Annotated in this window: 205 protein-coding genes, 3 tRNA genes, 4 pseudogenes and 1 riboswitch (2 of these 213 only partly in view); of the genes and pseudogenes, 84 read left to right on the forward strand and 128 right to left on the reverse strand. The window is 70.9% G+C overall.

Features of this window, described 5'->3' with window-relative positions; all coding sequences use genetic code 11:
• The 4 genes from ACFYSH_RS06100 to ACFYSH_RS06115 all read right to left on the reverse strand — a co-directional run.
• Positions 1-2,054 carry the 5' portion of an ATP-binding protein gene (locus ACFYSH_RS06100; RefSeq protein WP_359476816.1) on the reverse strand. The gene continues 412 nt to the left of window position 1, outside the view, so the window shows 2,054 of its 2,466 coding nt (coding positions 1-2,054); it begins with the start codon at positions 2,052-2,054; its stop codon lies off the left edge, out of view.
• 212 nt (positions 2,055-2,266) lie between these two features.
• Positions 2,267-2,590: an STAS domain-containing protein gene (locus ACFYSH_RS06105; protein WP_014154038.1), complete on the reverse strand. Its 324-nt coding sequence runs from the start codon at positions 2,588-2,590 to the stop codon at positions 2,267-2,269.
• Positions 2,591-2,836: 246 nt separating this feature from the next.
• Positions 2,837-3,685 carry a 3-hydroxyacyl-CoA dehydrogenase family protein gene (locus ACFYSH_RS06110; RefSeq protein ID WP_359476820.1) on the reverse strand — a complete coding sequence of 283 codons (849 nt, stop codon included), beginning with the start codon at positions 3,683-3,685 and terminating at the stop codon, positions 2,837-2,839.
• Between the two features lie 127 nt (positions 3,686-3,812).
• Entirely contained in the window at positions 3,813-4,454 is a 642-nt protein-coding gene (locus ACFYSH_RS06115; protein WP_359476823.1) for a helix-turn-helix domain-containing protein, read from the reverse strand.
• A gap of 99 nt (positions 4,455-4,553) precedes the next feature.
• Here ACFYSH_RS06115 and ACFYSH_RS06120 point away from each other — a divergent pair, with 99 nt between their 5' ends.
• Both ACFYSH_RS06120 and ACFYSH_RS06125 read left to right on the forward strand, forming a co-directional pair.
• Positions 4,554-5,333, forward strand: coding sequence for an ATP-binding cassette domain-containing protein (locus ACFYSH_RS06120; RefSeq protein ID WP_359476826.1), 780 nt, complete (start codon positions 4,554-4,556; stop codon positions 5,331-5,333).
• A gap of 7 nt (positions 5,334-5,340) precedes the next feature.
• Positions 5,341-6,090 (forward strand): ABC transporter permease, encoded by a 750-nt coding sequence (locus ACFYSH_RS06125; RefSeq protein ID WP_359476829.1) that lies wholly within the window; start codon positions 5,341-5,343, stop codon positions 6,088-6,090.
• A 210-nt stretch (positions 6,091-6,300) separates the two neighbouring features.
• Here the strand turns inward: ACFYSH_RS06125 and ACFYSH_RS06130 are convergent, their stop codons facing one another.
• Positions 6,301-6,894: a TetR/AcrR family transcriptional regulator gene (locus ACFYSH_RS06130; protein ID WP_388751099.1), complete on the reverse strand. Its 594-nt coding sequence runs from the start codon at positions 6,892-6,894 to the stop codon at positions 6,301-6,303.
• 79 nt (positions 6,895-6,973) lie between these two features.
• Between ACFYSH_RS06130 and ACFYSH_RS06135 the strand changes: the two genes are divergently transcribed.
• Positions 6,974-7,222: a hypothetical protein gene (locus tag ACFYSH_RS06135; RefSeq protein WP_388751101.1), complete on the forward strand. Its 249-nt coding sequence runs from the start codon at positions 6,974-6,976 to the stop codon at positions 7,220-7,222.
• A 34-nt stretch (positions 7,223-7,256) separates the two neighbouring features.
• Here the strand turns inward: ACFYSH_RS06135 and ACFYSH_RS06140 are convergent.
• Positions 7,257-8,137, reverse strand: a protein-coding gene (locus ACFYSH_RS06140) for an IS5 family transposase (protein ID WP_388751269.1) whose coding sequence is annotated in 2 segments (ribosomal slippage) — positions 7,257-7,774 and positions 7,774-8,137 — 882 coding nt in all. Because the reading frame shifts where the segments join, the coding sequence is not laid out codon by codon here.
• A gap of 66 nt (positions 8,138-8,203) precedes the next feature.
• Here ACFYSH_RS06140 and ACFYSH_RS06145 point away from each other — a divergent pair.
• Positions 8,204-8,776, forward strand: a complete 573-nt coding sequence (locus tag ACFYSH_RS06145; protein WP_359472790.1) for a cob(I)yrinic acid a,c-diamide adenosyltransferase — start codon at positions 8,204-8,206, stop codon at positions 8,774-8,776.
• On the opposite strand, the gene ACFYSH_RS06150 is transcribed toward ACFYSH_RS06145, so the two are convergent.
• A complete protein-coding gene (locus ACFYSH_RS06150) occupies positions 8,777-9,334 on the reverse strand; it encodes a hypothetical protein (RefSeq protein ID WP_359472788.1) in 558 nt (185 codons plus the stop codon).
• 151 nt (positions 9,335-9,485) lie between these two features.
• Here ACFYSH_RS06150 and ACFYSH_RS06155 point away from each other — a divergent pair, with 151 nt between their 5' ends.
• The 4 genes from ACFYSH_RS06155 (at position 9,486) to ACFYSH_RS06170 (ending at position 14,298) form a co-directional block, all read left to right on the forward strand.
• Complete coding sequence (locus ACFYSH_RS06155; RefSeq protein ID WP_359472786.1) at positions 9,486-10,682, forward strand: histidine kinase; 1,197 nt, start codon at positions 9,486-9,488, stop codon at positions 10,680-10,682.
• Positions 10,679-11,329: a response regulator transcription factor gene (locus ACFYSH_RS06160; protein ID WP_359472784.1), complete on the forward strand. Its 651-nt coding sequence runs from the start codon at positions 10,679-10,681 to the stop codon at positions 11,327-11,329. Before ACFYSH_RS06155 ends, ACFYSH_RS06160 begins: the two co-directional genes overlap by 4 nt.
• A gap of 168 nt (positions 11,330-11,497) precedes the next feature.
• Positions 11,498-13,381 (forward strand): glycoside hydrolase family 18 chitinase, encoded by a 1,884-nt coding sequence (locus tag ACFYSH_RS06165; protein ID WP_359472782.1) that lies wholly within the window; start codon positions 11,498-11,500, stop codon positions 13,379-13,381.
• 338 nt (positions 13,382-13,719) lie between these two features.
• Entirely contained in the window at positions 13,720-14,298 is a 579-nt protein-coding gene (locus ACFYSH_RS06170; protein ID WP_359472780.1) for a 1,4-alpha-glucan branching protein, read from the forward strand.
• A gap of 69 nt (positions 14,299-14,367) precedes the next feature.
• Here ACFYSH_RS06170 and ACFYSH_RS06175 read toward each other — a convergent pair whose 3' ends face one another.
• From ACFYSH_RS06175 to ACFYSH_RS06295, 25 genes are all read right to left on the reverse strand, one after another.
• On the reverse strand, positions 14,368-14,814 hold the full coding sequence (locus tag ACFYSH_RS06175) for a DUF2550 domain-containing protein (RefSeq protein WP_359472778.1): 447 nt from the start codon (positions 14,812-14,814) through the stop codon (positions 14,368-14,370).
• A gap of 142 nt (positions 14,815-14,956) precedes the next feature.
• Positions 14,957-15,331, reverse strand: coding sequence for a F0F1 ATP synthase subunit epsilon (locus ACFYSH_RS06180; protein ID WP_359472776.1), 375 nt, complete (start codon positions 15,329-15,331; stop codon positions 14,957-14,959).
• 109 nt (positions 15,332-15,440) lie between these two features.
• Positions 15,441-16,883, reverse strand: a complete 1,443-nt coding sequence (atpD, locus tag ACFYSH_RS06185) for a F0F1 ATP synthase subunit beta (RefSeq protein WP_203182484.1) — start codon at positions 16,881-16,883, stop codon at positions 15,441-15,443.
• A complete protein-coding gene (locus ACFYSH_RS06190; RefSeq protein ID WP_359472773.1) occupies positions 16,883-17,800 on the reverse strand; it encodes a F0F1 ATP synthase subunit gamma in 918 nt (305 codons plus the stop codon). The genes atpD and ACFYSH_RS06190 overlap by 1 nt, the downstream gene beginning before the upstream one ends.
• A gap of 3 nt (positions 17,801-17,803) precedes the next feature.
• A complete protein-coding gene (atpA, locus tag ACFYSH_RS06195) occupies positions 17,804-19,375 on the reverse strand; it encodes a F0F1 ATP synthase subunit alpha (protein ID WP_359472771.1) in 1,572 nt (523 codons plus the stop codon).
• Positions 19,376-19,521: 146 nt separating this feature from the next.
• Positions 19,522-20,337, reverse strand: coding sequence for a F0F1 ATP synthase subunit delta (locus tag ACFYSH_RS06200; RefSeq protein ID WP_359472769.1), 816 nt, complete (start codon positions 20,335-20,337; stop codon positions 19,522-19,524).
• A complete protein-coding gene (locus tag ACFYSH_RS06205) occupies positions 20,334-20,879 on the reverse strand; it encodes a F0F1 ATP synthase subunit B (protein ID WP_359472766.1) in 546 nt (181 codons plus the stop codon). The genes ACFYSH_RS06200 and ACFYSH_RS06205 overlap by 4 nt, the downstream gene beginning before the upstream one ends.
• 42 nt (positions 20,880-20,921) lie before the next feature.
• The gene (atpE, locus tag ACFYSH_RS06210) at positions 20,922-21,167 is read right to left on the reverse strand and encodes an ATP synthase F0 subunit C (RefSeq protein ID WP_014048348.1); all 246 of its coding nucleotides are present in this window, start codon (positions 21,165-21,167) and stop codon (positions 20,922-20,924) included.
• Positions 21,168-21,241: 74 nt separating this feature from the next.
• Positions 21,242-22,057 (reverse strand): F0F1 ATP synthase subunit A, encoded by an 816-nt coding sequence (gene atpB / locus ACFYSH_RS06215; RefSeq protein WP_359472764.1) that lies wholly within the window; start codon positions 22,055-22,057, stop codon positions 21,242-21,244.
• A 222-nt stretch (positions 22,058-22,279) separates the two neighbouring features.
• Positions 22,280-22,717 carry a hypothetical protein gene (locus ACFYSH_RS06220; RefSeq protein WP_359472800.1) on the reverse strand — a complete coding sequence of 146 codons (438 nt, stop codon included), beginning with the start codon at positions 22,715-22,717 and terminating at the stop codon, positions 22,280-22,282.
• Positions 22,718-22,980: 263 nt separating this feature from the next.
• Positions 22,981-24,351, reverse strand: a complete 1,371-nt coding sequence (locus ACFYSH_RS06225) for an MraY family glycosyltransferase (protein WP_359472762.1) — start codon at positions 24,349-24,351, stop codon at positions 22,981-22,983.
• Positions 24,352-24,444: 93 nt separating this feature from the next.
• Positions 24,445-25,734 carry a serine hydroxymethyltransferase gene (gene glyA, locus ACFYSH_RS06230; RefSeq protein ID WP_388751108.1) on the reverse strand — a complete coding sequence of 430 codons (1,290 nt, stop codon included), beginning with the start codon at positions 25,732-25,734 and terminating at the stop codon, positions 24,445-24,447.
• 137 nt (positions 25,735-25,871) lie between these two features.
• The gene (locus tag ACFYSH_RS06235) at positions 25,872-26,513 is read right to left on the reverse strand and encodes a protein-tyrosine-phosphatase (protein ID WP_359472758.1); all 642 of its coding nucleotides are present in this window, start codon (positions 26,511-26,513) and stop codon (positions 25,872-25,874) included.
• On the reverse strand, positions 26,510-27,157 hold the full coding sequence (locus ACFYSH_RS06240; RefSeq protein WP_359472756.1) for an L-threonylcarbamoyladenylate synthase: 648 nt from the start codon (positions 27,155-27,157) through the stop codon (positions 26,510-26,512). Before ACFYSH_RS06240 ends, ACFYSH_RS06235 begins: the two co-directional genes overlap by 4 nt.
• Before the next feature lie 67 nt (positions 27,158-27,224).
• The gene (gene prmC / locus ACFYSH_RS06245) at positions 27,225-28,070 is read right to left on the reverse strand and encodes a peptide chain release factor N(5)-glutamine methyltransferase (protein ID WP_056794331.1); all 846 of its coding nucleotides are present in this window, start codon (positions 28,068-28,070) and stop codon (positions 27,225-27,227) included.
• 60 nt (positions 28,071-28,130) lie between these two features.
• Entirely contained in the window at positions 28,131-29,207 is a 1,077-nt protein-coding gene (gene prfA, locus ACFYSH_RS06250; RefSeq protein WP_014154059.1) for a peptide chain release factor 1, read from the reverse strand.
• Between the two features lie 153 nt (positions 29,208-29,360).
• Complete coding sequence (gene rpmE, locus ACFYSH_RS06255) at positions 29,361-29,585, reverse strand: 50S ribosomal protein L31 (RefSeq protein WP_073745232.1); 225 nt, start codon at positions 29,583-29,585, stop codon at positions 29,361-29,363.
• A 188-nt stretch (positions 29,586-29,773) separates the two neighbouring features.
• A complete protein-coding gene (locus ACFYSH_RS06260) occupies positions 29,774-30,877 on the reverse strand; it encodes an LCP family protein (protein ID WP_359472752.1) in 1,104 nt (367 codons plus the stop codon).
• A 413-nt stretch (positions 30,878-31,290) separates the two neighbouring features.
• Entirely contained in the window at positions 31,291-33,363 is a 2,073-nt protein-coding gene (rho, locus tag ACFYSH_RS06265) for a transcription termination factor Rho (protein ID WP_359472750.1), read from the reverse strand.
• A gap of 388 nt (positions 33,364-33,751) precedes the next feature.
• A complete protein-coding gene (gene thrB / locus ACFYSH_RS06270; RefSeq protein ID WP_359472748.1) occupies positions 33,752-34,669 on the reverse strand; it encodes a homoserine kinase in 918 nt (305 codons plus the stop codon).
• A gap of 258 nt (positions 34,670-34,927) precedes the next feature.
• The gene (thrC, locus tag ACFYSH_RS06275; protein ID WP_388751113.1) at positions 34,928-35,998 is read right to left on the reverse strand and encodes a threonine synthase; all 1,071 of its coding nucleotides are present in this window, start codon (positions 35,996-35,998) and stop codon (positions 34,928-34,930) included.
• A 6-nt stretch (positions 35,999-36,004) separates the two neighbouring features.
• Entirely contained in the window at positions 36,005-37,360 is a 1,356-nt protein-coding gene (locus ACFYSH_RS06280) for a homoserine dehydrogenase (RefSeq protein WP_388751115.1), read from the reverse strand.
• Positions 37,361-37,455: 95 nt separating this feature from the next.
• The gene (gene lysA / locus ACFYSH_RS06285) at positions 37,456-38,847 is read right to left on the reverse strand and encodes a diaminopimelate decarboxylase (RefSeq protein WP_359472742.1); all 1,392 of its coding nucleotides are present in this window, start codon (positions 38,845-38,847) and stop codon (positions 37,456-37,458) included.
• Between the two features lie 27 nt (positions 38,848-38,874).
• The gene (gene nrtL / locus ACFYSH_RS06290) at positions 38,875-39,936 is read right to left on the reverse strand and encodes an ArgS-related anticodon-binding protein NrtL (RefSeq protein ID WP_359472740.1); all 1,062 of its coding nucleotides are present in this window, start codon (positions 39,934-39,936) and stop codon (positions 38,875-38,877) included.
• A gap of 67 nt (positions 39,937-40,003) precedes the next feature.
• Positions 40,004-40,486: a response regulator gene (locus ACFYSH_RS06295; protein ID WP_359472738.1), complete on the reverse strand. Its 483-nt coding sequence runs from the start codon at positions 40,484-40,486 to the stop codon at positions 40,004-40,006.
• 125 nt (positions 40,487-40,611) lie between these two features.
• Between ACFYSH_RS06295 and ACFYSH_RS06300 the strand changes: the two genes are divergently transcribed.
• Positions 40,612-40,683 (forward strand) — tRNA-Arg (locus ACFYSH_RS06300).
• Positions 40,684-40,931: 248 nt separating this feature from the next.
• Here the strand turns inward: ACFYSH_RS06300 and ACFYSH_RS06305 are convergent.
• From ACFYSH_RS06305 to ACFYSH_RS06325, 5 genes and pseudogenes are all read right to left on the reverse strand, one after another.
• Positions 40,932-41,906 carry a TauD/TfdA dioxygenase family protein gene (locus tag ACFYSH_RS06305; protein WP_388751118.1) on the reverse strand — a complete coding sequence of 325 codons (975 nt, stop codon included), beginning with the start codon at positions 41,904-41,906 and terminating at the stop codon, positions 40,932-40,934.
• A gap of 237 nt (positions 41,907-42,143) precedes the next feature.
• Entirely contained in the window at positions 42,144-42,284 is a 141-nt protein-coding gene (locus tag ACFYSH_RS06310) for a hypothetical protein (protein ID WP_359472735.1), read from the reverse strand.
• Between the two features lie 443 nt (positions 42,285-42,727).
• Positions 42,728-42,901, reverse strand: a pseudogene (locus ACFYSH_RS06315) (RHS repeat domain-containing protein); the annotation flags it as partial.
• Positions 42,902-42,920: 19 nt separating this feature from the next.
• Complete coding sequence (locus tag ACFYSH_RS06320) at positions 42,921-43,961, reverse strand: MarR family transcriptional regulator (RefSeq protein ID WP_388751120.1); 1,041 nt, start codon at positions 43,959-43,961, stop codon at positions 42,921-42,923.
• A gap of 691 nt (positions 43,962-44,652) precedes the next feature.
• Positions 44,653-45,201, reverse strand: a complete 549-nt coding sequence (locus ACFYSH_RS06325; RefSeq protein ID WP_388751122.1) for an ATP-binding protein — start codon at positions 45,199-45,201, stop codon at positions 44,653-44,655.
• Between the two features lie 198 nt (positions 45,202-45,399).
• On the opposite strand from ACFYSH_RS06325, the gene ACFYSH_RS06330 reads away from it, so the two are divergent.
• The 3 genes and pseudogenes from ACFYSH_RS06330 to ACFYSH_RS06340 all read left to right on the forward strand — a co-directional run bounded on the left by ACFYSH_RS06330 (position 45,400) and on the right by ACFYSH_RS06340 (position 47,751).
• Complete coding sequence (locus tag ACFYSH_RS06330; protein ID WP_388751124.1) at positions 45,400-46,836, forward strand: ATP-binding protein; 1,437 nt, start codon at positions 45,400-45,402, stop codon at positions 46,834-46,836.
• 280 nt (positions 46,837-47,116) lie between these two features.
• A pseudogene (locus tag ACFYSH_RS06335) lies at positions 47,117-47,557 on the forward strand (Scr1 family TA system antitoxin-like transcriptional regulator); the annotation flags it as partial.
• The gene (locus ACFYSH_RS06340; RefSeq protein ID WP_359472705.1) at positions 47,554-47,751 is read left to right on the forward strand and encodes a DUF397 domain-containing protein; all 198 of its coding nucleotides are present in this window, start codon (positions 47,554-47,556) and stop codon (positions 47,749-47,751) included. The pseudogene ACFYSH_RS06335 and the gene ACFYSH_RS06340, both read left to right, overlap by 4 nt.
• A 657-nt stretch (positions 47,752-48,408) precedes the next feature.
• Here ACFYSH_RS06340 and ACFYSH_RS06345 read toward each other — a convergent pair.
• The 8 genes from ACFYSH_RS06345 to ACFYSH_RS06380 form a co-directional block, all read right to left on the reverse strand.
• Complete coding sequence (locus ACFYSH_RS06345; protein ID WP_359472703.1) at positions 48,409-49,140, reverse strand: hypothetical protein; 732 nt, start codon at positions 49,138-49,140, stop codon at positions 48,409-48,411.
• Between the two features lie 104 nt (positions 49,141-49,244).
• Positions 49,245-49,472 (reverse strand): DUF6059 family protein, encoded by a 228-nt coding sequence (locus ACFYSH_RS06350; RefSeq protein WP_359472701.1) that lies wholly within the window; start codon positions 49,470-49,472, stop codon positions 49,245-49,247.
• Positions 49,469-51,250, reverse strand: a complete 1,782-nt coding sequence (locus tag ACFYSH_RS06355; RefSeq protein WP_388751126.1) for an acyltransferase domain-containing protein — start codon at positions 51,248-51,250, stop codon at positions 49,469-49,471. The genes ACFYSH_RS06350 and ACFYSH_RS06355 overlap by 4 nt, the downstream gene beginning before the upstream one ends.
• A 150-nt stretch (positions 51,251-51,400) precedes the next feature.
• Complete coding sequence (locus ACFYSH_RS06360) at positions 51,401-51,670, reverse strand: acyl carrier protein (RefSeq protein WP_388751128.1); 270 nt, start codon at positions 51,668-51,670, stop codon at positions 51,401-51,403.
• A gap of 86 nt (positions 51,671-51,756) precedes the next feature.
• Positions 51,757-52,971, reverse strand: a complete 1,215-nt coding sequence (locus ACFYSH_RS06365) for a ketosynthase chain-length factor (protein ID WP_388751130.1) — start codon at positions 52,969-52,971, stop codon at positions 51,757-51,759.
• Positions 52,968-54,233 carry a beta-ketoacyl-[acyl-carrier-protein] synthase family protein gene (locus ACFYSH_RS06370; RefSeq protein WP_359472693.1) on the reverse strand — a complete coding sequence of 422 codons (1,266 nt, stop codon included), beginning with the start codon at positions 54,231-54,233 and terminating at the stop codon, positions 52,968-52,970. Before ACFYSH_RS06370 ends, ACFYSH_RS06365 begins: the two co-directional genes overlap by 4 nt.
• A gap of 265 nt (positions 54,234-54,498) precedes the next feature.
• Positions 54,499-56,088, reverse strand: a complete 1,590-nt coding sequence (locus ACFYSH_RS06375; protein ID WP_388751132.1) for an acyl-CoA carboxylase subunit beta — start codon at positions 56,086-56,088, stop codon at positions 54,499-54,501.
• Between the two features lie 78 nt (positions 56,089-56,166).
• Positions 56,167-56,961, reverse strand: coding sequence for a BTAD domain-containing putative transcriptional regulator (locus ACFYSH_RS06380; RefSeq protein WP_388751271.1), 795 nt, complete (start codon positions 56,959-56,961; stop codon positions 56,167-56,169).
• A 267-nt stretch (positions 56,962-57,228) separates the two neighbouring features.
• On the opposite strand from ACFYSH_RS06380, the gene ACFYSH_RS06385 reads away from it, so the two are divergent.
• The 4 genes from ACFYSH_RS06385 (at position 57,229) to ACFYSH_RS06400 (ending at position 61,784) form a co-directional block, all read left to right on the forward strand.
• Positions 57,229-57,570, forward strand: coding sequence for a hypothetical protein (locus ACFYSH_RS06385; protein WP_359472689.1), 342 nt, complete (start codon positions 57,229-57,231; stop codon positions 57,568-57,570).
• A complete protein-coding gene (locus ACFYSH_RS06390) occupies positions 57,567-59,840 on the forward strand; it encodes a TOMM precursor leader peptide-binding protein (RefSeq protein ID WP_388751135.1) in 2,274 nt (757 codons plus the stop codon). The genes ACFYSH_RS06385 and ACFYSH_RS06390 overlap by 4 nt, the downstream gene beginning before the upstream one ends.
• An 89-nt stretch (positions 59,841-59,929) precedes the next feature.
• The gene (locus ACFYSH_RS06395) at positions 59,930-61,141 is read left to right on the forward strand and encodes a histidine kinase (RefSeq protein WP_359472684.1); all 1,212 of its coding nucleotides are present in this window, start codon (positions 59,930-59,932) and stop codon (positions 61,139-61,141) included.
• 28 nt (positions 61,142-61,169) lie between these two features.
• Positions 61,170-61,784, forward strand: coding sequence for a response regulator transcription factor (locus tag ACFYSH_RS06400; RefSeq protein WP_359472792.1), 615 nt, complete (start codon positions 61,170-61,172; stop codon positions 61,782-61,784).
• A gap of 135 nt (positions 61,785-61,919) precedes the next feature.
• Here the strand turns inward: ACFYSH_RS06400 and ACFYSH_RS06405 are convergent.
• The 10 genes and pseudogenes from ACFYSH_RS06405 to ACFYSH_RS06450 form a co-directional block, all read right to left on the reverse strand.
• Positions 61,920-62,513 (reverse strand): annotated as a pseudogene (locus tag ACFYSH_RS06405) (4'-phosphopantetheinyl transferase family protein); the annotation flags it as partial.
• A 109-nt stretch (positions 62,514-62,622) separates the two neighbouring features.
• Positions 62,623-63,873: an acyltransferase domain-containing protein gene (locus ACFYSH_RS06410; protein ID WP_359472682.1), complete on the reverse strand. Its 1,251-nt coding sequence runs from the start codon at positions 63,871-63,873 to the stop codon at positions 62,623-62,625.
• A 45-nt stretch (positions 63,874-63,918) separates the two neighbouring features.
• Entirely contained in the window at positions 63,919-65,649 is a 1,731-nt protein-coding gene (locus tag ACFYSH_RS06415; RefSeq protein WP_388751138.1) for an acyl-CoA dehydrogenase, read from the reverse strand.
• Positions 65,646-67,391: a fatty acyl-AMP ligase gene (locus tag ACFYSH_RS06420; protein ID WP_359472677.1), complete on the reverse strand. Its 1,746-nt coding sequence runs from the start codon at positions 67,389-67,391 to the stop codon at positions 65,646-65,648. The genes ACFYSH_RS06415 and ACFYSH_RS06420 overlap by 4 nt, the downstream gene beginning before the upstream one ends.
• A 124-nt stretch (positions 67,392-67,515) precedes the next feature.
• Positions 67,516-67,707, reverse strand: a complete 192-nt coding sequence (locus ACFYSH_RS06425) for an acyl-CoA carboxylase subunit epsilon (protein ID WP_388751140.1) — start codon at positions 67,705-67,707, stop codon at positions 67,516-67,518.
• A 150-nt stretch (positions 67,708-67,857) separates the two neighbouring features.
• Entirely contained in the window at positions 67,858-68,490 is a 633-nt protein-coding gene (locus ACFYSH_RS06430; RefSeq protein WP_359472673.1) for a hypothetical protein, read from the reverse strand.
• On the reverse strand, positions 68,474-69,463 hold the full coding sequence (locus ACFYSH_RS06435; RefSeq protein ID WP_388751142.1) for an aromatase/cyclase: 990 nt from the start codon (positions 69,461-69,463) through the stop codon (positions 68,474-68,476). The genes ACFYSH_RS06430 and ACFYSH_RS06435 overlap by 17 nt, the downstream gene beginning before the upstream one ends.
• A gap of 91 nt (positions 69,464-69,554) precedes the next feature.
• A complete protein-coding gene (locus tag ACFYSH_RS06440; protein WP_359472669.1) occupies positions 69,555-70,589 on the reverse strand; it encodes a ketoacyl-ACP synthase III family protein in 1,035 nt (344 codons plus the stop codon).
• Between the two features lie 24 nt (positions 70,590-70,613).
• Positions 70,614-72,233, reverse strand: coding sequence for a citramalate synthase (cimA, locus tag ACFYSH_RS06445; protein WP_388751144.1), 1,620 nt, complete (start codon positions 72,231-72,233; stop codon positions 70,614-70,616).
• Between the two features lie 238 nt (positions 72,234-72,471).
• Positions 72,472-73,515: a CaiB/BaiF CoA transferase family protein gene (locus ACFYSH_RS06450; RefSeq protein ID WP_388751146.1), complete on the reverse strand. Its 1,044-nt coding sequence runs from the start codon at positions 73,513-73,515 to the stop codon at positions 72,472-72,474.
• A gap of 186 nt (positions 73,516-73,701) precedes the next feature.
• On the opposite strand from ACFYSH_RS06450, the gene ACFYSH_RS06455 reads away from it, so the two are divergent.
• The 6 genes from ACFYSH_RS06455 to ACFYSH_RS06480 all read left to right on the forward strand — a co-directional run bounded on the left by ACFYSH_RS06455 (position 73,702) and on the right by ACFYSH_RS06480 (position 80,601).
• The gene (locus ACFYSH_RS06455) at positions 73,702-74,823 is read left to right on the forward strand and encodes an epoxide hydrolase family protein (RefSeq protein WP_359472663.1); all 1,122 of its coding nucleotides are present in this window, start codon (positions 73,702-73,704) and stop codon (positions 74,821-74,823) included.
• Positions 74,824-74,847: 24 nt separating this feature from the next.
• Positions 74,848-76,092, forward strand: a complete 1,245-nt coding sequence (locus ACFYSH_RS06460; protein ID WP_388751149.1) for a cytochrome P450 — start codon at positions 74,848-74,850, stop codon at positions 76,090-76,092.
• Positions 76,089-77,111: a zinc-binding dehydrogenase gene (locus ACFYSH_RS06465; protein WP_388751151.1), complete on the forward strand. Its 1,023-nt coding sequence runs from the start codon at positions 76,089-76,091 to the stop codon at positions 77,109-77,111. Before ACFYSH_RS06460 ends, ACFYSH_RS06465 begins: the two co-directional genes overlap by 4 nt.
• Positions 77,112-77,272: 161 nt before the next feature.
• Positions 77,273-78,388: a winged helix DNA-binding domain-containing protein gene (locus ACFYSH_RS06470; protein ID WP_359472655.1), complete on the forward strand. Its 1,116-nt coding sequence runs from the start codon at positions 77,273-77,275 to the stop codon at positions 78,386-78,388.
• 115 nt (positions 78,389-78,503) lie between these two features.
• Complete coding sequence (locus tag ACFYSH_RS06475; RefSeq protein ID WP_388751153.1) at positions 78,504-79,268, forward strand: SDR family NAD(P)-dependent oxidoreductase; 765 nt, start codon at positions 78,504-78,506, stop codon at positions 79,266-79,268.
• A gap of 103 nt (positions 79,269-79,371) precedes the next feature.
• Entirely contained in the window at positions 79,372-80,601 is a 1,230-nt protein-coding gene (locus ACFYSH_RS06480) for a cytochrome P450 (RefSeq protein WP_359472651.1), read from the forward strand.
• A gap of 174 nt (positions 80,602-80,775) precedes the next feature.
• On the opposite strand, the gene ACFYSH_RS06485 is transcribed toward ACFYSH_RS06480, so the two are convergent.
• Positions 80,776-82,200, reverse strand: a complete 1,425-nt coding sequence (locus ACFYSH_RS06485) for an alpha/beta fold hydrolase (RefSeq protein ID WP_388751155.1) — start codon at positions 82,198-82,200, stop codon at positions 80,776-80,778.
• Between the two features lie 21 nt (positions 82,201-82,221).
• Positions 82,222-83,712 carry an MFS transporter gene (locus ACFYSH_RS06490; protein ID WP_388751157.1) on the reverse strand — a complete coding sequence of 497 codons (1,491 nt, stop codon included), beginning with the start codon at positions 83,710-83,712 and terminating at the stop codon, positions 82,222-82,224.
• Positions 83,713-83,880: 168 nt separating this feature from the next.
• Here ACFYSH_RS06490 and ACFYSH_RS06495 point away from each other — a divergent pair, with 168 nt between their 5' ends.
• A complete protein-coding gene (locus ACFYSH_RS06495) occupies positions 83,881-84,204 on the forward strand; it encodes a 2Fe-2S iron-sulfur cluster-binding protein (protein WP_359472645.1) in 324 nt (107 codons plus the stop codon).
• Positions 84,204-85,490, forward strand: a complete 1,287-nt coding sequence (locus ACFYSH_RS06500) for an NAD(P)/FAD-dependent oxidoreductase (RefSeq protein WP_388751160.1) — start codon at positions 84,204-84,206, stop codon at positions 85,488-85,490. Before ACFYSH_RS06495 ends, ACFYSH_RS06500 begins: the two co-directional genes overlap by 1 nt.
• 473 nt (positions 85,491-85,963) lie before the next feature.
• On the opposite strand, the gene ACFYSH_RS06505 is transcribed toward ACFYSH_RS06500, so the two are convergent.
• Positions 85,964-87,100 carry a hydrolase gene (locus ACFYSH_RS06505; RefSeq protein ID WP_359472641.1) on the reverse strand — a complete coding sequence of 379 codons (1,137 nt, stop codon included), beginning with the start codon at positions 87,098-87,100 and terminating at the stop codon, positions 85,964-85,966.
• Positions 87,097-87,588, reverse strand: a complete 492-nt coding sequence (locus ACFYSH_RS06510; RefSeq protein WP_388751162.1) for an SRPBCC domain-containing protein — start codon at positions 87,586-87,588, stop codon at positions 87,097-87,099. The genes ACFYSH_RS06505 and ACFYSH_RS06510 overlap by 4 nt, the downstream gene beginning before the upstream one ends.
• Before the next feature lie 206 nt (positions 87,589-87,794).
• Between ACFYSH_RS06510 and ACFYSH_RS06515 the strand changes: the two genes are divergently transcribed.
• Genes ACFYSH_RS06515 through ACFYSH_RS06530 form a run of 4 tightly spaced genes read left to right on the forward strand, consistent with a single transcriptional unit; the run spans position 87,795 to position 90,276 of the window.
• Entirely contained in the window at positions 87,795-88,580 is a 786-nt protein-coding gene (locus tag ACFYSH_RS06515) for an SDR family NAD(P)-dependent oxidoreductase (protein WP_359472637.1), read from the forward strand.
• A 43-nt stretch (positions 88,581-88,623) separates the two neighbouring features.
• Positions 88,624-89,154 carry a flavin reductase family protein gene (locus ACFYSH_RS06520; protein WP_359472635.1) on the forward strand — a complete coding sequence of 177 codons (531 nt, stop codon included), beginning with the start codon at positions 88,624-88,626 and terminating at the stop codon, positions 89,152-89,154.
• Entirely contained in the window at positions 89,151-90,080 is a 930-nt protein-coding gene (locus tag ACFYSH_RS06525; protein WP_388751165.1) for an MBL fold metallo-hydrolase, read from the forward strand. The genes ACFYSH_RS06520 and ACFYSH_RS06525 overlap by 4 nt, the downstream gene beginning before the upstream one ends.
• Before the next feature lie 37 nt (positions 90,081-90,117).
• Positions 90,118-90,276 carry a hypothetical protein gene (locus tag ACFYSH_RS06530; protein ID WP_359472631.1) on the forward strand — a complete coding sequence of 53 codons (159 nt, stop codon included), beginning with the start codon at positions 90,118-90,120 and terminating at the stop codon, positions 90,274-90,276.
• A 97-nt stretch (positions 90,277-90,373) separates the two neighbouring features.
• Here the strand turns inward: ACFYSH_RS06530 and ACFYSH_RS06535 are convergent, their stop codons facing one another.
• The 4 genes from ACFYSH_RS06535 to ACFYSH_RS06550 all read right to left on the reverse strand — a co-directional run bounded on the left by ACFYSH_RS06535 (position 90,374) and on the right by ACFYSH_RS06550 (position 94,435).
• Positions 90,374-90,832: a nuclear transport factor 2 family protein gene (locus tag ACFYSH_RS06535; protein ID WP_359472629.1), complete on the reverse strand. Its 459-nt coding sequence runs from the start codon at positions 90,830-90,832 to the stop codon at positions 90,374-90,376.
• Between the two features lie 100 nt (positions 90,833-90,932).
• A complete protein-coding gene (locus ACFYSH_RS06540) occupies positions 90,933-91,892 on the reverse strand; it encodes a D-2-hydroxyacid dehydrogenase family protein (RefSeq protein ID WP_359472626.1) in 960 nt (319 codons plus the stop codon).
• A gap of 52 nt (positions 91,893-91,944) precedes the next feature.
• Positions 91,945-93,042: a nuclease-related domain-containing protein gene (locus ACFYSH_RS06545; RefSeq protein ID WP_359472624.1), complete on the reverse strand. Its 1,098-nt coding sequence runs from the start codon at positions 93,040-93,042 to the stop codon at positions 91,945-91,947.
• Positions 93,043-93,382: 340 nt separating this feature from the next.
• Positions 93,383-94,435 carry a Ku protein gene (locus ACFYSH_RS06550; RefSeq protein WP_388751168.1) on the reverse strand — a complete coding sequence of 351 codons (1,053 nt, stop codon included), beginning with the start codon at positions 94,433-94,435 and terminating at the stop codon, positions 93,383-93,385.
• 59 nt (positions 94,436-94,494) lie between these two features.
• On the opposite strand from ACFYSH_RS06550, the gene ligD reads away from it, so the two are divergent.
• The 6 genes from ligD (at position 94,495) to ACFYSH_RS06580 (ending at position 102,001) form a co-directional block, all read left to right on the forward strand.
• Entirely contained in the window at positions 94,495-95,388 is an 894-nt protein-coding gene (ligD, locus tag ACFYSH_RS06555) for a non-homologous end-joining DNA ligase (RefSeq protein WP_359472620.1), read from the forward strand.
• Positions 95,389-95,569: 181 nt separating this feature from the next.
• Positions 95,570-97,708: a PBS lyase gene (locus ACFYSH_RS06560; protein WP_388751170.1), complete on the forward strand. Its 2,139-nt coding sequence runs from the start codon at positions 95,570-95,572 to the stop codon at positions 97,706-97,708.
• On the forward strand, positions 97,705-98,025 hold the full coding sequence (locus tag ACFYSH_RS06565) for a zinc-ribbon domain-containing protein (RefSeq protein WP_359472616.1): 321 nt from the start codon (positions 97,705-97,707) through the stop codon (positions 98,023-98,025). The genes ACFYSH_RS06560 and ACFYSH_RS06565 overlap by 4 nt, the downstream gene beginning before the upstream one ends.
• Before the next feature lie 79 nt (positions 98,026-98,104).
• Complete coding sequence (locus tag ACFYSH_RS06570) at positions 98,105-99,469, forward strand: FtsW/RodA/SpoVE family cell cycle protein (RefSeq protein WP_388751172.1); 1,365 nt, start codon at positions 98,105-98,107, stop codon at positions 99,467-99,469.
• Positions 99,466-100,929, forward strand: coding sequence for a peptidoglycan D,D-transpeptidase FtsI family protein (locus ACFYSH_RS06575; protein WP_388751174.1), 1,464 nt, complete (start codon positions 99,466-99,468; stop codon positions 100,927-100,929). The genes ACFYSH_RS06570 and ACFYSH_RS06575 overlap by 4 nt, the downstream gene beginning before the upstream one ends.
• Before the next feature lie 4 nt (positions 100,930-100,933).
• Positions 100,934-102,001: an amidase gene (locus ACFYSH_RS06580; RefSeq protein ID WP_388751176.1), complete on the forward strand. Its 1,068-nt coding sequence runs from the start codon at positions 100,934-100,936 to the stop codon at positions 101,999-102,001.
• Here the strand turns inward: ACFYSH_RS06580 and ACFYSH_RS06585 are convergent.
• Both ACFYSH_RS06585 and ACFYSH_RS06590 read right to left on the reverse strand, forming a co-directional pair.
• Positions 101,986-102,813, reverse strand: coding sequence for a hypothetical protein (locus ACFYSH_RS06585; RefSeq protein ID WP_388751178.1), 828 nt, complete (start codon positions 102,811-102,813; stop codon positions 101,986-101,988). The two genes, ACFYSH_RS06580 and ACFYSH_RS06585, sit on opposite strands and share 16 nt — an antisense overlap.
• A gap of 76 nt (positions 102,814-102,889) precedes the next feature.
• On the reverse strand, positions 102,890-103,780 hold the full coding sequence (locus ACFYSH_RS06590; protein ID WP_388751180.1) for an ADP-ribosylglycohydrolase family protein: 891 nt from the start codon (positions 103,778-103,780) through the stop codon (positions 102,890-102,892).
• Positions 103,781-103,903: 123 nt separating this feature from the next.
• On the opposite strand from ACFYSH_RS06590, the gene ACFYSH_RS06595 reads away from it, so the two are divergent.
• A complete protein-coding gene (locus tag ACFYSH_RS06595; protein WP_388751182.1) occupies positions 103,904-104,212 on the forward strand; it encodes an SCO0607 family lipoprotein in 309 nt (102 codons plus the stop codon).
• A gap of 38 nt (positions 104,213-104,250) precedes the next feature.
• Here ACFYSH_RS06595 and ACFYSH_RS06600 read toward each other — a convergent pair whose 3' ends face one another.
• The gene (locus tag ACFYSH_RS06600) at positions 104,251-105,354 is read right to left on the reverse strand and encodes a ferritin-like domain-containing protein (protein WP_388751184.1); all 1,104 of its coding nucleotides are present in this window, start codon (positions 105,352-105,354) and stop codon (positions 104,251-104,253) included.
• A gap of 189 nt (positions 105,355-105,543) precedes the next feature.
• Here ACFYSH_RS06600 and ACFYSH_RS06605 point away from each other — a divergent pair, with 189 nt between their 5' ends.
• The 5 genes from ACFYSH_RS06605 to ACFYSH_RS06625 all read left to right on the forward strand — a co-directional run bounded on the left by ACFYSH_RS06605 (position 105,544) and on the right by ACFYSH_RS06625 (position 109,803).
• A complete protein-coding gene (locus tag ACFYSH_RS06605; RefSeq protein WP_388751186.1) occupies positions 105,544-106,479 on the forward strand; it encodes a diiron oxygenase in 936 nt (311 codons plus the stop codon).
• A gap of 38 nt (positions 106,480-106,517) precedes the next feature.
• Positions 106,518-107,312 (forward strand): TetR/AcrR family transcriptional regulator, encoded by a 795-nt coding sequence (locus tag ACFYSH_RS06610; protein WP_359472424.1) that lies wholly within the window; start codon positions 106,518-106,520, stop codon positions 107,310-107,312.
• Positions 107,313-107,559: 247 nt separating this feature from the next.
• A complete protein-coding gene (locus ACFYSH_RS06615) occupies positions 107,560-107,835 on the forward strand; it encodes a hypothetical protein (RefSeq protein ID WP_359472422.1) in 276 nt (91 codons plus the stop codon).
• A 492-nt stretch (positions 107,836-108,327) separates the two neighbouring features.
• Positions 108,328-108,495: a hypothetical protein gene (locus tag ACFYSH_RS06620; RefSeq protein WP_388751189.1), complete on the forward strand. Its 168-nt coding sequence runs from the start codon at positions 108,328-108,330 to the stop codon at positions 108,493-108,495.
• Between the two features lie 153 nt (positions 108,496-108,648).
• Positions 108,649-109,803: an NlpC/P60 family protein gene (locus ACFYSH_RS06625; protein WP_388751191.1), complete on the forward strand. Its 1,155-nt coding sequence runs from the start codon at positions 108,649-108,651 to the stop codon at positions 109,801-109,803.
• A gap of 69 nt (positions 109,804-109,872) precedes the next feature.
• Here ACFYSH_RS06625 and ACFYSH_RS06630 read toward each other — a convergent pair whose 3' ends face one another.
• From ACFYSH_RS06630 to ACFYSH_RS06650, 5 genes are all read right to left on the reverse strand, one after another.
• Entirely contained in the window at positions 109,873-111,114 is a 1,242-nt protein-coding gene (locus tag ACFYSH_RS06630; RefSeq protein WP_359472416.1) for a styrene monooxygenase/indole monooxygenase family protein, read from the reverse strand.
• A gap of 114 nt (positions 111,115-111,228) precedes the next feature.
• Positions 111,229-111,879 carry an ATP/GTP-binding protein gene (locus tag ACFYSH_RS06635; protein ID WP_359472414.1) on the reverse strand — a complete coding sequence of 217 codons (651 nt, stop codon included), beginning with the start codon at positions 111,877-111,879 and terminating at the stop codon, positions 111,229-111,231.
• Complete coding sequence (locus ACFYSH_RS06640; protein WP_359472412.1) at positions 111,860-112,273, reverse strand: DUF742 domain-containing protein; 414 nt, start codon at positions 112,271-112,273, stop codon at positions 111,860-111,862. Before ACFYSH_RS06640 ends, ACFYSH_RS06635 begins: the two co-directional genes overlap by 20 nt.
• On the reverse strand, positions 112,270-112,749 hold the full coding sequence (locus ACFYSH_RS06645) for a roadblock/LC7 domain-containing protein (RefSeq protein ID WP_388751194.1): 480 nt from the start codon (positions 112,747-112,749) through the stop codon (positions 112,270-112,272). Before ACFYSH_RS06645 ends, ACFYSH_RS06640 begins: the two co-directional genes overlap by 4 nt.
• Complete coding sequence (locus ACFYSH_RS06650) at positions 112,746-115,658, reverse strand: nitrate- and nitrite sensing domain-containing protein (protein ID WP_388751196.1); 2,913 nt, start codon at positions 115,656-115,658, stop codon at positions 112,746-112,748. The genes ACFYSH_RS06645 and ACFYSH_RS06650 overlap by 4 nt, the downstream gene beginning before the upstream one ends.
• A gap of 370 nt (positions 115,659-116,028) precedes the next feature.
• Between ACFYSH_RS06650 and ACFYSH_RS06655 the strand changes: the two genes are divergently transcribed.
• On the forward strand, positions 116,029-116,814 hold the full coding sequence (locus ACFYSH_RS06655) for a protein phosphatase 2C domain-containing protein (protein WP_359472406.1): 786 nt from the start codon (positions 116,029-116,031) through the stop codon (positions 116,812-116,814).
• Between the two features lie 41 nt (positions 116,815-116,855).
• On the opposite strand, the gene ACFYSH_RS06660 is transcribed toward ACFYSH_RS06655, so the two are convergent.
• Entirely contained in the window at positions 116,856-117,338 is a 483-nt protein-coding gene (locus ACFYSH_RS06660) for a MarR family transcriptional regulator (RefSeq protein ID WP_359472404.1), read from the reverse strand.
• 84 nt (positions 117,339-117,422) lie between these two features.
• Between ACFYSH_RS06660 and ACFYSH_RS06665 the strand changes: the two are divergent.
• Positions 117,423-117,626 (forward strand): annotated as a pseudogene (locus ACFYSH_RS06665) (polysaccharide deacetylase family protein); the annotation flags it as partial.
• 99 nt (positions 117,627-117,725) lie between these two features.
• On the opposite strand, the gene lon reads toward ACFYSH_RS06665, so the two are convergent.
• Complete coding sequence (gene lon, locus ACFYSH_RS06670; protein WP_388751199.1) at positions 117,726-120,161, reverse strand: endopeptidase La; 2,436 nt, start codon at positions 120,159-120,161, stop codon at positions 117,726-117,728.
• A gap of 281 nt (positions 120,162-120,442) precedes the next feature.
• Between lon and ACFYSH_RS06675 the strand changes: the two genes are divergently transcribed.
• The 5 genes from ACFYSH_RS06675 (at position 120,443) to ACFYSH_RS06695 (ending at position 127,497) form a co-directional block, all read left to right on the forward strand.
• Entirely contained in the window at positions 120,443-121,126 is a 684-nt protein-coding gene (locus tag ACFYSH_RS06675) for a spermidine synthase (protein ID WP_359472400.1), read from the forward strand.
• A 232-nt stretch (positions 121,127-121,358) separates the two neighbouring features.
• Entirely contained in the window at positions 121,359-122,096 is a 738-nt protein-coding gene (locus tag ACFYSH_RS06680) for a response regulator transcription factor (protein WP_056794186.1), read from the forward strand.
• Complete coding sequence (locus ACFYSH_RS06685) at positions 122,093-123,169, forward strand: ATP-binding protein (RefSeq protein ID WP_388751201.1); 1,077 nt, start codon at positions 122,093-122,095, stop codon at positions 123,167-123,169. Before ACFYSH_RS06680 ends, ACFYSH_RS06685 begins: the two co-directional genes overlap by 4 nt.
• Before the next feature lie 260 nt (positions 123,170-123,429).
• Positions 123,430-127,227: a multifunctional oxoglutarate decarboxylase/oxoglutarate dehydrogenase thiamine pyrophosphate-binding subunit/dihydrolipoyllysine-residue succinyltransferase subunit gene (locus ACFYSH_RS06690; RefSeq protein WP_359472395.1), complete on the forward strand. Its 3,798-nt coding sequence runs from the start codon at positions 123,430-123,432 to the stop codon at positions 127,225-127,227.
• Between the two features lie 90 nt (positions 127,228-127,317).
• Positions 127,318-127,497: a DUF6104 family protein gene (locus ACFYSH_RS06695; protein WP_014048295.1), complete on the forward strand. Its 180-nt coding sequence runs from the start codon at positions 127,318-127,320 to the stop codon at positions 127,495-127,497.
• On the opposite strand, the gene ACFYSH_RS06700 is transcribed toward ACFYSH_RS06695, so the two are convergent.
• On the reverse strand, positions 127,498-128,379 hold the full coding sequence (locus ACFYSH_RS06700) for a hypothetical protein (protein WP_359472392.1): 882 nt from the start codon (positions 128,377-128,379) through the stop codon (positions 127,498-127,500).
• Between the two features lie 178 nt (positions 128,380-128,557).
• Here ACFYSH_RS06700 and ACFYSH_RS06705 point away from each other — a divergent pair, with 178 nt between their 5' ends.
• Together ACFYSH_RS06705 and ACFYSH_RS06710 are read left to right on the forward strand one after the other, a co-directional pair.
• On the forward strand, positions 128,558-129,415 hold the full coding sequence (locus ACFYSH_RS06705; protein ID WP_359472390.1) for a DUF4097 family beta strand repeat-containing protein: 858 nt from the start codon (positions 128,558-128,560) through the stop codon (positions 129,413-129,415).
• 1 nt (position 129,416) lies between these two features.
• Positions 129,417-130,397 carry a helix-turn-helix transcriptional regulator gene (locus tag ACFYSH_RS06710; protein WP_388751204.1) on the forward strand — a complete coding sequence of 327 codons (981 nt, stop codon included), beginning with the start codon at positions 129,417-129,419 and terminating at the stop codon, positions 130,395-130,397.
• Positions 130,398-130,480: 83 nt separating this feature from the next.
• Here ACFYSH_RS06710 and ACFYSH_RS06715 read toward each other — a convergent pair whose 3' ends face one another.
• The 4 genes from ACFYSH_RS06715 to ACFYSH_RS06730 form a co-directional block, all read right to left on the reverse strand.
• Entirely contained in the window at positions 130,481-131,053 is a 573-nt protein-coding gene (locus ACFYSH_RS06715; protein WP_359472386.1) for a Clp protease N-terminal domain-containing protein, read from the reverse strand.
• Positions 131,053-131,262: a sigma factor-like helix-turn-helix DNA-binding protein gene (locus tag ACFYSH_RS06720; RefSeq protein ID WP_033298277.1), complete on the reverse strand. Its 210-nt coding sequence runs from the start codon at positions 131,260-131,262 to the stop codon at positions 131,053-131,055. The genes ACFYSH_RS06715 and ACFYSH_RS06720 overlap by 1 nt, the downstream gene beginning before the upstream one ends.
• Before the next feature lie 242 nt (positions 131,263-131,504).
• The gene (locus ACFYSH_RS06725; RefSeq protein WP_388751207.1) at positions 131,505-132,470 is read right to left on the reverse strand and encodes a zinc-binding dehydrogenase; all 966 of its coding nucleotides are present in this window, start codon (positions 132,468-132,470) and stop codon (positions 131,505-131,507) included.
• A 173-nt stretch (positions 132,471-132,643) separates the two neighbouring features.
• Positions 132,644-133,879, reverse strand: coding sequence for an NADP-dependent malic enzyme (locus ACFYSH_RS06730; RefSeq protein ID WP_359472382.1), 1,236 nt, complete (start codon positions 133,877-133,879; stop codon positions 132,644-132,646).
• Between the two features lie 522 nt (positions 133,880-134,401).
• Here ACFYSH_RS06730 and ACFYSH_RS06735 point away from each other — a divergent pair.
• Genes ACFYSH_RS06735 through ACFYSH_RS06745 form a run of 3 tightly spaced genes read left to right on the forward strand, consistent with a single transcriptional unit; the run spans position 134,402 to position 137,115 of the window.
• On the forward strand, positions 134,402-135,361 hold the full coding sequence (locus tag ACFYSH_RS06735; RefSeq protein WP_359472379.1) for an ABC transporter substrate-binding protein: 960 nt from the start codon (positions 134,402-134,404) through the stop codon (positions 135,359-135,361).
• A gap of 27 nt (positions 135,362-135,388) precedes the next feature.
• Complete coding sequence (locus ACFYSH_RS06740; RefSeq protein ID WP_359472377.1) at positions 135,389-136,357, forward strand: amino acid ABC transporter permease; 969 nt, start codon at positions 135,389-135,391, stop codon at positions 136,355-136,357.
• On the forward strand, positions 136,354-137,115 hold the full coding sequence (locus tag ACFYSH_RS06745) for an amino acid ABC transporter ATP-binding protein (RefSeq protein WP_351281801.1): 762 nt from the start codon (positions 136,354-136,356) through the stop codon (positions 137,113-137,115). Before ACFYSH_RS06740 ends, ACFYSH_RS06745 begins: the two co-directional genes overlap by 4 nt.
• A gap of 65 nt (positions 137,116-137,180) precedes the next feature.
• Here the strand turns inward: ACFYSH_RS06745 and ACFYSH_RS06750 are convergent, their stop codons facing one another.
• Positions 137,181-137,954, reverse strand: coding sequence for a hypothetical protein (locus ACFYSH_RS06750; RefSeq protein WP_359472374.1), 774 nt, complete (start codon positions 137,952-137,954; stop codon positions 137,181-137,183).
• Positions 137,951-138,454 (reverse strand): SigE family RNA polymerase sigma factor, encoded by a 504-nt coding sequence (locus ACFYSH_RS06755; RefSeq protein WP_359472373.1) that lies wholly within the window; start codon positions 138,452-138,454, stop codon positions 137,951-137,953. The genes ACFYSH_RS06750 and ACFYSH_RS06755 overlap by 4 nt, the downstream gene beginning before the upstream one ends.
• Before the next feature lie 181 nt (positions 138,455-138,635).
• Here ACFYSH_RS06755 and ACFYSH_RS06760 point away from each other — a divergent pair, with 181 nt between their 5' ends.
• Positions 138,636-139,265, forward strand: coding sequence for a CGNR zinc finger domain-containing protein (locus tag ACFYSH_RS06760; RefSeq protein ID WP_359472371.1), 630 nt, complete (start codon positions 138,636-138,638; stop codon positions 139,263-139,265).
• On the opposite strand, the gene sodX is transcribed toward ACFYSH_RS06760, so the two are convergent.
• Positions 139,169-139,606, reverse strand: coding sequence for a nickel-type superoxide dismutase maturation protease (gene sodX / locus ACFYSH_RS06765; RefSeq protein ID WP_359472369.1), 438 nt, complete (start codon positions 139,604-139,606; stop codon positions 139,169-139,171). The two genes, ACFYSH_RS06760 and sodX, sit on opposite strands and share 97 nt — an antisense overlap.
• A gap of 179 nt (positions 139,607-139,785) precedes the next feature.
• Between sodX and sodN the strand changes: the two genes are divergently transcribed.
• Positions 139,786-140,181 carry a superoxide dismutase, Ni gene (sodN, locus tag ACFYSH_RS06770; protein ID WP_033298259.1) on the forward strand — a complete coding sequence of 132 codons (396 nt, stop codon included), beginning with the start codon at positions 139,786-139,788 and terminating at the stop codon, positions 140,179-140,181.
• Positions 140,182-140,395: 214 nt separating this feature from the next.
• Here sodN and ACFYSH_RS06775 read toward each other — a convergent pair whose 3' ends face one another.
• From ACFYSH_RS06775 to ACFYSH_RS06805, 7 genes are all read right to left on the reverse strand, one after another.
• Positions 140,396-141,277, reverse strand: coding sequence for an SDR family oxidoreductase (locus tag ACFYSH_RS06775; protein WP_388751273.1), 882 nt, complete (start codon positions 141,275-141,277; stop codon positions 140,396-140,398).
• Positions 141,277-141,627 (reverse strand): DUF952 domain-containing protein, encoded by a 351-nt coding sequence (locus ACFYSH_RS06780; RefSeq protein WP_388751212.1) that lies wholly within the window; start codon positions 141,625-141,627, stop codon positions 141,277-141,279. The genes ACFYSH_RS06775 and ACFYSH_RS06780 overlap by 1 nt, the downstream gene beginning before the upstream one ends.
• A 9-nt stretch (positions 141,628-141,636) precedes the next feature.
• The gene (locus ACFYSH_RS06785) at positions 141,637-142,641 is read right to left on the reverse strand and encodes an NAD-dependent epimerase/dehydratase family protein (RefSeq protein WP_388751214.1); all 1,005 of its coding nucleotides are present in this window, start codon (positions 142,639-142,641) and stop codon (positions 141,637-141,639) included.
• A 124-nt stretch (positions 142,642-142,765) separates the two neighbouring features.
• Positions 142,766-143,434: a DUF6304 family protein gene (locus tag ACFYSH_RS06790; RefSeq protein WP_359472362.1), complete on the reverse strand. Its 669-nt coding sequence runs from the start codon at positions 143,432-143,434 to the stop codon at positions 142,766-142,768.
• Positions 143,435-143,513: 79 nt separating this feature from the next.
• Positions 143,514-144,110: a GNAT family N-acetyltransferase gene (locus ACFYSH_RS06795; RefSeq protein WP_388751216.1), complete on the reverse strand. Its 597-nt coding sequence runs from the start codon at positions 144,108-144,110 to the stop codon at positions 143,514-143,516.
• A 91-nt stretch (positions 144,111-144,201) separates the two neighbouring features.
• Positions 144,202-145,245, reverse strand: coding sequence for a family 2 encapsulin nanocompartment cargo protein polyprenyl transferase (locus ACFYSH_RS06800; protein WP_359472358.1), 1,044 nt, complete (start codon positions 145,243-145,245; stop codon positions 144,202-144,204).
• Between the two features lie 94 nt (positions 145,246-145,339).
• Positions 145,340-146,743, reverse strand: coding sequence for a family 2B encapsulin nanocompartment shell protein (locus tag ACFYSH_RS06805; RefSeq protein ID WP_359472356.1), 1,404 nt, complete (start codon positions 146,741-146,743; stop codon positions 145,340-145,342).
• Positions 146,744-147,021: 278 nt separating this feature from the next.
• Here ACFYSH_RS06805 and ACFYSH_RS06810 point away from each other — a divergent pair, with 278 nt between their 5' ends.
• Positions 147,022-148,032, forward strand: coding sequence for a questin oxidase family protein (locus ACFYSH_RS06810; protein WP_359472354.1), 1,011 nt, complete (start codon positions 147,022-147,024; stop codon positions 148,030-148,032).
• An 18-nt stretch (positions 148,033-148,050) separates the two neighbouring features.
• Here the strand turns inward: ACFYSH_RS06810 and ACFYSH_RS06815 are convergent, their stop codons facing one another.
• A complete protein-coding gene (locus ACFYSH_RS06815) occupies positions 148,051-149,439 on the reverse strand; it encodes an FAD-linked oxidase C-terminal domain-containing protein (RefSeq protein WP_359472352.1) in 1,389 nt (462 codons plus the stop codon).
• Positions 149,440-149,584: 145 nt separating this feature from the next.
• On the opposite strand from ACFYSH_RS06815, the gene ACFYSH_RS06820 reads away from it, so the two are divergent.
• The 3 genes from ACFYSH_RS06820 to ACFYSH_RS06830 all read left to right on the forward strand — a co-directional run bounded on the left by ACFYSH_RS06820 (position 149,585) and on the right by ACFYSH_RS06830 (position 152,332).
• Positions 149,585-150,037, forward strand: coding sequence for an Rrf2 family transcriptional regulator (locus tag ACFYSH_RS06820; RefSeq protein ID WP_359472350.1), 453 nt, complete (start codon positions 149,585-149,587; stop codon positions 150,035-150,037).
• Between the two features lie 130 nt (positions 150,038-150,167).
• Positions 150,168-151,367 (forward strand): globin domain-containing protein, encoded by a 1,200-nt coding sequence (locus ACFYSH_RS06825; protein ID WP_359472347.1) that lies wholly within the window; start codon positions 150,168-150,170, stop codon positions 151,365-151,367.
• A 71-nt stretch (positions 151,368-151,438) separates the two neighbouring features.
• Positions 151,439-152,332 (forward strand): pyridoxal-phosphate dependent enzyme, encoded by an 894-nt coding sequence (locus tag ACFYSH_RS06830; protein WP_359472345.1) that lies wholly within the window; start codon positions 151,439-151,441, stop codon positions 152,330-152,332.
• 33 nt (positions 152,333-152,365) lie between these two features.
• Here the strand turns inward: ACFYSH_RS06830 and ACFYSH_RS06835 are convergent, their stop codons facing one another.
• Positions 152,366-153,967 (reverse strand): Na+/H+ antiporter, encoded by a 1,602-nt coding sequence (locus ACFYSH_RS06835; protein ID WP_359472343.1) that lies wholly within the window; start codon positions 153,965-153,967, stop codon positions 152,366-152,368.
• A gap of 35 nt (positions 153,968-154,002) precedes the next feature.
• Here ACFYSH_RS06835 and ACFYSH_RS06840 point away from each other — a divergent pair, with 35 nt between their 5' ends.
• The 3 genes from ACFYSH_RS06840 to ACFYSH_RS06850 all read left to right on the forward strand — a co-directional run bounded on the left by ACFYSH_RS06840 (position 154,003) and on the right by ACFYSH_RS06850 (position 155,857).
• Entirely contained in the window at positions 154,003-154,263 is a 261-nt protein-coding gene (locus tag ACFYSH_RS06840; protein WP_359472341.1) for a UBP-type zinc finger domain-containing protein, read from the forward strand.
• 230 nt (positions 154,264-154,493) lie between these two features.
• The gene (locus ACFYSH_RS06845) at positions 154,494-154,907 is read left to right on the forward strand and encodes an anti-sigma regulatory factor (protein ID WP_003966375.1); all 414 of its coding nucleotides are present in this window, start codon (positions 154,494-154,496) and stop codon (positions 154,905-154,907) included.
• Complete coding sequence (locus ACFYSH_RS06850) at positions 154,904-155,857, forward strand: RNA polymerase sigma factor SigF (protein ID WP_359472339.1); 954 nt, start codon at positions 154,904-154,906, stop codon at positions 155,855-155,857. The genes ACFYSH_RS06845 and ACFYSH_RS06850 overlap by 4 nt, the downstream gene beginning before the upstream one ends.
• 24 nt (positions 155,858-155,881) lie before the next feature.
• Here the strand turns inward: ACFYSH_RS06850 and ACFYSH_RS06855 are convergent, their stop codons facing one another.
• Entirely contained in the window at positions 155,882-156,331 is a 450-nt protein-coding gene (locus tag ACFYSH_RS06855; protein ID WP_359472337.1) for a hypothetical protein, read from the reverse strand.
• 147 nt (positions 156,332-156,478) lie between these two features.
• On the opposite strand from ACFYSH_RS06855, the gene ACFYSH_RS06860 reads away from it, so the two are divergent.
• Both ACFYSH_RS06860 and ACFYSH_RS06865 read left to right on the forward strand, forming a co-directional pair.
• A complete protein-coding gene (locus ACFYSH_RS06860) occupies positions 156,479-157,447 on the forward strand; it encodes a diacylglycerol kinase family protein (RefSeq protein WP_359472335.1) in 969 nt (322 codons plus the stop codon).
• A 320-nt stretch (positions 157,448-157,767) separates the two neighbouring features.
• Positions 157,768-158,025, forward strand: coding sequence for a WhiB family transcriptional regulator (locus ACFYSH_RS06865; RefSeq protein ID WP_003953983.1), 258 nt, complete (start codon positions 157,768-157,770; stop codon positions 158,023-158,025).
• A 162-nt stretch (positions 158,026-158,187) separates the two neighbouring features.
• On the opposite strand, the gene ACFYSH_RS06870 is transcribed toward ACFYSH_RS06865, so the two are convergent.
• Complete coding sequence (locus ACFYSH_RS06870) at positions 158,188-159,654, reverse strand: sensor histidine kinase (protein WP_388751275.1); 1,467 nt, start codon at positions 159,652-159,654, stop codon at positions 158,188-158,190.
• 538 nt (positions 159,655-160,192) lie between these two features.
• On the opposite strand from ACFYSH_RS06870, the gene nagB reads away from it, so the two are divergent.
• On the forward strand, positions 160,193-160,978 hold the full coding sequence (gene nagB, locus ACFYSH_RS06875) for a glucosamine-6-phosphate deaminase (protein ID WP_359472333.1): 786 nt from the start codon (positions 160,193-160,195) through the stop codon (positions 160,976-160,978).
• A gap of 70 nt (positions 160,979-161,048) precedes the next feature.
• On the opposite strand, the gene ACFYSH_RS06880 is transcribed toward nagB, so the two are convergent.
• The 4 genes from ACFYSH_RS06880 to ACFYSH_RS06895 form a co-directional block, all read right to left on the reverse strand.
• The gene (locus tag ACFYSH_RS06880; RefSeq protein WP_388751223.1) at positions 161,049-162,572 is read right to left on the reverse strand and encodes a glycoside hydrolase family 3 protein; all 1,524 of its coding nucleotides are present in this window, start codon (positions 162,570-162,572) and stop codon (positions 161,049-161,051) included.
• Between the two features lie 10 nt (positions 162,573-162,582).
• On the reverse strand, positions 162,583-163,455 hold the full coding sequence (locus ACFYSH_RS06885) for a carbohydrate ABC transporter permease (RefSeq protein WP_359472329.1): 873 nt from the start codon (positions 163,453-163,455) through the stop codon (positions 162,583-162,585).
• Positions 163,452-164,468 carry a sugar ABC transporter permease gene (locus ACFYSH_RS06890; RefSeq protein ID WP_359472327.1) on the reverse strand — a complete coding sequence of 339 codons (1,017 nt, stop codon included), beginning with the start codon at positions 164,466-164,468 and terminating at the stop codon, positions 163,452-163,454. The genes ACFYSH_RS06885 and ACFYSH_RS06890 overlap by 4 nt, the downstream gene beginning before the upstream one ends.
• Positions 164,469-164,593: 125 nt before the next feature.
• A complete protein-coding gene (locus ACFYSH_RS06895; protein ID WP_359472325.1) occupies positions 164,594-165,892 on the reverse strand; it encodes a sugar ABC transporter substrate-binding protein in 1,299 nt (432 codons plus the stop codon).
• 286 nt (positions 165,893-166,178) lie between these two features.
• Here ACFYSH_RS06895 and ACFYSH_RS06900 point away from each other — a divergent pair, with 286 nt between their 5' ends.
• The 5 genes from ACFYSH_RS06900 (at position 166,179) to ACFYSH_RS06920 (ending at position 172,905) form a co-directional block, all read left to right on the forward strand.
• The gene (locus tag ACFYSH_RS06900) at positions 166,179-166,943 is read left to right on the forward strand and encodes a GntR family transcriptional regulator (protein ID WP_359472432.1); all 765 of its coding nucleotides are present in this window, start codon (positions 166,179-166,181) and stop codon (positions 166,941-166,943) included.
• A gap of 179 nt (positions 166,944-167,122) precedes the next feature.
• The gene (locus ACFYSH_RS06905; protein ID WP_388751226.1) at positions 167,123-167,386 is read left to right on the forward strand and encodes a DUF3311 domain-containing protein; all 264 of its coding nucleotides are present in this window, start codon (positions 167,123-167,125) and stop codon (positions 167,384-167,386) included.
• The gene (gene mctP, locus ACFYSH_RS06910; protein ID WP_359472321.1) at positions 167,383-169,017 is read left to right on the forward strand and encodes a monocarboxylate uptake permease MctP; all 1,635 of its coding nucleotides are present in this window, start codon (positions 167,383-167,385) and stop codon (positions 169,015-169,017) included. The genes ACFYSH_RS06905 and mctP overlap by 4 nt, the downstream gene beginning before the upstream one ends.
• Before the next feature lie 209 nt (positions 169,018-169,226).
• Positions 169,227-169,361: riboswitch (cobalamin riboswitch) on the forward strand.
• A gap of 137 nt (positions 169,362-169,498) precedes the next feature.
• On the forward strand, positions 169,499-171,889 hold the full coding sequence (locus ACFYSH_RS06915) for a ribonucleoside-diphosphate reductase subunit alpha (protein WP_388751228.1): 2,391 nt from the start codon (positions 169,499-169,501) through the stop codon (positions 171,887-171,889).
• On the forward strand, positions 171,889-172,905 hold the full coding sequence (locus tag ACFYSH_RS06920; RefSeq protein ID WP_359472317.1) for a ribonucleotide-diphosphate reductase subunit beta: 1,017 nt from the start codon (positions 171,889-171,891) through the stop codon (positions 172,903-172,905). The genes ACFYSH_RS06915 and ACFYSH_RS06920 overlap by 1 nt, the downstream gene beginning before the upstream one ends.
• Here ACFYSH_RS06920 and ACFYSH_RS06925 read toward each other — a convergent pair.
• Positions 172,902-173,114 carry a hypothetical protein gene (locus tag ACFYSH_RS06925; protein WP_388751231.1) on the reverse strand — a complete coding sequence of 71 codons (213 nt, stop codon included), beginning with the start codon at positions 173,112-173,114 and terminating at the stop codon, positions 172,902-172,904. The genes ACFYSH_RS06920 and ACFYSH_RS06925 overlap by 4 nt on opposite strands.
• 81 nt (positions 173,115-173,195) lie before the next feature.
• Here ACFYSH_RS06925 and ACFYSH_RS06930 point away from each other — a divergent pair, with 81 nt between their 5' ends.
• Positions 173,196-174,170, forward strand: a complete 975-nt coding sequence (locus tag ACFYSH_RS06930; protein WP_359472313.1) for a helix-turn-helix domain-containing protein — start codon at positions 173,196-173,198, stop codon at positions 174,168-174,170.
• A 65-nt stretch (positions 174,171-174,235) separates the two neighbouring features.
• Here ACFYSH_RS06930 and ACFYSH_RS06935 read toward each other — a convergent pair whose 3' ends face one another.
• From ACFYSH_RS06935 to ACFYSH_RS06975, 9 genes are all read right to left on the reverse strand, one after another.
• Positions 174,236-174,973, reverse strand: coding sequence for a D-Ala-D-Ala carboxypeptidase family metallohydrolase (locus ACFYSH_RS06935; RefSeq protein WP_359472311.1), 738 nt, complete (start codon positions 174,971-174,973; stop codon positions 174,236-174,238).
• Positions 174,974-175,141: 168 nt separating this feature from the next.
• On the reverse strand, positions 175,142-175,780 hold the full coding sequence (gene def / locus ACFYSH_RS06940) for a peptide deformylase (RefSeq protein WP_359472309.1): 639 nt from the start codon (positions 175,778-175,780) through the stop codon (positions 175,142-175,144).
• A 91-nt stretch (positions 175,781-175,871) separates the two neighbouring features.
• Positions 175,872-176,864: a hypothetical protein gene (locus ACFYSH_RS06945; RefSeq protein WP_359472307.1), complete on the reverse strand. Its 993-nt coding sequence runs from the start codon at positions 176,862-176,864 to the stop codon at positions 175,872-175,874.
• 90 nt (positions 176,865-176,954) lie between these two features.
• Positions 176,955-178,202 carry an HD domain-containing protein gene (locus ACFYSH_RS06950; RefSeq protein ID WP_359472305.1) on the reverse strand — a complete coding sequence of 416 codons (1,248 nt, stop codon included), beginning with the start codon at positions 178,200-178,202 and terminating at the stop codon, positions 176,955-176,957.
• Positions 178,199-179,587, reverse strand: coding sequence for an HD-GYP domain-containing protein (locus ACFYSH_RS06955; protein WP_359472303.1), 1,389 nt, complete (start codon positions 179,585-179,587; stop codon positions 178,199-178,201). The genes ACFYSH_RS06950 and ACFYSH_RS06955 overlap by 4 nt, the downstream gene beginning before the upstream one ends.
• A 138-nt stretch (positions 179,588-179,725) precedes the next feature.
• Complete coding sequence (gene rsrA, locus ACFYSH_RS06960; protein ID WP_359472301.1) at positions 179,726-180,043, reverse strand: mycothiol system anti-sigma-R factor; 318 nt, start codon at positions 180,041-180,043, stop codon at positions 179,726-179,728.
• Positions 180,040-180,696 (reverse strand): sigma-70 family RNA polymerase sigma factor, encoded by a 657-nt coding sequence (locus tag ACFYSH_RS06965; RefSeq protein WP_033298180.1) that lies wholly within the window; start codon positions 180,694-180,696, stop codon positions 180,040-180,042. The genes rsrA and ACFYSH_RS06965 overlap by 4 nt, the downstream gene beginning before the upstream one ends.
• Before the next feature lie 312 nt (positions 180,697-181,008).
• On the reverse strand, positions 181,009-181,671 hold the full coding sequence (locus ACFYSH_RS06970) for an alpha/beta family hydrolase (protein WP_388751235.1): 663 nt from the start codon (positions 181,669-181,671) through the stop codon (positions 181,009-181,011).
• Between the two features lie 16 nt (positions 181,672-181,687).
• Positions 181,688-182,503: an SOS response-associated peptidase gene (locus ACFYSH_RS06975; RefSeq protein ID WP_388751237.1), complete on the reverse strand. Its 816-nt coding sequence runs from the start codon at positions 182,501-182,503 to the stop codon at positions 181,688-181,690.
• A 73-nt stretch (positions 182,504-182,576) separates the two neighbouring features.
• Here ACFYSH_RS06975 and ACFYSH_RS06980 point away from each other — a divergent pair, with 73 nt between their 5' ends.
• From ACFYSH_RS06980 to ACFYSH_RS07005, 6 genes are all read left to right on the forward strand, one after another.
• Positions 182,577-183,290 (forward strand): M50 family metallopeptidase, encoded by a 714-nt coding sequence (locus tag ACFYSH_RS06980; protein WP_359472294.1) that lies wholly within the window; start codon positions 182,577-182,579, stop codon positions 183,288-183,290.
• 90 nt (positions 183,291-183,380) lie between these two features.
• The gene (aroA, locus tag ACFYSH_RS06985; RefSeq protein WP_359472292.1) at positions 183,381-184,760 is read left to right on the forward strand and encodes a 3-phosphoshikimate 1-carboxyvinyltransferase; all 1,380 of its coding nucleotides are present in this window, start codon (positions 183,381-183,383) and stop codon (positions 184,758-184,760) included.
• 4 nt (positions 184,761-184,764) lie between these two features.
• Positions 184,765-185,781: a ribosome small subunit-dependent GTPase A gene (rsgA, locus tag ACFYSH_RS06990; RefSeq protein ID WP_359472290.1), complete on the forward strand. Its 1,017-nt coding sequence runs from the start codon at positions 184,765-184,767 to the stop codon at positions 185,779-185,781.
• Between the two features lie 107 nt (positions 185,782-185,888).
• The gene (locus ACFYSH_RS06995) at positions 185,889-186,212 is read left to right on the forward strand and encodes a multidrug efflux SMR transporter (RefSeq protein WP_359472288.1); all 324 of its coding nucleotides are present in this window, start codon (positions 185,889-185,891) and stop codon (positions 186,210-186,212) included.
• Between the two features lie 118 nt (positions 186,213-186,330).
• Entirely contained in the window at positions 186,331-187,131 is an 801-nt protein-coding gene (gene hisN / locus ACFYSH_RS07000; RefSeq protein ID WP_329232664.1) for a histidinol-phosphatase, read from the forward strand.
• Positions 187,132-187,322: 191 nt separating this feature from the next.
• Positions 187,323-187,724 carry a CBS domain-containing protein gene (locus ACFYSH_RS07005; protein ID WP_359472285.1) on the forward strand — a complete coding sequence of 134 codons (402 nt, stop codon included), beginning with the start codon at positions 187,323-187,325 and terminating at the stop codon, positions 187,722-187,724.
• A gap of 88 nt (positions 187,725-187,812) precedes the next feature.
• Here ACFYSH_RS07005 and ACFYSH_RS07010 read toward each other — a convergent pair whose 3' ends face one another.
• Positions 187,813-189,267, reverse strand: coding sequence for a catalase (locus tag ACFYSH_RS07010; protein WP_359472282.1), 1,455 nt, complete (start codon positions 189,265-189,267; stop codon positions 187,813-187,815).
• A 176-nt stretch (positions 189,268-189,443) separates the two neighbouring features.
• Here ACFYSH_RS07010 and ACFYSH_RS07015 point away from each other — a divergent pair, with 176 nt between their 5' ends.
• Positions 189,444-189,863, forward strand: a complete 420-nt coding sequence (locus ACFYSH_RS07015) for a Fur family transcriptional regulator (protein ID WP_359472280.1) — start codon at positions 189,444-189,446, stop codon at positions 189,861-189,863.
• A 123-nt stretch (positions 189,864-189,986) separates the two neighbouring features.
• On the opposite strand, the gene ACFYSH_RS07020 is transcribed toward ACFYSH_RS07015, so the two are convergent.
• From ACFYSH_RS07020 to ACFYSH_RS07035, 4 genes are all read right to left on the reverse strand, one after another.
• Positions 189,987-190,060 (reverse strand) — tRNA-Met (locus ACFYSH_RS07020).
• Between the two features lie 92 nt (positions 190,061-190,152).
• Positions 190,153-192,210, reverse strand: coding sequence for a sel1 repeat family protein (locus ACFYSH_RS07025; RefSeq protein ID WP_359472278.1), 2,058 nt, complete (start codon positions 192,208-192,210; stop codon positions 190,153-190,155).
• 212 nt (positions 192,211-192,422) lie between these two features.
• Positions 192,423-192,496, reverse strand: a tRNA-Met gene (locus ACFYSH_RS07030).
• 42 nt (positions 192,497-192,538) lie between these two features.
• The gene (locus tag ACFYSH_RS07035) at positions 192,539-195,469 is read right to left on the reverse strand and encodes a UPF0182 family protein (protein ID WP_359472430.1); all 2,931 of its coding nucleotides are present in this window, start codon (positions 195,467-195,469) and stop codon (positions 192,539-192,541) included.
• Positions 195,470-195,605: 136 nt separating this feature from the next.
• On the opposite strand from ACFYSH_RS07035, the gene ACFYSH_RS07040 reads away from it, so the two are divergent.
• Positions 195,606-196,166 carry a PPA1309 family protein gene (locus tag ACFYSH_RS07040; protein ID WP_359472276.1) on the forward strand — a complete coding sequence of 187 codons (561 nt, stop codon included), beginning with the start codon at positions 195,606-195,608 and terminating at the stop codon, positions 196,164-196,166.
• A gap of 21 nt (positions 196,167-196,187) precedes the next feature.
• On the opposite strand, the gene ACFYSH_RS07045 is transcribed toward ACFYSH_RS07040, so the two are convergent.
• From ACFYSH_RS07045 to ACFYSH_RS07060, 4 genes are all read right to left on the reverse strand, one after another.
• Positions 196,188-197,294: a PDZ domain-containing protein gene (locus ACFYSH_RS07045; RefSeq protein ID WP_359472274.1), complete on the reverse strand. Its 1,107-nt coding sequence runs from the start codon at positions 197,292-197,294 to the stop codon at positions 196,188-196,190.
• A gap of 108 nt (positions 197,295-197,402) precedes the next feature.
• Positions 197,403-197,573 carry a hypothetical protein gene (locus ACFYSH_RS07050; RefSeq protein WP_359472272.1) on the reverse strand — a complete coding sequence of 57 codons (171 nt, stop codon included), beginning with the start codon at positions 197,571-197,573 and terminating at the stop codon, positions 197,403-197,405.
• A 127-nt stretch (positions 197,574-197,700) separates the two neighbouring features.
• Complete coding sequence (locus ACFYSH_RS07055) at positions 197,701-198,162, reverse strand: molybdenum cofactor biosynthesis protein MoaE (protein WP_388751243.1); 462 nt, start codon at positions 198,160-198,162, stop codon at positions 197,701-197,703.
• A 110-nt stretch (positions 198,163-198,272) separates the two neighbouring features.
• Complete coding sequence (locus ACFYSH_RS07060) at positions 198,273-199,415, reverse strand: SDR family oxidoreductase (protein ID WP_359472268.1); 1,143 nt, start codon at positions 199,413-199,415, stop codon at positions 198,273-198,275.
• A 191-nt stretch (positions 199,416-199,606) separates the two neighbouring features.
• Here ACFYSH_RS07060 and ACFYSH_RS07065 point away from each other — a divergent pair, with 191 nt between their 5' ends.
• Both ACFYSH_RS07065 and ACFYSH_RS07070 read left to right on the forward strand, forming a co-directional pair.
• Complete coding sequence (locus tag ACFYSH_RS07065) at positions 199,607-201,064, forward strand: zinc-dependent metalloprotease (RefSeq protein WP_359472265.1); 1,458 nt, start codon at positions 199,607-199,609, stop codon at positions 201,062-201,064.
• A complete protein-coding gene (locus ACFYSH_RS07070) occupies positions 201,061-201,606 on the forward strand; it encodes an NUDIX hydrolase (protein WP_359472263.1) in 546 nt (181 codons plus the stop codon). Before ACFYSH_RS07065 ends, ACFYSH_RS07070 begins: the two co-directional genes overlap by 4 nt.
• Before the next feature lie 54 nt (positions 201,607-201,660).
• Here ACFYSH_RS07070 and ACFYSH_RS07075 read toward each other — a convergent pair whose 3' ends face one another.
• The 4 genes from ACFYSH_RS07075 to ACFYSH_RS07090 form a co-directional block, all read right to left on the reverse strand.
• Positions 201,661-202,416, reverse strand: a complete 756-nt coding sequence (locus ACFYSH_RS07075; protein ID WP_359472261.1) for an AIM24 family protein — start codon at positions 202,414-202,416, stop codon at positions 201,661-201,663.
• Between the two features lie 19 nt (positions 202,417-202,435).
• Positions 202,436-203,116 carry an AIM24 family protein gene (locus ACFYSH_RS07080; RefSeq protein WP_359472259.1) on the reverse strand — a complete coding sequence of 227 codons (681 nt, stop codon included), beginning with the start codon at positions 203,114-203,116 and terminating at the stop codon, positions 202,436-202,438.
• A gap of 11 nt (positions 203,117-203,127) precedes the next feature.
• Positions 203,128-204,741, reverse strand: coding sequence for a TerD family protein (locus ACFYSH_RS07085; RefSeq protein ID WP_359472257.1), 1,614 nt, complete (start codon positions 204,739-204,741; stop codon positions 203,128-203,130).
• A gap of 106 nt (positions 204,742-204,847) precedes the next feature.
• On the reverse strand, positions 204,848-205,474 hold the full coding sequence (locus ACFYSH_RS07090) for a M48 family metallopeptidase (protein WP_359472255.1): 627 nt from the start codon (positions 205,472-205,474) through the stop codon (positions 204,848-204,850).
• A gap of 180 nt (positions 205,475-205,654) precedes the next feature.
• Between ACFYSH_RS07090 and ACFYSH_RS07095 the strand changes: the two genes are divergently transcribed.
• Both ACFYSH_RS07095 and ACFYSH_RS07100 read left to right on the forward strand, forming a co-directional pair.
• Positions 205,655-206,800, forward strand: a complete 1,146-nt coding sequence (locus ACFYSH_RS07095) for a TOMM precursor leader peptide-binding protein (protein ID WP_359472253.1) — start codon at positions 205,655-205,657, stop codon at positions 206,798-206,800.
• A gap of 64 nt (positions 206,801-206,864) precedes the next feature.
• Entirely contained in the window at positions 206,865-208,301 is a 1,437-nt protein-coding gene (locus ACFYSH_RS07100) for an AarF/ABC1/UbiB kinase family protein (RefSeq protein ID WP_359472251.1), read from the forward strand.
• A gap of 190 nt (positions 208,302-208,491) precedes the next feature.
• Here the strand turns inward: ACFYSH_RS07100 and ACFYSH_RS07105 are convergent, their stop codons facing one another.
• The 4 genes from ACFYSH_RS07105 to ACFYSH_RS07120 all read right to left on the reverse strand — a co-directional run bounded on the left by ACFYSH_RS07105 (position 208,492) and on the right by ACFYSH_RS07120 (position 212,106).
• The gene (locus ACFYSH_RS07105; RefSeq protein ID WP_359472249.1) at positions 208,492-208,851 is read right to left on the reverse strand and encodes a hypothetical protein; all 360 of its coding nucleotides are present in this window, start codon (positions 208,849-208,851) and stop codon (positions 208,492-208,494) included.
• Positions 208,848-209,216, reverse strand: a complete 369-nt coding sequence (locus tag ACFYSH_RS07110; RefSeq protein WP_325744921.1) for a WhiB family transcriptional regulator — start codon at positions 209,214-209,216, stop codon at positions 208,848-208,850. Before ACFYSH_RS07110 ends, ACFYSH_RS07105 begins: the two co-directional genes overlap by 4 nt.
• Before the next feature lie 170 nt (positions 209,217-209,386).
• Positions 209,387-209,716: a hypothetical protein gene (locus ACFYSH_RS07115; protein WP_359472246.1), complete on the reverse strand. Its 330-nt coding sequence runs from the start codon at positions 209,714-209,716 to the stop codon at positions 209,387-209,389.
• A gap of 167 nt (positions 209,717-209,883) precedes the next feature.
• A complete protein-coding gene (locus ACFYSH_RS07120) occupies positions 209,884-212,106 on the reverse strand; it encodes an ATP-dependent DNA helicase UvrD2 (protein ID WP_359472244.1) in 2,223 nt (740 codons plus the stop codon).
• Between the two features lie 187 nt (positions 212,107-212,293).
• Here ACFYSH_RS07120 and ACFYSH_RS07125 point away from each other — a divergent pair, with 187 nt between their 5' ends.
• Positions 212,294-212,536 carry a mycoredoxin gene (locus ACFYSH_RS07125; RefSeq protein ID WP_359472242.1) on the forward strand — a complete coding sequence of 81 codons (243 nt, stop codon included), beginning with the start codon at positions 212,294-212,296 and terminating at the stop codon, positions 212,534-212,536.
• Positions 212,537-212,772: 236 nt separating this feature from the next.
• Here the strand turns inward: ACFYSH_RS07125 and nudC are convergent, their stop codons facing one another.
• From nudC to ACFYSH_RS07150, 5 genes are all read right to left on the reverse strand, one after another.
• A complete protein-coding gene (gene nudC, locus ACFYSH_RS07130) occupies positions 212,773-213,720 on the reverse strand; it encodes an NAD(+) diphosphatase (RefSeq protein ID WP_359479191.1) in 948 nt (315 codons plus the stop codon).
• Between the two features lie 44 nt (positions 213,721-213,764).
• Positions 213,765-215,159 (reverse strand): dipeptidase, encoded by a 1,395-nt coding sequence (locus ACFYSH_RS07135; protein WP_359479194.1) that lies wholly within the window; start codon positions 215,157-215,159, stop codon positions 213,765-213,767.
• 10 nt (positions 215,160-215,169) lie between these two features.
• Positions 215,170-218,685, reverse strand: coding sequence for a UvrD-helicase domain-containing protein (locus ACFYSH_RS07140; RefSeq protein WP_388751249.1), 3,516 nt, complete (start codon positions 218,683-218,685; stop codon positions 215,170-215,172).
• 60 nt (positions 218,686-218,745) lie between these two features.
• The gene (locus ACFYSH_RS07145; RefSeq protein WP_359479200.1) at positions 218,746-222,111 is read right to left on the reverse strand and encodes an ATP-dependent DNA helicase; all 3,366 of its coding nucleotides are present in this window, start codon (positions 222,109-222,111) and stop codon (positions 218,746-218,748) included.
• Between the two features lie 295 nt (positions 222,112-222,406).
• Complete coding sequence (locus tag ACFYSH_RS07150; protein WP_359479203.1) at positions 222,407-222,817, reverse strand: MGMT family protein; 411 nt, start codon at positions 222,815-222,817, stop codon at positions 222,407-222,409.
• Between the two features lie 215 nt (positions 222,818-223,032).
• Here ACFYSH_RS07150 and ACFYSH_RS07155 point away from each other — a divergent pair, with 215 nt between their 5' ends.
• On the forward strand, positions 223,033-225,098 hold the 5' portion of the coding sequence (locus tag ACFYSH_RS07155; protein ID WP_359479206.1) for a lysylphosphatidylglycerol synthase domain-containing protein. The gene runs 664 nt beyond the window's last position; only the first 2,066 of its 2,730 coding nucleotides appear in the window; the start codon lies at positions 223,033-223,035; the stop codon falls past the right edge of the window.

Raw genomic sequence — 225,098 nt, forward strand, 5'->3', positions numbered from 1 at the left:
GGGAGGCCGTTCTCGCTGTCGTCCTCGTTCGCCGACTGTTCGGTCGTGACGGTCTGCCCCTCCGGGTCCTCGCCCCCGGAGGTGGCGCCCAAGGTCACCACCGTGCCGAGCACGGCGGCGAGCAGCGCGCCCGCGCCCACCGCGACGAGGTTGCGCCGGGCGCCCCGGAGCACCCCCATGGGACCGCCGAGGGGCAGCGGGCTCTGACGGGGGGTGAGCAGGGTCGCGGACGTCTCGGCCGGCTGCCGGGGGAAGAGGGGCGTGGCCGCGGGGGTGCCGCCGGGGGGTGAGGCCGACTCGTCGTGGCGCGGGGCCGGCACCTCCTCGCCCGCCGGGGTGCTGAGCACCGGTTCGCCGGAGCGGTCCGCGACGAGGGCGAGCGCCCGGCGGCCGGCGACCGCGCCGGGCTTGTCGGCGAGCGCCCCGCGCATACCGATGGACGCCTCGAGTTCGGCCCTGGCCCGGTCCAGGTGCCCGGTGCAGAGCGCGAGGACGCCCAACTCATGGTGGAAGTACGCCTCTTCCGCCACTTCGCCGGCGATCCGAGCGGCCTCCTGGCCGGCCCTCAGGGCCTTCTCCCAGGCCCCCCACTGCATCCCCGCCGCGAAGGCGGGGGCGGCGCTGCGGGCCAGCAGGACGGCCACGCTGGCCTGCCCCGGGGCCTCGGCGGGGACGAGGCGGGTCATCGAGGCCAGGAGTGCGTCCGCCTCGGCCACCGCGCGTTCCGGGGTGACGGAGGGGTGCCCTGCCCACCAGGCGTAGTGCTGGGCGGCGCTGCGGGCGTAGGTGTCCGCGCTCTCGGCGTATCCGCTCGCCTCCAGCTGGTTCAGGACTCCGGCGGCCAGGCGGTAGCGGGGGCCGGCCGGGGAGAGCATGCCGGTGAGAGCCAGCTCGCCCAGTGCCGCGTCGGCGTGGGTGTCTCCCACGAGGGCGGGCAGATGCGCCTGGTGCGGCACCTCCCCGCCGAGCGCGACCGCGAAGCGGAGGGTCTCGCGGGCCGCCTCGGTCAGCCGGGACGCGAGCAGGGCGGCGGGTGCCGCGCCCTCGCCGAGGCTGGGCAGCGGGAGACCGGCCGGCTCGGTCCGGCCGAAGGGCGGCGCGTCGGCCGGATCGTCGTCACCGTCGAAGACGTCCTCGGGGGCGCGCAGGTCGTCGCGCTGGCGCAGCAGGGCGCCGGCCTGGACGAAGCGCAGCGGAAGCCCTTCGGACTCGAACCAGAGGTCTCCCGCCCAGTTCGCCTCCTCGTCGGTGAGCGCGCGTTCCACGACGTGTTCCATGAGCTCGATCGAGGCACTGCGGCCGAGACCGGTGAGCACGACCTCTTCGAGGTTCGCCTCGGCCGCCGGCGCGGACACCTCGGGGGTCGCGGCGAAGAGGAACGCGCACTCCGGGGTGGCGTCCAGCAACTCCTGGAGCGCGGCGCCGCCCAGTTCCAGGTCGTCCACGACGACGACGGCGCCGATGCCGTGGACGAGCGGCAGGAGCCTTTCGCGGTCGGGGCGGTGGAGCGGAGCACTGTAGACGGCCTCGAACAGCCCGTACAGCAGTTCGCCGGCGGTCCGCTTGTACCCGGAGAGCCGTACGACGCCGTCGGGCGCCAGGTCCGCGCAGTCGCCCGCGACGGCGTTCAGGAGGGCCGTGCGGCCGGCCCCGGCCGCTCCGGTGAGGCGCACCGAGCGCCCACGGGCGAGCAGGCGCACCAGTCGCTCACGCTCCTCCTGACGTTCCAGGAGGGGCATCTGCGGTGCGGGCGGCCCCGGAGGCACGGGCGGCGCGGCGGCACGCTCGCGCTCCACCCGCTGGGCGGCGGTGTGGCGTACGGGTGCGTCAGGCCGCTCCCCAGGCCTGCAGGGTTCGATCTCGCTGCCGTCGACCGGATTGATGGTGAGCAGAAGGCCACCCGTCACCAGCTGCACCATGCGGGCCTGCTGGGGTGTCTGGTGCCCGAAGTCGGGCGTCAGCGGGTCGCGGGACTGTCGTCGCCGCCCGCCGTCGTCACCGGGACGGTCGTGGCCGTGGCCGTACTCTTCCGGTCCCCGAGTGGTCGGGTCCATCGTCAAAGTCCCCCAGACGCGCAGCGCGCGATTGCCCCCTCCGGCCTCGCACGCCCGCAGTCGCTCCGGTCCGGTGTCCGCCAGTGGGTCCTCGTCGATCGGCAGACGGCCGAACCCTAAACCTTCGCACAGTATCCACGAACCGGCGGGGGGGCCGCGCCGCCGCGACATCACATTCTCGTGAGGATTGTGCGTGTATATCTCGGACGGCCTCAGACGCGTGGCAGGGAGTCCGCGGCGAGCCCGCCCTCGATGGCGAGGATCCTGTGCAGTCTCGTCGCCACCAGCAGGCGCTGCATCTGCGGCGGCACGCCGCGCAGCACCAGGCGCCGCCCCGCTCGGCCGGCCCGGCGGTGCGCGCCCATGATGACGCCGAGTCCGGTGGCGTCCCACGAGTCCAGCTCGGTCAGGTTCAGCACGAGATCGCCGGCCCCGTCGTCGACGGCCGAGTGCAGGACCGTGCGGGCGTCCGCCGCGCTTCGGACGTCGAGGCGGCCCCCGACGACCAGCTCGGCGTGGTCGCCCCTGATGTGCATATACGCTCCCCGGAAATGCTCCGCAGCTAGGTCGGTCTGTCTGGTTTTTCTCTTTCTTCCTCTGCCACAACTGACTGCCGCGGCGACAGGGAAGTTGCCGTCTGTAAGCGAACCGATACCGAATTCACCCCGAAGAGTGAAGCGAGTACGGCGGTATCCACTGGATCCATGCACCGGCGGGTGCCGGATCCCGGGCTTCCAGGTCTGACTGACGGCGCATCGGGCAGCCCGGGAGCCCGGCGGTGATCAGTAGGTGTAGAAGCCCTTCCCACTCTTGCGGCCGATGTCACCTGCGTCGACCATCCGGCGCATCAGCTCCGGAGCGGCGAACTTCTCGTCCTGGGACTCGGTGTAGATGTTGCCCGTGGCGTGCAGGAGGATGTCGACGCCGGTCATGTCGGCCGTGGCGAGCGGGCCCATGGCGTGGCCGAAGCCCAGCTTGCAGGCGGTGTCGATGTCCTCGGCCGAGGCGACGCCCGACTCGTACAGCTTGGCGGCCTCGACGACGAGCGCCGAGATCAGGCGGGTGGTGACGAAGCCCGCGACGTCACGGTTGACGACGATGCAGGTCTTGCCCACGGACTCGGCGAACTCCCGTGCGGTGGCGAGCGTTTCGTCGCTGGTCTTGTAGCCGCGCACCAGCTCGCAGAGCTGCATCATCGGGACCGGCGAGAAGAAGTGCACACCGACGACCCGCTCCGGGCGCTCCGTCACGGCCGCGATCTTGGTGATCGGGATGGCGGAGGTGTTGGAGGCGAGGACGGCGTCCTCCCGTACGACCTTGTCGAGCGTGCGGAAGATCTCGTGCTTGACCTCGAGCTTCTCGAAGACGGCTTCGACGACGACGTCCGCGTCGGCCACGGCGTCGAGGTCGGTGGTCGTGGTGATCCTGGCGAGCGCGGCCTCGGCGTCGGCGGACTCCAGCCTGCCCTTGGCGACGAACTTGCCGTAACTGGCCTCGATGCCGCCGCGCCCACGGGCCAGGGCCTCGTCGGTGACATCACGCAGCACGACGTCCCAGCCCGCCTGGGCGGAGACCTGCGCGATACCGGACCCCATGAGTCCGGCGCCGATGACGGCGAGCTTCCTGGCCACGTTTCGCACCCCAATGCTTCTCGGTCGTTCACATGCTCTCCGGCGGAGATTAGTACCCGTGAGGGGCCGTGAGGCCGTGAAGAGATGCGCGTCACGTCTCACATGACGGACATCACACCCGTCGGCCTCATGCGGCGGCGCGTCGTGCGTAGTTGAGGACCTTCGCGCCGAGGAGGTCCTCCATCTCGTCGAGCAGGACGAGCGCGTCCCGCGAGACCTCGTCCGGCGCGCGGCCCGCGACCATCTCGCCACCGATGTACGCCATGAGGGTGCTGTGCACCCAGGAGAGCTGACCGGCCACCAGGTCCGGAGCCGGGTCGCCGGCATCCGCACCGGACTCCTCCCGCATGGTCACCTCCAGGTGGAGCTGGGCCTCCTGCCCGATGTGCCAGAGGCGGGCCTTGAGGCTGTCGGCACCGTCGATGACCCGCATGAAGCTCGCGTACCCGTCCATGAGGCCGACCGTGGGCGAGACGCCCTCCACCTGGATCCGCAGTTCACGCAGGACGGCGTCGGCGGCGGACTCCCCCGCGTCCCGGCCGCGGACGTAACGGGAGAGCCGGTCGACGACGCCCCGGCTGCGGTCCAGGAAGAGGTCCTCCTTGGCCGGGAAGTAGTTGTACACGGTGTTGACCGACACCTCGGCGGCCTCGGCGATCTCGGCGATCGTGACCGCGTCGAAGCCCCGCTCCACGAAGAGCCCGGTGGCCACGTCCGAGAGGTGCTGCCTCGTCCGACGCTTCTTCCGTTCCCTCAGTCCCTCAGCCATGGACCCATCCTACGGATCCACTGGTGACCGTGGAATTTTGGCGTGGCTGCATTTTTCAAGTCATTGCATTTTTCGAGTGACTCTGCTTTTGTGGCCACCATGCCCATCATCAGCACGTCCGGACTCGCCCGGACCTTCACGACCAAGTCGGGACCGGTCCACGCCGTCCGCTCGGTCGATCTGACCGTGATGCCCGGCGAGATCGTCGGCCTGCTCGGGCCCAACGGCGCCGGCAAGACCACCACGCTGCGGATGCTCACCACCCTGCTCGCCCCCACCGGCGGCGCGGCCACCGTCGCGGGCTGCGACCTGACCGCGGACCCGGCTAGGGTCCGCGAGAAGTGCGGTTACGTCGCCCAGTCCGGCGGGGTGGACCCGCACATCACCGTGCGGGAGGAGCTGGTCACCCAGGGGCGGCTGTACCGGCTGAGCAAGGCCGACGCGATCGCGCGCACGGCGGAACTGGCCGCGCGCCTCGGCCTCGGCGACCTGCTCGAGCGCAGGACGGCGGCACTCTCCGGTGGTCAGCGCAGGCGCCTCGACATCGCGATGGGCCTCACCCACCGCCCCGCCGTGCTCTTCCTCGACGAGCCGACCACCGGCCTCGACCCCGGCAGCCGGGAGGACCTGTGGGACCTGGTCCGAGGTCTGCGGGACGAATTCGGCACGACGGTCGTACTCACCACCCACTACCTCGACGAGGCCGACGCCCTCGCGGACCGGCTGGTCGTCATCGACGGCGGCCTGGTCGTCGCCGAGGGCGCGCCGGCCGCACTCAAGACCGAGCACGCCGGCTCTCCCGACGCCTCGCTCCACGACACCTTCCTCGCGATCACCGGGCGCACCCCGGCCGCCGAGGCCGCCCCCGTCGCCGTATAGGACCCCGATGCTCCTCCATGACACCTCGCTGATCTTCAGCCGGTACGTCCGGCAGACCCTGCGCTCCCGGTTCCAGATCTTCTTCGGAATCCTGATGCCGCTGCTCTACCTGTTCTTCTTCGGCCCGCTCCTCACGGAGCTCCCGCTCGGCTCCACGGGTGACTCCTGGCAGGTCCTGGTGCCCGGACTGCTTCTGCAACTTGCGCTCTTCGGGGCCTCGTTCACCGGCTTCGCGATCATCATCGAGCAGTCGACGGGGGTGGTCGAGCGCATGCGCGTGACCCCTGTCAGCCGCCTGGCCCTGCTACTGGGACGGGTCCTGCGGGACGCCCTGCTGTTCATGTTCCAAGCGGTGCTGCTGGTGCTCGCCGCGCTGGCCATGGGACTGCGCGCACCGCTGCCCGGAGTGCTCATCGGCTTCGCCTTCGTGGGCCTGCTGACGGTCTCGCTGGCCTCGCTGTCGTACGCCCTGGCCATGAAGGTGCGTACGCCGCAGGAGTTCGGGCCGGTGATCAACGCGCTCACCATGCCGGCCATGCTGCTCTCCGGCCTGATGCTGCCGATGACGCTCGGCCCCGCGTGGCTGGACGTCCTGTCGCACGTCACACCGTTCCGCTACCTGGTGGACGCCGTGCGGGACGCCTACGTCGGCTCGTACGCCACGGCGCACATGCTGTACGGCGTCCTGGTGGCGCTCGCGTTCGCCCTTCTGGCTGTGACGGCCGGCACGCGCGTCTTCCGCAGGGCCGGAGCGTAACTAGGGTCTGTCCGGCGGATCATGTCGGTGGGCACGGGGCGGTGCCAACAGCACGGGGGTGCGGGGGACCCGGCAAGGTCCGCTACACAGGCCCTAGAAGTCCACTGAGAATCTTGAATACACTCCAGGTTTGCGCCAGTTTGCCCCGATCGACAATTGCGGGTGAACTCGGTCGATCGGGACGGCCGAAGCAAGATCTTCATCGGACTTCTAGCGAAGGACCTGCTCGATGTGGTGGTCGAGGAGATGTTCGGCGACTTCTGGGGTGCGGTAGCCGAGAGCGATGTCCACGCCGAGGCTGGTGGCGAGGGACCAGCAGATATCGGCGTCGGTACGTTCCTCACAGCGCGGCTTGCTGCCCCGCTCCTCCCTGGCTGCCGTGATGAGGCCGGCGGTGAAGGTGAGCAGCTCGTTGTCGCCCGGCGCCAGGACCTTGGCCATCGTCGGATCGGAGACTGCCCGGCCTGCGGCCGCCAGCGCGAAGCGCATCAGCCGGGTACTCTCCTCGGCCGGGCTGATCAGGGCGTACAGGCAGGCACGGAGGACGGCCTCTGGGCTGGTCGTGTCGGCGGCGGTGACCGCGTTCTCGATGGTGGCGTTCACGGCCCGTACGGCCCGGTCGAGGGCGTCGCGGATCAGGGCCTGCATCGAGGAGTAGTAGTGCTGGATCTGGCCCATGGAGACGCCCGCTTCCTCGGCCACCTTGCGTAGCGACACCTGCTCGATGCCGCCGCGCACGGCCAGTGCCCAGACGGCCTCGACGAGGCGCGTCCTGCGCGCTTCGGGATCCACGATCTTCGGCACGGTACCGCCGCCTTCCTCGCCACCTTCACCATGCGATCGCATTGTAAAACCGAGCACCGTCGGTTTACAGTGCAATCGCATGGTAAACCGCAATCGGACCGAGGGGGACCCCGTGAAATACGGCCTCTACCAGGCGCTCGGCATGGCACTGCTCGTCATCGGAGCCCAGGGCGCAATCCGCCAGCTCGTCGACCACGACAACGCCGGCCTGCTGGGCTGGCTACCTGGAGGCTTCGCCGCGAGCGTCACCGTGTACGTACTGGCCGTCGTGATCGGCGCGGTCATCGCAGGGCGGTCTCACGATGCTCGTAAGGCGACTGGCAACTGACTCGGTGCGAGTGGATGAGGGTCTGTTCGGCGGATCATGGGCGGAGCCATAAGCGGATTGCTGCTGCGGTGACGGTGCCGTGGAAGACGTAGGCCCTCTTGTCGTACCGGGTTGCGACAGCGCGGAAGTTCTTGAGTCGGTTGATGGTCCGCTCCACTTCGTTCCTTCGCTCGTAGATCGTCTTGTCGAAGCCGGCGGGTCGGCCGCCCTTGCTGCCCCTTCGTTGACGGTTGGCCCGCTGGTTCCTCGGTTCGGGGATGGTGTGCTTGATCTGGCGTCGTCGAAGGTAGCGGCGGTTGCGGCGAGAGGAATACGCCTTGTCGCCGCCGAGATGGTCGGGCCGCGTGCGCGGGTGTCCGCCACCGAGGCGGCCAACACGGATGCGTTCCATGACCGGAATGAGCTGCGGAGCGTCGCCCCACTGGCCCGGCGTGATCAGCAGGGCCAGCGGGCGGCGCCCGCCCTCACCAGCAAGGTGGATCTTGCAGGTGAGGCCGCCCCGGGAGCGTCCGAGTCCCTCGTCGGGGCGGTGCTGCCGGGGCGTTGTTCTTTTCCCGGTACCCGCGGGCGTCTCTTGCGGGCTCCGGCGGCGTGCTGGTGGGCTCGACAGGAGGTGGAGTCCACGCTCACCATCGACCAGTCGATGCGGCCCTCGGCGTCGGCGTCGGCCAGGACGGCCGCGAAGAGGCTGTCCCAGGTGCCGTCTGCCGACCAGCGTCGGTGCCGCTCATACACGGTCTTCCATTTGCCGAAACGTGCAGGCAGATCCCGCCAGGGCACTCCCGTACGGTTCCGGTACAAGATCCCGTTGATGATCCTGCGATGACTGACCCAACGGCCGCCCCGTGTACCGGACTTCGGCAGATGCGGCTTCAGCCGGGCCCATTCCTCGTTCGTGAGATCTCCCCGCCCCATGGACATGCCAACGAGCAGAACCCGCAACAGTCACATGATCCGCCGGACAGGCCCTAGGCTGACCTCATGGTCAATCTGACGCGCATCTACACCCGTACCGGCGACAAGGGCACCACCGCCCTCGGAGACATGAGCCGGACCGCCAAGACCGATCTGCGGATCTCGGCCTACGCCGACGCCAATGAGGCCAATGCCGTCATCGGCACGGCCGTCGCGCTCGGAAACCTCTCCGAGGATGTCGTGAAGGTCCTCGTCCGGGTGCAGAACGACCTGTTCGACGTGGGCGCGGATCTGTCCACCCCGGTGGCGGAGAACCCCGAGTACCCGCCGCTGCGGGTGGAGCAGTCGTACGTCGACAAGCTGGAGGCCGACTGCGACACGTTCCTGGAGGAGCTGGAGAAGCTCCGCAGCTTCATCCTTCCGGGCGGAACCCCCGGGGCGGCACTGCTGCACCAGGCCTGCACGGTCGTCCGGCGGGCGGAGCGGTCCACCTGGGCGGCGCTGGAGGTGCACGGCGAGGTCATGAACGCACTGACCGCGACGTACCTGAACCGCCTCTCCGACCTCCTGTTCATCCTCGCCAGGACGGCGAACAAGGAGGTCGGCGACGTGCTGTGGGTGCCGGGCGGCGACCGCTGATCAGCGGCCCGCCCCGACCCGGTCCTTGGGCTCCTGCTTGGGGAACACCGTGTAGCCCCCGGCGATGATCAGGTTGATCCCGATCACCCAGAGCATCTTCTGCTGCCACATCTGCAGCGAGCCGGTGTCGCCGTCCCCGCCGACGTACCAGACCGCCGCCTGCAGCAGGGCCATGGCGGTCAGCGCGGCCACGATCCAGCGGGCGGCGGTGCGCCACTCGTGGGCGGCCCGCGCCATCCCGTACTTCGGGGGCTTCACCGGGGGCGGGCCGCCCGCGAAGCGGTGGGCGACCCGAGCGTCGACCCACTTGACGGTCGAGTGGCCGAGTCCCACCGTGAAGCCGATGTAGACGGCTGCCAGGCCGTGCTTCAGGCCCGGCTCGGCCCCGTTCTTCAGATCGATGGCGGTCACCACCAGCAGGACGACCTCCAGCAGGGGCTCGCACAGCAGCACCGCCGCACCCAGCCGGGCCTTCTTCGCCACGTACCGGAGTGCGAGTCCGGCGGCCAGCAGGACCCAGAAGCCGACCTCGCAGAGCACGATCAGTGTGACGATCACGGTTCTTCTCCTTCCGGTCCCCTCCAGAGTCCCCTCCGTACGGCGCCGGATCGTCGTCTGCGGTGACGAATCACGACTGCATCCTTCGATGTAGCCGCGCCTCCCCCCGCGTACGGACGAGGTGCGGCACACCACCGTGTTGGATGGGAGGGTGTTCTCCCTTGCGCGCCCGCATCGCGACGACGTCCTGCTCGCGGTCACCGGGCTGTCCGGTGGTGTGATCCTGTGGCTGATCGGCATTCACATCCAGAACGGCCGGCTCTTCGACGCCCCCTGGGTGTCCCTGCTGCCGCTCGTGGTGACGGCGGCCCTCGAACTGCTGCGGCGCAGCGCCCCGCTGACCGCACTGGCGGTCGGCACGCCGGCGCTGGTGGCCGATCAGTTCACCGTGGGCAGCCTCGCGACCCTGCTGATGTACACGGACCTGGTGTACGCCGCGGTGCTGTACAGCGCGCCCGCCGTCTCGCGCCGCATTCCGGTGATCACGCTGCTCGTCACGGTCGCCACGACGGTCGGCTTCGTCGCCTGGGCCCCGTCGGCGGACGCCGTACTCATCGGGATCGTCGTCGGCATGGTCCTCTTCGGCCCCGCCCTGACCGGGGCCGCTGTCCGCAACCACCGCGACGCCGCCGACGCGGCCCGGCTGCGCGCCGACCAGACAGCGCTGCTGGCCGAGATGGACCGGGTCCAGGCGGTGACCGCCGAACGGTCACGGATGGCACGCGAGCTGCACGACATGGTCGCCAACCACCTCTCCGCGATCGCCATCCACTCCACCGCCGCGCTCTCCATCGACGAACCGGGCACCTCCCGCGACGCCCTCGGGGTCATCCGGCAGAACAGTGTCGACGGCCTGGCCGAGATGCGCCGCCTGATCGGGCTGCTGCGGGAGAACGGCGCGGCCGGGCCGCCGAGCGCCGCACCGACCCTCGCCTCCCTGGACGCCCTCGTGGAGCAGGCCGGCGCGAACTCCGCGTCCAGCGGGCTCACCGTCACCCTGGACGACGGCCGGGAGCCGTCCGGGCCGCTGCCGGCACCGGTGGAGCTCGCGGCGTACCGCATCGTCCAGGAGTCGCTGACGAACGCGCTGAAGCACGCGGCGCCGGGCCCGGTGACGGTCCGGCTGCGCGGGTCGCGCAGGCTGCTGACGGTGGAGGTCGGCAGCGTATTCGGCGACCGGCCCGGGCCGCGCGCGCCCGGATCGGGGGCCGGTCTGGTGGGGATGCGGGAGCGGGTCGCACTGCTGGGCGGGACCATCGAGGCGGGCCCGGGACGCCGGGGCGACGGCGTGAAGATCTGGTTGGTGCGGGCCGAACTGCCCGTCGGGGAGAGGACGCAGAAGTCATGACGATCCGGGTGCTGGTCGCGGAGGACCAGTCGGCGGTGCGCGCGGGACTGGTGCTGATCCTGGGCAGCGCACCGGACATCGAGGTCGTGGGCGAGGCGGCCGACGGCGAGGCCGCCGTGCGTCTGGCCCGAGAACTGCGCCCGGACCTGGTGCTGATGGATGTGCAGATGCCCAGGCTCGACGGGGTGTCCGCGACGCGGCAGGTGGTGGCGGAGCGGCTGGCGGACGTGCTGGTGCTGACCACCTTCGACCTGGACGAGTACGTCTTCGGCGCGCTGCGCGCGGGTGCGTCGGGTTTCCTGCTGAAGAACACCGACGCCAAGGACCTGCTCGACGCCGTACGCACGGTGGCGCGCGGCGAAGGCATGATCGCCCCGGCCGTGACGCGGCGGCTGATCGAGGAGTTCGCCGGTGCCTCTTCCGCGCGCAGGGCGCCCGGCCCCGCCCCTGAGGGCTTCGACACGCTCACGCGCCGGGAGCGGGAGGTGCTGGGCTGTCTCGGGGAGGGCTTGTCGAACGCGGAGATCGCGGGGCGGCTCTCGATGGCGGAGGCGACGGTGAAGACGCACGTCAGCAGGCTGCTCGGAAAGCTGGAGCTGCGCAGCCGGGTGCAAGCGGCCGTCCTCGCCCAGGAGTTGGGGCTCTGAGGTCCGGACCGGATCTTTGGTCTGGACCTCTTGACGATTGGTCCAGACCTTCCTAATCTCACCGAACACACTGCGGTGAGTACGCCATGACAAAGCGGGCTCAGGGCGACGCAGGGTCTGCAGGTTACGGATCATCCCCCATTGCCGGACCTCACCCGAGGAGCACCGTTGAGCACTGACAACCCCGTACGCCTCTCCCGGCCCGGATGGAGACGCGGAGCGCGTACAGCCACCAGATCCAGGACGGTCGCGGGTCTCACCGCGCTGCTGCTGCCCCTCGCCGCGATGGTCGGCCTGGCCTCCCCCGCCGAGGCCGCCACCTCCGCGACCGCCACCTACGTCAAGAAGTCCGACTGGGGCAGCGGCTTCGAGGGCCAGTGGACGGTCAGGAACACCGGGACGACCGCCCTCTCGTCCTGGACCATCGAGTGGGACTTCCCCTCCGGCACCGCGGTCGGCTCCGCCTGGGACGCCTCCGTCACGAGCTCCGGAACCCACTGGACCGCCAAGAACCTCGGCTGGAACGGTACGGTCGCCCCGGGCGCCAGCATCAGCTTCGGCTTCAACGGCACCGGCACCGGCTCCCCCAGCGGCTGCAAGCTGAACGGCGCCTCCTGTGACGGCGGCAGCGTCCCCGGCGACAACGCCCCGTCCAAGCCCGGCACCCCCACCGCCAGCGGCATCACCGACACCTCGGCGAAGCTCACCTGGGGCGCGGCCACCGACGACAAGGGCATCAAGAACTACGACGTCCTGCGCGACGGCGCCAAGGTCGCCACGGTCACCACGACGACGTACACCGACACCGGCCTCACCAAGGGCACCGACTACTCGTACACGGTGCAGGCCCGTGACACCGCCGACCAGACCGGCCCGGTCAGCGCCTCGGTCGCCGTCCGCACCACCGGCACCACCGACCCGGGCAATCCCGGCACCGGGGACAAGATCAACCTCGGCTACTTCACCGAGTGGGGCGTCTACGGGCGCAACTACCACGTCAAGAACCTCGTGACCTCCGGCTCGGCCGAGAAGATCACCCACATCAACTACGCGTTCGGCAACGTCCAGGGCGGCAAGTGCACCATCGGTGACGCCTACGCCGACTACGACAAGGCCTACACCGCCGACCAGGCGGTCGACGGCGTGGCCGACACCTGGGACCAGCCGCTGCGCGGCAACTTCAACCAGCTGCGCAAGCTCAAGGCCCAGTACCCCCACATCAAGATCCTCTGGTCGTTCGGCGGCTGGACCTGGTCCGGCGGCTTCCCCCAGGCCGCCCAGAACCCGGCCGCCTTCGCCCAGTCCTGCTACGACCTGGTCGAGGACCCCCGCTGGGCCGATGTCTTCGACGGCATCGACATCGACTGGGAGTACCCCAACGCCTGCGGTCTCACCTGCGACACCAGCGGCCCGGCGGCACTGAAGAACGTCGCCTCCGCCCTGCGGACGAAGTTCGGCACCAACAACCTGGTCACCGCCGCGATCACCGCGGACGGCTCGGCCGGCGGCAAGATCGACGCGGCCGACTACGCCGGCGCCGCACAGTCCTTCGACTGGTACAACGTGATGACGTACGACTTCTTCGGCGCCTGGGAGGCCAAGGGCCCGACGGCCCCGCACTCCCCGCTGACCTCGTACAGCGGTGTCCCGCAGGAGGGCTTCAACAGCGCCGCCGCCATCGCCAAGCTGAAGGCCAAGGGCGTCCCCGCCTCGAAGCTGCTGCTCGGCATCGGCTTCTACGGCCGCGGCTGGACCGGCGTCACCCAGGCGGCACCCGGCGGCACGGCGACGGGGGCGGCTCCGGGCACGTACGAAGCCGGTATCGAGGACTACAAGGTCCTGAAGAACAGCTGCCCGGCGACCGGCACGATCGCCGGCACCGCGTACGCCCACTGCGGCACCAACTGGTGGAGCTACGACACCCCGGCGACGATCACGTCCAAGATGGCCTGGGCGAACAACCAGGGCCTGCGCGGGGCGTTCTTCTGGGAGTTCAGCGGTGACACCGCGAACGGTGAGCTCGTGAGCGCGATGGACAGCGGCCTCAACTAGTGCCGTGGCAGTCAGGGTTTGCCCGTCAAGGAGCGGCGTCAGGTGCGTGCTATCGGTGTGCCGGCCGGAAGCCCTTGTACTGGATGTACTCGGGCTTTCGGCCGGTGCGGCGAGAGTGCGTGCCGGGCGTCGCGACGGGGCGAACCTTGGCTGACGCGGCACTAGAGGTCCTGGCCCCCCACGAGGTAGCAGCACCACCCCGGAAAAGCGCCGGGGAGACAGGTCCGCCCCCTGTCTCCCCGGTTTTCGCGTTCCGGCCCCCTGAAGACGTGGTGGGTTCCTATAGGTTCGGTCACGTCCTGCCGAAGGGCGGACCCGGACCCGTCGAAGGAGCACACGTGGCATCCGTCCACCGCACGACCATGGCGCCCACCAAGCTGGAACTGCTCGCCGGATGGCTCCCGGAGCAGAGCTGGTACGTGGGTGACGCGAGGGCACCGGAGCTCGCCGTGGCCGGCGGCTTCCGTCTGGACGATCCGGAGGGGGAGGTCGGGGTCGAGATCATGATCGTGGTGGACACCTCCGCGCAACGACCGGTGGCGTACCTGGTGCCCATGAGCTACCGGGGCGCGGAGGCGCAGACCGTCCCCGGCACGGCCCTGATCGGCACCTCCGAGCACGGTGTGCTCGGGACCCGGTGGATCTACGACGGCGTGCGGGACCCTGTGGCCGTGGAACAGCTGCGAGCGCTCCTGCGCGGCGAGGCGACTCCGCAGCACCGGAGCGAGAGCGACACCGCCGATCCGTCCGTCGCCGTGCACCAGGCCGGGCCCCAGGACGGGGCGGACGTACGGGTCAACCGGATCCTGCGGCCCGCCGAGACCGCGGAGGGCTCGTCCGCGTACGTCGTCGCGGGGTGGACCTGGCCCGACGGAACGTCCGCCCGGGGCGTAGTCGCTACCTCCGCGTCGCGGTAGGCAGCCGCGCGGACGGCAGAGGCCCCCGGACGGAGTCCGGGGGGACCCCCGACCAGCGAGAGCCTCTACCTAAGCCACGTTGACCCGCTGGCCCGGCGGCGCCGCCTCGAGCCAGGCGAGGAAGCCGGTCAGGGCGTCCTCGCTCATCGCCAGCTCCAGGCGTGTCCCCCGGTGGAGGCAGCCGAGCACGACGGAGTCGGACAGGAGCGCCAGCTCCTCCTCACCCTCGGGCAGCCGGCGCGCGACCACCTCGATGGCGGAGCGCTCCAGACCGCGGCGCGGGCGGGGGGAGTAGGAGAAGACCCGGAACCAGTCGACACGGTCACCGCTGTACCGGGCGACCCCGTACACCCAGCCCTTGCCGGACGGGTCCGGATCCTCGGACACGTCCCAGCGCAGGCTGCAGTCGAAGGTTCCGCCGGAGCGCTGGATCAGCCGCCTGCGGAGACCGAAGACGAACAGCCCCACCGCGACCAGTACGACGACCAGACCGCCCACCCACAACGCGAGGACCATCTCCACCGACCTCCTCGCATCGTCGAGTAACGGATACCGCACCGAGCCGAACCGGACTGCACCTGCATCGCCTCAGCCGCGACACGGTCTGGATCTCTCCAGCTCGGGCCGCGGCTGAGTCAAAAACTCTTCGTGGGGGCGCTCAGTGCGCCGCCACCGCACGCAGTCGCACGTCCGCGCGGCGCTCGGCGCCGGCGTCCGTGTCGGACTTCGCGCGCTCCAGCGCACGCTCGGCGCGCTGGACGTCGATCTCGTCGGCAAGCTCAGCGATCTCCGCCAGCAGCGAGAGCTTGTTGTCCGCGAACGAGATGAAACCGCCGTGCACAGCGGCGACCACAGTCGCGCCGTCACTCGTACGGATCGTCACGGGGCCCGATTCCAGCACACCCAGGAGCGGCTGGTGACCGGGCATGACGCCGATGTCGCCGGACGTGGTACGTGCGACAACGAGGGTGGCCTCGCCGGACCAGACACTGCGGTCCGCGGCGACCAGCTCGACATGCAGCTCAGCAGCCAAGGGTGGCTCCTCGGGTCACCACCCGGCGGTCGTGCCGGGTGTCGGTTCGATTCTACGGGGCGTGGTGAGGGGGGCGGGACACACCCACCCCCCTCGGTGAGCCGGAGGCTCAGGAGACGCCGAGCTCCTTGGCGTTCGCCTTGAGGTCCTCGATGCCACCGCACATGAAGAACGCCTGCTCGGGGAAGTGGTCGTACTCCCCGTCACAGATCGCGTTGAACGCGGCGATCGACTCGTCGAGCGGAACGTCCGAACCGTCCAGGCCGGTGAACTGCTTGGCGGCGTGGGTGTTCTGCGACAGGAAGCGCTCGACGCGACGGGCACGGTGGACGACGAGCTTGTCCTCCTCGCCCAGCTCGTCGATACCGAGGATCGCGATGATGTCCTGGAGGTCCTTGTACTTCTGCAGGATCCCCTTGACACGGCTGGCCGTGTCGTAGTGGTCCTGCGCGATGTAACGCGGGTCCAGGATGCGGGACGTGGAGTCCAGCGGGTCCACGGCCGGGTAGATGCCCTTCTCGGAGATCGGACGGGAGAGAACCGTCGTCGCGTCGAGGTGGGCGAACGTGGTGGCCGGGGCCGGGTCGGTCAGGTCGTCCGCGGGGACGTAGATCGCCTGCATCGAGGTGATCGAGTGACCACGCGTCGAGGTGATGCGCTCCTGGAGCACACCCATCTCGTCGGCCAGGGTCGGCTGGTAACCCACTGCGGACGGCATGCGCCCGAGCAGCGTGGAGACCTCGGAACCGGCCTGCGTGAAGCGGAAGATGTTGTCGATGAAGAGCAGCACGTCCTGCTTCTGCACATCGCGGAAGTACTCCGCCATGGTCAGGGCGGACAGCGCGACCCGCAGACGGGTGCCCGGCGGCTCGTCCATCTGGCCGAAGACCAGCGCGGTCTTCTCCAGGACGCCCGAGTCGGTCATCTCGTCGATGAGGTCGTTGCCCTCACGGGTGCGCTCGCCGACACCGGCGAACACCGACACACCGTCGTGCAGCTTCGCCACACGCATGATCATTTCCTGGATGAGGACCGTCTTGCCGACGCCCGCACCACCGAACAGACCGATCTTGCCGCCCTTGACGTACGGGGTCAGCAGGTCGACGACCTTCAGGCCGGTCTCGAACATCTCGGTCTTCGACTCGAGCTGGTCGAAGGCCGGGGCCTTGCGGTGGATCGGCCAGCGCTCGGTGATCTGCGCCTCGGCCTCCGGCTCGTTCAGGATCTGACCGAGGGTGTTGAACACCTTGCCCTTGGTGATGTCACCGACGGGGACGGTGATGCCCGTACCCGTGTCGGTCACCGGGGCCTGGCGGACCACGCCGTCGGTGGGCTGCATCGAGATCGCGCGGACCATGCCGTCGCCCAGGTGCTGGGCGACCTCGAGGGTCAGCGTCTTACGAGCGCCGGCCTCGGCCGGGTCGTCGACCTCGATGTGCAGGGCGTTGTAGATCTCCGGCATCGCGTCGACGGGGAACTCCACGTCGACGACCGGGCCGATGACCCGGGCGACGCGGCCCGTGGCAGCGGCCGTCTCAACTGTCGTCGTCATTACTTGTCACTCCCCGCGGACGCGTCGGCCAGCGCACCTGCACCGCCGACGATCTCGCTGATTTCCTGGGTGATTTCGGCCTGGCGGGCCGCGTTGGCAAGCCGGGAGAGGCTCTTGATCAGATCCCCGGCGTTGTCGGTCGCCGACTTCATCGCACGACGACGGGCGGCGTGCTCGGAAGCGGCGGCCTGCAGCAGTGCGTTGTAGATACGGCTCTCGACGTAGCGCGGCAGAAGGGCGTCGAGGACGTCCTCCGCCGACGGCTCGAAGTCGAACAGCGGAAGGATCTCGCCCTTCTCGGTGCTCTCCTCCTCCGCCTTGTCGAGCGACAGCGGCAGCATCCGGCCGTCGACCGCGTTCTGCGTCATCATCGACACGAACTCCGTGAAGACGATGTGCAGCTCGTCGACGCCGCCCTCGGCCGTGTCCTTCTGGATGGACTCGATGAGGGGCTCGGCGATCTTCTTGGCGTCCGAGTACTCGGGGCTGTCGGTGAAGCCGGTCCACGACTCCGAGACCTTGCGCTCACGGAAGCCGTAGTACGCGACACCCTTGCGGCCGACGATGTACGTGTCGACCTCCTTGCCCTCGGCCGCCAGCCGCTCCCTCAGCTTCTCCGCCGCCTTGATGGCGTTGGAGGAGTAGCCGCCGGCCAGACCGCGGTCGCTCGTGAGGAGCAGGACCGCGGCCCGGGCCGGAGCCGCGACCTCGGTGGTGAGCGGGTGGTTGGTGTTCGAGCCGGTCGCCACCGCGGTCACCGCACGGGTGAGCTCGGTCGCGTACGGCATCGACGCCGCCACCTTGCGCTGCGCCTTGACGATGCGCGAGGCGGCGATCATCTCCATCGCCTTGGTGATCTTCTTGGTCGCGGTGACGGCTTGGATGCGGCGCTTGTAAACGCGAAGCTGAGCGCCCATCGATCAGCCCTCGCCCAGGAGCTTGCCGTCCGAGGTCTCGAACTGCTGCTTGAAGGAGGCGATCGCGTCGGCGATCGACTGCAGCGTGTCGTCGGACATCTTGCCGCCCTCGGCGATGCTGGTCAGGAGGTCCTTGCGCTCACGGCGCAGGAACTCGAGCAGCTCGCTCTCGAAGCGGCGGATGTCCTCGACCGGGACGTCGTCCATCTTGCCCGTGGTGCCGGCCCAGACGGAGACGACCTGCTCCTCCATCGGGAACGGGGCGTACTGCGGCTGCTTCAGCAGCTCGACCATGCGCTTACCGCGCTCCAGCGACGCCTTGGAGGCCGCGTCCAGGTCGGAACCGAAGGCGGCGAACGCCTCCAGCTCACGGAACTGGGCGAGGTCCACACGCAGTCGGCCGGAGACCTGCTTCATGGCCTTGTGCTGGGCGGAGCCACCGACTCGGGAGACCGAGATACCGACGTTGAGCGCCGGACGCTGACCCGCGTTGAACAGGTCGGACTCCAGGAAGCACTGGCCGTCGGTGATGGAGATGACGTTGGTCGGGATGAACGCCGACACGTCGTTCGCCTTGGTCTCGACGATCGGGAGGCCCGTCATCGAACCGGCGCCCATGTCGTCGGAGAGCTTGGCGCAGCGCTCCAGCAGACGCGAGTGCAGGTAGAAGACGTCGCCCGGGTAGGCCTCGCGGCCCGGCGGACGGCGCAGCAGAAGCGACACGGCGCGGTAGGCGTCGGCCTGCTTCGAGAGGTCGTCGAAGATGATGAGGACGTGCTTGCCGTCGTACATCCAGTGCTGGCCGATGGCCGAACCGGTGTACGGCGCCAGGTACTTGAAGCCGGCCGGGTCGGACGCCGGGGCGGCGACGATGGTCGTGTACTCGAGCGCGCCGGCCTCTTCGAGGGCACCGCGCACGGAGGCGATGGTGGAGCCCTTCTGACCGATGGCGACGTAGATGCAGCGCACCTGCTTGTTCACGTCGCCCGAGCGCCAGTTGTCGCGCTGGTTGATGATCGTGTCGACGGCCAGAGCGGTCTTACCCGTCTGACGGTCGCCGATGATCAGCTGACGCTGGCCGCGGCCGATCGGCACCATGGCGTCGACGGCCTTGTAGCCGGTCTGCATCGGCTCGTGCACCGACTTGCGGACCATGACGCCAGGGGCCTGCAGCTCGAGGGCGCGACGGCCTTCGGTCGCGATCTCGCCGAGACCGTCGATCGGGTTGCCGAGCGGGTCGACGACACGGCCGAGGTAGCCCTCGCCGACGCCGACGGAGAGCACCTCACCGGTGCGCTGCACCGGCTGGCCCTCCTCGATTCCGCTGAACTCGCCGAGGACGATCGCACCGATCTCGCGCTCCTCGAGGTTGAGGGCGAGACCGAGGGTGCCGTCCTCGAACTTCAGCAGCTCGTTCGCCATGGCGGAGGGCAGGCCCTCCACCTTCGCGATGCCGTCGCCGGCAACGCTGACCGTCCCGACCTCCTCGCGCGAGGCCGCGTCCGGCTGGTACGACTGGACAAAGTTATCCAGTGCGTCCCGGATCTCCTCCGGCCGGATCGTAAGCTCCGCCATCTGGGGTTCCCTGCTCTCCTTGTTGGGCCCGAAGTTTCTCAGTGGGGTCTGGGGGCGACCCCCAGGAATCTTCTGCAATTTCTGCACGGCCCAACCGGGCCGCTGTTCTTGCTCGTTCAGTTGGTGCGGTGTGGCGCTGCGCGCTGTCAGCCGGCCATCCTGCGGGTGACCTCTTCGAGGCGCTCCGCGATCGTGCCGTTGATGACCTCGTCACCGACGCGCACCGAGATCCCGCCGAGGACCTCGGGGTCCACGTCCAGGTTCAGGTGCATCTGCCGGCCGTAGATCTTCGCCAGGGCGGCGCCGAGGCGCTGCTTCTGGCGATCGGACAGCGGCACCGCCGAGGTGACGACGGCGACCATGCGGTCCCGGCGCTCCGCGGCGAGCCTGGACAGGGAGTCGAGTCCCGCTTCCAGGCTACGTCCCCGGGGCTGCGTCACGAGACGCGTGATCACACGCTCCGTGACGTGCTGGACCTTCCCGCCGAGCAGGCTGCGGAGCAGCTCGCCCTTGGCGGAGGCCGAAGCCGACTTGTCGGTCAGCGCGGAGCGCAGCGCGACGTCGGAGGCGACGATCCGGCCGAACCGGAACAGCTCGTCCTCGACGTCGTCGAGCGCACCGGCGCGCTGGGCCGCGGTGAGATCCGCGGTGTTCGCCAGTTCCTCGACCGAGTCCACCAGGTCACGCGACTGCGACCAGCGGGAGCGGACCATACCGGAGACCAGGTCCACGGCTTCGCCGCCCACCTGACCGCGCAGCAGTCGTCCGGCCAGCTCGGCCTTGGCCTCGCCGCCCTGCGACGGGTCGGTGAGGACCCGGCGCAGCGATACCTCGCGGTGGAGCAGCGCGGTGACGGCTGCCAGCTCCTCGGCGAGCTTCGCCGCGTCGACCGACGTGGAGTCGGTCAGTGCGTCGAGGCGCTCGCGTGCGGAGGCCAGCGCCTCGCGGCTCGCTCCGTTCATCGGACGGCCTCGGCCTTCGCCTCGAGCTCGTCGAGGAAACGGTCGACGGTGCCGCTCTGCCGGGCGTGGTCCTCGAGGGACTCGCCGACGAGCTTGCCGGCCAGGGCGGTGGCGAGGGTGCCCACGTCCTGACGCAGCGCGGACGCCGCGGCCTTGCGGTCGGCCTCGATCTGGGCGTGGCCCGCGGCGATGATCTCCTCGCGCTGCCGCTGACCTTCCGCCCTCATCTCCTGGATGATGACGGCACCCTGCTCCTGCGCCTCCTGGCGCAGGCGTGCGGCCTCGTGCCGGGCCTCGGCGAGCTGAGCCTTGTACTGCTCAAGAACGCTCTGGGCCTCGGTCTGAGCCGCGTCGGCCTTCTCGATTCCGCCTTCGATGGCCTCGCGGCGCTCTTCCAGAACCTTCTCGATGTTCGGGAGGAGCTTCTTGGCGAGGAAGCCGAAGACGATGGCGAAGGCGATCAGGCCGATGACGATCTCGGGGATCGCCGGAAGCAGCGGGTTCTGGATCTCTTCCTCGGCCGCCAGCTGTAGGGCGTTCACATCAATGCCTTTCGTCGCATCGGGCAGTCGGAATGCCGCGACTTAGTCGACCGGGTAGACGAAGGGCATGACGAGACCGATCAGGGCGAGCGCCTCACAGAGGACGAAGCCGAGGATCTGGTTCGAGCGGATCAGGCCGGCAGCTTCGGGCTGACGGGCCAGCGCCTGGGTGCCGTTACCGAAGATGATGCCGACGCCGACGCCGGGGCCGATCGCGGCGAGGCCGTAACCGATGGAACCGAGGTTGCCCGTGATGTTGACGGCGGCGAGGGTCTCAAGAGCGGACATGCCGTTTCTTCCTTCTCTTTCAGAACCGGTGGGGGTTGGCCACCGGACGACTATCGGGGGTGGAGCTGGACTGCTCAGTGCTCCTTGGCGAGAGCACCCTGAAGGTAGTTGCAGGCCAGAAGGACGAACACGTAGGCCTGCAGCGCCTGGATGAACAGCTCGAAAGCGGTCATCAGGATGGTCATCACGAACGAGATACCGGCGTAAGCGATGCCGATCCCGTTCAGCAGGTACCAGCTGGCGATGGTGAAGATCAGCAGCAGCACGTGGCCGGCGAACATGTTGGCGAACAGTCGCACGGCGTGCGTGAACGGCCGGATCAGCAGGTTCGACATGATCTCGATGAGCATGACGAAGGGAAGAGCCGGGCCGATCGACGGGTCGTAGCCGGAGATGTTCTTCCAGCCGCCGACGAAGCCGTGCCGCTTGAAGGTCACGCTGACCCACAGGACGTACACGATCGCGGCCAGCGCCACCGGGAATCCGATGACCGAGACCACCGGGAACTGGGCGAGCGGAATGATCGCCCAGAGGTTCATGATCCAGATGAAGAAGAACAGCGAGACCATGAGGGGCACGTACTTCTTGCCCTCGCGCTTGCCGAGCGTCTCGTACACCACACCGGTGCGGATGAAGTCGTAACCCGCCTCGGCGACCATCTGGAGCTTTCCGGGCACCAGCTTCGGCTTACCGAAGGCGGCCCAGAAGAAGCCGACGACGACAACGGTGCTCAGGACCGCCAGCAGCATCGGCTTGTTGATCTCGATGCCGCCGACGGTGAACATCGGCTCGAAAACAAATGAGTGCAGGCCGGGAGCCGGGAAGCCGCATCCGTCAAAGATGTGGCAGTCGGTCTCGAAGGCGAGCACCGTCGTCGGGTCAGCACTCACCGCGGGCTCCTTCAGCGTGGCGCATAGGTACGGCAACCTCGTTGTGTCGGCGCGGCAAGCAGCCGCTGGTCGGCACTGGACTGGTGTTACGGATGGGGGGCGGCTCAGGCATTACGCCTCGCGATGGAGCAGGCGCCGATTTTGATGCCCGCGCCCGCAGTGCCGCAGTTGGCACCGGACGATAGCAGGGTCTCGAACGCTCGCTTATCCCGGCCCTACCCCTCACGTCGAAGACCCCATGTTCTCGGGCGTCTTACCCGCGGACGAGTCCGGCTCGACGTAAAGAATCTTGGTCTTCATGTGCACGCGGATCTGCGCCGCGACCCAGGCGAGGGTGGCGACCATCACCGCGGCCGCGAAGGCCCGGGGATTGAACAGCGTCGTGTCCTTGAAGGCGGCGACGAAAACGAAGAGCAGCAGCAGTTCGGTCGTGTACAGCACGAGCCCCATGGACTGGAACAGGTGCGGCAGGGACCTGGCCGTGCGCTGCAGGACGCCGAGTCCGATCCCCATGAAGAGGATCACCACCAGCGTCCCGGCCGCTGCACCGATCGCCCCCTTGCCGCCGGCGAGCGCAGCGCTGACGGCAACGGTGACGACACCGGCGGCAGCAGTGGGCACGGCGGTGTGGAGGAGAGTCCGGGCGTCGTTGGACGGCATGGCGGTTACTCCGCGTTGCAGGGGGTGGTCAGTGGTCGTCATGGACGAGCGTAGGCCCGGCCGGAGTCGATGCTTCGGGCCGAAGGGCCGTGCTACTCAGGTCCTTCGGCTTCCTCACCGGGCTTCGTGAACGCTATCACAAACTATTTGATGAGGTCTTTACTCAGAAAGTGTGCCAGCTGTCACACATGAGGGTTAGCCCGCGCGTGTGTGCAGAACAACACGGCACTATGTCTGGTATAGGGACTTCTGCGTCGGCGCTGCTAACGCGACGAGTCGGCCCGGTCCCGATCTGTGAAGCGCGAACGGGGGCCGATCGCTGTCGCTCCGTTGACGCCGGAGACACCCACGGACACCGGGGCCCGTTCCGGCTCCGGGGTGGCCATCTGCGTGCCCTGAGACCCGTGTTGGCCGTCCGGGGCGCCGTCGGTCTGTTCCTCGTGGCCTTCCGGCCGGCGGCGGCGATACCGCGGAGGCACGAAGGCCTCGGCCCAGCGCGGGGCCCGCGGGGTGAAGCGCGGCATGAGCAGCAGGACCAGGCCCACCGCGCTGAGCCCCACGATCACCAGCACGATCCACAGCGACGCGGAGTGCACCGAGTAGCCGACCGCGCCGAACGCGATCAGCGCGGACCAGAAGTACATGATCAGCACGGACCTGCTGTGCGAGTGCCCGATCTCCAGCAGCCGGTGGTGCAGGTGACCGCGGTCGGCCGCGAACGGCGACTGACCGTTCCAGGTACGGCGCACGATGGCGAGGATGAGGTCGGCGGCCGGGATCGCGATGATCGTCAGGGGCAGCAGCAGCGGGATGAAGACCGGCAGCATCGCGTGGGTCGCCTGCCGCTCACTGCCCTCGAAGAGCTTCATCGCGTCCGGGTCGACCTGCCCGGTGACCGAGATCGCGCCGGCCGCCAGCACCAGCCCGATCAGCATCGATCCGGAGTCACCCATGAAGATCCGGGCGGGGTGCATGTTGTGCGGCAGGAAGCCGAGGCACATGCCCATCAGGATCGCGGCGAAGAGCGTCGCGGGGGCCGCCGCCTCGATCCCGTACCCGTACCACAGGCGGTAGGTGTACAGGAAGAACGCCGCGGCCGCGATGCAGACCATGCCGGCCGCGAGGCCGTCCAGGCCGTCGACGAAGTTGACCGCGTTGATGGTGATGACCACCAGCGCGACGGTGAGGAGCGTGCCCTGCCACTGGGTGAGCGCGACGGTCCCCAGGCCGGGGATGGGCAGCCACAGGATCGTCAGGCCCTGGATGACCATCACCGCGGCGGCGATCATCTGACCGCCGAGCTTGATCAGCGCGTCGATCTCGAACTTGTCGTCCAGGACGCCGATCAGCCAGATCAGGGCGGCGCCGGACAGCAGTGCCCTGGGTTCGTTGGAGAGCTCGAAGACGCCGTTCAGGTTGAACATGTGGTCCGAGACGATCAGCCCCGCGCACAGTCCGCCGAACATGGCGATGCCGCCGAGCCGAGGTGTCGGTTCTCGGTGCACGTCACGCGCACGGATCGCGGGCATCGCCCCGACCGCGATGGCGAACTTCCGCACCGGTCCGGTCAGCAGATAGGTAACTGCGGCCGTGACACAGAGCGTCAGCAGGTAATCACGCACGGGCTGCCCCACAGAATTCGCCGGCCATCTCAGCCCCACACCCTAGTCTCAAGAACAAGGACACCGAGCCACGGGTGTTGGTTGCACCTGCGTCGTCCCCACCGCCTACCCCGGATACGGGGGATTCCGCTCGACGAGTCCCCGCACCTCGGCCCGCAGCGGACCCGGCTCGCGTTCCTCGCGCACGGCCGCGCCGAACAGGGCCGCGATCCGCGTCATGTCGTCCTCGTCCATGCCCTGGGTGGTCACGGCCGCCGTGCCGAGCCGGATACCACGCGCGTCCCCGTACGGCAGGGCGCAGGTGTCCAGGACCATGCCCGCGGCCATCAGCCGCTCGCGGGCGGTGCGGCCGTCGACGCCGAGCGGGGCGGGGTCCGCGACCACGAGGTGGGTGTCCGTACCGCCCGTGGTGATCTCGAAGCCCTCTGCTTCGAGAGCGGCCGCCAGGACGCGGGCGTGTGCGACGACCCGGTGGGCGTAGACCGCGTACGCCGGGGTCGCGGCCTCGCCGAACGCGACGGCCTTCGCCGCGACCGTGTGCATCTGGGCGCCGCCCTGGGTGAACGGGAACACCGCGCGGTCGATCCGCTCCGACAGCTCGACGCCGCACAGGATCATCCCGCCGCGCGGTCCGCGCAGCACCTTGTGGGTGGTGGCGCACACGACGTCCGCGTACGGCACCGGGCTGGGGGCCGCTCCCCCGGCGATGAGCCCCATCGGGTGCGCGGCGTCAGCGATCAGGTACGCGCCCACCTCGTCGGCGATGTCCCGGAACCGCTCGTAGTCCGGGTGCCGGGGGTACGAGATCGAGCCGCAGACGATCGCCTTGGGGCGCCGGGCACGGGCCAGGGCGCGTACCTGTGCGTAGTCGATGAGCCCGCTGTCGGGGTCGACGCCGTAGCCGGCGAACTCGAACCACCGTCCGGAGAAGTTGCCCGGCGCTCCATGGGTGAGGTGCCCGCCGTACGGGAGTCCCATGGCCAGCACCGTGTCGCCGGGACGCAGCAGCGCGGCGTAGGCGGCGAGGACGGCCGAGGAGCCCGAGTGCGGCTGGACGTTGGCGTGTTCCGCGCCGAACAGCGACATGGCGCGCCGGACCGCGGCCCGCTCCGCGGCGTCGGCCTGCTCGCAGCCGCCGTGATGGCGGGCTCCGGGGTAGCCCTCGGCGTACTTGTTGGCGAGCGGGGAGCCGAGGGCGGCGAGGACCGCGGGCGAGGTGAAGTTCTCGGCGGCGACGAGCTGGAGGGTGCGGGCCTGCCGGCCCGCCTCGGCCAGCAGGATGCCGCCGATCTCCGGATCCTGCCGCAGCAGGGCGCCGAAGTCCTGCGGCACGGCGGCGGCGGACGGGGAGGGTGCTGGTGCGGCCGCGCGTGCGGCGGGAGTGGTGACCGGCATCTGACGGCTCCGGGCCTGGAGGGGGGTGCGTGGCGTCAGATCCAATGTAGGCCCGCCCCCGGCCGCCTGCCCGCTGCCGGGCGCACCTCTACGCCGGTCGGCGCACCCCCGGTGACGGGCCCTCCCCCACGAGGCCCTCAGTGCGGGGCGTTCACTCCGGTCAGTGCGGTCATGACGGGATCGAGTGCCTGGCTGATCTCGTCGCCGATGGAGCGGAAGAAGGTGATCGGGGCGCCGTACGGGTCGTAGACCTCGTCCGCGTCGGCGGTCGGGGCCAGCAGCCAGCCGCGCAGGGCGGCCGCCGCCCGGACCAGCGCGCGGGCACGCTCGACGACGCCCTCCTCGCGGGCGTCGGGCAGCGTGGCGGGGTCTATGGCCCGCACCAGCCGGGTGAACTCCTTGAGCGTGAAGGTCCGCAGGCCCGCCGAGTGGCCCATGGAGATCACCTGGGCGCGGTGGTCCCGGGTCGCGGTGAGCACCAGGTCGGCGCGGATGACGTGCTCGTCCAGGAGCTCACGGCCGACGAAGCCGGTGGCGTCTGCGCCGAAGTCGGCGAGGACGACCTCCGCGTTGGCCTCCATGGGGGCACCCTCGTGTCCCCAGGTGCCCGCGCTCTCCACGATGAGGCCGCCGCTGAGCGGGTCTCCGAGCCGGTCCACGAGGGCATGACGGGTCAGCCGCTCGGTGATGGGCGAGCGGCAGACGTTGCCGGTGCTGACGTGGAGGATGCGGAAGGTGTCGTACCGACCCGCTATGCCACGCCCCTCAGGGGCGGTCAATTGGCCACCTCGAGGTCGGGTACCACCTTGCGGAGTTCCTCGACCGAGAGGGCGCCCGCTCGCAGCAGGACCGGGACCTTGCCGGTGACGTCGACGATGGACGACGGGACGATGCCGGGGGTGGGACCGCCGTCGAGGTAGACGGAGACGCTGTCGCCGAGCATTTCCTGGGCGGCGTCGCAGTCCTCGGGTGAGGGGTGTCCGGTGAGGTTGGCACTGGAGACGGCCATCGGGCCGACCTCCGTGAGGAGCTCGATGGCGACCGGGTGCAGGGGCATCCGGACGGCGACGGTGCCACGGGTGTCGCCGAGGTCCCACTGCAGCGACGGCTGGTGCCTGGCGACGAGCGTGAGGGCGCCGGGCCAGAACGCGTCGACGAGCTCCCATGCCTGCTCGGAGAAGTCGGTGACCAGGCCGTGCAGGGTGTTCGGGGAGCCGATCAGCACCGGGGTCGGCATGTTACGGCCGCGGCCCTTCGCGTCGAGCAGGTCGGCGACACCCTCCGAGCTGAAGGCGTCCGCACCGATCCCGTACACGGTGTCGGTGGGCAGCACGACCAGTTCGCCGCGGCGGACGGCGGACGCGGCTTCACGCAGGCCGGTCGTACGGTCGGTCGCGTCGTTGCAGTCGTATCGCCGTGCCATCAGCCGGCCTCCTCGGACATGTACGGGTCTGTCGGGTGGGGATCGTGCGGTGCCGGGGTCCCGGTGGTCACGGCATGGCCTTGCGGGCCGTCGCGAACCGGGGCCGGTTGTTCAGGTCGGGGTGGTCGGCCGCGTCGGCCCAGCCCCGCTCCTCGGTGAAGATCCACGGCACCTGGCCGCCCTGCGTGTCCGCGTGCTCGATGACGACGAGCCCGCCGGGCCGGAGCAGACGGTGCGCGGTGCGCTCGATGCCGCGGATGGTGTCGAGGCCGTCCTCGCCGGAGAAGAGCGCCATCTGCGGGTCGTGGTCGCGGGCCTCCGGCGCCACGTACTCCCATTCGGTGAGCGGGATGTAGGGCGGGTTGGAGATGACCAGGTCGACCTGGCCGTCGAGCTCCGGAAGGGCGCTCAGGGCGTCGCCGCGGTGGACGGTGACCCTGGACCCCTCGGCGTTCTTCCGCGTCCACCGGAGGGCGTCCTCGGACAGCTCCACGCCGTGCACACGCGAGCGCGGCACCTCCTGCGCCATGGCGAGCGCGATCGCGCCCGATCCGGTGCAGAGGTCGACGATCAGCGGTTCGACGACGTCCATCGCGCGGACCGCGTCTATCGCCCAGCCGACGACCGACTCGGTCTCCGGGCGCGGTACGAAGACACCGGGGCCGACCTGGAGTTCCAGGTAGCGGAAGAAGGCGCGGCCGGTGATGTGCTGGAGCGGCTCACGGGCCTCGCGGCGGGCGATCGTCTCCCAGTAGCGGGCGTCGAAGTCGGCGTCCGGCACATGGTGCAGCTCGCCCCGCTTGACGCCGTGCACGAACGCGGCGAGTTCCTCGGCGTCGAAGCGCGGCGAGGGGACACCGGCGTCGGCCAGCCGCTGGGTGGCCTGGGCCACCTCGGCGAGCAGCAGGTTCATCGCGGTTCTCCGTACGGGTTCACGAGCGGGGCGGGGCGGGTGTCACGCGCCGTGCGCGGCTTATGCGGCAGCGAGCTTGGCGGCCGAGTCGGCGTCGACGCAGGCCTGGATGACGGCGTCGAGGTCACCGTCGAGGACCTGGTCCAAGTTGTACGCCTTGAAGCCGACGCGGTGGTCGGAGATCCGGTTCTCCGGGAAGTTGTACGTCCGGATCTTCTCGGAACGGTCCACGGTGCGCACCTGGCTGCGGCGTACGTCGGAGGCTTCCTGCTCGGCGGCTTCCTGGGCGGCGGCCAGCAGCCGGGACCGCAGGATGCGCATGGCCTGCTCCTTGTTCTGGAGCTGGCTCTTCTCGTTCTGGCAGGAGGCGACGACACCGGTCGGCAGGTGGGTGATGCGCACGGCGGAGTCCGTGGTGTTGACGGACTGACCGCCGGGGCCCGAGGAGCGGTACACGTCGATGCGCAGGTCGTTGGCGTGGATCTCCACGTCGACCTCCTCCGCCTCCGGCGTGACGAGCACTCCGGCGGCCGAGGTGTGGATGCGGCCCTGTGACTCGGTGGAGGGCACGCGCTGCACACGGTGCACACCGCCCTCGTACTTCATCCGCGCCCAGACTCCCTGGCCGGGCTCGGTGGCGCCGTTGCCGCCCTTGGTCTTCACGGCGACCTGGACGTCCTTGTAGCCGCCCAGTTCGGACTCGGTGGAGTCGATGATCTCGGTCTTCCAGCCGACGCGCTCGGCGTAGCGCAGATACATGCGCAGGAGGTCGCCGGCGAACAGGGCGGACTCGTCGCCGCCCGCGCCCGCCTTGATCTCCAGGAGCACGTCCTTGTCGTCGCTGGGGTCACGCGGGACCAGGAGGAGGCGGAGCTTCTCGGTGATCTCCTCGCGCTGCTTCTCCAGCACCTTGACCTCGGCGGCGAAGTCCGGGTCGTCGGCCGCGAATTCACGGGCGGTCCCGATGTCGTCGCCGGTCTGCTTCCAGGACCGGTAGGTGGAGACGATCGGGGTCAGCTCCGCGTAGCGCTTGTTGAGCTTGCGCGCGTTGGCCTGGTCGGCGTGGACCGACGGGTCGGCGAGCTTCTTCTCGAGATCGGCGTGCTCGCCGATCAGTTCCTCGACCGCCTCGAACATCTTCGGGCTCCTGGTTTCTGCGTCATACGTCTGCGGGCCTGCTGGACGGTGTGGCGCCGGTTCCGCACCGCGGAGGCGCGTCCGGCCGCACAGCCGGAAAAAGCGCCGGTCCCGGCACCCGCTGAGGGCGTCGGGAACCGGCGCAAGGGCTCGCTACTTGCTGGCGGAGCCGGCGGCCTTGCCGAAGCGGGCCTCGAAGCGGGCCACGCGGCCGCCGGTGTCGAGGATCTTCTGCTTGCCCGTGTAGAACGGGTGGCACTCGGAGCAGACGTCGGCGCGGATGGCGCCGCCCTCGAGGGTGCTCCGGGTGGTGAACGACGCACCGCAGGTGCAGCTGACCTGCGTCTCGACGTACTGGGGGTGAATGTCGCGCTTCAAGGTGTCTCCTAGGTTCGGGAGGGCTCCGGGTCGTTCGCGCGGATTGCGCGTCCGTGAACCGGGACCGACGTACCAGTCTGCCAGGACCGGCCGTATCTCCCAAAACGAGGACCCGGCCGGGTGTATTCCCGTGCGGGCGGGGTACGTTCCGCGACCGCGCGGTGACGGAAGGTCCACCGCCGGGGGTCTTATCCGACGACCTTCCCCGCCCCGCCCTTGTCGCCGGCCGACTGCGCCGTGGCGGACGCCGGGATCGGCTCGTCCCGCTTGAGCGCGGCCCAGACCTGCCGGCCGGCCTTCTCCTGGGGCAGTACGCGGTTCGGGTCGTCCTGGTCGTACTCGACGGGCAGGGTGACCATGTCGACGTTCTTCGAGCCGAGGCCCTTGAGCCCGTCGGCGAAGCCCGTGAGCTTCTTGACGGAGGCCAGCGCGGAGTCGGTGGTGACGGCCTTGGTCGCGGCGTCCGCGAGGCCGAACAGCTTCTGCGGGTCCGAGAACACCCCGACGCTCTTCGCCTGGTCCATCAGCGCCTTCACGAACGCCTGCTGGAGCTGGATCCGGCCCAGGTCGCTGCCGTCGCCGACGCTCTCCCGCGTACGGACGAGGCCGAGCGACTGTTCCCCGCTCAGGGTGTGGGTGCCCGCCGTCAGCGAGAGATGGCTGTCGGGGTCGTCGATCGCCTGCGAGGTGGTGATCTCCACGCCGCCCAGCTCGTCGATCAGCTTCTTGAACCCGGTGAAGTCGACCTCGACGTAATGGTCCATGCGGATACCGGACATGGCCTCGACGGTCTTCACCGCGCAGGCCGGCCCGCCGACCGCGTACGCCGTGTTGAACATCGCCTCGTGCTCGGCGCCGACCTGTTCGCCGGTCGTGTCACTCGTGCAGGCGGGCCGGTCGACGAGGGTGTCCCGTGGGACGGAGACCACACTCGCGGAGGTGTGGCCCTCGTCGACGTGGACGACCATCGCGGTGTCCGCCCGGGCGGAGCCCTCGTCGGCGCCGTACTCGGCGTTGGCGCCGGAGCGGGAGTCCGAGCCCAGCACCAGGATGTCCTGCGAGCCGTTGTCGACGTCGTCGGGGCGCTCGGCTCCCAGGGCCGCGTCGATGTCGACGCCCTTCAGGTTCCCGTTGAGCGTGGAGTAGGCGTAACCGAGCCCGGACCCCCCGACGACCACCAGGGCGGCGGCGCCCCACAGGGCGATCCTCTTGGCCCGGCGCCCCCGGGACGGCTTCCTCCGGCGGCTGCCGGTGCCGCGTATGCGGCCGGCGCTCCTGCTCTGCTCGCTCATGCGTTCCCTCTTCCGCTTCTCGCTGTGACCCCCTGCCGTGGTGCACGGGCGCGGTCCGGCGTCACTCGGTGGGACGCCGGAGCACCCAGCAGCCTCGCACAACGACCTGAGGCCCCCGTCCGGTGACGGGGGCCTCGGGGGAAGCGGGCGAGCGGTCCCCCGCCCCGGTGCTCACCTGGTGTTTCAGCCGAACGGGCCGTGGTCGCTCCGGTCGGCGCCGAGCGCGACGCGTGTGGCAAAGATCGCACCCGAGGACGTGAGGTCGCCCAGGGGGCGGCCGGCGCCTTCCGACGGCACCCCGGAGGCCCCCGGCCACCTGGCCGGAAGGCGCAACTCATCCGCACCGGAGGACACCTGATGCCCCGCCACACTTTCGTGACGGGGCATCAGTTTCAAGCCGTGAGCCGAAGACGTCAGTCGTTGCCGTTGCCCGGCGTCGTCTTCTGGATCTGGAGCAGGAACTCCGCGTTGGACTGCGTCTTCTTCATGCGGTCCAGCAGCAGCTCGATCGCCTGCTGCTGGTCGAGGGCGTGAAGCACCCGGCGCAGCTTCCAGACCACGGCCAGCTCGTCCGTGCCGAGCAGGATCTCTTCCTTACGGGTGCTGGACGCGTCGACGTCCACCGCCGGGAAGATGCGCTTGTCCGAGAGCTTCCGGTCGAGCTTGAGCTCCATGTTGCCGGTGCCCTTGAACTCCTCGAAGATCACCTCGTCCATGCGCGAGCCGGTCTCGACGAGCGCGGTGGCCAGGATGGTCAGCGAGCCGCCGTCCTCGATGTTGCGCGCGGCACCGAAGAAGCGCTTCGGCGGGTACAGCGCGGTCGAGTCGACACCACCGGACAGGATGCGGCCGGAGGCCGGCGCCGCCAGGTTGTAGGCGCGGCCCAGACGGGTGATCGAGTCCAGCAGGACGACCACGTCGTGGCCCAGCTCCACGAGGCGCTTCGCGCGCTCGATGGCGAGCTCGGCGACCGTGGTGTGGTCCTCCGCGGGGCGGTCGAAGGTCGAGGAGATGACCTCGCCCTTCACCGACCGCTGCATGTCGGTGACCTCTTCCGGACGCTCGTCGACCAGGACGACCATCAGGTGGCACTCGGGGCTGTTGACCGTGATCGCGTTGGCGATGGCCTGCAGGATCATGGTCTTACCGGTCTTCGGCGGGGCCACGATCAGGCCTCGCTGGCCCTTGCCGATCGGGGCGACCAGGTCGATGATCCGGGTGGTCAGGACGTTGGAGTCGGTCTCCAGACGGAGCCTGTCCTGCGGGTACAGCGGGGTCAGCTTCTGGAACTCGGGACGGCCGCGGCCGCTCTCCGGCGCCATGCCGTTGACGGAGTCGAGACGGACCAGCGCGTTGAACTTCTCGCGGCGCTCCCCGTCCTTGGGCTGACGCACCGCACCGGTGACGTGGTCACCCTTGCGCAGGCCGTTCTTACGGACCTGGGCGAGCGAGACGTACACGTCGTTCGGGCCCGGCAGGTAGCCGGAGGTCCGGATGAACGCGTAGTTGTCGAGGATGTCGAGGATGCCCGCGACGGGGATCAGGACGTCGTCGTCGGCCACCTGGACGTCGGTCGCGAAGTCGTCGCGGCCACGACGGCCACGGCGGTCGCGGTAGCGGCCCCTGCGACCGCGCCGGCCGCCCTCGTCGTCGTAACCGTCGTCCTGCTGGCCGCCGCCACCCTGCTGGCCCTGGCCCTGGCTCTGGCCCTGGCTCTGGCCGCCGCCCTGCTGACCCTGACGGCGTCCGCCGCCCTGCTGGCCCTGGTCGTCGCCCTTGCCGCGGCGGTCACGCTGGCGGTCCCGGCGGTCACCGCGGTCACCGCGGTCCTGACGGTCGCCGCGACGGCCGTCCTGGCGGTCGCCCCGACGGCCCTCGGCGGTGTCCGTGGCGGACTCCGCCTTCGCGTCGGCCTTCGGCTCGCCACGCTCGTCGGCGCGGTCCTGGCGGCCCTCGCTCTTCGGCTCGGCCTTCGGCTCGGCGTCCGCCTTGGACTCGGCCTTGGGCTCCGCCTTGGTGTCGGGGCTGCCCGCCTGCGCGGTGGCCCTGCGACGACGGCGCTCGCCCGTGGGCTGGTCGTCGCTGGCCGGCTGTCCGGGGATGTCGATCTGCTGCTGGGCGGCGGCGTCGGCGGCCGGTGCGGCAGCGGTCTCGTCACCGGTGCGCGTCTTCGACGTGGCACGCCGCTTCGGCTTGCTCCCGGCGTCCGTACCGGCGGCTGCGGCGGCCTTGGGGGCGGGCGCGGAGGATCCTCCGGCCTGCGCCTCCTTGATGACCTCGATCAGCTGGCTCTTGCGCATCCGCGCGGTTCCCCTGATGCCGAGGCCGGACGCGACCTGCTGCAGCTCGGCCAGGACCATGCCCTCGAGGCCGGTGCCGGAGCGGCGGCGCCGTGCGGTGGTGCCAGTGGCAGCACCTTCGGCGGGCGCGGAGCTGTCGACGCTCTTGTCGGCGCTCACGCCCATCAGATCGGTGGTGTCGCTCACGAAGGGTCCTTCCCTGGAGCGGACGTCGGCCTTCTGGCTCGGCGACCGGTTGTGCTGTCCGACTGCGGTCTGTTGATCGTGTCGATCGCGGACCTTGCCGGGGCGGTGGTCCGCCGGGTACGGCGGAGAGATGAATGTGCGGGGTTCCGGCGCGAGATCCCCCTGCTCGGCCCACTCCTGGACGAGCAAGAGGGTGTCGTGCCGGTTCCGGAGCGTGCTCGAAAGCTCAGGCAGGCTGCTCAGGCAGTCGGGGAGGCTCCCGGAAGAGTGGTGGTCCCGGAAGGGGACACGAAGCAACGCGCCACGAAGACGTCGATTGCTGACTTGAGGTTAACACTACCGGCTCCAACAAACATTCCCCCTCTCATGCACCGGCAATCACGTCGGACTAAGCGACGAGCGGCAACACGCTCGCACCCATGGCGTCGAGAGCGAGCCGGTTCGCGGCCCAGCCCTCACCCGCCAGCCGCGCGACCTTGTCGGCCGAGCCCTCTTCCGTCAATGCGAGCACGGTGGGCCCCGCACCCGAGATGACGGCGGGGACGCCGTCGGCGCGCAGCCGGTTCACCAGCTCCACGCTCTGCGGCATCGCGGGACCCCGGTACTCCTGGTGGATCCGGTCCTCCGTGGCGGCGAGGAGCAGCTCGGGACGCCTGGTCAGGGCCTCGACGAGCAGGGCCGCACGGCCGGCGTTGGCCGCGGCGTCCACATGGGGGACCGTGCGCGGCAGCAGACCGCGGGCGGTCTCGGTGAGCACCGGCGTCGCCGGGACGAAAACCACCGGAACGACGGAATCGGCGGGGTCCATCCTGATTGCCCTGGCGGCTCCGCCGTCCATCCACGCGAGGGTGAATCCGCCGAGGAGACAGGCGGCGACGTTGTCGGGGTGTCCTTCGATCTCGGTGGCCAGCTCCAGCAGCGCGGCGTCGTCGAGCCGGGCCTCGCCGCCCGTCGTCACCGCGCGGGCGGCGACGATTCCGGCGCAGATGGCGGCGGACGAGGAGCCGAGGCCACGGCCGTGCGGAATGCGGTTGGCGCAGACGATCTCCAGACCGCGGGGCTGTCCGCCGAGCAGGTCGAAGGCCGTGCGCAGGGAGCGTACGAGCAGGTGGTTCTCGTCACGGGGCAGCGTCTCGGCGCCCTCACCCGCTATGTCGATGTGCAGTCCGGAATCGGCGACCCGGACGACCACGTCGTCGTAGAGCCCCAGCGAGAGGCCGAGGGCGTCGAAACCCGGGCCCAGATTGGCGCTGGTTGCGGGGACGCGCACCCGGACGGCGGCGGCTCGGAACGCGGGACCGGCCATCGGTTGGACGACTCTTCCTGTACGGCGGCGGGGATGTGGTGCAGGGTACTTCGGCGTGCGTGGGGTGCCGTTGTGCGGGGGGACGGGGACCCGGCAGTCACGACGGCCGCAGCATCGCGGCGGATGCGGCGGGCGGGTTGGGTACAGCTTATCGAAGGAAGGTTCCGTGGCGACATAGGGCGCACAGGAGGCGCACGATGCGTGTCGTACACCTCCCATGCGCTCTCCGCTCCCGGGAGGGCGGTCGAGCCGGAGCCGCTACGCGAGGCCCAGCTTCTCGGCCGCGACCACCGCGTCGACCGGGACGGTGACCGGCTGCGGGGCGCCGGCGACGGCCCAGTCGGGGTCCTTGAGCCCGTTGCCGGTGACGGTGCAGACGATCTTCTGTCCGGGGTCGACCTTGCCCTCGGCGGCGGCCTTGAGCAGACCGGCCACGGAGGCGGCCGAGGCGGGTTCGACGAAGACACCCTCCTGGGAGGCCAGCAGGCGGTAGGCGGACAGGATCTGACGGTCGGTCACATCGTCGATGAAGCCGCCCGACTCGTCCCGCGCGTCCAGCGCGAACTGCCAGGACGCCGGGTTGCCGATGCGGATCGCGGTGGCGATGGTCGCCGGGTCCTTGACGATCTCGCCGCGCACGATCGGCGCGGAGCCGGAGGCCTGGAAGCCCCACATGCGCGGGGTGTGCGTCGAGATGCCGTCCCCCGCGTACTCCTTGTAACCCCTCCAGTAGGCCGTGATGTTGCCCGCGTTGCCCACCGGGAGGACGTGGATGTCGGGGGCGTCACCGAGCGCGTCGACGATCTCGAACGCCGCGGTCTTCTGACCCTCGATACGTACCGGGTTGACCGAATTCACCAGTGCCACCGGGTAGTTGTCCGAGAGGCTGCGGGCCAGGGTCAGGCAGTCGTCGAAGTTGCCGTCGACCTGGAGGATCTTCGCGCCGTGGACGAGCGCCTGCCCCATCTTGCCGAGTGCGATCTTGCCCTGCGGCACGAGGACCGCGCAGACCATGCCCGCGCGCACGGCGTACGCCGCGGCGGAGGCGGAGGTGTTGCCGGTGGAGGCGCAGATGACGGCCTGCGCGCCCTCCTCCTTGGCGCGGGTGATCGCCATGGTCATGCCGCGGTCCTTGAACGACCCGGTGGGGTTGGCGCCCTCGACCTTGAGGTGCACCTCGCAGCCCGTGCGCTCGGAGAGAACCTGCGCCGGGACGAGCGGCGTGCCGCCCTCACGGAGCGTGACGACAGGCGTGGAACTCGTGACCGGAAGACGGTCCCGGTACTCCTCGATGATCCCGCGCCACTGGTGGGTGCCCTTGCTGGTCATGGGTCCTTACTCCCCTTCAACACGCATGATGCTGGCGACACCGCGCACGGTGTCCAGCTTGCGCAGCGCTTCGACGGTCCCGGAGAGGGCGGCGTCGGGCGCGCGGTGGGTGACGACGACGAGGGACGCCTCGCCGTCTCCGCCCACCCGTCGCCCGCCGCCACCCTGCTCGATGGCAACTCCGTCGCCGCTGCCCGATTGTCGGCTCTGCTGTCGGACCGTATCGATGGATACGCCCTGTTCGGCGAAGACCGTCGCGACCTGGGCGAGCACGCCAGGCTTGTCGGCCACGTCGAGACTGATGTGGTAGCGCGTGACGACATCGCCCATGGGGCTGACCGGCAGACGCGTGTAGGCGGACTCACCGGGGCCGGTGGTCCCGCCGATGATGTTGCGGCACACGGCGACCAGGTCGCCCAGCACCGCGGACGCGGTCGGGGCGCCGCCGGCGCCGGGACCGTAGAACATCAGCTGACCGGCCGCCTCGGCCTCGACGAACACCGCGTTGTACGCCTCACGGACGGAGGCCAGCGGATGGCTGAGCGGAATCATCGCGGGGTGCACCCTGGCGGTGACGGACCTGCCGTCGGCGGCGCGCTCGCAGATGGCGAGGAGCTTCACGGTGCAGCCCATGCGCCGGGCGGAGGCGATGTCGGCCGCGGTGACCTCGGTGATGCCCTCGCGGTGCACCTCGCCGATGCCGACCCGGGTGTGGAAGGCGATCCCGGCGAGGATGGCGGCCTTCGCGGCGGCGTCGAAGCCCTCGACGTCGGCCGTCGGGTCGGCCTCGGCGTATCCGAGGGCGGTGGCCTCGTCGAGCGCCTCGGAGTAACCGGCGCCACTGGAGTCCATCCGGTCGAGGATGAAGTTGGTGGTGCCGTTGACGATGCCGAGCACCCGGTTGACCTTGTCCCCCGCGAGGGACTCCCGCAGCGGCCGTACGAGCGGGATGGCGCCGGCCACGGCCGCCTCGTAGTACAGGTCCCTGCCGTGCTGCTCGGCTGCGGCGTGCAGAGCCGGGCCGTCCTGGGCGAGCAGCGCCTTGTTGGCGGAGACGACGCCGGCGCCGTGCTCGAAGGCCGTGGTGATGAGCGTGCGGGCGGGCTCGATGCCGCCGATGACCTCGACGACGACGTCGATGTCGCCCCGTTTGACCAGGGCGGTCGCATCGGTGGTGATCAGCGCGGGGTCGATGCCCTCCCGCACCCTGGAGGGCCGGCGGACGGCGACACCGGCGAGCTCGACCGGCGCGCCGATGCGCGCGGCGAGGTCGTCGGCGTGCGTCGTCATGATGCGCGCCACCTCTGAGCCGACCACTCCACAGCCCAGCAGCGCCACCTTCAGCGGACGCGTACGCATCATCCGACCTCGTTTCTCATACTTCTGATGTGTGGACCAGTCTCACTCACCGGACGGGGGTTTCTGCCACCCGTCCGGATTTTGAGATGTGAATTTCATCAGCCGACATCGAGACGCAGGAGATCTTCTTCCGTCTCGCGCCGGACGATGACCCGCGCCTGTCCGTCGCGCACGGCGACGACGGGCGGGCGCAGGGCGTGGTTGTAGTTGCTCGCCATGGAACGGCAGTACGCGCCGGTGGCCGGCACCGCGATCAGGTCGCCGGGAGCCAGGTCGGACGGCAGGAACGCGTCCTTGACCACGATGTCACCGCTCTCGCAGTGCTTGCCGACGACGCGTACGAGCATGGGCTCGGCCTCGGAGCTGCGCGAGACGAGCGAGACGCTGTACTCGGCGTCGTACAGGGCGGTGCGGATGTTGTCCGACATGCCGCCGTCGACGCTGACGTACGTCCGCAGACCCTCGAGGGGCTTGATGGTGCCGACCTCGTACAGCGTGAAAGCGGTGGGGCCGACGATCGCGCGGCCCGGCTCGACGGAGATGCGCGGGGTCCGCAGGCCGGCCGACTCGCACTCCCGGGTCACGATGTCGGAGAGCGCCTTGGCGATCTCGTGCGGCTCGCGGGGGTCGTCGTCGGAGGTGTACGCGATGCCGAGGCCGCCGCCGAGGTCGATCTCGGGGAGTTCGACGCCGTGCTCGTCGCGGATCTGGGCGAGCAGCTGCACGACGCGCCGCGCGGAGACCTCGAAGCCGGCCATGTCGAAGATCTGAGAGCCGATGTGCGAGTGGATGCCGATGAGCTCGAGGCCGTCCAGGGTGAGCGCCCTGCGGACCGCCTCGGCCGCCTGTCCGTCCGCCAGCGCGATGCCGAACTTCTGGTCCTCGTGCGCGGTGGCGATGAACTCGTGGGTGTGTGCCTCGACACCGACCGTGACCCGGATCTGGACGCGCTGGCGGGTGCCCAGCCGCTGGGCGATGTGCGAGACCCGGGCGATCTCCTGGAAGGAGTCGAGGACGATCCGCCCGACGCCCGCCTCGACGGCCCGCTCGATCTCGGCCGGGGTCTTGTTGTTGCCGTGGAAGGCGATGCGCTCGGCCGGCATCCCCGCGTCCAGCGCCGTGGCCAGCTCGCCGCCGGAGCACACGTCCAGGTTCAGCCCCTCCTCCTGGAGCCAGCGCACCACGGCGCGCGACAGGAAGGCCTTACCGGCGTAGAAGACGTCGGCGTCGGCCCCGAAGGCATCCGCCCAGGCACGGCAGCGCGCGCGGAAGTCGGACTCGTCCAGGAAGTACGCCGGGGTACCGAACTCCTCGGCCAGCCGGGCGACTTCCATCCCGCCGACGGTGAGGGCGCCGTCCGCGTCGCGGGTGACCGTGCGGGACCAGACCTTCGCGTCCAGCTCGTTGAGGTCGGTGGCCGGGGCGGTGTAGTGGCCCTCGGGAAGGACGTCGGCGTGACGGGGCCCGGCGGGGTGTGCGGATCGGCTCATCGTTCTGCTCTGCTCTCTCAGGTCTCTTCAGAGGTGTCGGGGCGCGCTGATGCCGAGCACGAACAGGCCGCCGGCCAGCACCTTCCCGGCGGCTTCGGCAAGGGCCAGCCGGGAGCGGTGGGCGGCCGAGGGTTTCTCGTCGCCGACGGGGAGCGGCGGGGTCGTGGCCTGGAAGGTGAGGAAGGCGTCCGCCACGGCTTCCAGGTGCCGGGCGAGCCGGTCGGGCGCGTGGTGGCGGGCGGCGGCGGCGAGGACGCCGGGGTGGTCGGCGATCGCGGCGTGCAGCGCGGGCGCGTCGACGTCGGCGTCGTATCCGCCGGTGAGACCGAGCCGCTCCGCCTCACGGGTGAGCGCGCGGGTACGGGCGTGGGCGTAGCGGACCAGGAAGAACGGGTTGGCCTCCCCCTGTACGAGGAGGTCGTCACCCAGGGGCGCGCGGTCGTGGGCGGCGGGCCGCTGCAGCCCCCAGAGCGCGGCCTCGCACCCGAGCCGGTCCACCAGGGCCTCGGCGGTGGCGCCGGCGGGGACGGGGCGGATCTCCGAGCCCTCCTCGGCCCCGTACCGCAGGCCGACCCTCACCCGCAGCTCCTCCCAGTGGGGGTCGGGCTCCTCGGTGCAGCCGACGAGCACCTGGCCGCCCTGGGTGCGGAGGAGCCGGGCCACGCCCTGGGCGACCACGGCGGCCCTGACCTCGTGCGGGTGGTGGAGGCGGGTGAGGCGCCCGGCCTCCGTGGTGACCCGCCCGTAACGGAGGCCCGCGTCGAGGACCTCTCGCACCCGGGCGGCGCGGGCCTCGGCGTCGGCGGAGGCGTCGAGCGTGAAGTTCAGGAAGCCGGGGCCGGTGATCTCGACCCGCCCGATCCCGGGCGCGCCGAGGACCCGGTCCCGCAGCAGTGCGGCGACGTCCCGCGCCGGGAGTGCGGCGGGACCGGCTAGCTGGAGGGCGACGGCGCAGGCGTAGTCGCCGCTGCCGCCGGGGCGTGTCCGCTCCACCCGCACGCGCGCGGGCACCTGCGTGCGCAGGGCGTCCTCGTCGACCGCGCGGCGCACAGCGTGCAGCACGGTCCTGGAGAGATCTGCGGGGGTCACGGGACAAGCGTAGGGGAGGAAGGGGGGCACTTCGCCAACCGGTTTCGCCATACGGGCAGCAGACCGGTCAGCCGGCCGTGCTCCCGGCCGTCCCCGCGCCGCGCCTGTCGTCGCACGGCACCGCGTCCTCGCGGTGTGCGAGCCGTCGCACCATGCGCACCAGCTCGCTCGGCTCGAAGGGCTTCGCCAGGAACGCGTCCACCCCGGCGGCCACACCGGAATCCACTTCACGGGGGGTGCACGCACTGATGAGGGCGACCGGCAGGTGCCCGGTCCTCGGATCGGCGTGCAGCCGGGCCGCGGTCTGGATTCCGTCGAGCCTGGGCATCACCACATCAAGAGTGATCACATCCGGACAGACCTCGTGCACCAGATCCAGACACTCGACGCCGTCGGCCGCGGTCACGACCTCGAAGCCCTCCAGCTCGAGGTTGACCCTGATCAGCTGCCGGATGACCTTGTTGTCGTCCACAACAAGCACGCGGCCGTACGCCCCTGGCACCCTTCGAGGGTAGGTCGGGCGGAGGAGCTGCGTCCGGGTTTTGCCCACTTCCGCCCCCGGAGGCGGGCCGCCGCCCGCCCCGCGCGGGTGCCGACGAGGCGGACATACCCGTTCCCGGACACCCCGTCGGAGCTGGTAGGGTTTCACTCGTCGCCGCCAAGCGCAGCGACATCGCCCCCGTAGCTCAGGGGATAGAGCATCGGCCTCCGGAGCCGGGTGCGCAGGTTCGAATCCTGCCGGGGGCACTTCGCAGGAAGTGCCGAAAAGACCCTCTCGCCAGTGGTGACACTGAGCAGGGGGTCTTTTTCATGTCCCCCAGGAGCGCCCGGCAGGTCGTTGGGAGTTCATGGACACGCGCCCGAACGCTATGTCCCGATGTGCATGTCCGCGGCTCCCCCCCTGACCAGAAGCGGCGACGGCGCGGCGGGTCCGGCCGGACGGGAGCTTGACGAACCGGCGGGCGCGGAGACGCGCCCGCCGGGGCGCCGGGCGCTCAGAAGGGGCGGTCCCCCGCGATGGCGACCCGCTCGGCGACCCGCGGGTGCGGGCCGTAGTCGTTCACGGCGTAGTGCTGGGTCGCCCGGTTGTCCCAGAAGGCCATGTCGCCCGGCTGCCAGCGGAAACGCACCTGGTACTCGGGTACGTGCGCCTGCTGGAAGAGGAAGCGCAGCAGGCGGTCGCTCTCCGCCCGGTCGATACCGACGATCCGGGTCGTGAACGAGGTGTTCACGAACAGCATCCGGCGCCCCGACTCCGGGTGCGTGCGCACGACCGGGTGCTCGACCGGCGGGAACGCCTCCTGGTGGGGCGCGAGTTCCTCGGGCCCGTAGAAGCGTGCGAAACCGGGGATGAAGTCGTGGACGGCGCTCGCCCCGTCGATGCGGTCCTTCACGTCCTGCGGCAGGTTGTCGTACGCGGCAGCCATGTCCGCCCACATGGTGTCGCCCCCCAGCGGCGGCACTTCGCGCAGTTGCAGGACGGCGCCGAGAGCCGGACGCTCGCGGAAGGTGACGTCCGTGTGCCAGACGTTCTCGAACGTCTTCTGTGCCCCCGCCGACTTGTCGAAGCGCACGACCTCCTCGCTGTCTCCCCTGGCCAGCAGAGGGTTGACCTCCAACTCGCCCCAGTGGCGCGCGAAGTCGCGCTGGGCGGCCGAGGTGAGGTTCTGCCCCCGGAAGAAGAGCACCTTCCACTCCAGCAGGGCACGGTTCAGCTCTTCGCGCAGGGCCGGCTCCAACGGCCGGGAGAGGTCGGGGCCGTGGATCTCCGCGCCGATCGTGCGGGACTGGGGGACGACGTCGAAGAGGGTGTACGGGCGCGCCGTCGCGTCGGCCGGCAGCCGCTCCAGGACGCGGTGCCCTTCGTACATGCCGTCCTGCGGTATGCGTGCCTCACGCAGGGCGGTCGGGGTGGCGGAGGGCCCGTCGGCGGTCGTGGCGGTCGCGTTCGGGGAAGCAATGGTGGTCATACGGTTCCTCCTTGGCGGAGAGCGAGCCGCCGTGGGCTCCGGTGGGGCGGGCGGGACCCGCGACAGCGGCCGAGGCCTCCGGCGGTGCGATGAGGTGGGCCGTGCACGCCCGCGCCGCGTGCCTGCCGGGCAGGTGCGGGACACGGTGGGACCGTGAAGGGCCGGGGAGGGACGACACCGGTCGTTCCGGGTTCTCGGCTTCGTTTCGCGAGGGAGCCGAGTGGCGTTGACGGCCGGTCAGCGTGAGTGGACGCCGGTGTGCGCGGGCGGCGAGCCGATACGGCCGCGGCGGCGCAGACAGGTGGTGGACCGTGGAGAACACTCGCCGCGAGGCCCCGTCATCGGCAGGGCGACGGAGGTCAGCGAGTACAGGGTCATGTCCCGCATTGTGTGCCGCCCCGCCGACGCGGTCAACCCCGCCTGGGAGGTACCGGGCACGGACCCGCGCCCGGTACCTCCCACAGAACGTGGGCCGTCGGGGGCGGGGCTGCTCGACGACGAAGTCCATTTCCTCGTCCCGCCTACGAGCGCCGCGCAGGGATGGGCTCAAGCCTGCAAGGACGGAGCGAGGCAGCGGTGCCGGACGCCTGAGTGAACGCCTCGGCGGTGATGGGCGCATGACGGAAGCCTGGAGTGAGCGGTGGTGTCATGCGCCCGATATAGCGGTGCGTCCGGACCGTTCATCAGCACTGCCCCACGTACTCCGCCTCAGCGTAGGCACACGGACGTGGGCCGTACCGCAGGAGGCCGGCGGCCGTGCATGTGCGACGCCTCCGCCAGGGATCAGGTGAGGAGATCCGCGCGGGAGTCGAAGTACTGACGTCCTTCGCCACCACTCGGCCGCAGGCGTCGTAGGCGGTGGTGATCAGGTCGCCGAGTGGAGTCGTACGGGAGACGAGACGCCCGGCCGCGTCGTATGTGTAGGACCAGGTCAGGCCCTGGGGGTTGCGGACCTCGGTGAGCCGCAGCTCTGTGTCGTACCGGAACTCGTACCGCAGGTCACTGTGCCACCGTTCAGGGCGTGCGCATCAGGTTGCGGAGGCCTGCGACGAGGGCCGGGACGTCGCGCTCGGCCCCGTCAGCCCCTGCGCCTTCCGGTGTTTCCGGGGGCTGTGCCGTGGTGCGGCAGGGCCTGCACAGACCGTCCGGGAGCGCTCCGGCCGGACCGGGGCGGCCGCATTCTGCGCACTCGACCAGGAGGCTGCGCACCGGGGCGCCGGGCAGGCCCTGGGTAGGTGCGGGTGCGGCAGGAAGCTGGGGCGGCATCTTGTCGGTGAGGCGTCGGCGCAGCAGGCCCACGGGTGAGCCGATCGGCTCGGGAAGCCCGGCGGTGAGAGCAGAGGTCAGGTAGTCGGCGCTGACGCCTCGCGCGAACCAGGCTGCGGCAAGGGGCTCCAGGACTGCGCAGTCGGCGGCGGAGAGCGCCAGGCGGGGTTCGCGGCGGCCGAGTTCGGCCAGGGCCAGGTAGGCGGCGGAAGGAACCGCAGTGGCAGGGGCGACTGCGGCCGGCTCGCGTGCGGGCGCCGGGGACTCGGACGCGTTCGAAACGGGGTCCGCAGTGGGGTCCGCCATGGCGCTTGCCGCCTGCGGACCGGCCGGGGACGACGCGGCGGTGCGCTGCTGTGGTATGACCGGTTCGGCGGCGGCGACCTCGGCCTCCCCTGCCAGCCTGGCGGCCCACCACTCGTTGTCGTGGGCCGTGCGTGACCAGTAGGTGAGCGTCACCCACCGGCACTGGCCCGCCCCTTCGACCCGGCAGCGTACGCGGCGCAGATGTCCGGCGACGGCGAGGGCGCGCAGGGCAGTGCCGATGGCCATCTGGCCGTACAGGGGGAGGTCCTTGGCCAGCGACTTGATGTCCATGGCGGCGCCGTCGGGCAGGTGGTCGACATACCCGGCGACGTAGCGCTCCCGCTCGGGCAGGAGGGCGAAGGCGCCTGCGCTGGGCGGGCCTTGGGTCGGGACGGTCTGCTTGCCGTAGCCGGTGTGGGCCTTGCGGTACGGGCGCGAGGCTGCGGGGGCGGGCGGGGCGGAGCTAAGGTGCTGGATAGCCACGAGATCGTCCTTCTTGGGTGTGCGATCTTGGGTCAGACCCCGGCCGGTGCGGCAAACACCGCGTCGGGGTCGTCTCGTTGGGGGCACCGTAAGCAGTGGCGACTCTCCGCTGCAACTCGATCACGATTAGTCATACTTGCTGGCCGTGGCGGGGTAGGGAGGGAGGGGTGGTTTACCCAAAAGCCCTTACCTACCTCCCGGATGAACAACACGTCTCGAATCCCGGAGCCCGACGCTCGGCCCTCGAAGCCCGAAGCTCAAGCGTCGGCCCGGGACCCCTGCCCGGTCCCCCGAACGAGCGAATAAGGGCTCCACGACGCTCGAACCCCGAGATCCGAGCTTCGAGCGCCGGAGCGGCGGCCGCAGGACCCCGCGCGGGATCGCAGCGATCTCGGTGCCGAGGTATCCGGCGACGTTCTTGGAGACGGCCCCGTTTCAGGCTGCCGCCGACCCTGACGGCGGACCGTCGGGTGAGACGAGCGTCGTGGCCAGATATTCGACCGCCGTGTCGCACAGCGCCTGCGCGGCGAGTGTGGGCCTCATGACGTTCGCCGGTCCCCGTCTCCCGTGAAGTGTTCCGCTGCACCGCCCCCGGACCTGCCTGGGGGCTGTGCTGCCGGGCCCGTCACCAGGTGGTCACGGGCCCACTTTACGGGGATCTTGCGCTGCGGGGCGGAGATCAGGGACAGGATCAGGACTTCGGGTTCGCCGTGCTGCGCCAGGGGCCGTCGAGGACTGTCGTCATGCGTGGGCTGCACTCCGCCCAGACCGTTTTGCCCGGACCGTCGGGACGCGGATGCCAGCCCCAGTCGTCCGCGAGCCGCGCGACGAGGAGGAGCCCCCGCCCGGTCTCGGTGAGCGGATGTTCCGGGTCCTGCGCCGGAGCCGGTTCGGGGAGCCGCTCGGCCCTGGTGTCGGTGACCTCCACCCGCACCGTGCTCCTCCCTCCGGCGGCGGAGAGGGTGAGCCGCAGCCGGAAGTCCCGGCCCGCGACCCGGCCGTGCTGTACGGCGTTGGCGGACAGCTCGGCCACCACGAGGGTGAGCGTGTCGTGGGGCTCGGAGTCGTACGGCAGCCCCCAGGCGTCCAGCAGATGCTCGGCCATCCGCCGCGCGAGCCTGGCGCCCCGGGGTGTCGAGCTGAAGCGCATGGTGAAACGGAGCGGCTCGGGGGCGGAGCCGGGGCGAGTGGTGGGGGTGGGTCGGGCGGCGGTCTGCGCACCGATGGGTTCGCTGGTCACAGGCCTCACCGTGGCGCCTCAGATGCCCTGTGACCAGGTGCGACGCGGCGACGGACGTAGCTGTACGAGGCCGGCGGTGCCTGGTACGCGGCGTGCGGAGCGCCGGGCCCGCGTTACCTAGGGAAAGGATACGCGGGAGTTACTATCATCGACGTTAGTAAAGTCAATGTTCGTGTCCTAGGTCACCGGAGACTGCGCATGGCGGATTTCGTGGGACGGCAGGCCGAGTTGGCCACGCTTGAGCGTGAACTGGGCAAGGTCGCGGCCGGTGCGGGCGGGGAGAGGCCCGGCCGGTGCGTGATGCTGCGGGGCCGCCGCCGCGTGGGCAAGTCCAGGCTCGTGGAGCGCTTCGCCGAACGCTCCGGCGCACCGTTCCTCTTCTACGCCGCGACCGGTGCGTCGCCGGAGGCCGATCTCCAGCGGCTGGCCCGGGACGCCGACGCATCGACCCTGCCGCTGGCCGGGGTGCTGTCCGGGGCCAGGCCGGCGAGCTGGGACGCCGCGTTCGATGTGCTGGCGGCGGCCCTTCCGCACGACCGGGCGAGCGTGGTCGTGCTGGACGAACTGCCGTATCTGATGGATGCGGACGGCGCCTTCGAGGGCGTGCTCCAGCGCGCCTGGGACCGGGTCCTGGAGACCAAGCCGGTGCTCCTTGTGCTGATCGGATCCGACCTGTCGATGATGGAGGCTCTGAACAGCTACGGCCGCCCGTTCCACCAACGGGGCCGCGAGATGGTGCTCGGACCGCTGAACCCGGCGGAAGTGGGCCGGATGCTCGGCCTGGACGCCGCGTCGGCCTTCGACGCCGCCCTGGTCACCGGCGGGCTGCCGCTCACCTGCACGGAGTGGACGCACGGAGCGGGCCTGTGGGACTTCCTCACGGAGGCCCTCAGCGATCCGGTGTCCGCTCTGCTGGTCTCGGCGGAGCGATCGCTCGCGGCAGAGTTCCCCAAGGAGTTGCAGGCCCGTGCGGTGCTGTCCGCGATCGGCAGCGGCGAGCGGACGTTCTCCAACATCGCCCGTGCGGCCGGCGGCCTGTCCGGCGCCTCCCTGCAACGGTCGCTGACCGCCCTCACGGAGAAGCGGATGGTCGCCGCCGAACTGCCGCTGTCCACCCGGCCGTCGAAGGACCGCCGCTACCGGGTCGCCGACCCGTACCTGCGCTTCTGGCTGAAACTGCTCGGCCCGGCGCTCCCGGAGATCGAACGAGGCCGGGGCGATCTGACCCTGGCGCGCATCAAGGAGAACTGGACGAGCTGGCGCGGCCGGGCCGTCGAGCCCCTGGTCCGGGAGGCCCTGGCACGCCTGCTGCCCGACGACAGCCTTCCGGGCGCCCCGGCGATCGGGGGCTACTGGACGCGTACGAACGATGTGGAGATCGACATCGTGGGAGCGGACAGGGCTCCGATCGCCAAGGAACTGCTGTTCGTCGGCTCGGTGAAGTGGCTGGAGAACTCCCCCTTCGACCGCCACGACCTGGCCGCGCTGCACCGCCACCGGGCCGCGTTGACGCCGGAACCAGTGCCGGTGGTCGCCGTGTCACGCAGCGGGACCGACTGCGGTGCGCTGGACGCGGCGTATGGGCCTGCGGAGTTGTTGGAGGCGTGGGGCGGCGGCGCGGAACGACTGGGGTGATGAATTAGGCGAACCGGGCAAGTGGAGCGGACCGGTGTCGTAGCGTGACGAGTGGTGACTCACCGGTGCGACCAGGGTGTTGTGCGCGCTGGGTACGAACGTGTACGAGGCGTGCGGCATGACGGAAGTCTCCCGGGCGCGTTGGGCCGTAGGTGGCCCGGGAGAGGCGGCGGTCGGCTGTGACGGCGGAGATGACGGACGGAAGCCCCGGCAGCGGTGAGGGCGTGGCGCCTGATGGCCGGTTGGCGCGTATGCCCATGCAGCGACCCGAGGATGATCCGGGCAGGGGGTCGTCCATGCCTTCGGACGGCAGCTGAAGCTGCTGCGGATCCGGGCAGGCATGCAACGGGAGGAGCTGGGCGCCTTGCTGGGCTACTCGGCAGCCAGCATCGCCTCGTTCGAGCAGGGACGGAGAATCCCGCCGCCGAAGTTCATCGAGGGCGCGGACCGGGTCCTGGACGCGGGCGGGGTGCTGCTGGCGTTGAAGGAGGTGATTCCGATGGAGTTGGAGGAGCATGCTGGGCTGGAAGGCCCGTTCACCTTGATCGACACCCGCGATGAGCGGAGGATCGCCTACGTGGAGTCGTACAAGGACAGCCGTCTGCACACCGAGCGGGCATCGGTGCGGGAGCTCGATGAGCAGTACGGCATCCTCAGGGCACAAGCGCTGACTCCGCGTGAGTCGCTGGCCACCCTTGAGAAGTTGCTGGGAGAGAGATGAACCCCGAAGAGGCCATGAAACCCACGCCCGAGCTGGACTGGTTCAAGAGCAGTTACAGCACCGGTTCCGGCGGCGAGTGCGTGGAGGTCGCGACCCCCACGGGGGCCGTCCACGTCCGGGACTCGAAGGACACGAGCGGTCCCTCGCTCATCGTTTCGACCGAGGCGTGGATTGGGTTCATCGCCTCCGCCTGATCGCCCAACAAGAGCCCTGCCGCACGATCACTTGCCGGCAGGGCTCTCACGCGTCAGCTAATCGTCTGCGCTGGGGCCCGTCGCATCTCAGGGCTCCCAGCCTGCGGCGCGCGGTCGACCATCGAACCGTCCGTGACGCCCCCTTCTGCGAGCAAAGCTCCGTAAGTTGCCACCGCCCCCAGCGGCAGCGGGGCGGCGCCCGGACGTGGCGGAGCCCGGGAGTCGTATCCAGCTCCCGGGCCCCTGGGGTTGCCACCCAATTGCGCTTGCCAGCGCGTTTAAGAGTGCGGATCAGTCGTCAGACCGTCGCGTTCTTCCATTGAACTACCGCGCCGTGGCAGAGGCGCAGGCCGGATTCGAACCAGCATTCGACGGTGTTCGTCCGTACTCGGTCGATCTGGCAGTCGGCGGCGATACTGAAGCTGGAGCGAGAGTCTGAGATTGATCGCGGCTGCCTCTGCCATGTTGGGCCACCCCGGCAGGTGGTGCCGGGGGGAGGACTCGAACCTCCACCGTTACCGCGTCTTCAGGCTGAACGTTCAGTTTCAGCTTGCGCTCGTCACACGGGGCGGACCTCAATTCCGCCTCGTGCAGGGTGCGCAGCCCCCGCGGCGTGCGCGCGGGGGCGTTCTCGGGGGTGCCACCTCGTGTCCGAGGCTAGCCGAACAGGTAGCCGAACACCGCGTCCCCGACCCGCTGGTCGGTGACCTCGGCGCCGTTGGCCTCCTCACGGGCGAACTTCACCGCGTGCTGCAGCTTCTCGACCCGCTCCAGCAGCTCGTTCACCCGTCGCGCCGGCAGCGCTCCGGAGAACTTCACGGTCGTCCAGTACCCGATGGGCACGTCCTCGTAGTACACGTCGACCTGCGCCGGGTGCTTGTCCGTGGCCTCGGCCTTGACGTGGTTACGCGGGACCTTCTTCGTCCGGATCGTGCGGACCGGGTCGGTCTTCCACAGGTCGGTCGAGGGGTCCTGCGACCAGGACTCGGCGGCGTCCAGGACCGGGAGCTTCTTCACGAAGGTGTGGAGGTCGGTGAGCTGCTTCTCCAGGAAGAGCAGGTAGCTGACCGGGACCTCGCCGACGACCGTACGCCCGTCGACGACGACGTCCGCGCGGGCCGAGCAGTTCGCCCAGTCCTTCGTCGCGGTCACGTCGAACAGCCGGGTGAGCGACGCGGACATCTCACGCAGCGCCTCCTCGGCCTTGACCTGCACCCGCGCGGACTCGGGCGGAAGCTGCTCGCCCTCTTCGTCCTTCGGCTGGTACGTACGCGAGATGCCTGCCAGCAGCGCCGGCTTCTGCACCTTGTGGTGGGCCGCGGTGATGTCCTGGAGCGACTTGCTCTTGACACCCTTCTCCACGGCGATGATCTGGTTGAGCTTGGTCACTTCGCCCCCTTCGAGTGACAGAAACGTACCTCACCTGCTTCGATCAACCGTACGGTTTTTTACCGGAGTCGGTGTGCACGGTGCCGGGTACGTCACCCTCTCCCTCACTCCCGCTTCCCGACCGATGCCATGAGTTGTCTCCGCAGCGCGAGTTCCGTACCGGTCAGCGGGACGTCCAGGCGGAGCCGTTCCGGATGGCCTGCCGGCGGTTCCTCCAGACGCGCCGCGGCCATCGGCACCGGTGGTCCCATCGTGGGGAGGCCCAGCCAGACCCAGCCCGACGCGGTCAGCGAGTCGTAGATCTCGCGCAGGGCTCTTCTCACGTACCTCATGCGAGCTGCACCTCCGCACCCGCGTGGACACGGGGGGCCTCGGCGCCCTCGTGCGGTTCCTCCCCGTCCCAGGTCCACAGCCGGGCCACCGCGTTCAGGTCCAGGTCGTGGCCCTCGGTCCAGATGCGGGCCGCCGCCGTGAGCACCGACTGGCGGTCGGCCTCGGGCGTGCCCGCGCGGGCCGGGAGGAGCGGGGTCACCGCGCCCGCGCCCAGGCGGACCGAGCGGTGCCTGCGGGCGAAGGCGGTGAGTGTCTGTCGGGGGCCCGCCTCGACGAGCAGGACGTCGTCGGCGGCCAGGAGCTCGTCCAGGGCGTCGCGGAAGTAGACCGTGTCGGTGATCTGGCGGGCCCAGAAGCGCGGGCTGCGGGCCTCGTCGGGGCTCATCAGGGCTCCGGTGTAGCCGGAGTAGAGAGGCAGCCTCGGTTCCCGCAGCGGGATGTCCCGGTAGGCGGCCTCGACCGCGTCGGAGGCGGGAGCCATCGCCGGGGAGTGGAAGGGGCTGGTCGCGGGCACGGTGACCACGGTGTGCCCGTCCGCCTTGAGACGGGCGGCGACATCGGTGAGCGGGCCCCTCGAACCCGCCAGCATCACCTGCTGGTTGGCGTTGACGGCCGCGACGGCGACGTCATCGGTCAGGTACGGGAGCAGCTGCTCCTCGCTCGCGGCGACCGCGAGCATGCCGCCGGCCGGTATCCTCACGGCTTCCCGCACCCGGGCCCGCACCATCCGGGCCGCGTCGCGCAGGGACACGACTCCGGCGAAGGTCGCGGCGACGAGTTCTCCGGCGCTGTGGCCGAGGAAGGCCGTGGGGCGGACGCCCCAGCTGAGGACGAGGCGGCCCAGCGCGTAGTCGATCGCGAACAGCAGGGGCTGCGCCCGGCGGACGTCGTCGATGCCGATGGAGGCGCGCGCGGGGTCGAGCCAGTCGGCACGGATACGGGGGCCCTCCTCGCCCATGTGGGAGAGGGCCGCGTCGATCGCCGCCGTGAAGACGGGTTCGCGGCGGTAGAGGCCGGCCGCCATCCCTGCGTGCTGGGAGCCCTGGCCCGGGAAGAGCAGGGCCACGGGCCGGGGGTGCGAGGCGTCGGTGGTACGGGCCTTGCACACGGCGCGGGAGGCGAGGGCGGAGACGGAGACGGCCGCGCCGCGTACCGGTCCGGGAGTGGTGCCGCACGGCACCGCGGTCGGCAGGGCGGGGAAGATCTCGCGGTGCACCCCGCTGAGCATCGGCAGGAGTTCACCGCGCACCCGTTCCTCGTCGTCGGCGTTCCGGCCGGACCAGAGGATGAGGCGATGGCGGTCGGGGTCGGTGCCGCGCGGGCTCCGGTCCATCGGTCGCAGCGGCGGGGCACCGTCCTCGTCGTCGAGCGCGGTGACGTCGAGTACGCCGAGGACCGCGTCGCCCTCCGCCACGGCTTCGGCGGCGCGTTTGACCGCGTACACGGTGATGGTCCAGGGGTCGGGTTCGCCGAAACCGGCGACGAGGGCGAGGTCCGCGTCTCCCTCGTGCAGTTCCCGGTGGGCCTGGCGCAGCGCGCGGCCGGGGGTGGATGCGGTGCGGACGGTGAAGCCCTCGTGCTCGGGCCTGATGCCCGGGTCGAGGACGGCCGCGCCGAGGAGGACGACGGTACGGGCGGGCAGGTCCTCGGGAGGGCGGCCGAAGGCGCGCAGTACCGCCGATACGCCGGCGGCCGAGGCCCGTGCGTGCTGCTGGGGCGTGGAGCCCGGGCTGACGATCAGCCGGCGGACCACCGCGCTCCGGTCGGTGAGCGACATGGTTCCCTCCTCATGGGCCGCAGCTCCGGCCCCACTCGGTACGTCAGGGCGGTACGGGGGCAGGAACGGGGTGGTTCGGGTGGTGTGGCTCGGTGACGGCCGCCCCGCCCCGGGGGGGACGGGAAGGCGGGGCGGCCGTGTGGGGCCGGCTCAGGCGGTGGGCGCCTGGCCGGAGTTGATGAGGGCGAGGAGGGCTCCCGGGGTCTCGGCGTCGACGACGGCGTCGTCGGGGATCTCGATGCCGTACTCGCGCTGGATCTGTCCGATGACCTGGAGCAGGGCGAGGGAGTCGTAGCCGAGCTCCATGAACGGGGTGTCGATGACGTCACCGTCGAGGTCGACGCCCTCCTCCTCGCCGGCGCTCTCACGCAGCATGCGGGTCAGGTCGGCCAGGGTCACTGTGGCGGTCGTGGTGCTCATGGTCGGTGCCGTCCTCTCGGTTGGGCGTATGGGTTGTCCGGGTCGTGCCTGTGGGGGTGTCTGTGGGCCCGGGGCCGGGTGGCTGTTCAGCCCGGGCGGCGGACGACGAGCGCCGCGTTGAAGCCGCCGTGGCCGCGGGCGAGGACGAGCGCGTTGCGCAGTCCGGCCTCGCGTGCCTCGGTCACCAGGTCGATGGTGTGGCCCGCGGCTGCGGCGCCGACGTTGGCGGTGGGCGGGATGACTCCGTCGCGCAGGGCGAGCAGTGCGGTTGCCGCGTCGAGGGCGGCGCCCCCGGCGAGCAGGCGTCCCGTCATGGTCTTGGGTGCGGTGACGGGGACCCCGTGCGCGCCGAAGAGGCCGGTGAGAGCTTCGGCCTCGGCCCGGTCGAGGTCGGGTACGCCGGCGGCGTCGGCGAAGACGACGTCGATGTCGGCGGCGGTGATCCCCGCGTCGGCGAGGGCGTTCTCGGCGGCCCTGCGCAGGCCGGGCGGCCGGCCGGTCCCGGGGGCCGGGTCGAGGGTGGCCGCGTATCCGGCGATCTCCCCGTAGACCGTGGCGGCACCGCGGGCACGGGCCGAGCCGGCGTCCTCGACGAGGAGGATCGCGCCGCCCTCACCGGGTACGTATCCGGCCGCCTCCTCGGAGAAGGGCAGATAGGCGCGGGCCGGGTCGTCGACGGTGCTCATCAGGCCGGAGGCGATCTGCGGCACCCAGCCCCAGGGGCAGATGGCCGCGTCGACGCCGCCGGAGATGACGGCCGGGAAGCCCTTGCGGATGTGGCGGCGTGCGTGACCGAGGGCGTCGATGCCGCCGGCCTGCTCGGTGAGCAGCACACCGCTGGGTCCGCGCAGCTTGTGCCGGATGGAGATCTGGCCGGTGTTGACGGCGTAGAACCAGGCGAAGGACTGGTAGGCGCTGACGTACTCCTTGCCCTTGCTCCAGAGGTTCTGCAGTTCCCGCTGGCCGAACTCGACGGCTCCGCCGGACGCGGCGGTCACCACGCCGATGCCGTACTCCGGCAGTTCGGTGGTGTCGATGCCGGCGTCGGCCAGGGCCCAGTCGGCCGCGGTCAGCGCGAGGCGCGTCATGTGGTCGGTCTGCGGCATGAGTCTGCTGGGGATGTGGTCCTCGGCGACGTAGTCGCCGACCTCCCCGGCGATGCGGGAGGGGTACTGCGTGGCGTCGAAGCGGGTGACCGGTCCGAGACCGGACTCGCCGGCCAGGGTGGCCTTCCAGTAGTCCTCGGTCCCCAGGCCGTTGGGGGCGGTGATGCCCAGGCCGGTCACCACTGCGGTGGTCATACGGTGCTCCTCTCCGGGCGGGCCAGCACCATGGCGCTCTGGAATCCGCCGAAGCCGCTGCCCACGCTGAGGACCACGTCGGTCTTCTTCTCGCGGGCGGTCAGCGGGATGTAGTCGAGGTCGAGCTCGGGGTCGGGCTCGTGGAGGTTCGCGGTGGGCGGCAGGACGCCGTGCTCCATCGCGAGGGCGCAGGCGGCGATCTCCAGGGAGCCGATGGCACCGAGCGAGTGCCCGATCATCGACTTGATGGAGCTGATCGGGGTGCGGTACGCGTGCTCCCCGAGGCTGCGCTTGAACGCGCCGGTCTCATGGCGGTCGTTCATCTTGGTGCCTGAGCCGTGGGCGTTGACGTAGTCGACGGTGTCCGGTGCGAGGCGGGCCTCGGCCAGGGCGACATCGATGGCCTCCGCCATCTCGAGGCCCTCCGGTCTGAGACCGGTCATGTGGTACGCGTTGCAGCGGGAGGCGAATCCCGCGATCTCCGCGTAGATGTGCGCGCCGCGCCGCCGCGCGCTCTCCAGCTCCTCGAGGACCAGGATCGCCGCGCCTTCGCCGAGGACGAGTCCGCTGCGGGTCCGGTCGAAGGGCCGGCAGGAACTCTCCGGGGTGTCGTTGCGGGGTGTGGTGGCGTGGATGGCGTCGAAGCAGGCCGAGGTGATCGGCGAGATCGGGGCCTCGGTGGCACCGGCGATCATGATGTCGGTGGTGCCCTCGCGGATGAGTTCCACCGCGTGGCCCAGCGAGTCGAGGCCGGAGGTGCATCCGGTGGAGACGACCGCCGCCGGGCCCTCCGCGCCTGCCGCCAGGCCGACTTCGGCGGCGATGGAGCTGGGTACGAAGTGCCGGTACAGCTCGGGTACGGCGTACTCGTGGTCGACGTTCCACTTGCGGCCGCCGTCGCTGACGACCGCGTACTCGCGTTCCAGGCTTGTGGTGCAGCCGACCGCGCTGCCCACCGCTGTGCCGATGCGGCCCGGGTCGAGGGCGGAGAGGTCGAGGCCGCTGTCGGCCAGGGCCTCCCGGGTGGAGACCACCGCGAACTGGGAGGCGCGGTCGAGTCTGCGGATCTCCTGGTGGGAGAGTCCGGCGGCCCGGGGGTCGAAGTCGCATTCGGCGGCGACCTGCGAACGGAACGGTGAGGGGTCGTAGAAGGAGATCCTCCTGGTGGCGGTGCGTCCCGCCGTGAGCAGGTTCCAGTACTCCTTGACACCGACCCCACCGGGGGCCACGACGCCCAGGCCGGTGATGGCGACTCTGCGCATGGTCTACCTGACCTTCGACGGGGCCGGGTGCGGTTCTGCGCACCTGCCGGTTGGCACTGTGGGGGTCACTGTCGATCCCTTCGTCCGTGTCGCTGCTGATCGTGAGGCGGTGGCGGCGGCCGGGGCGGTTCGGGTTGAGGACCTCCCCGGCCGGCCGGACCGGTCGGCCGCTCGTTCGTGGCGTGCCGCCGTTGCCGGTGGAGCCATGGAACGTCTGTGCCCTAGACCCGGACTCGCGTGTGCGTGGACCTGTCGAATCGCCCCACTATGTAGGGACATTCCCGTGCTTACGGGACGGCACTTCGGCGTGCTTGGAGCGCAGCATGGCCAGGGAACGGATGAGGATCCGACGGGTGTCACCCGGGTCGATCACGTCGTCCACGAGGCCTCGTTCAGCCGCGTAGTAGGGGTGCATCAGCTCGGTCCTGTACTCCTCGATGCGCTGCGCCCGCAGCGCGTCCGGGGCGTCGGACGCGGCGATCTCCCGGCGGAAGATGACGTTGGCGGCGCCCTCCGCCCCCATCACGGCGATCTCGTTCGTCGGCCAGGCGAAGGCCAGGTCGGCACCGATGGACCGGGAGTCCATGACGATGTACGCGCCGCCGTAGGCCTTGCGCAGGACCAGGGAGATGCGGGGCACGGTCGCGTTGCAGTACGCGTACAGGAGCTTGGCGCCGTGCCGGATGATGCCGTCGTGCTCCTGGTCGACGCCGGGCAGGAAGCCGGGTACGTCGACGAGGGTGACCAGCGGGATGTTGAAGGAGTCACACGTCGAGACGAAGCGGGCGGCCTTCTCGCTGGCATGGATGTCCAGGACCCCGGCCAGGGCCGCGGGCTGGTTGGCGACGATGCCCACCGGGTGGCCGTCCAGCCGGGCGAGCACGCACACGATGTTGGGCGCCCACGCCTCGTGGACCTCGAAGCTCTCCCCGTCGTCGACGATCTCCTCGATCACCGTGCGGATGTCGTAGCTGCGTCCCGGGTCGGCCGGCACCAGGTCCGCGAGGGCGTCGGTGCGCCGGTCGGCGGGGTCCTCGCAGGCCACCGCCGGGGGCATCTCACGGTTGTTGGACGGCAGCAGCGCGATGAGGAACCGTACGTCCTCCAGGCAGGTCGCCTCGTCGTCGTACGTGAAGTGGCTGACGCCCGAGACGCTCGCGTGCACATCGGCGCCGCCCAGGCCGTTGTGGGTGATCTTCTCGCCCGTCACCGCCTGTACGACGTCGGGTCCCGTGATGAACATCTGCGCCGATTCCCGGACCATGAAGACGTAGTCGGTCAGTGCCGGCGAGTAGGCGGCTCCCCCGGCGCACGGGCCGAGCATCACACTGATCTGCGGGATGACCCCGGAGGCCGCGACATTGCGGCGGAACATCCCGCCGTAACCCGCGAGCGCCGTCACACCCTCCTGGATACGGGCGCCGGCACCGTCGTTGAGGCTCACCAGCGGCGCACCGGCGGCCTCCGCGAGGTCCATCACCTTGTGCACCTTCGCGGCGTGCGCCTCACCCAGCGCGCCGGCGAAGACCCGGAAGTCGTGCGCGTAGGCGAACACCGTCCGGCCGTGGACCCGCCCCCAGCCGATCACCACGCCGTCACCGTGCGGTCTGCGCGCTTCGAGACCGAAGCCGGAGGCCCGGTGCCGGCGCAACGGCTCGATCTCGGTGAACGTGTCCTCGTCGAAGAGGAGTTCCAGCCGCTCGTGTGCGGTGAGCTTGTTCTTCTCGTGCTGCCGCCGGGTGGCTGCGGGGTCCGCCCCGCGGCTCACTTCCTCCTTGAGCCGACGCAGTTCGGCGGCGGAGCGTCGCAGGTCGGGTGCGGCCGGTGCGACCGTCAGTTCGTCGAGGATCGTCATCGGCCGAACGTAGGAACGCCGGCTAGAGACGTACTGGAGAGCTCCCGCGAGGACGTACCGGAGCGTCCCGTCAGGAGGTCAGCCGGAGGCCGGCACCGGGAGGTCGAGCGCCGGATCCGCGGAGAGAACAGCCTGGTGGAGGCGTTGCAGCCGGGCCGAGGGCTCCAGTCCGAGCTCGTCGACCAGCGTGAGGCGCAGCCGCTGGTACGCCTCGAGCGCACGCCAGGCTCCGCCCGAGCGGTGCAGTGCGGTCATCAGCTGGGCGCAGAAGTTCTCGTGCATCGGGTGCCTGGCGGCCAGGACCCGCAGTTCGGGCACGATCTCCGTGTGCCGGCCGATGACGAGGTCGGCGTCGATACGCCGCTCCAGGGCGGCCATCCGGTCCTCCTCCATACGGAGCACCTCGAGCTCCAGCACGGTGCCGATGCGTACGTCGACGAGTGCGGAGCCCTTCCACATCGTGAGGGCCCTGCCCAGCAGCTCGGAGGCGGCGTGGTGGTCTCCGGCCTCGTGCGCGGCCCGCCCGGAGGCGGTGAGCTGGCTGAACTCATGGGCGTCCACCTGGCCCGGCTGCACCTGGAGCAGGTAGCCGCCGTGCTGGGTGACCAGGACGTCCTTGGCCTGGCGGGCCGGGTCCCCGTCGATCGCGGCCGCGATCTTGCGGCGGAGCTGGAGTATGTAGGTCTGCAGGGTGGTGGCCGCGCTGCGCGGGATGTCCTCGCCCCAGATCTCCTCCATCAGCGTCGCCACGGGCACGATCCGGTCGGACTGCAGCGCGAGCAGTGCCAGGATCTGGCGCGGCTTGGCCGCGGTGGGCACGACGGACACCCCGTTCTCACGGGCTGCCAGCGGTCCCAGGACTTTGATCTCCATCATGGCCCCCTCCTCATTCGTGCGCTGTGCGGCCGGCCCGGTGGTGGACCGGCACGCGCTTGTGGAGTCTGGGCCGAGCCTGACACCTGCGATGTTCGAGCCCCAGTGAGGTGGTCACGAGGGAGCACATGAAAATGTCATGCCCCGGTGGTGAGCCTCGCACTGTGCTGTGCGGCGCGGCGGGACGCAGAATCCTGGCACTCGGGAAACGAGTGACCGGCACGAACGCATCCGGTCTCGTACGCACGGACTCTGAGGGGGAACTCCATGAGCACCACCCTGCACGTCTCCGCACCTGATGCCCCGGCCGGCACGGCCGCCCAGCCGCTCTCGTCCGATCACCGACTCGCCCTGCTGACGGCACGGGCCGGCCTCGAGCCCGAGCTGGCCCAGCGCTACACGAGCGACCCCGTCTCCGTGCTCGCCGAGTTCGGTCTGCCCGCGACGGAGCTGGTCTACGGGGACATACACAAGAACAGCACGCCCGGTGCCACGGGGCGGGGCCTGGTGATCGACCACCTGGACCGGCCGGGCACCGCCACGCTCTACGGGTGCTACAGCGGTATGGCACCCCTGCCCGGGGAAGAGGCCGGGGCGGCGCTTGCATGACCACGACCGGGGGGTCGGGCACCGAGCTGCCCGTGGGGTTCAAGAGGCATCTGCGGGTGGAGGCGATCGAGGGGGACGCCGTATACCTGCTGTCGGAACAGGGGACGACAGCCTTGCAGGGGCGTGAGGTCCAGGAGCTCGCGGCCCTGCTGGACGGCACCCGCACCCTGGCCGGGGTGCTGCGGGACGCGGCGGCGACGCTGCCGCCCGCCGCCGCGGCCCACATGATCGCGGAACTCGCCCGGGCCGATCTCATCGGTTACCACGACCCGGCCACCGACGCCTGCACGGAGGCGTACTGGGAGTACGCCGGCGTCGACGGTCCCAGCGCCTCCGCGTCGTTCCGCACGACGCCGGTGGAACTGGTGATCCTCGGGCGGGCCGACCCGCGGGCGGCCAGGGACGAGTGCCTGGCCGCCGGGCTGCGGCTGACCGGGCCGGACGACGGGGAGGCGGCAGCGCTCACCCTCGTCCTGTGCGACGACTACCTGGACCCCCGGCTGGCCGACGTGGACGCCCGGCACCGGGAATCGGGCCGGGCCTGGCTGCTGGCCAAGCCGAGCGGCGCGGAGACCTGGGTGGGGCCGGTGTTCGGGTCGGAGCAGGGGGCCTGCTGGGAGTGCCTGGCACACCGTCTGCGCGGCCACCGGGCCTCCCGGGCACCGGTTCTGCACGCCCTCGGGCTCGCGGGTACGGTCCCGGTCCCGGAGGCGTCGTTCGCCACCGTGCGGGCGCTCGGGCTGCACACGGCGGTGCTGGAGGCCACGAAGTGGGTGGCGGGCGTGCGGTACGAGGGCCAGCAGGCGGTGTGCACGCTGGACACCCGCACCCTGCACACCGGCCGGCATCCGGTGGCCCGCCGCCCGCAGTGCTCGACGTGCGGGGATCCGGGGCTCGTCCCCGAGCGGGTACGAAGACCGTTCGTACCGAGGTCAAGCCCGAAGATCCACACAGTGGGGGGCAATCACCGGTCGCAGAGCGCGGAAGCGGTGCTGGCCCGCTACCGGCACCTGGCCGGTCCGGTCACCGGCATCGTCTCCGGACTCCGCCCGGCGCCCGGCTCGCCCGAGGGCCTGAACCGGTACGTCGCGGGGCGCAACATGGCTCTCGGCGACAGCCGTTCACTGGCCGGACTGCGCGGTGGGCTCCGGGGCCAGAGCGGCGGCAAGGGAACGACGCCGCAGGAGGCCGAGGTGGGCGCGCTGTGCGAGGCGCTGGAACGTTACTGCGGAACCCGGCAGGGCGACGAGCCCACCGTGCGCGACACTCTGGCCGGGCTCGGGGAGGCGGCTCTGCACCCCAACTCCTGCCAGTTGTTCGCCGACCGGCAGTTCCGGGAGCGGGACCGCTGGAACGTCCGGCACTCCCGGTTCCAGCAGGTCCCGCCACCGTTCGACCCGCAGGAACCGGCCGACTGGACCCCGGTCTGGTCGCTCACCTCCGGCACCCAGCGGCTGCTCCCCACCTCCATGCTCTACTTCGGCCCCGGGCCGAACGGCGTACCGGCCGCCCCCTGGGCCGACTCCAACGGCAACGCGGCGGGCAGCAGCCCGGAGGACGCCGTCGTCCAGGGCTTCCTGGAGGTGGTGGAGCGCGACGCGGTCGCCCTGTGGTGGTACAACCGCACGCGGCAGCCGGCGGTGGACCTCGACGCGTTCGACGACCCGTGGCTGACCTCGACCCGGCAGGCGTACGCACGGTTGCACCGGGACATCTGGGTTCTCGATCTCACCGCGGATCTCGGCATCCCCGTGATGGCCGCACTGTCCCGGCGCACCGACCGCACGGCCGAGGGTATTTCCTTCGGTTTCGGGGCTCATTTCGATCCCCGGCTGGCCTTGCGCAGAGCGGTGACGGAGATGGCCCAACTCCTGCCGCCCGCGGAGGATTCCGGGGAATTCCTCACCGCCGACCGTGACCTCTGTTCCTGGTGGCGCGGTGCGACGGTGGAAAATCAGCCATACCTCAGCGCAGATCCAGCCGAAACCTCACGCACCCCCGGCTGTTACTCCTTCACCGCCCGAGGAGACCTGCGCGAAGACATCGATTTGGCCGAAAGTCTCGTACGGAGTCATGGAATGGAGATGCTCGTCCTCGACCAGACCCGGCCCGACGTGGGACTTCCCGTAACGAAGGTGATCATTCCGGGGATGCGGCACTTCTGGGCGCGATTCGCCCCGGGCCGCCTCTTCGACACGCCGGTGGAACTGGGACGCCTCGGACGCCCGGTCCCGTACGAACAAATCAACCCTGTACCGCTGTTCGTCTGAATCGTGCGCCTGCCGCGTCCGCTGGCTCACGGACGACAGGAAGACATAGCATGCGTCCGCCACTGTCGGTCCCTGGCGAGGAGGCGGCGATGCCAACCAAAGATGTCATTCCGTTCTCCCCACGTTCACAGGCGCCGGCCCCGCGGCTGGCACGCGCGATCATCGTGGTGGCTCTTGTCTGCTACGGCACCATGACGGTGCTCAACGTGGTGAGGACTCGTCCCGGAACAACCCAGCTCGTCGTCTGTGTCGGGCTGGTTCTGATGGTGTTCGGCGTGCAGTGGGCCATCTCCTCGCCGCAAGCCCGGCGTTGGCCGATCGGCTGGAAAGCGTTTGCACTGGGCGTGCAGACGGTGCTCACCTTCGCACCGCTCGTCTGGTTCGGCACCAACTGGGGCAGCATGGAAGGGCCACTCGCCGCCTCGCTGCTGCTCACGCTTCCGGCGCGCTGGGCCTGGCCCAGCTACGGACTGCTGATCGCCTTCATTCCGGTGTACAACCTGATGGCCGGGGCGACGATCGACCTGGTGCTCTACTTCACGATCGCCGGCATCCTCACCGGTCTCGTCATCTACGGCCTGACCCGTCTCACCGACCTCGTGCACGAGGTGCACGCCACCCGGGAGGAGCTGGCCCGGATGGCCGTGACACAGGAACGGCTGAGGTTCGCCCGGGATCTGCACGACCTGCTCGGCTACAGCCTCTCCGCCATCACGCTCAAGGGGGAACTGATCCACCGGCTGATCAGCAGCCGCCCGGACAAGGCCCGCGAGGAGACCGCCTCGGTGCTGCGGGTGGCCCGGCAGGCCCTGGCCGACGTACGACTGGTGTCCAGTGGGTACCGCGACATGTCGCTGTCGGAGGAGGCGGAGTCGGCGGGGGCCGTGCTCGCCGCCGCGGACATCCGGGCCGACGTCACGGTGGAGTGCGGGCGGCTGCATCCGGTCGTCGACACCGTGCTCGCCACCGCACTGCGCGAAGGAGTCACCAACATCCTTCGGCACAGCGGGGTCCGGATCTGCACCATCAGGGCCGAACTGGACGAAGAAACGGTCCGTCTCGAACTGACCAACGATCACCCGCACGAACACACCGACGTCTTCTCGGCACGGGCCGGCGGCGGAAGCGGACTGGACAACCTGCGGTGCCGGTTCGCCGCCATAGGCGGGGGGCTGACCGCGGGACTCCAGGGGGACGGCCGGTTCCATCTCGAGGTCTGGGCACCGAACAGGCCCCAGAACCACGACGACGAGCTGCTGGTGCTCGAGCCCGCACCCCCGGAGAGATCCGCTGTAGCCTGACTCATACATCATCTGACCGGGGGTAATGATGCTGTCTGTGAGAATCCTCCTCGCCGAGGATGTTCACATGATCCGTGGCGCGCTGGTGGCGCTGCTCCAGCTGGAGCCGGATCTGCATGTGGTCGCCGCCGTGGACCGCGGTGACACGATCGTGGCGACGGCTCTCGCGTCCAAACCGGACGTGGCGGTGATCGACATCGATCTCCCCGGCATCGACGGGCTGACGGCGGCAGCCGAGCTCCATGAGCAACTGCCCAGTTGCCGCACCCTGATCCTCACCAGCCTCGGGCGGCCCGGCACGCTGCGGCGCGCCCTGTCGGCCCATGTCTCCGGATTCCTCCTCAAGGACTCCCCGCCCGACCAACTCGCCCTGGCCGTGCGATCGGTGGCCACAGGTCGGCGGGTCGTCGATCCGCAGCTCGCGCTGACCGCCTGGGACTCACCGGAGAACCCGCTCTCCCCCCGGGAGCTGGAGGTGCTACGGCTCGCCGCCCGCGGCGCCGACGCCGCCGAGATCGCCGGCTGCCTCTACCTGTCCAACGGAACGGTCCGCAACTACCTCACGGCGATCGTCGGCAAGCTCGGCGCCCGCAATCGCATCGACGCGGTCCGCATCGCCGAAGAGGCCGGCTGGCTGCCGTGACCTCGGCGGGGACGTGCCGGCCGGGCCCGGCGCCCCCATCAGCGCGTCGAGCATGCCGGCGTCCAGGGTGGTCCCCACCGACAGGTCCGACAGTTCGCCGAAGCCGGTGTCGCACACCGCCACGCTGACGACGTACCCCTCGCCCGCCGGGCAGGTGACGAACTGCCACTCACCACCGGGCACAGGCGAGCCGTCCGGCCGCACCAGCCGGGTGCTCCCGCCGTCCAGGGCGAAGCCGAATTCGGTGAACCGGAAGCGCAGGCCCTGTCCCAGGGCCTTGCTGTACGCCTCCTTGAGCGTCCAGAGACGCACCATGGTGTCGTTGCGCGCCTCCTCACCCCCGGCGTCCAGCCGCTCCTTCTCGTACGGGGTGCACGCCTGGCGCTCGGAACCGGTGTGGGCGAGCCGCCGGTCGGCGCGCTCCACGTCGACGCCGATGCGGCCCCGCCGGGTGATGCCGACGACCATCATCTCCTCGGTGTGGCTGAGGCTGACGTCGATCTGGTCGCAGCCGCGCACGTAGGGGCGCCCGCCGGGCTGGTACGCCAGGTCCACCAGGTCCGGGGCGGTCCGCAGGGCGACAGCCGCGGCCTGCCGCAGAAACAGCCGGGAGGCCACGAACCGGTCCCGCAGGCGTGGCTGGGTGAGGGTTTCGTACCTGCGCCAGTCCCGGCCCAGCCGGCGGCGCAGCTCCGCCTCCGTACCGTCCCGCGGCAGCCAGGCGGGCATCGTCGCGTACAGCACGACGCTGCCGGCGAGGAGCAGTTCCTCGTGGAGTCCGTCCCAGGGCCCGTCGGGACCTTCGGCACGCAGCAGGCGTCCCACCCGCTCCCTCACCTCAGGCTCCGGAGAGGGCCGCGGCGAGCGGCCCGGCGTCGAGAGCGGAGATCACCCCTGCCAGGTCCACGGCGTCGCTCGCCGGCCCCTGGCACACGGGCAGGCAGACGGGACCGCGCAGGCCGCCGCCCATCCGCCGCAGATACGGGGTGAGCACGGCCCGCGGGCCGATCTCGACGACGTGTGTGGGCGCCTGCTGCGCGAGCAGGCCGCGCGCCGCGTCGGCGAACCGGACGGGCGCGGAGATCTGCTCGGTCCAGTACGGCGCGTACAGCGGCTCGGTGGTGAGCCGGCCGTGGACCGTCGAGTAGAACGGCACTCGGGCTGCTCCGCCGGGCATCCGCCGGACGATCGCCTCGAACTTGGCCACCACGGGAGCCATCAGCGGCGAGTGGAAGGCGTGCGACACGGCCAGGTGCCGGCAGCGGATCCCGCGGTCGGCGAGCCGGGCCTCGATCCGCTCCAGCGCGACACGGTCGCCGGAGAGCACGATCGCCTTCGCCGCGTTGATGGCGCTGATGCCCACCTCGGGTTCGGCGGCGACGAGTTCGGCGGCCTCGTACGGCGTGACGCAGGTGGCCATCATTCCGCCGCCGGGTGGCAGGTACTGCATGAAGGCCCCCCGCATCGACACCAGCTTCGCGGCGTCGGCCAGGGTGAGCGCCCCGGCGACGGTGGCGGCCGCGAACTCCCCGATGCCGTGACCGAGGACGGCCACCGGGCGCACCCCGGCCTCCTCCAGGGTCCGGGCCAGCGCGTACTCGACGGCGAACAGGGCGGGCTGGGTCAGCGCGGTGCGGTGGACGGCCGGGTCGTCGGCGAGGATCAGCTTCACGACGGACTGCTTGGTCCACGGCATGATCGCGGCGTCCGCCTCGTCGAGGAAGGCGCGGTAGCCGGTGGAGTTCAGGTAGAGGCCGGACGTCATCCCGGGGTGCTGGGAGCCCTGGCCGGTGAAGACGAACGCGGCACGGACCTTGCTGCCGCCCTGGTTCACGTCCCGCATCGCCAGGAAGTCCGCGAGCTGCCGCAGGGTGGGGTACGCCCAGATGTCCTCGGGCTCGATCAGCGAGCCGAACTCCTCCTCGATGTCGCCGTAGAGGCTGAGGCCGGCCACCGAGTCGAGGCCCTCCTCCGCGAGGGAGGTGGTGTCGTCCACCGGCCGGCCGAGGTAGTGGGCGACCCGTTCCGTGAGCCATTCACGGTGGGCCACGGCGAAGTCGTCCTGCGCGCGGGGGGGCTGGTCCTGCATGGGGGTACTCCCTGTTCGGCTGTGGGGCGGGGCCCGGGGTGGTGGTCAGGCGAGCGGCGAGCTGTAGAGGTCGTAGCTGCGGCGGTTGTGCAACCGCGCCATGGCCTCGTCCAGCACCAGCCGTTCGCAGTCGTCCGGACGGTCGGGCAACGGGAGCCCCAGCCGTCTGACGAGCCGGTACAGCACCGCGGTGGCCCAGGCGGGATCCGCCAGGAAGGAGTCGACGCGCCCGGGCGGGGCGTGCCGCTGCTCGCGCCACACCCCGAGCGACGCGGCTCCCGCGAGGACCAGGGTGTAGCGGTCGGCGAGGCCGAAGCTGTACGGGCTGGACAGCGCCTCCCGGTCGCCCTCGGGCATCTTCTCGAACGCCTTCTTCAGCTCGACGAGCTCCCCCGTGAGCGCCCTGGCCAGAAAGCGCAGCGGCGAACCCTCCCTCTCCTCGCCCGGGCCCCCGGCGGACTCGAGCAGGTCGGTGCAGGCGACCAGGGTGGCGGCGAGCGGGTCGCCGTCCCCGAGCAGTGCGGGCTGGGACAGGTCCAGCGGTGGAAGGGGATCGTGCGGGCGGAACAGCCCGGGAGGCGGCTCCGGATCGGCGAACCAGGCGTGCCGGGCGAAGTACGGCAGCTGGGGGAGGATGCTGACCTGCCGTCCGGCGCTGCCCGCGTGGCCCAGCGAGGTCACGGGCAGATCCCGCCGCTGCTTCTGGAACATGCCGTACGCGCCGTCCTGGGCGAACGTCTCCTCACCCAGGACCGAGGACATCTCGTCCATGCTCTCGGCCACCAGTTTGGGTGCCAGATAGGCGGCGGCCGCCGCGTAGGCGCTCATCTGACGGGGCAGCAGGTGCAGCGCCCTGGTCGCGACCAGGGCGAGGCAGTCGATGACCAGCAGGTCGAGGAACCCGCCGGTGATCACATCGCGTACGTGCTGCACGTCCAGGGACGAACGGCCGTCGGCCCGCGTGCGGCCGGCGAACCGGGCGACGGTGCGCAGCGCGGTGTCCGCCCCGGCCAGCACGATGGACGGGATCAGCCCCCGGATGAGCAGCGAGGAGCGCAGTGACAGTTCGTATCCGTCGCCGACGGCGCCGAGCACCGCATCCCTGGGTACGGGGCAGTCGGTGATCCGCAGTCCACCGAACTCCGCGCTGCGCATCCCCGTCGTGGTCCGCCGGGCCAGGTCCTCGACCCGGCCGGCGGGCAGCTCGTCGCGGTCGAGGAGCAGGACGGTGTGGCTGCGGCCGCGCGCCGCTCCCTCCGTGCGGGCGAAGATGACCAGGCCGGTGGCTCGGGAGGCGTTGGCGATGGCGGACTTGCTGCCGTCGAGGACCATCCCGCCGGGGACGGGACGTGCGGTGAACTCGTCGCGCACGAAGTCGTTGCCGTGCGCGACCTCGTGCCGGGCGACGGCCACGCGCCGGCCGTCCAGGAGCAGCCGGGCGGCGTGCCTTCGCTGCTCCGGGTCGCCCGCGGTCCAGACCGGGGCGGTGGCGAAGAAGCAGTTGAGTCCGTAGCCGAAGCCGAGCGAGGCGTCGCGCCGGAACACGGGCCTCAGGAGGCGGCCGAGCATGTCCATACGCTCCAGCCGGCCGCCCACGTCCGCGGGGACGAACTCGGCGTTGAGGTCGAACGCGTCCAGCACCCGCTCCGCCTCGGGAAGCACTCGGCCCGCCGCGTCGGCGGCGAGCAGGCCGACGGTGCCGAGCGGGTTGGATGTGTCGTCGAGGGGCCCGAACGCCAGCTCCAGGGCGTCGATCCGCTCTTCGGTGGTGGTCATCGCTGCCTCCCGGTGGCGAGCAGTTCCTCGATCTCCGGCTCGATCCGCTGGTGCAGCGGGGTCAGTTCGCCGCGCAGGAAAAGCCGTCGCATGGCGGCCCGCTCCACCTTGCCGCTCGTCGTCCGGCGTACGGTTCCGGGGCGCACGAGCAGCACTCCGGAGGTCCGGATCTCGTACTCCTCGCTCAGCCGTCTCTGGACGGCGGTCGCGAGAGCCGCCAGGTCGATGTCGTACCGGCTGCGTGCGCGCAGTTCCTGTACGACGACGACGCGTTCGCGGTCGCCGGGCACCGCGAACGCGGTGGCGGCGCCGAAGAGCCCGCTGACCTGCTGGACCGTGCGTTCCAGGTCCTGCGGATAGAGATTGCGCCCGGCGACGACGATCATGTCCTTGAGCCGGCCGGTGACGTGGAGGAGTCCCTCGCTCAGTGCGCCGAGGTCACCCGTACGGAGATAGCCGCCGTCACCTCCCTCGATCCGGCAGTCGAAAGCCGCCGCGGTCTCGGCGGGGCGGGCCCAGTAGCCGGGGCCGACGCTCTCGCTGCGGACCCATATCTCGCCGATCCGGCCGTCCGGCAGCGCACGGCGGGTCTCCGGGTCGACGATGCGCAGCTCCGCGGAGGCGGCGAGCCCGCAGTGCGCGAGGATCCGGCTCCGTCCGGCGGGGGCGGCGAGCAGTCCGGCCTCGAGGGCTGCGGCGTCGACGGTGCGGGTGGCCGCGGCCGGCGCGGTGGGCGTACCGGAGACGAGGAGGGTCGCCTCGGCGAGCCCGTAGCAGGCTGTGAGCGCTCCCGGCCTCAGTCCTGCCGGGGCGAAGCGCTCGGCGAACTCCGAGAGGACGGCGGGGGTGACGGGTTCACCTCCGTTGACGGCGACCTCCCAGTGCGACAGGTCCAGGGCCGCGAGCTGGGAGTCGTTGATCCGGCGCACGCAGAGCTCGTACGCGAAGTCCGGCGCCCCGCTGACGGTCAGCCCGTAGCGCGACACGGTCTCCAGCCAGTGCGCGGGGCGTTTCACGAACGAGCCCGGGGTCATGAGCACGGCGGTGCCCCCGAGCCACAGGGCGTGCAGCAGCTGGCCGACGAGCCCCATGTCGTGATGGAGCGGCAGCCAGCCGCCCATCCGGATCCCCGGCCGGGTGCCGAGCGCGTCGGCGATGGCGCGCTGGTTGGCCAGCAGACTCCGGTGGGTGACGACCACGCCCCGCGGATCGCGGGTGGACCCCGAGGTGTACTGCAGATAGGCGACCGTGTCCGGGGTGGCCGCGAAGGGTTCCCAGGACCCGTCGGCCGTGGACGCCGCCGGTCCGTCGGCCAGGAGGCAGACGACGTCGCCGTGCCCGGTGCGCGCGAGCAGCTGGGAGACCTCCGCCGCCTCGGAGGTGGAGGTGAGGACGCACGCGGCGGCGGAGTCCTTGACGATGCCCGCGATCCGGTCGTCGTGGTGGCCGCGGCCCCCGGGCGGGGCGACGGGGACGGCGACCGCTCCCGCGTACAGACAGGCCAGGAAGCCGGTGACGAACAGCGCGCGGGAGCGGTGCGCGAGCAGCACCCGCTCCCCCGGCGCCACGTGGCGGCGCAGCGCGGCGGCCAGCGTGCGCGCCGCACGGTCCAGCTCCCCGTAGCCGACGGTCCGCGGGCGCAGTTCCCCGTCCCGCTCGGTGAGGAGGACGAGGGCCTCCCGGTCCGGCGTGCCGGCGGCCTGGGCCTGGATGTGTGCCGTAAAAGTCTGGTGACCGTTCACGCCTCCCCCTCCCGTGTCGTGGCGCCGTCCGACGGGACGGTCCACGGCTGGCTCTGCTGTCGGCGGGGCGGGGGGCCCGTGAGGGCTTCCCGGTCCCGCCCTCGGATGTACGGCGAAGTCCGTTTCACGGTGCGGTCCAGGTGACCGCGGGCCGGTGGCCGCCACGCTTGACGGTCCATCCCGCGTAGGCCGTCCTGGTCTCCTCGTCCGGTTCCCCGGAACGCCGGACCAGGGCGAGCAGCACGGCGGTGACCGCCGCCAGCTCCGCCTCGTCCGGCCGGCCGCGGACCACCGTGATACGCATCGGATTCGCCATGGCTCCAGAGTGCTCGCACCTGCTCGAAGCGGGCTCGTGCCCGGGACGTGCCGGAGCCGAGGACGGGATCCTGTCCGGCTCATGGCCAGGGATGCCATGGGGGGACGGGGCCCGCGGCCCTCGGCTCCGGTGACGCAGGTCGGGGTGGTGTCAGATCAGGACGCGTTCGTAGGCCACGTGACGGGTGCGCTCCACGACGATGTCCGCGGTCCGCCGCATCCGCGCGGTGAGCGCGGCATGCCCGCCGTCGGCCAGGGCACGTTCGCAGTCCTCGGCCTCCTGCCACCAGTACAGACCGGTGTACGTGTCGGGACGGAGGGTGGACCGCAGCAGATCGCTGCCGCCGAAGCCGCCGAGCCGCGCGAAGTGCTCGCCCGACTCGGCGAAGTACCGCTCGAACACCGCCCGGTCACCGAAGACCCGCGCCCGGGTGAGGAGCACGTTCGCCGCGCCGACCACCGCGTCCGCCCTCAGCACCCGCGCCACGCTGACGGCTTGGTCCACCTCGGTGTCGACGAGCGGGCCCAGCTGTCTGACGTGGGCCTGGAAGGTGTCGTCGTGGACGGTGTCCAGGAAGCCTCTCGTGGTCCGCCAGTGCCCGAGGTGCACGTAGACCTCGGGGCGCTCGACGAGTTGGACGGTGACGAGGAAGTCGAAGTCCTCGCGTCTGCGCAGGAACTGGGAGTGGTCCCTGAACTCACGCTCGAACCGCTCGGTGTCGCCCTTGACCTCGAACCGGTTGACCACCGTGAGAGGGGTGTCCGGGCTACGGCTGTTGTGCACGCGCTTCCTCCGCGAACTGCTTGGCATGACGCAAAGTGGTGGAACTGTTCGTCCCGAGGCTCCTGCGCACCAGGGCGCGGGCCTCGGCGAGGGTGGCTTCGGGGCCGAGGGCGGTCCGTACGCCCTCCGGGTCCAGGGTCACGGTGTGCCACGAGGTGGCCCTGACGGTGCCGTCCCCCAGCGACTCGATCACCCAGCGGCCCGTGTGCCCGGCCATGGCGACCGGTACCCGGAGCTGTTTGTAGACGATGACGTCGCGGTCCTCGAAGCAGACCCGGACCGAGGTGGTGTTGTGTGTCGAGCCGTCCGGGCTGCGGGTGTCCATGTCCATGTGCTGGATACCCGGCTCGTCCTCCGTGAGGTCGAGCCGCGCCACGTGCGGCAGCCGCTCGGGCCAGAGGTCGGCACGCTCCAGGAAGGCGTAGACGTCGCCGGCGGCACCGAAGACGGTCTCGGAGTCGCTGAAGGTGAAGTGGAGTTCCTCGCGGGCGTCGCCCTGCTCGGCCGTGTTCTTGAGGGCGAGGAGCTCGGCACGGCTGTTGGTGTCGACGGCACGCTCGATGAGCTCCTCGGCGGCCGGGTCGCCGTCCACGGCCCGGTAGTCGTGGAGGAGCGTGACCCGGGTGGTGCCGTCCTCGAGCTCCTGGATCCGCCACTCGCCTCCCATCGCGGCGACCGGCGCGGCGGTGACTACCTGCCGGAAGGTGATGGTGCGGGCGGCCGGGTCCAGGAAGCGGCGGGAGGTCCAGGTGCGGACCTTGTCGCCGGCGACGGCCCAGATGCGCAGGAGCTGGTCACCGCCGTCGGCGGGGGCCTCCTCCAGTACCTCGACGTGCACGGTGGGACCGAACACCTGGGGCCACCCGGTGACATCGGCCACGAGTGCGTAGACGGCGGCGGCGGAGGCGGCCACGGTGACGGAGTGCTCAGTGACGTGGAGTGCTTCGGTCTCGGACGTAGCGGTCGGCGCCACGGCAAACCTACCCTTCGAACAGTCCGCAGCAGGGCGGATCACAAGGCTGACATGAAGTGCTCGAGCGGAACTGGAGAAACGGTGGACCCGGCTAAGCGGCGGCCCAGTCGGGTTGTTCGAGAACGTCGACGACGGCACACCCCCAGCTGTAACCGGCGCCCACGCTGACCAGGACGATCCGGTCGCCGGGGCGGGCCCGGCCGGAAACGGTCAGATGGTCCAGGCCCGCGAACTGGTCGCCGGCGCCGAGGTGCCCGACGGTCCGGTTCCAGTCCCACGTGGTGCGGGCGGGGTCGATGCCGAACGGCTTGTGGTAGATGGCGTCCAGCCGGCGGCGGCCGAAGTGCGGCAGCACCACCCAGTCGGCGTCGGCGAGATCGGAACCGGCGTCGGCAAGGGCCTCCTTGATCACCGTCTGCTGGCCGTTGTGCGACCGGGTGATGGCGTAGGAGATGCCGACCCGGCCGACGAAGGCACGTTTGGCCGCCTCGAAGTCGACGGGCATCCGGTGGCCGAACGGGGCCGTGGTGAACGGGTCGTCGCCGCGGTGCAGCGGCTCCAGCTCCGGGTCGGCGTGCAGGGCGAGTGAGACCAGCCGGGCGAAACCGCCCCGCCGGGAGAGGACGAGTGCGGTGGCACCGTCCGCGTAGGGGGTACCGGGGTCGGTGTTCCAGCGGTCGATGCCCGGGGCGCAGAAGCGGTCGGCGGTGGTGAGCAGTGCGTCGCTGTGCCCGTGGCCGGCCGTGAGGTAGGCGGTGGCCAGGTCGAGTGCGGCGAGCCCGCCGTTGGACATCTGCCGGATCTCGACGGCCTGGCAGGTGTTGCCGAGCGCCTCACGCTGGATGTAGGAGGCGACCGGCCACAGGTCCTGGCCCTGGTGGTAGGTGTCCGCGTGCAGCAGCAGATCGACGTCACCGCCGTGGGTGCCGGCCCGCTCCAGCGCGGTCCGGGCCGCGGCGGCGGCCATCTCCGCGGCCGACTCGTGGGGCGAGTGGGCCACGGACTCCATGCCGGTGGACGCTGCCACCCGGGGTGGGCAGGCCCCGGACGCGACGGCGTCGGCGACCGGGATGCGGGAGGGGAGCCGGGTGGAGGTCCCTCTTATGTAGACGTCTTCCAGACGCACTGTCACTCCAGGAGAGGTCGGGGCTCAGCCCGTGGCGGCCAGGGTCGGGGCGTCCGCGACCCGGCCGGGCGGCCCGTCGAGCAGGACGTAGTGGACGGCGTCCAGGAGCGCCTGCCAGCTGGCCGCGGTCGTGTTGCCGTCCACGCCGACGGTGCCCCAGCGGCGCTCCCCGTCCCGGTAGGAGATGAGCACCCGGGCGGCGGCGCCGCTGCCGGTCTCTCCGCTGAGGACCCGCACCCGGTAGTCGACCAGTTCGAGTCGGGCCAGGGCCGGGAAGCAGGGGTCCAGGGCTGTGTGCAGTGCGGTGTCCAGCGCGTTGACGGGGCCGTTGCCGTGGCCGGTCGCGGTGACGCCGCGGCCCTGGACCGTCAGCCGCACGGTGGCCTCGGTGCGGACCTCGCCGCTGGGTACGCCGAAGACGCCGACGGACCACGACTCCACCTCGAACGGGCGGGTGCCCGGGCCCCCTTCGAGTTCCTCGCGCAGCAGCAGCGCGAAGGAGGCGTCGGCGGACTCGAAGCTGTATCCGCGGTTCTCCAGCTCCTTCACCCGGGTCGCCGCGCGGGCCACCTCCTCGGAGCCCGCTTCGATGTCGTAACCCAGTTCGCGGGCCTTGAGCTCGATCGAGGAGCGGCCGCCCATGTCGGAGACGAGGGTGCGCATCGTGTTGCCGACCAGCTCGGGGGTGGTGTGCTGGTAGAGGTCGGGATCGACCCGCAGCGCGGAGGCGTGCAGTCCCGCCTTGTGGGTGAAGGCCGAGCCGCCGATGTAGGGCGCGGCACCGCTCACGGGCACCTGGGTCAGCTCGGTGACGGCCCGGCCGGTGGCGGCCAGCCCCCGCAGTCTCTCCAGCGGGACGACCTCCCGGCCGCGCTTGAGCACGAGGTTGGCGATCACGGTGAACAGGTCGGCGTTGCCGCACCGTTCGCCGTAGCCGTGGGCGGTGCCCTGGGCCTGGACGACTCCGGCGTCGATCGCGGCCATGGTGTTGGCGACGGCGCATCCGGTGTCGTTGTGGCAGTGGACGCCGAGCTGTACGCCGGTCAGGGCGAGGGTCTCGGTGACGACGGCGCGCACCTCGTCGGGCAGGGAGCCTCCGTTGGTGTCGCACAGGACGACGGTCTCGGCACCGGCCTCGGCTGCGGCGCGTACGACCGCGAGCGCGTACTCGCGGTTGAGGTGGTATCCGTCGAAGTAGTGCTCGGCGTCGACGAAGACCCGCCGGCCGGCGTGCACCAGGTGCCGCACCGTGCCGCTGATCATCGAGAGGTTCTCGGCGAGCGTCGTGCGCAGGGCGTTGCGCACATGCCCGGTGTGGCTCTTGGCGACGAGAGTCACCACCGGGGTCTCGGCCTCCAGCAGAGCGCGTACCTGCGGGTCGAGGGAGGCGGAGACGCCGGGCCTCCGGGTGGCGCCGAAGGCGGCGAGCCGGGCGTTCTTGAGGTCGAGTTCGGTGCGGGCGCGGCGGAAGAACTCGGTGTCCTTGGGTACGGCACCCGGCCAGCCGCCCTCGATGAATCCGACGCCGAGGTCGTCGAGGCGGCGTGCGACGGCGAGCTTGTCCTCCACCGTCAGCACCATGCCCTCCTGCTGGGTGCCGTCGCGCAGGGTCGTGTCGTACAGCTGGAAGCTCTGCTCAGCCATCACCGCTCCCTCTGTCTGGTGTGTGCCGGCCGGCCGGGTCGTCCGTCGGCGGTGGCCGGCTTCTCCGGCTGTGGTCCCCAGGGTCGGGCGGGCGCACGGAGGACCACTGGAGCCCAGGTCGACCCCCGCTGTGGCCGTGCGGACGGCACAGCGGGGCGCGGGAAAGCGGCGGCTCCGGACACGGCGTGATGCCGTTCGGAGCCGCCGCTCGGAGACGGAAGCGGTGCTGAGGCGGGTCTCAGGAGGCCGGTTGCCGGTGGAGTACCGCCGGAGTGCGGCTGAACCGTGGTGCGGGGGCGGCGGGAGCGCTGCCCCGGGCCCGCTGGTGCGGGTGCTGCGCGGCTTCGTCGACGCGCAGTACGGGGGTGACGCAGGCCTCCGTACCCTCGAAGCGGCGGGCCCAGGTGTCCCGGTCGTGGCGCAGGAACCGGTCGGCGAACACCCGCCGCAGAGCGGGCCAGTCGTCCGGGTCCGACCGGTCCGGGAGCAACGCGGGGTCGAGTCCCAGGACGTCCAGGAGGGCTGCGTAGAAGCGGTCCTCCAGGGCGCCGACGGCGACGTGACCGCCGTCGGCACAGGCGTAGCAGGTGTAGAACGGCGCACCGCCGTCGAGCAGGTTCACACCCCGCTCGTGGCGCCACTGCCGAACGTCCGCCATCGCGACGACCATGCCCAGCAGGCTGTTCACACCGTCCACGATCGAGACGTCGACGATCTGGCCGCGCCCGGAGGTCCGGCGCTCGTGCAGAGCCGCGAGCACACCCGTGACCAGGTACATCGCCCCGCCGCCGAAGTCGCCCAGCAGGTTCACCGGGGGTACGGGAGGCCCGCCCGCCTGGCCGGTCGCGTACAACGCACCGGTCAGAGCGAGGTAGTTGATGTCGTGGCCCGGAGTGAGTGCGAGCGGTCCGTCCTGTCCCCAGCCCGTCATCCGGGCGTAGACGAGCCGGGGATTGCGCCGCATGCAGGGCTCGGGACCGATGCCCAGCCGCTCGGCGACCTGGGGTCGGAACCCCTCGACGAGCACATCGGCGCCTTCCACGCGCCGCAGCAGCTCCTCGGTGCCGGCCGGGTCCTTGAGGTCGAGGGCGACCGTCCTCCTGCCCCGGTCGAGTTCCCGGTGCCAGTCGGCGAAGGACCGCCGGCCGTCCGCCCGTTCGACCCTCAGCACGTCGGCGCCCAGGTCGGCGAACATCATGCAGGCGAAGGGGACGGGCCCGATCGCCGAGAGCTCGACCACCTTGAGGCCCTGCAGCGGTCCGGCCGCGGTGGATGGGGTCATCGCTGCTCCTCCTGGTCACCGGTCGGTGGGCTCGAAGGGTGGGGATCCCGGCTCGCGTACGGCAGGAGGCGGAGCGGAGCGGCTGCGGCGGCCGGCGGGTTCCAGCCCCCCTCGAGGAACGGTCCGTAGCGTCCCGGCGCACGGCGTCACCCGCACCGGCCCCGCACAGCCTGGAGGAAACCCCGCATGAGTACGGCACTCACGCCCTTCCGCGTCGCGTTTCCCGAGGCGGACCTCGACGACCTCAGGGACCGTCTTGCCCGCACCCGGTGGCCCGAGGCCGAGACGGTGGACGACTGGTCGCAGGGCGTCCCGCTGGACTACGTGCGCGACCTGGCCGAACGCTGGCGCACCACGTACGACTGGCGTGCCACCGAGGCACGGCTGAACGCCCTCCCGCAGTACCGGACCGAGATCGACGGCCTGGGCGTCCACTTCCTGCACGTGCGCTCACCGCATCCGCGGGCGGTACCCCTTCTGCTCAGCCACGGCTGGCCCGGCTCGGTCGTGGAGTTCCTGGAGCTGATCGGACCGCTGACCGACCCGGAGGACCCGGCCGACGCCTTCCACGTGGTCTGTCCCTCCCTGCCGGGGTACGCGTTCAGCGACAAGCCCGCCGCCACCGGATGGACGCTCGAACGCACGGCCGCGGCCTGGGCGGAGCTGATGGCCCGCCTCGGCTACGAGCGGTACGCGGCGCACGGCGTGGACTGGGGCTCGTTCCTCACCGGTGCGCTGGGCACCTCCGACGCACGGCACCTGATGGGCATCCACCTGGTGATGCCGTTCGCCCGGCCGCCCCAGGAGCAGGTGGAGCTCGACGCCCGCGACCTGGCGGGGCTGGCCGCGCTCAAGGAGTTCCAGCAGAACGAGGGCGGGTACTCGGCCGTCCAGTCCACCCGTCCCCAGACCCTCGGTTACGGGCTCACCGACTCCCCCGTGGCCCAGCTGGCCTGGATGGTGGAGAAGTACTGGGCCTGGAGCGACCACGACGGGGACCTGGAGAAGGTGATCCCCGCCGATCGCCTGCTGGACGCCGTCACGCTGGCCTGGCTGGCGGGGACCGGCGCCTCCTCCTCGCGGATCTACTGGGAGAGCCACAACAAGATGGCGCTCGACCGGGTGGACGTCCCCACGGCCTGCTCGGTCTTCCCCCGTGACGCGCGGATGCCGCGCGCCTGGTGCGAGCACCGGTTCACCGATCTGCGCCGGTGGACCGACCACGAGCGCGGCGGCCACTTCCCCGCGCTGGAGCAGCCGGAGCTGCTCGTGGACGAGCTGCGTTCCTTCTTCCGGCCGTTGCGCTGACCGGACGACCGAGGAGGTGTCGAGATGAGTTCCTGCCCCGTCGGCGCTCACGGTGAGCTGCCCGGCTTCCCCTTCCCTGGTTCCGGTTACGACGGTCCCGCCCCGCTCCTGGCACGGCTCGCCGCCGAGCGGCCCGTCCTGCGCGTCGACTGGACCGGAGGCGGTCACGCCTGGCTGGTGACCCGCCACGCGGACGTACGGGCCGTGCTGGAGGACCCCCGCTTCAGCCGGGCGGCCGCCTACGCGCTCGAGGCCCCCCGGTTCAGCGGGCTGTTCCAGGCCCCGCCGGGGATGATCGTCTCGCTGGACCCGCCGGACCACACCCGGCTGAGGGACCTCGCCTCGCAGGCGTTCTCCCCGGACCGCGTCGAGGCGATGCGCCCGCGGGTGCGGGAGGTGGCGGGGAGACTGCTGGACACCCTGGAGAAGGAGGCGGACGGCGGACCCGCCGATCTGGTGGCCGGTTTCGCGGCCCCGCTGGCGATGACCGTCATCTGTGAGCTGCTGGGGGTCCCGGAGGCCGACCGGGACCGGTTCCATTCCTGGGTACGCCGCTTCGCGGACGTCTCGGCCCCCGAGGAGGAGTCCGCCGAGGGCGGCAGGCTGCTCGGCGGCTACATCGCGGAGCTGGTCGCGGCCCGTCTCGGCGAGCCCGCCGACGACGTGCTGTCGGCGCTGGCCTCCGCACGCTCCGGCGAGGACCGGCTCTCCTTCGACGAGCTCGTCGGCCTCGGTTTCACCCTGCTGGGTGCCGGCTTCGACTCGTCGGCGGGCCAGATCGGGAACTTCACCGCCCTGCTGCTCGCCCGGCATCCCGAGGTGTGGCGCAGGCTGGGCGAGGAGCCGCGGGAGGTCCCGGCCGCCGTCGAGGAGTTGCTGCGCGTCGTCAATCTGAACGGCAACGACACCTCGGGCCTGCCCCGCATCGCCCTGGAGGACGTGAGGATCGGCGGGACCACGGTGCCCGCCGGTGACGCGGTGTTCCTCGCCTTCGTGACGGCCAACCGCGACCCGGACGTCTTCCCGGAGGGTGCGCGGCCCGACTTCGGCCGCTCCGGCAATCCGCATCTCGCGTTCGGGCACGGCATCCACCGGTGTCTGGGCGCCCCCCTGGCCCGGCTCGAACTGGGCGTGGCCCTGGAGGAGATGACCCGCCGTTTCCCCGACGCCCGTCTCGCCGTGCCGGAGTCCGAACTGCCCTGGCGTGCAGGTGACGTCAACCACAACCTGTCCCGTCTTCCCCTCCACCTGCGAAGGAGCACCGCATGACCACCGATCAGCTGCCGGCGACCAGCCGGGAGGTCCGCCTGGCCTCCTATCCCGAGGGCGAGGTGACCCTCGACCACTTCGAACTCGCCGAGTCGGAGCTCGCCGAGCCCGGCGAGGGCCAGGTCGTCGTCCGTAACGACTGGATGGCCCTGGGATCCGTCGCCCGGGACCAGATGAATCCGCACACCACTCTGCCGATCCCGGTGTTCCAGCCGGGTGTCGCCATGTGGGGCCGGACCGTCGGGACGGTCGTACGCTCCCACAGCTCCGATCTCGCCGTCGGTGACCTGGTGGAGCACTTCTCCGGCTGGCGCGACTACGCCGTGGGGACCGCCCACGAGTTCTTCCGGCGCGACCGCTCCCTGCTGCCGTCCTCCGAGTACTTCCTGTCCCAGGGCCCGACCGCGTGGCACGGCATGGCGGAGACCGCGCAGGTGAAGGAGAGCGACGTCGTCTTCGTCTCCGGCGCCACCAACGGCGTCGGTGCGCTGGCCGGCCAGATCGCCAAGCTGCACGGCGCGGCGAAGGTCATCGGCAGCACCGGCTCCAAGGAGAAGATCGACTTCCTGGTGCAGGAGGTCGGCTTCGACGCGGCCTTCGACTACCACGACGGTCCGGTGGCCCGACAGCTGGCCGAGCTGGCTCCCGACGGCGTGGACGTGGTGTTCGACAACGTAGGCGGCGATCAGTTCGAGGCGGCCGTGCAGGTCGCCTCCCGCGGTGCGCGTATCGCCCTGTGCGGGGTGCTGGCCGGCCAGCACGGCGACGACGGCGGCAGCCCCCGGCTGCCCCTGATGTCGGCGATCACCAAGGACCTCACGCTGCGTGGCTTCGCCACGATGCACACTCCGGACCAGATCGACGGCTGGAACGCCCGGTTCGGCGCGTGGCTCGCGCAGGAGAAGATCGTCTTCCCGCACACCGTGGTGGAGGGCGGGGTCCCCGCGCTTCCCCAGGCCTTCGTGGACCTGCTGGCCCGTCGCTACAGTGGCACGGTCCTGGTCAGGCTCGGCGGCTGACACGCCCCCGCACGGCCGGCCGAGGACGCCGTCGGTGTCCGGGTCCCACGGACCCGGGGCACCGACGGCGTCGCCGCGTGTCCGCGCACCACGGCGCACGGACCCGCCTCGCTCCCCCTCGACGGACTCCTCCCACCCGCACCCTTCAGAAGAGGACGGTCATGGCCGCACCGGGCCCGGACGTACTGGACCGCAGACAGCTCAACCGTGCTCTGCTGGCACGTCAGTTACTCCTGGAACGTGCACAGACGGGCGCCGTCGAGGCGGTGGAACACCTGGTCGGCATGCAGGCCCAGGCGCCCGACCCGCCGTACATCGGCCTGTGGACCCGGCTGGCGGGCTTCCGGGCCGCGGACCTGTCCGACGAGGTCCGCGGCCGGTCGGTCGTACGGCTGGTGCTGATGCGCGGGACCATCCACCTGGTCTCCGCCCGGGACTGCCGGCGGCTGCGGCCGGTGCTCGCCGCGTCGCTGGAGCGTTCACTGAGCGGCACGTTCGGGCGGAAGCTGGCGGGGCTGGACCTCGCCGAGGTCGTGGCGCTGGGCGTGGAGACCCTGGAGAAGGAGGCCCTGACCCTGGGTGCGCTGGGCACCCGGCTCGCGGAGCGGTGGCCGGACCGCGACGCGTTCGCGCTGGCCAACGTCGTGCGCAACCTCGTGCCCCTGGTCCAGGTGCCGCCCCGCGGCCTGTGGGGCGAGAGCGGCCGGGCCGCCCACACCACGGCGGCGGCCTGGCTCGGCCGGGAACCGGACACGGCTCCCGACGCGGGCGCCGTGGTCGAGCGGTATCTGGGGGCCTTCGGGCCCGCCTCCGTCAAGGACATGCAGACGTGGTCCGGCATGACCCGGCTGGCCTCCGTCGTCGGGCGGCTCGGCTCGCGCCTGCGGGTGTTCCGCGACAGCGAGGGGCACACGCTGTACGACCTCCCCGACGCGCCGAGGCCCGAGGCCGGCACCCCGGCGCCGGTGCGCTTCCTGCCGGACTTCGACAACATCCTGCTGTCGCACGCCGACCGCTCCCGCATCATCTCCGAGGAGCGGCGCAGGCACGTCTTCACCCGGAACGGACTGATCAGGCCCACCTTCCTGGTGGACGGGTTCGTCGCCGGGATGTGGCGCATCGACCGGGAGCGCGGGGCCGCCCGGCTGGTCCTTCAGCCCTTCGCGCCACTGCCCCGCGCGGCGCGGGACGAACTCGCCGAGGAGGGCGGGCGTCTGCTCTCCTTCGCGGCGGCGGACCGCTCGTCGGCCGAGACCGTGTTCGCACCGCTTCCCTGAGCGTCCCGGCGGACGCTCCGCGTCCACTCGACCGGCGCCCCAGCCCGGTTCGGTGTACTGGCGACCCGGCCCCCGCCGCCCCGCCCGCACCCACCGGCCGAGAGAGGGAACTCCCATGTCGGACCAGCTTTTTGCCGATCGCACCGTCGTCGTCACCGGAGGAGGCACCGGCATCGGCCGGGCCTCCTCCCTGGCCTTCGCCGGCCTCGGCGCCCGTACCGTCATCATCACCGGCCGCCGCGAGGATCGGCTCGCCGAAGTCGCCGCCCAGCATCCGGCCGTCGTGCCCGTCACCGCCGATGTGACCACCCAGGCCGGGGCGGAGGCCGTCGCCGCCGCCGTGAAGGACCACGGCGGCGCGCTGGACGTCCTGGTGCACAACGCGGGCGTCTTCCGCTTCACCCCTCTCGCCGCCCTGGACACCGACACCGCGCGTGAGGTCCTGGACACCAACGTCCTGGGACCGGTGCTGCTCACCCGCCAACTGCTCCCGCTGCTGCGCACCCCCGGCGGCAGCATCGTGCTGGTGTCCAGCCGGGGCGGGCACAACCCCGGCCCGGAGAGCTCGCTGTACTCGGCGAGCAAGGCGGCCGTGCACAGCTTCACCCGCAGCTGGGCGTCCGAGCTGGCCCCGCAGGGCATCCGGGTCAACGCCGTCGCCCCCGGCTTCGTACGCACCGAGGCCTACCTGGCCAACGGCCTCTCGCCGGAGCAGGTGGAGGGGCTTTTCGCCGGTGTCGCGCAGTCCGTGCCGCTCGGCCGGATCGCCGAGGCCGACGAGATCGCCACCTGGGTGACCCGCCTCGCGGAACCTTCCGACTCGCTCGTCACCGGGCAGATCCTCACCCTGGACGGCGGCATGGACGTGGCAGCACGCTGAGCGCCGTACGTCTCCACCCGCGCACCGCAGGAACAGCCGCACAGCCGTGCGTCGCACCACCCGCGTGTCATGACCTTCACGGACCGGAGAGGATCGATCCCCTGTGACCATCAGTGACCTCGAGTCAGCTGCCCCCGCCGAGGCGGAGGCGGAGACGTTCCCGTACAAGCGCCAGTGCCCGTTCACTCCCCCGCGGGCCTACACCGACATGATCGAGAAGGACGTCTCGCAGGTCACGCTGGACGGTTCCGGCCTGCGCATATGGACGGTGACGGGGTATCGGACGATACGCGAGCTGCTCACCGACCCGCGACTGAGCGCATCCCGCAGACACGACAACTTCCCCTTCTACTTCGTCGCACCACCGGAGTACCGCACCGAGACCTCGTTCATCGGTTACGACGGCCAGGCCCACAGCAACACCCGGCGCAAGGCCGCGCTCACCTTCACCCACCGCCAGGTCCAGCGGCTGCGGCCGCGCATCGAGGAGATCGTCGACGATCACCTGGACCAACTGCTCGCGTCGGAGGCACCGGCCGACTTCCACCGGATCTTCTCGCTCGCCGTGCCCATGACGGTGATCTGCGAACTGCTCGGCATCCCGCAGGACCAGCACGAGTTCTTCATCAAGCACGGCACCGCGCTGCTCGGCGGGCACAGCTCCACCGAGGAGCGGCAGGCCGCGATCGTCGAGGTGAACGCGTACATCAGCGAGCTGATCCAGCTGAAGAAGAAGGAGCCCGGCGAGGACCTCCTCAGCCGGGCCATGGCCGATTACGAGGCCTCCGGCGAGGAGTACACCGACCGGGATCTGTTCAACATGGTCCGGCTGCTGATGAACGGCGGTCACGAGACGACCGCCAGCCAGATCTCGCTCGGCACGGCCTGCCTGCTGGAGAACCCCGACCAGCTGGAACTCCTGATCAACGACCCCTCGCTGGTCAAGCCCGCCGTGGAGGAGCTGGTGCGCTTCGCGACCATCGGCGACACCGCCGTGCCGCGGGTCGCCCTGGAGGACATCGAGGTGGCCGGCCAGGTCATCCGCAAGGGCGACGGCATCCTCTGCCTGGGCCTCGCCGCCAACCGCGACCCGGACGTGTTCCCCGAGCCGGAGAAGCTCGACATCCGGCGCGGCAGCCGCAAGCACCTCGGCTTCGGGCACGGCGTCCACCACTGCATCGGCGCGGACCTGGCCCGTCTGGAGCTCGAGATCGTCTGGAGCAAGCTGTTCCAGCGCGTTCCGACACTCAAGCTGGCCAAGCCCTTCCTGGACATCCCCCGCAAGGAAGGCGCCGTCATCTACGGCCTGTGGGAGCTGCCGGTCACCTGGTGACCGGACGGCGCCGACCGCGTGCCGGCGCGAACGACGAGGGCGGTGCCGTCGAACGGTGACGGCGCCGCCCTCCGCCGTGCACCGGGGGAGGTACGGACGCCGGCCGGCAGGACCGGCGCGGTACCACGAACGCCCGGCCGGGCGGCCCGGCCGGGCGTTCGTGGTGCCGCGTGCCTACACGTCCGCCGGGATGTCCGGACGCGGGGTCCTGCCCGGGCAGGAGGAGCGCGCCGGCGGCAGCGTGCCGTCGACCAGGTACCGGTGGACCACGGCGTCCACGTGCGGGTTGCCCCCGAGCACGTACACCTCGTGTTCCCCGGAGTCCTCGACCGTGAGCAGGTGGTGGCCGAGCAGCTCGGCCATGGCCACCCCGCCGTCGTAGTGGTCCATGGGGTCACCGTCGGCCTGCACGACCAGGCCCGTCGGATAGCCGTCGCGGGTCAGCGCGACCGGCTCCTCGGGTGCCTCGAAGGCACGGAAGGCCCCTACCCACGGCGAGGCCCGCAGGACCCCGTAGCCGTACGGGAAGCGTTTCCGGAACTCCCGCATGTCCTGGTAGTAGACCTCCAGGTCCGACGGCCAGGAATGCTCCAGCGTGATGGCCTCCAGGACGCCGATGCGCAGATCGCCCTCGGCGTCCGCTGGCCGCCATGTGCCCTGTTCGGCGAGCAGTTCCCGGCAGGCGTCCGGGTCGCCCTCGCCCGCCGCCCGGCGCACACCGGCGACCAGGACGGCGAGCCTGGCCCACTGTCCGCGGTCGGCCGCCCGGTTGCCCACGGCCCCGTCGAACAGGGTCCGCAGCCGTACGGCGTCCTCGGGCAGCGCCTCCAGAGCGGTGACCGCCTCCTCGACGGTGGTGAGCACCTGCTCGGCCGATGCCCCGAGCCCGAAGCTGCCGTGCCGCAGGCCGGCCCACCGCGCCCACAGGTCGACGTTGCGCCGCACCGCGTCCCCCTGCTGGAGGAACTGCTCGCGCCACGTCCAGTGCGGGCCCACGCAGGAGTCCAGCACCAGCCGGTCCAGGCCGCCGGGGAAGAGGCTGCCGTAGACGGCGCCCACGTAGGCGCCGTACGCGTAGCCGACGAAGCTGATCCTCTCCTCACCCAGCACCGCACGGATCACGTCCATGTCCCGGGCGGTGTTACGGGTGCTGATGTGCGGGCGCAGTTCCCCGCCGCCCCGCGCGCAGGCCTCCTCGCGCAGCCGCATGTCCTCGGCCAGTCCGGCGAAGGCGCCGTCCGGCGGACGGGAGTCGAAGGGCTGTGCGGGGACGGCGACTTCGGCGTGGAGCCGGGTGGAATCGCCGATGCCCCGCGGGTCGAAGCCGATCAGGTCGTAGACCTCCTGCAACGGCGTGCCGGCGTAACGGTCGGGCAGGTCCCGGCCCTGGCCCCAGTCACCGCCGGGGCCTCCGTCGACCGCCAGGAGCACACCACGCCGCCGCGCCGGATCGGTGGCGCGGCGGCGGCTGAGTGCGAGCGTGATCCGCTCGCCCTCCGGGTCGGTGTAGTCGCGGGGCACCTCGATCGTCGCGTGCTCGACCGGGTCCTTGTCGGGTGCGGGCGACCATCGCAGTCGCTGTGTGTGGAACTCGCTCACCACCGCGAACCTCCGTTCTCGTCAGGCTGCCACCTTCTCGGTGTCGCCTCGAGGGGAACTGGACTGCTTCCGGACCGGCACGAAGAGTGCCGCCACCAGCCCCGCGACGGCGAGGATCCCGGCTCCGGTGAGGGCCAGGCCGTATCCGGAGGCGAGCGTGTCGGTGCGTGCGGCGCCTTCCGCCGCCCGGGCGTCGATGCGCGCCGCGGACAGGGCGGCCAGGGTCACCAGGCCGACGGCACTGCCGAGCTGCCGCGTGGTGTTGAGCAGTCCCGAGGCCAGGCCGGCCTGATGTGCGGGGAGCCCGGCCGTGGCGGCGTTCGTCGTGGCGTTGAGCACGGCGCCCATGCCGAGGCCGAGCAGGGTGGCGGGCACGAGGACGTCGCCGGTGTAGGTCGATCCGGCGTGCAGCGCGGAGAGCCAGAACAGCGCCGTGCCGGAGAGCGCGAGGCCCCCGAGCAGGATCGGGCGCGGGCCGGCCCTGGGCACCAGGGAGGCGACGCCCCAGCCGCCCAGCGCGATGCCGAGCGAGAGGGGGAGGTAGCTCAGCCCCGTGCGCAGCGGGCTGTAGTGGAGCACCTGCTGGAGGACCAGGGTGAAGAAGTAGAACGTGCTGAAGAGGGCCGCGATACCGAAGAAGGCCACCAGGTTGGCGGCGGCGACCGAACGGTTGCGGAAGACGCCGAGCGGGACGAGGGGATTCTTCGCGAACCTCGCCTGGATCACCAGGAACGCCGCGAGCAGCGCCAGACCGCTCAGCAGCGGGCCGAGCACCCGGGCGGAGCCCCAGCCGTACACATGGGACTCGGCCACGCCGTACACGGAGGCCATGAGGCCGAGGGTGACCGTCAGCGCGCCGGGCAGGTCGAGCCCGCTTCCCGTGCCCGTCCGGCGGGGGCGGGTCTCCGGCACGACCCAGCGGACCGTGGCGAACAGGACGAGTCCGATCGGCGCGTTGACCAGGAAGATCCAGCGCCATGAGAACCACTGGATGATCACACCGCCGGCCAGCACCCCGATCGCTCCGGCGGCCCCGGAGACGGCGCTCCACCAGCCGAACGCCCGCGCGCGTGCCGCCGGTTCGGTGAAGGTGGTGCCCAGCACGGTGAGCGTGGCAGGCGCCATGACGGCTGCTCCGAGGCCCTGGAAGGCGCGGGCGAGCACCAGGGTCACCGGTGCGTCCGCGGCTCCCCCGACCACGCTGGCCAGGGTGAACAGGCCCACGCCGAAGAGGAGGACGCGGCGCTGGCCGAAGAGGTCGGCCAGTCTGCCCCCGAGCAGCAGGAAGCCGCAGACCACCACCGTGTAGGCGTTGTTCACGAGCTGGAGGTTGTGCTCGTCGAAGTGCAGGTCGTCCGCGATGACGGGCAGCGCCACGTTCACCACCGAGGCGTCCAGCACGTTCATGAACTGGCCCAGGCAGCAGGCGGCGAGGACGAGGGGCAGCCGACGGCCGGTGCCGCGCCTGCCGGGTGGGGAAGCCGAGTCCCGTGTCCGATCGGTCACTGTCATGCGGGCACGCTGCGCCGCCCCGATGGACCGGGGATCGACCGGCGGTAGCGCCTCGGTCGAGCCCGCCGGAGAGGTCGAGAGTCGCTCCACCGTGCCTGCAGGGAGCTGTCGCAGAGTCCGGTGCCGTATCTCCGCACGGCCGGCCGACATTCCCTGGGAGGGCTCGCGATGGCCAAGATCACCTACTCACATCCGAACGGAACCGTCACCGTTGTCGACGTCGAGGCCCCGAACACGGTCATGCGCGGTGCGAAACTCAACAACGTCGACGGCATCGAGGCCCAGTGCGGCGGTTCCGCCCAGTGCGGCACCTGCCACGTGTACATCGACCCGGCGAACACGCTGCCCCTGCCCGAGATGGACTCCGTCGAGGACGACGTGCTGTACGGCACCGCCTGCGAGCGCTCCGACTTCAGCCGGCTGAGCTGCCAGCTGCCGGTCTCCGACGCCATCGACGGGCTGCTGGTCCACCTGCCCGAGGCACAGAGCTGATGGCCACCGACTCCGTCGTCGTGGCGGGCGCGGGCCAGGCGGGGTTCGACACCGCCGCCGCCCTGCGAAGCCGCGGGTTCCGGGGGCGTATCACCCTGATCGGCGACGAACCGGACGGGCCGGGCCGGCGGCCTCCGCTGTCCAAGGGATACCTCGCCGGCACGGTCCTCACCGAGGAGATCGCACTGCGGCCGCCGTCGTTCTACACCGAGCAGGACATCGAACTGATGGCCGGCCACCGGGTCGCCTCGATCGACCGTGAGCGGCGGACCGTACGGCTGGAGTCCGGGCTGCGCCTGCCCTACGGCACCCTCGTCCTCGCGACGGGCTGCCGGCCCCGCACCCTGCCGGTGCCCGGCGCGTCCCTGGCCGGTGTGCTGACGCTCCGCGACCTGGCCGACGCGGAGGACCTGCGGCTGCGGCTGACCGGTCCCGCGCGCAGGATCGTCGTGGTCGGCGCGGGATTCATCGGCCTCGAGGTCGCGGCCACCGCCCGCCGGCTCGGTCACGAGGTGACGGTCGTGGAGGCGCAGCCCCGGGCCCTGGCCCGGGCGTCGACGCCCGCGATGTCCGAACGGGTCGTCGCCGAGCACCGTGCCGCCGGGGTCCGGGTCCTGCTGAGCCGCGAGGTGACGGCGCTGTACGGCGACGACTCGGGCCGGGTCCGGGTGATGGAGCTGGACGGCGGCGAGCGGATCGCCGCGGAACTGGTCGTGGTGGGCATCGGCGTCGTGCCCCGCGCCGAGCTGGCGCTGGCCGTGGACCTGACGGTCGGCGACGGCATCGTGGTGGACGAGCGGCTGCGGACCGACGACCCTGACATCTACGCGCTCGGCGACTGCGCCCGCTTCCCCAGCCCGCACGCGGGCCGTCACATCCGCCTGGAGTCAGTGCAGAACGCCACCGACCAGGCCCGGTGCGTGGCCGCCACGATCTGTGGTGAGCCGACGCCGTACACCGCGGTACCCTGGTTCTGGTCCGAGCAGTACGCTCTGCGGCTGCAGATGGCGGGGCTCACCGCCGAGCACGACGAGACCGTGACCGTGGGCGACGTCGAGGGCGGACGCTTCTCCGTCTTCTGCTTCAGGGACGGGCGGCTGGTCGGCGTCGAGTCCCTGAACCGCCCCGCCGACCACGCGATCACCCGTCGGCTGCTGGCAGCGGGCACGGTTCTGTCGCCCGGCACGGTCCGGCAGCCGGGCTTCGACCTCAAGACCTTCACCCGTCCCCCCTCCTCCGTCCGGAGCCACGCACCCGCCCAGGAAAAGCAGACCGCCCCTGTCTGAGACCACGCCGGCGCCACCGGGGCGGGCGGGACGAGTGCGCCCCGGTTCGCCGTGAACGGCTTCCGGAGTGACAGGAGTGACGGCACCTTCACCTCCTACGTCACCCACCCGCCGGGTCCGCCGGGCGCCGTACCCCGGCACGGTCGGGGCGCTTCGCCTGGGGACCGGAATTCCGGCACCCACTTCACGGTCCAGGAGCACGGCGGCCCCCTCAGGGCCCGTTCCGTGTCGAGGCCATGGCCACCCTGGGGCCCCCTGGCCGGGTCACGACGGCCGGCGGTCTCCGGGGCACCTTCGCTCTCACGCTCCGGCCGCTGCCGGGCGCGCGCCGTACCCGGTCGAGGCCGGCGTACGTACCGCGGACGGAGGCCGAGGTGCCCGCGACCGGGGCCGGTCGGCCATGACGTCGCCGATGCGGAAGGAGGCGCCCGGGGTGTCCCGGACGCCCCCACCCGCTCTCGCGGCGGACCCGCCTACTCGGCGGGGCCGAGCAGCACCGCCGAGTAGTTCTTGCGGGCCGCCGTGTCGTACTGGAGCGCGACATGGCTGGTCGCGGAGGTGATGTCACGCCAGAACCGCTGCAGCGCGTGCCCCTCACCGAGCCCGCCCGTGCCGGCCGCGCCCACCAGGAGCGCGACCGCCTCGCGCAGGCTCTCGGCGGCGTACGTGGCGTTGCGCTCGTTGCGCGCCATGTGCTCGGGCGTGAACAGGCGCCGGTCCAGGACCTGGGCGTTCTGCTCCACGAGACCGCGGGCCGCGTCGATCCGTCCGGAGGCGCGGACGAAGGTCAGCTCGGCCGTCTGGTTCCGCCGCCGGCCGGTGACCGATCCGGCGGCGGCCTCCAGGGCCCCGGCCGCGGCGCCGACCACGGGGGCGATGAAGGTGAGACCGCCGACGGCCTGGAACGGCACGTTGTGCGCGGGCACTCCGGACGTGGTGTTGCGTCCGGTCAGCATGTCGGCCCGGTCGAAGGACAGATGGGCCGGCACGAACACGTCGTCAACGACGACCGTATGGCTGCCGGTGGCCCTCATGCCGACGCTGTCCCAGGTCTCCAGCACGCTGTACGAGCCCCGGGGCAGCGTGAAGAAGCGCAGCTGCGGCGGGCCCTCACCGCCTCCGACGGCGGCACAGAGCATGACCCGGTCGGCGAAGTCGATCCCGCTGACGTACGCCCACCGGCCGGTGACCCGCCAGCCGCCGTCCACCGGTGCAGCCCGCCCGGCGGGCATCAGTCCGGTCGCCACGACCGTGTCGGGGCTGTCGCCCCACAGTTCCTGGTGGCCCTCCTCGGGCAGGTGCGCGGCGAAGCGCGCCGAGTAGGCGGCCAGCGAGGCGCACCACGCGGAGGCGGCACAGCCCTGGCCGACGGAGACGACGGCACGGGTCAGCTCGTCGAAGGAGCCCTCCGCGCCGCCGAACCGCGCGGCGACGAAGTGCCGGGCGAAGCCGGCCTCCCGTATCGCGTCGGTGACCTCGTGGGACAGGACGCGTCCGGTGTCCGCGTCGCCCGCGTGCAGGGCTGCCAGCAGGCGCAGCCGGTCGGCCGCCTCGACGAGACCGGTTCCCGCGGCGGCCGGGGCCTCGACGAGGCCGGTGTCGACGCTCATGCCCGGGCCCCGTCCGCGACGGCCTGGGCGAAGCGCTCCAGGGTCTCGCCGGGGCTCGGCCCGTCCAGCGCCTTGAAGATCCGCTCGGCACCCGGGCCGTGCTGATCCAGCTCGACGTGGGCGAGCGACACCTTGGTGTGCTCCGCGTCGACGGCCTCGAAGTCCACCTCGATCCGGCTGGCGCCCTCGTCCGTGGGGATGGACTGCCAGTTGGGGTCGATCCGCCAGGTCATCGCCACCCGTCGGCCCGGCACCCACTCCAGCACGCGGCCCCACGCGATCTCGGTGCCCTCCACGTCCCACTCGTAGTACCGCCCGCCCACACCCGGCTCGAAAGCCAGGCCGGCCCGCTCCTCGCGCACCAGGATGTGGCTCGGCGGCCACCAGTCCGCGGGGCGCTCGGTGAAGACCTTGAAGCAGTCGTCGGGCGTCGCCGCCACGGTCACCGACTTCCTGACATCGGGCAGGGTCTGCGTCTGCTCGGGCACGGGGCCTCCTCGCTCCAGCCGGGTGTCCGCCCGGTCGCCGCATCGAATGAGGACCACGCTGACCCCTGCGCCTAGGCCCTGTGTCGAGTCCAGCTCGAACAGGTGCCGTCCACCCCGGCTCCACCGCCGTCCGAGAACCCCGCAAGGGGGCGGGCCCACCGTCGAGCCGACGCGGACCGGAGCGGGACGAGCGAGGGGAGAGCACGATGACAGACGCGGGACGACGAGTTGCCTTCGTCACCGGGGCGACCAGTGGGATCGGCCTGGCCGTGACCGAGCTGCTGGCACGGCAGGGGATCGCGGTGTTCGGCGTGGCACGCGACGCCGAGAGCGTACGCACCGTGGTCAAGGAGCTGCGCGAGGAAGGCCTGGAAGTGGCCGGAACCGTGTGCGACGTGACCTCGCCGGAGCAGATCAAGGAGGCGGTACGGACCGCGGTCGCGGAGTACGGGCGGATCGACATCCTGGTCAACAACGCGGGCCGGGGTGGCGGCGGTGTGACGGCCGAGCTCGCGGACTCGCTCTGGGACGACGTGATCGAGACCAACCTGAACGGCACCTTCCGCGTCACCCGCGAGGTCCTGAGCACCGGCCTGATGCGGGACGGCGACTGGGGAAGGATCATCAACATCGCGTCCACGGGCGGCAAGCAGGGCGTCGAGCTCGCCGCGCCCTACTCGGCCTCCAAGCACGGTGTCATCGGCTTCACCAAGGCCGTGGGCAAGGAACTCGCCCCGACCGGGATCACCGTCAACGCCGTCTGCCCGGGCTACGTCGAGACCCCGATGGCCCAGCGCGTGCGCCAGGGCTACGCGGGCCACTACGGGGTGAGCGAACAGGAGATCCAGGACAGGTTCAACGCGAAGATCCCGCTGGGCCGTTACTCCACACCCGAGGAGGTCGCCGGCCTGGTCGGCTACCTGGCCTCCGACGTGGCCGCGTCGATCACCGCGCAGGCACTCAACGTCTGCGGCGGACTCGGTAACTACTGACGACGACAGCCCAGAAGGCACGAGCAGAAACGGAGTACCTGACATGACCGCAGGCGCACTGCTGGCCGAGCCCGACGTGGCCGCCTTCCGCACCGCGATGGGCCGCTTCCCGACAGGAGTCACCCTGCTCACCCAGGGCAGCGGGGACGACACCATCGTCATGACCCTCAACAGCCTGACGTCGGTGTCGCTCGACCCGATGCTGATCCTGGTGTCCGTGAAGGCGGACGGCCGGATGCGGCCGCGGATATCGCGCGCCGGAAGCTTCGCGGTCAACGTACTGACCGCGTCGCAGCGCGACCTGGCGCAGGAGTTCTGCCGCCCCGACCGTGCGGAGGGCCGGGCGGCGATGCTGCGGCTGTCCGCCGAGGAGGGTGTCACGGGAAACGCCGTGCTGCCCGACGCCGAGACGTACGTCGAGTGCGTCCTGGACGCGGAGTACGCCGCCGGGGACCACACCCTGCTCGTCGGCAGGGTGGTCGCCCTGTCCGGAGGGCTGTCCGCCCCGGACCCGCTCCTCTTCCACCAGGGCCGCTTCGGCCGGCTGCCCGCCACGACGGAGGCGGCCGCATGAGCACGGCCACGGCCCCGGGCCTGGCCCCGCCCGGCTCGCTGGTGCGGGTCGCCGACGGCGTGCACGCCTTCGTCCAGCCCGAGGGCGGCTGGTGCCTGAACAACGCGGGTCTGGTCGTCGGACGGGAGTCCGCCGTCCTGGTGGACACGGCGGCGACGGAGTCGCGTACCCGCCGGCTCCGCGAGGAGGTGGCCCTGATCGTGCCGGGCGGCCCGGACTACGTCGTCAACACGCACTTCCACGGCGACCACACCTTCGGCAACGGGCAGTTCGCCCCGCGAGCGGCGGTCGTGGCCCACGCCGGGACCCGGGCGGACACCGCGGAGGCGGGCCTCGGCCTGCGCCACCTGTGGCCCGACGTGGAGTGGGGCGACACCCCTCTGACACTGCCCACACTCACCTTCCAGGACGAACTCACCCTGCACGGAGGCGGGCTGCGCACCGCACTGATCCATGTGGGACCCGCCCACACGGCGAACGACGTCGTGGCGTGGGTGCCCGAGCGCTCCGTCCTGTTCACCGGCGACGTGGTCTGGTCCGGAGTGACCCCGTACGTCCTGATGGGGTCGGTGAGCGGTTCCCTGAAGGCCCTGGACCGGCTGCGGGCGCTGGAGCCCGCCGCGGTGGTCCCCGGGCACGGACCGGTCGGCGGCCCTGAGCTCATCGACGCGACCCGCGCGTATCTCGTCCGGCTCCAGGAGCTGGCGGCGGACGGCCTGCGGCGCGGCGTGGACCCGCTGCGGGCCGCCCGGGAGGCGGACCTCGGTGCGTTCGGCGACCTGCTGGACCCCGAACGACTGGTCGGCAATCTGCACCGCGCGTACGCGGAACTGGAGGGCCTCGCCCCCGGTGCCCGTATCGATGTGGCGGCCTCCTTCGAGGAGATGGTCGCCTTCCACGGTGGGCTGCCGGCCTGCCACGCCTGACCGCACCCCACCCCACATCTCGAAGGAGAACTCGTCGATGGAGACGATGCTGCTGGACCCCGAGACGGTGGAACCGCCGCCCGCTCCCCTCGCCGCCCTGTCCCTCGCCGTCGTACCCCTCTGGGTACCTCTGCTGCTGGCGGGCGACCCGGACGACGACGGGAGTGAGCCGCACATCTGCCGGGGCATCGACTGAACGGCTGCCGGGACGACGACCGGCACATGGACGAGGGGCCCTGTGCGCAGGGCCCCTCGTCCATGTGCCGGACACCCGGGCTGAACGGGACGCCCGCTCAGCCGGCGGGCGGAGCGACCGGGGTGTCGCGGTGGATGACCCTCGACCGGGTCAGCAGCCGGCCGTCGACGCGCACGAGCACGTCGTCGACGGTGAACGTCGGCTGGAAGGCGACCTTCCCGTCGCGGTCGGTCTGGGTGACCAGCGTGTAGTACGAGACACGCAGGGTGTTCCCGTCCATGGCGTCGGGCTCGATGATCAGGTGACCGAACCAGTGGCGTACGGCGATGTCCCGGTAGCGGGGCAGATTGGCCCGCATCCCGGCGACCATCTCCGTACGGCCGCTCTGGCGGTTCCCACCCGCGTGCACGACCTCCCCGTCGTCCGTGAACGTGTCGGCGAAACCCTCGATGTCGAGGGCGTCGACCCGTCGCATCTGCTGGGCGTAGAAGGTCTGCACCTCCGCGTACAGATCACCCGTGACCTGCTGACGGAGGGTCCCGACCGGCTGAGACATGGCGAACTCCCTTCGCGGCGGCGGCCCTCACGGCTGCCCGCCATCACCATCAGGCTGCCGGGCGCGGCTGCAGCCCCGCTGGAGAGGCGCTCGCGGTCGCTCAGCCCAGCCTGCGGACGGGCTCACCGTCGAGGTAGGCGCGGATGTCCTCGACCGCGTCCCCGTAGTACGCCGCGTAGTTGGCCTGCGACACATAGCCCAGGTGCGGGGTGGCCAGGAGGCGCGGAGCGCTGCGCATCGGATGGTCCGCCGGAAGTGGTTCGACGTCGAACACGTCGACGCCCGCCCCCGCGATGGCCCCACGGCGCAGCACGTCGAGCAGCGCGTCCTGGTCGACGATCGCCGCCCGGGAGGTGTTGACCAGAAAGCTGCCCGGCCGCATCAGCGCGAGCTCCTCCGGGCCCAGCAGCCCGCGCGTGCGGTCGCTCAGCACCAGATGCACGGAGACGAAGTCACTGGTCGCCAGCAGCTCGTTCAGGGACGCGGCGAGGCCCGCCCCGGCCTCTTCGGCCCGCTCGGCGGTCAGGTTACGGCTCCAGGCCACCACGTCCATGCCGAAGGCACGGCCGACCGTGGCGACCCTGGTGCCGATCTTCCCCAGCCCGAGGATCCCGAGCCTGCGTCCGTACAGATCGGCACCGACGGTCGACTGCCAGGGGCCGCCCGTCCGCAGGGAGTCGGCCTCGGTCACGATCCCGCGCGCCAGTCCGAGCAGCAGCGCCCAGGTCAGCTCGACGGGCGGGGTTGACGTGCTGGCGGTGCCACAGACGGTGACCCCGTGCCGCTCGGCGGCGGCGTAGTCGATGGAGGTGTTGCGCATGCCGGAGGCCACGAGCAGCCGGAGCCGGGGCAGCCGCTCGATCAGCGTGGCGGGGAACGGCACCCGTTCCCGGAGGGTGACGACGATGTCGAACCCGGCCAGCCGCTCGGCCAGTTCGCTCTCGGTGGCACAGTGCTCGGCGAAGCTGACCACCTCGACGTCGTCGGCGACGGACGACCAGTCGGCGGCGGTGGCCGCCACGGACTGGTAGTCGTCGAGCACGGCACAGCGGAGTCTCATGGCATCTTCCCTTGCTTTGAGTACCGGGGAATCTACCGGCCGTGTCCCGGGCTCACGCGCCCAGCCAGGCCTCCCCGTTGCGCGCGACGTCGTAGACCCGCTCCACCTGGGTGGCGGTGAGGACGCCGGTCAGCGGTGCCAGTGCGGCCACCTGCCGCTCTCGGCAGACGCGGACCCCGGACGGGGTGGCGGCCACCTCCAGCGCGGCGACGCCGGTGAACACCAGCACGGTCTGTACGGGCACCTCGAAGGTGCAGTACGCCTCCAGCGCCGCGCGGGCCCGCCGGGCACCGGGGTGGCCGTCGAGCTCGTACGGCTGCGGGTCGCCGTCGTCGATCCGCAGCGTGCCGTCCCCGATCCGTACCGACGTGCCGGGGCGGTGTTCGGTGGTCACGGCGAACACACCGCCGGGCCCGATGAGCAGGTGCCCGATCTCGGAGCCGTCCGGCAGGGGCACGGAGTGCAGGACCCGCCAGCCGTGCCGGGTCAGCCGCTTGAGCTCGGCTCCGACCCGCCGCTCCCCCGCGAGCGCGCCGCGGCGCGGGTCCGCGTCCTTGTGCCGCCGCAGCGCACCGGTGGCCGCCCGTACGAGCGCCCCGGTCCCGGATTCGCCGAGCTGCTCCCGGAGCCCGGCTCCCGGGCGCCGCGACGAGAGGTCACTCGCGGGGGTCAGCGCGGGGAGCACGGCAGGCCGTCGCCGCTGCGGCTGCTCCTCCGGACCGGCCGACGGACCCGGCGCGGACACCACGTCCGGCGCCACGTCCGGCACCGTCTCCGGTGCCGGTGTCGTCACCGGTGCCGTTACCGGGGGCGGGACAGCCTCCGGCACCGGGGCCGTCTCCTCCACCGGAACCGCTTCCCGCACGGGTACGCCCCGCTTGCGCATCCCCCTCATCGGCGGGATCCGCGGGGCCGTGGGCGGGGTCCGAGGCGCGGGCGGCCCGGCCGGGATCTCCTCACCCACCAGGGCCGGCAGGTCGGGGACCTGGCGCGCGAGCGCGTCGGTCACGGCGTCGCGGTAGCGCGGGTGCAGCACCGTGATCGTGCCGCTGCCCCGGTCCGCCCAGCCGATGGCGGTGCCGTCCGGCAGGTTCACATAGAGCCGGTCGTGCCCGAAGAGCTGCCATGACGTGACGTTGAGATCGTGCATCGTGCCCCCTCTGTTCACCCTCCGGCTTCCATCCTTCTCCCAGCCTGTACCGCCGCCGCGCGCCCGCACAGGGCGCAGAGCGGGCGCGCGGAGTCGGGGACACGGCGTTCCGGTGCGGCCCGGGCCCTGTGTGCCCCGGGCTGCTCCGGCACCCCGGTCGGACCAGGGGGAGGCCCGGTGCCGGACAGGCGTCCATCATGGTCCGCGCTTCGTCCCTGACCTTGGAAACGGTCGTTTCGTCACCTGTACGAGCGGCATCGGCCACACAGTCGATCCACTGCGCGACCGTCCCCGGCCAGGGACGGGACGGTCCGTGAGGACACCGTGCGGAGCGCGCGTGTCAGGCCGAGGTGCGCTTGCGCGGCCTCCGGGCGGTCTTCTTCGTCGCCGGCTTCTGCTCGGTGCCCTTCTTCGCCGACGTAGTCTTCGCCGCGGGCTTCTTCGCCGTGTCCTTCGCAGCTGTCTTCGCCGCCGGTTTCTTCGCGGTGGCCTTCTTCGGTGCCTCACTCTTCGCCGCGGCCCGTTTCGTGGCCGTCCCGGTCTTCTTCGCGCCGCCGCTCCGGCCGGTCTTGATGGGGTGGACGTCCGCGACCTCGTCCCCGTGCCCGCCGTCCTCGCCGTGGGACTCCTGCGCCGCCCGCACGCTGCTCTCCAGCGCCGCCATCAGGTCGAGCACCTTGCCCTCGGGCTCCTCGGCCTCCCCCTCGCCCACGGGCTCACCGGCCGCCTTCGCCGTGACGAGCTCCTCGACCGCCTCGCGGTAGTCGTCGTGCAGCGTGTCCAGGTCGGCGTCGCCGAGGGTGTTCATCAGCGCGTCCGCCAGGTCCAGTTCCGCGTTGCGGACCTTGACCCCGGAGTCCGGGGCGACGCCTTCCGGCGCGCGGATCTCGTCCGGCCACAGCAGGCCGTGCATCGCGATGACGTCGTCGACCACCCGGAGCATCCCGAGCCGTTCCCTTCCTCGCAGCGCGAACTTCGCGACGGCGACCTTGCCGCTGCGTCTCAGGGCCTCGCGCAGCAAGGCGTACGGCTTGGCGGCCGGGACGCCGTTGGCCGAGAGGTAGTACGCCGAGTCCAGCTGGAGGGGGTCGATCGCCGAGGAGGGCACGAATCCCTCGATCTCGATCGTCCTGGCGGTGGGCAGCGGGAGCGAGGCGAGGTCCTCGTCGGTCACGGGGATCACCGTGCCGTCGGCGTCCTCGTACGCCTTGACGGTCTCCGAGGCCGGTACCTCCTCCTCGTCCAGCTCGCACACCTTGCGGTAGCGGATCCGGCCACCGTCCTCGAGGTGGATCTGCCGGAAGGAGATCGCATGGCTCTCCGTGGCGTTCATGAGCTTGACCGGGATGCTGACCAGTCCGAACGAGATGGAGCCGTTCCAGATGGACCTCACCGTGCACCCCTTACGCCCGCCATCGCCTCATTCACACGATTTCATGTGATTCTTATCGTATGACGCCGATCACGGAGGTGGAGGGGCGGCGCCTGGCGCTCAGCAATCTCGACAAGGTGCTGTACCCGGCCACGGGCACGACCAAGGGCGAGGTGCTGCACTACTACGCGGCCACGGCTGCGGCCGTCATGCTGCCGCATCTGCGCGACCGTCCGCTGTCCTTCCTCCGGTACCCGGACGGCCCGGAGGGACTGCGCTTCTTCACCAAGAACCCGCCGCCGGGTACACCCGACTGGGTGCGCACGGCTCCGGTCCCCCGCAGCGACGACCCCGGTGCCCGGCAGGTGCTCGCCCAGGACCTGCCGTCGCTGATGTGGGCGGCGAACCTGGTGGTGGAGTTCCACACCCATCAGTGGCGGCAGGACTCCCCCGGTGTCGCCGACCGGATGGTGTTCGACCTGGACCCCGGGCCGCCCGCGGGGGTCGTCGAGTGCTGTGCGGTAGCCCTCTGGCTGCGGGAACGGCTGGCGCAGGACGGGCTGTCCTCGTACGGGAAGACCTCCGGCTCCAAGGGCCTGCATCTGCTCGTCCCGCTGGAGCCCACCCCCTGCGACGAGGTGACGGCGTACGCGAGGAAGCTGGCGGTGGAGGCGCGGGGCGCGCTTCCCGAGCTGGCCGTGTACCGGATGACGCGCGCGCTGCGTCCGGGGAAGGTGTTCGTGGATTTCAGCCAGAACGCCGCCGCGAAGACCACCGCGGCCCCGTACACCCTGCGCGCGAAGGGCAGCCCGACCGTCTCCGCGCCCGTCACCTGGGACGAGATCGAGGCCTGTGGGGTGCCGGACGATCTCGTCCTCCTCGCCGGTGACATGGCCGCACGCCTGGAGCGGCACGGGGATCTGCTCGCACCGCTGACCGATCCCGGACAGGCGCGGCCCCTGCCCGGCGACTGAGGACCGCGCGGGACACGGGGCCTGCACAGCACCTTCACAACCCCGGGCGGGCCGGGCGAGGAAAGGCCGCAAGTGGGCGGTGGATTGTCCTGGTGGTGGTGCACACTCTGCGCAGACGCTGTTCGCGGACCCGGTTCTCCACCGCGTCCGGACCGCGGGGAAAGACACGGGGAGGCGTGGCGTGTTCACGGGGATCGACGAGGTCGACTGGGCCTCGATGGAGCATGCCTACGGGCCGGCCGACGACGTGCCCGGGCTCCTGTACGGACTCGCCTCCGGCGATCCGGCGGAACGGGAGAGCGCGCTCGACGGGATGTACGGCGCCGTGCACCACCAGGGTGATGTGTACGCGTGCACGCTCGCGTGCATCCCGTTCCTCTTCGAGCTGGCCGTGGATCCCGGCATACGGGACCGGGGCGGCATCGTCGAGCTGCTCACCAGCATCGGCGGCATCGACGTGGACGAGGACGACGAGAGCGAACTGGACGAGCTGGACGAGGACGAGATCGAGGGCGTGGCGAACTACGCGATGGCCGCGGCCGCCGTGTCCGCCGGTTCCGCGGTGTTCTTCGAGCTGGTCGCCGACGAGGACCCGGGCGTGCGGCTCGCCGCACCGCTGGCCCTGGCCACCCTGCACGGCCGGCCGGGCAGGGTGCTCACGCTCCTGCGGGAGCGGCTGCCGGTGGAGGCGGACGACGAGGTGCGGCTCGCGCTCGTCGAGGCGGCCGGCCGGATCGCGCTGCGCCACCGGCCGCTGGCGGGCCAGGCGGCCGACTGGCTGAGCCGGCTCGCCTCGCAGGCGCATCCGCCCGGGCTGCGGCTCGCGGCCCTCGCCCAGCTGGCCAGGTGCGCCCCCGACGCCCTGCCCGGTGATGTCGTACACGTGGTGTCGGAGTTGCTGCGCGAGCTGCGCGCCCGGCCCGCCCGGCCGGAACCGAGCGTCGCGAGAGCGCCGGGCGGTGACGACACCGCGGCGGACCGGACCACGGCGCCGGCACCGGTGGGCCGGCTGCGGGAGCTGTCGGCCGAGGAGTCCGCGCGCCCGCGGCAGGCCGGGACCCCGTGGGCCGCCGACCTGCTGCGGACGCTGCACGGCGGCCTGGACGACCGGGTGGCGGACCGTACGGCGCTGCTGACCGACCAGCTGCGCAGCCCGGACCCCTGGCAGCGCATCGACGCCGTACGGATGAGCGGCGGACTGATCAGGGCCTGGCGCGGTTCGTACGAGGACCTGGTGCGGCTGGTCGGCGTACAGCTCGCCGATCCGGAGCGGCGGCTGGCCGAGGCCGCCTCACACGTGCTGGAGGAGCTGTTCGGTCTGGCCGCCCCGGCGGCCGACGCCCTGGCCGGGCGGGTGGCGGCGGATCCCGGGGCCTGGGTGAAGGAGTGGGCGAGCGGGCCGCCCGGGCTGGGCCCGGCGGTCAAGGCGCTGGCCAGACTGGGCGACGCCCGGGTGCTGCCCGCGCTGGCGGCTGCCGTGGAGCGGCCCGAGGTGCCGCACGACGTGGGGTTCGCGATCCGGTGTCTCGGTGACGCGGCGGCCCCGCTCGCCGGGGCGCTGCGGCGCAGGCTCGGCGAGGTCGGGCTGGACGAGGGCGCGTACGACCGGGCGAGCCCGCTGCTCTCCGGGCTGACGGCGCTGCGCGCGGGCGAGGCCGCCCCGGAGGTGCTGCGGGTGCTGCGGGGGGCGCCGGAGTACCGGGGCGAGTGGCTGCGTACGGCGGCCCTGCGGGCGCTGGGGTCGTTCGGACCCGCTGCCGGCTGCGCCGTACCGGAACTGAGGCGGCTGACCGGACGGCCCGGGACGGCGGCGGCGACGGAGGCGGCGGCGGCGCTGTGGACGGTCACGGGCGACGTCGAGGCGGTACTGCCGGTGCTGGCCGAGGGCATGCGGGCGGAGCAGGTCCACGACTGCCGGGCGGCGGTGAGCGCGCTGGGCGGGCTGGGGAGGCGGGCCGAGGCGGTGGCGCCCCGGCTGCGGGCCCTGCTGGAACACGAGGAGCTGTGGCTCCGGGTCGACTCCGCGATCGCTCTCTGGGAGGTCACGGGGCGCACCGGTGAGGCCGTGCCGGTGCTCCTCTCCGCCTGGGAGAGGAATCGTCACGTCAGAGTCCGGGTCGCCGGATGCCTGGCCCGCATGGGTGTGGCCGGGGCAGGGTCGGACGCGGTGCGGGTGCTGCGTGCCGAGCTCCTCTCCGTACGCCGTCACAACGCGCTGGACGGCGGATACGGCAGTCACGACACTTATGAGGACGAGAAGCTGCTGGCACTCTGCCGGCGGGCACTCCTGGGCAACACGGGGAAAGGAACCACATCATGATCATCTTCGGCACGCGGGGTTATCTCCATCAGCTGGCGGTCCTGACGATGGTGTGCGGCTGGTGCGGCAATCCCGCGGCGCACGCCCTGCGCAAGCGGGTCACCAAGTTCACGCTGTTCTTCGTCCCGCTGTTCCCGTTCTCCACGAAGTACGCGACGCAGTGCACCTTCTGCGGCGGGGAGCGGCAGATAGCGAAGGAGGAGGCCGACCAGCTGCTGGCGCAGGCCCGGGGCGGCCAGGACGGCACTCCCCACGGCGCCGCACAGCAGCAGCCCGGATACGCGCCTCCCGGCGGCCGGAACCCGTACCAGAGCTGAGCCGCCCCGGACTTCACCAAGGAGTGCCACGAAGCTGACATAAGGGAAATAACACTCACCTCTTGCTACGTTGCGGGGCATGACCGCAACGACGGCGGACGCACGCCCGCCCGAGCTACGCCTGCCCAAGCGGCGCGGGGTCGAGCTCTCGCTCCTCATCGGGGCCGTGCTCATCTCCGTCTACGGCTACGCCGCCGTCGGCCTCGCGCGGAACGACGCCGTGCCCCCCGATGTCGCCGGATACGGCGGCGGCCTCGGTCTCCTGGCTCTGCTGGCCCATCTCGCGGTCCGTTTCCGCGCCCCGTTCGCCGATCCACTGCTGCTGCCCATCGCCGTCCTGCTCAACGGACTGGGCCTGGTACTGATCTACCGGCTCGACCTGGAGACCCCGAGCGACCGGGCCGCGACGACGCAGCTGATCTGGTCCACGCTCGGGGTCACCTTCTTCATCGCCGTCGTCGTCCTGCTGCGCGACCACCGGGTGCTCCAGCGCTACGCGTACCTCTCGGTCGCCGCGGCGCTGGTGCTGATGATCGTGCCGATCTTCTTCCCCGCGGTGAACGGGGCGAAGATCTGGATCCGGATCGGCGGACTCTCCTTCCAGCCGGGCGAGTTCGCCAAGATCCTGCTCGCCGTCTTCTTCGCCGCGTATCTCGCCGCGAACCGCAACGCGCTCGCCTACACCGGCCGCACGGTCTGGAAGCTCCAGTTCCCCACCGGCCGGGTCCTGGGCCCCATCGTCGCGATCTGGCTGCTCAGCGTCGGCGTCCTCGTCCTCGAACGGGACCTGGGCACCTCACTGCTCTTCTTCGGCCTCTTCGTGATCCTGCTGTACGTGGCCACCGGCCGGACCGGGTGGATCGCCGTCGGGCTGCTCCTCGCCGCCGCGGGCGCCTTCGTCGTCGGCTCGTTCGAACCCCATGTGCACAGCAGGGTGGAGGACTGGCTGGACCCCTACGCCACGATCGACGCGGGCCAGGGGCCAAGCCAGCTCGCCCAGTCCCTCTTCGCGTTCGCCGCGGGCGGCATGCTCGGCACCGGCCTCGGGCTCGGCCACTCCGTCCTCATCGGCTTCGCCGCCAAGTCCGACTTCATCCTGGCCACCGCGGGCGAGGAACTCGGCCTGGCCGGACTCACCGCGATCTTCCTCCTGTACGCCCTGCTGGTCGCCCGCGGCTTCCGTGCGGGCCTGGCCCTGCGGGACCCCTTCGGGCGGCTGCTGTCGATCGGTCTGGCCTCGATCCTGGCGCTCCAGGTCTTCGTGATCGCGGGCGGTGTGATGGGCCTGATCCCCCTGACCGGGATGGCGATGCCGTTCCTGGCCCAGGGAGGCTCGTCCGTGGTCACCAACTGGATCATCGTGGCGCTGCTCATCCGGGTCAGCGACGTGGCCCGCACCCCTGACCCCGATACCGAGACCGCGCCTGCCGGGGAGGCGCCGTGATCCGCTACATCCGGCGCGCCGCCGGATTCTGCCTGCTCCTGCTGCTCGCCCTGCTGGCCAACGCCGCACGTGTCCAGCTCTTCGAGGCCGACGAGCTCAACACCAACCCCGCCAACCGCCGCACCGTCATCGACCGTTACGACCAGCCGCGCGGCGACATCGTGGTGGGCGACGAGCCCGTCACCGGGTCGAAGGACACCGGCGAGCGGCTCGCCCACGAGCGCACCTACCGGCACGGCCCGCTGTACGCGCCGGTGACGGGCTACGCCTCGCAGACGTACGGCACCACGCTGCTGGAGAACGCCGAGGACGGTGTCCTCTCCGGCACCGACCCGGTCCTCGCCCCGCTCCCGCTCTGGGGCGACCTCACCCGGAGCAGACAGCCCGGTGGCGACGTCGTCACCACCATCGAGGACTCGGTGCAGCGCGCGGCGTTCGAGGGCCTGGACGGCCGGCGCGGCGCGGTGGCCGCGCTCGACCCGGCCACCGGCCGGATCCTGGCGCTGGTCTCCTCACCCTCGTACGATCCGGAGCTCCTCTCGGGCACCGGCTCCGCCGTCACCGACGCGTGGGCACGGCTCAACCGTGCGCAGGGCCGGCCGATGCTGAACCGGGCCATCCGTCAGACGTACCCACCGGGTTCGGCCTTCAAGATCGTGACGGCCGCCGCGGCGCTGGACGCACGGGTGGTCACCGATCCGGACGCGGAGACGGACACCCCGTCCCCGTACGTCCTGCCCGGCACCTCGACCGTGCTGCCGGACGAGTCACGCGGCTGCGAGGAGGCGTCCCTGGCGGAAGCCATCCGGGTCTCCTGCAACACGGTGATGGCGCATCTCGGCGTCGAGGTGGGGCTGGACGGGATGCTGGACGCGGTGGGCGGCTTCGGTTTCAACGACGACGATCTGAGGATCCCCTCCCGGGTGGCCCGCAGCAATTTCGACTCGGACATGAGCGAGGACCAGCTGGCCCAGTCCTCGATCGGCCAGTTCGACACGGCGGCGACTCCGCTCCAGATGGCGATGGTGGCCTCGGCGGTGGCGAACGGCGGGGAGCTCAGGCGCCCCCACCTCGTGGACCGGATCACCACCGATGACGGCGACCCGGTCCGGCAACAGGGTCCGGACGCGTACCGCCGGGCGATGAGACCGACGACGGCCCGCCAGCTCCAGCGGATGATGGTGGACGTCGTGGAGAACGGCACCGGCACGAACGCCGCGATCGACGGGGTGACCGTCGGCGGCAAGACGGGCACCGCCCAGCACGGGGTCGACAACTCCGGTACGCCGTACGCCTGGTTCATCGCCTGGGCGCGGGCACCGGACTCCGGCCGCCCGGCGGTCGCCGTCGCGGTGGTCGTGGAGGACGCCTCGGCCGACCGGGCGGACGTCAGCGGGGGCGGCAACGCGGCGCCGATCGCCCGGGCGGTGATGGAGGCGGCGCTGGAGGGACGAGACTGAGCCCATGACTTCAGCGGTGGCGGCGGCACTGGCCCGGATCGACCGGATCGACCCGGACCTGTGCGCGTTCGCCGAGGTCTGGCACGAGGAGGCACGGGAGCGGGAGGCCGACGCCTCACGGCTGCCGCTCGCCGGAATGCCGTTCGCCGTGAAGGGGAGCGCGGGCATCCGGTCGTACACGGCCCGCCGTCTGATCGCCGCGGGCGGGGTCCCTGTCGGTGCGACCTCGGTCCCCGGCCCGGGTACCCGGTGGCAGACCTGGGGGCAGGGGGCGCACGGCCGTACGGTCAACCCGTGGCGTCCCGACCGCACTCCCGGCGGATCCTCGGCGGGATCGGCCGTGGCGGTCGCCGCGGGCATGGTGGAGCTGGCCACGGGCAGCGACGGAGCGGGCTCGGTACGGATCCCGGCCGCGTGGTGCGGAGTGTTCGGCCTGAAGACGACGACGGGGCTGCTCCCCTCCCCCGACCGTACGGGCCTCGCGTCCCCGGGCCTGCTGGCGAGCTCCGCGGCGCTCGCGGAGCTCTGCCTGAGCCATGTCCTGGACGGATACGTGCCGCGGCCCGCGCGGCTCCCCGTGCCGGCCGTCTACAGCCCGGATCTGGGCTTCGCCCGCGTCGACCCCGACGTCGCGGAGGTGACACGGACCGCGGTCGGCGGGCTGGTGGAGGCGGGGGCGGTACGTCTGATGCCGGGTTCCTGCGAACTGCTGGACCCGGTGGAGGCGTGGCTCGCGGTGCGCGCGGGTGCGCCGACGCCGGCCACGGAGCGGCTCCGCACCGCCAACGACCGGACGCTCGACGCCTTCTTCTCCCGTACACCGCTCCTGCTCACCCCGGTCACGCCCAACCGGCCGCACGGCCACGAAGGGCCGGGGGACGTCTACTCCACCGCGCTCACCTGGGCGTTCAACCTCAGCGGACATCCGGCGGCGAGCCTGCCCGCCGGGTTCACCCCGGACGGCTGCCCGGCCGGCCTCCAGCTGGTGGCCGGACGGGGAAGGGACGCCGAACTGCTCGGCACGGCCCGCGCGCTGGAGCGCCACCTGCCCCGGTCTCAGCCGATCGGCTGACGGATCTCCGCCCGGACCCTCAGCGTCTCCTCGGCCGCCTTCTCCAGGTCGAGGTCCGCCGCGTCCTTCGTGGCCTCGCCGGGCCGCACCACGGCGACCATCGCGGCGGTGTTGTCGTCGCCCCAGGCGCACATGGGCATGGCGGCCGTCCCGCCGACGTCGGTGTACTGCACGACCTGGCACTCCACCACGATGTCGTGTCCGTCGGGCCTGAACTCCTTCGCCGGCACGGCGACCTTGCCCCCGTCCGCCTCGGCGGCCCCCTTCAGGATCTTGGCCCGCGCGAGCGCGGGACTCGCCAGCTTCCCGTACATGCCGGAGACCACCAGCACGCCGCCGTCCTCGTCCGACGTGTACTGCCCGATCGCGGCCTTCGGGTCCCGGATGCTCGGGTCGTAGGTGTCCTCGATCTCCTTGCCCTCGGTCTCCGACACGTCCTGGCCGAGGACGAACCCCTCGTCCAGCAGGGTCCTCGGCACCACGAGCTTGTGCGTGGCCTCGGGGAACGCCATGTCCGCACCCTCGTCGGCCAGCTTGAACACCCCCAGTCCGATGGCCGTGACGAGGGCGATCACCCCCACCACGATGCCGACGACGAGCCAGCCGCGGTTCTTGCGCTGCGGCTGCGGCGGCATGCCCGGCTGCCCCCACGGGCCAGGGGCGTGGGGCGCGCCGGGAGGCGTCTGGGGCGGGTAGGCGTAGGCCGGCTGCGGCGCCTGGTACGGGCCGGACGGGGGCTGTCGGCCGTACGGACCGTACTGGGGCGGAGGCGGTCCGTACGGGCCCGGCGGTGGCTGCGGCGGCATACTCATGCGCTCACGTTACGTCACTGGTCGAACAGGGATTCACCGCACAGACTGTCGGCGTGAGTCGGGGAGTCACACCCCGTCAGCTCAGCGGTTCCCGCCGGAGGCGCCACTCGGCGGGGACGCCCTCCACCCCGGTCACCGCCCCGACGACACCGCCGGTGATGGCGCACGTGGTGTCCACGTCCCCGAATCCCTCCGCCGTCGACCACAGGGCGGCCTCCAGGTCGCCGGGGTGCCGGGCGGCGGTCCACAGCGCGAACGGCACGGTGTCGTCGGCCCTGATCCGGCTCCCGTTACCCAGGAGGTCGGCGGCCTTCCACGGTGCGGTGGCGAACGGCACCTCCGCCGCACGGAGCACACCGTCGCGCACCGGCCCCTGCGGTGTGCGGCCGGCGACCGCCTCCAGCGTGAGCTCGCCCCGCACCGACAGCGCCGCGGCGACCGCGACCGCCACCGCGCCGGCGACGCCCTCCGGGTGGGCGTGGGTGACTACCGCGGAGAGCGCCGCCTGCTCGGCGGCGTGCCCGAGGTCCGCGTGGAAGCGGGCCCCGAGCGGCGCGACCCGCATCGCCGCCCCGTTGCCGAGGCTGCCACCCTCGAAGAGCCCCGGCGCGAGGGTCCGCCAGTCGGCCGGCGAGACCAGCAGCTCCGGCAGCAGCATGTGCATGCCGTGGCCGTAGCCGCGGGCCTGGTCCGCGTCGAAGGCCAGGGCGTAGGACAGCGCGAGCCGGTCCTGATCGACCTGCCCGTACTCGTCGAGGACCCGCTGCAGGGCCAGCGCCAGCGCGGTGTCGTCGGTCCAGTGCCACACGGGCTCGTGCGGGGTGCGGCGGGCCCGGACCTCGGCGTACGCCTGCCGGGGCGGCCGGAAGAGCGGGAACCAGCGCTCCCCGAACGCGTCGCCGAGGGCGAGCGCTTCGAGGCTGCGGCGGGCCGCCGCGTGGTCACCGTGCTCGGGTGGGGAGTTCATGCTTCCCATCCTCCGCCCCCGCACCAGGTGCGTACACCGGATATGAGTACCCGTGCTCACGACCGCCCCTTCCGGTCACGGCAGGCTGACCACAGTCAGCCACACACCAGAGGGAGCTCCACCATGCGCACGGCCAACCGACACCTGTCACGCAGCACGCTCGGGCTCGCCCTGGCCGGCGTCACGGTCGCCCTGCTCACCAGCGCCTGCTCCACGCAGGACGCCGTGTGCGGAGGCGGCGAATACCCGGTCCTGGCCGTCGGAAGCGCCGGCAGTGCGTGTGCCCCCGACGGCGAGGAGCCGCCCAAGGGCTACGCCCGCTATCCGGAGGGCAAGGTTCCCCAGCACGTGGACGACGAGTGGTACACGTACTGGAGCACCCGGACCCTCGACGAGAACGGCAGGACCATCGATCTCCCCGAGGAGAACTAGGGCGTGTTCCGGACCGGACGGGCCCGGAGCGGCCGGTCTCAGCTCCCGCCCTCCGCCACCGCCTCCGCGACCTCCGCGACCCGCGCCTGCTCCTCCACCGCGAAACGGTCCCGGTCCAGCTGCTCGGCCACCTCCTCGTCCTGGGCCATCAGCAGGTCCAGGTTCGAGTCGCCCATCTCGAAGACGCCCATGTCGACGTAGGCCTTCTGGAGCCGATCGCCCCAGAGGCCGATGTCCTTGACGCAGGGGACGATCCGGCTGAACAGCAGTTTGCGGAAGAGCTGGAGGTACTCCGAGTGTTCGGAGAGCTCCTTGGCCTCCTGCTTGCCGATGCCGAAGTTCTCCAGGACCTCGACGCCGCTGAGGCGGTCACGCATCAGGTAGCAGCCCTCGATGACGAACTCCTCGCGTTCGCGCAGTTCGGCGTCGCTCAGCTGCTTGTAGTAGTCGCGCAACGCCATCCGCCCGAACGCCACGTGCCGGGCCTCGTCCTGCATGACGTAGGCGAGTATCTGCTTGGGCAGCGGCCTGGTCGTGGTGTCGCGGATCATGCCGAACGCGGCGAGGGCCAGCCCTTCGATGAGGACCTGCATGCCGAGGTAGGGCATGTCCCAGCGGGAGTCGCGCAGGGTGTCGCCGAGCAGGCCCTGGAGGTTGTCGTTGACCGGGTAGAGCATCCCGATCTTCTCGTGCAGGAAGCGGGCGTAGATCTCCGCATGCCGCGCCTCGTCCATCGTCTGGGTCGCGGAGTAGTACTTCGCGTCCAGGTCGGGGACCGACTCCACGATCCGGGCGGCGCAGACCATGGCGCCCTGTTCACCGTGCAGGAACTGGCTGAACTGCCAGGAGGTGTAGTGCTTGCGCAGTTCGCCGCGGTCCCGCTCGGTCATCTTCGCCCAGTGCGGGGTGCCGTAGAGGGTGAGGGCCTCGTCCGGGGTGCCGAGTGGATCGGCGGGGTCGACCTCCAGACTCCAGTCGATGCGCTTGTTGCCGTCCCACTGCTTGTCCTTTCCCTTCTGGTACAGGGCGAGGAGGCGTGCCCGGCCGTCGTCGTAGTCCCAGCTGAAACGGGCCGCCCCCGTGGCAGGTACCTGCCATGCAGGTGCGGCGGGTGGAGTGATGTAGAGGTCGTGTGTCGACACGGACAGCTCCTTCGCCCGGCGAGGGTCGTGCATTCCGTGGTGCTGACGTCAGTTGGCAGGTTCACACGTTGGTAGACGCGCGGTCAACAAGTCGCACACGAGGGATTGACTCCCTTGCTGACAGGCAGTCTCATCATTCATGAGCGGAAACTTGACCGCCGGTAACCCCTCTGCGAGGTGCCTTCAGCCGTGACGACCGTGACCGACGAGGACATTCAGGCGCTGCGCGACGCGCTCGGTCCCCTCAAGGACCGCGAACAGGTGGCGGCCCGCCTGCTCGACGCCTCGGCCAAGCACTCCTTCGACCCGGACACCGAGCTCGACTGGGAAGCGGCCGTCGAGGACGGCAAGTGGTTCTGGCCGCCCGAGCTGGTCTCCCTCTACGACACCCCGCTGTGGCGGAAGATGTCCGAGGAACAGCGGATGGACCTGGCCCGCCACGAGGCGGCGTCACTGGCCTCGCTCGGGATCTGGTTCGAGATCATCCTGATGCAGCTGCTCGTCCGGCACATCTACGACAAGTCCGTGACCAGCAAGCACGTCCGCTACGCCCTCACCGAGATAGCCGACGAGTGCCGGCACTCCATGATGTTCGCCCGCATGATCGAGTGGGGCGGCGCGCCCGCCTACCCGGTCCCCCGGCGTTACCACAACCTGGCGCGGGTGCTGAAGACCGTCACCACCACCCCGGGTTCGTTCGCCGCGACCCTGCTCGGCGAGGAGATCCTGGACTGGATGCAGCGGCTCACCTTCCCCGACGAGCGCGTCCAGACGCTCGTCCGCGGAGTGACCCGCATCCATGTCGTCGAGGAGGCCCGGCACGTGCGCTACGCCCGCGAGGAGCTGCGCCGCCAGATGGTCACCGCTCCCCCGTGGCAGCGCCGGCTCACCCGGCTCAACTGCGGTGAGGCGGCACGCGTGTTCTCCGTCTGTTTCGTCAACCCGCAGGTGTACGAGAACGTCGGTCTGGACCGCCAGGAGGCCGTCGCCCAGGTGAGGGCGAGCGGCCACCGGACGGAGGTCATGCAGACGGGAGCGAAGCGGCTCACGGACTTCTTCGACGACATCGGCGTGCTGAACGGCGTGGGACGCAGGCTGTGGAGGAGCTCGGGCCTGCTGGCCTGAGGGGCCCCTGAAGTCACCGGGTCGTTAGGCTTCGGAGTATGACCTCCGCTCCCGCAGCACCGCCGGCCCGCGCCTACCGACGGCTCGGCGTGGAGGAGCGCCGCGCCCAACTGCTGAGTGCGGCGCTCACGCTCTTCGCCCACCGGGCGCCGGACGATGTGTCGATCGACGAGGTGGCTGCGGCGGCCGGGGTCTCCCGCCCGCTGGTCTACCGCTACTTCCCCGGTGGCAGACAGCAGTTGTACGAGGCCGCCCTCGGGTCGGCCGCCGAGCAGCTGACGCTGTGCTTCGCGGAACCCGCCGCCGGGCCGCCCACCGAACGCGTCGGCCGGGTCCTGGACCGCTATCTCGGCTTCGTCGACCAGCACGACGCGGGCTTCAGCGCGTTGCTGCGCGGCGGCAGCGTGGCCGAGACCTCGCGTACGTCGACCATCGTGGACGGCGTGCGCCGGTCGGCGGCCGAGCAGATCCTGCTCCACCTGGGCCGGGGCATCGGTCCAGGGCAGGAACCCGCCGGGCCACGCCTGCGGATGATGGTCCGCACCTGGATCGCGGCCGTGGAGGCGGCGTCCCTGATCTGGCTGGACGAGGAGAAGCAGCCGGCCGCACCCGAGCTGCGGGGCTGGCTGGTCGACCATCTGATCGGCCTGATGGCGGTGACTGCCGCCACGGACGAGGAGACCGCTTCGGTGGTGGCGGACCTGCTGGGCCAGGAGGCCGCCGACGGCCCCGCCGGGCGGCTGGCGGCCCTGGTGATCCCGGTGGCCGGCGAGGCGGCGGCGCACCTGCTGTCCGGTGGAGACCCGGCCTCCGGGGACGGACCGGTGGTCTGACCCCCCCGGCGGGTCCCCGCACCGACGGCCGCTCGGGCCTCGGGCGGCCGTGCGAGGTCGCCCTCGCGGCGGGGACGCGGACGGAGACCGGTTCGGGAGCACGTCCCACCCTGCGTGAACGCCGACCGGAAGCGTGCGCCTCCTGGGCCACAGCCGCCGCCACCCACACAGGGCCATACGCACACGCACCCGCCGCGCCCCCACGGGCCGAAGGGCCTCGCCCGGCCCCCTGGGTCAGACTGGCACCGTGAAAAGCGAGAACACGCCCTTCCGCGGCGGCCCCCTGGACGGGCGGGTGCTCCCCGTCCTGCTCGGGCCGACCGGTCATCCGCCCAAGTGGTACGAGGTCCCGGTGCCGGACGCCGACGGCGGGCCGGCCACCGTCCACGCCTACCTCCGCGTTCCTGCGGGTCATTCGAAACGGCTCGGGCTGCAACGCGGCTGGGTGTACGAGTACGCGCCCGGGGGCCGTGAGCGGTTCACCCCCAAGTGGCCCTGGTCCAGGCCGGGTAGCAGATCCTGAACGGCCATCAGGACCGGCGCCCGTAAGATCGGCGCTCAGGTGCCGAGGCACGGTCACAAGGGGGGTGCGCCACGGAGGCGCTGCGTCAGGACGATCCACGCCGCTTCGGCCCGTACACCGCGCTGGCACGCTTCCGTGAGAGCGCGAGCGCCGTGCGCTACCTGACGCGGAGCGTGGACGGCGGCGACCTCGTCGTGGTGACGGCCGCCCGCCCCGGCCTCGCCTCCGTACCCGCCTTCCGGCGCCGCTTCCGGGCCGAGGCCGCCACCGCCGAGCGGCTGGCCGGGGGCTGGGTCCAGCCGCCGCTCACCTCGCCCGGGGACGGCGGCCTGTGGACAGCCACGCCCTACGTACCCGCGGTGACGCTCGCCGAGGCGATCGGCCTCGCCGGTCCGCTGCCGGCGGTCCACAGAGGTTCCGCTCGGCGGCAACGCCCCGGCGCTCACGCTGAGCGGTGGCGGAAGGACACTGCTCGCCGCGGACGCCTCGCAGGTGACCGCGTTCGCCGCGGCGGACGGGCGCCGGCTGTGGAAGTTCCAGGACATCGGCGTACAGGATCCGAAGGGTGCCACGGTCGGTGCGCCCTACCGGGTGCTGCCCGCCGGGAAGACCGCCGTGGTCCAGCGGGAACGGGCCTTCTACGCGTTCCCCGTGGAGTGACCCGCCCGGGCGTCCGCCGTCCGGGGTACGCCCCGGACGGCACGCCTGGCGGTCCTTGCATCGCCCGGGGCCGAGTGACCGGATGGACGAGATCCGACCATTTATGGGGTTGTCCGATTAATCGGCACCACCCCTGACACCGGAGGTGATGTCGTGCCGGGCAGAGTCCCACACGCCCTCTGCACGGCGGCCCTGGCCGCGGTCGTCGCCGTCTCCCCCGCCGCGCCCACCGCCGTCGCCGAGCCGTCCGGGCCGGGCCCCGCACCGGCCGCCGGAAAGGCTCCGCAGAGCGTGGCCGGGCTGCTGACGCAGTTGCAGACGCTCTACCGGAAGGCCGAGGAGGCCGGCGAGCTCTACAACGGAACCGAGGAGGAGCTGAGGAAGCGAGCGGCCGAGGCCAGGAAACTGCGCGCCGAGCTGGAGAGGGCCAGGGCGGTGCTGGACTCCGGACGCCGGGACGCCGGGCGCCTGGCGCGTGACCAGTACCAGGGGCGCACCGACTTCTCCGTGTACGTACAGCTGCTGCTCGCACAGGACCCGGCCCGCGCCCTGGAGCAGAGCCACGTCATCGAGCGCGCCCAGGCCGGCCGGACGGCCGCGGTCGACCGGCTCACCGACGCCGAGAAGCACGCCGAGGCGCTGGCGGCCAAGGCGCGGGCGGCACAGGAACGGCAGCGGGTGCTGGCCGCACAGCGGAAGAAGCAGCGTGACAGCGTGCGGTCACAGCTGAGGGGCATCGAGGCGATGCTGGCGTCGCTGTCGGCCGAGCAGCTCGCCGCCATCTCGGCGCTGGAGGAGAAGAACATCGGCGCGGCCCAGGACGCACTGACCGCGTCAGGGGCGTTCAGCACGGCCCGGCCTCCGTCCGAGGAGGGCGGCGAGGCCGTCCGCTACGCCGTCGAGCAGATCGGCAAGCCGTACGTGTGGGGCGCGGAGGGGCCGGAGTCCTACGACTGCTCCGGGCTCACCTCGCGGGCCTGGTCGGCTGCGGGCCGGGACATCCCACGCACCTCGCAGGAGCAGTGGCGCCGGCTGCCGAAGGTGCCGGTCGGCTCGCTGCGCCCGGGCGACCTGGTCGTCTACTTCCCGAAGGCCACGCACGTCGCGCTCTACATCGGCGACGGTCTCGTGGTGCAGGCCCCCAGGCCGGGTGCGACGGTGAAGGTCTCGCTGCTGGCCTCGAACCCGCTGCTGGGGGCGGTCCGCCCCGACCCGGGCAGCGCGTCCCTGCCCGCGTACACGCTGCCGGAACTGCCCGAGGAGGCCACCTCGGGGGCGGACACGGGCTACGACGCCCCGGACGCGTGAGAGCCGGGCCGCCGCGTCCGTCCACGGCAGTGTGACGGAACGTGGGGCCCGGCTCCGCGGGAGCGGGTGTCAGCCCCGCGCGCCCGAGATCTCGGCGAGGTAGGCGTTCGTCTTCTCCGGCTCGAAGAAGAAGTTGTCGAAGTCCGCCGGGTCGTTGAACCCGTTGGCGAACCGGTCCGCGGCCGGCTGGAGCTGACCGGCCGCGCCGATCAGGTTCAGCACGTGCTCCGGCGGCGGCCCGAGCATCGCGTTGGTCCACCTGACGACGTGCTGCGTGTTCTCCCAGTGGCGCTCGAACGTGGCTTCCATCCACTCCTCGTCGAAAGGCCGGTCGCCGTGCTCCAGGATCGAACGCAGGTAGGAGTGCGCGCACTTGGACGCGGTGTTGGAGCCCTGGCCGGTGACCGGGTCGTTCGCGACGACCACGTCCCCGACGCCCAGGGCCAGGCCACCGCCGGGCAGCCGGCCGACGGGCTCGCGCACGGTCGGGGCGTAACGGCCCGACAGCGTCGCGTTGGCGTCCGTCAGTTCGACCTTCGTGGCGCGTGCGTACTCCCACGGCGTGTACTTCTCCATGAGCTCCAGCGTCCTGGACAGGTGTTCCGAGGGGTCCTTGATGCCCTGGAAGGCATCGAGCGGGCCACCGGGGACGCCCTCCCAGAACAGGATGTCCGCGCGTCCCGACGTCGTCAGGGTCGGCATGACGAAGAGCTCACCGACACCCGGGACGAGGTTGCACCGCACCGCGTCGAACTCCGGGTGCTCCGGGCGAGGACCCAGACCGTGGACGTACGCCACCGCCAGCGCCCGCTGCGGGGCGTCGTAGGGCGAACGGGAGGCGTCCCGGCCGAACATGGAGACCAGCTCGCCCTTTCCCGCCGACACCATCACCAGGTCGTACGTACGGGAGAAGTAGTCCAGGTCGGAGACCGCGGCACCGTGGATGACGAGCTGTCCGCCGCGCTGGGCGAAGGTCTCCATCCAGCCCGCCATCTTCACGCGCTGGTCGACGGACTGCGCGAAGCCGTCCAGCTTGCCGACCCAGTCGATGACGCGCGAGGAGTCGGGCCCGGCGACGGAGACGCCGACACCCTCGATCCGCGGGGCCTGCGACTCCCAGAAGTTGAGCTGCAGGTCGCGCTCGTGCTCGAGAGCCGTGTGGAACATGCACTGCGTCGACATGACCCGGCCGGACCGGACCTCGTCCGCGGTGCGGTTGGACATCAGGGTGACCTCGTACCCTTCGGACTGCAGTCCGAGGGCCAACTGGAGGCCGGACTGACCGGCTCCGACTATCAGTATCTTCCGCATCGCTGCTCCGTTACGTGTTCGGGGGGCGTCTTCTCGGACCGACCGGCACAGGGGTGCGGCGGGGTCAGGGCACGGCCCCGGACTCTCACCTTCACCCCCGCGTACCGGTCGGTCCTACTCGGGGGCGGCGTCGAGCGCGTGGCCCACCAGGGTGAGCAGCGACTCGACGACGGTGATCCTCTGACGCGCGTCCATGATCACAACCGGCACCCGCGGAGACACGGACAGGGCCTCCCTGACGTCCTCCTCGTCGTAACCGGTCGTTCCCTCGAAGTGGTTGACGGCGACGATGTAGGGAAGGCCGCAGCTCTCGAAGTAGTCGAGCGCGGCGAAGCAGTCGGCGAGACGCCGCGTGTCGGCCAGTACGACCGCGCCGATCGCGCCGCGCACCAGGTCGTCCCACATGAACCAGAAGCGCTGCTGCCCGGGGGTGCCGAAGACGTACAGGACGAGGTCGTCGTCCAGGGTGAGGCGGCCGAAGTCCATCGCGACGGTCGTGGTGACCTTGTCGGGGGTGGCCGTGAGGTCGTCGGTCTCCTCGCTGGCCCGCGTCATCAGCGCTTCGGTCTGCAGCGGTGTTATCTCGGAGACCGAGCTGACGAAGGTCGTCTTGCCCACGCCGAACCCGCCCGCGACCACGATCTTGGTCGCGATCGGTGCGCGCGTGTGGTCGAGCTGCCAGGCCTGCACCGCCTCGTCGGGCTGGTCCTGCGGCGCCCGCTGACGCGGGGTGAAGAGTGGCGCGTCAGAGACGGCGGAGTCCATTGAGCACCCTTTCGAGCAGCGCGCGGTCGGGCTGGCCGGTGCCGTGACCGGTGTCGTAGACGCGGATCTTTCCTTGGTCGGCCAGGTCGCTGAGCAGGACCCGGACCACGCCGAGCGGCATCCGCAGCAGGGCGGAGATCTCCGCGACCGTACGCATGCGGCGACAGAGTTCGACGATGGCGTGGAGCTCCGGCATGACGCGCGAGGCGAGGTTGCCGTTCGTGAGCTCGCGGCGCTCCTCAGGAGCCTCCAGCGCGGCGACGAACGTCTCGACGAGCAGGACGTGGCCGAAGCGGGTGCGGCCGGCGGTGAGGGAGTACGGACGGACCCGTGCGGCCTTGCGGTCCGCGCCCCGGACGGGGAGTTTTCGTGCGGGTTCAGCGGCTGACGTCACTGGGTGCTCTCCAATGATTTGCGCAGCTCACCGCGGAGTTCGGGGGTGAGTACATGTCCGGCGCGGCCGACGAAGAGCGCCATGTGGTAGGCGATGACGCTCATGTCGCAGTCGGCGGTGGCGTGCACCCCGAGCAGGGAACCATCACTGATCGACATGACGAAGACACTGCCCTCGTCCATCGCGACCATCGTCTGCTTGACGCCGCCGGCGTCCATCAGCTTGGCGGCACCGATCGTGAGGGACCCGATGCCGGAGACGATGGTGGCGAGGTCGGCGCTGGAGCCCCTGGGGCCCGTCCGCCGTCCTGCCGCGTCGGCCGTCGTGAGACCGGGGTCCGAGGAGAGCAGCATCAGCCCGTCGGACGAGACGACGGTGACCGAGTGGACCCCTGGCACCTCCTCCACGAGATTGCTCAGCAACCAGTGAAGATTCCGGGCCTCGGTACTCAGCCCGAGCGTGCTGGGCGCAGTCAACTGCGTGCCTCCTCGACTGTGTCCCCCGTCTCATCGATGCGACCGTCGGTACGGTCATGGTCGGTCTGTGGGCCACTCTCGCCGGTTTCCGCCTCCACGTCGCGGCGCCCCTCCTTCGCGCCCTGGTGGAACCCGCCGAGCCGGCGGCGCAGGGCGTCCTTGTCCAGGCCCCCCGTGCGCTCGGTGACCGGTGCGGAGGGCTGCGCGGTGATCCTGGGGGTGCGCTTGGGCAGCCCCTTGTCCGTGAGGCGCTCGGGCTGGGGCGCCGGGTCGGGCACCTCCTCGCCCAGGCCGGTCAGCGGCTGCCGGGGCCCCGGCACGGCGTCGGCGGCCGGAGCGTCGGCGGACGCGGGGGCCGTGGCGGGGCTCGTGTCGGCGGCGCGCTCGTGGGCGTCGGGCCCGATGGTGTACGGACTCGGTGCGTCCTGGCGCGCGGGCAGCCGGACCTGCATCGTGGTCTCGGCCTCGGACACTTCGCGGGTCCCGGCCTCCTCGCCAACCTCCTCCTCCTCGCCGACCCCGGACACGGGCTCGGACACGGGCTCGGACACGGGCTCGGCGGGAGCGGGCGCAGTCGGCTCCGTCGCCTCGGGCTCCGGTGCCGCCGCGGGCTCGGACGGTGCCGGCTCCGGTGCCGCCGCGGGTTCCTGACCCGCGGCCCGCAGGCTCCGCTCAGCGGCCGCGATCAGCGGGTCCTCCGCAGGCGGGGCCGAACGGGGCGGCAGCGCGTTGGAGTTGGCCTCGGCGACCGAACCCGGGAGATTCAGCGTGGGCGCGTCCCCCGACAGCGGTACGGGCGGCGGCGAAGCCGCGGGCGGCGCCGTGGGCAGCAGTGCCTGCGGAAGGACGACGACCGCGTTCACCCCGCTGCCCTTCCGTTCGCGCAGCTGCACCCGCACGCCGTGGCGGGCCGCCAGCAGCGACGTCACCTGGAGGCCCAGTCCGGCTCCGTCGGCGGCCTGTTCGCCCGCTTCGAAGGACGCCGGATCGGCCAGCCTGGCATTGAGCTCGCCCATCCGGACCGCCGACATGCCGATGCCCTCGTCCTGCACGGAGAGCATCACCTCCCCGGTCTCCAGCAACCAGCCGGAGAGCTCGACATGGCTGTCGGGCGGCGAGAAGGCGGTCGCGTTCTCCAGGAGTTCGGCGACGAGGTGACTCAGGTCGTCGGCGGCGAAGCCCGCGACCTGGGCGTGCGGCGGCAGGGACTGGATGGTGACCCGCTCGTACCGCTCGATCTCGCTGACCCCGGCGCGCAGTACGTCGACGAGGGGGATCGGGCCGGCGTGCGTCTGGTTGTGCTCGGTTCCGGCGAGGACGAGCAGGTTCTCGCTGTGGCGCCGCATGACGGTGGCCATGTGGTCCAGCTTGAAGAGGGTCGCGAGGCGTTCCGGGTCCTGCTCGCGTTCCTCCAGGCCCTCGATGACGCCGAGCTGACGCTCGACCAGGCCGAGCGTGCGCAGCGACAGGTTGACGAAGGTGTGGTGCACCGTGTTCCGCAGCCGCTCGAGCTGCCCCGTGAGTTCCGCCACCCGGGCCTGGAGCTCGGCCCGCTCGAGTGTGAGGGCCTCCCGGCCGGTGACGAGTTCGCCGCGCTCGGTCTGCAGGCTCTCGAGCTTGCCCGTGACCTCGTGGTGCAGTCCGTGCAGCTTGCCGTGCAGCGTGTTGATCGACCGTACGACCTGGGCGAACTCGTCGTTGCGCCCCGTGTAGCGGACCGGTTCGGCGGTCTCGGGCTCGGCGGCGATGCGGCCGGCCCCGATCCGCAGGACGGCGAGCGGCTGGGTGAGGGTGCGGGCGACGGCGGTGGAGACGCCGACGGCGATCAGCACACAGCCGCCGAGCAGGGCGAGGCGGATTTCCAGCGCGGTGACGTCGTCGTCGCGCAGGCCCTCCAGTCGCTCGACCTGCGCGGTGCCCAGCGCGGACTCGACTCCGCGCATGCGGTCGATACGGGCGGAGAGCGCCGCCTCGACCTTCTCGGGGTCGGTCTCCCGTTCGGCGTCGGACAGTTCGGGGCGGTCGGTGAACCGCGTGAGGTACTTCTCCGCGCTGGTGACCTCGGGGCCGGTGACCGTGGAGGCGAGCCGGTCCCTGGCGGAGGACCCGGCGGCCTGGTCGAACTCGGCGAGAGAGGCGAGCTCACGCACCCGCGCCTGCTGGGCGGCGGCGCTCAGCTCGTCGCGGTTGCGGTCGTCCTCGTCGGAGGCCGTGTCCTGGCCCTGGACCGGAAGACCGGTGAACGGGTCGATCTGCTGCTGCGGTTCCGTGCCCGGGACGGCCAGCGCGGCCAGGAGCAGCCCCCTGGTGGCGGAGGCCTGCTCCACCGCGCCGCCGAGCGCGAGCGGGGCGCGGGTGGCGTCGGCGGCCCGCGGTGGGGTCTTCTCGGCGAGCTCGTCGGCGACGTCGTGGAGCTTGGCGATGACCTCGGAGTACGCCGTGTAGGCCTCCATCGCCGAGCCCTTGCCCGTGAGGGCGGTCCGGCGCAGCGAGGGAACGGCGGCGAGGTCCCGGCGCAGCGCCGCCGGAGCTGACGCCGTGATCTCGTCCACCTGCTGGTCGACGCGGGCCGCGGGACTCGTGGTGGCGTCCTCGGCGTCCTCGGTCTCACGGCCGCCCGCGATGTGGGCGGTGACCTCGTCGCGCTCGTCCGCGAGGGAGTGCGCGAGGGTGATCGCCTGCTGGTTCAGCTCGGCGAGCGTGACCAGCCGCTGGGACTCGTTGAGATCGGCGGATGCGCCGAGGGCCGCCGGTGCGCCCGCGGCGATGACGGTGATCCCTACGACGGCGACGCCGGCGACGAGCCGGCTGCGTACCCGCACGGTCCGCTTGGAGGCACCCGCCGGCTGGGGCGTCGCCCCGGACTCCACGCGCGTGCTGTCCTTGCTCCGAGGCCGCTTCTTCTGCACCGGTGCTCGCAATCTTGACTCGTCCGCCCTTGAAGCAGAGGTGACGCACGGTCACGTGTAATGGGCGCCCGCCCTGGTGTGCGCCGTACGGCTTCCGACCATTCCAGCGCTTTTGAGAGGGGGCCGTGCATCAACCGCTCCGCCACTCGAACGAGTGAACCGCACTCCGGAGTTGGCGAACAAGTCTCCCCACGGGGGCCCCAGGGCATGCACGGACCGCCGGGTGGAAGTTCGGGCCAGGCTTTGGCAGTATGCCCGCCCGCATATGCACGGAGCCCTGGATCCCACCCACGGCGCACCATCTGACCTGGCGGTACGGCCGGACGCCGGGTCGGGCACACGGCGGGAAGGCATCGTGCAGACTGAGCGGATGCGTATCGAACTCGCCACGGAGCCCGGTAGCCCCGAACGCCCCAACGAGGACTGGGTCTCGGCCGCTGCCCCCGCGGCGGGCCGGGGTGGCGCCCTCGTCCTGCTCGACGGTGTCACACCGCCCCCTGGTGACGACGGGTGTGTGCATTCGGTTCCGTGGTTCACCGCGCGACTCGGAGGCGCGCTGGCCGAACTGTCCGCTTCGCGGCGGGACCTGACGCTGGCGGAGGTCCTCTCGGCGTCCATCCGGCGCACCGCCGACAGCCACCGCTCCCCGTGTGACCTTTCTCACCCCCGCACACCTCAGGCGACGGTGGTGCTGGCGCGTTGGGACGACGAGCGGGTCGAGCACCTGGTGCTCTCGGACTCGGTCCTGCTCGTCGAGGCGTCCGACGGCACGGTCCGGCCGCTGCTCGACGACCGTCTCGACCGGCTGCCGCCGGGCTCGCTCACCTCGGAGGAGATCGCCGACGCGCGCGTACGGAACAAGGAGGGCGGCTTCTTCACAGCGGCCGCGGACCCAGCGGTGTCGTCACGCGCCGTGACCGGTGAGACCCCGCGGGCGGAGGTCCGGGCACTGGCCGCCCTGACCGACGGCGCGAGCCGCTGGACGGAGAAGTTCCGTGAGGGCGACTGGACGGCGGCACTCGCCGTGTTGCGCGAGGAGGGGCCGCAGGGGCTGATCGACCGGGTCAGGGAACTGGAGCGGGCCGACACCGATCGCCTGTACCTGCGCGGAGGCAAGACACATGACGACGCGACAGCGGTCATCGCACAGCTGTGACCTCCGTTCGTCGGCGGGACCGAACGGCCCCGCCGGCCGTCTCAGCCCTCGGCCCGCTCGTTCAAGTGGTGCAGCAGCCGAGCCAGTTCCGCCACCTCGGCCCGGTCCCAGCCCGCGAGCTTGCGGGCATACCGGCCGCGGCGGGCGTCCCTGACGCTGCGGAAGCGCGCGAAGCCCTCATCGGTGAGGCGGACGAGCGAGGCGCGGCCGTCGGCCGGGTCGGTCTCCCGCACCACCAGGCCCAGCCCTTCCAGGGCCCGCAGCTGACGGCTCATGGTCGCCTTGCCCACCCCGACGTAGGCGGCGAGGTCCGTGGCTCGCTGCGGTCCCACCGAATCGAGCCGGACGAGGAGACCGTAGGCGGCGGCCTCCAGATCCGGATGGACCTCGCGGGCCATCTCCCCCGAAGTGGCCCGCGCACGGCGCAGGAAGACCGCCAGCTCCCGCTCCAGGGCGAGGAACTCATGGTCCACACCGCTCCCGGCCGCTGCGCCGGGTTCACCGCCGCTTCCGCTCCCGTGCACGTCAGCACCCCTCCTACGCTTTCCCGCCGCTGAAACTTTCTTTCGACTCCGGCCATCGCCGCAGCTGGGCCAGTATTTCGCAGGCACGACTCCGCGCTGATCAGGAAGCGGACCCTCGACCAGGCGGGCAGGGACGGGATCATCCTGCTGCACGACATCTACGAGGGCACCGTGCCCGCGGTGCCGGGCGTCATCGACGCGCTGCAGAAGGACGGCTACACCTTCGTGACGGTCCCCCAGCTGATGGCCCCCGCCGAGCCCGAGCCCGGCACGGTCTACCGCCCCTGACCCGCCGCGCACGCGGAACGGCCCGTCCCTCCCTCACGGGAGGGACGGGCCGCCCCGACCGGCCGTCGGCGTGGTGCCACGCCCGTCACGCCGTGACGCCTACGCGGCGGCCGGGATCCGGTCCGGCACCCTGGCCGAGGCCGGTGCCAGCGCGATCTCCAGCACCTGTCGGACGTCGTTCACCGGGTGGACCTCCAAGGTGTCGAGGACCTCGGCCGGGACGTCGTCCAGATCGGCCTCGTTGCGCTTGGGGATCACGACCGTGGTGATGCCGGCCCGGTGCGCGGCCAGCAGCTTCTGCTTCAGGCCACCGATCGGGAGTACCCGGCCGGTCAGCGACACCTCACCGGTCATGGCCACATCCGTCCGCACGAGCCGCCCCGAGAGCAGGGAGGCCAGCGCCGTCGTCATGGTGATCCCCGCGCTCGGGCCGTCCTTGGGGACCGCACCCGCCGGGAAGTGGATGTGCGCACCCCGGTCCTTGAGGTCCGCGACCGGGAGCTCCAGCTCCGCTCCGTGCGAACGGAGGAAGCTCAGGGCGATCTGTGCGGACTCCTTCATGACGTCGCCCAGCTGACCGGTCAGGGTCAGCCCTGAGGCCCCGGTCTCCGGGTCGGCCAGCGACGCCTCGACGAAGAGCACGTCCCCGCCCGCTCCGGTCACCGCGAGGCCCGTGGCCACACCCGGCACCGCGGTGCGGCGTTCGGCCGGGACCTGGGCGGACTCCGGCACGTGATGCGGCCGGCCGATCAGACCCCGCAGGTCGTCCTCGGTCACCGTGAAGGGCAGTTCACGCTCGCCGAGTTCGTGCTGGGCCGCGACCTTGCGGAGCAGCCGTGCGACGGCCCGCTCCAGGTTCCGGACGCCGGCCTCCCGGGTGTACTCCCCGGCGAGCTTGCGCAGAGCCGACTCGTCGAGACCGACCTCGTCCTCCTTCAGCCCGGCCCGCTCCAGCTGGCGCGGCAGCAGGTGGTCACGGGCGATGACGACCTTCTCGTCCTCGGTGTACCCGTCCAGCGTGACCAGCTCCATGCGGTCGAGCAGGGCCTCCGGAATGGATTCGAGGACGTTGGCCGTGGCCAGGAACACGACGTCGCTGAGGTCCAGTTCGACCTCCAGGTAGTGATCGCGGAAGGTGTGGTTCTGCGCCGGGTCGAGCACCTCCAGCAGGGCGGCCGCCGGGTCGCCCCGGAAGTCGGACCCGACCTTGTCGATCTCGTCGAGCAGGACGACCGGGTTCATCGAACCGGCCTCCTTGACCGCCCGGACGATGCGCCCCGGGAGCGCGCCGACGTACGTACGCCGGTGGCCCCGGATCTCGGCCTCGTCCCGGACACCGCCGAGCGCGACCCTGACGAACTTGCGCCCCATGGCGTGCGCGACGCTCTCACCGAGCGAGGTCTTCCCGACGCCGGGCGGGCCGACCAGCGCCAGCACCGCGCCGCCGCGCCGGCCACCGACCACACCGAGCCCGCGGTCCGCACGCCGCTTGCGCACCGCGAGGTACTCGGTGATGCGCTCCTTCACGTCCTGCAGGCCCGCGTGTTCGGCGTCGAGGATCTCCCGGGCGCCCTTGATGTCGTACGCGTCCTCGGTCCGTTCGGTCCAGGGCAGTTCGAGGACGGTGTCCAGCCAGGTGCGGATCCAGGAGCCTTCGGGGCTCTGGTCGGAGGACCGCTCCAGCTTCTCGACCTCCTTGAGGGCAGCCGTGCGGACGTGCTCCGGAAGATCGGCGGCTTCGACACGCGCGCGGTAGTCGTCGGTCGCGTCACCGGAACCGTCTTCGCCGTTGAGCTCGGAGAGCTCCTTGCGTACGGCGTCGAGCTGGCGCCGCAGCAGGAACTCGCGCTGCTGCTTGTCGACACCCTCCTGGACGTCCTTGGCGATGGACTCGGCGACGTCCTGCTCGGCGAGGTGCTCGCCGAGCCACTGGATGGCCAGCTTCAGACGGGCGACCGCGTCGGCGGTCTCCAGCAGCTGGACCTTCTGCGCGGTGGTGAGGAAGGGCGAGTACCCGGAATTGTCGGCGAGCGCGGAGATGTCCTCGATCTGCTGGACCCGGTCCACGACCTGCCAGGCGCCACGCTTCTTCAGCCAGCTGGTGGCGAGGGCCTTGTACTCCTTGGCCAGCTCGGCGGCGGAACCGGGCAGGGGGTCGGGTACCGACACGTCGACCCGGGTGCCCTCCACCCACAGCGCGTTCCCGGGACCGCTCGTCCCTGCACCGATCCGCACCCGGTCACGGGCCCGGATCAGCGCGCCCGGGTCACCGTCCGACAGCCGTCCCACCTGCTCGACGGTGCCCAGGACACCGGTCCCGGTGTAATTGCCGTCGATGCGCGGCACGAGCAGCACCTCCGGCTTGCCGCCACCGGCCCGCGCCACGGCCTGAGCGGCCTCGACGGCGGCGCGCACCTCCGTGTCCGACAGGTCGAGCGGTACGACCATGCCGGGCAGCACGACCTCGTCGTCGAGCGGCAGTACGGGCAGGTCGATCGGCGTGAACGCCCCGGACGCATTGGACTCAGCAGTCATGATCTCCCCTTCGGCAGGCAAGTTGAGTTATGTGGACTCAATGCTTGTGATCCGCCAAATGTTCCCCCTGCTCCGTTCGCTCTCAGCGATCAACCGGATCCCCGGGCGCACGGCGTACACATCTACGCCAGCACCCCGCGTCGCACGGCCATTCCCGACGCGACCGCCCCCCGGGAGGTGAAGCCGCCGATAACAGCTGGTCCGGCGGCCCGGCGGTGGGTGAAACTGGGCGATCACAGAGAGAACCACCCGCCGCACGCAGGAGACCGGAGACCGCGCCCATGCCCGCCACAGACGCCCCACGCCCCGTCGTCCTCGACCGCCGCGACGGGCCCTTCGGCGAAGTCGTCCTGCGCGAGCGCGGCGACACGTTCGAGATCATCGCCAACGGCTGCTTCCTGATGGACACGTCCGACGGGCGTTCGGAGCGGCTCCTGATCGACGCGGCACTCGACGCCCTGCCCGCCGGACGGCGGGATCCGTCGGTGCTGATCGGCGGGCTCGGTGTCGGGTTCTCGCTGGTGCGGGCCGCCACCGAATCCCGCTGGGGCAGGATCGCCGTCGTCGAGCGGGAACAGGCCGTCGTGGACTGGCACCTCGACGGACCGCTCGGCCGGATCTCCGGTGCGGCGCTCGCCGATCCGCGGACCGAGATCCTGCGTACGGACCTCGTCGACCACCTCCGCACCACCACGGAGCGTTACGACGCGCTGTGCCTGGACATCGACAACGGCCCGGACTGGACCGTCACCCAGGACAACGGAACCCTCTATTCACCCGCCGGTCTCGCTGCCTGCCGAGCGCGTCTGACGCCCGGCGGAGTCCTCGCCGTATGGTCCGCGCAGCCGTCCACCGCATTCGAGCAAGCTATGCGGAATGCCGGATTCCACGCAGTAAAGACCAAAGAAGTAGCGGTTGCCCGAGGTGTACCGGACGTGGTTCATCTCGCACTCCGGGACGACTGAACCCTCAGTCGGCACTCATGTCCCGGTCGCGCGCCGGATCAGGCGGGACAAGTGCGCCGATCTCTCTCGTTCCCGCGGGTAACAGCTGCACGACGGACAACACCCTGCGTAGCCGAGAGGTGTCCTCTGCCCTTACGCTGCTGACCGGCACAAGGGATCACCGACGAAAATCCACAAGCGATAACCGTGCTCCGGAGGAATGGCCTCCGTGAGAACGGGCAGGGGCGGGGCGATGGAACAGACACACACCACCCACAACGGCGTCGCGGCCACCCCCGGGGCTCAGCGCCGGGTGCTGGTGGTCGAGGACGACCCGACGATCGTCGACGCCATTTCCGCCCGGCTGCGGGCCGAGGGCTTTCTGGTGCAGACCGCGCTGGACGGCCCGGCGGCCGTGGACGCGGCCGAGGCGTGGCAGCCCGACCTGATGGTGCTCGACATCATGCTCCCCGGCTTCGACGGCCTGGAGGTCTGCCGTCGGGTGCAGGCCCAGCGCCCCGTGCCGGTGCTGATGCTCACCGCACGGGACGACGAGACCGACATGCTGGTGGGGCTCGGGGTCGGCGCCGACGACTACATGACCAAGCCGTTCTCCATGCGGGAGCTGGCGGCGCGGGTCCACGTCCTGCTGCGCCGGGTCGAGCGGGCCGCACTGGCCGCCGTGACGCCGCGCAGCGGCATCCTGCGCCTCGGCGAGCTGGAGATCGACCACGCGCAGCGCCGTGTCAGGGTGCGCGCCGATGACGTCCACCTCACCCCGACCGAGTTCGACCTGCTGGTCTGCCTGGCCAACACCCCGCGCGCGGTGCTGTCCCGGGAACAGCTGCTGGCCGAGGTCTGGGACTGGGCGGACGCCTCCGGGACCCGTACGGTCGACAGCCACATCAAGGCGCTGCGCCGGAAGATCGGCGCCGAGCGGATCCGTACCGTGCACGGCGTCGGCTACGCCCTGGAGACACCCGCGCCATGACGCGGCCCGGCTCCGGACTGCGGCCCTTCTCGATCAAGGCCAAACTGGGCACGCTCGTGGTGGTCTCCGTGTTCATCACGACCGGACTGCTGATCGTCGCCCTGCGGACCAGGACCGAATTCCGGTTCATCACGGTCTTCTCGGTGATCGCCACCCTGTTGATCACCCAGTTCGTGGCGCACGGTCTGACCGCGCCGCTGGACGAGATGCGGGCCGTCGCACGGTCGATCTCGCACGGCGACTACACCAGACGGGTGAGCGGCGCCGGGCGGCGTGACGAGCTCGGCGACCTCGCGCAGACGATCAACCGCATGACGGACGACCTGGAGGCGGAGGACCGGCACCGCAAGGAGCTGGTGGCCAACGTCTCCCATGAGCTGCGCACACCGATCGCGGCACTGAGAGCGGTCCTGGAGAACGTGGTGGACGGGGTGTCCGCCGCGGACCCCGAGACGATGCGTACGGCGCTGAAACAGACCGAACGCCTCGGCAGACTGGTGGAGACCCTGCTGGACCTCTCCCGGCTGGACAACGGCGTGGTGGCGCTCAAGGCGCGCCGCTTCGAGGTCTGGCCGTACCTCTCGGGCGTCCTGAAGGAAGCGAATCTCGCCACGTCGCAGCGCCGGCTCTCCTCCGGTTCCGGGAACCACTCCCGCACCGACGTCCATCTGCACCTCGACGTGTCGCCTCCCGAGCTGACGGCGCACGCGGACGCGGAGCGTCTGCACCAGGTGGTCGCCAATCTGATCGACAACGCCGTCAAGCACAGCCCGCCGCACGGCCGGGTCACCGTGCTGGCGCGGCGCGGGGCGCATCCGGAGTCGCTGGAACTGGAAGTCATCGACGAGGGCCCCGGCATTCCGGAAGCGGAGCGCCACCGGGTCTTCGAGCGCTTCAACCGCGGCCAGGCCCCGTCCCCGCACGGTCCGGGCAGCGACGGCGGCACGGGGCTCGGTCTCGCGATCGCCCGCTGGGCGGTGGATCTGCACGGCGGTCGCATCGGGGTGGCCGAATCCGCCCGCGGATGCCGAATCCAGGTCACCCTTCCGGGGATTGTGTCGACGCACGGTTGACCCGGCGTTCGAAGCGGAGGGCCCCGTTTCCCCTTCTCGTTCGGGAAAGAGATACGGTCCAGGGGGCCGCAGCACTGGCCTCACGTACCCGAAGGGCAGCGGAACTCTGCTTGTTTCCCGCCATTTCGTGCGCCGAAACCCGACTTCCGATGTGATGTGCACGACGAAGACCGGCCCGGCCTGCACGTAACGGCTCGGGAGGCGTAGCCTTGATTTCCGCTGTCCATCACCTTGTGAAGCGGAAGAGGGCGGTTGCCGCCGTGTCGTCTCAGTCCCCCAGTAACTCGAGCATCTCGACCGATCAAGAAGCGGGCTCCGGGTCCAACCCGGCCGCCGCTTTCGGCCCCAATGAGTGGCTCGTCGACGAGATCTACCAGCAGTACCTCCAGGACCCCAGTTCGGTCGACCGCGCCTGGTGGGACTTCTTCGCCGACTACAAGCCGGGTACGTCCGGCACGGCGGACAAGCCCGTTCCCGCACCTGCGGGAGCGGTGACCCCGGCTCCGGCCGCCACCGCCGCGAACAACACCGCTCCGGCGAAGGCCGCGGCGCAGGCTCCGGCCGCGCCCGCTGCCACGGCCCCGTCCGCTCCCGCCGCTCCGGCGAAGGCTCCTGCCGCCCCCGCGAAGGCCGCGCCCGCGAAGGCGGCACCGGCTCCCGCGAAGGCGGACGCGGCGGCCGAGGCCCCCGCGGGCCCGGAGTTCGTGACGCTGCGCGGCCCCTCGGCCGCCGTCGCGAAGAACATGAACGCCTCGCTGGAGCTGCCGACGGCCACGTCGGTCCGCGCCGTGCCGGTGAAGCTGCTCTTCGACAACCGCATCGTCATCAACAACCACCTGAAGCGGGCCCGCGGCGGGAAGATCTCCTTCACGCACCTCATCGGGTACGCGATGGTGCAGGCCCTCAAGGCCATGCCGTCGATGAACTACTCCTTCGCGGTGAAGGACGGCAAGCCGACCCTGGTCAAGCCCGAGCACGTCAATCTCGGCCTGGCCATCGACCTGGTGAAGCCGAACGGCGACCGCCAGCTCGTGGTCGCGGCCATCAAGAAGGCCGAGACGCTCAACTTCTTCGAGTTCTGGCAGGCGTACGAGGACATCGTCCGCCGCGCCCGTGTCGGCAAGCTCGGCATGGACGACTTCTCCGGTGTCACCGCCTCGCTGACCAACCCCGGCGGCATCGGCACCGTGCACTCGGTGCCCCGCCTGATGCCCGGACAGGGCCTCATCATGGGCGTCGGCGCGATGGACTACCCGGCCGAGTTCCAGGGCACCTCGCAGGACACCCTGAACAAGCTGGGCATCTCCAAGGTCATGACGCTGACCTCGACGTACGACCACCGGGTCATCCAGGGCGCCGCGTCCGGCGAGTTCCTGCGTGTCCTGGCCCAGCTGCTGCTCGGCGAGAACGACTTCTACGACGAGATCTTCAAGGCGCTGCGCATCCCCTACGAGCCGGTCCGCTGGCTCAAGGACATCGACGCCTCGCACGACGACGACGTCACCAAGGCCGCGCGGGTCTTCGAGCTGATCCACTCCTACCGGGTCCGCGGCCACGTCATGGCCGACACCGACCCGCTGGAGTACCGCCAGCGCAAGCACCCCGACCTGGACATCACCGAGCACGGTCTCACTCTGTGGGACCTGGAGCGGGACTTCGCGGTCGGCGGCTTCGCCGGCAAGACGATGATGAAGCTCCGCGACATCCTCGGTGTCCTGCGCGAGTCGTACTGCCGCACGACCGGCATCGAGTTCATGCACATCCAGGAGCCGAAGGAGCGCAAGTGGCTCCAGGACCGGGTGGAGCGTCCGCGCCCGGCCCCGGAGCGCGAGGAGCAGCTGCGGATCCTGCGCCGCCTCAACGCCGCGGAGGCGTTCGAGACGTTCCTGCAGACCAAGTACGTCGGCCAGAAGCGGTTCTCGCTGGAGGGCGGCGAGTCCGTCATCCCGCTGCTCGACGCGGTCATCGACTCCGCCGCCGAGGCCCGCCTCGACGAGGTCGTCATCGGCATGGCCCACCGCGGCCGCCTCAACGTGCTGGCCAACATCGTCGGCAAGTCGTACGCGCAGATCTTCCGCGAGTTCGAGGGCAACCTCGACCCGCGTTCGATGCACGGCTCCGGTGACGTCAAGTACCACCTGGGCGCCGAGGGCACCTTCACCGGTCTGGACGGCGAGCAGATCAAGGTCTCGCTGGCCGCCAACCCCTCGCACCTGGAGGCCGTCGACCCGGTCCTCGAGGGCATCGCCCGCGCCAAGCAGGACATCATCAACAAGGGCGGCACGGACTTCACGGTCCTGCCGGTCGCGCTCCACGGCGACGCGGCCTTCGCCGGCCAGGGCGTCGTCGCCGAGACGCTCAACATGTCGCAGCTGCGCGGCTACCGCACCGGCGGCACCGTGCACGTGGTGATCAACAACCAGGTCGGCTTCACCGCCGCCCCGGAGTCCTCACGTTCCTCGATGTACGCCACCGACGTGGCGCGCATGATCGAGGCGCCGATCATCCACGTCAACGGCGACGACCCGGAGGCCGTGGTGCGCGTCGCGCGGCTCGCCTTCGAGTACCGGCAGACGTTCAACAAGGACGTCGTCATCGACCTCATCTGCTACCGCCGCCGCGGTCACAACGAGGGCGACAACCCGGAGTTCACCAACCCGCAGATGTACACCCTGATCGACAAGAAGCGCTCGGTGCGCAAGCTCTACACCGAGTCCCTCATCGGTCGCGGCGACATCACGCTGGAAGAGGCCGAGCAGGCGCTCCAGGACTTCCAGGGCCAGCTGGAGAAGGTGTTCGCGGAGGTCCGCGAGGCCACCTCGGCGCCGTCCCAGCCGCATGTCCCGGACGCGCAGGCGGAGTTCCCGGTCGCCGTGAACACCGCGGTGTCCTCGGAGGTCGTGAAGCTGGTCGCCGAGTCGCAGGTGAACATCCCCGACGGGATCACCGTCCACCCGCGTCTCCTGCCGCAGATGCAGCGCCGTGCCGCCTCCGTGGAGAACGGCACGATCGACTGGGGCATGGGCGAGACCCTGGCCATCGGCTCGCTGCTCATGGAGGGCACCCCGGTCCGGCTCGCCGGCCAGGACACCCGCCGCGGCACGTTCGGCCAGCGCCACGCCGTCCTCGTCGACCAGAAGACCGGCGAGGACTACACCCCGCTGCTCTACCTCTCCGACGACCAGGCCCGTTACAACGTCTACGACTCGCTCCTCAGCGAGTACGCGGCGATGGGCTTCGAGTACGGCTACTCGCTGGCCCGCCCGGAGTCCCTGGTGATCTGGGAGGCCCAGTTCGGTGACTTCGTCAACGGCGCGCAGACCGTCGTGGACGAGTTCATCTCCTCCGCCGAGCAGAAGTGGGGCCAGACGTCCGGCGTCACCCTGCTGCTGCCGCACGGCTACGAGGGCCAGGGCCCGGACCACTCGTCCGCCCGCCCGGAGCGTTTCCTGCAGATGTGCGCGCAGGACAACATGACGGTCGCGATGCCCACGCTCCCGTCGAACTACTTCCACCTCCTGCGGTGGCAGGTGCACAACCCGCACCACAAGCCGCTGATCGTCTTCACCCCGAAGTCGATGCTCCGCCTCAAGGCGGCCGCGTCGAAGGTGGAGGAGTTCACCACCGGCGGCTTCCGCCCGGTCATCGGTGACGAGACGGTCAAGGCCGAAGCGGTCCGCAAGGTCGTCTTCGTCTCCGGGAAGCTGTACTACGACCTGGACGCCGAGCGCGAGAAGCGTGGCGACACGGAGACGGCGATCATCCGGCTGGAGCGTCTGTACCCGCTGCCGGGTGCGGAGATCCAGGCCGAGATCGCCAAGTACCCGAACGCCGAGAAGTACCTCTGGGCCCAGGAGGAGCCGGCGAACCAGGGTGCGTGGCCGTTCATCGCGCTCAACCTGATCGACCACCTGGACCTGGCCGTCGGCGCCGATGTGCCGCACGGCGAGCGCCTGCGCCGCATCTCGCGTCCGCACGGCTCGTCCCCGGCAGTCGGCTCGGCCAAGCGCCACCAGGCCGAGCAGGCCCAGCTGGTCGCCGAGGTCTTCGAGGCCTGATCAGCGGCTGTACGTCATCGGAGGGCCCGGCGTCGCGCATGGTGCGCGGGGCCGGGCCCTCCGGTTTTCCGGCGTCGTTATCCTGGTCGCATGTACTTCACGGACCGTGGCATCGAGGAACTGGAGAAGCGGCGCGGCGAGGAGGAGGTCACCTTCGAGTGGCTCGCCGAGCAGCTCCGTACGTTCGTCGACCTCAACCCCGACTTCGAGGTCCCCGTCGAGCGCCTGGCGACCTGGCTGGCCCGGCTGGACGACGACGAGGACGAGTAGTCACCGTCCCGCGCTTCCGCCCGCCGAGCCCCTGCAGTGGTCGTAGGCGAGCCCCAGCAGGCCCTGCACGAGGAGCACCAGGCCCGCGGTGATCCATCCGCCGCTGCGTCGGCGGGCGCCCCACAGGGTCAGCGGCAGCCCTGTGGCGACCTGCGCGACTGCCACCGCGCGGGCCCTCGGGCCGAGCATCCACGGGCCGAGGCTGCCGCTCTCCACGGCGTCGAGTTCGACGCGCACGGCGTCGCGCCAGCCGGCCCATTCGATTCGTTCCGCTTCCGGGTACGCCCCGGCCACCGAGCGCAGCCGGTCGGCTGACTGGCCGGGCGTGAGACCGGTCGGCAGGGCCACCCCGGCCCTGGTCAGGACGGCGAGCAGACCGCGTAGCCGCACGTCGGCGTCCGCACCCGGGTCCGCTCGGGTCAGGGCCTCCAGCTCCTGGACGTCCAGGACGGGGTCGAGCCCCAGCCGGGCGGCGGACGTGCGCATCGCCTCGTCCTCGGCGGCCGGGGTGCCGTCGGCGAGCCAGATGTAGCCGACCGGGCGGCGGAAACCTGAGGCGAGGGTGTAGCCGGACCGGTCGCCGTCCCACCACAGGGCGAGCACCGGCCAGGTGGAGCCCACCGCGAGTGCGGTGGCCCAGCCGCCGACGACACGGTCGACCGGCTCGCCGCCTCCGTCGGCCGGGGTGGCCCCGGCGGTCGCCGCGCCTCCGCCGCCCTCACGGCCGTCCCTCCGCCAGGGTTTCCCCTCGGGCACGAGCACGCTCCAGCCGTCGCCGGCACGCACGAGCAGCATGCTCTCCCGGAGCAGGTGGGCCACGGGCCGTACGGTCTCGGGGTCGGCCCGGCACAGGAGCAGGGCGCCCACGGATGTCGCGGTCATGCCCCATACGCTAAGGCAATTTGCCCGGATATGAACGATTCACTTCACTTCATCATCCTTTTACGCACACTCTTGCGTTTCCTTCTCAACTCCTCCTTGACTTCCCTCATCCGCGATATATCGTGTTATGAAGAAGACGCGATATGTTGCGTTTCACCACCCAGAGGGAGGTCGGACCATGCCTGAGTCGACGTGGACCGTCGCCGAGCCCCGGAAGCTCGCCATCGACGCCCCCGTGACAGCGCTCAACGTGCGCATCGTCGACGGCGTGATCAATGTGGTCGGCACCGACGAGCCGACCGCCCGGCTGGAGGTGTCCGCGATCGAGGGACCACCGCTGGTCGTGACACTGGAGGGAGGCACCCTCACCGTCACCTACGAGGACCTTCCGTGGCAGGGCCTGCTTTCCTGGCTCGACCGCGGGAGCCCCCACCGCAGCGCCGCCGTATCGCTCGCCGTACCGGCCGGCGCCACCGTGAAGGTCGGCGCGATCGGCGCGGAGGCGGTCGTCTCCGGAATCCGAGGACGGACCGAGCTGCGGGGCATCTCCGGGGCCACCACCCTGGTGGGTCTCTCCGGTGTCGTCAGGGCCGAGACCGTCTCCGGCGGCCTGGAGGCCCAGACCGTCACCGGCGACCTCCGCTTCAAGTCCGTCTCAGGCGATCTGACGATCGTCGAGGGTGCCGGAACCTCCGTCCGGGCGGAGTCCGTCACCGGCCACATGGTGCTCGATCTCGACACCTCGCCGAAGCCGACGGACATCAGACTGACGTCGGTCTCCGGCGAGATCGCGATCCGACTGCCGCACCCGGCGGACGCGAAGGTCGAGGCGAACACCGCGAGCGGTACGGTCTCCAACGCCTTCGAGGACCTGCGCGTGAGCGGCCAGTGGGGCGCGAAGAAGATCACCGGCACGCTGGGCGCGGGCACGGGCACGCTGAAGGCGACCACCGTCTCGGGTTCAATCGCCCTGCTGCGCCGCCCACCCGCCCAAGGCGGCGCACATGATGCCGAGCCGACCGGAAAGGTGCTCTGACATGGCCCCCGTATTCGCCCATGGCCGCCTGCGCCTGTACCTCCTCAAGCTGCTGGACGAGGCCCCCCGCCATGGATACGAGGTGATCCGGCTGCTGGAGGAGCGTTTCCAGGGGCTGTACGCCCCTTCGGCGGGCACGGTGTACCCCCGCCTGGCCAAGCTGGAGGCCGAGGGCCTGGTCACCCATGCCACCGAGGGCGGCCGCAAGGTCTACTCCATCACCGACGCCGGGCGGGCCGAGCTGGCGGGACGCGGAGGGGAACTGGCCGATCTGGAGCTGGAGATCCGCGAGTCGGTCTCCGAGCTGGCCGCCGAGATACGCGACGACGTGCGGGGTGCGGCCGGCCGGCTCCGCAGCGAGATGCGTGCGGCCGCCTCCGAGTCCCAGCAGACCGCCGGCGCCGGCCGGAGCGGCTGGGATCCCGCCGGCCTCGGGGACAACGAGGCCTGGCGCATGGCGAAGGAAGAACTGAGCAAGGCCAAGCAGGAGTGGAAGGAACAGGCCCGCAGGGCGAAGGACGAGTCCCGCAAGGCCCGTGAGGATGCGGAGCGGGCCCGCCGCCAGGCCCAGGAGGCCCACGAGCAGGCACGGGAGCAGATGCAGAACGCCGCGCGCCAGGTCCAGGAGCACTTCGCCCGAGGAGACTGGCCCGCGGGTGTGCGAGACGGACTGGCCGAGATCACCGGCCAGCTCGGCAGCTTCGCCAGGACCGGTTCCTGGCCGTCGTACAGCCGTCCGGTGCCCGAGGAGCCGGACATCGAGTGGGCCGCCGACGCGACGGCCACCGGCGATCCGGCCCGTGACCTTGACCGGCTGCTGGACCGCTTCCGTGACGACATCCGTGACGCGGCCCGGGACCGTGGCGTCACCGAGGCCCAGCTCTCGGAGGCCCGGAACCACCTGGCGACAGCCGCGACGCGCATCGGTTCGCTGCTGCGCGGGCCGGCCGACGAGGCGAAGGGCGCCTCCGGACACCCCTGACCCCGCGCGGCGCCCGGCCGGAACCCGCCGGCCGGGCAGCACCGCCCGGTGAGGCACGGCCCGCCCGGTCCGGCGCCGCCGGGTCAGCTCGCCCGGGCCTGGCCCTGCCCTGCGTCCCCGTACAGCGCCCGCTCCACCGTCGCGTAGGTCGCGCCGTTCTCGGCGAGTACATCGGCGACGACGCCGGGGCATGCGGTCAGGGCCAGCAGCAGGTGCTCCTCACCGATGAAGCGGTCGCGTCGCCCGAGGGCGACGCGCAGGGACTTCTCCAGGATGCCTTTGGCGCCGCCCGTGAAGGCGCGGCGTCCCGACCACCATCGACGGTTCCCGCGATCTCCCGCAAGGACCCCTTCACCGTGGGCACCCTCGACCCGGGCCACGATCTCGGTGACATCGATACCGATACCGGCCAGCGCCGCGGTGTCGGCCTTGGTGAGCCCACCGCGTCGGCGGGCCTCCGCGAGCGCCGTCTCCATCGCGGCACGGCGGTCGCTGAGTCCGAGGGCTGCGACGGCGGAGGACGCCCTGCCGCCCTCCTGGTCCAGCAGCGAGAGCAGCAGGTGCTCCTCGGTGACCGAGTCCGCTCCGACCCGTTCGGCATGGGCCACTGCGCCGGTGACGGTGGCCCGGGCCCCTTTGGTGAAACGCTCGAACATCAGTGCCTCCCGTACTTCTTGTGCACGGCCTGCCTGCTGACACCCAGCTCGGCAGCGATCTCCTGCCACGACCATCCCTGGACGCGGGCGCTTCTCACCTGGACAGCTTCGAGTTGCTCGAGCAGCCGCCGTAGCGCGGCTACGGCCCGCAGCCCGACGCGCGGGTCATGGTCACCGGCGCGTGCGGCGAGATCCGTTGCTTCGGTCATAACGTCAACTTACGTTGACATCCGAGTCTCGTCAACCTTCGTTGACGACAGCGATGGCGATCGGGGACGACGCTCCATGTCGTACGCGAGCGCCCGCAGAGTGACCGCGCGGGAGGCGGGGCCGTTCGTCCGGCGCCCGGGCTCGAGCAGGTGAAGCCCGAGTGCACCGAAGGCCCGACGAGCCGGTGCGCACGCACCGGCCACCACGACACCCGACCGCACATGGCTTCCCGTAGCCGTGCTCACGAGGCGGTGAGCACGATCTTCCCGAACAGGTCTCCGGCGGCGAGCCGCTCGAAGCCCTCGCGGGCCCGGTCCAGCGGCAGAGTCGCATCGATGACGGGTCGCACGCCGGTTGCCGCGCAGAACGACAGCAGGTCCTCCAATTCGTCCTTGGAGCCCATCGTGGAGCCGACGATCTTGAGCTCCAGAAAGAAGACCCGGGTCAGCTCGGCGTGCGAGGGCCGGTCACCGCTGGTGGCACCGGAGATGACCAGGGTGCCGCCGGGCCGCAGCGATTTGACCGAGTGGGACCAGGTCGCCGCTCCCACGGTCTCGATGACGGCGTCGACACGCTTCGGCAGCCGCGCTCCGGGTTCGTAGGCCTCGACCGCACCCAGTTCCACGGCCCGCTTGCGCTTGGCATCGTCCCGGCTGGTGGCGAACATCCGGAGTCCGGCGGCCTTGCCGAGCACGATCGCCGCGGTGGCCACACCGCCGCCCGCCCCCTGTACGAGAACGGAATCACCGGGCCGCACACCGGCACGGGTGAACAGCATCCGGTACGCCGTCAGCCAGGCGGTCGGCAGGCAGGCGGCCTGTTGGAAGGTGAGTTCCTTCGGCTTGGGCAGAACATTCCAGCTGGGTACGGTGACCTGCTCGGCGAAGGTGCCCTGGTAGCGCTCGGTGAGGATGGAACGCGGCTCGTCCGGACCCACGCCGTGTCCGGTCTGGCCGATGACGGAATGCAGGACGACCTCGTTGCCGTCCTCGTCGATGCCGGCGGCGTCGCAGCCGAGAATCATGGGCAGCTTGTCCTCGGCGAGGCCCACGCCGCGCAGGGACCAGAGGTCGTGATGGTTGAGGGAAGCGGCCTTGACGCGGACGGTGGTCCACCCGGGTCGCGCCTCGGGCGCGGGGCGTTCCCCCAGCTCGAGTCCGTCGAGGGGCCGGTCACGGTCGATGCGGGCTGCGTAGGCGGCGAACATGGCGACGACGATAGGCCGTGACGTCGTGTGACGTAACCGTTCGCAGGTGTGACACGCACCGCCCTCCGGGCCGCCCGGCGCCAGGGGCCGGAGCCCGCTCATGGGAAAGGGCGGGGTAGGAGCGGGCCCCGCGCTCCGGGCCCCGCTTCCGCTCCGCCCTCACCCGCACGGCGTCAGCGCCGCGCGACCCCCTCCGCACGGGCGGCCGCAGCCACCGCGGCGGTGACGGCGGGAGCGACCCGCTCGTCGAACGGCGACGGGATGACGTAATCCGCGGCCAGCTCGTCGCCGACGACATCCGCCAGGGCGTTCGCCGCGGCGATCTTCATGCCCTCGGTGATCCGGGAGGCCCGCACCTGCAGCGCGCCCGCGAAGATGCCCGGGAACGCCAGCACGTTGTTGATCTGGTTCGGGTAGTCCGACCGCCCGGTCGCCACCACGGCCGCGTGCCTGTGCGCGACATCGGGGTGGACCTCGGGGTTCGGGTTGGCCATGGCGAACACGAAGGCGCCGGGCGCCATCGAGGCGACGGCCGGCTCGGGAACCGTCCCGCCTGAGACTCCGATGAAGACGTCGGCACCGGCCAGCGCCGTCTCCAGGGAGCCGGTGAGGCCGGCCCGGTTCGTGAGCTCCGCCAGCTCGCGCTTGACGTCCGTGAGGTCGTCGCGGTCGCCGCTGACGATGCCCTTGCGGTCGGCGACGGCGACGTCACCGATGCCTGCCTCCAGCAGGAACTTCGCGATGGCGACACCCGCCGCGCCGGCACCCGAGATGACGGCACGCAGATCGCCGAGCGTGCGGCCGGACAGCTTCGCCGCGTTGCGCAGCGCCGCGAGGGTCACCACGGCCGTGCCGTGCTGGTCGTCGTGGAAGACCGGGATGTCGAGACGTTCCTGGAGCTTGCGCTCGATCTCGAAGCAGCGCGGTGCCGAGATGTCCTCCAGGTTCACACCACCGAAGGAGGGCGCGAGGCGCACGACGGTGTCGACGATCTCGTCCGCGTCAGTCGTGGCGAGTGCGATCGGCACCGCGTCGACCCCGCCGAACTGCTTGAAGAGGATCGCTTTGCCCTCCATCACCGGGAGGGAGGCCTCGGGACCGATGTCTCCCAGGCCGAGGACGGCGGTGCCGTCCGTCACGACGGCCACGACCTGCGACTTCCAGGTGTAGTCGTGGACGAGCTCGGGATTCTCGGCGATGGCGCTGCACACCTTGGCCACGCCGGGTGTGTACGCGAGGGACAGGTCGTCCTTGTCGCGGATCGGGACGGTGGCCTGCACGGCCATCTTCCCGCCGCGGTGGAGGGCGAAGGCCGGATCGAAGGGCTCGTCCGCACCGCTGGGTCCTGCCGCATCGGCCATGCCGTGCGTCGTGCTGTCGCTGCGAGGATTGACGATCTCCGCTGCCATTGTGTTGACCCCTTAAGTCTTCATCAGTTGAGGGTGGCCACTCCTGGTTGAGGAGGGGTGGGCGGGCACCGCGTACGTTCCCGGCACTGAGCGGTTGGCCCGCTCCGGCAGGGGAGACACATACGCGCGGGCGCGCCGCACACGCGCCCTGAGCCCCGGATGAGGGGTGTAAAGGTCTTTCTTACCGGACGGACCGGGCCTCTTACGAGTCGGTATCGACTCGGTGACATGACTCATAGTCGAATATCTGGACAAGTCCACTAAGGGCCACAAAGACCGTCCGTAGGTCGAGACGCACCGGAGATCCTCCGGGGGCACACGCATTTTCCTGTAGAAGGTCCGGCCATGCCGTACCGGCGCGTTGAGGTTCGGGGGTCGCCCGTTACCCGATTTTGACATGACCGGCCCCCTGATTGGGTGAGTCCGAATGGCAAGATGCCCTAATCACACGAGGTGGCGACACTCGAAGGTGCGTGCGTGCCCACCTGACCAGCATTCCCTCACCGCCGGAGGATTCCGATCATGACCGCAAGCACCCTCTGTCGTACGGCCGCGAAGTCCCGGATTGCCGCGGTCTGCGCAGTCGCGGTCGCCGGCACCCTGCTGCTGACCGCCTGTGGCGACCAGACCGACAGCGGTTCGACGAAGACCGGTGACGACACCGCTTCGAACAGCGCCCCGCTCTTCGACAAGCTCCCGGAGAAGTACCGGAAGTCCGGTGTCATCAAGGTCGGCACGAATGCCGAGTACGCCCCGATGGAATCCGTCGAGAACGGCAAGATCGTCGGCGTCGACCCCGACATCGCGGAAGCCCTGGGCAAGCAGCTGGGCGTGAAGTTCGAGTTCACCTCCGGCTCCTTCGACGGTCTGATCACCGCTCTCAACACGGGCCGCCACGACATCGCCATGTCCTCCATCACGGACAACCCGCAGCGACAGCAGGGCTTGGACGACAACGGCAAGAAGCTCGGCAAGGGCGTCGACTTCGTCGACTACTTCCTCGCCGGTACCGCCGTCTACACCAAGAAGGGCAACCCCGAGGGCATCAAGTCCATCGAGGACCTGTGCGGCAGGGTCGCGGCGGTGCAGCGCGGCACCACGTACGAGAAGGCCCTGAACAAGCAGTCCAAGGCCTGCACGGACGCCGGCGAGAAGGCCGTCAAGATCGAGTCCTTCGAGAACGACACCGAGGCCCAGACCCGCGTGAAGTCGGGCGGCGCCGTCGCCGGTGTCAACGACTACCCGGTCGCCCTGGACCTGGCCCGCAAGGCGAACGGCGGCAAGGACTTCGAGGTCGTCGGCGAGCAGGTGGACGCCGGCCCGTTCGGTATCGCGGTGAACAAGGACAACACCGAACTGCGTGACGTGCTCAAGGAGGCCGTGGACGCGATCATCGCCGACGGCTCCTACCAGAAGGTGCTCGACAAGTGGGGTGCCGGCACCGGCGCGATCGACAAGGCCGCCATCAACGGCGGCAAGTGACCGGCGCACCACCGAAGGGCAGTCACCGTGACTGACAAGTTCGACAAGGCGCCCGGCGGCCCATCCGTCGCCCCGGCACCCGTCTCCAAGGCCACCACCGTCGCGCCGGAGACCATCAGAGCCGTTCCCGTCCGGCACTACGGCCGCTGGATCAGCGGCGTGGTCGTGCTCGCCCTGCTCGCCGCCCTCGTGTACGCCTTCTCCCAGGGCGACATCCAGTGGCAGGCGGTCCAGGACAAGCTGCTCGACGACACCGTCCTGGCCGGTGCGGGCCGCACGCTGATGATCAGTGTGCTCGCCATGGTCCTCGGTGTGATCCTGGGCGTGGTGCTCGCCGTCATGCGGCTCTCCAGCAACCCGGTGACCAGCTGGGTGGCATGGCTGTACATCTGGTTCTTCCGCGGCACCCCGGTCTACGTGCAGCTGCTGCTCTGGTTCAACCTGGCCCTGATCTTCCCGGTCCTCAACATCCCGTTCATCTACAAGGACGAGATGACCGATGTGATGACGCCGTTCATGTGCGCCCTGCTGGGCCTCGCCCTCAACGAGGCCGCGTACATGGCGGAGATCGTCCGGGCGGGCATCCAGTCGGTGGACGAGGGCCAGACCGAGGCCTCGCACGCGCTCGGCATGACCCAGGCGAAGACCATGCGCCGCGTGGTGCTCCCGCAGGCCCTGCGGGTGATCATCCCGCCGACCGGCAACGAGTTCATCAACATGCTGAAGACCTCGTCCCTGGTCTACGCGGTCACCTACAACGAGCTGCTGCGCTCCACGTCGCAGATCGGCTCGACCAGTTACGCGGTGATGGAGATGCTCTTCGTCGCCTCGATCTGGTACATCGTGATGACCAGCGTGTTCAGCGTGGGTCAGTACTACCTGGAGCGCCGCTACGCCCGGGGCAGCCTGCGGAGCCTGCCGCTCACCCCGTTCCAGCGGGCCAAGGTCGCCCTCACCTCCTTCAGCAACCGCCCCTCGGGAGGTGTCTCCGTATGACCGCCATGGTGAAGGCCGAGGGCGTACACAAGTCCTTCGGTCCCGCACACATCCTCAAGGGCATCGACCTGGAGGTCGCCCCGCGAGAGGTCTTCTGCCTGATCGGCCCGTCGGGCTCCGGCAAGTCGACGTTCCTGCGGTGCATCAACCACCTGGAACAGATCAACGCCGGCCGGCTGTACGTCGACGGCGACCTGGTCGGCTACCGGCAGAAGGGTGACAAGCTCTACGAGCTCAAGGACAGCGAAGTCGCCCTGCAGCGCCGGGACATCGGCATGGTCTTCCAGCGCTTCAACCTGTTCCCGCACATGACGGCCCTCGAGAACGTCATGGAGGCGCCGATCCAGGTCAAGGGCGAGGCCAAAGCCGTCGCCCGGGCCCGGGCGGAGCGGCTGCTGGACCGGGTCGGCCTGTCCGACAAGGCGAAGAACTACCCCACTCAGCTCTCCGGCGGGCAGCAGCAGCGCGTGGCCATCGCCCGCGCTCTGGCCATGGAGCCGAAGCTGATGCTGTTCGACGAGCCGACGTCGGCACTCGACCCGGAGCTGGTCGGTGACGTCCTGGACGTCATGCGCGGCCTGGCCGAGGACGGGATGACGATGATCGTCGTCACCCACGAGATGGGCTTCGCCCGTGAGGTCGGCGACGCGCTGGTCTTCATGGACGACGGTGTCGTCGTCGAGTCCGGCCACCCGCGCGACGTCCTGACGAACCCGCAGCACGACCGGACGAAGTCCTTCCTGTCGAAGGTGCTGTAAACCGTCGCGCAGTGCGAGGAGGGCGGTACGGACCCGGGTCCGTACCGCCCTCCTCGTGTTCTTCCCTACTTCTTCGGCAGCATCTCGGGACGCAGCATCAGGGTGCCCAGTTCCTCCTGGCTGATCGGCGGGGCCTTGAGCAGCGGACCCTGGGACCGTTCGCCGAGGTAGCCGCTGCTGGCCCGCACGCCCAGCAGGGACCCGTCCTTCAGTTCCAGTCGACCGGTGATCTCCCGGCCCCATCGAGGGGTGTCGTTCTGCCCCGCGTGCTCCATCGAGTCGCTCCAGGTCGTCAGGACGCTGCCGTCCGCGAGCTCCTCCCGCAGGCAGTCGGCGAGCCGCGGTCCGTCGCCCGTGCAGAGGTCGTCCTGTCCTGTATCACCGAGCCTTTCGCCCAGGGTGACGCGGTCCAGGTACTTCAGGACGAGGTAGCCGACACCGCCGTCCTTGCGGACCGTGTACTCGCCGTCCAGCGGGCCCGCGTGCGCCGTCGTCGTCGGCCGGGTCGTCGTGTTCCCGGTCAGATCGGCCAGCGAGACCCGCTCGATGCTTCCCACTCCGGGCGGCAGCAGCGCGGCGAGCCGGTCTGCCTTCCCGCTCCTGTCGGCCTGCCCGACGGGAGCCGTCGCCGCCATCGATGTCCGCTCCGTCTTCGGCTCGTCCGTGAACCCGGGCAGCGTGACCGCCCCGGTGGCAACGACCGCGAGCGCGACGGCCGATACGGCGGCCCGGCGCCTGAACCGGACCCTGGCGGCCCGGGCGTACACCGCCTCGGTGGTGACCGCGGGGTTGCCCGCGGGCGCAACGGCCCGCTCCAGCAGTTCGTGCACGTCATTCATACGAGTTCCTCCGTCATGTCCGCCGCCATGCCGGCGCGCAGCGCCGCCAGCCCCCGAGCCGTGTGACTCTTGACCGTGTTCTCCCGCATCCCGAGCAGTTCGGCCGTGGCCTCCACGCTCAGGTCCTCCCAGTAGCGCAGCACCAGCACGGCTCGCTGCCTGACCGTGAGCCGGGCGAGTGCCGCCCGGACCATCAGGCCGGTGTCCGCATCGGCCTGGTCGCCCGCGTGGTCGGGCAGTTCGCCGTACGGGCGTTCACGCCGCCAGAAACGGCGGCGGGCGGCGATGTGGGTGTTGACCAGGGTCTTGCGGGCGTACGCCTCGATGTTGTCGAGCCGCCCGTGCCGCTTTCCTCCGAGTACGACCTTGACCAGAGTTGTCTGCACCAGGTCCTCGGCCTCGTGCCGGTCGCCGCACAGCAGGTAGGCACTGCGGAACAGTGCGGTGCGTCTGCCCTCCACAAAGGCGTGCAGTGCGCCATCGTCGTCGATCCGCGTCATCGGCGCCCCTCTCCGGGCCCGCGGATGCGGACCGTCTCACCCTTCCAGTGCGCCGGGGCGGGCGGCAGGTTGCAGCGAAGTGCGATCGCCCGCTCGAACCGCATACGTAAGACCTGTTGATCCCAACCGCCCATTACCCTGGTCAGCACACCGACACAGACCGATGCCGTAAGGACTACAAGTGGAACTGGCCTATTACTCGGACTACGCCGTGCGCCTGGTCAACACCGAGGAGCCGGCCCGCAGCAAGGACTCCCTCACCACGGTCGAGTCCGTGCGGGAGCTGTTCGGCGCCACCGCGCAGGCCGCCCGCCGCGCGACGGACGCGGATGTGACCCGCTTCCGGTCGGTGCGGGCGCGGCTGCGCGCCGTCTTCGAGGCGGCCGACGGCGGCGACGAGACCCTGGCGGTCGATCTGCTCAACTCACTGCTGCTGGAGTTCCCGGTGAGCCCGCAGATCTCCGGCCATGACACCCGTGACGAGGACGGCAGGCCGGACTGGCACATGCACCTCGCCGACCACCCGTCGAACGCGACGGCGGGGTTCGCAGCGATCGCGGCGATGGGACTCGCCTTCCACCTCACCTCGCACGGCGTGGACCGGCTCGGGCTGTGCGAGGCGGCTCCGTGCCGCAACGCCTACCTCGACACCTCGACCAACCGCTCGCGTCGCTACTGCTCGGACCGCTGCGCCACCCGGGCCAACGTGGCGGCCTACCGGGCCCGCAAGCGCCTGGAGACGGAACGTGCCGGCGATACGAGGCGCAGCGCGGACACCGCCCAGCCCAGCAGCGCGAGCACCGACCGCTGATCCTTCCTCAGCGGCCGGTAGCGGGCCCGCACCCGGGCCAGCACGAGCTCTTCGGGCACCGTTCCGTAGTCCGTGCTGTCCCCGCCCGCGTAGGCGTTGTCCCCCAGCACCCACCAGCCGCCGTCGCGTCGCTCGGTGGCCCGCTTGACGACCAGCAGGTCCTGCTGGAACGGATGACGCAGGATCACCACGTCCCCGGGGCGCACGGGCGCCCCGCGCTGCACGAGCAACCAGTCCCCGTGGTAGAGCGTGGGCACCATCGAAGGCCCCGTCACCTCCACCACCTGGAACTGCCTGCGCGCCGCCCGCCCGTTCCACGGCTCCTGTGCCGGTTCCGGCATGTGGCACCTCCCGGTCCAATCCTCCAGTACACGGCTGCGCGCACCGCTCCGCATTCTGGGCCACCGGTCTCATCCTCACCCCGGACTTTTGGCCTAAGCCCTAGGGGGCAGCCGCTAAAAGCGGCTTCCTACGGAGTAATGTCCCACCTGAGAAGACGATCACGAGGAAGGACAGCTCCATGCTTTCCCGCCTGTTTGCCCCCAAGGTGAAGGTCAGCGCACACTGCGACCTGCCCTGCGGCGTGTACGACCCGGCCCAGGCCCGCATCGAGGCGGAGTCCGTCAAGGCCGTCCAGGAGAAGTACCAGGCCAACGAGGACGCGGACTTCCGCACGCGCGCCGTTCTGATCAAGGAACAGCGTGCCGAGCTCGCGAAGCACCACGTCTCGGTGCTCTGGAGCGACTACTTCAAGCCCCCGCACTTCGAGAAGTACCCGGAGCTGCACCAGCTGGTCAACGACACCCTGAAGGCGCTCTCCGCGGCCAAGGGTTCGAACGACCCGGCCACGGGCCAGAAGGCTCTGGACCTGATCGCCCAGATCGACAAGATCTTCTGGGAGACCAAGAAGGCCTGATCCACGGCCGGGCCGCCTGGCCGGCGCATGCGCCGGCCACGTCGCCGATCCGACCGCACCCGGTCCGCGGGAGCGCCGTTCACGGCGTCCCCCATGGGCCGGGTGCGGTCTTGTTCCCGGGCTGCCGTACAGCCTCTCGGCCTGGGTGGCAGCGGTGTGCTCGAACGGGGCGCGCACCCGCCGCCGCACGTGGGCGGTCGCAGGACAGGAGACGCTAGGAGTCCGGCAGGAGGTGCCGGTAGCTGTCCGGGTTCTCCCGCAGGTAGGTGGCCAGGCTCCGGGCCGGGTGGCCCGTGAGGAGCGGGACGGCGTCCGAGACGGTCTCCAGCTCACCTGCCGCGATCGCCTCGTAGGAGGTGACCCAGCCCGCCACCTCCCACTCCGGGGCGCCGTAGTGGGCACGGGATGTGTAGGCCTCCTCCCTGGTCTCGGGCACGTAGTGGATCACGCGGCCGGTGCGTCGGCTCAGTTCACCGGCCGCCTCCGCCAGGGTGAACGCCTCGGGGCCCGTGAGGTCGTACGTCACGCCGTCATGGCCGGTTCCCTCGTCCAGCAGGACGGCTGACGCCGCGTCCGCGATGTCCTCGTGGGAGACGGCCGAGACCCGCCCCTCACCACCGGGCCCGCGCAGGACGCCGTCGGAGCCCGTCATCGCGGGGATCGCAGCGAGGTACCAGCTGTCCCGCAGGAAGGTGTGGCGCACCCCGGTCATCCTGATGTGCGCCTCGGTGTGCCAGTGATCGCGTGCGAACGTGAACGTCGCGTCCGGTGCCGCGCCGAGGAACGACACGTACACGATGCGCTCGACGCCCGCGGCGAGGGCGGCGTCCACCGCCGTGGTGTGTTCCAGCACCCGTCCCGGACTCTCGTGCGCCGAGACGAGGAACAGGGTGTGCGCCCCTTCCAGCGCGCGACGCATGGACTCCCCGTCGCCGTAAGCAGCCGGGGGCGCGGCGGCCGCTCCGGGCAGCCGGGGCAGCCGGGAGGGCTCACGGCCGAGGAGGCGCACGGGAACGCCGGTCCGGACCAGCCGCGCGGCCACCCGGCCGCCGACCGCCCCGCTCGCGCCGGTCACCGCGACGAGAGGACCGATCATCATGCCTCACCCCTCTCCCGCGCCACGGTCCCGGCCCAGGGGCGCACCTCCACGACCGCGCTCACCGGCAGCGGCCCGTAGATGTGCGGGAACTCCTCACCGCCGGGTTCCATCGACTCGTACGTGACGGGCGCCGGGAGCCGGCCCGTATCGATGACCAGGACCACCAGGCCCTCGTCCTCGGGTCCGTACAACGCCCCCGCCACCGCGGGGAGCTGGTGGGGCAGCGAGCAGTGGATGAAGCCCTCCTCCCGCAGGGTGCGGCCCCGGGTGGACATCTCGTACGTCCCCGCTCTGCGGGCGGCCTCCCACAGGGGCTCTTCCGTGAGGTGCAGCAGGTGTTCGGTCATGGGGTCACGCTAAGGGCTGCCGGGCGCCGCCAGGAGCTTCGCCTCGGTGCGCGCGTCGAGACCGACGGCGGGCCGGTCCGAGCGCTGCGGGGCCGTCCCTCCGCGCTCACACAGCCAGGCCCACGTATCGGCGACGGTTTCACCCACGGGCCTGCAGCGCAGACCCGTGGCGTGCGCCTTGGTGACATCACCCTGGTGCATGCTGTCGTGGAGCTCTCCGGCAGGCAGCCAGACCGGCAGATCCGTCCACGGCTCGACACCGGCCGCGAGAAGCACCTCGGGGTCGGTCCAGCGCAGTCGGGCGCGGGCGCCTGTGACGCGGACGCAGGCGTCCAGGAGCTCGCCCATGGTCGTGTGCCCCGGCCGGCTCACCGTGTTGTACGCCCCGCCCAGGCCGTCCGCCGCGGCGTCCAGGAGCCAGTCAGCCAGGTCCCGGGCGTCGATGTACTGGAGCGGGGCATCCGGTGGCCCTGGTGCGACGACCGGCCCGCCCCTGGCCGTCCGGGCCAGCCACCACGGCAGACGGCCGATGTTCTCCCCCGGACCGAGGATCAGCCCGGCCCGGGCCAGCAGCGCCCGGTCGCCGAAGGCGTCGAGCGCCGCGAGCTCACCGCCCCGCTTGGCCAGGGCGTACGGAACATCCGCTCCGGCGTCCTGGGAGGCGCCGGCCACCAGCGGTCCGTCCTCCGGGAGCCCCGCCGGAGTGGGGTAGGCGTACACGGACCTGCTGGAGACGTAACTGAAATGCCCCACCCTGTCCGACAGCAGCCGGGCGGCGTCCCGAACGGCGGAGGGCGCGCCGCTCCAGGTGTCGACCACCAGATCCCAGGTGCCTTCGGTCAGTGCCGCGAGCCCCGCGGCACCCGTCGTGCGGTCACCGGTCAGCGTCCGGGCCCCGGCCGGCGCGGCGTGGTGGCCGCGGTGGAAGACGGTGACCTCCCATCCGCGGCCGAGGGCCGCGTCGGTGACCGCGCGTCCCACGAACTCCGTCCCGCCCAGCATCAAGAGCCTCATGCGTCGATCGTGCCCTCCTCCGCCGCAGGGAGAACGGAAACTCGCTGTCGGCAGAACAGTCGTGCCGGGTGGGCCGCTCCCGCCCGCACCGCGTCCTGACACCACGGGCGAGCCGGCACGTGGCTCAGGCCAGTTCGAGCGGGAAGGCTCCCCGGTGGCCCGTGCCGGCGCCATGGGCCGGGCGCGGTTCGAACTCCCGGCAGCTCCATATCTCCTGGACGAATGCGGTACGCCGGTCCCAGAGGCCGGCGACGTCGTCCGCGTCCGCCACGCCTCGGTAGGCGTCCTTGGCGCCGCGGAAGCAGGCGAGCCCGCCGGAAAGACCGCGGACCGGGGCCGGGAAGTAGTCGGAGAAGGCGCAGGCTATGCACGTCTGCAGATGTATGCCGGGCGGCAGGATCCGCTGGACCGTGGCCAGTGCGGCGGCGAAGTCACCCTCCGCACGGTTCGACTCGTACACCGCCCCGTCCAGATGAAGGGCGAGATACAAGTCCGGGTCCGCCCTGCGCAGGGACAACAGGCAGCTGAGCGTGGCCTGCCGGACCGTCCCGGACACCAGGACCGGGAGGGGGAGGTCCCACTCCAGCACACAGTCGTCGAGCACGCCGCCCACCAGGTCGAACAGCCCCTCCTGGACCGGCGCACCCGCCACCGGTCCCAGACCGTCGAAGCTCTCGCCCTCGAAGTCCGTGCCCCGGATGCGGATACGGAGCTGCTGTCCGTCCGTGGTGAGAATGACGGCCTCGGAACCCCGATGGTCCCGGTACCAGCCTGCCCACGACTCATCTGTCATGAGCAGGGACTGTAGCCCGTGCCCCCGGGCCGCCCTGGCGGCACCCTCCCCTTCCGTACCTCCGCCGGCGCCGGCCCGCTCATCCGGCCTGCGGCTCCCGCCACATGGGCCACATCGACGGGCCGTCAGGGAGGTCGACGGTCTGTCCGGTGAAGGTGAAACCGAGCCGCTCGTAAAGACCTCGGCTGCGCCCGCTGCTCGCCTCCAGGTAGGCGGGAACCCCCTCCCGGTCGCAGCGTTCCAGGACCTTTCTCATCAGCGTCTCACCGATTCCCTCACCCTGGCGCTCCGGGGAGACGCCGATCATCAACAGGTACTCGTGCGCACGGTCGTGCGGGTGAACGGCGCCGGTCAGCCTCCCCACCAGTTCGGCCCGCTCGTTGTCGGGGTCCGCCGTCTCCCGCATCAGCGCGGGGGTGTCCTCGCCCTCCTCCGGCGCGCCCGCCGGCACGGAGATCCAGAGGGCCGCCGCCGTACCGTCCTCCAGCAGGTCGACCCGTCCTCCGTCCAACGTGACGTCGGCGAACACGCCGAGGAACTTCCCGTGCACCGCGCGCCGGTGCTGCTCGTCGGGAAACACCCAACTGCTCACCGGGTCCTCGTGGAACGCCACTTCCAGGATCCGTACGACCTGGTCCCTGTCCCGCTGGTCCGCCTGCCGTATGCGCACACCCATGACCGGCCCCCTCCTCGCTCCGTGGTGATGGTCCAACCGACCGACGGAATACTAGAGTTGGGGGCAGCAAAGCGTCAGGGGCGTGCCCGGTTCAGTGAGTTCTCCGGGTGACGAACTCGGCCAGGACCAGCAGGTCTCCGGCACCCTCCGGAGCGGGCACCGCACGGGACAGATGATGGACGGCCCGGGCCATCCGGTCGGCCGCGGCGACCTGGGCCCAGTCGCGGCCGCCGGCCCGGTCGACCGCGTCGGCAGCGCGTCTCACCTCCCCCGGGGTGTTCATGACGCCTTGGTAGAGCGCGGCGAGCTCGGCGGCGGCCGGGGTGTCCGACGTGAGCGCCGCGACCACCGGCAGGGATTTCTTGTGGGCGGTCAGGTCGGCCCCGACCGGTTTGCCCGTGCGGGCCGTGTCCCCCCAGATGCCGATCAGGTCGTCGATGAGCTGGAAGGCGAGGCCCGCTTCCCGGCCGAACCCGTCCATGGCGAGGACCGCCCGTTCCCCCGCCCCCGCGTAGAGCGCGCCCAGGGCGCAGGCACATCCGAGCAGGGCGCCCGTCTTGGCCATGGCCATGGCCAGGCACTCGTCGAGCGTGACGTCGTCGGGGTCGCGGTCCTCCAATGCGCCGTCGGCCTGCTGCCCCGCACACAGCTCGATGACGCAGGTGGAGAGCCGCACCGCGGCGTGCGCGGACGCGGGGTGCGGATCGTCCGCCAGCAGTCGCAGGGCGAGGGACAGCATGGCGTCACCCGTGATGACGGCGTCCGGCACGCCGAAGACCGCCCAGGCCGTGGGCCGGTGCCGACGGGTCGTGTCCTCGTCGATGACATCGTCGTGGAGCAGGGTGAAGTTGTGCGCGAGTTCAACGGCGACGGCCGCCCGCATCGCCACCTCCGGGTCCCCGCCCAGCGCACGGGCGGCAGCCAGGACGAGCGCCGGCCTGATGGCCTTCCCCGACTGCCCGGAGGCGGGGCTCCCGTCGGCGTTCTGCCAGCCGAAGTGGTACTTGGCGACCCGCCGGATCGCCCCGGGCAGCGTGTCGACGGCTGCTCGCAGGTGCGGGTCGACGGCGTCACGGGTGTGCTCCAGGAGCGCGGCGGCCTTGTGCCCGTCCATCGCGGCATCCGTACTGGTCATGATCACGGTCACTCCTTCCGGGCGCCACGGGGCACCTTGTTCGCGGCCTTGGCCTGCCGGGGCCCGGGCAGCTGTCGCCCGGGCCCGGGGAGCGTCATCGCCAGCGGCTCACCTCGACGTTCTCCAGGACTCCGAGGGCGTCCGGCACCAGTACGGCGGCGGAGTAGTACGCCGTCACGAGGTAGGAGATGATCGCCTGCTCGTCGATACCCATGAACCGGACCGAGAGGCTGGGCTCGATCTCGTCCGGGATGCCGCTCTGCTGGAGCCCGATGACGCCCTGGTCCGCCTCGCCGGTCCTCATGCAGATGATCGAGGTGGTGCGGGCATCGGTGACGGGGATCTTGTTGCACGGGAAGATGGGCACTCCCCGCCAGGCCGGCACGTGGTGTCCCCCGACCTCGACGCTCTCCGGCACCAGGCCGCGCCTGTTGCACTCCCGGCCGAAGGCGGCGATGGCCCGCGGATGGGCGAGGAACAGCTTGGACCCGCGCCGGCGCGACAGGAGCTCGTCCATGTCGTCGGGGCCGGGCGCTCCGTCGTGCGGCTGGAGACGCTGCCCGTAGTCGCAGTTGTTGAGCAGGCCGAACTCCCGGTTGTTGATGAGCTCGTGTTCCTGGCGTTCCCGCAGCGCCTCCACCGTGAGCCGCAACTGCTGCTCGGTCTGGTTCATCGGCTGGTTGTAGAGGTCGGCCACCCTGCTGTGGACCTTCAGCACGGTCTGGGCGACGCTCAGTTCGTACTCACGGGGCGCCGACTCGTAGTCGACGAAGGTGTGCGGGACGACGCTCTCCCCCACATGCCCCGCCGAAAGGTCGATCTCCGCCTCGCCGTAGCGATTGGTCCGCTGGTGCGGGATGGCGAGGAGCCCGGCGAGATGGTCCCGGAGCGAGTCCGCGCGGGCCGCGAGGTTCAGCACGTCCGAACGGCGCAAGGTCAGCAGTGTGCAGCCGGTCACCGCACGGACTGTGTACGCCCACGTCGCGTCGCCGTCGACCAGGACATGGTCACCGAAATAGGCGCCGTCGGCGAGGACTCCGAGTACCGTCTCGTCGCCGTAGGGCCCGGTCCCGATCTTCTCGACCTTGCCGTGGGCCAGGAGATGGACCCGGTCCGCCGCGTCGCCCGACGCGGCGAGCACCTCGCCGGCCGCGACATCACGCTGCTCACACCTGCGCGCCAGCTCGGCCAGCACCTCCTCGTCACCGAAACCACGGAGGGCGGGAAGTTCACCGAGCTCCGCGGGGATGACCGTGACCCGGTCGCCTGTCTGGACGAAGGTCACCCTGCCGTCCCCGACGGAATAGCTCAGCCGGCGGTTCACCCGGTAGGTGCCACCCTGCACCTGCACCCACGGCAGCATGCGCAGCAGCCATCGCGAGGTGATTTCCTGCATCTGCGGGGCGGACTTGGTCGTCGTCGCGAGGTTCCGCGCAGCCGCTGTGCCGAGACTCTGCTGCGGCGGCTGCGTGTCGCGAACCTCTTCACCAACGGACATCCGACATCCTCTCGATCATGGACTGACCTGCGAGAGGAAGACTTGCAGCCGAGGGATACCATGCGCTATTACACAAAAGAGTGTGACTAATCGGGCCCGAGGGCGGGAACGTTGCTCGCGCCCGGTCACGCGCGAAGGCCCGACCGGCGCCTGCGTCAGCCATCGGCGGGAGAGCCCGGACCAGGCCTCCGGACGTAGGCCCCCTCCTCCAAGCCCCGCTCGGCGCCTAGGACTTCCGCCCGTTACGGGGGCGCGGACGGGCGCCTAGCGTTCTCGCCATGGATACGACAGGCACCCTCGACGAGGCGCTCCAGCGGCTGCACACCTCGGGCCCGGAGCGGCTCGGGCGGCTCACCAACCACGCGCCGATGGCCGTCGAGGCCCTCTCGGCCAACGGTCAGGCGGCGGCCGTGCACCGCTGGCTCGACCTCTACGCGTCCAGACTCGAGGAGTTCCCGGCAGCCGTCGAGCCGGTCACGGACGCCAACTGGCGCACGGCTCTGGGCGACCCGCGCCGCGCCGCCGACTGGATCGGCCACTTCGGCCGGGAGATCGCCGAGCGTCCCTGGCGGGACGTGCTGGCCCAGTGGTGGCCCCGTCTGCTGCCCGGCATGTACGGCGGATCGACGCATCCGGTGATCCGCGTGGGCCATGCCGTACGCACGCTCCTGGCCGGCGAGGGCACCGCACCGAGGCTAACCGAACTCGCGCACGGCCTCGGTTACTGGGCCGCCCGCCACCACCCTGTCACCGGTCTCATGCCCGCACCGGGGGCGGACAGCGCCGCAGCCGCTCTCGACGCGGTGACCTCCGTCGCCGGGCAGGAGGGCGGATTCCCTGCCCGGCTCGGGCGGGTCAGGAGCCTCCCGGTGTGGGCCGCCACAGTCACGGACCCGGCCGAGGCCCACCGCCGGCTCATCGAGCTGGTCACGGCGGCCACCCATCGGTATGCCACCCACGGCCACGGCGAGGCGACCATGCTGGTCCACGCGGCGACGGCGCCCAACGCCGTCCTGCGCACCCTCCCCGCTCTCCCGCGGCCACTGTGGGTGCCGAGCCTCCATGCCGCCTGGACGGCATCCGCGGCGGTGACCGCGATGTACGCTCCGGACGCCCCGGTGGCCTATGTCCCGCCGGGCACGGTCACGCCCGAAGAGGTTTTCGAACAGGCCCTGGTCCACGGCGACGAGCACGTCGTCAAGCTCACCGACACGGCTCTCGACGTCGGCGACGAGCAGGCGCTCGCGGCTGCCCTGCGCGCCGTCGCGCTCAGCGAACCGCTGCGGTAGGAATGGCCGTCGGCACCGTCAGGGCGCCAAGGGTGCTCCCGAGACGACGACCTTGCCCGGGTTGAGGATGCCGTACGGATCGAGGGCCGCCTTGACCGCTCGTTGCATGGCGAGGTTGACGGGGCCGATTTCGCGGTCCATGCCGCCCATCTTGAGCAGGCCCACGCCGTGTTCTCCGGTGACCGTACCGCCGAAGGAGATCGCCGCGTCGAGGATGTCCTCGAAGGCGAGCTGGGCGCGGGCCCTGGCCTCGTCGTCGCCGGGTTCGGTGATGATCAGGGGGTGGAGGTTGCCGTCGCCGGCATGGGCGATGTTGGCGATGAGGACCTCGTGTTCGCCGGCGATCTCCTCGATGCGCGCCAGCATCTGCGGCACCCGGGAGCGAGGCACGACCACGTCCTCGGTGAGTACCGGCCCCAGCCGCTCCAGCGCCGGGTAGGCCAGTCGACGGGCCTGGAACAGGGCGTCCGCCTCGGCCTGGTCGGTGGAGACCTCGGCCCAGGCGGCGCCCGCCTCGGCGAAACAGGCCCGCACGGCCTCGGCCTCGGCGTCACCGGCGGCACCCGGGGTGTCCACGCGGCCGAGCAGGATCGCGTTCGCGTCCGCGGACAGGCCCATGTTCTTCCACTCGTCGACGGCCTTCAGGCAGTGGCGGTCGAGGAGTTCGAGCGCCGAGGGTACGATGCCCGCCGCCGTCACCCGGCTCACCGCGTCACCGGCCGCGACGACCGAGTCGAAGAAGCCGGCCACCGTACGCTCCGCGGGCCGCGCGCCACGCAGCTTCACGGTGATCTCGGTGATCACGCCGAGGGTGCCCTCGGAGCCGACGAGGAGACCGCACAGGTCGTACCCCGCGACTCCCTTGGCGGTCTGCCGGCCCACCCGCACGATCTCGCCCAGGCCGTTGACCGCCTCGAGTCCGAGCACGTAGTCCCGGGTCACGCCGTACTTGACGCAGCACATGCCCCCCGCGTTCGTGGCCGTGTTGCCCCCGAGGGTGGACCAGGGGGAGCTCGCCGGGTCCGGCGGGTACCAGAGGCCCTGCTCGGCGCACGCGGCACGCAGGTCGTCGTTGACGACACCTGGCTGGACGACGGCGAGACGCTCCACCGGGTCGATGCGCAGGATGCGGTTCATGTCCTCGAAGGAGAGGACGACGGCACCGTCCACGGCGTTGGCCCCGCCCGACAGTCCCGTGCCGGCGCCGCGCGGGACCACCGGGATCCGGTGCTCGACGCAGTACGCGACGACGGCCCGCACCTCGTCGGTGTCCTGGGGCCGCACGACCGCCAGGGGTAGCCCTGCCGGGGCCCATTCCGCCTCGTCGTGCGCGTAACGGCCCAGGCCGTCCGGGTCGGTGATGACCTTGCCCGCCGGTATCCCGCCGGCTGCGTTCGGTTTCGGCACGGCCGCTGACCACCTCTCTCACCCAAGCGCACCCCGCATCCGTCACGGGACCACACCCACCATGATGACGCGCCGCCTCCGACGGAGGACGGGCGGGACGGGCGCGTAAGTTGCATCCAGAATGCAACTTATCTACGCTGCCGTCATGCGGCTGACCCGATTCACCGATGTGGCGCTGCGGGTGCTCATGCGCCTGACCGTCACGGCGGAGGGCGAGGACCCGCCGACCACCCGTGAGGTGGCGGCCACCATGCAGGTGCCCTACACCCACGCGGCGAAGGTCGTCGCCCGCCTCCAGCACCTCGGCCTGGTCGACGCCCGGCGGGGCCGGGGCGGGGGCCTCACCCTCACCACCGCCGGCCGATCGGCCTCGATCGGCGCCCTGGTGCGGCAGCTGGAGGGACCGGGTGAGGTCGTCGACTGCGAGGGCGGCACCCCATGCCCCCTGCGCTCCGCCTGCCGGCTCCGTTCGGCACTGCGCCAGGCCGAAGAGGCCTTCTACGCCTCGCTCGACCCGCTCACGGTCGGTGATCTCGTCTCCTCCCCCACCGGCCCGCTGCTGCTCGGCATCAGCCGCGGCGGCCCCGCGCCCGGCTGATCCGCCCGCGACCGTCGGCGCGCCCCACCGCGACACGCCAGGCCGGCCACTCCGCTCGAAAATACGCATCTCGTATACCAATTTTATGTGCCGTTCGCCACGCGGCCCTCACCACCCAAGGAGTCACCCGATGCTCTCCGAGACGTCGACCGCCACCGTCCGAGCCACGCTCCCCGCCGTAGGCGCGGCCATCGGGGACATCGCGGACCTCTTCTACCGAAAGCTGTTCGACGCCCACCCGGAACTGCTCCGGGACCTCTTCAACCGGGGCAACCAGGCTTCCGGCACTCAGCGTCAGGCGCTCGCCGGATCCATCGCGGCCTTCGCCACCCAACTCGTCGAGCACCCGGACGCCCGGCCCGACGTGATGCTGGGCCGGATCGCCAACAAGCACGCCTCACTGGGTATCACCGCCCCGCAGTACCAGGTCGTGCACACCCACCTCTTCGCCGCCATCGCCGAGGTGCTCGGCGACGCCGTGACCCCCGAGGTCGCCGCGGCCTGGGACGAGGTCTACTGGCTGATGGCCAACGCCCTGATCGCGATCGAGGAACGGCTCCACGCCCAGCAGGGCGTGGTCGCCGGCGACGTGTGGAGCGAATGGACGGTGATCTCCCGCGTCGAGGACACCCCCGACGTGACCACCTTCCGGATCGCCCCCTCCGACGGCGCGCCGGTCCCCGGCTTCCGGCCGGGCCAGTACGTCTCCGTCCAGGTGGAACTCCCCGACGGCGCCCGCCAGATACGCCAGTACAGCCTCACCGGTGCGCCCGGCGCCGACCAGCGGTCCTTCTCCGTCAAGCGCGTACGGGGCGAGAACGGCCCGGAGGGCGAGGTCTCCTCGCACCTGCACGCGCGACTGACCGTGGGTGACCGGCTGCGCGTCTCGGCTCCGTACGGCGACCTGGTGCTCGACGGCGCCGGCGACGCCCCACTGCTCCTCGCTTCGGCAGGCATCGGATGCACCCCGATCCTGTCGATGCTGGAGCACCTCGCGCAGGAGGGGCACCGTGCGCCCGTCACCGTGGTCCACGGCGACAGGTCGCCCGCCGATCACGCGCTGCGCACGGACCACGCGGCACTCACCGGCAAGCTCCCGGACGCCTCCGCCCACTTCTGGTACGAGAGCCCGGAGCCCGGCCACCCCGCACACCGCACCGGCACGGTCGACCTGAGCGGCCTTCCGGTCGCCCCGGGCACCCACGCCTACCTCTGCGGCCCGCTGCCCTTCATGCGCGCCGTACGCTCCCAGTTGCTGGGCAAGGGGGTGGCTGCGGCCGACATCCACTACGAGGTGTTCGGCCCCGACCTGTGGCTCGCCCAGGACTGAGCACGGCCAGGACGCCCCCTCGGTCGTCGGCCACTGGAACAGGGCGGCACGGGACGGCACACAATGAAGGCATGGACGACGAAGCGCCCGACCTCTCCCGACTGCGCCCGGTGCTCCCCTCGCCCCTGCAGCCGGCCCGGGACGAGCGCTTCGCGCGCCACGGCGTGACGCTGCTGCTCAAGCGCGACGACCTCATCCACCCGGACCTTCCGGGCAACAAGTGGCGCAAGCTCGCCCTCAACCTACGGTCCGCCGCCGGCCGGACCGTACTGACCTTCGGCGGCGCCTACTCGAACCACCTCAGGGCCACGGCAGCCGCCGGACGGCTGCTGGGCTTCCCCACCGTCGGCGTCGTACGGGGCGACGAACTGGCCCACCGCCCGCTGAACCCCTCGCTCGCGCGGTGCGCGGCCGACGGCATGCACCTGCACTTCGTGGACCGCGCCACCTACCGCGCGAAGACCACTCCCGAGGTCCTGGAAGGCCTTCTGCGACTCTTCGGGGAGTGCCTGGTCATCCCGGAAGGCGGCAGCAACGCGCTCGCCGTACAGGGCTGCACAGAGCTCGGCCGCGAATTGCACGGCCCGGCCGGCACCGTGGCGGTCGCCTGCGGCACCGGAGGCACCCTCGCGGGTCTGGCCGCCGGACTCGGCCCCGGGCAGCGCGCCCTGGGCGTCCCCGTCCTGCGCGGCGGCTTCCTGGGAGCGGCGATACACGACCTGCAGCAGGAGACGTTCGGCGGTCACGCCGGGGAGTGGTCCCTGGACGAACGCTTCCACTTCGGCGGGTACGCCCGTACGACACCGGAACTGCACGCCTTCGCCGCCGATTTCGAGGACCGGCACGGCCTGCCCGTCGAACGGCTCTACGTGGCCAAACTCCTGTACGGGCTGACCGTGCTGGCCGGGGAGGGCGCCTTCGCCCCGGGATCCACGGTCACCGCGGTCGTCACGGGGCGGCCCTGAGCCGTCCGGGTCCCGGCACTTCCGGGGGCACGCTCACCCGCCGTCCGTCTCCCGGTAGGCGGCGGCCTCCTCCAGGTCCAGCCGCCGCAACAGGGCACGCAGCATCTCGTCGTCGATCCGCCGCTCGTCCCTGAGGCGTACGAAGACCTCGCGCTCGGCGGCGATCATGTCCCTCGCCAGCCGCCGGTAGGTGTCGTCCGCCGACTCCCCGGTGACCGGATTGGCCTCGCCGAGCCGTTCCCACACGGCGTTGCGCCGCCGTTCCATGACAGCGCGCAGCCGCTGGGTGAGGGGGTCGGGCAGCGCGTTGCGCGGATCCGCCAGCAGGGCCTCCAGACGCGCGTCCGCAGCCGTGGACGCCTCGTTCTGCGCCTGCGCCTCGGCCAGCGTCTCGGCGCGCGCGCTGCGCCCCGGGAGCTTCAGTACGCGCACCAGGAGGGGCAGGCTCAGCCCCTGGACCACCAGCGTCCCGATGACGGTCGTGAAGGTCAGGAACAGCACCAGGTTGCGCGCGGGGAAGTCTTCTCCGTCATGCGTGACCATGGGGATCGAGAAGGCGATGGCGAGCGAGACGACGCCCCTCATCCCGGCCCAGCCGACGATCAGGGACGAGGACCAGGACGGCATTCCCTCACGCTCCCTGATGCGCCGGGAGAGCCGGGGCGGCAGGTAGCTCGCCGGGTACACCCAGACGAAGCGCACCACGACCACGGCCACGAACACCAGGACCGCGTATCCCAAGGCCTCGGCCACGCCGTACGCGCCCAGGCCCCTGAGCACGAAGGGCAGCTGCAGGCCGATGAGCGCGAAGACCGCGGACTCCAGGACGAACGCGACCATCTTCCAGACCGCCGCCTCCTGCAGCCGGGTCGCGAAGTCGACCTGCCAGGAACGGTGCCCCAGGTAGAGCGCGACGACGACCACGGCGAGCACTCCGGAGGCGTGCACCCGCTCCGCCGCCGCATAGGCGACGAACGGGATCAGCAGCGACAGGGTGTTCTGGAGCAGCGCCTCCTTGAGGTGCGTGCGCAGCCAGTGCAGCGGCACCATGAGCAGCAGGCCGACGCCGATGCCGCCGACCGACGCCAGCGCGAATTCTCCGATGCCCTCGCCCCAGCTCATGCCCGCGCCGACGGCTGCGGCGAGGGCCACCTTGAAGGCGGTGATCGCGGTGGCGTCGTTCACCAGGGACTCGCCCTGGAGAATCGTGGTGACCCGGGCGGGCAGGCCCACCCTGCGGGCGATCGCCGCGGCCGTGACGGCGTCCGGCGGGGCGACCACCGCGCCGAGCACCAGGGCGGCGGTGAGCGGCAGGTCCGGCACCAGGAGATAGGCCAGCCACCCCACGGCGACCGTCGCGAAGAGCACGTACCCCACGGAGAGCAGGGCGACCGGCCGCACATTGGCCCGCAGGTCGAGGTACGAGCTGTCGACCGCCGCCGTGTACAGCAACGGCGGCAGCAGCAGGGGCAGCACGATGTGCGCGTCCAGCGTGTAGTCCGGCACGCCCGGCAGGTACGAGGCCAGCAACCCGGCCGCGACCAGCAGCAGCGGCGCGGGCACCGGTGTCCTCCGGGCGGCCCCCGCGACCGCCGCGCTCGCCGCGACGAGTGCCACCAGCGGCAATGCGTCCATCTCACTGTCCTCACATCCGACGTAACGTGGCCATCATGAGTGAGTGCCTCCACGTAGCCGAACTGCCGCGCCCCGAGCCCGCCCCGCTCGGCGACACCTGTCCGGAGTGTCTGGCGGCCGGCACCCATCCCGTGCAACTGCGGCTCTGCCTCGACTGCGGACACGTCGGGTGCTGCGATTCCTCGCCGCTGAAGCACGCGACGGCACACCACGAAGCGACCGGTCACCCGGTGATGCGCAGCCTCGAACGCGGGGAGACCTGGCGCTGGTGCTTCGTGGACGGTTCGATCGTCTGACGCCTGGGTACGTCAAACCGGCGCCGGTTCTTCGCAATTGACCGCCGCAGACCACTAGCCACTGTGCGTACTCGTATGTTTACCATGAGTAATCATAAGGTTGTGGTCCCGGCGACACGGCATCATGGGTCGCGACGCCGTCGCCGAACCACGGAACCGACGACGGACCGCACGGCCCCGGGCACCCGTCCCGGAGCCTCGAACGACTTTGTGCCACCTTGGAGGTGAGGGTGTCCCAGATCGCAGGCGAGCCCGGGAACCAGGACTTCGTAGAGGTCCGGCTGCCCGCTGCGGGTGCCTACCTGTCGGTGCTGCGTACGGCCACGGCCGGTCTCGCAGCGCGCTTGGACTTCACTCTCGACGAGATCGAGGATCTTCGCATCGCGGTCGACGAGGCCTGCGCGATCCTGCTTCAGCAGGCCGTGCCGGGCTCCGTCCTCAGCTGCGTCTTCCGACTCGTCGACGATTCCCTCGAGGTGACCGTCTCGGCCCCCACGACGGACGGACGCGCCCCCGAGCGCGACACCTTCGCCTGGACGGTGCTCTCCGCACTGGCCGGCAAGGTCGACTCCACGGTCGCGGACGACCGTACGGTCAGCATCAGCCTCTACAAACAGCGCGGCGCGGGACCCGGGCCGGCGTGAGCGACGGGAACGGGGACGGTCCTGTGCGGGACGAGACGATCCGGTCGGAGGCGGTGCGCCCAGCAGCCCTTCCGGAGCAGCAGGCCCGGCCGCATCCGGAAGGCGGGGCGGACGGCACGCAGGGCCGTCCGGCCGCGGTGGAGCATGCGCAGGCGGAGCGGGCGGGCCAGATGAGCGAGCACGGGCACCACGATCCACACGACCGCAGCGGGGCGCGGGCGCTCTTCGTCGAACTCCGGGGACTGCCCGACGGTTCGACGGAGAAGGCCGAGCTGCGCAACCGGCTGGTGCGGATGCACCTGCCGCTCGTGGAGCATCTGGCCCGCAGGTTCCGCAACCGCGGTGAGCCGCTGGACGACCTGACGCAGGTCGCCACCATCGGGCTGATCAAGTCGGTGGACCGCTTCGACCCGGACCGCGGCGTCGAGTTCTCGACGTACGCGACCCCCACGGTCGTCGGCGAGATCAAGCGCCACTTCCGGGACAAGGGCTGGGCGGTGCGGGTCCCGCGGCGTCTCCAGGAGCTCCGGCTGTCGCTGACCACGGCCACCGCCGAGCTCTCCCAGCAGCACGGACGCTCCCCCACCGTGCACGAGCTGGCGGAGCGCCTGGGCATCTCCGAGGAGGAGGTCCTGGAGGGGCTGGAGTCGGCCAACGCCTACAGCACGCTCTCGCTGGACGTCCCGGACACGGACGACGAGTCGCCGGCGGTCGCGGACACACTGGGCTCCGAGGACGAGGCGCTGGAGGGCGTCGAGTACCGCGAGTCGCTCAAGCCGCTGCTGGAGGACCTCCCCCCACGCGAGAAGCGGATCCTGCTGCTCCGCTTCTTCGGCAACATGACCCAGTCGCAGATCGCGCAGGAGGTCGGCATCTCCCAGATGCACGTCTCCCGTCTCCTGGCCCGCACCCTCGCGCAGCTGCGCGAGCGGCTGCTGGTGGAGGAGTAGGGCCGGGCGGGGCGTTGCGCCGGGTCAGGCGTCCGGGGTCGTCCGCGGCCCCCGGATGCCCAGCGCCTTCGTGGTCGCCGGGTCGATCACCAGCACGAGCGCCGTCACGGCGACCACGGCCAGGAGGATGCCCGCCGGGATCAGGGCCCCCTGGGACCGCAGCAGCGTCCAGGCCACCGGCAGCGCCATGAGCTGGGTGATGAGCGCGGGGCCACGGCTCCAGCCGCGGCGCCGCAGCAGTCCACGGGCGGCGAACAACGGGATCAGCCCGAGTGCCACCAGCGTGAGTCCGCCCATCTCGGCCTGCTGGATGCTGTCGGGCCGTCCGAAGAGCCCGACAGCCAGCATGTAGATCCCGCCGATGGCGAGCGCCGCACCTTCGAGCGCGTTGAGTGCGGCCAGGGCGGCGATCCGGCCCGGCTTCTCCGGGCCGGCCGAGGGCGACGGAGAGGGCGTCTTCTGCTGAGTGCTCACGCCTTTCAGATTCGCATCCCGGCCGGCCGAACGCGAAGTCGGGGCCGCGGCGGCATGCCCTCGGGAGCCGGTCACGGTGCGTGACCGCTCGCGGACCGGTGGATCACGGCTTCGGCCCGGTACCGCGCGGTAGGTACTCTGGCGGGCATGCGCGCACTCCTCGTGGTCAACCCAGCTGCCACCACTACCAGTGCGCGGACACGTGACGTCCTGATCCACGCCCTGGCGAGCGAGATGAAGATCGAGGCCGTCACCACGGAGTACCGCGGGCACGCACGGGACCTGGGACGACGGGCCGCCGACGCCGACGACATCGACCTCGTGGTCGCCCTCGGGGGCGACGGCACGGTCAACGAGGTGGTCAACGGCCTGCTGCACCGCGGCCCCGACCCCGAGGGCCTGCCGAGCCTGGCCGTGGTCCCCGGCGGGTCCACCAACGTCTTCGCCCGCGCCCTGGGCATCCCCAACGACGCCGTGGAGGCGACCGGCGCGATCCTGGACGCCCTGGCCGGCCGCAGCGAGCGCACCGTCGGCCTCGGACTGGCGGTCGGCACTCCGGGCACGACGGACGAGGCCGTCCCGGAACGCTGGTTCACCTTCTGCGCCGGACTGGGATTCGACGCCGGCGTCCTGGGCAGGGTCGAACAGAAGCGCGAGCTCGGCAAGCGTTCGACCCATCCCCTGTACGTACGCCAGGTGGTCCGGCAGTTCCTGGAGGAACCGCACCGGCGCAACGGGCTGATCTCCCTGGACGTCCCCGGCCGGGACCCGGTCACGGACCTGGCGCTGTCCATCGTCTGCAACACCGCACCCTGGACCTACCTGGGGAATCGCCCGATGTACGCCGCCCCCAAGGCGTCCTTCGACACCGGGCTGGACATCCTCGGACTGAAGCGTCTCACCACCCCCGCGGTGGCCCGGTACGCCACCCAGTTGCTCACTTCCAGTCCGGAGAGGGGACCACACGGTAAGCACGCCGTGTCCCTGCATGACCTCACGGACTTCACCTTGCATTCAAAGGCGCCGCTGCCCTTCCAGATGGACGGCGACCACTTGGGACTGCGTACGAGCGTGACGTTCACAGGCGTACGCCGTGCACTGCGTGTGATTGTGTGAGTGGAAGGGGCGAAAGTCCTTTGACTCGAACGTTTGGGCTGGTTCCCACCCCTTAGAAGTACGGCTGTGACCTAGTCGACACCGAGGAATCAAAAAAAACTTTCCAGAAGGGGTTGTATCCGCTGCCGAGGTTTGGGAATCTCTACATGGCGATCGGGACGGCCCGCAACATCGGCCTCCACTGAGAGCCAGAACCCCTCCTCACCACAACAGGACCACATCCAGTTCATCTGGGCGTCGGACCTTCGTCTGCGGGGGGATTCGTGAAAGCGTTCACATTCACAAGCACCAGCATGTAATACCAAGGAGAGGTAGCAGCCATGGACTGGCGTCACAACGCCGTTTGTCGTGAGGAAGACCCCGAGCTGTTCTTCCCCATCGGCAACACCGGTCCTGCGCTGCTGCAGATCGAGGAAGCCAAGGCCGTCTGCCGTCGCTGCCCCGTCATGGAGCAGTGCCTGCAGTGGGCGCTCGAGTCCGGCCAGGACTCCGGCGTCTGGGGTGGCCTCAGCGAGGACGAGCGCCGCGCAATGAAGCGCCGCGCCGCTCGCAACCGGGCGCGTAACGCCAGCGCCTGACCGACGCCCCCCGCACGACGAGCCTCAGCCCGGCGGCGCGTACAGAGCGTACGCACAGCCCCGCCTTCGAGTCGCAGCGCGCAGTACCCCCGAAGCGCATCGCACCGTGAGCACCACGCAGTGGGCCCGGACCGTCACCACGGTCCGGGCCCACTGCTTGTGCTACTTGTCGTTCTGCACGGGGATGTCGAGCAGCACCTGCGTGCCCCGCGTCGGGGCCGGGACCATGCCGAAGGTGCCGCCCAGCTCACCCTCCACCAGGGTGCGCACGATCTGCAGCCCCAGATTTCCGGCCCGCTGGGGATCGAAGCCCTCGGGCAGCCCACGCCCGTCGTCCGTCACGGTGATCAGCAGCCGGCCCTCGGCCGGTGAGCCGCCGCGCACCGCGGACACCTCCACCGTGCCGCGCTCGGCCACGGTGAACGCGTGCTCCAGTGCGTTCTGCAGCACCTCGGTGAGCACCATCGAGAGCGGAGTGGCCACTTCCGCATCGAGGACCCCGAAGCGCCCCGTGCGGCGGCAGGTGACCTTTCCGGGCGAGATCTCGGCAACCATCGCGATCACACGGTCGGCGATCTCGTCGAACTCGACCCGCTCGTCCAGATTCTGGGACAGCGTCTCATGGACGATCGCGATCGAACCGACGCGCCGAACCGCCTCGTTGAGCGCCTCGCGGCCACGCTCCGAGTCCATCCGGCGCGCCTGGAGCCGCAACAGGGCGGCCACGGTCTGGAGGTTGTTCTTCACCCGGTGGTGGATCTCCCGGATGGTGGCGTCCTTCGTGATCAATTCCCGCTCGCGGCGGCGCAGTTCCGTGACATCGCGCAGCAGCACAAGAGAACCGATGCGCACTCCCTTGGGTTTGAGCGGGATCGCGCGCAGCTGGATGACTCCGCCGGCGCCCTCGACCTCGAACTCCCGGGGCGCGTACCCGCTCGCCACCTTGACCAGGGCTTCGTCCACGGGACCGCGTGACGGCGCGAGTTCCGCGGTGGTCGCTCCGAGGTTGTGGCCGACGAGGTCCGAGGCCAGGCCGAGCCGGTGGTAGGCGGAGAGGCCGTTGGGGCTGGCGTACTGCACGACGCCGTCGGCATCGAGCCTGATCAGCCCGTCGCCGACGCGCGGCGACGCGTCCATGTCGACCTGCTGGCCGGGGAACGGGAAGGAGCCGGCGGCGATCATCTGGGCCAGGTCGGAGGCGGACTGGAGGTAGGTGAGCTCCAGCCTGGACGGTGTGCGCACGGTGAGGAGGTTGGTGTTGCGGGCGATGACCCCGAGAACCCGGCCCTCTCTCCGTACGGGGATCGACTCGACCCGGACGGGCACCTCCTCCCGCCATTCCGGATCCCCCTCGCGCACGATGCGGCCCTCGTCCAGGGCGGCGTCCAGCAGCGGCCGTCGGCCGCGCGGTACGAGGTGGCCGACCATGTCGTCCTGGTAGGAGGTGGGGCCGGTGTTGGGCCGCATCTGCGCCACGGACACGTAGCGGGTCCCGTCGCGGGTGGGCACCCACAGGACGAGGTCGGCGAAGGACAGGTCGGAGAGCAGCTGCCACTCCGAGACCAGCAGATGGAGCCACTCGAGGTCGGTGTCACTCAGGGCTGTGTGCTGGCGGACGAGGTCGTTCATGGAGGGCACGTGTGCGAGCGTACCCGTGGAGAGGAAGAGGTTCCGAACCGAACGGTCCACGGATGCGTGACACTGTGAGGGGGCGGACCAGCACGGGAGAAGGTCCGTGCCGACCGATGGACACGGGCTATTGGTCTAGTCCACAATGCACCACGTAGGGGCGCCACAGGAAGAACGTGTCCCCCTGCGCGACAGACCTCCGCTCTCCCCGCACAGGAGAGCGGACCGAGGTATCCGGCGCTCTCTGCCCTGACTGCGCCGGTGCCTCCAGTGGCCGGAGGCACCGCACACCGCCGGCCAGGTAGCTCCGGGCTGCGGTGCCGGACGGGCTGAGGGTCCCGTCCCGGCGCCGCGGCCCGCGGGTGTTTCCGGGGGCACCCCGCTCACCCCACCTCACGGCCGAGGCCGTCCGCCGACAGGGCGACAACCAGTGACGTACAGGCGACCGGGTCCACCTCCGGACCGCGTCGTTCTGCTAGATTGGGGCCCAGATTGGTCTATACCACATAACGCCACTCTCCAGATCGGCAGGCACAGCGTGGAAGTTGTCATCGTCCCGGACGCCACGGCAGGCGGCGAGCTCATCGCGGAGGCCATCGCCGCCCTGCTGAGCCGCAAGCCCGACGCCCTGCTCGGCGTCGCCACCGGCTCGACCCCGCTGCCCATCTATCAGGCGCTGGCAGCGAAGGTCCGCTCCGGAGCCGTGAACGCCTCGCGCGCCCGCATCTGCCAGCTGGACGAATACGTCGGGCTGCCCGCCGGCCACCCCGAGTCGTACCGCTCGGTCGTGCTGCGCGAGGTCATCGAGCCGCTCGGCCTGTCCGAGAAGTCCTTCATGGGCCCGGACGGCGCCGCCGAGGACGTGCAGGCGGCCTGCGAGGCGTACGACAAGGCGCTCACCGAGGCAGGCGGGGTGGACCTCCAGCTGCTCGGCATCGGCACCGACGGACACATCGGCTTCAACGAGCCGTGCTCCTCGCTCGCCTCCCGCACCCGTATCAAGACGCTGACCGAACAGACGCGGATCGACAACGCGCGCTTCTTCGACGACCGGATCGAGCAGGTGCCCCGCCACGTCATCACGCAGGGCATCGGCACGATCCTGGAGTCCCGCCACCCGATCCTGCTGGCCACCGGTGAGGGCAAGGCCGACGCGGTGGCCCTCACCGTCGAGGGCCCGGTCGCCTCGGTCGTGCCGGCGTCGGCGCTCCAGCTGCATCGGCACGCCACCGTGGTGGTCGACGAGGCTGCCGCGTCGAAGCTGAAGCTGGCGGACTACTTCCGCGCCACGTATGCGGCGAAGCCGCGGTGGCAGGGCCTGTAGAGCTCCCGTACGTGCGAGGGCCGGGCCACCCTCACGGTGGCCCGGCCCTCGCACGTCGCCCCTCCGGGGCTCAGGGACCCGTGCCCGTGATCGCCTCCGCGGCCGCGACCCCGCACACCCGTGCCGCGCCGTGCGTGGCGATGTGCGGTGCGCCCCGGGGCGGCGCCTCCGGCAGGCCCATCTCGACCACGACCGTGTCGGGACGCGCCGCCAGTACGGCGTCCAGGGCCTCGTTCATCCAGGCGTGCCGGTGGGCGTCACGGACGACCGCGACGATGCGCCGCTCCCCCGCCGCACTCAGCACCTTCGCGGCCGGTGACGCGCTCCCGCTGCTGTAGGTGTCCGTCGTCGTCCCGGGCAGTCTCCGGGCCAGCTCGGCCCCGACGCCCCACGGGGTCTCGTCGCCGACCGCGATGTTGGCGACCGGGCTGAACGCCGCGACGTAGGCGGGCTCGGTCAGCGGTTCGGCGGCGCCCGTGACCGTCACGGCCCGACGGGCCGCGACCAGCCCGATGCCGGCTCCGGGGCCGGGCGCGGTCCCCTCCTGCACGTCCGCGCCCGGCTCCGAGGCAGCCCCCCTGGCCCCCCGCGTCCAGGACGCGAGGGCCCGTACACGTGCGGCCGCGTCGGCCAGCCGCTCCTCTGGTAGTTCACCTGTCCGAACCGCCGTCACCAACGCGTCCCGCAGCCTCAGGACGGTGTCCTCGTCGGCCAGCCCGCCGCCGACACAGATGGCGTCGGCGCCCGCGGCGACGGCGAGGACGGATCCCCGCTCGATGCCGTACGTGCCGGCGATGGCGTCCATCTCCATGCCGTCGGTGACGATCAGACCCTCGTAACCCAGCTCCTGACGCAGCAGACCGGTGAGGATCCGCGGGCTCAGGGTCGCCGGCCGGGTCGGGTCGAGTGCGGGAAGCAGGATATGTGCACTCATCACCGATTTGGAACCCGCTGCGATGGCCGCCCGGAAAGGCACCAGCTCACGGGCGTGCAGGGTGTCCAGGTCCACATCGATGCGCGGCAGCGAGTGGTGGGAGTCGACCGCCGTGTCGCCGTGCCCCGGGAAGTGCTTGGTGCACGCGGCGACGCCGGCGGCCTGGAGGCCCTCGACGTACGCGGCGGTGTGGCGGGCGACGAGTCCGGTGTCGGCGCCGAACGAGCGTACGCCGATGACCGGGTTGCCCGGATTGGAGTTGACGTCCGCGGACGGCGCCCAGTTGAGGTTGACACCGCACTCGGCCAGCCGGTGGCCCAGCTCCCTGGCGACGGCTCTGGTCAGGTCGACGTCGTCGACGGCGCCGAGAGCGAGGTTGCCGGGGAAGGAGGAGCCGCTGCGGACCTCCAGCCGGGTGACGTCGCCACCCTCCTCGTCGATGGCCACGAGTACGTCGTCCCGCTCGGCCCGGAGGCGGGCGGTGAGCGCGGCGAGTTGCTCGGGTGAGTGGATGTTGCGGCCGAACAGCCCGACGGAGGCCAGGCCTTCGCCGACCCTGCGAAGGAGCCAGTCGGGGGCGCTCGTGCCGGTGAAGCCGGGCTGGAGGACCGCGAGCGCGTCACGGGTGACGGTGTCGGTGGTGGATACGAGGGTGGTCATGGAAGCCGCACTATCCCTTCACGGCGCCGGAGGTGAGCCCGGTGGCCATCTTCCCCTGGATGATCATGAAGAAGATGACGACCGGGACGGAGATGAGCGTGGAGGCCGCCATCAGCGCGCCGTAGTCCGTACCGCGTTCCGTGGTGAAGGTCATCAGCCACACGTTGAGCGTGTACTTGGAGTTGTCGTTGATCAGGATGTACGCGAAGAGGTACTCGTTCCACGCGTTGACCAGGGCGAAGATGGACGCGGCCGCGAGCCCCGGCGCCAGCAGCGGGAAGATGACCCGGCGGAAGGCCCCCATGCGGGTACAGCCGTCCACCATCGCCGACTCCTCGAGCTCCACGGGGATGTTGATCACGAATCCGCGGATCATGATGGTCGCGAAGGGCAGCGTGGACACGAGGTAGACGACGATGAGTCCCCAGTACTCGTCGATGCCTCCCAGTGCGTTGAGCTGGAGGTAGATCGGGATCAGCATCGCGGTCGGCGGCAGCATCTGGACCAGGATCATGACCATCATCAGCGCCTTCCGCCCGAAGAAGCGGAAGCGCCCGATGGCGAGCGCCGCGAGGGTGGCGATGATCATTCCGCCGACGACTGCCGTGACCGAGACGATGAGGCTCGACTGGATCGCCGTGGCGAAGTTGTCCTGCTTCACGGCCCGCGCGAAGTTGTCGAACGTGAGGGAGGAGGGCCACAGGGTCTGGTCGTAGGACCGGATCTCGTGGTTGGGACGCAGCGAACTGACGAGCAGCCAGTAGACGGGGAAGGCCATGAGCGCGGCCGTGACCAGCGCCAGGACGTTGTAGCCGAGGCGGTTCCTCCTGCGGTCGGGCCGCAGGACCTGGGCCGGTGCGTTCGTGGGTGCGGAGGCGCTCATTCGACCTCTCCCGTCTTGATCAGCTGGCGCAGGTAGTACACGGCGACGCCGGAGAGCATCAGGACGGTGATCAGTGCGATCGCACTGCCCTGGCTGAAGGAGGTGGACTCGAACGCCTTGGAGAAGGAGTAGAGGCCGAGGGTCTCGTACTCGGGTTCGGGCTTGTTGCCGCGCAGCAGCCAGATCTGACCGAACACGTTGAAGTCCCAGATGACCGAGAGCGTGGCGACCATGGTGAAGACCGGCTTGATGACGGGCCAGGTCACGTAGCGGTACACGCCGAACGCGGTGGCTCCGTCGAGGGCCGCCGCTTCTTCCAGTTCCTTGGGGACCTGGGTCAGGGCCGCGTACATCGTGATCACGACGAACGGGATGGCGCCCCAGACCACCAGGAGCGTGATGATGCCGAAGCCCTGCCACGGGTCGAGGAACCAGTTGTGGCCGAGCCACCGGTCCTCGTTGCCCGTGAGGTCGGCGAGCAGGGTGTTGATCAGGCCGTAGTCGGAGTCGGAGAGCCAGCGGAAGACCGACGCGGCGACCATGAGCGGCATGGACCAGGCGGCGATCAGCGCCACGGTGAGAACGAGCCGCACCCAGGTGGAGACCCTCAGCATCATCAGGGCGATCAGCAGGCCGATGCCCATGGTCAGCACGACGCACAGGGTCATGAAGACGACGGTCCGGCCGACGACGGACCAGAACTCGGAGTCGCCGAGGATGTTGGTGAACTGCTCGAAGCCGACCCACGGGGTCTCGCCGTTGCCCCAGAGGGCCGCCCGCCCCAGGTCCTGGAAGGACATGATCACGGTCTTGATCAGCGGGTAGACGTAGACGGCGGCGATCGCCAGGATCGCCGGCAGGATCAGGAAGTAGGGGAGGAGTTCACCCTTCTTCCGCCGCTTCTTGGGGCGTGGCCCGGCGGCTTCCTGCCCGGAGGGCGATGTCCCGGTCTTCTCCGGGGCACGCGGTACGGGGACCGGTGGACCGGCGGCCTTGGTGTCGGCAGCAGTCACGTGACTGACCTTCCATCGGGATTCCGGGGATCTGCACCCGGGAATCACGGCGTTCTACCTGAGAAGGGGGCGGCGGGGACCCGGTGTTCGCCGGGGCCCCGCGCCTGGAGAGCCGAAGGCCCGGACTACTTGTTGATGAGCTCGTCGACCTTGCCGTCGGCCTTCTTGGCGGCGTCGGCCACCGAGGCACCCTTGAGGATCTCCAGGAGCATGTTCTCCAGGACCTCCTCCTTCTCGATGGAGGTCCAGCCCGGCGCGATCGGCGTGAACCAGGCGTCCGGCACCGCGTTCGCGACGGCGGCCGTCTCCGGCTTGGACTTCAGCGGCTCGAGCTGCTTCTCGTTGTTCGGAAGGATGTTCTTGGAGGTCAGCACCTCCTGCGACTTCTCACTGGTGAAGAGGGAGACCCACTCCTCGCCCAGGTCGGCGACCTTGGACTTGGCGGTCACCGCGAGGTCCGAACCGCCGATGAAGGACGGGAGCGCCTTGCCGTTCGGGCCCGGCATACCCGCCGTGCCGATCTTGCCCTCGAGCTCGGGGTTGCCGTTGTTGGCACCGTCGACGACGGAGCCGGCCTCCCAGCCGTTGCCGTAGATCAGGGCCGCCTTCTCGTTGGCCATGACGTTGGCGTGGTCCTGCTCGTCCTTCGTCTGGTCGGCCTTGTTGTACTTCTTGACCAGGTTGACGAAGTGCTCGATGCCCTTCTGGGACTCGGGGGAGGAGAGGTTGCCCTTCCACTCCTTCGCGCCCTCGTCGTACTCGGCGATGGAGCCACCGTAGGCCGCGACGTAGGACATGGCCGCGTACCAGTAACGGCCCGGGAGGTAGAGGGACGAGAAGCGCTTGTCCTGCTTGGTGTACTCCGCCGAGACCTTGTCGAGTGCGGCGAGCATCTCGTCCTCGGTCTGCGGGAGGGCGTCGCTGCCGGTGCCCTTCTTGAGCATGTCCTTGTTGTAGACCGCGACACGGGCGCCGGCGTAGTAAGGCACGCAGAACTGCTTGCCCTCGAAGGTGCAGGTGTCCTTCAGCCCCTTGATCCAGGTGTCCGAGTTGTCGTACTTCTCGGGGTCGATCTCGGCCAGGGCACCGTTGAGGATGTACTGCATGGTCTCGGTGTTGCCGAGCTCGACGACGTCCGGGAACTTGTCGCCGCCGAGGGCTGTGTCGAGCTTCTTGGCCTTGTCCGCCCACTGCTGGTACTGGACGTCGACCTTGACCTTCGGGTACTTCTTCTTGAACTGCGCGTTGACGTCTTCGACCAGTTCCGGCCAGGTGCTCTGCGCGTCGACCATGAGCCAGACCGTCAGGCTCTCGGTGCGGTCCTTCGGGTCCTTCGAGGCGTTGTCATTACTGTCCCCGCCACACGCCGCGATTCCGGTCATCATCGCTGCGACGCCTACTGCCGCAATGAGCTTGCGCTTCATGCCACACCCTCCTCAGGGATACCAGCAACCCCCCGCCCACCGCGAAGACGTACGCCTGGCGCTACCTGTGGGGCTGGGACCTGGTCTTTAATGGTTTAGACCAGTACCGGGAGCTTGGCCTAGACCTTTAGGGGTGTCAAGGGTGTATAAGAAGTGCACTCGCGTCCGTTATCGGACCGACACCTGAGGGAGGGCGACGACCCGTGACCGGACCGTGCCACCATGTGAGCCGCGACAGACGGAGGAGCCGGTGACGGCAGCAACGCAGCAGTCGGGAAGGCGGGCCATGGGTGCCGACGGGGGCAGCAGTACGAGCGAGACCGGTGCGGGTACGCGTACCGCACGCGTCCCGAAGTACTACCGGCTCAAGCGCCATCTCCTCGAGATGACGGACACCATGCCGCCCGGCACCCCGGTGCCGCCGGAGCGGACCCTGGCCGCGGAGTTCGACACCTCGCGCACCACGGTGCGCCAGGCCCTCCAGGAGCTGGTGGTCGAAGGCCGGCTGGAGCGCATCCAGGGCAAGGGCACCTTCGTCGCCAAACCGAAGGTCTCCCAGGCCCTCCAACTCACCTCGTACACCGAGGACATGCGCGCCCAAGGGCTGGAACCCACTTCCCAGCTGCTGGACATCGGCTATGTCACGGCGGACGACACGCTCGCCGGGCTGCTGGACATCACGGCGGGCGGGCGGGTGCTGCGGATCGAGCGGCTCCGGCTCGCCAGCGGGGAACCGATGGCCATCGAGACCACCCACCTCTCGGCCAAGCGCTTTCCCGCGCTGCGCCGTTCACTGGTGAAGTACACCTCGCTCTACACCGCACTGGCCGAGGTGTACGACGTCCGGCTCGCCGAGGCCGAGGAGACCATCGAGACCTCGCTCGCCACGCCGCGCGAGGCGGGGCTGCTCGGCACGGACGTGGGGCTTCCGATGCTCATGCTGTCCCGGCATTCGATCGACGGGGACGGCGAACCGGTGGAGTGGGTTCGCTCCGTCTACCGGGGTGACCGGTACAAGTTCGTGGCCCGCCTGAAGCGTCCCACGGACTGAGACGCCACGGACTCCCTGACACCTCTGGTCCCCCTGTACGCACAGGGGGACCAGGCATTTCGGGCGACACCGGACCGTTGCAGGACCGCAATGCGGACGGGGGGTGACGGTGGCCGGAACTCTCGCTTAGATTTCCTGCGCATTGCACCAGGTGATCAGCGAGGGGACGGAGTCGCCACATGCCAGAAGAAAACGATGCGAACCCACCGACAGCACCGACAGTGACACCGGCCAGGGTGGTCATCGGGCTCTGCCTGATCGCCCCGTTCGTGGCGATGCTCTGGGTCGGCTCGTACGCGAAGGTCGAACCGACTTTCATCGGCATCCCGTTCTTCTACTGGTACCAGATGCTCTGGGTGCTGGTCTCGACCGCTCTCACCATGATCGCGTACAAGCTGTGGCAGCGTGACCAGCGCGCCCGCAAGGGGGGTGCGTCCGCATGAAGGACGGCGTGAACGGCGTCGCACTCGCCGTGTTCATCTTCTTCTTCGTGGCCGTCACGGTCATCGGATTCATGGCCGCGCGCTGGCGCAAGGCCGAGAACGAGGCCAGCCTCGACGAATGGGGCCTGGGTGGGCGGTCGTTCGGCACCTGGGTCACCTGGTTCCTGCTCGGCGGCGACCTCTACACGGCGTACACCTTCGTCGCGGTGCCCGCGGCGATCTACGCGGCGGGCGCGGCCGGCTTCTTCGCCGTCCCGTACACGATCCTCGTCTACCCGCTGATCTTCACCTTCCTTCCGCGCCTGTGGTCGGTCTCGCACAAGCACGGATACGTCACCACCTCGGACTTCGTCCGCGGTCGCTTCGGCTCCAAAGGGCTCTCACTGGCGGTCGCGCTCACCGGCATCCTCGCCACGATGCCGTACATCGCGCTCCAGCTGGTCGGCATCCAGGCCGTGCTGGACGTCATGGGCGTCGGCGGTGGCGAGACCACGCACTGGTTCATCAAGGACCTGCCCCTGCTGATCGCCTTCGCCGTCCTCGCCGCGTACACCTACTCCTCGGGGCTGCGCGCGCCCGCGCTCATCGCGTTCGTCAAGGACGGACTGATCTACCTGGTCATCGCCGTGGCGATCATCTACATCCCGATCAAGCTCGGTGGCTTCGACGACATCTTCGCCAAGGCGGGCGAGGCGTTCTCGGCGAAGAACGAGGCTGCGGGAAAGCCCGTCGCGGGCCTCGTCCCGGGTGACATGGGCCAGTGGGGTTACGCCACGCTGGCTCTGGGCTCGGCGCTGGCCCTCTTCATGTACCCGCACTCGATCACGGCGACGCTCTCCAGCCGCAGTCGTGAGGTCATCCGGCGCAACACCACGATCCTGCCGCTGTACTCGCTGATGCTGGGCCTCCTGGCCCTGCTCGGCTTCATGGCGATCGCCGCCGGGATCAAGGTGGACAACGGCCAGCTCGCGATCCCGCAGCTGTTCGAGAACATGTTCCCCGACTGGTTCGCGGGCGTTGCCTTCGCCGCGATCGGGATCGGCGCCCTGGTGCCGGCCGCGATCATGTCGATCGCCGCGGCGAACCTCTTCACCCGCAACATCTACAAGGACTTCATCAAGCCCGACGCGACCCCGGCGCAGGAGACCAAGGTCTCCAAGCTGGTCTCGCTCCTGGTCAAGGTCGGCGCGCTCGCCTTCGTCCTCACCATGGACAAGACGGTCGCGATCAACTTCCAGCTGCTGGGCGGTATCTGGATCCTCCAGACGATGCCGGCCCTGGTGGGCGGCCTGTTCACCCGATGGTTCCACCGCTGGGCCCTGATCGCGGGCTGGGCGATCGGAATGCTCTACGGCACCGTGGCGGCGTACGGCGTCGCCAGCCCGACCCAGAAGCACTTCGGCGGGTCCTCGAAGGAGATCCCCGGCATCGGCGAGATCGGCTACATCGGTCTCACCGCGTTCGTGCTGAACCTCGTCGTCGTGGTCGTGCTGACCTTCGTCCTCAACGCGGTGAAGGCCCCGGCCGGTGTGGACGAGACCTCGCCGTCGGACTACACGGCGGACGTCGGAGACCCGGGCGTCAAGGCCGAGCTCCCGCCGGCCACAGCGGGTGCGCCGGGCGGTCACTGACCTCCAGCAGCGGTCACGGAGTACGACGACGTCCCGGCAGGGTCCACCCTGCCGGGACGTCGTCGTACCGGGCGGCTGGCCCCACCGCCTCGGCTCCGTACCGACTCCGGAGCTGGACCGCAATCCGCTGGAGGGCTCCTCGCTCCTGACGTACCGCCTGCAGCTCTGACTCGTCACGACACAACATATGGGGGCTACGTCGATCGACAGCCCCCACATGTATGCTCGACCTCGCTGTCGCCGCAGGGGAATCCGGTGCGAATCCGGAACTGTCCCGCAACGGTGATCGGTGTGCTTCCGGGCACCCCGAAGTCCGAAGACCTGTCGACAGTGCGTCCGGCTCGACCGAACCGGACGCCGAGACGTCCGGGCCCCGCGGAGGGCCGGTGGACGCCGTGCGCCGTGCTGTCCTTCCCCGGGCACCGTCGTGCCCGGCTGCCCCGCTCCCGCAGGCCCTGGGCCGAGCGAGGGATAGCCCCCAGTGACCATCGCGCCAGCCGACCCGGTTTCAGCCGCGGCATCCGAAGGCCGCACGACCGACGCTCCCGGAACCGCACTGCTGCGGACCCTGACCGGCCTCACCGCCGATCTGCCCGACACCGATCCCGGACGGGTCGCCGCCGCCGCACTGCGCGGCCGCAGCGCACGGGCGGACGAGGCCGAGCTGCGCTCGCTGGCCACCGAGGCGGCCGCCGGCCTGATCTCCGAGGACCCGGCCTACTCCCGGCTCGCCGCCCGGCTCCTCACCCGGGCCATCGCGGACGAGGCCGCCGGCCAGGGCGCTGTCTCCTTCTCGGCATCGGTCGCCGTCGGCCATCGCGAGGGCCTGATCGCGGACCGTACGGCCGAGTTCGTCATCCTGCACGCCGACGCCCTCGACGCGCTGGTCGACCGGGCGCTCGCCGACGGAGCCGACGACCGCTTCGGCTACTTCGGGCTGCGGACGCTGCACAGCCGCTACCTGCTGCGCCACCCGCTCACCCGCGAGGTCGTCGAGACCCCGCAGCACTTCATGCTGCGCGTCGCCGCCGGCCTCGCCGAGGACACCTCCGAGCGCGCCCTCGAGGAAGTGGCCGCACTGTACGGCCTGATGAGCCGGCTCGACTACCTGCCCTCCTCCCCCACCCTCTTCAACTCCGGCACCCGCCACCCGCAGATGTCGTCCTGCTACCTGCTGGACTCACCGCTGGACGAGCTGGACTCGATCTACGACCGCTACCACCAGGTGGCGCGCCTCTCCAAGCACGCGGGCGGCATCGGTCTCTCGTACTCCCGTATCCGCGCCCGGGGTTCACTCATCCGCGGTACCAACGGACACTCCAACGGCATCGTGCCGTTCCTAAAGACGCTCGACGCCTCGGTCGCCGCGGTGAACCAGGGGGGCCGCCGCAAGGGCGCCGCCGCCGTCTACCTGGAGACCTGGCACGCGGACATCGAGGAGTTCCTGGAGCTGCGCGACAACACCGGCGAGGACCAGCGGCGTACGCACAACCTCAACCTCGCGCACTGGATCCCTGACGAGTTCATGCGCCGCGTCGACGCGGACACGGAGTGGTCGCTGTTCTCCCCGGCCGACGCACCCGAACTGGTGGACCTGTGGGGCGACGCGTTCGACGCCGCCTACCGGGCCGCCGAGGCCAAAGGGCTCGCCCGCAAGACCCTCCCGGCCCGTGAGCTGTACGGGCGGATGATGCGGACGCTCGCTCAGACCGGGCAGGGCTGGATGACGTTCAAGGACGCCTCCAACCGGACCGCGAACCAGACCGCCGAGCCGGGCCGTGTCGTGCACTCGTCGAATCTCTGCACCGAGATCCTGGAGGTCACCGACGACGACGAGACGGCCGTCTGCAACCTGGGGTCGGTCAACCTCGGCGCTTTCGTCGCCGACGGCACCATCGACTGGGAACGGCTGGACGCCACCGTGCGTACAGCGGTGACCTTCCTCGACCGGGTGGTGGACATCAACTTCTACCCGACCGAACAGGCCGGCCGGTCCAACGCCCGCTGGCGCCCGGTGGGCCTGGGCGCGATGGGCCTGCAGGACGTCTTCTTCCAGCTCCGCCTGCCGTTCGACTCCCCCGAGGCCCGCGCGCTCTCCACCCGGATCTCCGAGCGGATCATGCTCGCCGCCTACGAGGCGTCCTGCGACCTCGCCGAACGGTCGGGTCCCCTGCCCGCCTGGTCGGAGACCCGCGCCGCCCGGGGCGTCCTGCATCCCGACCACTACGCCACCGAGCTGAACTGGCCGGAGCGCTGGGACGCCCTGCGGGCCCGGATCGCGAAGAGCGGGATGCGCAACTCACTGCTGCTCGCCATCGCGCCGACCGCGACCATCGCCTCGATCGCCGGTGTGTACGAGTGCATCGAGCCCCAGGTCTCCAACCTCTTCAAGCGGGAGACGCTCAGCGGGGAGTTCCTCCAGGTCAACGCCTACCTGGTGGACGAGCTGAAGAAGCTCGGCGTCTGGGACGCCAGGACCCGCGAGGCCCTGCGCGAGGCGAGCGGCTCGGTCCAGGGCTTCGGCTGGATCCCCGAGGACGTGCGGGCGCTGTACCGCACGGCGTGGGAGATCCCGCAGCGCGGCCTGATCGACATGGCTGCGGCCCGTACGCCGTTCCTCGACCAGAGCCAGTCACTGAACCTGTTCCTGGAGACGCCGACGATCGGCAAGCTCTCCTCCATGTACGCGTACGCCTGGAAGCAGGGACTGAAGACGACGTACTACCTGCGCTCACGCCCGGCGACCCGGATCGCCCGCGCGGCGTCCGGGACGGCCGCCGCCACGGTCCCCGTGCAGCAGGCGTCCGCTCCCGACGCGGACGCGATCGCCTGTTCCCTCGAAAACCCCGAGTCCTGCGAGGCCTGCCAGTAATGACCACGACCCCGAACAAGAACCTGCTCGACCCGGGCTTCGAACTGACCCTGCGCCCCATGCGCTACCCGGACTTCTACGAACGCTACCGGGACGCGATCAAGAACACCTGGACGGTGGAGGAGGTCGACCTGCACTCCGACGTCTCCGACCTCGCCAAGCTCTCACCCGGTGAGCAGCACATGATCGGCCGTCTGGTCGCGTTCTTCGCGACGGGTGACTCGATCGTGTCCAACAACCTGGTGCTCACGCTCTACAAACACATCAACTCGCCCGAGGCACGGCTGTACCTGTCGCGTCAGCTGTTCGAGGAGGCCGTGCACGTCCAGTTCTACCTGACGCTGCTCGACACCTATCTCCCGGACCCGGAGGACCGCGCGGCGGCCTTCGACGCCGTCGAGGAGATCCCCTCGATCCGCGAGAAGGCACGGTTCTGCTTCCGGTGGATGGATTCGGTCGAGAAGATCGAGCGGCTGGAGACGAAGGCCGACCGCCGGCGCTTCCTGCTCAACCTGATCTGTTTCGCCGCGTGCATCGAGGGCCTGTTCTTCTACGGCGCGTTCGCGTACGTCTACTGGTTCCGCTCGCGCGGCCTGCTGCACGGTCTCGCCACGGGCACCAACTGGGTCTTCCGCGACGAGACGATGCACATGAACTTCGCGTTCGAGGTCGTGGACACCGTCCGCAAGGAGGAGCCCGACCTCTTCGACGACGAGCTCCAGCAGCAGGTCACCGACATGCTGAAGGAGGCCGTCGAGGCGGAGCTGCAGTTCGGCCGCGACCTGTGCGGCGAGGGCCTGCCGGGGATGAACACGGAGTCGATGCGCCAGTACCTGGAGTGCGTCGCCGATCAGCGGCTCACCCGGCTCGGCTTCCCCGCGCTCTACGGTTCGGAGAACCCGTTCTCGTTCATGGAGCTCCAGGGGGTGCAGGAGCTGACGAACTTCTTCGAGCGCCGCCCCTCCGCCTACCAGGTGGCGGTGGAGGGGTCCGTCGGCTTCGACGACGACTTCTAAATCCGTGCCCAGGACCTGAGGTACGGGCGCCGCGTGACCAGGACCGGCTGTGCGGCGTCCGCCTCGCGCGGGGGCGCCGCCTCCCGGTTCCGTTCCGCGTCCCGGAGCTCACGGTCGATCCGTCGCTCCCGCGCGAGCCCGACGAGCGCGGGCAGCAGGACGAGGGCGAAAAGTACCGTTACGGCCAAGTAGTTCATGAATGTGTTCATGGCTCCACTCTCGCCGGAGAGCCAGGAATCCGGCAGTGGCAGGACTGTCACACACCCTCGAATTACTGCCACACTGACCTCATGCTGAAAAATGTCGCCGCCCTGCTGCTCGACGAGGTCCACCCCTTCGAACTCGGCGTCGTGTGCGAGGTGTTCGGGCTCGACCGCTCCGAGGACGGGCTGCCGGTCCAGGACTTCGCGGTCGTCTCGGCGGAGGGCCCGGTGCTGCGGACGCACGCCGGGTTCACCATCAGCACCCCCTACGGCCTGGACAGGCTGGAGGAGGCCGACCTCATCGTCGTACCGGCCGGGAGCCACTTCGTGGACCGGACGTACCCGAAAGAGGCCCTGGACGCCCTGCGCCGGGCCGTCGAACGCGGCGCGCGGGTGCTGAGCGTCTGCTCCGGCGCGTTCGTCCTCGGTGAGGCGGGACTGCTGGACGGCCGCCGCTGCACCACCCACTGGCGGCACTCCGACGAGCTGGCGCGCCGCTTCCCGAAGGCCGTCGTGGAGCCGGACGTGCTCTACGTGGACGAGGGCGCGGTCATCACCTCGGCGGGCACGGCAGCGGGCATCGACGCCGCCCTGCACCTGGTCCGCCAGGCGCACGGCCCCGACGTCGCGAACGCCATCGCACGCCGCATGGTGGTCCCGCCGCACCGGGACGGCGGCCAGGCGCAGTACATCAAGCGGCCGCTGCCCCGCACCCGGTGCGACACGGTCGGCGAGACCCTCGCCTGGATGGAGCGCCACCTCGACCAGGAGATGACCGTCGAACAGCTGGCGACACAGACGCACATGTCGCCCCGGACCTTCGCCCGCCGCTTCCAGCAGGAGACCGGCACCACCCCGTACCGCTGGCTGCTCCGGCAGCGGGTGCTGCTGGCGCAGCATCTGCTGGAGACCTCGGACGCGACCGTGGACACGATCGCGGGGCAGACCGGCTTCGGGAACGCCGCGGCGCTGCGCCATCAGTTCGTACGCTCACTGGGCACGACCCCGAACGCCTACCGCCGCGCCTTCCGGGGCCCGGCCGACCTGGTCGAGGTGGCCTGACGGAGGACTCCGCCGGGGTGTCGCACGATCACCCCGGCGGGCCTGGAACTACTGGGCGCGTACGGTCAGATGCCGCACTGCGAGGCCGACCAGAAGTGATTCGGACCCTGGTTCACGTGGATGTGGTCGCTGTGGCCGGCGTAGCCCGGGCCGAGGATCCCGTTGAACCCGTGGTTGCGGGCCTGCTTGGCGATGGTGCACAGCGAGTGCGGTCCCGCGCCGAGGTCGACGGCGTCACCGTAGAGATGACGGCTGTTCGTGGCTCCGCCGACCGCCGCGTTGCAGGAGGTGGACCGGAAGCCGCTGGTGACCCGGAGGGGCTGGTCGCCCAGCGCGTGCCGCAGGGCCTGCAGCTTCCACATGCTGCTCAGGGCGTTGGCCTTGGCCGTGCCCGCGGCGACCGCCCCGCCCGCCCAGGTGCTGTTGCACGTGTTGAGCTCGGGATAGGTGAAGTTGACGGGGGTGCAGTCGTCGTCCTGGAGCGCGTAGAGCTTGGACTGCGTGGCCGGTCCTGCGATCCCGTCCGCGGCGAGGCCGTACGCGGACTGGAAGCGCTGGACGGCGGCCTTCGTGGCGGGGCCGTACGACCCGTCGACGGCCAGCACCGAGTTGTATCCCGGATAGCCGGCCACCCTGATCTGGAGCTGGGTGACGTCGTTGCCGGTGGCGCCGGGCGAGAGGGTGCGGGTCCAGGTGTAACAGCCGTCGGCCTGCGCGGTGCCGGCGGTGACCACGGCACCACCGATGGCGAAAGCCATGGTCATGACAAGGCCGAGCAGCAGATGTGCGGTGCGTCTGAACATGGGGATCTCCCTGCGCGATGAGGTGGCGAAGTGAAGCGTGGGACGAGCCTGGCGGACGGGTCGACGCGCGTCAACTACGCGCCGGAGAACGCTGGTTGACGAAGCCTCCCGCACCACCGGACGCACGGAGGGGCCCCGCGTGTGACGGGGCCCCTCCTCGTGCGGAGGTCAGTCGTTCGGGACGACCTCGTAGCGCGGCGTGCCCTCAGCCATCTGCTTCAGCGCGTCCTTGCGGTCCCGCTTCGAGAGCCGGTCGATGTACAGGTAGCCGTACAGGTGGTCCGTCTCGTGCTGGAGGCAGCGCGCGAAGTAGCCGCTGCCCCGCACCTTCACCGCGTTGCCCCGTGCGTCCTGGCCGCGCACGACGGCGTAGTCGGGACGCGCGAGCGCGGCGTACGCGGTGGGCACGGAGAGGCAGCCCTCGTTGGAGTCGTCGAGGTTGCGCTGCTCCGGCGCGAGGTCCTCCAGCACCGGGTTGCAGATCGCGCCGACGTGCCGCACCCCGTCGTCGTCCGGGCAGTCGTAGACGAAGACCTTGCGGTCCACTCCGATCTGGTTGGCGGCCAGACCCACGCCCTCCGCCGTCCGCTGGCTGGCGAACATGTCGTCGATCAGCTGTGCGAGCTCGTCGTCGAACTCCGTGACGTCACTGCACTCCTTGTGCAGGACGGGGTTGCCGACCACCGTGATCGGGCGGGACGTGCCGCGCTCCCGGTGCGCCGCCTCGCGCGCCTCGCAGTCCTCGGTGTCCACGAGGAATCCCTCGTCGTCCACACCGGTCTGCTCGTCCGTCTCCTGCTGCGACATGTCCGCCGTACGCCTTCCTGCAAACCTGAAACCCGTGACCACCGCACCGCAATCGGTGCCCGTACAGCCTACGGGCACCTGCGGGCACCGCTCAGCAGACTTCTTCGAGATCCCGCCACTCGCGACTGTCCGGGCTGTCCGCCACCCAGCCGTCCAGCAGCCCGCGCACCAGTCCGGCGGGGGCCGCTATGCCGCACTCACGCTCCGGAACCCACAGGTCGCCGGCGGTGCGGTGGCCCAGGGGCCCGGGGTGGCCGGGCTCGCTGTGGTCGTGCGGGTCCAGGTGCTCGCCGTCACCCTCGTCGCTCTCCATCCGGCTCTCCGAACATGCGCGGCAGAGCAGTCGCACGGAGGACGACCAGTCCTCGGCGGCGAATCCGGCATCGGAGGCCAGTTGCTCCAGCGCGTCCCGGTCGGCCTCGGTGGCCGCCTCCAGGAGCACCACCCAGGTGGGGACGGGAGAGGGCGCCCACAGCTCGATCTCGTCGAACACCGGGTACGACGGCCCGGCCGCCGTAACCCGCTCGCCGTTCGGCACCCCGTCGTGCAGGACGACCTCGCCCCAGCGCCGCCCCGAGGACGGCAGCGGGATCGACAGCACTTCCATCCGTGCCGGGTCCAGCCTGCGGCCCCAGACCACCTCGGCCTCGCCCTCGGGCGAGAGCCGCACGGCCGCGCTGCCCAGGTCCATGCCCGTGGGCTCGCTGTTGGCCGCGGCGTTGTGCTGGCCGCTGCCCGGCACCCTCAGTCCGTAGGCCTGCCAGGCCCGGCGCGCCAGCGGCCAGTCCTGCAGGGCTGTGGCGGCGATCCCGACGTTCCACCAGTCCGGAGCACCGGCCCCCCGGTCGAGCAGGGCGACGGCTCGCAGGCCCGCGGCCCTCGCCTGTTCCCAGTCGTGCCGGAACTTGTGCAGCAGCGCGAGATTGAACCATGACTCGGAGAGCCAGGGCTCCAGGTCCGCCGCGCGCGTCAGCAGGGCCCCCGCGTCCTCGTACCGGCCGTCGCCGATCAGCGTGAACGCGCGGTCCGTGGCCTGCCGCCAAGAGGCGGACGGCCGATGCCGTACCTTCCCGAAGATCCTCACGATTCCCGCCTGTCCCGACTGGACACCCTCTTTACCGCTCTCCTTCGCATCCAACCATGCCCGGCCGGACGCTCGCTCATTACCCATGGGTTACCCAGCCCCCAGCGGGGTCAGACCGCCACGCGCCAGAACTCTGGCCAATGCTTCTACCACCTGCGGCTGGTAGTCGCGACCGGTACCGAGCCTGAGCTGCTCCAGCGCCCCCAGGGGCCCTTTGACGCCTTCCCCGCACAGGTCGTCGTACGCGTTGACCGCACGGACGATCCTGGCGGCGGTCTGCTGATCCTCGTAAGGATCGGCCTGCTGCTCCACCACCACGGCGACCGCGGGATCCACCCCGGTCTGACGCACCACCGCCCCTCCGAGCAGGGCGATCCGGCGCTGCTCGACGGCCGGGAGCACGACGGTCGCGCCGTCGGCCACCGGGTCGACGAGTGAGAGCTGGCCGATGTCGTGCATCAGCGCCGCGTACTCCAGCACGGTCAGCTCCGGCTCGGCGAGCCCCATCTCCCGCCCGACCGCCGTCGAGAGCTCGGCCACCCTGCGGGCATGCCCGTGCGGGGTGTAGCCCGCGATCTCCGTGGCCCGGGCGAGCGAGGCGATGGTCTGCCGGTACGTCGTACGGACGGCCGCGTACCGGCGGAACGACACCTGGGTCAGCAGCAGCGGTACGCACAGGACGGGCAGGGCCCACAGGCCCGCGACGGCGACCCCGAGCGCCATCACGGCGCCGGTGGCGCAGACCGCCGAGCCGATGTCGCTGAGCGCCCGGAGTTCGTCGCGGAGCTGCGCCCCGTACGGACGGGGCGTCCCTGCCGTGAGGGCCGCGAGCACGGCGTCACAGAGGGCCGTGAGGATCAGCAGCACGATCAGGAAGAGGGCGAAGTACGGTCCCTCGCCGAACCAGCGTTCCGACCGGCCCGAATGATGGAGGGGCTGGAAGCACACGGCGGCGAAGGCCACCGCCAGCACGCGCCGGGCGGCCTGGTCGGGCCCCGGACCGCTGCCGCGCGCCACGTGGGGCACGGAGGCGAGCAGTTGTGCCGCGGCGACGACGGTGACCACCTGGAGGACCCCGTGCGCCGTCTCCTGCCCGCCGCTGCGTCCGAGCAGGGCGTACGCGAGTGCTCCTGCCGCCCCCAGCGGCGCGGGCTCCCGCTCCCCGGGCTGGGCGCCCCGGCGGGCCAGCTCACCGACGGTGACCAGGACTCCGAAGGCGAGGGCGTGGCCGGGCTCCACAACGCCGTGCCACAGGGTGTGCCCGAGCGCGACGACCGCCAGGCCCAGTGCGGCGCCGCGGACCGCGAGGACGGCCGGCGGCGGGTGGACCGGGGTCACCGCGGCGGTCCCGGCCGGCCCGGGGAGCCGGTGGCGGGCGGTCGTGCCCCCGCCCGCTGGTGCGGCAGCCCGGGCGGCTCCTCGTCCGAGGTGACCGTGGTGGCGGCGGCGGACCAGCCGTGGCGGTCCAGGGCGGCCGCCAGGGCGCGCACCATCCGCGGGTCGAAATGGCTCCCGGCGCAGCGCCTCAATTCCTCGACGGCCGCGGCGACGGGCCGCCCTCGGCGGTAGGAGCGCGTCGAGGTCATCGCGTCGAAGGCGTCCGCGACGGCGACGACCCGGGCGAACTCGGGGATGCTGTCACCGGCGAGGCCGTACGGATAGCCGCTGCCGTCGAGCCGCTCGTGGTGGTGCAGGATCGCGGCGCGGGCCTCGTCCAGGAAGCCGATGCCCCGGACGATCTCGTGGCCGTACTCCGGATGCAGCTCGATGACGCGGCGCTCCTCGGGGGTGAGCGGCCCGTCCTTGCGCAGGATCCGTGTCGGGACGCCCAGCTTGCCGACGTCGTGGAGGATGCCTGCGAAGCGGAGAGCCTCCATCCGGCCCTCCTCCATGCCGAGTTCACGGGCGATCAGCTCGGAGGCGCGGCCCACCCGCTCGCTGTGTCCGCGGGTGTACCCGTCCTTGATGTCGACCGCCTGGACGAGCGCCCTGATGGTGGCACGGTGGGCGGCGTGCCGGCGGTGGTACTGCGCGAAGACCCAGCAGGAGATGTACATCGGGAGCAGGACGACCAACGCGGACAGCGGCCCGTAGGAGCTGCGCCACAGGACGGCCATCATGAGCCCCGCGAGCGCGTGCACCAGATGCGGCCCCACGGAGCGGGCCGGCAGCCCGCGCCAGGCGTGCCCGAGGGCCACGCGCTCAGCCGTGACGAGGATGCCGCCGTCCAGTGCCGCCAGCACGAGGCTGAAGACGAGCGCTGTCGCACAGACGGGGAGGAGGGCGTACGGAAGGTCGGGCACGGAGCCCCCGGAGGAACCGCCGAGCGTGGCGGGACCGCCGAGGAGCGCGTACGCCCACGAGGCGGCCCCCACGGTAAGGGCGAGCTGCGCGGCCCTCCAGACACGGCGGGCCGTGGCGGGCGGCCGCTCCACCCGGCCGACGAGCGCGCCGGGTACGGCGACGAGCGCGGCTGCGGACGGCGGCAGCAGGAACGCCGCGGCGAGCAGCAGGGGGAAGAACGATCCGGCACCGACCGGCACGGAGCCGCCGAGGACGCGGCAGCGGCCGGGGAGTTCACAGACCAGGTAGAGCGCGGCCAGGAGGCCGAGCGTGCCCCAGGGCGTGGCGGCCCCGGGGGACAGCGCGGGCAGTGCGCAGAGCGCGGCGCAGATCGCCGTGCACAGGATATGGACGCATGCCGCCCCCGGTGTGCCCCTCACCCGTACCACCCGCCCCCAGCCTGGTCGATGGAGGCGCCAGGCTAGCGAGTCGGGGGTCGCGCAGGGTTCGAACGGACCGGATTAGCACGTTCGGGTGATACGACCGGGTTCAGTGTCCGGCGCGCGAGGCGACGGCCGTCACTCGGCGGCGGCCGGACGGTCGGCCCCGCCCATGGCCACGTCCTGCTCGGGCACGGCCTGTCCGGAACGGATCAGGTCGATCCGCCCCATCACCTTCGAGCGCAGGTCGGCGGGCACATCGTCCTGCCCGCAGCAACGCTTGACCAGCTTCTTCACGGCCTGCTCCAGGCCGTACTTCTCCAGGCACGGGGAGCACTCCTCGAAGTGCACCTCGAATTTGGTGCAGTCGCCCTCGGGCATCTCATGGTCGAGGAACTCGTAGAGATGATCGAGAACCTCTGAGCAGTCCGTCTCGTGCGGCTCTCCGCAGCTCATGAGGCCGAGCCTTTCCTGTCGTCCGACTCACCGGCTCCGGCCGGGACGAGCCCGCGCTCACGCGCGTAGTCCTCCAGCATGCCGCGCAGCTGACGGCGCCCCCGGTGCAGCCGGGACATCACCGTACCGATGGGTGTCCCCATGATGTCCGCGATCTCCTTGTAGGCAAAGCCCTCGACATCGGCGAGGTACACGGCGATGCGGAACTCTTCGGGGATCGACTGCAGCGCGGACTTCACATCGGAGTCCGGCAGATGGTCGAGCGCCTGTGACTCAGCCGAACGCAGACCCGTCGACATGTGCGACTCCGCACGCGCCAGCTGCCAGTCCTCGATCTCCTCGGCGGCACTCCGCTGAGGCTCGCGCTGCTTCTTGCGGTACGAGTTGATGAAGGTGTTCGTGAGGATGCGGTACATCCACGCCTTGAGGTTCGTGCCCTCACGGAACTGGTGGAAGGAGCCGTACGCCTTGGCATACGTCTCCTGCACCAGGTCCTCGGCATCCGCGGGATTGCGCGTCATGCGCAGCGCGGCCGAGTACATCTGGTCCAGATATCCGAGGGCGTCCCGCTCGAAGCGCGCGTTGCGCTCGGCAGTCGTCTCCTGCGCACGGCCGTCGTCGGTCCCTGTGTCGGTCCCAGTGACCGGACCCACCTCCTCCAACGATGTGGCGGAGCCGAAACCGGACCCGCTCGCATCGGAGAATAGTCGACCTTGCTTCTGCGCGGGCTGCCGATCGGTTCCGCCCGGGGCGCGCGCCGGAGTGCTCGTGGCCGCGCGAAGGACCGTCCACTCCAGTTCAGCGGCGTTCGAGCGACTCGGGCAGATGGTCGAACCCATGCGACGGACTCCCTCTCCACGTACGACCTTGTTGTACCGACACCAGCCACAACAGCCGCCCCTCGTGGCGCATTCCCGGGGCTTGCGCGGGTGCCCGGACTGTGGAGACACCTACGTGGCCGGTGGTCAGGAGAGCCCGTCCAGCCACCCGGCCACCGCGTCGGTGAGGAGATCCATCGCTTGATCCTGGGTCAGTGACGCCTTCTTCGGCACGGCGAAGCCGTGGTCCGCGAACGGCACCTCGACGAGCCCGTGCTCCCCCGGGGGGAACTCCTCCGGGCGCCCGAACGGATCGCGGCCACCCTGCACCACGAGGGTGGGGACGCCCGCGCCGAGCAACTCCTGCGCGCGGGACTTCTCGGGCTTGCCCGGCGGATGCAGGGGGAAGCTCAGGGCGAGAACCGCGTGAGCCCCGAGTTCCGACGCCGTACGGCAGGCCACCCTGGCCCCCGCGCTGCGTCCCCCGGCGACGACCGGGAGTCCTGGCGCCGTCAGCGCCGGCCACAGGCCCCGCCAGCCGGTGTCCAGGGTCCGAGGCGCGGGCGCCAGCTTCTTTCCGGCCACCCGCCAGGGCTGCTCCACCAGGGCCACGGTCACCCCGTGACCGGGCAGCACGGCTGCCAGGGCCTGGAGGTCACGTGCCTCGATGCCGCCGCCCGCTCCATGGCTGACGGCGAGCACCAGACGGGCACTCTTCGCGGGGAGCCAGGTGATCCTGGCCTCCCCGGCGTCCGTGCCGACGTTCTCGGCCTTCCCCGCTGTCGCTGCAGTACGGCTCACACCGCTCATCCTGCCGGGTGCCGGGTCAGAAGAGCGTGCTCACCTCCGGCGCGGCCAGCTCCTCCAGGAGTTCCGGGCCGTTGTTACGGACGTTGCTGACCGCGGTCGCCACCGGATAGGCCCGCATCAGTCCACCGGGCGGCGGCTCCAGCAGCGCCTTCAGCTCGTCGACGTCGGTGCGCGACGGGTCGAGCCAGGCGTCCCAGCGGTCCGGTGTCAGCATCAGCGGCATCCGGGGGTGGATGTCGGACAGCGAGGCGGGGCCCTCGGCGGGTGCCACCGCGAGCGGGGCGGCCTCCGCCTCGGTGGTGATCACCGAACAGGTCACCCACCATGCCTGCGGATGGTCGTCGGGCAGCGTCCGGTCGCGCCAGAACTCGTACAGACCGGCCATCGCGAAGACGGAGCCGTCCGCAGGGGTCACGAAGTACGGCTGTTTCCGGGGCCTCTTCTTCTTCCCCTTCTCCTCGAGCTGCCGCTCGTCGGCGCCGGTGACCCACTCGTAGTAGCCGTCGGCAGGCAGGATGCAGCGCCTCGACACGAAGGGCCTGCGAAAGGACGGCTTCTCGTGGACGGTCTCCGCCCGCGCGTTGACCATGCGGGCGCCGCCCTCCGGGGACTTCGACCACGACGGCACGAGTCCCCACTTCAGCGCGCGCAACTGGCGAACCGGGCGCCGGTCCTCCGCGTCCTTCACAGGACGGTCCAGAACCGCGTAGACCTCCTTGGTCGGCGCGACGTTCCAGTCGGGCTCCAGGGTCTCCGTGGGTTCCCATTTCTCCACACCGAAGAGCCCGGTCAGATCCTCCGGCCGCCGACTCGCTGCATACCGTCCGCACATAAGTGCCAGACTGCCACGACCCGCCAGTCGAGTGGGCCCCGATCCGTCGAGCACCTCAAGGAGCCGCCCGCACATGGACAGCACCGAACTGGGCGATCTGTGGGATCGCGTCTTCGGCACCCAGCCCGCTCCCGAGCAGTGGCTGGTGGTCGTCACGGCCACGGCGGCGCTCGTGGCGGTGGTGCCGAATCTCATATGGCGGCTTTCCCGCAACGCGATCACCATCGCGCACGAGGGCGGTCACGGCCTGATCGCCCTGCTCACCGGGCGGCAGCTCTCCGGGATCCGGCTGCACTCGGACACCAGCGGCCTCACCGTCAGCCGCGGCAAGCCCACCGGCATCGGCATGATCCTCACCGCGGCGGCCGGCTACACGGCGCCACCGCTGCTCGGCCTGGGCGGCGCCTGGCTGCTGACCAACGGCCGGATCACGCTGCTCCTGTGGCTGGCGACCGCTCTCCTGGCGGTGATGCTGGTGATGATCCGCAATCTGTACGGGGCGCTGACGGTCATCCTCACGGGCACGGCCTTCCTGCTGGTGTCCTGGCTGACCTCGGCGGACGTCCAGTCGGCGTTCGCGTACACCGTGGTCTGGTTCCTGCTGCTCGGCGGCGTACGTCCGGCGTTCGAGCTGCAGTCCAAGCGCAGGCACGGCGGTGCGCCCGACTCCGACGCCGACCAGCTCGCCCGGCTCACCCACGCGCCGGCCGCGATCTGGCTCTTCCTCTTCCACGCGGTGTCGCTCTGCTCGCTGATCGGCGGCGGACGCTGGCTGCTCGGACTCTGAGAGCACGCCTTTACCACCCTTGCATTACGCCCTGGTTTCATCGCTTTTGTTGAGGATCTGGGTTTGCGCTGAGCCACTAAAGTGAGGGGCATGACCGATAGTTCCGTGCGCCCCGCCCTCTGGCCCGCCCCCCGAGCGACCGGCGCCGTCGACGCGACCGTCACCGTGCCCGGATCGAAATCGGTCACCAACCGCGCCCTCGTCCTCGCCTCGCTGTCCAGCGAGCCGGGCTGGCTGCGCCGCCCGCTGCGCTCCCGCGACACCCTCCTGATGGCCCAGGCGCTCCGCGCGATGGGTGTCGGCATCGAGGAGGGCGTGGGCCCGGACGGCTCGGGCGAGGCCTGGCGCGTCATTCCTGCAGGTCTGCACGGCCCCGCCCAGGTGGACGTCGGCAACGCGGGCACGGTGATGCGTTTCCTGCCGCCCGTGGCCTGCCTCGCGGACGGGCCGGTCCACTTCGACGGAGACCCGCGGTCCTACGAACGGCCCCTGCACGGCGTGATCGCCGCACTGAAGTCCTTGGGAGCCCGGATCGACGACGACGGCCGGGGGACCCTGCCGCTGACCGTGCACGGCGCGGGGGCGCTGGACGGCGGCCCGGTGTCCGTCGACGCCTCCTCGTCCTCCCAGTTCGTCTCCGCGCTCCTGTTGTCCGCACCCCGCTTCAACCAGGGCGTGGAGCTGCGGCACACCGGCTCGGCCCTGCCCTCCATGCCCCACATCCGGATGACCGTCGACATGCTCCGCGCGGTCGGCGCCCAGGTCGACGAGCCGGAGTCGGGCGGCGAGCCCGATGTCTGGCGGGTCTCCCCCTCCGCACTGCTGGGCCGCGATCTGACGGTCGAGCCCGATCTCTCCAACGCTCAGCCGTTCCTGGCCGCCGCGCTGGTGACCGGCGGCCGGGTCACCGTCCCCGACTGGCCCCTGCGGACCACCCAACCGGGTGATGCGCTGCGCGAGATCTTCACCGCGATGGGTGGCGCGTGCGAGCTGACCGAGCGCGGTCTCACCTTCACGGGCTCCGGCAAGGTCCACGGCATCGACGTCGACCTGAGCGAGGTCGGTGAGCTGACGCCGGGCATCGCGGCCCTCGCCGCCCTCGCGGACTCCCCGTCCACCCTGAGCGGCGTCGCCCACCTGCGGTTGCACGAGACGGACCGGCTGGCGGCGCTCACCAAGGAGATCAACGGTCTCGGCGGCGATGTCACCGAGACCGCCGACGGGCTGCGGATCAACCCCCGCCCGCTGCGCGGCGGGACCTTCCACACGTACGACGACCACCGGATGGCGACCGCGGGCGCGATCATCGGCCTCGCCGTGGCGGGGGTGGAGATCGAGAACGTCGGCACGACGGCCAAGACCCTGCCGGACTTCCCGGACATGTGGACCGGCATGCTCGGGGAACCATCCGGCGCCGTGGGCGTCTCCCCCGGGGCGCTCGGTGCCCCGACGGGCCGGCGCGAGGTCTGAGGGCATGCGCCGCTACGGGAAGAACCCTGACGAGGACGACATCCGCGTCCGCCCCAATCCCAAGGGCAACCGTCCCCGCACCCACACGCGCCCCAAGCACGAGGACGCCCAGGACGGCATGGTCCTCACCGTCGACCGCGGCAGGCTGACCTGTCTCGTCGACGGCCGTGCGGTGACGGCCATGAAGGCCCGTGAGCTGGGCCGCAAGGCCGCCGTGGTGGGCGACCGGGTCTCCCTGGTGGGTGACCTCTCCGGGGACAAGGACACCCTGGCGCGCATCGTGCGGATCGGCGCGCGCACCTCGGTGCTCCGTCGCACGGCGGACGACGACGATCCGTTCGAGCGGGTGGTCGTCGCCAACGCCGACCAGCTGGCCATCGTCACCGCGCTCGCCGATCCCGAACCCCGCCCACGCATGATCGACCGCTGCCTGGTCGCGGCGTACGACGGCGGGCTGACCCCGCTCCTGGTGCTGACCAAGTCCGATCTCGCGTCGGCGGACAAGCTCCTGGAGGCGTACACCCCACTGGGTGTGCCCTACATCGTGACCAGCCGCGAGGAGTTGGAGAACGGCGACGCAGCCGACCGGGTGCGGGAGCTGCTGAACGACCGGGTGACCGCCTTCGTCGGGCACTCCGGGGTCGGTAAGACGACCCTGGTGAACGCCTTGGTGCCGAAGGACCGACGGCGGACCACCGGCGTGGTCAACGCCGTCACCGGGCGCGGACGCCACACCACCACCTCGGCACTCGCCCTGCCCCTGCCGGACGGCCGCGGCTGGGTGGTCGACACCCCGGGTGTGCGGTCGTTCGGGCTGCACCACGTCGACCCCTCCCGGGTCATCAACGCCTTCCCCGACCTTCAGCCGGGTACGGAGAACTGTCCGCGCGGCTGCACCCATGACGGCCAGGAGCCGGAGTGCGCCCTGGACGCGTGGGTCGCGGAGGGGCACGCCGATCCGGCGCGGCTCGATTCGCTGCGGAGGCTCCTCGCGACCCGGGAGCGGCGCGAAGGCGACTGACCCACGGCGGACTGCCCGACTCGCGCACGTTTGCGGGCCCCCACGGCTGGTAAGGGCATAATCGCGCAAGCGAGACGAAGCGTCACCTACGTGGGAGGCACCTGACGATGGCGTGGTTGCTGGTCGTGGTCGCCGGACTGCTGGAGACCGGCTTCGCCGTGTGTCTGAAGCTTTCGCACGGATTCACCCGCCTCTGGCCGACGATCGCCTTCTGCGCGTTCGCCCTCGGCAGTTTCGGTCTGCTCACGATGGCCCTGAAGAAGCTCGACGTCGGCCCGGCGTACGCGGTGTGGACGGGCATCGGAGCGGCGGGGACCGCGATCTACGGGATGGTCTTCCTCGACGACGTGGTCTCCACCCTCAAGCTGGTGTCCATCACGCTGGTGATCATCGGTGTGATCGGCCTGCAGCTATCCGGTTCGGCACACTGAGGCCCGATACGTCCCAGGCGCCGTCGAGGGTACGCACACCACCGGCGCGGCCCCCGAAACGGCCCGTCCCGCGCGGGTCCGTGTAGCCCGGGCGGGTGGCGGTGGATACTGTGACGGCATGCCCGACTACCACGATGATCTGCGCCTTGCCCACGTGCTGGCGGACGCCGCCGACGCGGCGACGATGGACCGGTTCAAGGCTCTGGACCTCAAGGTCGAGACCAAGCCGGACATGACCCCGGTGAGTGAGGCCGACAAACACGCGGAGGAGTTGATCCGCGGGCACCTGCACCGGGCGCGCCCGCGCGACGCGATCCTGGGCGAGGAGTACGGCATCGAGGGCACCGGACCGCGGCGCTGGGTCGTCGACCCGATCGACGGCACCAAGAACTACGTCCGCGGCGTCCCCGTATGGGCGACATTGATCTCGTTGATGGAGGCGGGCGAGGACGGCTTCCAGCCGGTGGTCGGCGTGGTGTCGGCCCCCGCACTGAACCGCCGTTGGTGGGCGGCGAAGGGTGCGGGTGCCTTCTCCGGCCGCAGCCTGACGTCGGCGACCCGGCTGCACGTGTCGAAGGTGGAGCGGATCGCGGACTCGTCGTTCGCGTACGCCTCGATGACCGGCTGGGAGGAGCAGGGCCGGCTCGACGGCTTCATGGATCTGACCCGGGCCTGCTGGCGCACGCGCGGATACGGGGACTTCTGGCCGTACATGATGGTCGCCGAGGGTTCGGTGGACATCTGTGCGGAGCCGGAGCTCTCCCTCTGGGACATGGCGGCGAACGCGATCATCGTCCAGGAGGCGGGCGGGCGGTTCACCAGCCTCGACGGGGTGTCAGGCCCGGGTGGCGGCAACGCGGCGGCCTCCAACGGCCTGCTGCACCACGAGCTGCTCGGCTACCTCAACCAGCGCTACTAGGGCGTGTTTCGAAAGTAGCGCCGTCCGCCCGAAGGGCGGGCCTGTCCGGATGCCCGCCACAGGCGGGCGCCTGACCTCTTGTCGAGTTCCCTCGCGGGTGCGACTCTGAGAGTCCCCCCACTTGTGAACTTGTGAACGGTCTCACGAAGGGCCACTTCGCAGGTCACTTCACGAAGGAGGTGGCTCCTTACATGCTTGTCCGTGACGCCATGAGCACCCTGGTCCTCACCATCGGCCCGGCGCACACACTCCGTCAGGCGGCCCGGCTGATGTCGGCCCGCCGTGTCGGAGCAGCGGTCGTCCACGACCCGGACACCTGCGGCCTCGGCATCATCACCGAACGCGACATCCTCGACGCGGTCGGCGCCGGACTGAGTCCCGACGTCGAGACCGCCTCCACCCACACCACCACCGACGTGGTCTTCGCTTCTCCCGACTGGACCCTCGAGGAAGCCGCGGAGGCCATGACGCACGGCGGCTTCAGGCATCTGATCGTGCTGGACGGCGACGGTCCCGTGGGCATCGTCTCGGTGCGCGACATCATCAGGTGCTGGGCGCCGGTCAGGAGGCAGGCCACCGGCCTGCCCGTCTGACGCCCCGCCGCTCCGGCCCTCATGAACGACAGGGGGCCGGATCCCCCGGAACAACCCGGGGAATCCGGCCTACCCTGGACGGTGATGATCACTGGCCGCGCAGCGCCTGGACCGCGACTTCGAGCCGCTTACCGAAGTCCGGGTCCGCCTGACGGAAGTTGTTGATCGCACGCTCGGCGATGTCGTCGCGGGAGACCTTGGAGATGAACCCGGAGAGATTGTCGATCAGCCGGACCTTCTCGTCCTCCGTCATCAGCCGGTAGAGGTTGCCGGCCTGCACGAAGTCGTTGTCCTCGGAGTGGACCGGCGTCTCGTGGTTACCCGTACCGCCCGTGACGGGAACGGGCTGCCAGAGCGGCCGGCCCGTCTGGGACGGGCCGCCGAAGCTGTTCGGCTCGTAGTTCTTCGCGCCCTGGTGACGGCCGTCGTACAGGTACCCGTCACGGCTGTTGGTACGCGCCTCGGTGGCGTGCGGGCGGTTCACCGGCAGGTGGTCGGCGTTGATACCGACGCGGTAGCGGTGGGCGTCGCCGTACGCGAAGAGACGTCCCTGGAGCATCTTGTCGGGGGACGGACCGATGCCGGGCACGAAGTGCGCCGGGCTGAAGATCGACTGCTCGACCTCGGCGAAGACGTTCTCCGGATTGCGGTTGAGCTCCAGCTTGCCGATCTCGATCGGCGGGTAGTCCGCGTGCGGCCACACCTTGGTGAGGTCGAACGGGTTGAAGCGGTAGCCCGCGGCCTCGGCCGCCGGCATGATCTGGACCTGCACGGTCCAGCTCGGGAAGTCGCCCCGCTCGATGGACTCACGCAGGTCGCGCTGGTGACTGTCCGGGTCCACACCGGAGAGGCGTACGGCCTCGTCGGCGGTGAGGTTCTTGATTCCCTGGTCGGTCTTGAAGTGGTACTTGACCCAGAAGACCTCACCGGCCTCGTTGTTCCACTGGAACGTGTGCGAGCCGAAGCCGTCCATGTGACGGTACGAGGCGGGGATGCCCCGGTCACCGAAGAGCCAGGTCACCTGGTGCGTGGACTCCGGTGACAGACCCCAGAAGTCCCAGACGTTGTCCGCCTCCTGCGAGCCGGTGTACGGGTCGCGCTTCTGGGTGTGGATGAAGTCGGGGAACTTGATGGCGTCCCTGATGAAGAAGACCGGGGTGTTGTTGCCGACCAGGTCGTAGTTGCCCTCTTCGGTGTAGAACTTCAGCGCCCAGCCGCGGGGGTCCCGGGCCGCGTCGGCAGAGCCGAGGTTGCCCGCGACGGTGGAGAAGCGCAGGAAGGTCTCGGTCTGCTTGCCGACCTCCGAGAGGAACGCGGCCCGGGTCCACTGCGAGACGTCCCGGGTCAGCGTGAAGGTGCCGTACGCGCCGGCGCCGCGGGCGTGCACGACGCGCTCCGGGATGCGCTCGCGGTTGAAGTGGGCGAGCTTCTCGAGAAGCGCCTGGTCCTGGACGAGAACCGGTCCACCCGGGCCAGCGGTCTCGCTGTTCTGATTGTCGGCTACCGGAGCGCCGGCCTCCGTGGTGAGCGGTCCCTGAGTCACGCGCGCCTCCTGCGTCAATGTCCTGCACAGCGTCGTTCCCTGTGCAGCCTGTTCTCGGCCGCAGCCTGTCCTTGGCCAATACGTCACCGATCCTACATTGGACATTGTCCAAGTCAAATGACTATCTAAAGTCACACCTACTCGGAACTTCGCTTCCCCACTGTTAGGCTGACCCCATGAGTGACCTCCTGGAACGACTCCGTGGACGCGGCTGGCGCATGACGGCACAGCGGCGCGTGGTGGCCGAGGTTCTCGAAGGGGACCACGTGCATCTGACTGCGGACGAGGTCCACGCGAGGGCCGTCGACCGGTTGCCCGAGATCTCCCGCGCCACCGTGTACAACACGCTGGGCGAGATGGTGTCCCTCGGAGAGGTCATCGAGGTCTCCACCGACCGCAGGGCGAAGCGGTACGACCCGAACGCCCACCGCCCCCACCACCACCTGGTGTGCGGGCGCTGCGGAGCGATCCGGGACGTACACCCGTCCGGCAACCCGCTGGCGGACCTCCCGGACGACGAGCGCTTCGGCTTCACCGTCTCCGACGTCGAGGTGACGTACCGCGGCGTCTGTCCGAACTGCGCCGCCACCGCCTGAGGGGAAGGTGCACGCCGGGGCGCCCGCACCGGGTGCGCCCGGCGGCTCCTGAGCCGTTGCGCAGTCCCGCATACGACGACAGAGGCCCGGATCCTCGAAAGGATCCGGGCCTCTGTCGTTCAGTAGCGGGGACAGGATTTGAACCTGCGACCTCTGGGTTATGAGCCCAGCGAGCTACCGAGCTGCTCCACCCCGCGTCGTTGTGATTGCAACTCTACGGGACCCCGTCGACCAGCGCAAATTCATTCCCCGGACATCCGTGCGCCGCCGAGCCCGGGCCGGCCGGCGGTCAAGCGGTGAGCTCCTGGTGCAGCGCCTCCAGCAGCCGCGCGGCGCGCTCGGCCACCTCCGCCGGCCCGAGCTCGACCGCACGGGCGCACCAGCGCTGCCCCTCGGTGAGTTCGCCGCGGCGGGCGGCGAGCAGCGCGAGGCGCAGGGCGGCCCGGCCGTGCCCGTCGTTGGCGGCACGGCTCCACCACAGGGCCGCCTCACGCTCACTGCCCTCGCGTGCGAGCAGCAGGCCGAGGTTGAAGGCGCCGTTCCGGCTGCCCGACTCGGCGGCCTCGCGGTACCAGCGCGCCGCGCTCTCCATGTCGCCGCGTGCGGCCGCGAGCATTCCGGCCCTGACCTGGGCACGGCGGTGCCCCTGCTCGGCCGCCCGCTCGTACCACTCCTCGCACTCGGTCTTCTCCGGCATCGGCTCGCCCAGCGCGGGGGGCCCGGGCGCGGGCTGACGCAGATCGAGGACGCCTGCCAGCCGGAAGGCGGCCTCTGCGCTGCCGCCACCCGCGGCGCAGCGCAGATGACGCTCGGCCTCCCGCTCGTCACCGTCCCGCAGCATGGCCATGCCGACCTGGAGCGCCGCGTCGGTGTGCCCGGCCGCCGCTGCCCGCAGGTACCAGCCGAGCGCCGTGCCGTCCTCGTCCCGTCCGGCGTGCAGGATGCCGAGGTTGAAGGCGGCGTCCACGCTGCCCGCCTCCGCGGCCTTGGAGAACCAGGGTTCGGCCCCGGTCGCGTCCCCCGCCTGGAGCAGCAGCACGGCCAGCGCGTTCGCCGCCTCGCGGTGCCCGGCGTAGGCGGCCCGGCGGTACCACTGCTCCGCCTGCGGGATCCGGTCCTGGGCAGCGCAGATCAGCCCGAGGTTGTACGCACCGTTGACGTCACCGGCGTCCATGGCCGCGCGGTACCACCGTTCCGCGGTCTGCTGCTCACCCCTGGCCGCGTGCAGCGCGCCCAACGCGTTCGCGGCATTGCCGTCGCCGTCCTGGGCGGCACGCAGCCACCACACGGCCGCGCTCTCCTCGTCCCCCGCGTCGCGCAGCAGGAAACCGAGGGCGCAGGCCGCCCGGGGCTCGCCGTCCTTGGCGGCGGTGAGATACCAGCGGCCGGCCTCCTTCAGCTCGCCGCGCTGTTCGAGAATGGCTCCGAGATGCAGAGCGGCACGCCGGTGACCACGTGCCGCGGCCTGGCGGTACCACTGCTCGGCCTCGCCCATCCGTCCGGCATCGGGCCCCGCGACGGGGCTGTCCCTCCTCGCGGACATGCCGGGGTCCAGCACCCGGCGGCCTTCGCGCCCCAGGCCGAAGGCGTCGTGCGCGTCGCCGACGGCGTTGCGCTCGATCGCCCGAGCCAAGCGGTACGCGGCCTCCCGGTGCCCCTGCTCCGCGGCGGTGCGCAGCCAGCGCTCGGCACCGCCGTCACCACGGTGCTCCAGCAGGTCGGCCAGTGCGTACGCGCCCAGCGCGTGGCCCTGCTCCGCGGACTGCCGCAGCCAGTACTCCGCGCCGGGCTCGTCCCCGCGCTCCCGGAAGTGTCGCCCGAGGGCGTGCGCGGCGGCCGCGGAGCCTGCCACAGCGGCGATGCGCCACCACCCGGCCGCCTCGTCCGCGTATCCCCTCTGGTGCAGGAGCACACCGAGGTTGTTGGCCGCGGCCCGGTCGCCCTCGGCGGTGGCCGCGCGCAGGTGGATCTCGGCACCGTCCAGGTCGCCGCGGCGCAGCAGGAGGGCGCCCAGAACGCTCATCGACACCGGATCACCGGCTTCCGCGGCACGCCGGTGCCGCGCCTCGGTCTCATCGGCGTGGTCCGCGGTCTCCGTGGTGTCCGTGCTCCGGGCGGTGTCCGCACCGGTGCCGGTCTCGACGCCCTCACCCGCGTCGGCCGTGTCGGTGATGTCTACGGCGAGGACGGCGGACACGCGGGCCGCGCGGGCGCCGTCTGCGATGTCAGCGGTCCCGGCCAGGGCAGCGGCGAATGCCTCATCTGCCATGTTTTCCGTCGTCCGGCCGCTTCGTTGCACAAACCGCCCTGTCTCCAACAGAGTTGCCCTGTCCCCCATAAAAACCATCGTCGCACCACCCGCAACCCGCGTACACCTGGTATACCGCGACCAGTGAGGTCACTTCAGCGTTTTGTCGACATGCCCACAGAGAGACAAGTGAAACACGATCGAGCTCAACTCGTGCCCCGCGAACCGCACTTCACGCCGACAACTTGAGAAAACGTTCCATGGCATGACGAAGGCCCGGATCCCAAAGGATCCGGGCCTTCACCTTTCAGTAGCGGGGACAGGATTTGAACCTGCGACCTCTGGGTTATGAGCCCAGCGAGCTACCGAGCTGCTCCACCCCGCGTCGTTGTGTTCAAACCGTACCACGACGCGGGGTGCGCCTTTCTCAACTGCCCTGGTCGTCGCCCTCGGGCTTCGTGGCACCCTCGGACGCCGAAGCGCCGCCGGCCCCCTCGGGCTGTGCCGCCGCCGCGCGTTCGAGCGCCTCCTGGAGGTCCGCCTGGGCCTTGCCGTAGGCCTCCCAGTCCTGCTCCTTGAGTGCCGCCTCTCCCGCCGTGTACGCCTTCTGGGCGTCCGCGATGGCCTTCTTGAGAGCCGCCTCCCCGGTGGCCGGGGGCTCCGTCGTGTCACCCGGTGGCTCGGTCGGCTCCTCCGTCGGCGGCGTGGTCGTATCGCCCTCCGCGCCGAAGACTGCGTTGAGCGCCTCCCCGAGACTGTTCTCGAAGACGATCTTCGAACCGTACGAGGCGGCCACCTTGCGCAGCAGCGGATAGTTCTGTGTGCCACCGCGCGTGTAGACCGGTTCGATGTAGAGGAAACCTCCGTCGAGCGGCACGGTCAGCAGATTGCCGTACTCGATGTCCGAGTCGGTGCCCTTGAGGTTTCTCACGAACTCGGCGACGTCGTCGTTGCCGTTGAGCTCACTCTGTACCTGACCGGGGCCCTTCACGGTGGTGGTGACTCTCAGCAGTCTTATCGTGCCGTAGTCCTTGCTGGCCGCGTCCGCGTCCACCGCCATGAACGCCCCCAGGTCGGGCCGCCCCTTCGGTGTGAACGTCGTGGTGAGCGAGAACTTCTGCGCGTCCTGGCCCGGCATCTTCATGCTCAGGTAGTACGGCGGAACGGCCCCGGGCTCCTTGTTGGTGGGGTCGTCGGGCACCTGCCAGGCGTCACTGCCGCTGTAGAACTGTGCGGGGTCCTCCACGTGGTACCGCGTGAGCAGCTCACGCTGGACCTTGAACAGGTCCTGCGGGTAGCGCAGGTGGTCCATCAGCTCCTGCGGGATGTCGCTCTTGGCCTTCACCGTCCCGGGGAAGGCCTTGCGCCACGTCTTGAGCACCGGGTCCTCGGTGTTCCACTCGTAGAGCTTCACCTTGCCGTCGTACGCGTCGACGGTGGCCTTCACCGAGTTGCGGATGTAGTTGACCTGGTTCTGCTGGGCGACGACCGCACGCTGGTTGGTGGTCAGCGAGTCGGCCGTGGTGTCACCGAGCGTCGTACGCGAGGCGTACGGATAGCCGTTGGTCGTGGTGTAGGCGTCGACGACCCACTGGATCCGCCCGTCCACGACCGCCGGATAGGCGTCACCGTCGATCGTGAGCCAGGGCGCCACCGCCTCGACCCGTTCCTTGGGCGTGCGGTTGTACAAGATCCGTGAACCGTCGCCGATGGCTCCCGAATACAGTATCTGCGGCTCGCTGAACGACACGGCGTAAGCAGCACGGTTGAAGGCGTTGGCGAGACTGACCCCGCTGTCACCCTTGTAACTGGTGGTCTTCTCGCCGTCCTCCTCGTAGTCGAGCTCCTTCTGGGGCCCGCCGACGATGGAGTACTGCTCGGTCTTCTCGCCGTAGTAGATCCGCTGCTCGTACCCTTCGTCCAGCTCGCCGCTGGTCGGCAGGCCCGACTCGGTGAAGTCCGGTGAACCCGCCGGGTTGGTGCCCGTCGTGGTGCCCCGGGCCGCGATGGCACCGTAGCCGTGGGTGTACGTGAAGTGGTCGTTGATCCAGTTCCGCTTGGGGAGACCGGCGAGGTTCAGCTCGCGCAGGCCGATGACGGTGTCCTGCTCCTTGCCGTCCTCGCCCTTGTAACGGTCGACGTCCAGCGTCTTGGGGAACTGGTAGTAGTTCCTCTTCTGCTGGAGCTGCTGGAAGGCCGGGGAGACGACGTTCGGGTCCATCACCCGGTAGCTCGCGGCATCGTCCGCGGACGCGCGGAGCTTGGCCTCGTCCGTCGTCGTGCCCTTGCCGGAGTAGTCGTCCACCTGCGCGTCGTCGATGTCGTAGGCATCTCGTGTCGCGTCGATGTTCTTCCGGATGAACGGCGCTTCCTTGGCCTGCTCGTTGGGCTGGACCTGGAACTTCTGCACGATCGCCGGGTAGAGACCACCGATCAGGATCGCCGACAGCACCATCAGGCCGAGGCCGATCACCGGCAGCTGCCAGGTGCGCCGCCAGAGGGTCGCGAAGAAGAGCAGCGCGCAGATCACGGCGATGCAGAACAGGATCGTCTTCGCCGGCAGATAGGCGTTGGCGTCGACGTACCGCAGACCGGTCCAGTTGTCCGTGGCCTTGAAGTCACTGGACTTCACGGCCAGGCCGTACCGGTCGAGCCAGTACGCCACGGCCTTCAGCGCGACGAAGATGCCGAGCAGCACCGAGAGGTGACCGGTGGCCGCACCCGTCGCCCGCGCTCCGGGGCTCGTGATCCGCAGCCCGCCGTAGAGGTAGTGGGTCAGCGCCGCCGCGATCAGCGACAGCACCACGGCGGCGAATCCGAAGCCGAGCATGAAGCGGTACCACGGCAGGTCGAAGGCGTAGAACTTGACGTCCAGCTGGAACTGGGGGTCCTTCTGCCCGAACGGCACGCCGTTGGCGTACATCAGCCAGGTACGCCACTGGCCCGACGCGGACGCACCGGCGATCAGCCCGACGAGCGCGGTGACCGCGAGCAGCACCCACTTCTTGTACGGGGCGACGCTCATCCGGTAGCGGTCCAGGCTCTGCTGCTCCAGCGACATCGCGCTCAGCGGCGGCCGGAACCGGTGCGCGAGCCAGATGTTCACGCCGATGGCGACGGCCATCAGCAGTCCGAAGACGAGGAACAGCCCGATCTTGGTCCACAGAGTGGTGGTGAAGACAGACGAGAACTCGACCGACCTGTACCAGAGCCAGTCCGTCCAGAACCCGGCGAACATGACGAAGGCCATGGCGAGAACCGCCAGGACGCCCAATGTCATGAGCAGGGTACGGACGCGCCGGGACGGGCGGCCGACTCTGATCCGTGGCCCGGTCGGGCCTCCGCCGCGGTCCGGCATCTGGAAAGCCAACGTGCGCACCTCGAAGTTCGCGGTCGTGTGAAGCAGGCCCAGCGATCGTAGAGCCCACCTATGCAACTTACCGAGGCTTTACCTAGTTCCCGTTCCCGGGGCATAAGGAGGCAGGATATTGAGCATGCCCAACGTTTCCCCCTCAGGCCCCCCGATGGCCGCGAGTCCACTCACCGTCGCCGTCCTCGAAATCGACGCCTACGCCGCAGGTCTCGGCTGGGACCAGCCGGCCAGGCTGTTCGCCCTGGTCGACACCGCCCGGCTGCGGGCCCACGAGCCCGGCCTCGCCGCCCAGCTCGGCCTCGACGACACCGCTTCCACCACCGCCGCTCTCACCCCCGTCGAGCAGGAGGAGCTCCCCGCCGGCACCGCGCTGGACGAGTTCCTGGCCACGATCGCGTGGCCCGACGCCGTGGTCGGCTGCGCCATGACCGTGGAGCGGATGATGCTGCCGCCCTCCGCGGAGGCTTCCGTGCCGGACGGGCTGACCGACGCCCAGCTGACCAAGTGGGTCACCGAACACCCGGACCGGCAGGAGGTGCGCATGACCGTGGCGGTGCTGCGGGACGGGGCACGGGACTCCGCCGTGCGACTGCGGGAGAAGGACTCCCCGACCGAGGTCCTGACCGGTGCGGGACTCGTCCCCGGGCTGGCCGAAGCACTCGCGGCGACCTTCGAGTCCTGATCCCTCCGGCGGGGGCCGGCCTCAGCTCGTCGAACAGCTCGGCAGGCCGGCCGTGTCCCCCGTCCGGATCTTCTCCAGGGACTTCTTGGCGTCGTCGAGGGTCTTCACCCTCACCAGGGTGAGGCCGCTCGGGATGTCGGAGGCCGCGGCTGCGCAGTTGTCGTCCGGAGTCAGGAAGTACTCGGCACCCTCGTCGCGTGCGCCGACCAGCTTCATGGTGATCCCGCCGATGGGGCCGACCTTGCCGTCGTCGTCGATGGTGCCTGTGCCGGCGATGAACTCGCCGCCCGTCAGCTTCCCGGGCGTCAGCTTGTCGATGATGCCCAGCGAGAACATCAGTCCGGCGCTCGGGCCGCCGACATCGGCCAGCTTGATGTCGATCTCGAACGGGAACACGTGGTCCGTCCCTGCCTGGATCCCGACGATCGCCCGGTCCTTCGAGAGGTCCGAGGGGTCCTCGGGCGCCTTCCGCGTGGTCAGGGTGACGTCCTGGGAGCCCTGCGGCTCCTTCCCCGCCTTCTCGGCGGCGGCGGCCGTCTTGGCGGGGACGACCGTGAAGACGACGTCCTCGCCGGGCTCGTGCTTCGTGACGAGCTTCGCGACGTCCTCCGGCTCCTCGACCGCCGTGCCGTCGACGGCCTCGATCACGTCACCGGCGTGCAGCACGCCCACGGCGGCGCTGTCCTTGACGACCGTGGCGACCACCACGCGGGAGGTGACGGGGATCTTCAGCTCCTCCAGGGCGGCGACCTTGGCGCTCTCCTGCGACTGGCTGAATTCCTCGGCGTTCTCCTGCGTCGACTCCTCCTCGGTCTTGCCGTCCGGGTAGAGGGTGTCGTGGGGCACGACCACGCTGTCGTGGGCCAGCCAGCCGTAGACGGCCTCGACGATGTTCATGTCGTAGTCCGCTCCGGTGACACGAACGGTCGTCATGTTGAGGTTGCCGGAGGTCTGATAGGTCTTGTGACCGCTGATGTGCAGGACCGGCTCGCCACGGGCGTCTCCGAGCGTGTTCACCGTCGGTCCGGGAGACATCTCCGAGTACGGCACGCGAATCAGCACGCCTGCGCAGAGCAGCGCGATGAGGATGAGGGTGGAGGCGAGCATCGTCGCGGTGCGGCGTGGCATGGAACGACAGTACGGGAACGGCCTGTCGTCGCACCCTCGGGGCCGTTCAGTTCCGGTACGTCCGGGCGGTGCGGTACCGGATCGGCAGCTGCGTACAGCTGCGGAGGTTCAGACGGCCTCGGAACCGGAGCGCTCTTTCTCCATCGCTTCACGGAACCTGGCGTAGCCGGCGAGTTCGGTGACATCACCGGTCGTTCGATTGCGGGCTGCCCACCCTCCCCATATCGCTGCGCCAAGAGCAGCTATGAGTGGAATCAACAGCCAGGCGAGTGCTGCCATCACGACCTCCCTACCCCATGAGCGACCGCAACTGACGATCAGAAGATTAACCACGTGCAGGAGCAACGCTCGTGGCAGGGGGGCGGTTACGCAAATCGGGGCTGATGCCCCCTGGGGCGGTTTGCGCTCAGCAGGCGCCCACCCATTCCTCCGTACCGTCGGAGAGACGCTGGTGCTTCCAGATCGGCACCTCGTGCTTGAGGTCGTCGATCAGCTTGCGGCAGGCGTCGAAGGCCTCACCCCGATGGGCGCAGGAGACGGCGACGACCACCGCCAGATCGCCTACAGCCAGGTCACCCACCCGGTGGACCGCGGCCAGAGCCCGCACCGGGAACTCCGCCACCACCTTCTCGGCCACTCTGCGGAGCTCGTCGACGGCCGTCGGATGGCAGGAGTAACCGAGGGCGCCGACGTCCTGCCCGTCGTCGTGATTGCGCACCGTGCCGACGAAGAGGGCCGTGCCTCCCGCGGCGTCGTCACCGACCGCGCGGAAGACCTCGTCGACGGAGAGCGGTGTGTCACGGATGTCCAGCAGCCGGATGGGGTCCTGGGCCGTCTGCTCGCCGGGGTGGTTGTGGGTACGTGCCATGGGGCCATCGTGCCGCACGGCACCGACATCCCGGAACAGCGTGTTCGACCAGTGGCGGGCCGGCCCGCTCGGAGCCTCCTACCAGGCGGGGCGTCCGGGCCGCCGTCGGTTCAGAAACGACGGCGCGCCTTGCGGGCCCGCCGTACCAGGGCCGCCGTACCGAGGAGCGCGACGGTCGCCCCGGCGGCGCCCGCTGCGGTGGCGTCCTTGCGGCCGAGCCGTCGGCCTGCGACCGTGTGGCGCCCTTCCACCTCTTCCAGGAGCGCCGCCAGGACCTCTTCGTTGGTCCACCGTGGGCGCCATCCCGCGTCGTGGAGCCGGCTCACACTGACCACCCAGGGATGCATGGTGTAGGCGAGATCACCGGCCGGTGAGGGCGTGAGACCGATCCGGTGCAGCCGGGCGGCGGCGCCGAGAGCGACGGCGGACGGCAGTTCCATCCGACGCACTCCGGAGAGCTCCTCGACCTCCTCCTGTTCGAGCCAGCCGTCGCAGCCCACCGCGAACTCCCCCTCGATCTTCTCGAGAGCCGCGTACTCCAGGGCGCTCACCAGGTCGTCCACGTGGCAGAACTGCCACGCCGGGCGTGAGCCGGCGACGACGAGGAGCCTGGGGGACTCGAAGTACCGGGTGAGCGCCGTGTCCGTACCGCCGACCAGGACCGTGGGACGCACCACCGTGACGTTCAGGCCGGGATGGGCGCGGGGCGCGCGACGGCCGAGCCGCTCGATCTCCAGCAGGTCACCGACACCGGTGGCCTCCGCGGTGGCCCGCAGCTCCGCGTCCTCGGAGAGCGGGATGTCGTTGTCGGGCAGAGCTCCGTAGACCATCGCCGAGGTGCACAGCACGACCCGGTGGACGCCCACTGCAGCCGCCGCCGTCAGCACGGTCTGGGTGCCACGCACGTTGTAGGCGGTACGGGCGGCGGGATCGGTCTCCAGGTCGAGGTCGAGGGCCATGTGGACGACGACGTCCGCGCCGCGAAGCTTCTCGGCGATGGCGGGGTCCCGTACGTCCAGGATGTGCCACGTGGCCTCGGAGACATCCCCCCGGCGCTCGTCGATGGCGATGACCTGCTTGATCTCGTCGGATGCGGCGAGGTGGGCGGTGAGCAGCTCACCGACGCCGGTCGCGGCACCGGTGACCGCGACGACGGGGCCGCGGCTTCGGGAAGAATTTTTCGTCGGCTTGCTTTCGGGCGAGGGGTCGGCCAGGTTTCGCGCTGCGCGAACCTGCGGATCTGGGGAACTCACCGGGCGTCTCCAGCGGTTGTCTTCAGTACGTACCCGAATGACGCGTACGTACCAGGTGGCGTCCATCCTGCCGCAGGCCGGGAGCCAACGGAGCACTGAGGGCCCAAGCGGTCTTCGGTGTCTACGCTGGATGGTGATGTCGGGCAGTCGCCGTCGGTTCGAGCCGGCGGCCCTACGAGCCGAGGAAACCCGTGAGTGACACCCCATTCGGATTCGGCCTTCCGCCGGAGGAGCCGGACGACGGCGACGAAGGCAAGAAGAAGGACCCCACCGGTGGTGGGCAGGGCCCGGGCGGGCCGGCGAACCCGTTCGGCTTCGGGCCCGGCGCGGGCGGGGACAACCCGTTCGCCGCGATGTTCGGCTCGATGAACCCGAACGATCTGGGCGCCGCCTTCCAGCAGCTCGGCCAGATGCTGAGCTACGAGGGCGGTCCGGTCAACTGGGACATGGCCAAGCAGATCGCCCGCCAGACGGTGTCGCAGGGCACCGCGGACGGCAGCAAGGACGCGAGCGTCGGCCCTGCGGAGCGGGCATCCGTCGACGAGGCGCTGCGTCTCGCCGACCTCTGGCTGGACGGCGTGACCTCGCTCCCGTCGGGCTCCGTCTCGACGGTGGCGTGGAGCCGCGCCGAGTGGGTCGAGGCCTCGCTGCCCGCCTGGCAGCAGCTGGTCGACCCGGTGGCCGAGCGTGTCGGCCTGGCCATGGGCGACGTGCTGCCGGAGGAGATGCAGGCCATGGCCGGTCCGCTGATCGGCATGATGCGGTCCATGGGCGGTGCCATGTTCGGCCAGCAGATCGGGCAGGCCGTGGGCGTGCTCGCCGGTGAGGTCGTCGGCTCGACCGACATCGGCCTTCCGCTGGCGCCGGCCGGCAAGGCCGCGCTGCTTCCGCTGAACGTCGAGCGGTTCGGCAAGGATCTGAGCGTTCCGCAGGACGAGGTACGGCTGTACCTGGCGCTGCGCGAGGCGGCCCACCAGCGGCTCTTCGCCCACGTCCCGTGGTTGCGCTCGCATCTCTTCGGTGCGGTCGAGGCCTATGCGCGCGGCATCAAGGTCGACACCAGCAAGCTCGAGGACGTCGTCGGCCAGTTCGACCCGTCCCAGCCCGAGCAGCTGCAGGACGCCCTCCAGCAGGGCATGTTCCAGCCGGAGGACACCCCGGAGCAGAAGGCGTCGCTGGCCCGTCTGGAGACCGCCCTCGCCCTCGTCGAAGGCTGGGTGGACGCAGTGGTGCACGAGGCCGCGAAGTCCCGGCTGACCTCGGCGGACGCGCTGCGCGAGACGATGCGCAGGCGCCGCGCTTCCGGTGGTCCGGCCGAGCAGACCTTCGCCACACTCATCGGGCTCCAGCTGCGGCCGCGCCGGCTGCGGGACGCGTCACGGCTGTGGGCCTCGCTCACGGACGCCCGCGGTGTCGACGGCCGTGACGGCCTGTGGGAGCACCCGGACATGCTGCCGACGGCCCAGGACCTGGACGACCCGGACGGCTTCGTCCACCACGAGCAGCTGGACTTCTCCGAGCTGGACAAGATGCTCGGTGAAGCGGCGAAGGGGCCGCAGAAGCCCGTCGCCGAGGGCCGTGAGGACCAGGGCGAGGACGGGACCGGGGACGACCCGCGGAGCGACGGCAAGGACGACACCGGCAAGTGAGCCTGCATGACGACGCGGTTTCGGTACTCAAGAGCTACGACGGGGGCGACGCGCGACAGGCGGAGCTGAGTCTGACGTACCTGGATCATCTGGCCGACCACCCCGACGGCATGTGGAAGGCGTGTGGAGCCGGGCATCTGACGGCCAGCGCTCTGGTGGTCGACCCGCAGCGCGGCAGGGTCCTGTTGACGCTGCACAGGAAGCTGCGCATGTGGTTGCAGATGGGCGGTCACTGCGAACCGCAGGACACCACCGTGGCAGCGGCGGCGCTCCGCGAGGCCACGGAGGAATCAGGGATCTCCGGTCTCTCCCTGGTGCCCGGGGGGCCCGTGCGGCTGGACCGCCACCCCATCCCGGCGCCCTGCCACCAGCACCTCGACGTGCAGTACGCGGCGACGGCGTCGGCGGGGGCGGTGGAGCAGATCAGCGACGAGTCCCTGGACCTGCGCTGGTTCCCTTACGACGAGGTGGCGAGGGTCGCGGACGCCTCGGTCGCGCGGCTGCTGGAGAGCACCCGCGCACGGCTGGAGCAGAACGGCTAGGGCCCGCTGAGGGGCGGTCTCCGCGAGACCGCCCCTCACCGCTGCACGGACGGCTCAGTTCCAGGCGTTGTTCTGGTTCTGGCCGCGGGAACCCTGCTGACCTACGCCGAGCTGGGCCGCGGCCCCTTGGCCGATCTGGGCGTTCTGCGGCGGCAGCACCTCACTGGGCTGGACCAGGGCGAACCCCTGTCCCAGGAAGCTCAGCTCCCAGCCCTCCCCCGTGTTGCCCCGGCGTCGGATGACGCCGGAGGAGTGGGTCTGGGCCTGCATCTGCACCCTCAGCCCGCTCGACCAGGCGACGATCGCGTCGGCGTCGGCATTGACGTACTTGTCCGGGGTGACCTGCATCATCAGCGGCTGGCCGGAGGTCATCAGCGCGACCTTGCCACTCCCTGAGATGTTGAGCTGGTACTTGCCGGTGCCGGAGATCCCGTACTGGCTGTCCACCGCGATGACCTCGGTGTGCAGCGAGGAGTCAAGCGCGAGGACGTAGGAGCTGTCGACCGTCATGCCCTCGTGGTCGACGTCGACCATGTGGATGTACTGGGCGAGGTTGGCCAGATAGACCGTGCCCTGGCCCGAACAGCGCATGAGGTCGAGGCCCTCGCCCGTGTTCCGGCGGGCGCGGCGCTGGCCGTGCGACTGGTACTCCCCGTCGAACTCCATGAGGCCCTGATAGGCGACCATGGCGCCCTTACGGGCGAGGACGTCGTCGTGGCCGGTCAGCGAGACCCGTAGGAGCTGCGGATTCTGGATGGCGTACCGGTCCTGCGACTGCTGTTCGGTGTGGCTGAAAAGCGGACTCTGCATGATGTGTGTTCTCCCCCGTTCAGTGCCGGATCCGCAGACGGTCCGTACTGTCCTCGCTCGGCTGGACGACGACGATGCCCTGACCCGAGAAGGCCATCTGATAGGCCTCACCGCTGCCCCGCCCGATGAGCGAGCTCGCCTTGAAGCTGCGCTTGCCCTTCACCTTGAGGTTCGGGGACCACGCGACGAGGGCGTCCGGGTCGACGTAGGTCTCGTCCTCACCCCTGCCGCAGTCGACGACGATCGGTGTGCCGCGCGAGGTGATGGCGACCCACCCCGTGCCCTGGATCCCTACGTTCCACAGCCCCTGACCGGCGAACTTGGCCAGTCCCTTGACCCGCTCCACATCCCAGGTGAGGTGGCCGTCGAAGGCCAGGAGGTTGGTGCCGTTGACCGAGAGCGAGTCGTTGTCGAGGTTGATGACGACCACGTCGGCGCCGTAGTCGGCAAGGTAGAGCAGACCGTCGCCGGCGCACTTCATCAGGGGTGCGCCCTCGCCGGAGATCCATTGGGACGCGATCTGGCGGACGGCGGGCGGGTTGGGTTCGTACTGGATGAAGCCCTCGTAGGCCACCATCGAGCCGGTGCGCGCGTAGAGGTCGTGGCCGGTGGCCATGGCGACCTTGAGCATCGTGCGGCCGTGGTTCTCCATGCGGGCCGTGACGGGGGTCGGGGCGAAGCCCGCGAGTTGCTGATTCATGACGGGCTCCCTCAGACCTCGTAGGGCTGGACGACGATGAAGTTGCCGGGGGCTCCCCGGAACTGGAGGTTCACGGTCTCCCCGCTGTGACCCGGGTACGCGTTACGGCGCAGCCGGACCTGGCTGGAGAGGATCACCTGGGAGGCGGACGACCAGGCCACGACGGCGTTGCAGTCCGCGAAGGTGGTCGGGGTGACCGGCAGGACGACCGGTACGCCGTGGGTCTTGACCACGACCGTTCCGGTGCCCTGGAACTGCATGGTGAACAGAGCGCCGCCGGGAATGCCGTGTCCCTCGATCCTGCGGACCTCGTACTGCAGGGACTCGTCGAACGCGAGGACGCTCTCCGCGGAGACGCAGATGCCGTCACCCTGCAGCTCGATGGGATGCAGATGCGCCCCTTCCTCGGCGAGGAAGACCTGACCACGGCCGGTGCAGCGCATCAGCTGCATCTCCTGGCCCGTCGCGTTGCCGACCATGCGGCCCGCGAAACCGGCGCCCTTGTAACCGAAGTCGACCTTGCCCTGGTACATCACCATGCTGCCCTGACGGGCGAGCACCGGGTTGCCGCCCATCGTCAGGTCGACGCGCATGAGCTGCTGGTTCTGCGAGGTCCAGCGCTGCCCGGTGGGCGCCTCCTTGTACGGCTGCAGAGCGGCCTGCAGGCCTGCGCCACCCGCCGGAACCCCCTGGGGTACGCCCTGCGGCATACCTGGCTGCATGCCCGGGGGCTGCTGGCCGAACGTGCTCGGCGCCTGCTGCCCGAACGGCGGTGCGGCGGGGGGCTGCTGCCCGAACGGCGGTGCGACGGGCGGGGCGCCCTGGCCCGGGACCTGTCTGAACTGCGGCTGCTGGGGCGGTTGCCCGTACGGTGCGGGCGCCTGAGGTGCGGGCGCCACCGGTGCCGCGATGGTCGGCGCGGCGTGCGTCGGCTGCTGCTGCTGCGGGCCGGGAGCCGGTGCTGCCGGGGCGCCGAAACCCGGCGCGGGCTGCGGCGCCTGCGGAGCGGCCGGGGCACCGAAGGCAGGAGGTGCGGAGGGCTGGGCGGGCGGTGCGAACGAGGGGGCCGCCCCCTGGGGCGGTGTCTCGGGAGCTTCCTCGGCGACCTCGCCGCCGAAGTTCTTGAGCAGCGCGTCGAGTCCGCCGTCGAAGCCCTGGCCGACCGCGGCGAACCGCCAGACGTCCTTCAGATAGAAGTCGCCGAGCATGACCGCGCGTTCGGTGGTGAACTCCGAGCCGGTGAAGGCGTATCTCACCACTTCTTCGCCGCCCGCGACGATCCGGATGTATCCGGGGCCGACCTGCGACATCTGTCCGGCGCCGTCGAGGGTCGCGGTGAAGGACAGCTTGTGGATGCCGGCCGGAACGCGGTCGAGGGTGACGCGGAACGACTCGGTGTCACCGGCTTGGGCACCGAGAAGCTGAATGGACTCCTCAGGCGATTTCGGCTGGTTGAAGAAGATGAAATACCGGTCGTCGGAGAGCTGCTCATGGGCATCGAGACCGAAGCAGCTGATGTCGAACGTCAGGCCGGGGCCTCCGATCTGCACGCCTACGTACAGATCCGTCCCTGACGTGAGATCACTGATTCTGGCCTTGTGGCCGCGCTGGAATTCCCTGGCCATGCGTAACGACCGTCCCCCATCCCGAAGGTGAATGCGTCGCGTCAGGCTAACCGCAAACCAAGACAACGAGCCAAGCCGGTACAGACCCGGTACAGAATCGGCGACCTCACTCCTCGCGGGCGGCGGGCAGCTGCGGAAGCCGGTCGGCCGCCACGACTCCCTCGAGATAGCCACGCGCACGCTCGGTACGGGGGTAGGCCTCCAGGAGCCGCCAGAAACGCGGCCCGTGCCCCGGGACCAGCAGATGGGCCAGCTCGTGGAGGAGTACGTAGTCGACGACGTACTCCGGCATGCCCTGCAGCCGGTGCGAAAGACGGATGCTGCCCTCGGCCGGGGTACAGGAGCCCCAGCGGGTGTTCTGATTGGTCACCCACCGCACGGAGACGGGCAACGCCCGGCCACCGAGGTACTGCCCGGAGAGCCGCTCCGCCCGCTCGGCGAGCTCGCTGTCGCCGATGACGCGCTTGCGCTCCTGCGCGGCGAGCTTGTCGAGCATCACTCCGATCCAGCGCTGCTCCTCGGCCTCCGACATCCGGGCCGGGATGAGCACGATGGTGCGATCGCCCTCCCGGTACGCGGAGACCGTCCTGCTGCGCCGGGCACTCCGGCGGACCTCGACCGCGCTCGTCACCGCCGCGCGGGGCTGCTGGGTGGCCGCGCCGCGCGGTCGGCGTCCGGCGTCGCGGCGCGCAGGGGTCTCCCCGGCGAGACCGGGAGAGGAGTCGGCGGGCACGCCACGACGTTACCCGTTGCCAGTGCGGGAAGTCCCGCCTCCTCGTCGGTTCGGCGTTGATCCACTTCTCGGCTTGCACCATTTGAACGACTAATGCCGCAGCCTGTGGATAACTTTCCGCTCGTCACGCCGCAACGTTGCATTCTGGCAACGGATCTCGACATCGACCTGGGAGAAGTCATGCATCCGATGCTGAAGCCCGCCCTCCGCCGGGCCTGGCGTGGACGGAACACCGTGCAATTCGGTGTGACCCCCGCGCACGCGGTGACGCTGGGGCCGATGGATATCGCCACCGGCAGCTTTCTGGAACTGCTCGACGGAACACGGGGACTTCCTCTGCTTCGCGAAGAGGCCAGGGCTCTGGACCTGTCGGACCGTCACGTGGACATTCTCGTATCGCGTCTCTCCGAGGCCGGTTTGCTGGACGATCCGGATGCGGGGGGCCCGGAGGCGGACGCCTTACGCCGTCGGGCCGAGACCCTCGAGCGGCAGCGCCCGGACGCGGCAGCCCTCTCCGTGGTCCATCCGGCGCCCGGAAGCGGGCTGCGCAGACTCGCGGCACGGCGCGCGATGCGGGTGCAGGTGCGCGGTGCGGGCAGGGTGGGCGCGGCGATCGCCGCAGTGTTGTCCGCATCGGGGGTGGGCCACGTCGAGGTGCTCGACGGAGGGCGCGCCGAGCCCTGGGACGTCACGCCGGGCGGCATCCCGGCTTCGTCGGTCGGAGAGCGCCGGGACACGGCGGCCCGGCAGCTGGTGCGCAGGTCCGCGGTCGGCGGTGCACCACGCCCGGGCGGGCCGGGTACGCCTCCGGCCAACGGTGAACCGGCGCTGTCCCTGATCGTGGTGGCCCCCAGGGACGGCCTCTGCGTCTACGCCCCCGATCCGGATACCGCCGCACCGTGGATCGCCTCGGGTACCCCGCACCTCTACGCGGGGGTGATCGAAGCCACCGGAGTGGTCGGGCCGTTGGTGCTGCCCGGAGGCACCGGCTGCGCGGGCTGCCTGGCACTGCGTCGCGCGGAGGCCGACCCTCAGTGGCCGCGGATGCTCGCACAGTGGAGGTCCGGACGGCGCACATGCGTCCAGGCCTGCGATCTCGGCCTGGCCACAGCCGTGGCCGGCCTCGCCTCGGCCCACGCCCTGTCCTTCCTCGACGGAGAGCTCCCCGCCAGCACGGGCGCGCGGTGGGAGGCCGCCATGCCGATGCTGGACTGGCGGTCGGAGCGGCTGGGACCACACCCCGGCTGTGTCTGTGGGGCAGCCGGGCACACTGAGGTGGAGCTCACCTCCACGGCCGGCGCCCCGCAGGACACAATGGCCGGGTGACCGCCGCCGACGGAGCGCAGCCGGATACGCACGCGACACGGCAGTCTGGGAACTGGAGGGGCACATGTCTGATCTTCCCCGGAAGGCGGTCACCCGTACCGCGAAGCTGGCAGCCCTGCCGCTGGGCTTCGCCGGGCGTGCCACATGGGGCCTGGGCAAGCGGATCGGCGGAAAGTCCGCCGAACTGGTGGCCCGTGAGGTTCAGCAGCGCACGGCGGATCAGCTCTTCAAAGTGCTGGGCGAGTTGAAGGGCGGCGCGATGAAGCTCGGTCAGGCACTGTCCGTCTTCGAATCAGCACTGCCCGAGGATGTCGCGGGTCCTTACCGAGCTGCGCTGACCAAGCTTCAGGAAGCTGCACCGCCCATGCCGACCCGCACCGTCCACGGGGTCCTGGCGGAGCGGTTGGGCGAAGACTGGCGGGATCTGTTCACGGAGTTCGACGACAGCCCCGCTGCCGCGGCCTCGATCGGGCAGGTCCACCGCGCCGTCTGGCACGACGGACGCGACGTGGCCGTGAAAGTGCAGTACCCGGGCGCGGGCGAGGCGTTGCTCTCGGATCTCACCCAACTCAGCCGCTTCGCACGGCTGCTCGGTCCACTGGTCCCCGGGATGGACATCAAGCCCCTCATCACGGAGCTGCGCGACCGGGTGTCGGAGGAGCTGGACTACGGACTCGAGGCCCGGGCGCAGGATGAGCACGTGGCGGAGTTCGAGGACGATCCGGATGTCGTTATCCCGGCAGTGGTGCATCAGTCCGAGCAGGTACTGATAACGGAGTGGATCGAGGGAATCCCCCTCTCGGAAGTGATCGCTGACGGTACGACGGAGCAACGGGACCGGGCCGGCCAGCTACTGGCGCGCTTCCTCTTCTCGGGGCCCGCGCGCACCGGTCTGCTGCACGCGGACCCCCACCCGGGTAACTTCCGGCTGCTCCCCCCGGCAGCTGTGACCGGTGAGGACGGGGACGAGCCCGACGGCGGTCGCACACTCTGGCGCCTGGGGGTGCTGGACTTCGGCACGGTCGACCGTCTTCCGGGCGGTCTGCCGCAGACCATCGGCGAAGCCCTGCGGATGACACTGGACGGGGATGCGGACGCCGTCTACGCCATGCTGCGCGAAGCCGGCTTCGTCAAGGAGTCGATCGATCTCGATGCGGACGCGGTGCTCGGCTATCTGCTTCCCATCATCGAGCCGGCGCAGGTGGACGAGTTCACCTTCACCCGTTCCTGGCTGCGCAGTCAGGCCGCCAGGATCGCCGATCCGCGCTCTCCGGCACATCAGTTGGGAAAGCAGCTGAATCTCCCCCCGTCCTACCTGCTGATACACCGCGTGACGCTCAGCACGATCGGGGTGCTGTGCCAGTTGGGTGCGACCGTCCGTCTGCGGGACGAACTCGAAGCCTGGCTGCCGGGCTTCCTGCCGGAGTCCGGGGCCGAAGAGGGCGACACCGCAGCGAACGCCCGGGACAGCTCGGAGGAGGGCGAGGCGGTCGAGGTGTAGGGGCTCACGAGGGAGCAGGGACACCCCGGAAGCGGGGCGGCGCCGACTCCGGGGAGGTGAGCCTCGCACGGCGCCACGCGCCGCAGGGCCGGCCCGTTCGGGCCGGCCCTGCGACAAGGGGAGGGGTGGCTGCCTGCGAGGCCGAGCGGCGGCCCGGCAGCCGTGGTGCACCGTACTGCTGGTGCGGCTGTCAGTGCATGACAGCCATGGCGAGCGCACGGCGGGCGCGCATCGAGGCACGCTCCGCACGGCGCTGCATCCGCCGGGCGGCCACCAGGCGCACAGCCTGGCGTCCCTCCTCGGCCTCCCGCAGGCGGTCGTGCATATGCGCACGAGCCATGGCTTCTGGGATGAGTTGCATCTCGCGGGTCCTGTTCTGACGCGAGTCGTTCGCGCCGATGATGGTGACGTCCGGGGTCGCGGAGCCGACGGGCTCCTTCGTGCTGGTGGTCATTGGTGCCTGATTCCGGGGGTCATGAGTCTGGGGACGGTCGATGGTTCCGATGCGCTTCGTTCGTGTGGGGGACATGACCCCCAGGCCGGCGGTCACGCCGCGACCGGGTTCTTGCGCGGACGCCCACGCGGCCGCTTGCGGGCGACGACGACGCCCTGCACGAACAGCTCACCGCCCCAGACGCCCCACGGCTCGCGACGCTCCTTGGCTCCGGCGAGGCAGGCCTCGACCAGCGGGCAGGTCCGGCAGAGGGACTTGGCGTACTCGACATCGGCCGGCGACTCGGCGAAGAAGACCTCCGGGTCGTAGGAACGGCAGGGGACAGGCACGCCGAGGTTCTCGATGGCGTCGTCGAGCGCGGTGAGCGCGGTGAGGGGGAGCAAGGTGGAGTCCTCCGTGAGGCCGGGCGGGGAGATCGTGTCGGAAGGCGGTACGGACGGGGCGTGCGTCTCGAGTTGCACGGTGGCGTTGTCCTCGTCTGGTCGTGCCGGCCTGTTGGCCGGTTGGCGGCTGGTACCAGGTCCTGCTGTCCCGAGGCTCCTTCGTCTCGTCTCGTCCGTTCGGACAAAACAAAAGGGCCGCGGATCCCGAGTGGGGTTCCGCGGCCCTGAAGGCGCCGGCCTGATTCGAATCAGGCTGGATCACTCCAGGGTTCAGGCCCACGGAAGGCCCACATCGTGTGGTGCTGCGTCGTCTGCTTCTTGGCTCCGGCACCGGCTGCGGCTGCCGCAAAGGCATAGGCCGAGGCCTGTCCCTTCACTACTGCTGCTTCCGGTGCCTCGGTCGGTCGCTCATTGCGCTCCCGGACAGGCAGGCTCGCCAGGGACAGCGAGCTGACCACGGAGGTACCGGACACAGCGGTGCCATGGAGCGAGAGCTCCGAAGAGCGCATGAGGCCGAGCGAGCAGGCGGAGACGACCGACGGATCGGTCACGTTGATGGTGTTGATGATGCTGATCACGACAATCGCCTCCTCTCGGCGTCTCAAGGGACCGGCCGGGGCCGATCCTGCGGTATTCGGATAAGTACAGCACGGAGTCAGGGCTTCAGAGAAGTCGCTGTTCCCGTGGTTAAGAACCTATGGTGCTTGCTGCTGCGGGCGCAAACTATTTTTTCGACGAGTTCTCCTCACACGCCGCCGTCGCCCTGTTCCGGCTCCTGACCCACGGCCCTGCCTGCACAGATGGCCAGTACCTCGCTCCCGAACCGGGTCAGCTTCCTGTTGCCGACACCGGAGATGACGACGAGCTCACCCTCGCTGCCCGGCGCCGCCTCGGCGATCGCCATCAGGGTCTTGTCCGTGAAGACGCAGTAGGCGGGCTGGCTGATCTCCTTCGCCCGGTCCGCGCGCCACTCGCGCAGCCGCTCGTACAGCCCCTCGTCCATGTCCGAGGGACAGTCCTCGCACCGCATCAATTTCATCTCACCGGCCTCGGTGAGTGTCTTGCCGCAGACCCTGCACCGCACCGGTCCCCGCCGGCCGGGCCGGGCCGGCCTCTCCCCGCCGACGCTGCCCGTACCCGCACGGGAGCCACGGTCGATGCCGCCCCCTCCACCCGTACCGCCACGCGTGCCGAGCGCGGCCGAACCGGGACGCAGTCCGTTCAGGAAGCGGGTCGCCCGGCGGTTTCCCCGGCCACCCGGCGACCGGGACAGAGCCCAGGACAGCGACAGGTGGAAGCGAGCCCGGGTGACGCCGACGTACAGCAGGCGGCGTTCCTCCTCGACCTGTTCGTCCGTCTTCGCGTAGGCGATCGGCATCATCCCCTCGGTGAGCCCGACGAGGAACGCTGCGTCCCACTCCAGGCCCTTGGCCGAATGGAGCGACGCCAGGGTGACGCCCTGAACCGTTGGGGCGTGCTGTGCCGCGGCACGCTCGTCGAGCTCGGCCACGAGATCGGAGAGCGTGGCGCCCGGCCTGGCCTGTTCGAAGTCCTCGGCCAGTCGCACCAGCGCGGCAAGGGACTCCCACCTGTCCCGTACCGCTCCTGAGCCGGCGGGCGGCTTGGAGGCCCATCCCTTGGTGGAGAGCACCGCCCGCACCTCGGACGGAAGATCGTCGGCGCCGTCGAGCAGCGGGTCGTTGCCTCCCGCACGGGCTGCTCCGCGCAGGGCGACGCCAGCCTCCCGCACCTCCGGGCGGTCGAAGAAACGCTCGGCGCCGCGGAGCTGGTAGGGCACGCCCGCGTCCGCGAGTGCCTGCTCGTAGACCTCGGACTGGGAGTTGACCCGGTACAGCACGGCGATCTCACCGGCCGGGACCCCGGCGGCGATCAGGTCGCGGATCCTCCGTGCGGTGCCCTCGGCCTCCGCGGGCTCATCCGGGTACTCCGTGTAGACGGGCTCCGGGCCCTTGTCCCGCTGCGAGATCAGCTCGAGCCGGTGCTCGGCGGCCTTGCCCCGGGCCTGGCTCAGCAGGCCGTTGGCCAGGTGGACGACCTGGGGTGTCGAGCGATAGTCCCGCACCAGCTTGACCACGGTCGCGCCCGGGTGACGGGTGCGGAAATTGAGCAGGTGGTCGGGGGTGGCACCGGTGAAGGAGTAGATCGTCTGACCGGCGTCCCCGACGACGCAGAGATCGTCCCGGTCGCCGAGCCAGAGATCGAGGAGCCGCTGCTGGAGCGGGCTGACGTCCTGGTACTCGTCGACGACGAAGTGCTGGTACTGGCGGCGCACATGGTCGGCGATGTCGTGCCGGTCCTGGAGGATGCCGACGGTGAGCAGCAGCACGTCCTCGAAGTCGATCACCGCCCTGTCACGCTTCAGTTGCTCGTACATCGCGTAGATCTGTGAGAGCTCGGCCGGGTCGCGCGGCGCGTCCCGCTGGGTCTTCACGACCGCGGCAGGGTAGTCGGCGGGCACGGTCTGGGTGACCTTGGCCCATTCGATCTCGCTCGTGGCGTCCCGCAGCTCGTTGCGGTCGAGCCGGACCCCGCAGCGCGCCGCGGCCTCGGCCACCAGCTGTACCTTGCGCTCCACCAGACGCGGCAGCTCACCACCGACTACTTTCGGCCAGAAGTACTGGAGCTGACGCAGGGCCGCGGAGTGGAAAGTCCGGGCCTGGACACCGGTCGCTCCGAGCTGGCGGAGGCGCCCCCGCATCTCCCCGGCCGCCCGGTTGGTGAACGTGACGGCGAGCACGGTCGTCGGCTGCAGGATCCCGGCGCGCACCCCGTAGGCGATGCGATGCGTGATCGCCCGCGTCTTGCCCGTACCCGCTCCCGCCAGCACGCACACGGGTCCGCCGAGGGCCAGCGCGACCTCGCGCTGCTCGGGGTCGAGCCCGTCGAGCACGGCGTCCGCGGAGTCGGGGACCTGCGGGAAAAGGGTGGAATGCGTTGCTGCTGTCACCCTGCCATGCTGCCAGGTCGTGAGGGACCGTCGCGGCGGTTGTCCACAGGGGGTGCCGTTCGTCATACCGGCGGGAGACTTCGGGGAATGGTGGTCAGTCCTCGTACGTTCCCTCCATGCGGGATACGTACGCGTGCGTGCGCCCCGCGTTCGGACGAGACCGACCAGACAAAGGAGCGCCGACGACATGCCGGGCACTGTGACGATGTACAGCACCACGTGGTGCGGCTACTGCCGCCGGCTCAAGGGGCAGATGGACCGCGAAGGCATCGCGTACACCGAGGTCAACATCGAGCACGACCCGGAGTCGGCAGCTTTCGTCGAGAAGGCCAATGCCGGAAACCAGACGGTTCCGACCGTGCTGTTCCCCGACGGTTCGACGCTGACCAACCCCTCGCTGGCCCAGGTCAAGCAGAAGATCGGCGCCTGAGGCGGAGACACGGACACCTAGGGCGTGTTTCGAAAGTAGCGCCGTCCGCCCGAAGGGCGGGCCTGGCGGCGTCTGGTGCGTGCGATCGCAAGGCGGAGGGTCGCCCCGATACTGGATGTATCGGGGTGATCCCGACAACGCGGCGAGCGTGCGTGCCAGGCGTCGCCAGACAGGCGGGACTTTCGAAACACGCCCTAGGACGGCGGCCCCGGGCGAGAGCTCCGGGGCCGTCGCCGTCAGTTCGCGCTGCCCGGCCTCGGGAGGGGCTTGCCGTACCAGAGCTCGATGAGGCGTGCCGCGATCGAGACGCCGAACGGGGGCAGGATCTCGCCGGAGTCGAAGGCCGCCGTCAGGTCCTCGCGGGAGAACCAGCGGGCCTCCTCGATCTCCTCGCCGTCCACGTTGATCTCGAAGGACGTGGCGCGCGCCATGAAGCCGAGCATCAGGCTCGACGGGAACGGCCAGGGCTGGCTGGCGATGTACTCGACCTCGCCGACGGTGACACCCGCCTCCTCGAACACCTCGCGGGCCACGGACTGCTCGATCGACTCCCCCGGCTCGACGAAACCGGCGAGCGTCGAGAAGCGGCCCTCGGGCCAGTGGACCTGGCGTCCCAGCAGGGCACGGTCCTGGTCGTCGGTGACCAGCATGATCACCGCGGGGTCGGTCCGCGGGTAGTGCTCCGCCCCGCAGGCCTGGCAGCGGCGGATGTGTCCGGCCGCCGCGATGACGGTGCGCTCGCCGCAGCGTGAGCAGAAGCGGTGAAGCCGCTGCCAGTTCTCCAGGGCCACCGCGTGCACCATCAGACCGGCGTCGCGCGGGCCGAGGAGCAGGCCGGCCTCGCGCAGGCCGGCGGAACGCGCGGACTGGTCCATACGGCCCGGAAGGGAGTCCTTCTGGAGCGCGAAGTAGCGCACGCCGTCCTCGTCGGTGCCCAGGAAGTAGCGGTGGGTCTCGGTGACCGGCGCCTCGAAGGCGGGCGTCATGACGAGCTCGGTGCCGCCGTCAGGGGTGTCGTCGATGAGCGCCTGCCCCCCGGAGACGACGAAGACTCTGGTCGTCGGGTGGCTCCAGGCCGCGGCGAGCCAGGCCTCGTCGAGCCGGTGGTGCGCCGCGCGGTCGATGCCGCTGGGCGCGGTGAGACCGATCGGACGGTCTGCGGTGGCGTTGTCGAAGGTGCTCACAGGTGCTTCCTACTCCCCCGGGGGCGGATCGGGCGTTCAGAGATTCAGCGGAGTGCGTCGGCCAGCTCGCCCCACAGGTGGGCGGTGGTCTCCACGCCCTTGAGGAGGAGGTCGAGCTCGACCTTCTCATCGGGGCCGTGCCAGCCGTCGGACGGTACGGAGATGCCGAGGAAGAGGACGGGCGCGCCGAGCACGTCCTGCAGGTCGGCGGCGGGCCCCGAGCCTCCTTCGCGGGTGAAGAGGATCTTCGTCCCGAAGGCCCGTCCCATGGCGCGGGCCACCGCCTGGAGAGCGGGGTGGTCCAGCGGCGTCAGACAGGGGCGGGTGGCCGGCGCGAAGGTGATCCGGTGGCGAACACCGGCCGGGACGCGGTCCTCGGCCCAGCTGCGGACGGCTTCCTGGATCCGCTCCGGGTCCTGTCCGGCGACCAGTCGGAAGCTCAGCTTCACCAGGGCGGACGAGGGGATGACGGTCTTGCTGCCCGCACCCTGGTAGCCGCCGCCGATGCCGTTGACCTCTGCGGTCGGACGGGCCCAGACGCGCTCCAGGGTGGAGTAGCCGGCCTCGCCGGCGGTGGCCTGCGAGGCCGCCGTACGTAGCCAGGTGTCCTCGTCGAAGGGCAGTTCGGCGAAGAGGGCCCGTTCGGTCTCGGTGAGTTCGGTGACCCCGTCGTAGAAGCCGGGGACCGCGACCCTGCCGTCCGTGTCGTGGAGGGCGGCGACGAGGCGGGCGAGGGCGGTCGCGGGGTTGGGGACGGCGCCGCCGAAGGACCCGGAGTGGATGTCCTGGGCGGGGCCGCGCAGCTCGATCTCGCATTCGGCGAGGCCACGCATGCCGGTGCAGACGGTAGGGGTGTTCTCGTCCCACATGCCGGTGTCGGAGACGATCACGACGTCGGCCGCGAGGCGGGCCGCCCGCTCCTCGGCCAGCGCGCGGAAGTGCGGTGAGCCGGACTCCTCCTCGCCCTCGACCAGGAGCTTGAGGTGTACCGCGGGGGTCGTGCGACCGGTCGCGGCGAGATGGGCGCGGACGCCGAGTGTGTGGAAGAACACCTGGCCCTTGTCGTCGGCCGCGCCGCGTCCGTACATCCTGCCGTCGCGGATCACCGGTTCGAACGGGTCGGTGCTCCAGCCGTCCTCGCGGGCTGCGGGCTGCACGTCGTGGTGGCCGTACACGAGGACGACGGGGGCGTCCGGATCCTCGGACGGCCACTCCGCGAAGACGGCGGGTGCGCCGGGCGTCTCCCAGATCTCGGTGACGGGGAACCCGGTCCCGGCCAGCTTGCCGGACAGCCATTCGGCGCTGCGCCGTACGTCTGCGTCGTGCTCCGGCTGGGCGGAGACGGACGGGATGCGGAGCCACTCGGCGAGGTCGTCGAGGAAGGCCGCGCGGTGCTGCTCGGTGTACGTACGGACGGCGCTGTCCGGGGTGTCGCTCATGCTTATGAGCCTATCGGCCCTGCGGAGGTGGATCGTCCAGCAGGAGCTTCTCCAGCTCCTCCCTGCCCGGCAGCCCGGTGGGGTGGGACGTCTCCCCGGTGCGTACGTACAGGAAGGTCGCGGTGACCGATTCCAGCGGCAGACCGTGCAGTTCGGCCCAGGCCAGGCGGTAGACGGCCAGCTGGAGCGGGTCGGCCGTGCGGTGCCGGCTGGTTTTCCAGTCGACGATCTCGTACGAGTCCCCTGTGCGGTAGACCGCGTCGATCCGGCCACGGATCACGCGGCCCCCGAGCGTGATCTGGAACGGGGTCTCGACGCGGTACGGAGTGCGCCGGGCGTACGCGGTGCGCTCGAAGGCCTCCTTGAGCTCGGCGAGGTCGCGTTCGTCGGCGATCTCCGCGTCGCTCTCGTCACCCCCGGGGAGTTCGTCCGGGCCGAGCATGGGCAGCGGGAGTTCCTCGAACCGGGACTCCACCCAGGCGTGAAAGCGGGTCCCCCGGCGGGCGGCGGGCTGCGGGGGGCGGGGCATGGGGCGGGCGAGCTCCCGGGCGAAGCCCTCCGGGTCGTCGGCGAGGTGCAGCAGCTGGGTGGCGGAGAGCGTGGCGGGTACGACGACGTCCCGCACGGTGGCGCGGGCGCGGCGCAGCTCACCGGCGAGAGCTTCGAGATCACGGTCCCAGGAGGCGAGGACGCGTGATTCCTCCGGGGTGAGGTCCGCGTCCGCCGGGGCGCGGGCGGCGGGCACGTGCGGGACGGGAGCGTCCGGCCCGGCGTGAGGTCCGGGCTCACCGTCCGGGAACGGATCGTCGTACGGGGCGTCGGCCTCGGCGTAGGACGGCTCCTCAGGCGCGCCTGGCTCCTCGCCGTACGACGGCTCGTCCTCGTACGGCCGCTCCGGGGCGTGCGCGGGCTCCTCGTAGACGTCGGGCACCGGCGTGGCCGCCAGGGCCTCCATGTGGGCCAGCACCGTGTCCCGGGCGGCGCGGCGGCGGGCCATGGCGATGTCGTCGAGCGGGAGTGGCCAGGCCCGGTCGGCGTCGTTCTCCTGGAGCGCCGGGTTCTCCTCGTCCTCCGCGGGCTCGTCCGCCCAGGCCTCGATCTCGCCGTACCCGGCGGCGCAGTGCTCGTACAGTGCGTCGAGGAAGGCGGACGGGCCGCGGGGCTTCTTCTGGGACGGGCCCCACCAGTGGCCGGAGCCGAGCAGCAGGCTGCGGGGGCGGGTGAAGGTGACGTAGCCGAGACGGAGCTCCTCGGTGTGCTGATGCCCCTTCATCTCCTCCTTGAACGCCTTGAGGCCCTTGGCGTCGAAGGAGCGGAGGGCCGGGAGCGTGGCGGAGTCACCGCGCAGGGTGTGCGGGAGGACCTGGGGCTGTGAGGTCCACGCGTCCCGGGACTGCGTGCTCGGGAACTGGCCGTCGACGAGGCCCGGGACGGCGACGACGTCCCATTCCAGTCCCTTGGACTTGTGGGCGGTGAGGACCTTCACCGTGTTCTCGCCGCCGGGCAGGGCGTTGTCCAGGCCCTTCTCGTACTGCGCGGCGGTGCGCAGGAAGCCGAGGAAGGCGAGCAGGCTCGCCTCCCCGTCCACTGCGGCGAAGCCGGCGGCGACGTCCAGGAAGTTGGCGAGGGTCTCGCGACGGCGTGCGGCCAGGGCGTGCGGCGAAGCGGAGAGTTCCACTTCGAGGCCGGTGGTCGCGAGGACGCGGTGCAGTACGTCCATGAGGGGGTCGGCCAGCGAGCGGCGGAGGTCCCGGAGCTCGGTGGCGAGACGGGCGAAGCGGACGCGGGCCTCGGCGGAGAAGGGCAGGTGGTCGTCCTCGGTGCCGCCGGACTCCAGGAAGGTGTCGAGGGCGTCGGCGAGCGAGATCACCTCGGCGGGGTCGATGCCCTCGACCGCCTCGGCCAGGCGACGGTCCGGGTCGGTGTCGTCGTCGCCGGGGGCGGAGCGGTGGACGAGCAGGCGGGCCCGGCGTCCCAGGAGAGCGAGGTCCCGGGGGCCGATGCGCCAGCGAGGTCCGGTGAGCAGCCGGACCAGGGAGGCGTTGGCCCCGGGGTCCTGGAGGACCTCGCAGACGGCGACGAGGTCGGCGACCTCGGGGAGGTGCAGCAGGCCGGACAGGCCGACGACCTCGACCGGGATGTCCCGGGCGACGAGGGCGGCCTGGATGCGGGGGAAGTCGCCCGCGGTCCGGCACAGGACGGCGATCTCCCCGGGCGCCGTGCCGGTCCGCACGAGGTGGGCGAGCGAATCGCCGAGCCAGTCGATCTCCTCGGCGTGGGTGCGCAGGAGGGCGCACCGGACCGTGCCGTCCCCTTCGGCACCGGGTGCGGGGCGCAGGGCCTCGACTCCCTCGTGCATGGCGCGCAGGGGTGCGGCGAGGCCGTTGGCGAGATGGAGGAGGCGGCCTCCGCTGCGACGGTTCTCGCTGAGGGAGTAGCGGGTGGCCGGGGTGCCGTCGGCGTGCGGGAAGTGGTGCGGGAAGTCGTCGAGGTTGGCCACGGAGGCGCCGCGCCATCCGTAGATGGCCTGGCAGGGGTCGCCGACGGCGGTGACGGCGTGGCCTGCCGTACCGTTCCCGCCTGCCGTCCCGTCCCCGGCTGCCGCCGCGTCCCGGCCCGGCGTCATGTCCCCGCTCGCCGTGCCGCTGCCGCCTCCTCCGCCGAACAGGGCGGCCAGGAGCAGTCTCTGGGCCACGGAGGTGTCCTGGTACTCGTCGAGCAGGACGACGCGGAATTCGTCGCGCAGGACGGCACCGACCTCGGGCCGGGTGAGGGCCAGCTCGGCGGAGAGGGCGATCTGGTCGCCGAAGTCGAGGAGGTCGCGGCTGCGCTTGGCCGCCCGGTAGCGCCGGGTCAGCTCGAGGAGCTCGCGGCGGGCCCTCGCCGTCTCGGGGAGCTTGCGCAGCTCGGCGTTGGTGAGCCTGGCGGTCTCCAGGGTGTGGAGCAGCTCGGTGTCGTGCTCCGCGAGCTGTCCGGGTCGTACGAGGTGTTCGGCGAGCTCGGCGTCCAGCGCCAGCAGGTCGCTGACGAGGGTGGGGAAGGACCGGGTCAGCGCCGGGTAGGGGCCGGGCGCCTCGCGCAGCACCCGGGCGGCGAGCTGGTGGCGGGTGGCGTCGGCGAGGAGCCGTGTGGTGGGTTCGAGACCGATCCGCAGTCCGTGGTCGGTGAGGAGTCGGCCGGCGAAGGCGTGGTAGGTGGAGATGCTGGGCTCGCCCGGGGGGTTGTCCGGGTCGATGACCTCCGGGTCGGTGACCCCGGCCGCGACGAGCGCCTTGCGGACCCGCTCGGCGAGCTCGCCGGCGGCCTTGTTCGTGAACGTCAGGCCGAGGACCTGCTCCGGGGCGACCTGTCCGGTCCCGACCAGCCACACCACACGGGCGGCCATCACGGTGGTCTTCCCCGAACCGGCTCCGGCCACGATCACCTGCGGGGCGAGCGGCGCGGTGATGCAGGCCGTCTGCTCCGGGGTGAAGGGGATCCCGAGGAGCTCCTTGAGCTGCTCGGGATCGCTGATACGGGAGGACACTCGGAAGAGGCTAACCGGACGCACCGACAACGCGGTCCCGCGCGCATGTCGCCCGAACAGTCATTCGATGACCTGCCGGCCTTCGGGCTGCGCGCTGCACGATGCCTTGAAGGCGCAGTGGGTGCAGTGCTGGCCGGTCGTCGGGGTGAACCGTTCGTCCAGGACCCGGCCGGCCGCCGTGGCCAGCAGATCGGAGACCCATTCCCCGGAGAGGGGTTCCTGTGCCTGGACCTTGGGGAGGGCGTCGCCGCCCTCCTTCTTCGGGGCGGGCTGGCGCAGCTGTACGAGTTCGGCGCCTCCCGGTTCCGGGCGGTGGCCGTCGAAGACCTCGTCGACGGCGCCTTCCCTGACGGCCAGCTGGTACACCGCGAGCTGGGGGTGGGAGGCCACCTCGTCCTTGGTGGGCGCTCCCTTGCCGGTCTTGAAGTCGACGACGTAGGCCCGGCCCTCGGTGTCCTGCTCGACGCGGTCCATGGAGCCCCGGATACGCACGGCGTACTCGCCGGCTTCGAGGGTGACGTCGAAATCGTGCTCGCTGGCGGCGGGGGTGCGGCCGGCGCGGTCCATGACGTGCCAGTGCAGGAAGCGCTCCAGGGCGGCACGCGCCTGGTCCTTCTCCTGCTGTGATTTCCAGGGGGCGTCGAAGACCAGGCCGTCCCATACGGAGTCGAGACGTTCCATCAGGACGTCCAGGTCGGCCGGGGTCCGCCCGGAGGCCACCTCGTCGGCGAGCACGTGGACCACGTTGCCGAATCCCTGTGCCGCCGTCGCCGGGGCGTCGGCCTTCACCTCACGGCCCAGGAACCACTGGAGTGCGCAGGTGTTGGCGAGCTGGTCGAGCGCGCTCCCGGAGAGCGCGACGGGATGGTCCCGGTCGCGCAGGGGGACCTCGGAGCGGGTGGGTTCGTTCAGTCCCCACCAGCGGTACGGGTGGGCCGCGGGCACCAGCGGCTGGCCCTCGTCGTCGGTGAGCGCCGCGAGCCGGGCGAGCCGGCGGGCGGCGGCGTCGCGCAGTACTTCCGAGGCGGCGGGGTCGACGGTCGTCGCCCGGAGCTCGGCGACGAGCGAGGCCACCGCGAGCGGGCGGCGGGGGCGTCCGGTGACGTCCCGGGGCTCGACCCCCAGTTCGGTGAGGAAGCGGGAGGGCTGGTCGCCGTCGTCGGCGGGGGCCTTGACGGCGGTGACCACGAGACGTTCACGGGCGCGGGTCGCGGCGACGTAGAACAGGCGGCGTTCCTCGGCCAGGAGCGCCCCCGGGGTGAGCGGTTCGGCCAGGCCGTCGCGCCCGATCCGGTCCGCCTCCAGCAGGGACCCCCGGCGGCGCAGGTCGGGCCAGAGGCCCTCCTGTACCCCGGCGACGACCACCAGGCTCCATTCCAGGCCCTTGGAGCGGTGCGCGGTCATCAGACGTACGGCGTCGGGGAGTACGGCGCGCCGGGACAGGGTGTCGGCGGCGATGTCCTGGGCGTCGACCTCCTCAAGGAAGTTGAGCGCGCCGCGTCCCCCGGTGCGCTCCTCGGCCCGTGCCGCACTCTCGAAGAGGGCGCATACGGCGTCGAGGTCCCGGTCGGCGTTCCGGCCGCCCGCTCCGCCGCGCAGGGCCGCCCGCTCCAGCCGGCCGGGCCAGGGGGTGCCCTTCCACAGGGTCCACAGGGCCTCTTCGGCGGTGCCGCCGCCTTCCAGGAGCTCACGGGCGTCGCGCAGGAGCGCGCCGAGCCGCTGAGCTCCGCGGGCGTACGCCGGGTCGTGCGTGACCAGGCGCTCGGGCTCGGACAGCGCCCGGGCCAGCAGCTCCCCGGACGGCGGCGGTACGCGGTTCCCGGCGGCCCGTTCCTCGTCGCGCAGGGCGCGGCCGAGACGGCGCAGGTCGGCGGCGTCCATGGAGCCGAGGGGGGAGGTGAGCAGGGCGAGCGCGGTCTCGGTGTCGAGCCGGCCGGGTGCCGCCCTGTCGCTCTCCGCACCGGCCTCCTCGCCGTCCGCGTCCTCGGGCGCGGTGGTGTGCAGCGCTGCCGTGGCGACGGTGCGCAGGGCGGTCAGGAGCGGGGCGACCGCCGGCTCGTGGCGCAGCGGAAGATCGTCACCGTCGATCTCCAGGGGGACCCCCGCGGAGGTGAGCGCCCGGCGCACGGCGGGAATCGAACGGCCGCCGGCGCGTACCAGGACCGCCATGTCCCGCCAGGGCACGCCCTCTTCCAGATGCGCGCGCCGGAGCAGATCAGCGATGTTGTCCAGCTCGGTGGAGGGCGTCGGATAGGTGTACGTCTCGACACGGCCGCCCGGGCGCACGGCGGACAGCTCACGGTGGGCGCGGACCTTGTCCGAGGGCAGACGGGTGAGCGGCATCCGGCGGGTGAGCAGCCGGGTGGCCTCGAGCAGCTTCGCACCGGAGCGGCGCGAGGTGGTGAGGACCCCGACGGGGGCGGGCGCGCCGTCGGCACGGCGGAAGGTGTCGGGGAAGTCGAGGATGCCGTTCACATCGGCGCCCCGGAAGGCGTAGATCGACTGGTCGGGGTCACCGAAGGCGATCAGCGTCCGGCCGCCACCGGTACCCGGCGCGGCAGTCCCCTGGTTCCCGGCCAAGGCGTGCAGCAGCCGTACCTGCGCGGGGTCCGTGTCCTGGTATTCGTCGACGAAGACCGCGTCGTAGCTCCGGGCCAGCTCCTGCGCGACCTCCGGCCGTTCGGCGAGCAGGACCGCCCGGTGCACCAGTTCCGCGTAGTCGAGTACCCCTTGGGCGTCGAGGACGTCCAGGTATTCGGCGAGGAACTGGGCGGCGGCGCTCCAGTCGGGGCGGCCGGTGCGGCGGGCGAAGGCGGCCAGCGCGTCCGGCCCCAGTCCCAGCTCACGGCTGCGGGCCAGCACCGCCCGCACCTCGTCGGCGAAGCCACGGGTGGTCAGACAGGCCCGCAGCTCGTCGGGCCAGCGGACATGGGCCAGCCCTGCCCGTTCCAGGCCGAGCTGGCCGGCCAGGAGGTCGCGGACGGTGACGTCCTGCTCGGGCCCGGAGAGCAGGCGCAGCGGGTCGGCGAAGAGGTCGGCGTCCTGGTGGGCGCGGACCAGTGCGTAGCAGTACGAGTGGAATGTGGTGGCCTGCGGGCCCCGGGTGCCGCCGAGCCGGGCCGCCATCCGGTCGCGTAGTTCGACAGCGGCCTTGCGGCTGAAGGTGAGGACCAGGATGCGGGCGGGGTCGGCCCCCCGGGCTACGCGCCGGGCGACCGCCTCCACCAGGGTGGTGCTCTTGCCGGTGCCGGGGCCGGCGAGGACCAGCAGCGGGCCGTCCCTGTGGTCAACCACCGCGCGCTGCGGTGCGTCCAGGAGAGGGGGGTCCACGGAGCCCGGCGGTGTGCGCACCAGCCGGTACGCGCCCGGGGCCCGCCGCCGTGCCTGACGGTGCGGGCTGTTCCGGGTGGTGAAAGGGGAGCTCACGTGGATCGCCGGTCCTGGTGGGTGTACTCGGTCTGCTCGGTGGCCTGTCATGGGGGACGGCCCGGGTGTGACGTCTGCGGTGACGGACGGTGCTGAGGGCCGGCGCGGGAGACCGGGCGGGACGGAAACGGATGAGGAGCGGAGCGTGCCGCGTGGGGACGACGCTACGCCAGCGGCGAGGCGGACATCAGGCTCCGGGCAGCGTCCCCCGTCACATGTGGAGGCCCCCGACGCCCCGGCGCGTCCCGTTCACCGGCCCGGCGCCTGTTCCGGCGGGGCAGGACGGCGAAGGCTGTCAGCTGTGAGCTTCGTCGCCCGGACCACAGGTCGCGCCGTCCCATCGGGCGCGCTTCATGTCGAGGCGTGGAACGTGCCCGTCCGCGTCGCGCGGGGCCGCGCGCAGGGGCGTGCCCTCTTCGCGGTAGTGGCCGAGCGCCCGCAGCTCATGGCCCGGCAGCAGCGCCCCGTCGGCGCGCACCACACGCCACCAGGGCGCCATGGAGCCGTACAGCGCCATCACCCGGCCGACCTGTCTGGGCCCGCCGTCACCGAGCCACTCCGCGACATCGCCGTACGTCATGACGCGGCCGGGCGGAATGACGTCGGCCACGTCCAGCACCCGCTCGGCGTAGACGGGCAGCTCGGTGGGGACGGGGCCGGCGGGTACGGCTTCCGCCCGGCTGCCGCTCGTCCTGTCTTCGCTCATCCGTCCCATCCTGCCGTACGCCACCGACAACGGGCCCTGCCCGGTGTCGTCCTGATCACACACCGTGCGCGGGCGGGCGAAGCAGCGTATGTTGCGCATCGCGCCCGCGCAATGCACCCTGATGCCCCCCTCTGTCTGCAGGCCGTGCCACCATCGTGCGGGCGGTGTCGGTGATACGAGACCACGAACATTCATCAGAGGCTAAGGAGCAGGGCGTGCAGCCACCGAAGGCGGCGGACGCCTCCGATGCGGAGCCGCGCCCGGACGCGCCCGGTGCCCCGGGCTCCAAGGAGGGCTCCGAGTCGTCCCCGGAGCACGTGTCGGGCTCGACACTCGCGTCGGCCGGCACCGACCTGACCGACCGCGTCTCGGGCGACGAGCCCCTGCTGCCCGCCCGGGTCCACCGCCCCTCCGATCTGCTGCGGCTCCTCGTCGGGATCCTCGCGATCGCTCTGCTGTTCTTCCTCGCCGCCTTCGCCCAGGGGACCACCACCGGCCTCGAGGACGACATCTCCAAGGGCACCGACCAGGCCCCCGATCTGCTGATCAAGCTCGCGGGCCTGGTGTCCAGCATCGCCGTGCTCCTCGTGCCGGTCGCCTTCGCGATCGAGCGGCTGGTGAAACGCGACGGGCTGAGGATCGCGGACGGGGTGCTCGCCGCCGTGCTGGCCCACGGGGTGACCCTGGCCACCGATCTCTGGGTCGCCAGGTCGGCCCCCGGGACGATCCGGGAGGCCCTGACCCAGCCACAGCCCGGGGACGCGCTCACCGATCCCGTGCACGGGTACCTGGCGCCCGTCATCGCCTACATGACGGCGGTCGGGATGGCCCGCAGACCGCGCTGGCGGGTCGTGCTCTGGGTGGTGCTGCTCCTGGACGCCTTCGCGATGCTGGTCGGCGGCTACACCACCCCGTTCTCGATCGTCCTCACCGTGCTGATCGGCTGGACCGTGGCGTACGGCACGCTGTACACGGTCGGCTCACCGAACGTCCGTCCGACCGGCCAGCACCTGATGGCCGGTCTGCGGCACGTCGGCTTCCGACCGGTGGCCGCGATGCGTACCGAGGACGCGCCCGACAACATCGACCAGAGTGACCGGGGGCGCCGCTATCTGGTCACCCTGGAGGACGGCCCACCGCTGGACGTGACGGTCGTCGACCGTGAACAGCAGGCCCAGGGTTTCTTCTACCGGGTGTGGCGCAGGCTCACCCTGCGCAGCATCACCCAGCGGCGCTCCATCCAGTCGCTGCGCCAGGCGCTGGAGCAGGAGGCGCTCCTCGCGTACGCGGCGATCGCCGCCGGGGCCAACGCACCCAAGCTGATCGCCACGTCCGAGCTCGGGCCCGACGCCGTGATGCTCGTGTACGAGCACATCGGCGGGCGCTCGCTGGACGCGATGGAGGACGAGGAGATCACCGACGACCTGGTGCGGGGTGCCTGGCGGCAGGTGAAGGCGCTCCAGTCGCGGCGGATCGCGCACCGCAGGCTCACCGGCGACGCCATCCTGGTGGATCGCTGGGGCACGGTGTTCGTCACCGATCTCCGGGGCGGTGAGATCGCGGCGGGTGATCTCGTCCTGCGCATGGACGTCGCCCAGCTGCTCACCACCACCGGGCTGCGCGTGGGCGCGGAACGGGCCGTCGCCGGGGCGCTCGCCGTGCTCGGGCCTGACGCCGTCGCCGACTGTCTGCCGCTGCTCCAGCCGATCGCGCTGAGCCGTTCCACCCGGGCGACGTTGCGCAGACTCGCCCGGGAGCGTTCGCAGCGCGAGCGTGAGGCGGTGCTGGAGGCCTCGCAGGCGGCCAAGCGGACCGGGGTGGCGGAGCACGGCTCGGAGGCCGGCGACCGCAAGGCGGCCCGCAGATCGTTGCGTACGGAGAAGCAGGCCGAGAAGCGGGCGATGGACGATGCCCTGGAAGAGGCCCGCGAAGAGGACATGCTGGCGCAGATCCGCCGCCAGGTGCTGCTGATCAGGCCGCAGGCACCGGTCGAGCCGGTCCGGCTGGAGCGCATCAAGCCGCGCACCCTGTTCAGCTTCATCGCGGGTGCGATCGCCGCCTACTTCCTGATCTCCCAGGTCACCGAGGCCGACTTCGGCACGGTCGTGGAGCAGGCGGAGTGGGGCTGGGTGGCGGCCGCCCTGGGCTTCTCTGCCCTGAGCTACGTCGCCGCTGCCATGAGCCTGCTCGGCTTCGTACCGGAGCGGGTGGCCTTCGGGAAGACCGTGCTGGCCCAGGTGGCCGGGTCGTTCGTGAAGATCGTGGCCCCGGCGGCGGTCGG

The sequence above is a fragment of the Streptomyces sp. NPDC005791 genome, from assembly GCF_042871485.1.
Classification (GTDB): domain Bacteria; phylum Actinomycetota; class Actinomycetes; order Streptomycetales; family Streptomycetaceae; genus Streptomyces.

What these genes read in the sequence shown, in the direction of transcription:
- ACFYSH_RS06105 (WP_014154038.1), bottom strand. Translation starts at nt 2,590, where the DNA reads ATGCACATCAGGGGCGACCACGCCGAGCTGGTCGTCGGGGGCCGCCTC.
- ACFYSH_RS06115 (WP_359476823.1), bottom strand. Translation starts at nt 4,454, where the DNA reads ATGGCTGAGGGACTGAGGGAACGGAAGAAGCGTCGGACGAGGCAGCAC.
- ACFYSH_RS06120 (WP_359476826.1), top strand. Translation starts at nt 4,554, where the DNA reads ATGCCCATCATCAGCACGTCCGGACTCGCCCGGACCTTCACGACCAAG.
- ACFYSH_RS06125 (WP_359476829.1), top strand. Translation starts at nt 5,341, where the DNA reads ATGCTCCTCCATGACACCTCGCTGATCTTCAGCCGGTACGTCCGGCAG.
- ACFYSH_RS06135 (WP_388751101.1), top strand. Translation starts at nt 6,974, where the DNA reads ATGGTAAACCGCAATCGGACCGAGGGGGACCCCGTGAAATACGGCCTC.
- ACFYSH_RS06145 (WP_359472790.1), top strand. Translation starts at nt 8,204, where the DNA reads ATGGTCAATCTGACGCGCATCTACACCCGTACCGGCGACAAGGGCACC.
- ACFYSH_RS06160 (WP_359472784.1), top strand. Translation starts at nt 10,679, where the DNA reads ATGACGATCCGGGTGCTGGTCGCGGAGGACCAGTCGGCGGTGCGCGCG.
- ACFYSH_RS06175 (WP_359472778.1), bottom strand. Translation starts at nt 14,814, where the DNA reads ATGGTCCTCGCGTTGTGGGTGGGCGGTCTGGTCGTCGTACTGGTCGCG.
- atpD (WP_203182484.1), bottom strand. Translation starts at nt 16,883, where the DNA reads ATGACGACGACAGTTGAGACGGCCGCTGCCACGGGCCGCGTCGCCCGG.
- ACFYSH_RS06190 (WP_359472773.1), bottom strand. Translation starts at nt 17,800, where the DNA reads ATGGGCGCTCAGCTTCGCGTTTACAAGCGCCGCATCCAAGCCGTCACC.
- atpA (WP_359472771.1), bottom strand. Translation starts at nt 19,375, where the DNA reads ATGGCGGAGCTTACGATCCGGCCGGAGGAGATCCGGGACGCACTGGAT.
- ACFYSH_RS06200 (WP_359472769.1), bottom strand. Translation starts at nt 20,337, where the DNA reads ATGAACGGAGCGAGCCGCGAGGCGCTGGCCTCCGCACGCGAGCGCCTC.
- atpE (WP_014048348.1), bottom strand. Translation starts at nt 21,167, where the DNA reads ATGTCCGCTCTTGAGACCCTCGCCGCCGTCAACATCACGGGCAACCTC.
- ACFYSH_RS06220 (WP_359472800.1), bottom strand. Translation starts at nt 22,717, where the DNA reads ATGCCGTCCAACGACGCCCGGACTCTCCTCCACACCGCCGTGCCCACT.
- glyA (WP_388751108.1), bottom strand. Translation starts at nt 25,734, where the DNA reads ATGCCGGTCACCACTCCCGCCGCACGCGCGGCCGCACCAGCACCCTCC.
- ACFYSH_RS06240 (WP_359472756.1), bottom strand. Translation starts at nt 27,157, where the DNA reads ATGGCACGGCGATACGACTGCAACGACGCGACCGACCGTACGACCGGC.
- prmC (WP_056794331.1), bottom strand. Translation starts at nt 28,070, where the DNA reads ATGAACCTGCTGCTCGCCGAGGTGGCCCAGGCCACCCAGCGGCTGGCC.
- prfA (WP_014154059.1), bottom strand. Translation starts at nt 29,207, where the DNA reads ATGTTCGAGGCGGTCGAGGAACTGATCGGCGAGCACGCCGATCTCGAG.
- ACFYSH_RS06260 (WP_359472752.1), bottom strand. Translation starts at nt 30,877, where the DNA reads ATGAGCGAGCAGAGCAGGAGCGCCGGCCGCATACGCGGCACCGGCAGC.
- thrB (WP_359472748.1), bottom strand. Translation starts at nt 34,669, where the DNA reads ATGGCCGGTCCCGCGTTCCGAGCCGCCGCCGTCCGGGTGCGCGTCCCC.
- thrC (WP_388751113.1), bottom strand. Translation starts at nt 35,998, where the DNA reads ATGACCAGCAAGGGCACCCACCAGTGGCGCGGGATCATCGAGGAGTAC.
- ACFYSH_RS06280 (WP_388751115.1), bottom strand. Translation starts at nt 37,360, where the DNA reads ATGATGCGTACGCGTCCGCTGAAGGTGGCGCTGCTGGGCTGTGGAGTG.
- lysA (WP_359472742.1), bottom strand. Translation starts at nt 38,847, where the DNA reads ATGAGCCGATCCGCACACCCCGCCGGGCCCCGTCACGCCGACGTCCTT.
- ACFYSH_RS06305 (WP_388751118.1), bottom strand. Translation starts at nt 41,906, where the DNA reads ATGACCACCATTGCTTCCCCGAACGCGACCGCCACGACCGCCGACGGG.
- ACFYSH_RS06310 (WP_359472735.1), bottom strand. Translation starts at nt 42,284, where the DNA reads ATGACCCTGTACTCGCTGACCTCCGTCGCCCTGCCGATGACGGGGCCT.
- ACFYSH_RS06330 (WP_388751124.1), top strand. Translation starts at nt 45,400, where the DNA reads ATGGCGGATTTCGTGGGACGGCAGGCCGAGTTGGCCACGCTTGAGCGT.
- ACFYSH_RS06340 (WP_359472705.1), top strand. Translation starts at nt 47,554, where the DNA reads ATGAACCCCGAAGAGGCCATGAAACCCACGCCCGAGCTGGACTGGTTC.
- ACFYSH_RS06350 (WP_359472701.1), bottom strand. Translation starts at nt 49,472, where the DNA reads ATGAGGTACGTGAGAAGAGCCCTGCGCGAGATCTACGACTCGCTGACC.
- ACFYSH_RS06355 (WP_388751126.1), bottom strand. Translation starts at nt 51,250, where the DNA reads ATGTCGCTCACCGACCGGAGCGCGGTGGTCCGCCGGCTGATCGTCAGC.
- ACFYSH_RS06360 (WP_388751128.1), bottom strand. Translation starts at nt 51,670, where the DNA reads ATGAGCACCACGACCGCCACAGTGACCCTGGCCGACCTGACCCGCATG.
- ACFYSH_RS06365 (WP_388751130.1), bottom strand. Translation starts at nt 52,971, where the DNA reads ATGACCACCGCAGTGGTGACCGGCCTGGGCATCACCGCCCCCAACGGC.
- ACFYSH_RS06370 (WP_359472693.1), bottom strand. Translation starts at nt 54,233, where the DNA reads ATGCGCAGAGTCGCCATCACCGGCCTGGGCGTCGTGGCCCCCGGTGGG.
- ACFYSH_RS06375 (WP_388751132.1), bottom strand. Translation starts at nt 56,088, where the DNA reads ATGACGATCCTCGACGAACTGACGGTCGCACCGGCCGCACCCGACCTG.
- ACFYSH_RS06380 (WP_388751271.1), bottom strand. Translation starts at nt 56,961, where the DNA reads ATGGAGATCAAAGTCCTGGGACCGCTGGCAGCCCGTGAGAACGGGGTG.
- ACFYSH_RS06385 (WP_359472689.1), top strand. Translation starts at nt 57,229, where the DNA reads ATGAGCACCACCCTGCACGTCTCCGCACCTGATGCCCCGGCCGGCACG.
- ACFYSH_RS06390 (WP_388751135.1), top strand. Translation starts at nt 57,567, where the DNA reads ATGACCACGACCGGGGGGTCGGGCACCGAGCTGCCCGTGGGGTTCAAG.
- ACFYSH_RS06395 (WP_359472684.1), top strand. Translation starts at nt 59,930, where the DNA reads ATGCCAACCAAAGATGTCATTCCGTTCTCCCCACGTTCACAGGCGCCG.
- ACFYSH_RS06400 (WP_359472792.1), top strand. Translation starts at nt 61,170, where the DNA reads ATGCTGTCTGTGAGAATCCTCCTCGCCGAGGATGTTCACATGATCCGT.
- ACFYSH_RS06410 (WP_359472682.1), bottom strand. Translation starts at nt 63,873, where the DNA reads ATGCAGGACCAGCCCCCCCGCGCGCAGGACGACTTCGCCGTGGCCCAC.
- ACFYSH_RS06415 (WP_388751138.1), bottom strand. Translation starts at nt 65,649, where the DNA reads ATGACCACCACCGAAGAGCGGATCGACGCCCTGGAGCTGGCGTTCGGG.
- ACFYSH_RS06425 (WP_388751140.1), bottom strand. Translation starts at nt 67,707, where the DNA reads ATGGCGAATCCGATGCGTATCACGGTGGTCCGCGGCCGGCCGGACGAG.
- cimA (WP_388751144.1), bottom strand. Translation starts at nt 72,233, where the DNA reads ATGGCTGAGCAGAGCTTCCAGCTGTACGACACGACCCTGCGCGACGGC.
- ACFYSH_RS06450 (WP_388751146.1), bottom strand. Translation starts at nt 73,515, where the DNA reads ATGACCCCATCCACCGCGGCCGGACCGCTGCAGGGCCTCAAGGTGGTC.
- ACFYSH_RS06455 (WP_359472663.1), top strand. Translation starts at nt 73,702, where the DNA reads ATGAGTACGGCACTCACGCCCTTCCGCGTCGCGTTTCCCGAGGCGGAC.
- ACFYSH_RS06460 (WP_388751149.1), top strand. Translation starts at nt 74,848, where the DNA reads ATGAGTTCCTGCCCCGTCGGCGCTCACGGTGAGCTGCCCGGCTTCCCC.
- ACFYSH_RS06465 (WP_388751151.1), top strand. Translation starts at nt 76,089, where the DNA reads ATGACCACCGATCAGCTGCCGGCGACCAGCCGGGAGGTCCGCCTGGCC.
- ACFYSH_RS06470 (WP_359472655.1), top strand. Translation starts at nt 77,273, where the DNA reads ATGGCCGCACCGGGCCCGGACGTACTGGACCGCAGACAGCTCAACCGT.
- ACFYSH_RS06475 (WP_388751153.1), top strand. Translation starts at nt 78,504, where the DNA reads ATGTCGGACCAGCTTTTTGCCGATCGCACCGTCGTCGTCACCGGAGGA.
- ACFYSH_RS06490 (WP_388751157.1), bottom strand. Translation starts at nt 83,712, where the DNA reads ATGACAGTGACCGATCGGACACGGGACTCGGCTTCCCCACCCGGCAGG.
- ACFYSH_RS06495 (WP_359472645.1), top strand. Translation starts at nt 83,881, where the DNA reads ATGGCCAAGATCACCTACTCACATCCGAACGGAACCGTCACCGTTGTC.
- ACFYSH_RS06500 (WP_388751160.1), top strand. Translation starts at nt 84,204, where the DNA reads ATGGCCACCGACTCCGTCGTCGTGGCGGGCGCGGGCCAGGCGGGGTTC.
- ACFYSH_RS06505 (WP_359472641.1), bottom strand. Translation starts at nt 87,100, where the DNA reads ATGAGCGTCGACACCGGCCTCGTCGAGGCCCCGGCCGCCGCGGGAACC.
- ACFYSH_RS06515 (WP_359472637.1), top strand. Translation starts at nt 87,795, where the DNA reads ATGACAGACGCGGGACGACGAGTTGCCTTCGTCACCGGGGCGACCAGT.
- ACFYSH_RS06520 (WP_359472635.1), top strand. Translation starts at nt 88,624, where the DNA reads ATGACCGCAGGCGCACTGCTGGCCGAGCCCGACGTGGCCGCCTTCCGC.
- ACFYSH_RS06525 (WP_388751165.1), top strand. Translation starts at nt 89,151, where the DNA reads ATGAGCACGGCCACGGCCCCGGGCCTGGCCCCGCCCGGCTCGCTGGTG.
- ACFYSH_RS06530 (WP_359472631.1), top strand. Translation starts at nt 90,118, where the DNA reads ATGGAGACGATGCTGCTGGACCCCGAGACGGTGGAACCGCCGCCCGCT.
- ACFYSH_RS06535 (WP_359472629.1), bottom strand. Translation starts at nt 90,832, where the DNA reads ATGTCTCAGCCGGTCGGGACCCTCCGTCAGCAGGTCACGGGTGATCTG.
- ACFYSH_RS06540 (WP_359472626.1), bottom strand. Translation starts at nt 91,892, where the DNA reads ATGAGACTCCGCTGTGCCGTGCTCGACGACTACCAGTCCGTGGCGGCC.
- ACFYSH_RS06545 (WP_359472624.1), bottom strand. Translation starts at nt 93,042, where the DNA reads ATGCACGATCTCAACGTCACGTCATGGCAGCTCTTCGGGCACGACCGG.
- ligD (WP_359472620.1), top strand. Translation starts at nt 94,495, where the DNA reads ATGACGCCGATCACGGAGGTGGAGGGGCGGCGCCTGGCGCTCAGCAAT.
- ACFYSH_RS06565 (WP_359472616.1), top strand. Translation starts at nt 97,705, where the DNA reads ATGATCATCTTCGGCACGCGGGGTTATCTCCATCAGCTGGCGGTCCTG.
- ACFYSH_RS06570 (WP_388751172.1), top strand. Translation starts at nt 98,105, where the DNA reads ATGACCGCAACGACGGCGGACGCACGCCCGCCCGAGCTACGCCTGCCC.
- ACFYSH_RS06580 (WP_388751176.1), top strand. Translation starts at nt 100,934, where the DNA reads ATGACTTCAGCGGTGGCGGCGGCACTGGCCCGGATCGACCGGATCGAC.
- ACFYSH_RS06585 (WP_388751178.1), bottom strand. Translation starts at nt 102,813, where the DNA reads ATGAGTATGCCGCCGCAGCCACCGCCGGGCCCGTACGGACCGCCTCCG.
- ACFYSH_RS06590 (WP_388751180.1), bottom strand. Translation starts at nt 103,780, where the DNA reads ATGAACTCCCCACCCGAGCACGGTGACCACGCGGCGGCCCGCCGCAGC.
- ACFYSH_RS06595 (WP_388751182.1), top strand. Translation starts at nt 103,904, where the DNA reads ATGCGCACGGCCAACCGACACCTGTCACGCAGCACGCTCGGGCTCGCC.
- ACFYSH_RS06610 (WP_359472424.1), top strand. Translation starts at nt 106,518, where the DNA reads ATGACCTCCGCTCCCGCAGCACCGCCGGCCCGCGCCTACCGACGGCTC.
- ACFYSH_RS06630 (WP_359472416.1), bottom strand. Translation starts at nt 111,114, where the DNA reads ATGCGGAAGATACTGATAGTCGGAGCCGGTCAGTCCGGCCTCCAGTTG.
- ACFYSH_RS06635 (WP_359472414.1), bottom strand. Translation starts at nt 111,879, where the DNA reads ATGGACTCCGCCGTCTCTGACGCGCCACTCTTCACCCCGCGTCAGCGG.
- ACFYSH_RS06655 (WP_359472406.1), top strand. Translation starts at nt 116,029, where the DNA reads ATGCGTATCGAACTCGCCACGGAGCCCGGTAGCCCCGAACGCCCCAAC.
- lon (WP_388751199.1), bottom strand. Translation starts at nt 120,161, where the DNA reads ATGACTGCTGAGTCCAATGCGTCCGGGGCGTTCACGCCGATCGACCTG.
- ACFYSH_RS06675 (WP_359472400.1), top strand. Translation starts at nt 120,443, where the DNA reads ATGCCCGCCACAGACGCCCCACGCCCCGTCGTCCTCGACCGCCGCGAC.
- ACFYSH_RS06680 (WP_056794186.1), top strand. Translation starts at nt 121,359, where the DNA reads ATGGAACAGACACACACCACCCACAACGGCGTCGCGGCCACCCCCGGG.
- ACFYSH_RS06685 (WP_388751201.1), top strand. Translation starts at nt 122,093, where the DNA reads ATGACGCGGCCCGGCTCCGGACTGCGGCCCTTCTCGATCAAGGCCAAA.
- ACFYSH_RS06695 (WP_014048295.1), top strand. Translation starts at nt 127,318, where the DNA reads ATGTACTTCACGGACCGTGGCATCGAGGAACTGGAGAAGCGGCGCGGC.
- ACFYSH_RS06700 (WP_359472392.1), bottom strand. Translation starts at nt 128,379, where the DNA reads ATGACCGCGACATCCGTGGGCGCCCTGCTCCTGTGCCGGGCCGACCCC.
- ACFYSH_RS06705 (WP_359472390.1), top strand. Translation starts at nt 128,558, where the DNA reads ATGCCTGAGTCGACGTGGACCGTCGCCGAGCCCCGGAAGCTCGCCATC.
- ACFYSH_RS06710 (WP_388751204.1), top strand. Translation starts at nt 129,417, where the DNA reads ATGGCCCCCGTATTCGCCCATGGCCGCCTGCGCCTGTACCTCCTCAAG.
- ACFYSH_RS06715 (WP_359472386.1), bottom strand. Translation starts at nt 131,053, where the DNA reads ATGTTCGAGCGTTTCACCAAAGGGGCCCGGGCCACCGTCACCGGCGCA.
- ACFYSH_RS06720 (WP_033298277.1), bottom strand. Translation starts at nt 131,262, where the DNA reads ATGACCGAAGCAACGGATCTCGCCGCACGCGCCGGTGACCATGACCCG.
- ACFYSH_RS06725 (WP_388751207.1), bottom strand. Translation starts at nt 132,470, where the DNA reads ATGTTCGCCGCCTACGCAGCCCGCATCGACCGTGACCGGCCCCTCGAC.
- ACFYSH_RS06730 (WP_359472382.1), bottom strand. Translation starts at nt 133,879, where the DNA reads ATGGCAGCGGAGATCGTCAATCCTCGCAGCGACAGCACGACGCACGGC.
- ACFYSH_RS06735 (WP_359472379.1), top strand. Translation starts at nt 134,402, where the DNA reads ATGACCGCAAGCACCCTCTGTCGTACGGCCGCGAAGTCCCGGATTGCC.
- ACFYSH_RS06745 (WP_351281801.1), top strand. Translation starts at nt 136,354, where the DNA reads ATGACCGCCATGGTGAAGGCCGAGGGCGTACACAAGTCCTTCGGTCCC.
- ACFYSH_RS06750 (WP_359472374.1), bottom strand. Translation starts at nt 137,954, where the DNA reads ATGAATGACGTGCACGAACTGCTGGAGCGGGCCGTTGCGCCCGCGGGC.
- ACFYSH_RS06755 (WP_359472373.1), bottom strand. Translation starts at nt 138,454, where the DNA reads ATGACGCGGATCGACGACGATGGCGCACTGCACGCCTTTGTGGAGGGC.
- sodX (WP_359472369.1), bottom strand. Translation starts at nt 139,606, where the DNA reads ATGCCGGAACCGGCACAGGAGCCGTGGAACGGGCGGGCGGCGCGCAGG.
- sodN (WP_033298259.1), top strand. Translation starts at nt 139,786, where the DNA reads ATGCTTTCCCGCCTGTTTGCCCCCAAGGTGAAGGTCAGCGCACACTGC.
- ACFYSH_RS06775 (WP_388751273.1), bottom strand. Translation starts at nt 141,277, where the DNA reads ATGATCGGTCCTCTCGTCGCGGTGACCGGCGCGAGCGGGGCGGTCGGC.
- ACFYSH_RS06780 (WP_388751212.1), bottom strand. Translation starts at nt 141,627, where the DNA reads ATGACCGAACACCTGCTGCACCTCACGGAAGAGCCCCTGTGGGAGGCC.
- ACFYSH_RS06785 (WP_388751214.1), bottom strand. Translation starts at nt 142,641, where the DNA reads ATGAGGCTCTTGATGCTGGGCGGGACGGAGTTCGTGGGACGCGCGGTC.
- ACFYSH_RS06790 (WP_359472362.1), bottom strand. Translation starts at nt 143,434, where the DNA reads ATGACAGATGAGTCGTGGGCAGGCTGGTACCGGGACCATCGGGGTTCC.
- ACFYSH_RS06795 (WP_388751216.1), bottom strand. Translation starts at nt 144,110, where the DNA reads ATGGGTGTGCGCATACGGCAGGCGGACCAGCGGGACAGGGACCAGGTC.
- ACFYSH_RS06800 (WP_359472358.1), bottom strand. Translation starts at nt 145,245, where the DNA reads ATGACCAGTACGGATGCCGCGATGGACGGGCACAAGGCCGCCGCGCTC.
- ACFYSH_RS06805 (WP_359472356.1), bottom strand. Translation starts at nt 146,743, where the DNA reads ATGTCCGTTGGTGAAGAGGTTCGCGACACGCAGCCGCCGCAGCAGAGT.
- ACFYSH_RS06810 (WP_359472354.1), top strand. Translation starts at nt 147,022, where the DNA reads ATGGATACGACAGGCACCCTCGACGAGGCGCTCCAGCGGCTGCACACC.
- ACFYSH_RS06820 (WP_359472350.1), top strand. Translation starts at nt 149,585, where the DNA reads ATGCGGCTGACCCGATTCACCGATGTGGCGCTGCGGGTGCTCATGCGC.
- ACFYSH_RS06825 (WP_359472347.1), top strand. Translation starts at nt 150,168, where the DNA reads ATGCTCTCCGAGACGTCGACCGCCACCGTCCGAGCCACGCTCCCCGCC.
- ACFYSH_RS06830 (WP_359472345.1), top strand. Translation starts at nt 151,439, where the DNA reads ATGGACGACGAAGCGCCCGACCTCTCCCGACTGCGCCCGGTGCTCCCC.
- ACFYSH_RS06835 (WP_359472343.1), bottom strand. Translation starts at nt 153,967, where the DNA reads ATGGACGCATTGCCGCTGGTGGCACTCGTCGCGGCGAGCGCGGCGGTC.
- ACFYSH_RS06840 (WP_359472341.1), top strand. Translation starts at nt 154,003, where the DNA reads ATGAGTGAGTGCCTCCACGTAGCCGAACTGCCGCGCCCCGAGCCCGCC.
- ACFYSH_RS06860 (WP_359472335.1), top strand. Translation starts at nt 156,479, where the DNA reads ATGCGCGCACTCCTCGTGGTCAACCCAGCTGCCACCACTACCAGTGCG.
- ACFYSH_RS06865 (WP_003953983.1), top strand. Translation starts at nt 157,768, where the DNA reads ATGGACTGGCGTCACAACGCCGTTTGTCGTGAGGAAGACCCCGAGCTG.
- ACFYSH_RS06870 (WP_388751275.1), bottom strand. Translation starts at nt 159,654, where the DNA reads ATGAACGACCTCGTCCGCCAGCACACAGCCCTGAGTGACACCGACCTC.
- ACFYSH_RS06880 (WP_388751223.1), bottom strand. Translation starts at nt 162,572, where the DNA reads ATGACCACCCTCGTATCCACCACCGACACCGTCACCCGTGACGCGCTC.
- ACFYSH_RS06885 (WP_359472329.1), bottom strand. Translation starts at nt 163,455, where the DNA reads ATGAGCGCCTCCGCACCCACGAACGCACCGGCCCAGGTCCTGCGGCCC.
- ACFYSH_RS06895 (WP_359472325.1), bottom strand. Translation starts at nt 165,892, where the DNA reads ATGAAGCGCAAGCTCATTGCGGCAGTAGGCGTCGCAGCGATGATGACC.
- ACFYSH_RS06900 (WP_359472432.1), top strand. Translation starts at nt 166,179, where the DNA reads ATGGGTGCCGACGGGGGCAGCAGTACGAGCGAGACCGGTGCGGGTACG.
- ACFYSH_RS06905 (WP_388751226.1), top strand. Translation starts at nt 167,123, where the DNA reads ATGCCAGAAGAAAACGATGCGAACCCACCGACAGCACCGACAGTGACA.
- mctP (WP_359472321.1), top strand. Translation starts at nt 167,383, where the DNA reads ATGAAGGACGGCGTGAACGGCGTCGCACTCGCCGTGTTCATCTTCTTC.
- ACFYSH_RS06920 (WP_359472317.1), top strand. Translation starts at nt 171,889, where the DNA reads ATGACCACGACCCCGAACAAGAACCTGCTCGACCCGGGCTTCGAACTG.
- ACFYSH_RS06925 (WP_388751231.1), bottom strand. Translation starts at nt 173,114, where the DNA reads ATGAACACATTCATGAACTACTTGGCCGTAACGGTACTTTTCGCCCTC.
- ACFYSH_RS06930 (WP_359472313.1), top strand. Translation starts at nt 173,196, where the DNA reads ATGCTGAAAAATGTCGCCGCCCTGCTGCTCGACGAGGTCCACCCCTTC.
- ACFYSH_RS06935 (WP_359472311.1), bottom strand. Translation starts at nt 174,973, where the DNA reads ATGTTCAGACGCACCGCACATCTGCTGCTCGGCCTTGTCATGACCATG.
- def (WP_359472309.1), bottom strand. Translation starts at nt 175,780, where the DNA reads ATGTCGCAGCAGGAGACGGACGAGCAGACCGGTGTGGACGACGAGGGA.
- rsrA (WP_359472301.1), bottom strand. Translation starts at nt 180,043, where the DNA reads ATGAGCTGCGGAGAGCCGCACGAGACGGACTGCTCAGAGGTTCTCGAT.
- ACFYSH_RS06970 (WP_388751235.1), bottom strand. Translation starts at nt 181,671, where the DNA reads ATGAGCGGTGTGAGCCGTACTGCAGCGACAGCGGGGAAGGCCGAGAAC.
- ACFYSH_RS06975 (WP_388751237.1), bottom strand. Translation starts at nt 182,503, where the DNA reads ATGTGCGGACGGTATGCAGCGAGTCGGCGGCCGGAGGATCTGACCGGG.
- ACFYSH_RS06980 (WP_359472294.1), top strand. Translation starts at nt 182,577, where the DNA reads ATGGACAGCACCGAACTGGGCGATCTGTGGGATCGCGTCTTCGGCACC.
- aroA (WP_359472292.1), top strand. Translation starts at nt 183,381, where the DNA reads ATGACCGATAGTTCCGTGCGCCCCGCCCTCTGGCCCGCCCCCCGAGCG.
- rsgA (WP_359472290.1), top strand. Translation starts at nt 184,765, where the DNA reads ATGCGCCGCTACGGGAAGAACCCTGACGAGGACGACATCCGCGTCCGC.
- ACFYSH_RS06995 (WP_359472288.1), top strand. Translation starts at nt 185,889, where the DNA reads ATGGCGTGGTTGCTGGTCGTGGTCGCCGGACTGCTGGAGACCGGCTTC.
- hisN (WP_329232664.1), top strand. Translation starts at nt 186,331, where the DNA reads ATGCCCGACTACCACGATGATCTGCGCCTTGCCCACGTGCTGGCGGAC.
- ACFYSH_RS07005 (WP_359472285.1), top strand. Translation starts at nt 187,323, where the DNA reads ATGCTTGTCCGTGACGCCATGAGCACCCTGGTCCTCACCATCGGCCCG.
- ACFYSH_RS07015 (WP_359472280.1), top strand. Translation starts at nt 189,444, where the DNA reads ATGAGTGACCTCCTGGAACGACTCCGTGGACGCGGCTGGCGCATGACG.
- ACFYSH_RS07025 (WP_359472278.1), bottom strand. Translation starts at nt 192,210, where the DNA reads ATGGTTTTTATGGGGGACAGGGCAACTCTGTTGGAGACAGGGCGGTTT.
- ACFYSH_RS07035 (WP_359472430.1), bottom strand. Translation starts at nt 195,469, where the DNA reads ATGCCGGACCGCGGCGGAGGCCCGACCGGGCCACGGATCAGAGTCGGC.
- ACFYSH_RS07040 (WP_359472276.1), top strand. Translation starts at nt 195,606, where the DNA reads ATGCCCAACGTTTCCCCCTCAGGCCCCCCGATGGCCGCGAGTCCACTC.
- ACFYSH_RS07045 (WP_359472274.1), bottom strand. Translation starts at nt 197,294, where the DNA reads ATGCCACGCCGCACCGCGACGATGCTCGCCTCCACCCTCATCCTCATC.
- ACFYSH_RS07050 (WP_359472272.1), bottom strand. Translation starts at nt 197,573, where the DNA reads ATGGCAGCACTCGCCTGGCTGTTGATTCCACTCATAGCTGCTCTTGGC.
- ACFYSH_RS07055 (WP_388751243.1), bottom strand. Translation starts at nt 198,162, where the DNA reads ATGGCACGTACCCACAACCACCCCGGCGAGCAGACGGCCCAGGACCCC.
- ACFYSH_RS07075 (WP_359472261.1), bottom strand. Translation starts at nt 202,416, where the DNA reads ATGCAGAGTCCGCTTTTCAGCCACACCGAACAGCAGTCGCAGGACCGG.
- ACFYSH_RS07080 (WP_359472259.1), bottom strand. Translation starts at nt 203,116, where the DNA reads ATGAATCAGCAACTCGCGGGCTTCGCCCCGACCCCCGTCACGGCCCGC.
- ACFYSH_RS07085 (WP_359472257.1), bottom strand. Translation starts at nt 204,741, where the DNA reads ATGGCCAGGGAATTCCAGCGCGGCCACAAGGCCAGAATCAGTGATCTC.
- ACFYSH_RS07095 (WP_359472253.1), top strand. Translation starts at nt 205,655, where the DNA reads ATGCATCCGATGCTGAAGCCCGCCCTCCGCCGGGCCTGGCGTGGACGG.
- ACFYSH_RS07100 (WP_359472251.1), top strand. Translation starts at nt 206,865, where the DNA reads ATGTCTGATCTTCCCCGGAAGGCGGTCACCCGTACCGCGAAGCTGGCA.
- ACFYSH_RS07125 (WP_359472242.1), top strand. Translation starts at nt 212,294, where the DNA reads ATGCCGGGCACTGTGACGATGTACAGCACCACGTGGTGCGGCTACTGC.
- ACFYSH_RS07135 (WP_359479194.1), bottom strand. Translation starts at nt 215,159, where the DNA reads ATGAGCGACACCCCGGACAGCGCCGTCCGTACGTACACCGAGCAGCAC.
- ACFYSH_RS07150 (WP_359479203.1), bottom strand. Translation starts at nt 222,817, where the DNA reads ATGAGCGAAGACAGGACGAGCGGCAGCCGGGCGGAAGCCGTACCCGCC.